The sequence below is a fragment of the Bartonella sp. TT110JLCBS genome (assembly GCF_042193405.1).
GTDB lineage: Bacteria > Pseudomonadota > Alphaproteobacteria > Rhizobiales > Rhizobiaceae > Bartonella.
On the sequence record NZ_JBHILT010000001.1, the window covers coordinates 115,344 to 277,667 of the forward strand.

The 162,324-nt window shown below is 37.4% G+C and carries 126 protein-coding genes, 3 tRNA genes and 3 pseudogenes; 82 read left to right on the forward strand and 50 right to left on the reverse strand.

Going from position 1 to position 162,324, the window contains the following annotated elements:
* Positions 1-349: 349 nt before the first annotated feature.
* Together uvrB and ACFILW_RS00515 are read right to left on the reverse strand one after the other, a co-directional pair.
* Positions 350-2,659, reverse strand: a complete 2,310-nt coding sequence (gene uvrB / locus ACFILW_RS00510; RefSeq protein WP_375645750.1) for an excinuclease ABC subunit UvrB — start codon at positions 2,657-2,659, stop codon at positions 350-352.
* Positions 2,660-2,918: 259 nt separating this feature from the next.
* A complete protein-coding gene (locus ACFILW_RS00515) occupies positions 2,919-3,233 on the reverse strand; it encodes an SH3 domain-containing protein (RefSeq protein ID WP_375622244.1) in 315 nt (104 codons plus the stop codon).
* A gap of 337 nt (positions 3,234-3,570) precedes the next feature.
* On the opposite strand from ACFILW_RS00515, the gene greA reads away from it, so the two are divergent.
* Complete coding sequence (gene greA / locus ACFILW_RS00520) at positions 3,571-4,044, forward strand: transcription elongation factor GreA (RefSeq protein ID WP_007347010.1); 474 nt, start codon at positions 3,571-3,573, stop codon at positions 4,042-4,044.
* A gap of 17 nt (positions 4,045-4,061) precedes the next feature.
* Positions 4,062-5,120 carry a glycosyltransferase family 4 protein gene (locus tag ACFILW_RS00525; RefSeq protein ID WP_375622243.1) on the forward strand — a complete coding sequence of 353 codons (1,059 nt, stop codon included), beginning with the start codon at positions 4,062-4,064 and terminating at the stop codon, positions 5,118-5,120.
* A 1,209-nt stretch (positions 5,121-6,329) separates the two neighbouring features.
* Here the strand turns inward: ACFILW_RS00525 and ACFILW_RS00530 are convergent.
* Positions 6,330-7,724, reverse strand: coding sequence for a TrkH family potassium uptake protein (locus ACFILW_RS00530; RefSeq protein ID WP_375645751.1), 1,395 nt, complete (start codon positions 7,722-7,724; stop codon positions 6,330-6,332).
* A gap of 310 nt (positions 7,725-8,034) precedes the next feature.
* Here ACFILW_RS00530 and trxB point away from each other — a divergent pair, with 310 nt between their 5' ends.
* Together trxB and ACFILW_RS00540 are read left to right on the forward strand one after the other, a co-directional pair.
* On the forward strand, positions 8,035-8,991 hold the full coding sequence (trxB, locus tag ACFILW_RS00535) for a thioredoxin-disulfide reductase (RefSeq protein WP_375622241.1): 957 nt from the start codon (positions 8,035-8,037) through the stop codon (positions 8,989-8,991).
* A gap of 42 nt (positions 8,992-9,033) precedes the next feature.
* Positions 9,034-9,939: a LysR family transcriptional regulator gene (locus ACFILW_RS00540; protein WP_375622240.1), complete on the forward strand. Its 906-nt coding sequence runs from the start codon at positions 9,034-9,036 to the stop codon at positions 9,937-9,939.
* A 1,137-nt stretch (positions 9,940-11,076) separates the two neighbouring features.
* On the opposite strand, the gene ACFILW_RS00545 is transcribed toward ACFILW_RS00540, so the two are convergent.
* The 3 genes from ACFILW_RS00545 to carB form a co-directional block, all read right to left on the reverse strand.
* Positions 11,077-12,279 (reverse strand): pyridoxal phosphate-dependent aminotransferase, encoded by a 1,203-nt coding sequence (locus ACFILW_RS00545; RefSeq protein ID WP_375622239.1) that lies wholly within the window; start codon positions 12,277-12,279, stop codon positions 11,077-11,079.
* A 321-nt stretch (positions 12,280-12,600) separates the two neighbouring features.
* The gene (locus ACFILW_RS00550; protein WP_012754908.1) at positions 12,601-12,810 is read right to left on the reverse strand and encodes a cold-shock protein; all 210 of its coding nucleotides are present in this window, start codon (positions 12,808-12,810) and stop codon (positions 12,601-12,603) included.
* Between the two features lie 245 nt (positions 12,811-13,055).
* Positions 13,056-16,541, reverse strand: a complete 3,486-nt coding sequence (gene carB / locus ACFILW_RS00555) for a carbamoyl-phosphate synthase large subunit (RefSeq protein WP_375684913.1) — start codon at positions 16,539-16,541, stop codon at positions 13,056-13,058.
* An 814-nt stretch (positions 16,542-17,355) separates the two neighbouring features.
* Between carB and ACFILW_RS00560 the strand changes: the two genes are divergently transcribed.
* Entirely contained in the window at positions 17,356-17,880 is a 525-nt protein-coding gene (locus tag ACFILW_RS00560) for a methylated-DNA--[protein]-cysteine S-methyltransferase (protein WP_375622237.1), read from the forward strand.
* Here ACFILW_RS00560 and ACFILW_RS00565 read toward each other — a convergent pair.
* From ACFILW_RS00565 to thiC, 9 genes are all read right to left on the reverse strand, one after another.
* Complete coding sequence (locus tag ACFILW_RS00565) at positions 17,877-20,198, reverse strand: ATP-binding protein (RefSeq protein WP_375684914.1); 2,322 nt, start codon at positions 20,196-20,198, stop codon at positions 17,877-17,879. The two genes, ACFILW_RS00560 and ACFILW_RS00565, sit on opposite strands and share 4 nt — an antisense overlap.
* A gap of 286 nt (positions 20,199-20,484) precedes the next feature.
* Entirely contained in the window at positions 20,485-23,112 is a 2,628-nt protein-coding gene (gene pepN, locus ACFILW_RS00570; RefSeq protein WP_375684915.1) for an aminopeptidase N, read from the reverse strand.
* 73 nt (positions 23,113-23,185) lie between these two features.
* Entirely contained in the window at positions 23,186-24,025 is an 840-nt protein-coding gene (locus tag ACFILW_RS00575) for a uracil-DNA glycosylase family protein (RefSeq protein WP_375622234.1), read from the reverse strand.
* A gap of 448 nt (positions 24,026-24,473) precedes the next feature.
* Positions 24,474-25,232, reverse strand: coding sequence for a hydroxymethylpyrimidine/phosphomethylpyrimidine kinase (locus ACFILW_RS00580; protein WP_375684916.1), 759 nt, complete (start codon positions 25,230-25,232; stop codon positions 24,474-24,476).
* Positions 25,223-25,828, reverse strand: coding sequence for a thiamine phosphate synthase (locus tag ACFILW_RS00585; RefSeq protein ID WP_375622232.1), 606 nt, complete (start codon positions 25,826-25,828; stop codon positions 25,223-25,225). Before ACFILW_RS00585 ends, ACFILW_RS00580 begins: the two co-directional genes overlap by 10 nt.
* On the reverse strand, positions 25,825-26,598 hold the full coding sequence (locus ACFILW_RS00590) for a thiazole synthase (RefSeq protein WP_375611200.1): 774 nt from the start codon (positions 26,596-26,598) through the stop codon (positions 25,825-25,827). The genes ACFILW_RS00585 and ACFILW_RS00590 overlap by 4 nt, the downstream gene beginning before the upstream one ends.
* 4 nt (positions 26,599-26,602) lie before the next feature.
* Positions 26,603-26,800 (reverse strand): sulfur carrier protein ThiS, encoded by a 198-nt coding sequence (gene thiS, locus ACFILW_RS00595; RefSeq protein WP_273791115.1) that lies wholly within the window; start codon positions 26,798-26,800, stop codon positions 26,603-26,605.
* 3 nt (positions 26,801-26,803) lie between these two features.
* Complete coding sequence (locus tag ACFILW_RS00600) at positions 26,804-27,754, reverse strand: FAD-dependent oxidoreductase (protein ID WP_375684917.1); 951 nt, start codon at positions 27,752-27,754, stop codon at positions 26,804-26,806.
* The gene (gene thiC / locus ACFILW_RS00605; RefSeq protein ID WP_375684918.1) at positions 27,751-29,586 is read right to left on the reverse strand and encodes a phosphomethylpyrimidine synthase ThiC; all 1,836 of its coding nucleotides are present in this window, start codon (positions 29,584-29,586) and stop codon (positions 27,751-27,753) included. The genes ACFILW_RS00600 and thiC overlap by 4 nt, the downstream gene beginning before the upstream one ends.
* Positions 29,587-31,418: 1,832 nt before the next feature.
* Here thiC and ACFILW_RS00610 point away from each other — a divergent pair.
* The gene (locus ACFILW_RS00610; protein WP_375684919.1) at positions 31,419-32,393 is read left to right on the forward strand and encodes a tail fiber protein; all 975 of its coding nucleotides are present in this window, start codon (positions 31,419-31,421) and stop codon (positions 32,391-32,393) included.
* Positions 32,394-33,519: 1,126 nt separating this feature from the next.
* Here ACFILW_RS00610 and ACFILW_RS00615 read toward each other — a convergent pair.
* The 5 genes from ACFILW_RS00615 to ACFILW_RS00635 form a co-directional block, all read right to left on the reverse strand.
* Positions 33,520-34,320 (reverse strand): heme ABC transporter ATP-binding protein, encoded by an 801-nt coding sequence (locus tag ACFILW_RS00615; protein ID WP_375622227.1) that lies wholly within the window; start codon positions 34,318-34,320, stop codon positions 33,520-33,522.
* Positions 34,317-35,414, reverse strand: a complete 1,098-nt coding sequence (locus tag ACFILW_RS00620) for a FecCD family ABC transporter permease (protein WP_375622226.1) — start codon at positions 35,412-35,414, stop codon at positions 34,317-34,319. Before ACFILW_RS00620 ends, ACFILW_RS00615 begins: the two co-directional genes overlap by 4 nt.
* Positions 35,415-35,419: 5 nt before the next feature.
* On the reverse strand, positions 35,420-36,322 hold the full coding sequence (locus tag ACFILW_RS00625; RefSeq protein ID WP_375622225.1) for a hemin ABC transporter substrate-binding protein: 903 nt from the start codon (positions 36,320-36,322) through the stop codon (positions 35,420-35,422).
* An 18-nt stretch (positions 36,323-36,340) separates the two neighbouring features.
* Positions 36,341-37,384, reverse strand: coding sequence for a hemin-degrading factor (locus ACFILW_RS00630; protein WP_375622224.1), 1,044 nt, complete (start codon positions 37,382-37,384; stop codon positions 36,341-36,343).
* Positions 37,385-37,654: 270 nt separating this feature from the next.
* Positions 37,655-39,835, reverse strand: a complete 2,181-nt coding sequence (locus ACFILW_RS00635) for a TonB-dependent hemoglobin/transferrin/lactoferrin family receptor (RefSeq protein ID WP_375622223.1) — start codon at positions 39,833-39,835, stop codon at positions 37,655-37,657.
* A 245-nt stretch (positions 39,836-40,080) separates the two neighbouring features.
* Here ACFILW_RS00635 and ACFILW_RS00640 point away from each other — a divergent pair, with 245 nt between their 5' ends.
* On the forward strand, positions 40,081-40,851 hold the full coding sequence (locus tag ACFILW_RS00640; RefSeq protein ID WP_375684941.1) for a cell envelope integrity protein TolA: 771 nt from the start codon (positions 40,081-40,083) through the stop codon (positions 40,849-40,851).
* A gap of 1,031 nt (positions 40,852-41,882) precedes the next feature.
* On the opposite strand, the gene ACFILW_RS00645 is transcribed toward ACFILW_RS00640, so the two are convergent.
* On the reverse strand, positions 41,883-43,973 hold the full coding sequence (locus tag ACFILW_RS00645; RefSeq protein WP_375684920.1) for a lytic transglycosylase domain-containing protein: 2,091 nt from the start codon (positions 43,971-43,973) through the stop codon (positions 41,883-41,885).
* A 250-nt stretch (positions 43,974-44,223) separates the two neighbouring features.
* Here ACFILW_RS00645 and dapA point away from each other — a divergent pair, with 250 nt between their 5' ends.
* Positions 44,224-45,108 carry a 4-hydroxy-tetrahydrodipicolinate synthase gene (gene dapA / locus ACFILW_RS00650; RefSeq protein WP_375622221.1) on the forward strand — a complete coding sequence of 295 codons (885 nt, stop codon included), beginning with the start codon at positions 44,224-44,226 and terminating at the stop codon, positions 45,106-45,108.
* An 18-nt stretch (positions 45,109-45,126) separates the two neighbouring features.
* Entirely contained in the window at positions 45,127-45,603 is a 477-nt protein-coding gene (gene smpB, locus ACFILW_RS00655) for an SsrA-binding protein SmpB (protein ID WP_375622220.1), read from the forward strand.
* Positions 45,604-45,651: 48 nt separating this feature from the next.
* On the opposite strand, the gene ACFILW_RS00660 is transcribed toward smpB, so the two are convergent.
* On the reverse strand, positions 45,652-46,320 hold the full coding sequence (locus tag ACFILW_RS00660) for a uracil-DNA glycosylase (protein WP_375622333.1): 669 nt from the start codon (positions 46,318-46,320) through the stop codon (positions 45,652-45,654).
* Between the two features lie 568 nt (positions 46,321-46,888).
* On the opposite strand from ACFILW_RS00660, the gene rpoZ reads away from it, so the two are divergent.
* The 11 genes from rpoZ (at position 46,889) to panB (ending at position 56,312) form a co-directional block, all read left to right on the forward strand.
* Complete coding sequence (gene rpoZ, locus ACFILW_RS00665; protein ID WP_273791104.1) at positions 46,889-47,287, forward strand: DNA-directed RNA polymerase subunit omega; 399 nt, start codon at positions 46,889-46,891, stop codon at positions 47,285-47,287.
* A gap of 128 nt (positions 47,288-47,415) precedes the next feature.
* A complete protein-coding gene (locus tag ACFILW_RS00670; RefSeq protein WP_375622219.1) occupies positions 47,416-49,641 on the forward strand; it encodes a RelA/SpoT family protein in 2,226 nt (741 codons plus the stop codon).
* Between the two features lie 16 nt (positions 49,642-49,657).
* A complete protein-coding gene (pyrE, locus tag ACFILW_RS00675) occupies positions 49,658-50,236 on the forward strand; it encodes an orotate phosphoribosyltransferase (RefSeq protein ID WP_375684942.1) in 579 nt (192 codons plus the stop codon).
* Positions 50,237-50,330: 94 nt separating this feature from the next.
* Complete coding sequence (locus ACFILW_RS00680) at positions 50,331-50,903, forward strand: DUF2062 domain-containing protein (RefSeq protein ID WP_375622218.1); 573 nt, start codon at positions 50,331-50,333, stop codon at positions 50,901-50,903.
* Between the two features lie 62 nt (positions 50,904-50,965).
* The gene (gene acpS, locus ACFILW_RS00685) at positions 50,966-51,367 is read left to right on the forward strand and encodes a holo-ACP synthase (protein ID WP_375684921.1); all 402 of its coding nucleotides are present in this window, start codon (positions 50,966-50,968) and stop codon (positions 51,365-51,367) included.
* 81 nt (positions 51,368-51,448) lie between these two features.
* A complete protein-coding gene (lepB, locus tag ACFILW_RS00690) occupies positions 51,449-52,252 on the forward strand; it encodes a signal peptidase I (RefSeq protein WP_375622216.1) in 804 nt (267 codons plus the stop codon).
* Positions 52,233-52,940 (forward strand): ribonuclease III, encoded by a 708-nt coding sequence (gene rnc, locus ACFILW_RS00695; RefSeq protein ID WP_375622215.1) that lies wholly within the window; start codon positions 52,233-52,235, stop codon positions 52,938-52,940. The genes lepB and rnc overlap by 20 nt, the downstream gene beginning before the upstream one ends.
* Entirely contained in the window at positions 52,933-53,838 is a 906-nt protein-coding gene (era, locus tag ACFILW_RS00700; protein WP_375645763.1) for a GTPase Era, read from the forward strand. Before rnc ends, era begins: the two co-directional genes overlap by 8 nt.
* A 26-nt stretch (positions 53,839-53,864) precedes the next feature.
* Positions 53,865-54,611, forward strand: a complete 747-nt coding sequence (gene recO / locus ACFILW_RS00705) for a DNA repair protein RecO (protein ID WP_375622213.1) — start codon at positions 53,865-53,867, stop codon at positions 54,609-54,611.
* A gap of 28 nt (positions 54,612-54,639) precedes the next feature.
* On the forward strand, positions 54,640-55,500 hold the full coding sequence (panC, locus tag ACFILW_RS00710; protein ID WP_375684922.1) for a pantoate--beta-alanine ligase: 861 nt from the start codon (positions 54,640-54,642) through the stop codon (positions 55,498-55,500).
* Positions 55,497-56,312 (forward strand): 3-methyl-2-oxobutanoate hydroxymethyltransferase, encoded by an 816-nt coding sequence (gene panB, locus ACFILW_RS00715; RefSeq protein WP_375645767.1) that lies wholly within the window; start codon positions 55,497-55,499, stop codon positions 56,310-56,312. Before panC ends, panB begins: the two co-directional genes overlap by 4 nt.
* A 365-nt stretch (positions 56,313-56,677) precedes the next feature.
* On the opposite strand, the gene ACFILW_RS00720 is transcribed toward panB, so the two are convergent.
* Positions 56,678-57,298, reverse strand: coding sequence for a YfbR-like 5'-deoxynucleotidase (locus tag ACFILW_RS00720; protein ID WP_375684923.1), 621 nt, complete (start codon positions 57,296-57,298; stop codon positions 56,678-56,680).
* Positions 57,291-58,163, reverse strand: a complete 873-nt coding sequence (locus tag ACFILW_RS00725; protein WP_375622209.1) for a YgfZ/GcvT domain-containing protein — start codon at positions 58,161-58,163, stop codon at positions 57,291-57,293. The genes ACFILW_RS00720 and ACFILW_RS00725 overlap by 8 nt, the downstream gene beginning before the upstream one ends.
* A gap of 64 nt (positions 58,164-58,227) precedes the next feature.
* Between ACFILW_RS00725 and ACFILW_RS00730 the strand changes: the two genes are divergently transcribed.
* Entirely contained in the window at positions 58,228-59,556 is a 1,329-nt protein-coding gene (locus ACFILW_RS00730; RefSeq protein ID WP_375684924.1) for a dihydroorotase, read from the forward strand.
* Positions 59,557-59,974: 418 nt separating this feature from the next.
* Here ACFILW_RS00730 and ACFILW_RS00735 read toward each other — a convergent pair whose 3' ends face one another.
* Complete coding sequence (locus ACFILW_RS00735; RefSeq protein ID WP_375684925.1) at positions 59,975-60,343, reverse strand: TIGR02301 family protein; 369 nt, start codon at positions 60,341-60,343, stop codon at positions 59,975-59,977.
* A 498-nt stretch (positions 60,344-60,841) separates the two neighbouring features.
* Here ACFILW_RS00735 and cysS point away from each other — a divergent pair, with 498 nt between their 5' ends.
* The 5 genes from cysS to pssA all read left to right on the forward strand — a co-directional run bounded on the left by cysS (position 60,842) and on the right by pssA (position 66,723).
* The gene (gene cysS / locus ACFILW_RS00740; protein ID WP_375684926.1) at positions 60,842-62,350 is read left to right on the forward strand and encodes a cysteine--tRNA ligase; all 1,509 of its coding nucleotides are present in this window, start codon (positions 60,842-60,844) and stop codon (positions 62,348-62,350) included.
* Between the two features lie 39 nt (positions 62,351-62,389).
* Entirely contained in the window at positions 62,390-63,061 is a 672-nt protein-coding gene (locus ACFILW_RS00745; RefSeq protein ID WP_375613046.1) for a DUF421 domain-containing protein, read from the forward strand.
* Positions 63,062-63,175: 114 nt separating this feature from the next.
* The gene (locus tag ACFILW_RS00750; protein WP_375622205.1) at positions 63,176-65,059 is read left to right on the forward strand and encodes an ABCB family ABC transporter ATP-binding protein/permease; all 1,884 of its coding nucleotides are present in this window, start codon (positions 63,176-63,178) and stop codon (positions 65,057-65,059) included.
* Between the two features lie 117 nt (positions 65,060-65,176).
* Positions 65,177-65,875, forward strand: a complete 699-nt coding sequence (locus ACFILW_RS00755) for a phosphatidylserine decarboxylase (protein ID WP_375622204.1) — start codon at positions 65,177-65,179, stop codon at positions 65,873-65,875.
* A gap of 8 nt (positions 65,876-65,883) precedes the next feature.
* Positions 65,884-66,723: a CDP-diacylglycerol--serine O-phosphatidyltransferase gene (gene pssA, locus ACFILW_RS00760; RefSeq protein ID WP_375622203.1), complete on the forward strand. Its 840-nt coding sequence runs from the start codon at positions 65,884-65,886 to the stop codon at positions 66,721-66,723.
* Positions 66,724-66,791: 68 nt separating this feature from the next.
* Here the strand turns inward: pssA and ACFILW_RS00765 are convergent, their stop codons facing one another.
* The 9 genes from ACFILW_RS00765 to rpsF all read right to left on the reverse strand — a co-directional run bounded on the left by ACFILW_RS00765 (position 66,792) and on the right by rpsF (position 75,711).
* Positions 66,792-67,541 (reverse strand): SDR family NAD(P)-dependent oxidoreductase, encoded by a 750-nt coding sequence (locus ACFILW_RS00765; protein ID WP_375622202.1) that lies wholly within the window; start codon positions 67,539-67,541, stop codon positions 66,792-66,794.
* A gap of 2 nt (positions 67,542-67,543) precedes the next feature.
* Positions 67,544-69,037 (reverse strand): amidophosphoribosyltransferase, encoded by a 1,494-nt coding sequence (gene purF, locus ACFILW_RS00770; RefSeq protein ID WP_375622201.1) that lies wholly within the window; start codon positions 69,035-69,037, stop codon positions 67,544-67,546.
* 75 nt (positions 69,038-69,112) lie between these two features.
* Positions 69,113-69,694, reverse strand: a complete 582-nt coding sequence (locus tag ACFILW_RS00775) for a CvpA family protein (protein ID WP_375622200.1) — start codon at positions 69,692-69,694, stop codon at positions 69,113-69,115.
* A 140-nt stretch (positions 69,695-69,834) separates the two neighbouring features.
* Complete coding sequence (radA, locus tag ACFILW_RS00780; protein ID WP_375622199.1) at positions 69,835-71,211, reverse strand: DNA repair protein RadA; 1,377 nt, start codon at positions 71,209-71,211, stop codon at positions 69,835-69,837.
* A gap of 6 nt (positions 71,212-71,217) precedes the next feature.
* A complete protein-coding gene (locus ACFILW_RS00785) occupies positions 71,218-72,708 on the reverse strand; it encodes a replicative DNA helicase (RefSeq protein ID WP_375684927.1) in 1,491 nt (496 codons plus the stop codon).
* Positions 72,709-73,301: 593 nt separating this feature from the next.
* Positions 73,302-73,898 (reverse strand): 50S ribosomal protein L9, encoded by a 597-nt coding sequence (rplI, locus tag ACFILW_RS00790; protein WP_375622197.1) that lies wholly within the window; start codon positions 73,896-73,898, stop codon positions 73,302-73,304.
* Between the two features lie 25 nt (positions 73,899-73,923).
* Positions 73,924-74,904 carry a hypothetical protein gene (locus ACFILW_RS00795; RefSeq protein WP_375622196.1) on the reverse strand — a complete coding sequence of 327 codons (981 nt, stop codon included), beginning with the start codon at positions 74,902-74,904 and terminating at the stop codon, positions 73,924-73,926.
* Between the two features lie 151 nt (positions 74,905-75,055).
* Positions 75,056-75,304, reverse strand: coding sequence for a 30S ribosomal protein S18 (gene rpsR / locus ACFILW_RS00800; protein WP_012754957.1), 249 nt, complete (start codon positions 75,302-75,304; stop codon positions 75,056-75,058).
* Positions 75,304-75,711: a 30S ribosomal protein S6 gene (gene rpsF, locus ACFILW_RS00805; protein ID WP_375645773.1), complete on the reverse strand. Its 408-nt coding sequence runs from the start codon at positions 75,709-75,711 to the stop codon at positions 75,304-75,306. Before rpsF ends, rpsR begins: the two co-directional genes overlap by 1 nt.
* Positions 75,712-76,055: 344 nt before the next feature.
* On the opposite strand from rpsF, the gene ACFILW_RS00810 reads away from it, so the two are divergent.
* From ACFILW_RS00810 to gmk, 7 genes are all read left to right on the forward strand, one after another.
* Positions 76,056-76,643 carry an undecaprenyl-diphosphatase gene (locus ACFILW_RS00810; protein WP_375622195.1) on the forward strand — a complete coding sequence of 196 codons (588 nt, stop codon included), beginning with the start codon at positions 76,056-76,058 and terminating at the stop codon, positions 76,641-76,643.
* Positions 76,644-76,720: 77 nt separating this feature from the next.
* Positions 76,721-77,665, forward strand: coding sequence for an ACP S-malonyltransferase (fabD, locus tag ACFILW_RS00815; protein ID WP_375645775.1), 945 nt, complete (start codon positions 76,721-76,723; stop codon positions 77,663-77,665).
* Between the two features lie 18 nt (positions 77,666-77,683).
* Positions 77,684-78,421: a 3-oxoacyl-[acyl-carrier-protein] reductase gene (fabG, locus tag ACFILW_RS00820; RefSeq protein WP_375622193.1), complete on the forward strand. Its 738-nt coding sequence runs from the start codon at positions 77,684-77,686 to the stop codon at positions 78,419-78,421.
* Between the two features lie 273 nt (positions 78,422-78,694).
* Positions 78,695-78,931, forward strand: coding sequence for an acyl carrier protein (locus ACFILW_RS00825; RefSeq protein ID WP_004860281.1), 237 nt, complete (start codon positions 78,695-78,697; stop codon positions 78,929-78,931).
* A gap of 101 nt (positions 78,932-79,032) precedes the next feature.
* Positions 79,033-80,295 carry a beta-ketoacyl-ACP synthase II gene (fabF, locus tag ACFILW_RS00830; RefSeq protein ID WP_375622331.1) on the forward strand — a complete coding sequence of 421 codons (1,263 nt, stop codon included), beginning with the start codon at positions 79,033-79,035 and terminating at the stop codon, positions 80,293-80,295.
* A gap of 97 nt (positions 80,296-80,392) precedes the next feature.
* The gene (mltG, locus tag ACFILW_RS00835; protein WP_375622192.1) at positions 80,393-81,502 is read left to right on the forward strand and encodes an endolytic transglycosylase MltG; all 1,110 of its coding nucleotides are present in this window, start codon (positions 80,393-80,395) and stop codon (positions 81,500-81,502) included.
* A 298-nt stretch (positions 81,503-81,800) separates the two neighbouring features.
* Positions 81,801-82,478: a guanylate kinase gene (gmk, locus tag ACFILW_RS00840; protein ID WP_375622191.1), complete on the forward strand. Its 678-nt coding sequence runs from the start codon at positions 81,801-81,803 to the stop codon at positions 82,476-82,478.
* Positions 82,479-82,507: 29 nt separating this feature from the next.
* Here gmk and rsmA read toward each other — a convergent pair whose 3' ends face one another.
* The 6 genes from rsmA to lptF all read right to left on the reverse strand — a co-directional run bounded on the left by rsmA (position 82,508) and on the right by lptF (position 90,047).
* Complete coding sequence (rsmA, locus tag ACFILW_RS00845; protein WP_375622190.1) at positions 82,508-83,338, reverse strand: 16S rRNA (adenine(1518)-N(6)/adenine(1519)-N(6))-dimethyltransferase RsmA; 831 nt, start codon at positions 83,336-83,338, stop codon at positions 82,508-82,510.
* Positions 83,329-84,342, reverse strand: coding sequence for a 4-hydroxythreonine-4-phosphate dehydrogenase PdxA (gene pdxA / locus ACFILW_RS00850; RefSeq protein WP_375645776.1), 1,014 nt, complete (start codon positions 84,340-84,342; stop codon positions 83,329-83,331). The genes rsmA and pdxA overlap by 10 nt, the downstream gene beginning before the upstream one ends.
* Positions 84,342-85,298, reverse strand: a complete 957-nt coding sequence (locus tag ACFILW_RS00855; protein ID WP_375622188.1) for a SurA N-terminal domain-containing protein — start codon at positions 85,296-85,298, stop codon at positions 84,342-84,344. Before ACFILW_RS00855 ends, pdxA begins: the two co-directional genes overlap by 1 nt.
* A 109-nt stretch (positions 85,299-85,407) precedes the next feature.
* Entirely contained in the window at positions 85,408-87,768 is a 2,361-nt protein-coding gene (locus ACFILW_RS00860; RefSeq protein ID WP_375622187.1) for an LPS-assembly protein LptD, read from the reverse strand.
* Complete coding sequence (gene lptG, locus ACFILW_RS00865) at positions 87,769-88,860, reverse strand: LPS export ABC transporter permease LptG (RefSeq protein WP_375684928.1); 1,092 nt, start codon at positions 88,858-88,860, stop codon at positions 87,769-87,771. It abuts the gene before it with no gap.
* Positions 88,857-90,047 (reverse strand): LPS export ABC transporter permease LptF, encoded by a 1,191-nt coding sequence (lptF, locus tag ACFILW_RS00870; protein ID WP_375622185.1) that lies wholly within the window; start codon positions 90,045-90,047, stop codon positions 88,857-88,859. Before lptF ends, lptG begins: the two co-directional genes overlap by 4 nt.
* A gap of 403 nt (positions 90,048-90,450) precedes the next feature.
* On the opposite strand from lptF, the gene ACFILW_RS00875 reads away from it, so the two are divergent.
* From ACFILW_RS00875 to ACFILW_RS00885, 3 genes are read left to right on the forward strand one after another with little or no spacing between them, the layout of a single operon-like run.
* Positions 90,451-90,897: a DNA polymerase III subunit chi gene (locus ACFILW_RS00875; RefSeq protein WP_375622184.1), complete on the forward strand. Its 447-nt coding sequence runs from the start codon at positions 90,451-90,453 to the stop codon at positions 90,895-90,897.
* Positions 90,897-91,076 (forward strand): hypothetical protein, encoded by a 180-nt coding sequence (locus ACFILW_RS00880; RefSeq protein ID WP_375684929.1) that lies wholly within the window; start codon positions 90,897-90,899, stop codon positions 91,074-91,076. The genes ACFILW_RS00875 and ACFILW_RS00880 overlap by 1 nt, the downstream gene beginning before the upstream one ends.
* Positions 91,066-91,329 carry a hypothetical protein gene (locus ACFILW_RS00885; RefSeq protein ID WP_375622330.1) on the forward strand — a complete coding sequence of 88 codons (264 nt, stop codon included), beginning with the start codon at positions 91,066-91,068 and terminating at the stop codon, positions 91,327-91,329. Before ACFILW_RS00880 ends, ACFILW_RS00885 begins: the two co-directional genes overlap by 11 nt.
* Here ACFILW_RS00885 and ACFILW_RS00890 read toward each other — a convergent pair.
* Complete coding sequence (locus tag ACFILW_RS00890; RefSeq protein ID WP_375622182.1) at positions 91,326-92,615, reverse strand: MFS transporter; 1,290 nt, start codon at positions 92,613-92,615, stop codon at positions 91,326-91,328. The genes ACFILW_RS00885 and ACFILW_RS00890 overlap by 4 nt on opposite strands.
* A gap of 573 nt (positions 92,616-93,188) precedes the next feature.
* On the opposite strand from ACFILW_RS00890, the gene bafA (ACFILW_RS00895) reads away from it, so the two are divergent.
* The 5 genes and pseudogenes from bafA (ACFILW_RS00895) (at position 93,189) to ndk (ending at position 105,703) form a co-directional block, all read left to right on the forward strand.
* Positions 93,189-98,690: a BafA family autotransporter gene (gene bafA, locus ACFILW_RS00895; RefSeq protein WP_375684930.1), complete on the forward strand. Its 5,502-nt coding sequence runs from the start codon at positions 93,189-93,191 to the stop codon at positions 98,688-98,690.
* Positions 98,691-99,051: 361 nt separating this feature from the next.
* Positions 99,052-101,616: a BafA family autotransporter gene (gene bafA, locus ACFILW_RS00900; protein ID WP_375684931.1), complete on the forward strand. Its 2,565-nt coding sequence runs from the start codon at positions 99,052-99,054 to the stop codon at positions 101,614-101,616.
* A gap of 276 nt (positions 101,617-101,892) precedes the next feature.
* Positions 101,893-102,189, forward strand: a pseudogene (locus tag ACFILW_RS00905) (Arm DNA-binding domain-containing protein); the annotation flags it as partial.
* 256 nt (positions 102,190-102,445) lie between these two features.
* A complete protein-coding gene (gene bafA / locus ACFILW_RS00910) occupies positions 102,446-105,007 on the forward strand; it encodes a BafA family autotransporter (RefSeq protein ID WP_375684932.1) in 2,562 nt (853 codons plus the stop codon).
* A 273-nt stretch (positions 105,008-105,280) separates the two neighbouring features.
* A complete protein-coding gene (gene ndk / locus ACFILW_RS00915; protein ID WP_375622178.1) occupies positions 105,281-105,703 on the forward strand; it encodes a nucleoside-diphosphate kinase in 423 nt (140 codons plus the stop codon).
* A gap of 327 nt (positions 105,704-106,030) precedes the next feature.
* Here ndk and pgsA read toward each other — a convergent pair whose 3' ends face one another.
* The 3 genes from pgsA to ACFILW_RS00930 all read right to left on the reverse strand — a co-directional run bounded on the left by pgsA (position 106,031) and on the right by ACFILW_RS00930 (position 109,926).
* Positions 106,031-106,612: a CDP-diacylglycerol--glycerol-3-phosphate 3-phosphatidyltransferase gene (pgsA, locus tag ACFILW_RS00920; RefSeq protein WP_375622177.1), complete on the reverse strand. Its 582-nt coding sequence runs from the start codon at positions 106,610-106,612 to the stop codon at positions 106,031-106,033.
* 72 nt (positions 106,613-106,684) lie between these two features.
* Positions 106,685-108,664 (reverse strand): excinuclease ABC subunit UvrC, encoded by a 1,980-nt coding sequence (uvrC, locus tag ACFILW_RS00925; protein WP_375622176.1) that lies wholly within the window; start codon positions 108,662-108,664, stop codon positions 106,685-106,687.
* A gap of 398 nt (positions 108,665-109,062) precedes the next feature.
* On the reverse strand, positions 109,063-109,926 hold the full coding sequence (locus ACFILW_RS00930) for a 23S rRNA (adenine(2030)-N(6))-methyltransferase RlmJ (protein WP_375645782.1): 864 nt from the start codon (positions 109,924-109,926) through the stop codon (positions 109,063-109,065).
* 1,562 nt (positions 109,927-111,488) lie between these two features.
* Between ACFILW_RS00930 and tatA the strand changes: the two genes are divergently transcribed.
* From tatA to ACFILW_RS00975, 9 genes are all read left to right on the forward strand, one after another.
* Positions 111,489-111,791 (forward strand): twin-arginine translocase TatA/TatE family subunit, encoded by a 303-nt coding sequence (tatA, locus tag ACFILW_RS00935; RefSeq protein ID WP_375612915.1) that lies wholly within the window; start codon positions 111,489-111,491, stop codon positions 111,789-111,791.
* 55 nt (positions 111,792-111,846) lie between these two features.
* The gene (locus ACFILW_RS00940) at positions 111,847-112,287 is read left to right on the forward strand and encodes a twin-arginine translocase subunit TatB (RefSeq protein WP_375622174.1); all 441 of its coding nucleotides are present in this window, start codon (positions 111,847-111,849) and stop codon (positions 112,285-112,287) included.
* Positions 112,284-113,066, forward strand: coding sequence for a twin-arginine translocase subunit TatC (gene tatC, locus ACFILW_RS00945; protein ID WP_375622173.1), 783 nt, complete (start codon positions 112,284-112,286; stop codon positions 113,064-113,066). Before ACFILW_RS00940 ends, tatC begins: the two co-directional genes overlap by 4 nt.
* A gap of 61 nt (positions 113,067-113,127) precedes the next feature.
* Positions 113,128-114,405, forward strand: coding sequence for a serine--tRNA ligase (serS, locus tag ACFILW_RS00950; RefSeq protein ID WP_375622172.1), 1,278 nt, complete (start codon positions 113,128-113,130; stop codon positions 114,403-114,405).
* Between the two features lie 133 nt (positions 114,406-114,538).
* Positions 114,539-115,198: a protein-L-isoaspartate(D-aspartate) O-methyltransferase gene (locus tag ACFILW_RS00955; RefSeq protein WP_375622329.1), complete on the forward strand. Its 660-nt coding sequence runs from the start codon at positions 114,539-114,541 to the stop codon at positions 115,196-115,198.
* A 155-nt stretch (positions 115,199-115,353) separates the two neighbouring features.
* A complete protein-coding gene (locus ACFILW_RS00960) occupies positions 115,354-116,532 on the forward strand; it encodes a peptidoglycan DD-metalloendopeptidase family protein (protein ID WP_375622171.1) in 1,179 nt (392 codons plus the stop codon).
* Positions 116,533-117,218: 686 nt separating this feature from the next.
* Positions 117,219-117,671, forward strand: a complete 453-nt coding sequence (gene yajC, locus ACFILW_RS00965) for a preprotein translocase subunit YajC (RefSeq protein WP_375638109.1) — start codon at positions 117,219-117,221, stop codon at positions 117,669-117,671.
* Between the two features lie 466 nt (positions 117,672-118,137).
* On the forward strand, positions 118,138-118,524 hold the full coding sequence (locus tag ACFILW_RS00970) for an Mth938-like domain-containing protein (RefSeq protein WP_375622169.1): 387 nt from the start codon (positions 118,138-118,140) through the stop codon (positions 118,522-118,524).
* A gap of 876 nt (positions 118,525-119,400) precedes the next feature.
* Complete coding sequence (locus tag ACFILW_RS00975) at positions 119,401-120,261, forward strand: phytoene/squalene synthase family protein (RefSeq protein WP_375684933.1); 861 nt, start codon at positions 119,401-119,403, stop codon at positions 120,259-120,261.
* A 901-nt stretch (positions 120,262-121,162) separates the two neighbouring features.
* On the opposite strand, the gene ACFILW_RS00980 is transcribed toward ACFILW_RS00975, so the two are convergent.
* Positions 121,163-123,052 (reverse strand): peptidyl-prolyl cis-trans isomerase, encoded by a 1,890-nt coding sequence (locus tag ACFILW_RS00980; RefSeq protein WP_375684934.1) that lies wholly within the window; start codon positions 123,050-123,052, stop codon positions 121,163-121,165.
* Positions 123,053-123,206: 154 nt separating this feature from the next.
* On the opposite strand from ACFILW_RS00980, the gene tpiA reads away from it, so the two are divergent.
* The 15 genes from tpiA (at position 123,207) to ACFILW_RS01055 (ending at position 138,163) form a co-directional block, all read left to right on the forward strand.
* Entirely contained in the window at positions 123,207-123,971 is a 765-nt protein-coding gene (gene tpiA, locus ACFILW_RS00985) for a triose-phosphate isomerase (protein ID WP_375612907.1), read from the forward strand.
* 82 nt (positions 123,972-124,053) lie between these two features.
* Positions 124,054-124,506 carry a preprotein translocase subunit SecG gene (gene secG / locus ACFILW_RS00990; RefSeq protein ID WP_375612906.1) on the forward strand — a complete coding sequence of 151 codons (453 nt, stop codon included), beginning with the start codon at positions 124,054-124,056 and terminating at the stop codon, positions 124,504-124,506.
* A gap of 129 nt (positions 124,507-124,635) precedes the next feature.
* Positions 124,636-126,264 carry a CTP synthase gene (locus ACFILW_RS00995; protein ID WP_375622164.1) on the forward strand — a complete coding sequence of 543 codons (1,629 nt, stop codon included), beginning with the start codon at positions 124,636-124,638 and terminating at the stop codon, positions 126,262-126,264.
* 36 nt (positions 126,265-126,300) lie between these two features.
* Positions 126,301-127,137, forward strand: a complete 837-nt coding sequence (kdsA, locus tag ACFILW_RS01000; protein ID WP_375622163.1) for a 3-deoxy-8-phosphooctulonate synthase — start codon at positions 126,301-126,303, stop codon at positions 127,135-127,137.
* A 71-nt stretch (positions 127,138-127,208) separates the two neighbouring features.
* A complete protein-coding gene (gene eno, locus ACFILW_RS01005) occupies positions 127,209-128,477 on the forward strand; it encodes a phosphopyruvate hydratase (RefSeq protein WP_375645789.1) in 1,269 nt (422 codons plus the stop codon).
* A 115-nt stretch (positions 128,478-128,592) separates the two neighbouring features.
* Positions 128,593-129,000, forward strand: coding sequence for an NINE protein (locus ACFILW_RS01010; protein ID WP_375611266.1), 408 nt, complete (start codon positions 128,593-128,595; stop codon positions 128,998-129,000).
* Positions 129,001-129,368: 368 nt separating this feature from the next.
* Complete coding sequence (locus ACFILW_RS01015; protein WP_375620764.1) at positions 129,369-129,779, forward strand: TM2 domain-containing protein; 411 nt, start codon at positions 129,369-129,371, stop codon at positions 129,777-129,779.
* A gap of 369 nt (positions 129,780-130,148) precedes the next feature.
* A complete protein-coding gene (locus tag ACFILW_RS01020; protein ID WP_375622161.1) occupies positions 130,149-130,580 on the forward strand; it encodes a hypothetical protein in 432 nt (143 codons plus the stop codon).
* Positions 130,581-130,761: 181 nt separating this feature from the next.
* Positions 130,762-131,073: a septum formation initiator family protein gene (locus ACFILW_RS01025; protein WP_012754998.1), complete on the forward strand. Its 312-nt coding sequence runs from the start codon at positions 130,762-130,764 to the stop codon at positions 131,071-131,073.
* A gap of 135 nt (positions 131,074-131,208) precedes the next feature.
* Entirely contained in the window at positions 131,209-132,249 is a 1,041-nt protein-coding gene (pdhA, locus tag ACFILW_RS01030; protein WP_375611269.1) for a pyruvate dehydrogenase (acetyl-transferring) E1 component subunit alpha, read from the forward strand.
* Positions 132,250-132,265: 16 nt separating this feature from the next.
* Positions 132,266-133,630 carry a pyruvate dehydrogenase complex E1 component subunit beta gene (locus ACFILW_RS01035; protein WP_375622160.1) on the forward strand — a complete coding sequence of 455 codons (1,365 nt, stop codon included), beginning with the start codon at positions 132,266-132,268 and terminating at the stop codon, positions 133,628-133,630.
* A 14-nt stretch (positions 133,631-133,644) separates the two neighbouring features.
* A complete protein-coding gene (locus ACFILW_RS01040; RefSeq protein ID WP_375684935.1) occupies positions 133,645-134,988 on the forward strand; it encodes a pyruvate dehydrogenase complex dihydrolipoamide acetyltransferase in 1,344 nt (447 codons plus the stop codon).
* A gap of 220 nt (positions 134,989-135,208) precedes the next feature.
* Positions 135,209-136,669 (forward strand): dihydrolipoyl dehydrogenase, encoded by a 1,461-nt coding sequence (gene lpdA, locus ACFILW_RS01045; RefSeq protein WP_375677128.1) that lies wholly within the window; start codon positions 135,209-135,211, stop codon positions 136,667-136,669.
* Between the two features lie 67 nt (positions 136,670-136,736).
* Complete coding sequence (gene lipA, locus ACFILW_RS01050) at positions 136,737-137,699, forward strand: lipoyl synthase (RefSeq protein ID WP_375611273.1); 963 nt, start codon at positions 136,737-136,739, stop codon at positions 137,697-137,699.
* A gap of 2 nt (positions 137,700-137,701) precedes the next feature.
* Positions 137,702-138,163: a type II toxin-antitoxin system RatA family toxin gene (locus tag ACFILW_RS01055; protein WP_273791149.1), complete on the forward strand. Its 462-nt coding sequence runs from the start codon at positions 137,702-137,704 to the stop codon at positions 138,161-138,163.
* 557 nt (positions 138,164-138,720) lie between these two features.
* On the opposite strand, the gene ACFILW_RS01060 is transcribed toward ACFILW_RS01055, so the two are convergent.
* The 3 genes from ACFILW_RS01060 to rirA are packed head-to-tail and all read right to left on the reverse strand — an operon-like array spanning position 138,721 to position 140,864.
* Entirely contained in the window at positions 138,721-139,209 is a 489-nt protein-coding gene (locus tag ACFILW_RS01060; protein ID WP_375622155.1) for a CinA family protein, read from the reverse strand.
* Complete coding sequence (locus ACFILW_RS01065) at positions 139,206-140,396, reverse strand: bifunctional 2-C-methyl-D-erythritol 4-phosphate cytidylyltransferase/2-C-methyl-D-erythritol 2,4-cyclodiphosphate synthase (RefSeq protein ID WP_375622328.1); 1,191 nt, start codon at positions 140,394-140,396, stop codon at positions 139,206-139,208. Before ACFILW_RS01065 ends, ACFILW_RS01060 begins: the two co-directional genes overlap by 4 nt.
* Before the next feature lie 24 nt (positions 140,397-140,420).
* Positions 140,421-140,864 carry an iron-responsive transcriptional regulator RirA gene (gene rirA, locus ACFILW_RS01070; RefSeq protein WP_375622154.1) on the reverse strand — a complete coding sequence of 148 codons (444 nt, stop codon included), beginning with the start codon at positions 140,862-140,864 and terminating at the stop codon, positions 140,421-140,423.
* Positions 140,865-141,037: 173 nt separating this feature from the next.
* Here rirA and ACFILW_RS01075 point away from each other — a divergent pair, with 173 nt between their 5' ends.
* From ACFILW_RS01075 to ACFILW_RS01110, 8 genes and pseudogenes are all read left to right on the forward strand, one after another.
* Positions 141,038-143,305: an ATP-binding protein gene (locus ACFILW_RS01075; protein WP_375622153.1), complete on the forward strand. Its 2,268-nt coding sequence runs from the start codon at positions 141,038-141,040 to the stop codon at positions 143,303-143,305.
* Between the two features lies 1 nt (position 143,306).
* Complete coding sequence (locus ACFILW_RS01080; RefSeq protein WP_375622152.1) at positions 143,307-144,665, forward strand: sigma-54-dependent transcriptional regulator; 1,359 nt, start codon at positions 143,307-143,309, stop codon at positions 144,663-144,665.
* Positions 144,666-144,668: 3 nt separating this feature from the next.
* Positions 144,669-146,045, forward strand: a complete 1,377-nt coding sequence (gene trkA / locus ACFILW_RS01085; protein WP_375622151.1) for a Trk system potassium transporter TrkA — start codon at positions 144,669-144,671, stop codon at positions 146,043-146,045.
* A 12-nt stretch (positions 146,046-146,057) separates the two neighbouring features.
* Positions 146,058-146,867: pseudogene (locus tag ACFILW_RS01090) on the forward strand (hypothetical protein).
* 146 nt (positions 146,868-147,013) lie between these two features.
* Entirely contained in the window at positions 147,014-147,646 is a 633-nt protein-coding gene (clpP, locus tag ACFILW_RS01095) for an ATP-dependent Clp endopeptidase proteolytic subunit ClpP (protein ID WP_375622149.1), read from the forward strand.
* A gap of 182 nt (positions 147,647-147,828) precedes the next feature.
* Complete coding sequence (clpX, locus tag ACFILW_RS01100) at positions 147,829-149,103, forward strand: ATP-dependent Clp protease ATP-binding subunit ClpX (protein WP_375622148.1); 1,275 nt, start codon at positions 147,829-147,831, stop codon at positions 149,101-149,103.
* 183 nt (positions 149,104-149,286) lie between these two features.
* Positions 149,287-151,713: an endopeptidase La gene (gene lon, locus ACFILW_RS01105; RefSeq protein ID WP_375684936.1), complete on the forward strand. Its 2,427-nt coding sequence runs from the start codon at positions 149,287-149,289 to the stop codon at positions 151,711-151,713.
* 231 nt (positions 151,714-151,944) lie between these two features.
* Positions 151,945-152,223: an HU family DNA-binding protein gene (locus tag ACFILW_RS01110; protein WP_120122030.1), complete on the forward strand. Its 279-nt coding sequence runs from the start codon at positions 151,945-151,947 to the stop codon at positions 152,221-152,223.
* A gap of 1,054 nt (positions 152,224-153,277) precedes the next feature.
* Here the strand turns inward: ACFILW_RS01110 and trmFO are convergent.
* Positions 153,278-154,690, reverse strand: coding sequence for a methylenetetrahydrofolate--tRNA-(uracil(54)-C(5))-methyltransferase (FADH(2)-oxidizing) TrmFO (gene trmFO / locus ACFILW_RS01115; protein ID WP_375684937.1), 1,413 nt, complete (start codon positions 154,688-154,690; stop codon positions 153,278-153,280).
* A gap of 164 nt (positions 154,691-154,854) precedes the next feature.
* Between trmFO and ACFILW_RS01120 the strand changes: the two genes are divergently transcribed.
* From ACFILW_RS01120 to ACFILW_RS01145, 6 genes are all read left to right on the forward strand, one after another.
* Positions 154,855-154,937: transfer RNA gene (locus ACFILW_RS01120), tRNA-Leu, on the forward strand.
* 134 nt (positions 154,938-155,071) lie between these two features.
* A complete protein-coding gene (tig, locus tag ACFILW_RS01125; protein WP_375622145.1) occupies positions 155,072-156,499 on the forward strand; it encodes a trigger factor in 1,428 nt (475 codons plus the stop codon).
* A gap of 146 nt (positions 156,500-156,645) precedes the next feature.
* Positions 156,646-158,145 carry an Asp-tRNA(Asn)/Glu-tRNA(Gln) amidotransferase subunit GatB gene (gene gatB, locus ACFILW_RS01130; RefSeq protein ID WP_375636307.1) on the forward strand — a complete coding sequence of 500 codons (1,500 nt, stop codon included), beginning with the start codon at positions 156,646-156,648 and terminating at the stop codon, positions 158,143-158,145.
* A 181-nt stretch (positions 158,146-158,326) separates the two neighbouring features.
* Positions 158,327-158,725 (forward strand): NADH:ubiquinone oxidoreductase subunit NDUFA12, encoded by a 399-nt coding sequence (locus tag ACFILW_RS01135; RefSeq protein WP_375622143.1) that lies wholly within the window; start codon positions 158,327-158,329, stop codon positions 158,723-158,725.
* Positions 158,726-158,814: 89 nt separating this feature from the next.
* Positions 158,815-159,240: a DUF2155 domain-containing protein gene (locus ACFILW_RS01140; protein ID WP_375622327.1), complete on the forward strand. Its 426-nt coding sequence runs from the start codon at positions 158,815-158,817 to the stop codon at positions 159,238-159,240.
* 886 nt (positions 159,241-160,126) lie between these two features.
* Positions 160,127-160,840 (forward strand): rhomboid family intramembrane serine protease, encoded by a 714-nt coding sequence (locus ACFILW_RS01145; protein ID WP_375622142.1) that lies wholly within the window; start codon positions 160,127-160,129, stop codon positions 160,838-160,840.
* Positions 160,841-160,843: 3 nt separating this feature from the next.
* Here ACFILW_RS01145 and ACFILW_RS01150 read toward each other — a convergent pair whose 3' ends face one another.
* Complete coding sequence (locus tag ACFILW_RS01150; RefSeq protein WP_375684938.1) at positions 160,844-161,674, reverse strand: TrmH family RNA methyltransferase; 831 nt, start codon at positions 161,672-161,674, stop codon at positions 160,844-160,846.
* 205 nt (positions 161,675-161,879) lie between these two features.
* Here ACFILW_RS01150 and ACFILW_RS01155 point away from each other — a divergent pair.
* The 3 genes and pseudogenes from ACFILW_RS01155 to ACFILW_RS01165 form a co-directional block, all read left to right on the forward strand.
* Positions 161,880-161,963 (forward strand) — tRNA-Tyr (locus tag ACFILW_RS01155).
* A 31-nt stretch (positions 161,964-161,994) separates the two neighbouring features.
* Positions 161,995-162,068: transfer RNA gene (locus tag ACFILW_RS01160), tRNA-Gly, on the forward strand.
* 180 nt (positions 162,069-162,248) lie between these two features.
* Positions 162,249-162,324 (forward strand): annotated as a pseudogene (locus ACFILW_RS01165) (elongation factor Tu); the annotation flags it as partial.

The window sequence follows — 162,324 nt, forward strand, 5'->3', positions numbered from 1 at the left end:
GAATTGAACAATAGGTATATGAATAAAAGTTATCATTTTTTATCAGAGGCTTATGGTTATATGAGAAAGTCTTATTTTACTTTATTTGTGTTATAGGACAGTGTTCTATTTGAATATTTTCTTGTAAGGGTAAATAATATTGAGTTAGATATCAGAGTATAACTGTATAAAGATAATATATTTTAGAAATTTTTGTAAAATATTCTCTCTCATGTTGTTTTAGACAAATTGAAGCACCCTTGATGTTGGAGGTTGTCTATTTTTCGGATAACGCTGTTTGCTTTTGAGCTTTCGTCTTTTTTTAGAAGAGCTGAAGATTATTTTATGCGGTTTGAAATTTTTTGCTCCTTCATTGATTGCGTTTTTTTCGTTTTATTGTTGCTTGATTAGGGGTGTTTTTACGAGATTTTCCTTTTTGATTTTCCAAAATACCAGTGTCCATGGTTGGTCCCATGTGTGCAAGGTCTGGTTTGGAGAAAAGACTTGGTTGTAATACGCGCTCATGGGTGGATTGTTCGCTATGTTGTGTTAAGGGATTTTCTGCGAGTTCTAGTTCTATCTTTTGTAATTGTTTGATTTCATCGCGAAGGCGTGCTGCTTCTTCAAAATTAAGATCAGCAGCTGCTTCATGCATTAATTTTTCGAGGTGTTTAATATGAGATGCTAAATTGTTGCCAACCATATTTTTTTTCTCGATGACATCAGGGATATTTGTATGAATATGGTTGTTTTCATAGCCTGAATTGAGAATATCTCCGATATTTTTTTTAATACTTTTCGGTGTGATATGGTGTTCTTCATTATAGGCTATTTGTTTTTGTCGACGTCTTTGTGTTTCCTGTAAGGCTCGTTCTATGGAACCAGTGATCGTATCTGCATAGAGGACAACACGGCCATCTACGTTACGTGCAGCACGTCCGATTGTTTGTATGAGTGAAGTTTCAGAGCGCAAAAAGCCCTCTTTATCGGCATCTAGAATGGCAACAAAACCACATTCTGGAATATCTAAGCCTTCTCGGAGCAAGTTAATACCGATGAGGACATCAAAGGTGCCAAGCCGAAGATCGCGTAGAATCTCAATGCGTTCTAATGTATCAATGTCAGAATGCATATAGCGTACACGAATACCTTGTTCGTGGAGATATTCCGTTAAATCTTCGGCCATACGTTTTGTGAGAACTGTCACCAATGTACGGTAGCCTTTTTGAATTGTTTTACGAATTTCATTCACAACATCATCGACTTGATTTTTGGCTGGACGAACCTCTGTTGGTGGGTCAACAAGCCCTGTTGGGCGAATAACTTGTTCCACAAAAGTGCCGTGAGATTGTTCTATTTCCCAGCGTCCAGGTGTTGCGGAGACAGCAATCGTTTGTGGGCGCATAGCATCCCATTCTTCAAAGCGCAAAGGACGGTTATCCATACAAGAAGGGAGGCGAAAACCATATTCTGCTAAGGTTGCTTTTCTACGAAAGTCACCTCGGTACATGCCCCCAATTTGGGGAATGGTTACGTGGCTTTCATCGATAAAAACAAGAGCATTATTTGGAATGTATTCGAACAAGGTTGGTGGTGGTTCACCAGGTTTTCGTCCTGTTAAATAACGTGAATAATTTTCTATTCCGGCGCATGAACCGGTGGTTTCTAACATTTCTAAATCAAAAATTGTACGTTGTTCTAAACGTTGTGCTTCTAAAAGACGTCCCGCTGCGTTCAACTCATCGAGGCGTTGAAGCAGTTCCATTTTGATGGCTTTCATTGCTTGATTGAGTGTTGGTCGCGGTATTACATAGTGTGAATTGGCATAAATTTTAATCGATTGAAGATCGCCTGTTTTTTGTCCGGTGAGAGGATCGAATTCCGTAATTGTTTCCACTTCATCGCCAAAGAGCGAAATACGCCAAGCACGGTCTTCAAGATGGGCAGGGAAAATTTCGATTGTATCCCCTCGTACACGAAAGGAACCACGAATGAAATTGATATCTTGTCGATAATACTGTTGAGAGACTAAATCAGCCAAGAGTGTTCGTTGATTGAGTTTGTCCCCTTTTGCTATTTGGAAGGTCATGGCCGTATAGGTTTCTACGGAACCAATTCCGTAGATGCAGGAGACAGAGGCGACGATAATAACGTCATCACGCTCTAAGACGGCGCGTGTTGCAGCATGACGCATCCGGTCGATTTGTTCATTAATTGAGGATTCTTTTTCAATATAGGTATCAGAGCGTGCAACATAGGCTTCTGGTTGATAATAGTCATAATAAGAAACAAAATATTCGACAGCATTATGGGGAAAAAAACTTTTAAATTCCCCATAAAGCTGCGCTGCTAGAGTTTTATTGGGAGCTAAAATCAGAGCTGGACGCTGTGTTTTTTCAATGATATTGGCCATTGTATAGGTTTTTCCTGAGCCGGTAACACCCAAAAGCACTTGTGTACGTTCATCTTTTTGAATTCCCTCAACCAGAGTTTTTATGGCTTGAGGTTGATCTCCCGCTGGTTTAAAAGATGTTTCGAGTTGAAATGGAATACCACCTTCAGATTTTTCAGGACGAATAGGGCGGTGAGGTGTCCATAATGCACCATTCTTAAAAAGAGGATTACCTGAAGCAATAAGAGCAGAAAGAGCTTCTACTGTTGCAGTAACACCATTTTTCATTGTTGTATCCTTTGATAGAAAAGTGCTGGTGATTTTAAAGAAAATACTAATTTTTACAATTTCATTACGACAACAGCAAAACGTTATTGAACAGATTTGTTTTGGTTTATTGGAGCCTTGATTAGGATATTGATCAAGTTTTTTCTATGAGACAAATTCTTCGAAGTATTTCTTTAGAGGGGCATATTTGTGGTTGTTCGTGAATACTATTGCATTTTTGCCATGATGATATTCAAGAGGGCATAAGTTATTATGGCTGTTATGGAGAATAATCGGTACGTTTGGGCATTAAAGACATTGTATACGTGTGATAAAGATCATTTCCATCTTTAAATGAAAGATAACGAGATGACACCCAACCTATTTGAGTGTTATATCGGATATGGCACCAATTTCCTTCACAGTTTTTAACAAAAACTAATTCTCCAGCAGAGATTAAGCCGCAAAGTGCATACTGAGTGCTGGGACCTGTTCTAAAATTAAGATTTTTCGTAACAAAAGCATTTGCTGCCTCTGATATTGTTGTGGCTAAAAAGAAAGAGCCAAACATAAAAAAAATGACGATTTTTTTCATTTTTCTGTAAAGAATTTCTTTAGAGATTTTCTATCCTTTTCTCTTCATATCCCATATGATTTCTTTTACTAGATTATAATAAAATAGAAAAAAACACAATTCTTTCTTCTTTAAGACACTTTAAAGAGAAGAGTGAAGTTTAACGTTTTAAACACCAAAATGAGATGTTTTAATCACTATTTGTGCATGTTTTGTTTCCTTTATTTATTTTTGTATGGAAAACAGCGATACTGTACTATATAATAAAAATATCGTAGTTTTCGGATTCCAAAAGTAATTTTGGAAGCCGTTTTTTGTATTTTTATTAAACCTTCCGTGTAATAGAAAGGGACGGATTATGGAAAAAGTTCCGATGACTACAGCTGGTTTTGAGAGTCTTAAGGAAGAGTTGCGTTGGCGTCAACAACAGGAGCGTCCGCGAATTATTGAAGCAATTTCTGAGGCGCGTGCACATGGTGATTTATCAGAAAATGCCGAGTATCATGCTGCTAAAGAAGCGCAAAGTCATAATGAGGGGCGTATAAATGAGCTTGAAGATTATATCGCTCGGGCAGAAGTTATAGATGTCTCGCGTCTTTCAGGTGACAAAATAAAATTTGGTGCAACCATTAAACTCTTGGATGAAGATACTGAGGAAAAAAAAGTGTATCAGATTGTAGGGGATCAAGAAGCTGATGTAAAGGTTGGTAAAATCTCTATTTCTTCGCCTATCGCACGTGCACTTATTGGCAAGCAAGAAGGTGATGTGATTGAGGTGAATGCACCAGGTGGTGCGCATAATTACGAGATCATTAAGGTTCAGTACATCTAAATAACATATGGATTATTATGCGTGTATCTTTGGACGAAACTGAAATTATTGCGCCTCACTTTAAAAGGCGTTTGTCGGGAGTAACATCTACGATTATTCAGCTTATTCCACTGCAACGCGAACAGGGTGTACGTATATCCACTTTTGGGTTTGGATTACCACAAAGTTTACCGGCTCTTGCCTTTAGGGACCTTTTCGGACTTTGGAAAAGTCCGAAAGGGAAACCATTTCGTATTTGGCATGCGCGACGCAATATTGAGATGCTTTGTGGGATTTTTTTGCGCGATGTTTTGCGAATGAAGCTTAAACTTATCTTCACATCGGCTTCACAACGTCATCATAAGCCTTTTACAAAATGGTTGATTCGCGGTATGGATAGGGTTATCGCTACCAGTACACGTACGAGCGCCTATCTAGAAGTACCTCATAAGGTTATTATGCATGGGGTGGATGTGAGGCGTTTTACTCCACCACACACTCTTGATGATTGCTTTTCTTCGACAGGATTTCCAGGAAAATATGCGGTAGGATGTTTTGGGCGTCTGCGCTACTCAAAGGGAACAGATTTATTTGTTAATGCCATGATAGCATTATTGCCTGACTATCCCGAATGGACGGCACTTATCGCTGGTCGTACGACAGAGCAATATTATCATTTTGAAAAAGAATTACGCCAAAAGATTGCTAAGGCTGGTCTGGATGATCGCATTATTTTTCTTGGTGAGATTCTGGACATCCCTTTGTGGTATCGTCGTTTAACACTTTATATTGCACCTTCTCGTACAGAAGGTTTCGGTTTAACACCATTAGAAGCAATGGCATCACAGGTTGCGGTTGTAACGAGTGATGCAGGAGCTTATAAAGAATTGGTTGCAGAAGCGACAGGAACGGTTGTTCAAGCAGGAGATGGAGCGGCTTTAACAGCAGCAATTGAACCTTATTTTGCTGATGTAGAAAAGACATTGGCAGCCGGAAAGAAAGCTTTAACCCATGTTCGTACTCACTTTCCTTTGGAAAAAGAGGCAAGCAAGATTGAAAGTGTTTACAAAGAACTGTTTGCAGAAAAAACACTTTGATTATTATATCAAAAATCTTTTTGAAGAATGATAAAAGTATTTTCCTTAAAGGTTTTTCATAGTCATCAAGAAAACAGCTCAATGATATAAATGTTATTTTACAAAATTTATATTGTCTTTAGTAGCACGCTATAAAAAGTTCTCAAAATTTTGGATAAAAGAGTAAAAATGTATACGCTTGAGAGCGATATGTAGTTTATGATAAAGCATACTAGGAGAGAAGAAAGCTACTTTTATTCATTGATATTTTAGAATAAGAAAATAATGCTTTAACTCAAGTCTGGGGATTTATGCACTATCTTATACGGGGTTGTGCTGATATTGTTCGTTTTGTAAGACTTAAATAGATAGCAAAAAAAAACGTTTTCTTGTCTTAAAAAGATAATGATGGTATCTTCATGGATAAAATAGTCGTACATATTTTCAATAAATTCATAATAAGATGGATTTAAGATCAATATATATGATTTTTATAAATAATTTACCTTTTCAATTTGAATAAGAGCTTAGAGTACCGTAAGATTTTCTCATGTCAAATCTGTTGATATTAAATCAATAAGAGCTATCCTCTTGCACATCACAATCGGAAGAAAGTATGTGGTGGATAAAAACTATAGAAAACAAGCTGTAAAGAGATTTCTTATAAATTGTCTGAAATGCGGGCTTTTGCAACATTAAAAGCAAGAAAATAATATGATAGTGTTAACTTATATCTTATTTTGTGGTACCGACCTGCACCTTATTATTTAAGTAAAAATGATGGTCCCCCATCAGATCTTATATATTTTATGAGGGATGTCGTGAAATGAACGTGTGAGTATTGTGAGATGTTTTTTTACAGGCTTGGGAATTCGTAATATAACGGCATTCTATTTTCCATAAGAACATAATTCTGTTAAAAAAAACATTTTTATCAGCAAATATTCATATTTTTTGCATGAGATATTATTCGTAAAAAAGAATGTTCTATGCGTCCACTTTATTTGATAAAGAAGATCAATAAGGTGAAGTTTTGTATGTTATGGCTTTGAGAATATCGGTATTTGATTGTTTTTGTTGAATTATTTTTATATCATTGATATGATGTTTTGTATGAAACTTTAGGAAATCTTCAGTAGATTAGGTAAGGAGTGAATATTATGACGCATACTGTTCTCGCCTTTTTATCTTGTCAACTTTTTATCATGGTAGAATAAAATACTCTCTGCATTAAAATTGTTCACGCCAGAAAGCGGGAATAAAAAGGACGAATATTGTTATGATTTCAAGGCGTCCAGCTAACATTAGAAAACTTAAAATCCATAAAGCATGATCGTTGATTGTAGAGAAATTACCAGTGGGGCCAATAATATCTCCAAAGCCTGGACCAACATTTGAAAGTGCGGTTAGGACCCCTGTAAAGGCAGAGGTAAAGTCAAGACCGGTTGTAAGCAAAAGTGCAGTGCCGATAACAAGGCAAAACATATAAAGACAGACAAAAAACAAAACGGCTTGGGCAACGTCATTTGATATATTTGAGTGATCATAGCGCGCTTTTACAACGACATTAGGAGAAAGAAGTTTTTCTATATTTGTTTGTGTAATACGCCAAAGAATAATGAGGCGATTGATTTTCATGCCACCAGAAGTAGAACCAGCACATCCGCCTGTAAAAGAAACAATGAAGAAAATTCCAAGCGCAAACGGTCCCCAAAGTTGATAATCTTCAGCGCTATAACCTGTGGTGCTAATAATGGATGAAAGGTGAAAAATGACATCAAGGAAAATCAAGTGGAACGCGCGATGATCATAAAACCGTAGCCATGCCGCTAAAGCAAAGCTGAAAAGGAGAACGATATGGAGAAAAACAATCACTTGTGGGTCAAGGAAGCGTTTGGAGTGTCCAGGAAGGACTAATTTAACATAAAGTACGAAGGGTAAAGCAGAAAACAACATGAAGATTGTTGAAATAATTAAGATGGCTGGTTTATCAGAAAAATAGCCAAAAGAAGCATCATGCGTTGAAAAACCAGCTGTTGCTACTGTACTCATTGCATGGTTAATAGCATCAAATAAATTCATGCCTGCAGCAAAATAAGAAAGCATACAAGCCAATGTTAATCCAACATAAGCGATGATAATTCCGTTAGCAATTTGGTTGATGCGAGGCAATATTTTTTCAGATTTATCAGATGATTCCATATGAAAAAGTCGCACGCCACCCACACGCAGTGAAGGCAAAAGTAAGAGGGCTAAACCGATAAAACCAATGCCCCCAATCCAGCATATAAGAGAACGCCATAATAAAATACTTCGCGATAAATTATCAAGATTAGAAAGGACAGTAGAGCCTGTTGTTGTAATTCCAGAAACAGATTCAAAAATGGCTCCTGCGAGAGAAATGGGAAGAGGAGAAAGATAAAGAGGTAAGGCACCTACGATGCTTCCTGTAAGCCAAAGACAAACAGTGAGCATAAAGCCAAGCCGTGCTGAAAAACGACAAGTAGCTCCCTTAGTTGCTAAAAGAATCAGCGTTGCTAACATGGTGGTTATGGCACAAGAATAGAGAAAGCTTATCCAATTACGATTGTTGTCGTGCAAATCCACAAAAATTGGCAAAAGCATTGCTCCTCCCATGATTAAGGCAAAACGTGCACAGACATTGATAATAAATTGAAAAATGATCGTTCCCTATCTTTGTATCTCTTTTTATTATGGTTTTGTGCTCATAAGAAGTTACATTTTTCTCTTTATAGGATAAGAATTAATTCTTAACATTAGCGTGCCTTGATGAATTAGTAATCAGACCTTTTCATAAAACTTGAAAAGAAGTATACATAACATAATTAGGGCTCTTGAAAAATATTTTTTTAAAAGGCTGCATTCCGTTATCATTTATAGAATAATTAAGTTATAATAAAGTGAAGGGGATTTAATGGTACAATCGCATATTCGTCTGCTGATTATTGGCTCAGGTCCGGCTGGTTATACAGCGGCGATCTATGCAGCAAGGGCAATGCTTAAGCCGGTTTTGGTGACGGGCTTGCAGCAGGGTGGACAATTAACAATTACAACTGATGTTGAGAATTATCCAGGTTTTGCAGATCCCATTCAAGGACCATGGTTGATGGAACAAATGGCAAAACAAGCTGAGAATATGGGGACAAAAATTATCTATGATACAATTATAAAGGCTGATTTATTGAAGTATCCTTTTGTCTTATATGGGGATTCAGGAACACAATATTCTTGTGATGCACTGATTATTGCAACAGGAGCTCAAGCACGCTGGCTTGGTTTAGAAAGTGAACAGACCTTTATGGGCGGAGGTGTTTCCGCTTGTGCTACATGTGATGGCTTTTTTTATCGTGATAAGGACGTTATTGTCGTGGGAGGAGGAAATACGGCTGTTGAAGAAGCACTTTATTTATCGCATTTGGCTAAAAGTGTAAGCGTGGTTCACAGGCGGGGGCAGTTTCGGGCAGAAAAAATTTTGCAAGATAGGTTGCTGGCTTGTCATAATGTGCGTGTTCTTTGGGATCATGTGGTTGAAGAAATTGTGGGGCTGCCAGCACAGGGGGAAATGGGCGCTGTTGTAACAGGGGCGCGTCTGAAAAATGTTAAGACAGGTCACGAGATGAAAGTGAATGCAGAGGGCATATTTATTGCCATTGGGCATGATCCTGCTGTTTCTCTGTTTGAAGGACAGCTGAAACAAAAACGAGGCGGCTATTTATGGACAGCACCGGACTCAACAGCAACAAGCATTGCTGGTGTTTTTGCTGCTGGGGATGTGACAGATGAAACATTCCGTCAAGCTGTAACAGCTGCGGGAAGAGGATGTATGGCAGCGTTGGAAGCAGAACGGTTTTTGGATATACCCAAGCGTTAGTCACTCATTGAGAACATAGAGAATATAGAGGTAGAATTAATTGTGGCGCCACCGTTGGATTGGGATAAGTTAAGGGTTTTTCACGCTGCAGCAGAAGCGGGGTCTTTTACGCATGCTGCTCAAAAACTTCATTTATCTCAATCAGCCGTTTCACGACAGGTTTCGGCTTTAGAACAAGAGGTTGGGGTATCCTTATTTCAACGTCATGCGCGTGGTTTGATTCTTACAGAACAGGGAGAAACTCTTTATCGTACAGCTCATGATGTTTTGATGAAGCTTGAAAGTGTGCGTTTGCAATTAAGTGAAAGCTATGCAAAACCAACGGGGCACTTGCGTGTGACCTCGACCTTTGGAATGGGGGCAGGGTGGATTGCTGAGCGGATGCCAGAATTTCTTAGTCTTTATCCTGATATGCAGGTTCAGCTTTTGCTTTCCGATGAAGAGCTTGATTTGACAATGTGTCATGCGGATTGTGCAGTTCGCTTACATCAACCCAAACAACCTGATCTTATACAAAGAAAACTCTTTACAATTCATATGCATGTTTATGCTTCGGAAAAGTATATTGCAAATTATGGAAAGCCGGAAAAATTATCTGATCTCGATAAGCATCGTATTATTTCGTTCGGTGAACCTGTCCCACCTTATTTGTCTGGTTTAAATTGGTTGGAAAAGGCTGGTAGAAGTGATGGATCATTGCGCGTTTCAGTTCTACAAATCAACAATATCATCTCAATAAAGAATGCGCTTATGCGTGATCTTGGGATTGCTGTGCTTCCTGATTATATCGTCAATAATGATGAGCATTTGGTGCGTCTTTTTCCTGATATGGTTGATATTCCTTCTTTTGATACTTTTTTTTGTTATCCTTATAATTTAAAGAATTTGGCAAGGTTAAATGCTTTCCGAGATTATATTTTTTTAAAAGCCCGCCAGTGGTCTTTTTAATATTAATGCCTTAATTTATAAGGAACAGTTAGCTGTTTTACAACTTGAGGCTCCCGTAATATTCTTTTGTTTCAAATTTTCCTATATTGAATCAAGTAAAACTGTTTGTTGCACATTAAAAGTGGAGGGAGTCCGTGCGGGTAAATATTTAAAAAAAATGGATAAATGTTTTTTATGAATGCTAGCAACCGTGAGGGTTATTGTATATTGAAAAATGGATAATCTTGTGATGGTGTAGCTTACATTTTTATATTTAATTAAGAAGAGTGCTACATGATGGAGACAAATTTAAAGCTATGTGTTTATTGCATAGCAGATACGCTTAAGTCTTTATTGTGCTTTTTCTTATAAAATGACATAGAACACTATCTCTTGATAATGTTGCCTCCCAGTGCGTTTTCTTGAGTGTTCCCTTACGAAGATCTATCAGATTGATTTTATCTCTGAGGATTTTCCAAATTTGCCGGACGTATGTCCGGCTTTTTTTTTAATTTTTGAAAGAGTCCCTAGAAATTGCAATATATGGGAAGTTGATAAGGAAAAAATTTCAAAACTTGTGGATCTCCAACAATTTTTTAAGAATACTAAAGTTCAATGAGGAATTTGAGAGAGATTTATTCTGTTGTACCATAAAAGTCTGTCTTTTAGGGGTGTGATATAAAATATTTAAAACCTTATACATGAAGTGCTTTTTATTAGAGTGTGAGGTGAATATTTAAGGCAGGTCTTGTTCATAAAGCCTATGAAATAAATCAAGTAGTTATTAGAGATAACTTAAAGGAAACTGGATTGTTTACACAACGACGGGAGGTGGCTTCTTCTTTATTTTAGGACGAAGAATAAGCCAAGAAATAGAAAAGATTTTATTGTAAGGGCCGTTGATTATAAGGGCAATCGTGTTTAAAAGTGCTCAGTCTTTTTAGAGTTATAAATTGAATGGAGAAAGTAGAATAGGATTTTCATCATCTTATGATAATAGACCGATTCATTTATTTGATAGCTAGATTTTTTTGATCTTTATCTATAGCCTCTATTTTGTTGAATCGATAGATTTAGACCATGATACAGTTTCTGATATTTTTTCAGATATACTGACATTTAGCAAAAAAACAATCATAAGAGATGATATTACAAATCTTAAATTAAACTGTTGCAAAAGCGCTGGATACGTAAACAAGCTTCTTCAAGTAATTTTTCTGATGTTGCATAGGAAATACGAAAAGTTGGTCCAAGTCCAAAAGCAGATCCTTGGACGACAGCAACAGCCTCTGTTTCTAGAAGCGCTATGGCAAAGTCTTCATCATTCGTAATAGATTGGCCGTTAGGTGTTTTCTTGCCAATAAGTTCTGCGCAAGAAGGATAAACATAGAAAGCACCTTCGGGCGTTGGACAGTGAATGCCAGGAGTTTGGTTTAGCATGGAAACAACGAGATCACGGCGTGCTTGAAAAATACTTTTATTTTTAGTGATAAAGTCTTGTGGTCCGTTGAGTGCTTCAACCGCAGCCCATTGTGAAATAACACTTGTGCCAGATGTTTGCTGACCTTGAATGGTATCCATGGCTTTAATGAGTTCTTGTGGTCCGCCTGCATAACCGATTCTCCATCCCGTCATCGCATAGGCTTTAGAAACACCATTCATTGTGAGTGTACGCTCATAAAGCGCTGGTTCTACTTGAGCTGGAGTAACAAAGGTAAAACCCTCATATGTGAGATGTTCATATATATCATCGGAAAGGATATAAACATGAGGATATTTTACTAAAACATCTGTGAGTTTTTTCAATTCATTATATGTATAAGCGGCACCTGATGGATTTGAAGGAGAGTTAAAGATGAACCATTTGGTTTTTGGGGTAATGGCAGCTTCTAGCTCTTGTGGTTGGAGTTTATAAGAAAATTCGGCTTTTGTTTCTAAAAAGACAGGCGTACCATCGTTGAGTGCGACCATTTCTGGATAACTAACCCAATAAGGGGATGGAATGATGACCTCATCTCCTTTATTCAAAGTTGCCATGAATGCATTAAAGAGAATTTGTTTTCCACCAGTACCAACAATAATTTGTTCTGGTTGGTAAAGAAGGTTATTTTCTCTTTTAAACTTTGCAGAAATTGCTTGGCGCAATTCTGGAATTCCAGATATGGGAGGGTATTTTGTTTCTCCCCTCCGAATAGCTTCAATAGCCGCGTTTTTGATGTTGTCTGGGGTATCAAAGTCTGGCTCTCCAGCACTTAAAGCAATAACATTGCGTCCTAATGCTTTTAAATGGCGAGCTTTTTGAGAAGCAGCAATTGTTGCAGAAGGTTTGATACGAGACAGTTTGTCGGCAATAAAAGCCATAATTTTAAATCCTTATATTATATCAACAAATGGTTATTGCTTTCAGGATATTCTATAAGAGATTATATTGTATGCAATAAAAAACTTCCAAAATACTCTTACACGGGCTTTATATTCTTCTTTTTTGAGATTTTTACAAGGTAATTTCTTCGTAGGTTTTATGAAAGTTTTTGAGGAAGTATAAGAGAGATTTGATAAATTGTGCAAAGGAGATAAGCAGTCTTTTATTTTCACAAGGTAAAATAATGCTTTATACAAAATAAAAAAATCTTCGTCGTTACAGACGAAGATTTCTAAATAAAATATTGCAGAATTTAAACTTTAAAGAGCTGCAAGGTTACCAGCGGCAAATTTTCCTGAACGACGATCTTGAAGAACATCATAAGAAATTTTTTGCCCTTCATTAAGACTGTTTAGACCTGAACGCTCGACGGCAGAAATGTGTACAAATACATCTGCACTACCATCACTAGGCTGAATGAATCCGAAACCTTTTGTTGTATTAAACCACTTAACTGTTCCTGTAGACATAGGAAACTCCTTAGAATATATAATTATATTGAGCATTGAAGCTTTCATTTCTTCAATACGGTTGTAGATCGAAATTAGGTGGGAGAAGTTTCGTCGAAAGTGCAGATTGCACAGGAAAGAAAGTCACGTAACCGAAAATTCGATGAAACCTCTATAAAAGTTTTTAGAAGAAAAAGCAAGTCTTAATCAATTTTTATATAAAGAAAAATAAGAAAACAGTGTACATTTTGCTAAGTAGAAAAAATTCAACTAAAATAACTTTGTAGTGAACGTACCTCAAGGGGCCTTTTTTTGAGTGCTTTGATCGCTTCTACGACGGCTTCGGCTCCAGCTATTGTTGTATAATAGGGAACATTTTGCATGAGTGCTGCATAACGTAATGATTTTGAGTCTGAGATGGCACTGGCCGTGCTAGTTGTATTAAAAATTAATTGAATTTGGCGATTACGAATAGCGTCTTCAATATGGGGGTGTCCCTCTAGAACTTTGTTAATTTTTTTTGCTTCAACGTGGTGTTCGGTAAGAAATTTTTGTGTTCCACTTGTGGCGACAACAGAAAAGCCAAGCTCAGTTAAACGTTTTACAGGATTTAAGATGCGTTTTTTATCTTCATCCCTTACAGAAACGAACAAAGTTCCCTCTTTAGGGAGTTTTACACCAGCTCCAAGCTGGGCTTTAGCAAAAGCAAGCGAAAACTCATAGTCAAGACCCATAACTTCACCGGTTGAGCGCATTTCTGGACCAAGAAGTGTATCAACACCTGAAAAACGAGCAAAAGGAAATACGGCTTCCTTGACGGCAATATGTTGTTTTTTTTGCAAAGAAGGTAATCCACCATAAGCTTCAAGAGCATCATGAAGCGTTTCTCCTGCCATAATACGTGCAGCCATTTTAGCAATAGGGCGACCAATCGTTTTTGCAACAAATGGGACCGTACGTGAAGCACGGGGATTGACTTCTAAGACATAAATGGTGTCATCTTTTATAGCATATTGTACATTCATTAAGCCGCGAACATGAAGTGCTTGTGCTAATGCTTTGGTTTGGCGCTCTAATTCAGTAACTATTTTATTTGAGAGCGTATGGACTGGTAGAGAACATGCTGAATCACCAGAGTGGATACCAGCTTCTTCAATGTGTTCCATAATACCAACGATTAGTGTTTCTTTGCCATCACATAGACAATCGACGTCTACTTCAATTGCTTCTGTTAAATAGGTATCAAAGAGAAGCGGATTTTTACCAAGCAATATATTGATTTGTCCTGTTGTGTCGTTAGGATAACGGACTTTGATATCTTCTGAAATTAATTCAGGGACACTCTCAAGTAAATAATTTTGTAAGCTACGTTCATCACGAATAATTTGCATAGCACGTCCTCCTAAAACATAAGAGGGACGTACAACCAAGGGGAAGCCTAGTTCGTGGGCAATGAGGCGTGCTTGTTCAATGGAGTGGGCAATACCATTTTGAGGTTGTGTTAAATTAAGTTTAAATAACAGTTTTTGAAAGCGATCTCTATCTTCTGCTAAGTCGATAGCGTCAGGTGAAGTACCTAGGATGGGGATGTTGTGTTTTTCTAGAGCGCTTGCCAATTTCAAGGGTGTTTGTCCGCCAAATTGGACGATGACTCCAACCAAATCTCCTTTTTCCTGTTCTGCTTCTAAAATAGCGATAACGTCTTCTGTTGTTAAAGATTCAAAGTAAAGGCGATCAGAGGTATCATAGTCGGTTGAAACTGTTTCAGGATTACAGTTAATCATAATCGCTTCAAATCCTGCATCACGCAGTGCAAAAGCAGCGTGGCAGCAACAGTAATCAAATTCAATACCTTGCCCAATGCGGTTTGGTCCACCGCCTAAAATAGCAATTTTTTTGCGTTCAGAAACGTGTGCTTCCGAGTGCTCTACACCTGCAAAGGGAACTTCATATGTTGAATACATATAGGCTGTAGGAGAAGAAAATTCAGCGGCACAAGTATCAATCCGTTTGAAGACGTATTTAACATTCAGTGATTTACGTAAAGCTGCGATATAATCGGGTTCTTTCCCTGTAAGGGAGGCTAATCGCGCATCTGAAAAGCCCATAGCTTTTAACATACGTAAATTATCTGCATCTTGGGGTAATCCATGAATGCGGATACGCTGCTCCATTTCAATGATGGAGGCTATTTGTTCTAAAAACCACGGATCAATTTTGCTAATTTGGTGAATCTCATTTAAGGGTAAGCCTGTGCGCATGGCTTGAGCAATATAGCGTAGACGATCAGGGCTTGGTATGGCAATGGCTGAGCGTATAGAACTTTTTTCATCACCTTCAGCATGCTCTGGAATCACAATTTCATCAAGACCCGTAAGCCCTGTTTCAAGTCCACGGAGTGCTTTTTGTAACGATTCTTGAAAAGTGCGTCCAATTGCCATGACTTCTCCTACAGATTTCATCGCAGTTGTGAGGACAGGTGATGAACCGGGAAATTTTTCGAACGCAAAACGAGGAATTTTTGTCACAATATAGTCAATAGAAGGTTCAAATGATGCTGGTGTTGCACCACCCGTGATATCATTTGTTAATTCATCAAGTGTATAACCAACAGCCAGTTTAGCCGCTACTTTGGCAATGGGAAACCCCGTTGCTTTTGAGGCAAGCGCTGAAGAGCGAGAAACACGCGGATTCATTTCAATAACAATGAGGCGCCCATTTTCAGGATTGACAGCAAACTGTACATTGGATCCGCCCGTTTCAACACCAATTTCACGCAAAACAGCAATCGAAGCATTACGCATACATTGATATTCTTTATCGGTTAAGGTGAGAGCAGGTGCTACAGTGATCGAATCACCGGTATGAATCCCCATTGGATCAATGTTTTCAATAGAACAAACGATGATACAGTTGTCGTTCTTATCACGAACAACTTCCATCTCATATTCTTTCCACCCTAAAACACTTTCTTCAATTAATACTTCTGTTGTTGGTGAAGCTTCAAGCCCACGTTCAATAATTTCATAGAATTCAGAGCGGTTATAAGCGATACCACCACCAGTTCCACCAAGGGTGAATGAAGGACGAATAATAGCTGGAAGCCCAACAACATCAAGAGCTTGAACTGCTTTTGCTGTTGCATGAGCGATATAATGTTGTTTGCGATCAGCTTCGGTATGTCGCCAGTTGCGCTCAAGTTCTTCGAGTGCTTTGTCAAGCGCAGCACCAGAAAGCTTTGCTTTAAGTTCAGCACACGTTTTTGCGTGTTGTTGGCGATTTTCTTCTTTCAGTTCTGTTGCATTGGCTAACATAGAGCGTGGCGTTTCCAAACCAATTTTTGCCATCGCTTGGCGGAATAAAGCACGATCTTCAGCTTTATCAATAGCATCAGCATTGGCTCCTATCATTTCAACATGATAGCGGTCTAAAATACCCATACGCTTTAATGATAAAGCAGTATTGAGGGCTGTTTGTCCTCCCATAGTGGGCAAAAGGGCATCGGGACGCTCGTGAGCAATAATTTTGGCAACTATTTCAGGAGTAATGGGCTCTATATAAGTTGCATCAGCTAGATCTGGATCTGTCATAATCGTGGCAGGATTAGAATTTACCAAAATAATTCGGTAACCTTCTTCTTTTAATGCTTTACAGGCTTGAGTGCCTGAATAATCAAATTCACATGCCTGACCAATGATAATAGGTCCTGCTCCGATGATAAGAATAGATTTTATATCTGTGCGTTTGGGCATGACTTTTTCCTATGACAAATATCTATGTGCGATTGTTGCGGGCAAAATATTTCAGTTCTGAGGCTACAATCATTTTATAAGTTAAGTGACAAAGAAAGTAAGCATTAAAATACCTTTTCCATGCTTTTTTTCATAAAATTGAAGATAAATTTCTTTTTTGAGTTGAGTCATCTCGTCAGTTTATCAAAAGTATGACCTTTGATAAAAAATAATAACAGTGCTCCAACAAATTAGAATATTCAAGCATACTGTGGAGCATAAAAAGCCGGAACATCTTTCCAATTCATTGCCGGCATACTTTCTTTGTGTTTTATGACGTTTTTTGCTTAAGAGAGCACGCGCTTTTTCTGTTGCTTGTAAAACATAAGCTATTATTTATGGTTCGATGGGATTTCGTAAAATAAAATGGGAAGCTTATCGTGTTGTTCCGTAAAATACTGCCGTTTAGAGTTGTGATATAAGGTATGAAACTTTACCACATTAAGGTGTTTTTGTTAGAGTATATGATAGAATTCAGAGCAGGATTTGTCTGTAGAGAGCTTATGAAATAAACCATATCAAATAGTTTCAGTTGGAATCTGTTATATAAAAAGCAAGATTGTTGATAGATCAGCTCTGGTCGAAGTTTCCGTTTTAGGGTAGGAAGAAAGTCAATCTATGTATCTTTCCATTTCATAAAAAAGTGAGAGTGTTTAATACAATGGCTAAGGATATAATTTCAGAATGATTTTGTTTGTTTTTAAAAGATAGTGAATACTCTCCCTTTACTTTATGGATGATGTTCAAAACTTTTTAAAATATAAAGAAGACTAAAATGCTGAATATTTCCCAAACGAGAGTATTCTGTCTGAAAGATGTATCAATAGGAAAGCTTTTGGTGGCTAGGTCTCAAAAAGGGATTTGTCATAGTGCGTTAGGAGACACTGTAGAGCAATTATTACAGGAGTTTACGATACGCTTTGGTGATGCACAACAAGTTGTAGGTGACAATACATTTAAGAGAGAAGTTGCCCATATTATAGCCATGATAGAAACACCTAAGCTGGTAAAAAAATATAATTTTCCCTTAGATATAAATGGTACAGTTTTTCAACGACAAGTATGGGCAGTATTATGTGATATACCATGTGGTGAAACAATTTCATATGAGATCTTAGCATGCCGTATTGGTATGCCGAAAGCTTTTCGTGCCGTTGCTCATGCCTGTGCACGTAACGAATTGGCTATTATCATTCCGTGTCATCGTGTTGTGCGTAAAAATGGTTTTATTTCAGGGTATCGTTGGGGGGACAAACGGAAACAGATTTTACTACAACGGGAACAAAATGGAAAAATTTAACTTTGTGTGATGGGCATTATAATCGTTACAGTTGTTCCTTTCATTTCTTTTGAAGTAATTTCAAGTTTTCCTTTGTGGAGTTCTAGCAAGGAGCGTGAAATGGCTAATCCAAGACCTGAGCCCGTATGAGATTTAGTGAGCTGATTTTCGACTTGTTCAAAAGGTTGCCCAAGTTTTTTAATTGCTGATTGGGGAATACCAACGCCTGTATCTGTAATTTTAAAAATAAGGTTATTTTTTTTCTTGAAAGCGCAGACATCAATATTTCCACCAGAAGGCGTAAATTTAACGGCATTAGAGATGAGATTAAGGAAAATCTGTTTCATTGCACGACCATCAACTTCAGCATGAAGTTCTGGGGTAATGTTTGTTGTAACAACAATATTTTTTTCTTGAGCTTGAGGCGTTAGTGTTCGTACTGCTTCACTAATGATGGGCTCAAGATCGGTATTTTTACAATCAAGCGTAAATCTTCCTGCTTCGATTTTTGACATATCAAGGATGTCATTGATAAGGGTTAGAAGATGGGTTCCTGAATTGTAAATATCATGCATATATTCCTTATAGCGTTGTGAACCAAGAGGACCAAAAGTCGATTGCAACATGATGTCTGAAAAACCAAGAATAGCATTCAGAGGCGTGCGCAATTCATGAGACATATTGGCTAAAAATTCTGATTTAGCCTTATTAGCACTTTCGGCGCGTTCTTTTTCTGCTTTCAAACTTTTATTAAGTTTTTCAACTTCTGTTGCGCGTTGTTGAGCACTCCCTCGCGCGCGCTTGAGTTCTTGAATGAAAGAAAAAAGACGCCTTTCACTGTCTTCAAATTTTTCCTGTTGTTGTTTAAGCTCAGAAATGTCAGTCCCAATACAAACTAAACCTCCATCTTGGGTTCGACGTTCGTTAATTTTGAGCCAACAACCATCTGCCGTTTGGCGAATACTGGTTAAGTTACCAGTACCATCATCTTTAAGGGGATATTCACTGAGAGCAGGGCGTGCCATGGCTTCGACGGTTGCACGTTGGATACCTGATTGGAGAATTTGTTTAGGAATAGCGGCATATTCGCAAAATTTGCTGTTGGACATGACTAAACGTCCTTCAGCATCCCACAAGACGAAAGATTCTGAAATGTTTTCAATCGCATCACGGATACGAAGGTCGGCTTGCGCCGTTTGTTCAGCCAATTGTTGCTGTTCACTAATATCGAAGGAAATACCAACCAAATGGGGTTCTTCTTCTTCAGTCACTTCGGCACGAATACGCATCCATACATAATGACCATCAGCATGACGCATAGGAACGTTAATATCGATATGCTTTTTTTTACCGCTCATTAATTCCTGAGCAAGGTCAAAAAAATTCGCATCATTTGGATTGATAATGGCGCTAATTTGGGAAATTGAGAGCAATGCATCTTGAGGGACATAGCCGAGCATTTCGTACATTGCTCGTGACCAGTAGACGCGTCCACTTGCCATATTCCAATCCCATAGTCCACAGCGTCCACGCATCATTGCCATATCAATACGGTTTTGAATTTTTTCTGAAACAAGATCTGTTTTGCGTGCTCGTACAATTTGGTTGTAATAAGCATAAAGAAGAGCAAGGATAACGCCACTAGTTCCAATGAACATGGTTATATTTAACGAGAGAGCTTTCCGCCATTCCATGTAAATATGTTGCATTTTTTCACTGATGAATACCCCATATTGTCCATTTTCTGTTTGCTGAAAGGAAGCGAGAGCAGGAATATCTTTTCCTATTGTAATTTTCATGATTCCAGCATGTTTTCCTAGAGCTTGTAAAGCAATGCTTTCAGAGGTAAAATCCTGTAAGGGTTTTCCTAAGACAATCTCGGAACTTGATGAAGCTAGGACATTGCCTTTTTGATCGACAATAGCAATAACAGCGCTGGTTTTTATAAGACCTTTGTTACGAAAATTAGTTAGGATATTTTGTAAATGATTATGAGAAAGAGCAGCAGTTTTTCCTTGTCGAGCGGCGGTAAGTAAGTCACGGTCAATCGTATTGGTAATATGAGAAGCTAAGAGAGTGATGGTAGAATGCGTGTTTTTATCAATTGTGTTGCGCCAATCATAGATTGATAGGAAACGGATCGCTGCTAGCGTAACAAGAAATGCAAGAATTACAAATGGGAGTGAACGTCGCAGCCAAGGTTCAATAAAAAGAAGTTTTTGATAGGCAGGACCAGAAAACAGATTGGTACGCTCTGTCCGCTCCTTGCGACTTTGAGCGCTTGATTTTGAATCAGCATACACCTCCCTTGGCGCATTATATGCGTCCAATTTAGCCATCTCGCGTTCCTTTAATTTTGGAATAATGTGATTTAAAAACTGCTTCGATATTCATAGTAACCCCATCGAGTGCAATGAATCAAAACAGGAGTCTTCTGTCCAGTCTTTTTTTTTAAAAAAATAATTTTACTTTTATGATTTTGGAATATGAAAAGAAAAAAGCACTTTAAACGTGACCTATAAACAGGCTTAGATTGCCTGTTTATAGATTTAATGATGATCGAATAGTTTATAGAATTTATTTTAAAAAATATTATAGCATATTGATTTAAAATAATTTTTTGTTTCAAGTAAGCAGACGATTAATGATATCAGCAACATCGCTTGATAATTTTGGCGCAGCAGCAATCATTTTTAATTCAGTTTCAAGTTTTTGTTGTCGAATAGGTTCTAATTGTCGCCAAGAGCGCATCATTGTTAATAATCGTGAAGCAAGCTGTGGATTTTTTTTGTCAATTTCCAAAATGACTTGGCAAAGAAAATGATAAGATGCTCCATCCATCCTGTTAAAGCCCGTGAGATTGTTAGAGGCAAAAACACCGATTAGAGAACGTACACGATTAGGATTATCTTGTGAAAACAGCGGATGTTGCATGAGCTTTTGAACATTCTCAAGTGTTGATGTGCCAGCAACCATTGCTTGAATAGAAAACCATTTATCCATGACCAAAGGGTCATGCTGATAACGGTTTTCAAAATCATTTAAGGCATTTTGTGCCTGCGCACTTTCATTAAAACGCTTCACGAGAACAGCGATACTCGCCATACGGTCAGTCATATTATCAGCTGTTGCATATTGTATAGCAGCACGATTTGGATTGGCTTCAGCAATGGAAAGATAATCCAGTATGATATTCTTTAATGCTCGCTTTCCAGCTTGTGCAGTGTTTGGTGAATAGGGCTCTTGGGTTTGCATTTGTTCATAGAATTTTGTTAAGAGCTCTTGATGGGTTTGTGCAAGTGAAACTAAAAACTGATTGCGGACACAATGAATACGATCTGGGTCAATATTTTTACCGATTGTATGAGCAAGCTCAACTTCACTAGGTAAATTTAAACAGAAGGCACGAAATTCAGGCTCTAAGGTTTCATCTATTATGATCGTTTCAATCAGCTTTAGCAAAGCAGAAGGGAATGTTGCTTTTTCTTGTGTTTTATCTTGAATGCTTTGAATCAAAGCTTGCGTCATTAAATGATTAAGAGATTGCCAGCGATTGATGTGATTGTCATCATGTTGTGCAAGAAAAATAAGTTCTCTTTCATTGAATGGCGTGTGTAGAATGATTGGTGCTGAAAAGTCTCGCAGCAGTGATAAAACGGGTTTTTCACGCAGTCCCTTTAATGTAAAGGTTTGGCTTTCCTTGGATAAAAGCATAACATCTGATTGAATATCTGTATCTGCTTCATAGGTGAGGTTTTCTCCGTTAGGTCCTAACAAGCCAAATACGATAGGGATAAGCATGGGCTTTTTTGTATTTTGTTGTGGGGTTGCGGGAATATGTTGCTTTGCATGAATTGTTAAAACACCATCGCTATAATGACTATCGATTTCTACATTGGGTGTTCCTGCCTGTTCATACCATAGCATGAATTGGGAGAAGTCTTGACCAGACACTTCAGCAAAACAGGTAATAAAATCTTCAATTGTACAAGCTTGTCCATCATGACGTTGAAAATAAAGATCAGTGCCTTTACGAAAAAGAGTAGGACCTAAAATAGTTCGTATCATGCGAACAACTTCAGCACCTTTTTCATAAACAGTTGTGGTGTAAAAATTATTAATTTGGCTATATTGACGAGGACGTACAGGATGCGCAAGAGGTCCTGCATCTTCTGCAAATTGCGTCGCTTTTAATGCTTTTACATTTTCAATTCGCTGTAGGCTGCGTACATTTTGATCTGATGAAAATTCCTGATCACGATAAACAGTGAATCCTTCTTTTAAACAGAGTTGAAACCAATCGCGACAGGTAACACGATTACCGCTCCAATTATGGAAATATTCATGTGCAATGACACGTTCAACATTTCTATAATCCTGATCGGTTGCTGTTTCAGGATCGACAAGAACATATTTATCATTAAAAACGTTAAGGCCTTTGTTTTCCATTGCTCCCATGTTAAAGTCGGACACAGCGACAATATTGAAAATATCAAGATCATATTCGCGTCCGAAACATTGTTCATCCCAACGCATGGAACGTTTAAGAGCATCCATTGCATAGGTTGCGCGTTCGGTTTTTCCTTTTTCTACATAGATACCAAGCTCGATACGTCGTCCAGATACAGTTGTAAAATGGTCTTCTAACTTATCAAGATCTCCACCTACTAAAGCAAAGAGATAAGATGGTTTGGGATAAGGATCTTCCCAAATGGCAAAATGGCGATTATTCTCTAAAATTCCTGTTTCCACCAGATTACCATTTGAAAGCAAGATTGGGATTGTTTGAGAATCTGCTTCAATTTTCACTCTATAGGTAGAAAGAACATCTGGGCGGTCGTAAAAATAAGTAATACGACGAAAACCTTCCGATTCGCATTGTGAGCAATAAACACCATTTGAAAGGTAAAGCCCCATAAGTTGGCGGTTGCTTTCAGGATTCAGTTCTGTAACCAATTTCAATGTAAAAGGAGCCGTTGGTGGCGTTGTAATTTCTAAACGTGAAGGCGTCACTTTATAAGTGTTAGGGGCTAATATCTCATCATTAATAGAAACGGAAATTAAAGTAAGATCATCACCAGAAAGAACAAGAGGTGTTAATTCTTTTGTATCGTGACGGGATTCAATAGACAATATGGCTGTAACATAGGTTTTTGTCGGTGCCAATTGGAAAGAAAGTTGTGTTTTAGGGATAACGTAAGGGGTTGGTTGGTAGTCTTCCAAACGATAAATAGATGTTATTGGCTGTTTCATAGTTTTTTCCCATTTGTATTTTAAGAGTTAAAGAAGGGTGTGTTAATTTTAGAAGCAAGATAGGATTAAAGAATTACAAAAGGCTGTCGAGGCGATTTTTTACTTCTAAGAAGTCTATCCATGTAAGCTTCTTTTGACTAGGGGTTCTAAGAAGGTAAGCTGGGTGGAAAGTTGGCATAACAGGTATTTTTATATTATCCTCGCTTTCATAGATATGCCATTTCCCTCTTGTACGGATAATCCCATTTTGAGATCCAGTAAGAAACTGTGCAGCAACACCTCCCAGTGCTATAAGAACACGAGGACGCGCTAAATAAATGTGCCGTTCAATAAAAGGGCGGCACAAGGCAACTTCTCTTGGTGTTGGTGTACGATTTCCTGGCGGACGCCAAGGAATAGTGTTGGCAATGTAAACATTATTTCTTGTTAAGCCAATTGATGCGAGGATTTTATTAAGCAACATCCCGGCTTTTCCCACAAAAGGAATTCCTTGTATATCCTCGTCTCGTCCTGGTGCTTCGCCTATAAGCATCAGGGGGCTTCCTGCTGTTCCATCTGAAAAACAGGTATTTTTTGCTGTCAATTTTAATGAACAGCCATTAAATGCAAGGAGAGCAGATTTTAATTCATCAAGTGTCTTGGCACTTTTTGCACTCTCTATAGCTGTGGATTCATTTTGTATAGTCCTAGAGTTATGCAGCTGATGATGATCTAATTTTACGGTTGGAGATGTTTTGGCAGATGCTTGTTGATTATGAGAAATGTTCACGACAGATATTAATTTTTTCTCTGAACAAGCAGACTGCTTAAAACGATCAATAGGGAAATCCGTCAGAACGGCATCCGCACCACTTTCTTTATAAAAGTTTAAGAGTTCTTCATAGGAAATTGAGCACGGCGTTTGATTTAACATTTTACTTTTTCTAATGATCTAGCGATTATAGATCAAACAAAATTATCCTTCAAGTTTTATTAAATGTATTCGCTAGCCATTAATGTATAAGAACGCTGATAAAATTCTCTCTTTTCACAAAAAAGGCAAATCGTAAAATGCGAGTGTTCGCGATTATATACATATCTAAATGTACAATTTGTTTAAATTACGCTATTTCAGCTTTTTAAACAGACTAAACTCATTCATAATAAAAGAATTTTTCACTGAATGCAAGTGGTGTTATAATATTTGTTATCATTATATTCTATATTTAATACTTAATGAAAGTTACTTTTGTAGTATTTTATTTATAAAATAAAGTATAAATTTTTTTTATTATTATATTTTTTAAATAATTTTTATTAAAAATAAATATATTAATTGAAATATATAAATATTAATTTGATATGAGAAAAATACTAAGACGTTATAAACTATTTTTACAATGGGTTAAAAGCAATGTGTGGATATATTCTTTTGCTTTTTTTACCGCTGAAATGAGAGGTTCATTTAATGCTAAATGCGCTGCAATAGCGCTTGAGAGAATGCAACCTGTTCCTCGCATTGTTCCTTTTAAACGTGGAGTAGAGATATTTATGACTTCAGTTTTGTCAATGAAGCTATCAATTGCAAGAGGCCCCTCCGCATGTCCCCCTTTTACTAAAATAGAGCGAGCTCCCAATGACAAAAGTTTTTTTGCTTGTTGTATTGCTTGCTTATCATGAGATGCCAATGGACTTTGGCTAAGAAGAGCGAGTTCTTCTCTATTCGGTGTTAAAAGATCAACATGAGGAAGCAGTTTATCGATCATAGTGTCGATGATTGTTTCCGTTATTAGTTTTCCTCCTGATGAAGCGACAAGTACAGGGTCCAAAATAACTGGAACATGGGGATAGTCTTTGAGTACGTTACAGATTGCTGCTATAATTGCTTTTGTCCCCGTCATACCGATTTTTATTGCGCTTATTGGATTTGCATCTAGGGCAGCACGCATTTGCGCAGCGACGAGGTCTCCACGCATTGGAATGATTTCGACAACGCGATTATCATCTTGTACGTTAACACAAGTAATTGCTAAATTTGCTTTTATTTGAAAATGCGCAGAGGTTTCTATATCACGAACAATACCAGCACCTCCTGTTGGATCAGTGCCCGCAACAATAAGAATGGAAGGTATCAACGCCATGTTTGTGTCACTTTTATCCACTGTTGTACACGCTCTTCAGGTTTTTTATGGAGGATAATATCAGTCACAACAGCAGCACTATTTGCTCCTGCTTTTAAAACACCAACTGCGCGTTCTGGTGTTAAACCACCAATACCCACCAAAGGTAAAGCACCAATCCGCTTTCTCCATTGTTTGATTTTCTCTAGTCCTTGCGGCATCCATTTCATTTTTTTTAAGATTGTCGGATAAATAGGACCAAGTGCAATATACTCAGGATTAGCAGAGAGTGCGATATCCAATTCATGTTCATCATGTGTACTAAGACCAATTTTTATACCACTTTTACGAATTGCGTGAAGATCAGCATTGCTTAGGTCTTCTTGTCCCAGATGAATAAAATTACACTTTTCATCAATTGCTATTTCCCAATGATCATTAATAATTAATTGTGCTCCCAATTTATTGCATATGTTTTTTGCACGCTTAATATGTTGACGGATTATTTGTTGATTTTCATGTTTCATACGCAATTGTACGAGCTTGATGCCAAGAGGAAGCAAACGTTCAATCCAATCAGCGTTATCAACGATGAGGTAAAAAGGATCCAGTTTCATGAAAATACTGCTTTTCCAATGATTGGTGTTGAAGGGACTGCTACATTGCGTGCTTCGATCATGCCAGCTTTATATCCCATACGTCCTGCTTGAACAGCTTTAGAAAATGCTTCAGCCATCAAAACAGGATCAGCTGCTTTAGCAACTGCGGTATTAAGCAGTACTGCATCATAACCGAGTTCCATCGCAATGGCGGCATGTGATGGGCGTCCAATGCCGGCATCAATAACAAGAGTAGCATCAGGAAGGTAAGCACGGATAGAACGCAATCCATCAGTATTATGAGGTCCTTTGGCAGAACCAATAGGAGCACACCAAGGCATAATAACACGGCAACCAATGTCAAAAAGTTTTTCAGCAACAATGAGATCATCCGTTGTATAGGCAAAAATTTTGAAACCTTCATTGTTTAAAATTTGAGCAGCTTCGATTAAGGAAAAAATATTTGGCTGTAAGGTATCTGAATTACCGATAATTTCGAGTTTAATCCAAGCCGTTTTAAAAAGATCTCTTGCTAATTGGGCTGTGGTTACGGCCTCTTTAACAGTATAACAACCAGCAGTATTAGGAAGCACTGTTACCCCAAGTTCTTGAAGAAATTTCCAAAATTGTCCACCTTGTTTTCCACCTGCAGTTTCACGGCGCAAGGAAACAGTTACAATTTCCGTATTCGATTTATGAATAGCATCACGAAGGATTGCTGGTGAAGGATATTGCGCTGTACCTAATAGAAGACGGGAAGAGAATTGTCGTCCATAAAGATTCAGCATAATTTTAGCCTCCTTGCATTGGGCTTAAAATTTCAATTTTATCTCCTTCATGCAAGACAAATTGGCTTCGCGCATCTATGGGAACAACTTCAGCGTTAACAGCAGTTGCAAGCCAATTTCCTTCATACCCCAATTCTTCAAGCAAGAGACCGAGAGTCATAACTTCTGTTTGGACTGTTTCACCATTAACAAATATTTGCATGCTTTATTCCAATGCCAATTTCATTGCTCGTTTTGCCATTTCTGGAGACAACAGAAAACCATGTCTATAAAATCCATTAATAGAAATAAAGTTACCATCTTTATGCACAGAAGGGAAGTTATTAGGATAACATGGACGAACACCAACGCCAGATTCAATAATTTCTGCTTCAGCAAAAGCAGGATGTAAAGTATAAGCCGCGTTGAGCAGTTCCATCATTGATCTTACAGAGATTGCACCATCAAAGTCACTTTCAATCATCGTTGCACCAATCATAAAAATATTATCTTGTCGAGGTACAATGTAGAGAGGAAACCGTGGGTGAAGAAGACGAATTGGACGCGAAATTTTAATATCGGTGCAGCGCACGAGAAGCATTTCACCGCGTACGCCCCGTATATTTTTATCTTTTCCTAAACGTGCTATTCCTGTCGCATCAATAACAATATCAAAATTTTTTTCAGCTATTTCTACATCAACAAAACAGGCTCCATTGTTGAGAAGCTTTTCTTTTAAAGTCATAAGTGCTTTGCGAGGATCAATATGGGCTTCATTTTCATAAAAGAGTGCACAGTTAAAACGTTCCGCAAGATCTGGTTCAAGATGAGCTATTTCTGTATTATCTACGGTTTTGTGATTATGCGTACGCACAGAAAATCGTTCAAGCTCTCCTCTATCTCGTGTAGGTGCAACCACTAAAGTGCCTTTTTGTATGACAAGGTTTGGGAGCGTTTTACGCCACCATTGTATAGCTTGTACACCAAGATCTTCAACAATTTGTTCTGCACTTTCCCTTTCACAGTAAGGTGCAAGCATTCCTCCTGCATACCAACTAGCACTTCCTATAGGTGAATGAGGGGGGGCCGATACAGTAACAGAAGCACCTTTTTGCTGTAACATAAAGGCAGCTGTTAAGCCGCCTACACCTGCACCTTTGATAAGAATGTTCTTCAACTATTTACTTTCTTTTTTTGAGGAGGAACAATTTCCATATAAAGGTCGCCATTTTTCTGATATTTTTCGGCCATGGCGATCATACCTTCCCCTTTTGTTTTTCTTATTGCAGCTGCCTCACGAATATCATGGGAAATACGCATAGAACAGAATTTTGGTCCACACATGGAACAAAAATGCACCAATTTATGGGCTTCTTTAGGCATTGTCTCATCATGAAAGGCACAGGCTGTTTCTGGATCAAGAGAAAGGTTAAATTGATCGTGCCATCTAAAATCAAATCGTGCACGCGAAAGAGCATTATCGCGCAATTGTGCTCTAGGCAAACCTTTAGCAAGGTCAGCGGCATGAGCAGCAATTTTATAAGTGATCACACCAGTTTTTACATCATTCCTATCGGGGAGTCCTAGGTGTTCTTTAGGTGTTACATAACACAACATAGCAGTTCCAAACCATCCAATCATAGCGGCACCAATTGCTGATGTAATATGGTCATAACCAGGAGCAATGTCCGTTGTAAGAGGTCCCAAAGTATAAAAAGGCGCCTCATGACAAAGATCTAATTGTTGCTCCATATTTTCTTTAATTTTGTGCATTGGGACATGTCCTGGTCCTTCAATCATAACCTGTACATCCTTTTTCCAAGCAATTTTTGTCAATTCTCCCAAGGTTTTAAGCTCTGCAAATTGGGCCTCATCATTGGCATCGGCAATAGAGCCAGGGCGTAACCCATCTCCTAATGAAAGAGAGATATCATATGTTTTTGCAATATCACAAATTTCATCAAAATGTTCATAGAGAAAGCTTTCTTTGTGATGATGGAGACACCATTTTGCCATAATAGAACCGCCTCGTGAAACAATACCTGTTACCCGATCAACGGTCAAAGGGATAAAAGGTAATCTTAATCCCGCATGAATGGTAAAATAATCAACACCTTGCTCTGCTTGCTCAATAAGGGTATCACGGAAAATATCCCATGTTAAGTTTTCGGCAACACCCTGTACTTTTTCGAGTGCTTGATAAAGTGGAACAGTTCCAATAGGAACAGGGGCATTTCGAATAATCCACTCACGAATATTATGAATATTTCGACCTGTAGAGAGATCCATAACTGTATCTGCTCCCCAGCGAATGGCCCAAACCATTTTATCAACTTCTTCTTCCATAGATGACGTTACTGCTGAATTGCCAATATTGGCATTAATTTTAACACGGAAATTACGCCCAATAATCATGGGTTCGCACTCTGGATGATTAATGTTTTGTGGAATAATGGCGCGTCCACAAGCAATTTCATTGCGAACAAATTCGGCAGTATAAATTTCTGGTATTGATCCAGAAAATGTTTCATTTGATGGTACATTCTGCCGTTCTTTTACTGCTAATCCTTCATTTTCTCGTATAGCCACATATTCCATTTCCGCTGTAATAATGCCTGCGCGCGCATAAGCCATTTGTGTAATTGCTTTGCCATGTTTTGCTCGTAAAATGGGACGTTTTTGTTTAAAGGCTGGTGTAAGGTTTTTATCAGAAGCCAATCCATTATCTTCAGGTTTCACTGATCGTGCAGGATAAGTTTCAGTATCATCCCGCTTAGAGAGCCAAGGTAAGCTAATTGCTGGCAAGCCTTTTGTAATATCAATGATCATGTCTTTATCTGTATAGGGGCCAGAAGTATCGTAGACGTTTAAAGGTTTTTCACCACTGCCATCAGTCAGTGAAATTTCACGCAATGGTACGCGCACATCAGAAAAGAGAAGGCTCTGTTGATAAATTTTGCGTGAAGAGGGAAAGGGGCTACAACTGATTGATGGAGTATTTTTCTGCACAAACTTTTTCCTTATAGACACAGAGTTCAAAAATAGGTTGCGATGTTAATGGAGATGTATTCAAATTATCAATCACGAGCATTCGGGCGAATAGGAATAATATTGCTTTGTAGCAAAGAAAATCCAATACAGCTCAAGAAAAGTTACTTTGAAAATTGATACAATATCTATTCTAATATTTGCATGCCTCCTCCCACTTGAAGTATTTTTGTTAATACGAATATGGTTGGCTTAAATATCTATATTGTCAATCATAAAAATATATTTTAAACGATTTTGGTGTGTTTTTTTTAAGTGAAAATAGATATTATGAAGTGATAAACTATGATATTGAAGCTTTTATAAACCAGAATAAAGTTAAAAACGGATTATCAGGGAAAAATTAGATAGTTTATGGCTCTGATTGAGATTTTTTCATATTAAAATAATAACTCAGAATACCATAAGATTCTCTCATCATACATCTTTTCATATAAAATCACTTCCTTGCACGTCATAAGTGGGGGCGTATGGGGCAAAACACTTGAAGAAAGGAAGCCAAATGTCATTTAATGAACATTCTAAGATGTGAGGACTGTCAAAACGTAGGGCCAACAAAATGTATAATGGGTTCCAGCTTGTATCTTCAAAAGCTTAACGCTGATGATCTATAATGGCTTACTATTTTATTATTGACGTGCGCTGTCGTAAAATAAAAGGAGTATATTTTGAGCAATATTTCTTAAAAAAGTGCGTAATATGCACTATCATTATATTTTGTTTGGAGCATTCTATTCTTCATGAGGGGGATGTTCCCATTAAGAATGCGATAAACAAAAGCGTGAAACAATACCTAATCTTTAATAATATTGCCATGAATTAAGAAGAATACCAATAATTGCAAGATGTTGTTTAGAATGATTTATTGTTCTTGCAAAAAAAATATACATATAATAATATATAGAGGGAGATGTGCTAAGTGTGGGAGGGGGAAAGTTGGTTATGGGGCGTTTAAAAAACAAGGATATTGTTCATAAAAATTGGGGGAGGGCCGAGGTTGGGCTTTTTAATTTTTTCCGGGTCGGATACAACCTTCAAGTTTTGTGAAGGTATGTGATATTTGATATTTCAAAGTATTTCATTTCCAGTTCAATGAAAGTGTGGAGCAAATGTCCATAGTGAATATATTCTCTATGATACATTTAGATTGAACAAAAGCTTATTCAAAAAACATTGGTGCTAATCTTGTGACACAATTTCAGGAAGAAATTGAATAAAATAGAACAAAGTATCTGCGTGTGAATAAAAACATAATGAAGCATGCAAAAAATCTGAAGCTAATTTTTAAAGTTTTAATACAAATGATAGCCAAAAGATAGAATTTCTTTGTTTAAAATATATGGTATAAAATATCGACGAGATAGATTTAAACTATTGAAAAAAATAAAAAAAGATAATGTTTAAGTCAGAAATTTTTTATGTGGATGATAAGTTACTATATTCAATAATGGTTATATGAAATCCATAATAAGAAAAATTTTGAATAGTATTTATAAATTTTGCAACAAGATGCAAGATTTGAAAAATAATTATATAATAAGAACAAAGCAAGATATTAAGTAACATCAGATGAGGTGGTTACATTATACATTAGAAGAGAAAGCATTAATACTAATGTTATGAAAAGCGTCTGGTGAATTTAGGTTATAAAATTGGAAGGAGTGAAGAGAGATAAAATGCGTAAATACGGATGGTGCAGTGGTTATGATGTACCCATCAACAGCGGCAGCACATTTTAGTGCACAGAACGAGAAATTGTTAGAAAAACTATGAAAATAATTGGGGGATTTAAAATGTCTAATATTTACGATTGGTCTCTAAAGGCTGATGAAAATGCTTATTCAGATAGTATCATTAATTGGGCAGAAGGTCAGCCGCCTAGTTCTGTTAATGATAGTGCACGGGCGATGATGCAGCGCGTGCGCGAATATCTTGCAGATAATGGTGGATCTATTAATTCAAGCTTTACAGTAAATGTGGATGATAAAACAACATTAATTACTTTAAAGACAGTTTCGCCTATAAAGAAATACAACAATGATATCGTCATACGTTTTAAAGCTTGTGGTGTAAATATTGGCGTGACAACAATAACTGTTAATAATATAGGAGAAAAGCTTATCTATAAAGCCACTGATGCGGGGATTATACCATTAGAAGGTGGAGAATTTCAAACAGATGGCATTTATGAAATGGTATACAATAATGGTGTTTTAATAAAAGAGCATGAGGGTTGGTATTTATTAAACCCTACACCACCAAAGATAGAAAGTTTCCCCTCTGGATTCATTGCAACATTTGCTATGCAAAATGTGCCAAATGGTTGGCTTTTATGTGATGGTAAGGCCTATAAGCGTGAAGATTATCCGCAGTTATTCAAGGCAATAGGTGATAAATGGGGAAAAGACAGCAATAAAACTTTTAAAGTTCCTGATTTTAGAGGCATGTTTTTACGCGGCTTTGATAATGGTCGGGGTTTAGATGGTGGTAGAAAGTTTGCAGATGAACAACAAGATAGCATAAAATCACATACGCATATTGGGAGTATTGAAAACGCAGGCGAGCATGCGCATAATTTTGAGTATCAAGGGGTAGGATGGCCCGTTGGTGATATTGGGAGACTCCCGAATCATTATACTTATAATGCGACCCTGAAAGGGAGAACAGATTCTGCTGGTGCACATACACACAAGGTAACTCTTTCCCATACGGGTGAGGCAGAAACGCGCCCTGTTAATACAACCGTTGTCTATGCTATAAAATCATGAGTATGGTCGGGTCATAGAATAATCCATACACCTTGATAATTTTGTTAACGCGGAGCAATTCCGCGTTATTTTCATATATATATATTGAAGAGGAAATCTATATTGTTAATAGGATACTTGAGAGAGTTAAAAAACAATTTAAAAATGATTAAAAAAAAAGAGTTAAGGATATAATTTATTATAAGAAAAAGAAAATCATAACTTTTTTATAATTGTATGATAACATAGAAAAAATGTGTAAAAATCATTTAAACTGTGCCGTGAAGAGATCTGGAGATATATTTTTTCATAAGGTGTTTTGATAAGGGGTAAGGTGATAAAATTATTCAACCTGAGGCATAAAAAAGTACAATATTTTTAGCGTTTTTTGTACAAAAACAGCATCCCCCGTATGAGTTAATTCACTTTATAAAGATATCTTTCACCTTGTTGTCGATTTCATTTCTTTGCATTGCCATGGTGGAGGCTTTATCTATAAATGATAGTACTCCTTTGAGTGGAATCATCATTATGCCTGTGAAGCAGAAGACAAACGCTATTTCTATATTCTCTCTTCCTCCCTATATTCCGCATTGTTTTTGCATTGTGATATGCCAATAAACAATTTTTTAATAGAGAGAGAAAAGTAAAAAATATCAGTATAAATCAATATTTATTTATAAAAAAAAGCTAAAGTATATGTATTATAAAGAAAACATTACCTTTAAAGCTACAAATAAATCTTTTATGGAGGGGAGAAAGGTACTTGATTTCTATATGGTCCTTAGAAGATATAAATAATACACTCCGTTATTATAACAAAGGCATTTATACGCATTTCTTGAATCATTTTTATAAAGATAAAAGTGATAGAAAGAGTGGGAAAACGCATGTTTATGTTGTATAAATTTGTATAATCTAACAGTTTGATAGCAAATAAAATTTCACATGTTTTTAGTTACGTAAAATCTTAAAAGATTTTAAACTGGTATTTTTTCCCAAAATATCTTTAGGGTGCTTGGTCTTCTTTTTTAATGATAGATGACAAAAAGGAGTTCATATAAAAATAAAAAAGATTCTTGAATATTTGCATGTTTTATTTTGCTATGGACTTTAGTTTTTAGATTGAAGCCGATAGCTTAGAGATCTAATTCTCATAGGAGGATGCCGTTTGAGGGAGTATAAAAGGGATATCTTCTTTAGGTAATTCAGAAACGTTTAAAGAACAATGATAAACATCGCGGAGATTTTGTGTTGTCAAAACATTAGTTGCATTTCCTTCGCAATAAATCTCACCTTCCTTGAGCAAGATCATGTTATCTGCATAATGTGCCGCGAGATTGAGGTCATGAAGAACAGCAAGAACGCCGCCACCAGAATGGGCAAATTGTTTAGCAATATCCATAACGATGATTTGATGTTGAATATCGAGGCTAGCAATAGGTTCATCTAATATCATCCAGCGAGGAATCCCATTATGAACAGGTTTCCAGACTTGGCAAAGTACACGGGCAAGTTGCACTCTAGCTTGTTCTCCGCCTGATAATTGGTGATAATACATGTTGCCATAATCAGAAAGGTCAACGCACTCTAAAGCTTTCTGGATAAGATTTTGCAATTCGGCTTTGGCAATGCTAAATTGGTTTACAGAAAGGCCAAGCTCTACAACTTCATGGACTAAGAATGGAAATACGAGCGTTGTTGATTGTGGTAGTACAGCGCGCATTTTTGCCATTTCATGAGTTTTTGTTTGGCATACATTATAACCATTTAAGGTTATTTTTCCACTGTAAGGAATTTCACCACTCAAAGCTTTGATAAAAGTACTTTTTCCTGATCCATTAGGACCAATAATAATGGTAAAAGCACCACTTTTAGCTTGAAGATTAATGTGTTTAAGAATCTGCTTTTTTCCGCGCTGAACACAAATATTTGTTGCTTCAATCATGAAAAGTCTGTTCCTCGTTTGCATATAAGGATCCATAGAAAGAAAGGTGCACCAAAAAGTGCTGTTACAATCCCAATCGGCAATTCTGCGGGGGCAACAATTAAGCGCGCAAACATATCAGCAAAAATAAGTAATGCTGCTCCCAAGAGAGCAGAGCAAGGAATGAGATAGCGATGATCAGGACCAATGAGCTGACGTAAAATATGAGGAACAATGATACCAATAAAACCAATACCACCACTAACAGCAACAGCACTACCACACATAAGAGCAACAAGGGGAATAGCAATATTTTTGACGCGTTGAATATGGAAACCAATATGGCCAGCAACAGCTTCTCCAAGAGCAAGGGCATTAAGTGCTCGTGATAAAAAGGGAGAGAAAAGAAGACCAATAACGATAAAAGGGAGAACGAGCCATACTTTCAACCACGTAGCGCCTGCAAGAGAGCCCAGACTCCAAAAAGTGATATCACGCAGTTGTTGGTCATTTGCGACAAAAATCAATGTTCCGACAACTGCACTGCTTAATGCACCAAGAGCAATACCCGCAAGCAACATGGTTGCAATAGAGGTAAAGCTATTATGGGTTGCTATTATATAGAGAATAATCGTTGATAAAAGTCCACCAAAAAAAGCACCTATGATAACTTTATAAGGCTCTAGAAAAGGTGCAAATGAAACAGGAAAAGCAATACCGACAACAATTGCTAAGACTGCTCCAAGTCCAGCACCTGCTGACACACCTACAATTCCGGGATCAGCAAGAGGATTACGAAAAAGCCCTTGCATAAGAACACCGGAGACAGCTAAAGCTGCTCCAATCAATAATCCCAAGATAACACGGGGAAGCCTTATGTCGATGAGCACGAGGTAATCACGAGTTTTACTACTTACCGAAAAATCTTGTGTAAGCATCATATGGAGGAGATCAACGAAAGAAACCTTTGCTGCACCATTCAAGAGCCCACCAAAAATACTGAAAATAAGGAATATTATTAAGCCTAATAATAAAATCTTCCCCTGCTTTGAACGGTTTATTTTTTTACCTTCTTTTTCTTTAGGTAAATGCATCCTAGATGTACCGTTTACCATTTTTATCAGCTCTTACCGTTTTGATGTGCACCATAAAGTATCTCAATAAGCTCTCTTGATGCGTCTGCAGTGCGTGGACCAAATCCCAAAAAATACATAGCATCCATCTGTTTTATGGCATGATTTTTCGCTGCAGTTGTTGCTTGAACTGCCGGTATGGCTAAAATCTTATCAATGCTGGTTGATTTTGCACCATGTTTTACAAGTAAGATAACATCGGGATCTGATTTCAATAACGCTTCGCCGTTGAGAAGTTTATATCCTTTATAATCGGTGATAGCATTGATAGCGCCTGAAAGTTTGATCATACTATCAGCTGCAGTACCTGTTCCAGATGCCATGACACGTCCATTTTGCACAGAGAAAACAAAAAGAACACGCTTTGGTCTTGTTACTTTCGCCAAAAGCGCATCGTTGTCTAAAAAATCACGCTTCAATTTCTCAATCAACGCAGCGGCTTGCACTTCCCGCTGAATAGCTTGGCCAACGAGGCGAATCTTTTCTATCACATTTTCACGAGAGTAGTTTTCTGGTATGATCACCAGAGGTATTGATGTTTTTTTGAGAATATCAATTGTTGAAGCAGGACCGCTTCCTTCAACAAGTAATATGCCCTCTGGAGCAAGTGATAAAACCCCCTCAGGTGAAAGAGCACGCATATATCCAAGCACAGGAAGTTTGAGTGCTTCTTGTGGGTAGACGCTCGTACTATCACGGGCGACAAGTTGATCTTGGGCTCCCAATGCATAGACAATTTCTGTAAGTGCTCCGCCGATAGAAACAATTCGAGCATTTTCAGGAAAACGCGTTGCAGGTTCAGCAATTACTTGTTTAGAAAAACAAGTAAGAGAGAGAAATAAACACATAAGAAAAAGGTTTGATAACCTATGTAAAAGAGATCTGAACATGTTCAACCTTACCCTATCTTAGTTACTGCTGTTTTCTTGGCACGATGGCAAACGATTCAATAAAGAGCGCCAATCTTCACGTTCTTTTTGACCTTCCTTGCGCACGCCAAAGAATTGAATAACCATCTCATCATCTTTATCGAAAACTTCAAGTGAGCTGACATACCCATCAGTCGTAGGCTTGCGAACACGCCATACTTTATTGATCCCAGAAACGAGTAAATGGAGGTGAAATTTCTGATCGAGAACATTAAGCCAAGGTCCCATTTGCTTAATGTTCTTCACTTGCCCAGTGAAAATTTGGATACATCCTTTATTACCAACAAAACACATAATTGGTAACTCTTCTTGTGCAACTTGTTTGAGCATCATTTCAACAGCTTCTATTTTTAACTCATCGGCAAACTCATTTCCGGCATGTTTTACAGCATCATGTCGATTAATTTTCAGTTCAGAAATAATCTCATGAAGTTGATGCACATCAGTCATCTGTCGCCAACGATTTTGGAACTTTTCAACATCCAGCTTTGTCGTATCACATTGTACTGGAGTAGGAACGGGAGAAATATCAAGTACAGGTGATTGATCGTCATGAAGCAACTTTTCAACAAGTGCAGCCCATTCTTCCATATTAGTTGCGTCTTTAGAATAGAGTTTGAAAATGGCAATGCCATATTGATCAAAGAATTGCAAACTTTTCATAGGTGTTCCAAGAATAATCACATCATGTTCGAAACCAAACTTCCATTGTTTTGAAAAAATACGCAAGTCAATTTCACCGAGTGTTATCGGGATGTGCTGGCTTTGAACAATCTTCTCAAAACATCCTGTTATTTCATGGACAGCATTATTATTCCGTGTCAATGCCATAATTGTGCCAAGTTTAGGAGCATTTTCCAAGAAAGTAGCGACATCAGCGTGTAATTTTTTTGCTTTTCCGATTGTACAATAAGCCGCGATGAGTTCTGCTTCGGATATACCAATAGAATCCGCGAAATCGCGGTTACGCATCTCTTTTTTTTCTTCACGCAAGCGAATAATCGTTTCGGCTGTGTATGACATGGGCTTATCCTTATGCTACCTGTTTGAGGGTTAAGTGTTTAATTTTTCAACTCAAAGACAGTAAGTTGAACCACTATCAACTAATGGTTCAACCTACTACCAAATAAGCCCTTGTTTTATCAACAATAGAACAATAAAAACCGATAAATTACAAAAGTTAAAGCGTAGACCTCAAAATATGTTGTTTAAAAAACAAGAAGAACAGAAACGCAATAATTTATTTTTTATCGACATAACCTTTTTAATTGATCTAATGGTTAACAAAAGTAACTAAAATTTTTGTACAAACGACACCTTAAAGTTACGACCAGGTTGGCTATAATAATCTTTTGGTGTTGAACTTTTACCTGAAGGAAGTTCAGATACATTCCAATATTTTGTATTGAAAAGATTATAAACACCAGCTCTTAAAATAGGTCCCGTTTCACCGAGTGGTTTCCACCACCCTGTCATATCAACGACATGATATCCTGGAATTTTTTGGTAATCAGATTCTCCGGCTACTTTATCACGTTTGGCTGCCAAAGTAAGGATAATATCGCTTCCCCAAACCTCTTTTGCATATCCTAATCCGATAACTGCTTTCAAAGGAGGAATTGAGTTAAGATACTCCTTTTTATCAAGATCTTTTCCTTGTGAATAAGCAAGAGCAACATTGCTATGAAAACCATTTTTAAGAACTAAATGGGCTTTTGTCTCAACACCAAAAATTTGCACGTGAAAACGATTCATGTAATGCCGACGCGCAAATTTAAATTCTTCTGATGGCCCTCTATCCTCAGTATCTATGAAGTTCTTATATTGATTGAAAAAGGCATTGAAGGAACCACCAAAATTTACATTTCCATACTTTATACCAACATCATACCCATTGCTTGTTTCTGCTTTAAGATCAGGGTTGCCCTTCGAGTAATAAGCAGGGGGTTTTATATAAGAGACGTAAAGTTCTGCAACACGTGGTGCCCGAAAAGCTTGTGCCCATTGAGCATAAAGTGTTATTTGATCATGAACATCCCACTCTACACGTAATTTGGGGGAAAAACGTGACCCATTTCGTTCTGGAGGAAATTTGTCAGAAATCAGAGCTTTCTTATAAGAGGACGTTTTTTGAGGGACATACGCATACCAATCATAACGAATTCCAGGTGTTATACGGAAATGGTTATCAGCAAAGCCAATTTCATCTTCGAAAACAAAACCCAAATTATAGCCATTTGTATCTGGTGAATCTGACCGATTAGCGGGTACAAAGAGGCACCCCCGTGCATTTTCCGCCAAGTGACAATTATCTTTCCCTAACAAATAATGATGCAATTTAGATGACAAGACATTGGCCGCAAGCTTTAACGTATGATCTACAGTACCAATATGAACTTTTTTGAGAGCGTCAGCGTTGACACCATAATTGGTATTACGCAAAAAATTATCTCTCAAAAAATCCCCTGTGGGGGCCTTAACACGAACTGCAGTCATAATATCATGACTTGACTGTCTTTGCCAATAAATCTGCCCACGAAATGCATCAAAAAATGCATCTTCATTGCCGTTATAGTCATAAGAAAGAGAAAGGCGTTCACGGAGTTTTTCGTCCTTATTATAAACAGAACTAGGGGCATAATATCTTTTAGAAGCATTCAATGAATGTGTATCAATATTGTGACCAAAACGCTCTGCTGTAAAACCAAGGCGGTGATTGTCATCAAGGTATTGGTGAATTTTAAAGAGCAAATTATTTTGATCAAAATGAGCAGGGTTTTTACGTGTGCGTTCTTCATAGCCTTCTAGGGTTCCCATATTTTTGCGCTCATGACCGTCAGCATAAGACCCTTGGAAAAGCAAAAACGTTTGTTGAGCACGCATTGCAACAGCTTGATCTACGTGCCAACTATTATCGACAGAATGATAACCACCTCTTATCAGACCACCCCAATTTTTTCCTTCTGTGATAAGATCTTCAGGATCAAGGGTACGCAACGCAACAACTCCTCCTAGTGCACCAGATCCATAAAAACTAGAATCCGATCCCTGAATAACATCGAGTGTGGAAAGTGCACTAAAGTCAAACATTGTGTTACCACTGTTCTCACGCAATATATCATTGAACCATGGAAGAACAATACCATCCATTGTTGTGAGAACACGGTTTGCTTCTAAACCACGAATGACAAAACTGTTATTTCCTGGGTTATAGCCCACAGTTGGATAAAGACGACTAATATCATAGGCATCAGTTATTTGTTTTTCACGAATATCCTTCGCGGTTTTCCGATCTGTCAGAACACTGACCGAATCCAAGGCCGTCCCTATTTTTTTCTCTTCAATAACAATTGGTTTAAGTTCAGTGATAGCACCTCCATCTTTATTTCGTGCAAAAACAAATGAAGGTATACAGACCGATAATGCACTTAAAATCACACAGCTTTTATAGATATTTTTTCGTCTTATTTGCATAACACATCACAACCTTTTTAAACATCCCCTCTCTGTTTTGAAATTTTATTTTATAACAAAAAGGCTGGACCCGCTGATTAAAACTTGCCAGCCAAGCAAAAATGATTTTGCCAATAACACAAAATCACTAGGAAACCATATTAAACATGACAAAATCAGTCAAGAAAAAAGTTGCAATTTCAAAATAGCCTGTTTTAATGAGATTGAACACCAATATTAAGCTTAAAATAGTGGCAGAAGAAACGATGAATTTTGCAAATACGAAGCAATTATTAACTCTTTGGATTGGTGCATTTGTTGGAGCTTTCTTTTTGCATATATTATTGGGAGCGCAGTTTTATTTTCAAAGTACTGGTGTAAGTAATGACTTACTTTCGTCGGAGATTATGCTAACTTTTGTGCAAGAAACTGTACATTCGGATGTTGATACAGACTTGCCAGATATTCATACAGAGTCGGATATTAATACAGAGCCAGAAGTATTACAGTCTGATCTCCTAGAGAAGGAGTCAGAGGAATTGGAATCCGTGGCTGAAGTTCAACCGGAAGAACCACAGCATATGGTAGAACAAGATGACTTAAAGCCTTTGGAAGAAGCCTTTCTTCAAAAAGTGGAACATAAAGCGTTTATCAAAAAAACAATACCGATGCCAAAGGCTGTAGTAAAGCGCTTCAATGCAAAGGCAGTACGTTCTTCTTCCACCAATAAGGGTAGCGGTACAGCAGGGGCTGAAGATATATTGTTAATGGAGTGGTTAGCAAAGGTACAGTCACAATTAGAAAGGCAAAAAAATTATATTGTGGGACAGCGTACCAGTCGTACAAAAGGAACGGTGAAGTTAGAATTTATGGTACATGAGCAGGGGAGTATTTTTTCTAGTCGTGTAGCAGTCTCTGCTGGTGATCCAGAACTTGATCGATTAGCGATGGCGGCACTTCAACGCATTGGTTCTTTTCCACCACCGCCACCATCAAAAGTGAATAAAACAATCAGAGTATCCCTAATATTTAGCTGATTTTTTATGCGGGGCGCTTTTCTTATAATATATTGATTTATAATGATTGTTTATAATTTTAATGAAAGTTAAAATATAGTTTGTTCTAATTTTTTTGACGTTGAATTAATCAAAACCATTCGCTTACTTATGATATAAGTTGAGGGGGAGCATGGATAAAAACTTCTAAAAAGCAGCGAATATACTTCTTATGAATGCTCTAAATGAAAGGGTTGTTGCAACATTGGGAGTTATGGGATGATAGAGCTATAGCTTTTATTAAGTAAAGGTTAATCGTGTTTAATCGATTTTTATACCGTTCGTGAGAGGATTTTCGTAAGTACTTTTCAGATACACTGTTGTGAAATAGACTTAGAAACATTAAAATAAAACAAGAATATCAATAAGAAAAACATACTATTTTGGGATGCTCTGTTTTTGTGTGAAGGATGTGAGCTTATATGTAAAAATGAGAAAAACAAAAAGCAAAGCTTCATCTTCATCATTAAAAGATATTGACATATTTGAAAGTCGTAAAACCGAATGAAAGGGAAGGGGCAGAAGAAAATTGTTTGTCTTTAAGGCTTTCTAACCCAATGAGTCTGTCTTTCTGTTATCAGAGATAATCCAAACGATATATATAACAACCTACGCTCTATTTGGTATAGAAATGTTATAAGCAGAAAAAAATAGTTTGAAAATATGCTGTTTCACAAGATTTGAATATTGACTAATAAGCAACAGTAAAAGGATGAGCTATTTGTTTCACTCTTCTCTTATATTTGTAATCTCTATGATATTGTCGTTTATGTTGAGAAGAAATGAACTATTTGTATGACATGTTGATTTATAATGATAATTCATCATTTTGTATTTAGAATAAAAGACCCGAATAGCGCAGGGTTTTCTTATTTTGAATTTATTGATACTGAATCAATTAAAATTACTTGCTTATACATCATAAGAAGGTTGGTATGTGGGTACTATTTAAAAAGGAATAAAAACACTTCTTGTGAACGCATTTCAAATGCTATTTGGGAAGTTAAGGCATATTATTTGGGGTGACCAGAAAGCAGGTCGGTTTTTATATCTATTTTCCCAGTGAGTCTTGCTTTGTAGACACCATAATTTTCCATGACACGCATCACGTAATTACGTGTTTCTGTATAAGGAATACGCTCAATCCAATCAATGACGTTATCGAGAGGTTGTCCTCGAGGATCGCCATAACGTTTTATCCATTCATTGACTCGACGGGGACCCGCATTATAGCCAATAAGGGTTAGTATATAGGATCCATTAAAACGTTCTAATTGTTCATTGAGAAAATGGGCACCTAATGTTGCATTATAATGAGCATCACTGCTAAATTTTTGAGGAGACCATGCGATTGAGTATTTTTTTGCCAGTGCTTTTGCTGTTGTAGGCAGCAATTGGAGTATACCTTGTGCACCTGCTTTTGATATGGCTGTTGGATTAAATTCGCTTTCTTGGCGTGCAATGGCATAGATAAGCGATTTTTCTTCTACAGAAATATGAGCAGAAGCTGGTATAGCTCCCAGAGGATGAGAAAGTGCCCCGACGTTTTTCCCTTGAAAAGCAGCCATTTTTCCAATTTTGAGGCTGGTATAATAGTCTCCATTTTTTTCTGCCATAACAGCCAGAAGAGCTAATTCACCTGGGCTTTCTATTTTTTTTCCGAGCTCTCTATAAAAAATTTTAGCAAAATCAGCATAGCCGGCTGCTTCAAGACGTTGAATTGCTTTGATCGCTTTTCGTGCACTAAAATGTTGTCGCTCAGCGGTTGTTGGTTTGGGAAAGAAAATTTTAAGCTTTTTTTGGTTAAGTCGTGCAGCGGCTAATTGACCATAGTAAGTTGCACCAAAATGAGCTGCGCGATGAAAGTATTGCTGGGCATTTTTATGTTCTTCTAGCGTTTCTGCTGTTCGTCCCATCCAGTAATATCCACGTGATGCATAAAAAGGTAAAGAAGAGAGTTGAGGAATACGTGAAAAATGCTGCATTGCCAATTTAGGGTTATGAAGAAACCGTAGTGCATACCATCCTGCATGAAACTCAGCATCGACGGCTAATGCAGATGTTATACCAGTGTGCATTGCAACGAGTTGATAAGCAATTTTTGGTTTGTTTAAATCGAGCATTTCACGAGAAAGGGCGCGTTGTTCTTTCCACAATGAATGAGGGTTCATAAGGCGGAATGCATCTTTTGATGTTTTCATCATGAGTGCAGCGGCTGCATCATATTGCTCTGTTCGTCGAAGATGGCGTATTCGAGCAAACTGAAAAAGAGGATCTTTTTGCCATAATCTCTCTACCGCTTTTAATTTTTGTGTAGCTCTAGGATCATTTTTTTCAACGGCCACAAAAGCATTAAAAAGAGATTGAGCATGGGCTAATTTTGCAACGCGTGCTGCTGAATCAAAACGATGTGCATACAGCATAAACTGCATGCGTTTCAAATGATCAATAGGTTTTAATGCAGCGCTTGCATTTTTAAGAACAAATACTTCTTCTTTTGCATTAAGCTGTGTTTTATGCCACCATGGCGCAATAACGTGTTGAGCACGAGTGGTTTGTCCCGTTGCGATAAGTGCTTTAGCGAAGAGAGCCATCCCTTGTGCTGTTTGGGGCGGGTGATGAGAAAATTTTTGGATGATTGCGCGTGTGACGTTGGTTTCATTAAGAAAAGCACGTTCAGCATTGCGTTGCATCGTTTCTATACCTGGCCATCCTTTTAGCATGTTGATTGCATTAAATATTTCAGAACTTGGTATATTCGCTTGGTTTGATACCCCCAGCGCCCATGTCAAAATATGACGATCAAGGCTATGTGTTTCCATTGAATTTCGAAGATTTATTGTTTTTGCAATATTGTTGTTTGCTAGTGCATCTAGCCCAGCTTTTAGTTGCTGAAGTGTAGCAGTATTGTGTGATGTCGTGTGTATCTGTTGAAGAGATTCTTGAGCTTCTTTTGCGGTAAAGGGAGTAGGGCGAACCAAAGGGATTGGCGCTTTTCCTTGCAAAAGGGGTGTTTGTGCATATGCACTTGAAAATAAAATTCTTACTGCCAGTATAAGTGCAGTAAAGGTTGATACGAAAAGAGAGGTGGAAAATACACGCATAGAGAAAAGACCTTGAGACCTTGCTTTTTGTAAAAACTTAAGGATTTATAGAACACAAGCGTGAAAAACGCGTTAATACAGACGGCTTGTTTTGAAGAAATGTTCAACATTTAAGGAGGGACATTTTCATCTTATGAGGGCTTTTTTTGAAATTCATCTTGCTTCAATGATAGAGCAAGATTATGCTCTATTTAAAATTTATAAAAGGCGATTATAAAAAAATAAAAGCAAATATTATAGGGAGTTTATCATGCTCAAGGGAGCTATAACTGCGCTTATCACACCGTTTGATAACAAGGGCGCAATTGATGAGAAGGCGTTTTGTGATTTTGTTGAATGGCAGATCACACAAGGGATTAACGGTGTAAGCCCTGTTGGGACAACAGGTGAATCAGCAACGTTAAGTCATGAAGAACATAAGCGGATTATAGAATTGTGTGTTGAGCAGGTTGCAAAGCGTGTTCCTGTTGTTGCTGGAGCGGGATCAAATAGCACAAGCGAGGCTGTAGAGCTTGCACAATACGCGCAAAAAGCTGGTGCAGATGCAGTTTTGGTTGTCACTCCCTATTATAATAGACCAAATCAATCTGGTTTATACAAGCATTTTTCTTCCATTGCCAAAGCTGTTTCTATTCCAATTATAATTTATAATATTCCTGGTCGTTCTATTATCGATATGGCTGTAGAAACGATGAAAGACCTTTATCAAGATTTTAACAATATCATTGGTGTTAAGGATGCAACGAGCAGAATTGAGCGCGTTAGTGAACAAGGTGAAAAGTGTGGAAAAGATTTTGTGCAGCTTTCCGGTGATGATTGTACGGCGTTAGGTTTTAATGCACATGGAGGTGTTGGGTGTATTTCAGTTTCCTCTAATGTTGCTCCAAAGCTTTGTGCAGAGCTTCAAGCCGCTTGTTTTCGTGGTGATTATAAAACAGCACGAGAATTAAATGATCGCTTGATGCCTCTTAATCGTGCTGTGTTTATTGAACCTAGTCCAGCAGGTATTAAATATGCTGCTGCAAAATTAGGGTTTTGTGGTGATACTGTGCGTTCTCCTATTGTTCCATTAACAGAAAGAACAAAAAAGATTATTGATGCAGCCCTCAGTCATGCTGGTCTTTTAAAAGCGTAAAATGATATTGACAAAGCCATGAATAAAAAAAAGAACGCGCCCGTACGGAAAATAATTGCTGACAATCGTAAAGCACGTTTTAATTTTGAAATTCTCGATAATCTTGAGGCGGGTCTTGTTCTTCAGGGAGCGGAAGTAAAGTCTTTACGTTCCAATCACGCCAATATTGCTGAAAGCTATGCGAGTTTTGAAAATGGGGAATTATGGTTAGTAAACAGCTATATTCCTGAATATACGCAGGCTAATCGTTTTAATCATGAACCACGACGTTTGCGCAAATTATTACTTTCAAAACGTGAGATGGCACGTTTTTTTAATGCAACGTCTCGTGAAGGAATGACACTTGTTCCTCTTAAACTTTATTTTAATGAACGAGGGCGCGTTAAGTTGGAGATCGCTCTAGCGCGAGGGAAAAAGCTTCATGATAAGCGCGAAACAGAAAAAAAACGCGATTGGGGACGTGAAAAAGCAAGACTTTTAAAAAGGTATGGCTGATGGGTGCGATCTAGATATTCTTTATTCATAGCGCTGTTTAAAACAGTTTTAGCATTGATCTAAGTATGTTTTTGCTGCTTGAAAGATTTGATGAAACATGGCGTCTGTCAAACGTCCAGTATTTGTATTATAACGAGAACAGTGATAACTTGAAAAGATGCGTAATCTGCCAATATTATTGATTTCACCATGTCCAAAAGGATGAGCTAAAACTTTTGCATTAAGGGCACGTATCGTAGAATGGTGCGCAATGGTGCCTAAGGTGATAACGGCTTTAAGTTTGGGAAGATTTGTTAAAAGAGGTGAGAAGAAATAACGGCATGTGTTAATTTCTGCACCGGTGGGTTTATTTTCTGGTGGAACACAACGAACAGAGTTAACAATTGCTGCATCAATAAGTTCAAGAGTATCGTCTGCTCTTTCTTCAAATGTTCCTTTGGCAAAACCAAACTTTTTTAAAGTTGAATAAAGTAAGTGCCCAGCATAATCACCAGTAAATGGACGTCCAGTTCGATTTGCTCCGCGTAATCCAGGAGCAAGCCCAACAATAAGAAGGCGTGTTGTGTCTGGCCCTTTATAAGGAAAGAATGGACGCACCGGTGCGTTATACCAACTTGGTTCTTTTACACGCCAGTCAGCGATAAATTGATGAAGCCTAGGGCATAAATTGCAATTTTGGGGTGGTTCTGGGCAAAGTGATGTTAATTGGCTATTCATGGTGTTAGGCATCAATCGATTTTCTATTTTTTTGAGTCTTTTATAGCGTATATGATGGGCTATGTTTTGATAAACAATCTATAGTGAATATAAATAAACTTTTTTAGAAGAAAGTTTAATATAAACTTATTGCTCATTATTGTGTAAAGAGAGGTAGTCTTTCAGTAATTTATTCGATGAATAAGAGTGCAATACACATGATGTTCAAAGAAAAAAGTTCTCTCTTTAGACAAAGATATTATCATAAAAGTATGCATAAGGCTGCCGTTATTGCAAAGGATTTTAAACAGCTGGTATTCCTTTTAAAAGGATAAGGACTCCAGACAAGTATTTTGTCAAGAAAGACCGACCTTTGTTTGAAGTCAATCTATTGGAATGCTTTTAAAAGAAGTTTTGATAACAAACATGAATAGGTTATACATTTTATAAATTTTCCAAGAATTTTCTTAAATAAGTTCTTTAATCAAAAAATATAAAAGCTTGTGTTGTTTTTCTTGTGTTTTATTTTGATTATTGTATATACTCCTTTATTCGCTATTAAATTTTTTTATTTGAGAAAGAGGCATAAATGGCCCGCGTAACGGTAGAAGATTGTATTGATAAAGTTGACAACCGCTTTGAATTGGTACTTTTAGCAGGTCATCGGGCGCGTCAGATTTCACAAGGAGCGCAGATTACGGTTGATCGTGATAATGATAAAAATCCAGTTGTTGCTTTGCGTGAAATAGCAGAAGAAACATTGTCGCCTGCTGATTTAAAGGAAGATCTTATTCATTCGCTGCAAAAGCATGTGGAAGTAGATGAGCCAGAAATGGCAAGTGAATTTATTACCCATTCAGGTGAAGCTGAAAGTGTTTTTAATACGTCATCGCAAGAAGAAGGTACTTCATTTGATCATATGTCAGAAGAAGAGCTTTTAGCTGGTATTGAAGGTTTGGTTGTTCCAGAAAAAAGTGACGATTATTAATTGCAGCAATTTATGTTACAGGAGTAAAAATACCTTGTCATGTAAGGAGCAATTATTTTTCTTGTCTTTTATTGATAGGACATGTTCAATGAAGATTAGAGGTGTGAAAAGATAAAGGATATGCTCGTATGATGCGTCAGTGTGAGCTTGTTGGACGTGTTCAACGTTACAAGTCTGACGTAGATGAGGCTCTTTTAAATAGGGCCTATGATTATGCAATGAGAAAGCATGCACATCAAAAGCGTGCGTCAGGTGATCTTTATTTTTCTCATCCTTTAGAAGTTGCTGCTATTTTAACAGATATGCGGTTGGACGAGGCAACGATTGCTGTTGCTCTTTTGCATGATACAATTGAAGATACAAGCGCTACACGAGCAGAAATTGATCAGCTTTTTGGTTCTGAAATTGGGAAGTTGGTTGAAGGGCTTACAAAGCTTAATAAGCTTGATCTTGTATCAAAGAAAGCTGTACAGGCAGAAAATCTTCGTAAACTTCTTATTGCTATTTCTGATGATGTTCGTGTTCTTTTAGTCAAACTCGCTGACCGTCTTCATAATATGCGTACCCTTGGTGTTATGCGTGATGATAAACGTCGGCGAATTGCTGAGGAGACGATGGATATCTATGCGCCACTTGCAGGCCGTATGGGTATGCAGGATATGCGTGAGGAATTAGAGGATCTCTCTTTCTTTTATTTAAATCCAGAAGGTTATCGTACGATTACCAATCGACTTTCTGAATTATTGAAACACAACCGTGATTTGCTTTCCACAATTGAAAATGAATTGACAAAACTTTTTTTCGAAAATGGCATTAAAGCAGATGTTAAAAGTCGTCAGAAAAAATCTTATTCAGTCTTTCGCAAAATGGAAAGTAAAGCACTCTCTTTTGAACAATTATCGGATATTTTTGGATTTCGTGTGATTGTTGAGTCCGTGAATGATTGTTATCGTGCTCTTGGTGTCATTCATACGACATGGCCAATGGTTCCTGGTCGTTTTAAAGATTATATCTCTATACCAAAGCAAAATGATTATCGTTCTATTCATACAACAATCGTGGGTCCTTCAAGACAACGTGTTGAGTTGCAAATTAGAACGGCTGCTATGGATGAAGTTGCTGAATATGGGGTTGCTGCTCATTCCATATATAAAGAGCACGGTTCCAATTATTCGACTTTGAAGTTATCAAGTGAAACGAATGCTTATGCATGGTTGCGTCAAACGATACAATCTTTGTCTGATGGAGATAATCCAGAAGAGTTTTTAGAACATACAAAACTTGAGCTTTTTCAGGACCAAGTTTTTTGTTTTACGCCGAAAGGTCGATTAATTGCTTTTCCTAAAGGAGCTACGCCTATTGATTTTGCTTATGCCGTCCATACAGACATTGGTGATTCTTGTGTGGGTGTAAAAATCAATGGTCGTATTATGCCTTTAATGACCAAATTAAAAAATGGTGATGAGGTTGATATTATTCGCTCACACGCTCAAATTCCGCCAGCAGCATGGGAATTTCTTGTTGTCACAGGTAAAGCACGTTCAGCTATTCGACGAGCAAGTCGTGCAGCGGTACGTAAACAATATTCGGGCTTAGGATATCGTATTCTCGAGCGTTCATTTGAATATATGGGAAAGCAATTTTCAAAAGACCTTTTGAAGAAAGTTTTGCCACGTTTAGCACGTAAAGATGTCGAGGATGTATTGGCTGCTGTTGGGCGTGGAGAGCTGTTTTCCGCTGATGTGATTAAAGCGGTTTATCCTGATTATCAAGATCACCGTGTAGTACAAAAGTCCTCTTTTAAGCCTGGGGAAGAAGGTTGGTTTAATATTGAAAATGCTCAAGGTATGATTTTTAAAGTTCCAGAAAATGAAAAGAATGCAATGGTCGAGAATCATCAATCTAAAGCCTTGCCTATTAGAGGAACCCGTGGAGATATACCCGTACGTTTTTCACCGGAAGGAGCAGTACCTGGAGATCGGATTGTTGGTATTATGCAGCCAGGAGCAGGGATCGTTATTTATCCAATACAGTCTTCAGCTTTGATGGCGTATGATGATCAGCCAGAACGATGGATTGATGTCCGCTGGGATATTGATGCCCAAATGAATGAACGTTTTCCTGCACGGATGAATATTTTGGTTGTAAATAGTCCTGGTTCTTTGGCTGAAATTACACAAATAATTTCTGCTAACGATGCCAATATCCAAAATTTATCTTTTATCCGTACAGCACCAGATTTTACAGAAATTATGATTGATTTGGAAGTGTGGGATTTAAAACATTTGAATCGTATTTTTTCTCAGTTAAAAGAGGCAGGTTCAGTCAGTACAGTACGGCGGGTTCATGGATAAAAAGAAAGATTTTGCAATGAATACACAAGATGTCATTGATATTTTTAAACAAGCAGATGCCATTCTAGAAGGGCATTTTATTTTAACATCGGGGCGCCATAGTGCGATTTATATGCAAAAAGCGAAAGTATTCATGCATGCTGACTTGACGGAAAAGTTATGTCGTGGATTGGCTGAAAAAATCAAAACATCTATCGATGGAAAAATTGATTATGTTGTTGGTCCCGCAATTGGCGGTCTTATTCCTTCCTATGAAACTTCACGTCACCTTGGTGTTCCTTCTCTTTGGGTAGAGCGTGTAAATGGCATCTTTGAATTGCGTCGTTTTGAAATCAAGAAGGGTGCACGGGTTGTTATTGTTGAAGATATTGTGACAACGGGTCTTTCCATTCGTGAGACTGTTGAAGCGCTTGTTGCAGCAGGAGCAGAGGTATTGGCCAGTGCATGTATTCTTGATCGTTCTGGTGGTAAGGTCAATGTTGGAGTTCCATTGATTGCGCTTGCTGAATACGAGATAACCTCTTATGCTAGTGATGCTCTTCCTGCAGAGCTTTCTGTTCTTCCAGCGATTAAGCCAGGTAGTCGAAATATTTAATTGTTGTTCTATTTTTTTTTGTGCAAAAGCTTAAAAAGATTAATTTGGATAATATAGGTTATTTCATTATCAAAAGATGTATATTGAGAGTCATATGCTTTTTCGTCGTCGAGAACCAATAGATTTTGTAACGCGTATTCGACTTTGGTTATGGCCACGTCGTTCATTTTCTCGCTCATTTTGCTACATATATAAACGTATTTTGCGTATATCAGCAACACCGCATGAAGTAGCATTAGGGGTTGCTGTTGGCATTTTTTTAGCTTGTTCCCCTTTCTTTGGGCTGCATATTATTTTGGCAATATTTTTTTCTTGGCTTTTGCGTGCAAACTTTGCTGCCGCAATCATTGGGACGATTTTTTCTAATCCACTCACATTTTTATTGATTATCATGGCTGATTATAAAGTAGGGTATTTTTGTTTATCACTTTTTAGCGATGTCAAAGAGATTTCTCTTTCGCAAATTCGTGCTCTATTTAATGGTCTGACATTGTCAAATCTCTCTCTCCTCTTTAAAGGCGCATGGGACACAATTATGAGTCCTATGATTTTAGGTGGAACTCTTTTAGGTATTATTTTTGGTGGTTTATCTTATATAGGTGTTTACAGAGCAACGGTTCGTTTTAAACAAAAGCGATATCAAAAGATTATAAAAAAAAGGCGTTAAAAGAAGCATTCATCGCCTGTATTAAAACAGAAATAAATTTAAGAAAGATCGGGTAATATCTTATGGTTGTTGGTCTTGGAAATGATCTGGTTGATATACGACGTATTGAGAAAATGTTGGTTCGTTATGGTGAGCGTTTTATCCAACGTATTTTTACGGATATTGAAAAAAATAGATCTGAAAATCTCAAAAAAAGCTCCTCTTCCTATGCAAAAAGATTTGCTGCTAAAGAAGCATGTGCTAAAGCCTTAGGAACAGGAATCGCTTGTGGTATCAATTGGAAAGACATGGGGGTAGTTAATTTGCCATCTGGTAAACCAACAATGCAATTAACAAATCGTGCGCAAGTGCAACTTCAAAAATTATTACCTCCTCATCATGAGGCAGTTATTCATCTTAGTATAACAGATGATTTTCCTTGGGCACAGGCATTTATTATTATTGAAGCACTTCCACGTGGATAGACGGTGTGAGAGATTGTGCTTTTGTTATTTGAATATTATGATGAAAAAAAGTTATATCTGGTGATGAGAAGGCAGTTGGTGATGATCGAAAAAGATAAAGTGCATAAAAAAGGTGGGATTCGTGAATTTATTTCTGTTTTAATACAGGCTCTGCTTTTAGCAGCGTTTATTCGGACACTTTTTTTCCAGCCGTTTAGTATTCCTTCCGGTTCAATGCGTCCGACTTTGCTTGTGGGGGATTATCTGTTTGTTTCTAAGTATGCATATGGGTATTCTCATTTTTCCCTTCCCTTTTCTCCTCCCCTTTTTTCTGGACGTATTTGGGCATCTCAACCTCAACGTGGAGATGTGGTCGTTTTTCGCTTACCAAGTAATCCGAAGATTGATTATATAAAACGCGTTGTTGGGTTACCAGGTGATCGTATACAAGTCCGTCAAAGTGTCCTTTATATTAATGATGAGGCTGTTTCACGTCACTTTATAGGGGAGATTGATAATTCTGATATAACAGAGGTTAACTATCCTGTTGAGGTTTATCGCGAGACAATGCCTAACGGTGTTAGTTATGATACACTTGATTTAGCTTTCATCCCAAAAGTTGATGATACAGAAGTCTTTGAAGTTCCTCAAGGACATTACTTTATGATGGGAGATAACCGCGACAATTCAGATGATAGTCGTTTAGATGTAGGCTATGTTCCAGAAGAAAATCTTATTGGTCGCGCGAGCGTGATTTTCTTTTCTATCAGTAATGGTTCAAGTGCTTGGCAGATTTGGCGCTGGCCATTTGATGTGCGTTGGAAGCGTTTGTTTTCTTTCATAAATACGGTTCATGATTTGCCGCTTATCAAGCAAGGAAACAACGATGAAACGTCTCATGATTGATCAGCTTTTCAAGCTGACAGGGCATCGTTTTAAAGATGAAGAGAGATTAAAAAGGGCATTAACACATTCAAGTGTACAAGATTCGGAACAGGGGAATTATGAACGATTAGAGTTTCTAGGTGATCGGGTTTTAGGGCTTTTGATTGCAGAGATGCTGTATCAACTTTTTCCTCAGGCAAGTGAAGGTGAATTATCAGTCCGTTTGAATCATCTGGTCAATGCGCAGACATGTGCTGATATTGCGCGCGAAATGAGGCTGCCTGATATGATCCATGTCGGGTTTGAGATGAAAAGTTTTGAGGGGCGTCGACTCATCAATATGCATGCAGATGTCGTGGAAGCTTTGATTGCCGTAATATATCTCGATGGAGGCTTGGAAAGCGTTCGCCCTTTTATTCAAAAATATTGGCAAAGTCGGGCAAAGAAAATGGATGCTGGTCGACGTGATGCCAAGACAGAATTACAGGAATGGGCACATATCCAAGGCAATGCACAACCACATTATCAGGTTATCAAACGTTCAGGTCCAGATCACGATCCTGTTTTTATGGTAGAGGTCAGTATTTCTGGGTTTGCTTCAGAGATTGGGCAGGGAAGCTCCAAAAGATATGCCGAAAGAATGGCAGCTGAAAAAATTTTGCGACGAGAGGGTGTATGGAAAACAGTGGGAAAAAATGATCATGAGTGACGTTATGAAAACGCGTTCTGGGTTTGTTGTGCTTATTGGGATGCCTAATGCCGGTAAATCGACACTGGTTAATCAATTGGTTGGAACAAAGGTTTCAATTGTAACGCATAAGGTACAAACAACCCGCACTTTAATCCGCGGTATTGTCATTCATGATGATGTGCAAATTGTGTTGGTCGATACACCGGGTGTTTTTCGTCCCCATAAGCGCTTAGAACGAGCCATGGTCTCTGCTGCTTGGGGAGGGGCTAAGAGCGCTGATGTTCTACTCGTTTTAATCGACGCTCAAAATGGTCTTTCGGATGAAGTTGATATGATGTTAGATATTGTAAACAATCTGAAACAAGAAAAAGTTCTTGTTCTTAATAAGGTTGATACAGTTGTTAAATCATCTCTTCTAGCGTTAACCACTAAAATAAATGAACGTGTAAAGTTTGCGCAAACATTTATGATTTCTGCTCTAAACGGTTCTGGTTGCAAGGATTTACTTCATGCGTTGAGTAATATGATGCAGGAGGGGCCATGGTATTATCCGGAAGATCAAATTTCTGATATGCCCATGCGTCATCTTGCTGCTGAAATTACGCGTGAAAAACTTTTTCTTCGTCTTCATGATGAACTTCCTTATTCCTCAACGGTTGAAACAGAAAACTGGGAAGAGCGTTCAGATGGTTCCGTTAAAATTAATCAAGTTATTTATGTCGAGCGTGAGAGTCAGAAAAAAATTGTTTTAGGAGCAAAAGGCGGTACAATTAAAGCGATTGGACAAGCAGCACGTAAAGAACTCATGGAAATTATGGATCAAAAGGTGCATCTTTTTCTCTTTGTGAAAGTGCGCGATAATTGGGATACCGATCCAGAACGTTATCGTGAAATGGGATTGGATTTTTTAAAATAAGATTTTTAAAAAATAATTAAAGTAAAATGAAGTGGAAAGAACAAGCCGTTATTCTTGGTACACGCCAATATGGTGAAACAAGTGTTATTCTTGAGATTATGACACGTGAACATGGTCGTTATATGGGAGTGGTAAAAGGGGGCCGCTCGCGTCGCATGGCAGCTCTTCTTCAACCTGGAAATTTTGTGGAGGCTGAATGGTGGGCGCGTTTAGATGAACATTTGGGACTTTTTCGGCTTGAAGCTCTTGATTTACATGCGGCACGATTAATCTGTCTACCAGAAGCACTTTATGCTTTGCAATTGATAGCTTTTCATTTACGGCTTCTTCCCGAGCGTGATCCCCACCCCATTTTATATGATATTTTACACCTTTTTATGCAGAACTTTGATGAACCATTTGTAAATGCGGAATTGCTGGTACGTTTTGAAATGCGGCTTCTTGAAGAACTTGGTTTTGGTCTTGATTTATCTTGTTGTGCTGCAACAGGTCGTCAGGAAAGGCTTCATTACGTATCACCAAAATCTGGTCGGGCTGTCTGTGAAGAAGCAGGAGAACCTTGGAAAAAAAAGCTTCTCATTCTACCACAGTTTCTTGTACAAAGAATGACTCGTCCTGCTGATTTTAGTGACATAATCAATGGTTTTATACTAACAGGTTTTTTTCTTATGCGTCATGTCTGGGAGCCACGAGATATAAAGCAGCCGTCAGTGCGCATGAATATGATACAATTGTTTGAGCGCCAATTTGGTGTACAGGCATTAATTGGTTGATCTGATGATAATTGAATAGAATGGAAAAATGAAAATTTTAAAGACAATTGCTGAAGTTCGCCGATATACTTCAGAGGAACGACGTTTAGGTTTTTCGATTGGTTTTGTTCCAACAATGGGGGCATTGCATGATGGCCATCTTGCATTAGTACAGTATGCAAGAGCAATGTGTGATCGCGTAGTGGTTTCTATTTTTGTCAATCCAAAGCAATTTGGACCTCATGAAGATTTTTCTCAATATCCAAGAGATTTGAAGGGCGATTGTGCTTTGTTAAAAGAAGCAGGTGTTGAATGTGTTTTTGCTCCTTCTGTAGATGAAATGTGGCCACTGGGGAATGATACAATTGTACAAGTGAAAAAATTATCACGTATTTTGATGGGAAAATTACGTCCGGGGCATTTTTGTGGTGTAACAAGCGTTGTTGCTAAACTTTTTAACATTGTCCAACCAGATAAGGCTTTTTTTGGGGAAAAGGATTTTCAACAAATTTTAATTATTCGGCGTATGGTTGAAGATTTGGCTTTTCCTATTGAAATCGTTGGAGTTCCTATTCTACGGGAGTCAGATGGTGTAGCGTGTTCTTCACGCAATCAGCTTTTAACATTAGAAGATCGTAAAGCTGCCAAAATTATTCCTGAAAGTGGAAAAGCTGCTGAAAAGCTTTATCATGAAGGTGAACGGTCGGTTGATAAATTATGCAAAACTGTTCGTGATATTTTACAACAAGAAACGCGTGCAATCATTGAAGCGATAGATTTACGGGATATGAAAACTTTATGCGTGGTTAAAGGAACATTGAATAAACCGGCGGTTTTACTCCTTACTGTCCGCTTTGGTGAAGTAAGGCTGATTGATCAATATATATTGCAAGAGAAGGGTGGAAAATGAGTGTACATAAAACCGTAAAGCGTATAACATCTTCCGAAATACGTGCAAGAAAGGGACAACAGCCAATTGTTTCTTTAACAGCTTATCAAGCTTATACTGCGCGGATTGCTGATCCATATTGCGATATCCTTTTGGTTGGTGATAGCGTTGGGATGGTTGTGTATGGGTTTGAGACAACGCTTCCTGTTAATTTAGATATGATGATTTCACACGGGAAAGCTGTGGTGCGAGGGTCTCAAAAAGCTCTTGTTGTTATTGATATGCCTTTTGGGTCTTATGAGGAAAGTCCAGAGCAAGCTTTTTTAAATGCATCGCGCATTCTTGCACAAACGGGGTGTGGTGCAGTTAAGCTTGAAGGGGGCGTTTATATAGCCCAAACAATAGATTTTTTGTGTAAACGTGGCATTCCAGTGATGGGGCATATCGGTCTCACACCCCAAGCAATGAATCGTTTTGGTGGTTTCAAAACACAAGGACGCAAGGAGAGTGATTGGCAAAGAATTGAAGCAGATGGAGCAGCGATTGAAGAGGCAGGTGCTTTTGCTGTTGTTTTAGAAGCAATGGTTGAACCTTTAGCGGTGAAACTGACAGATAAGCTTTCTATCCCTACGATCGGTATAGGGGCGTCCAATCAATGTGATGGGCAAGTATTGGTTATGGAAGATATGTTAGGTTATGGTGCCCATGTACCAAAATTTGTACGTCGTTATGGAGACCTTGAACAAGCCATGGAAACTGCAATCAAGAATTATGCAGAGGATGTTACATCTCGTGCTTTCCCAGCAGATAATGAGGTTTATAAACTAAAATAAATTTCAGTTTAAGATGAAAAATTTGAAAAGAAAATATGATGTTTTGATAATAAACGTGCATAATTTCATATATTTTTGTATGTAATTTGAATGCTGTTTTTTTCATTACTTTTATACGTTATGAGCGCATAAATACATATTTTTTGAGGTTTCCGCTGAGAGTATGTTGTAGTAAATCTTTGGGATCGATAATATTTTTGTAAGTTACAGGTTGTAAGAATAGTAATTGTAGAAGTGCAAATTTCATAGAATAATAATAAAAAAGGCGCTGGCTTTATTTTTGTATAAATATATTTGAGCCATGAATGGAGAAAAGCCGCTCTATATTCAATTGTAATGACAAGAAATAGATAATGCGAGGAATCTTAATATGATCTTTGGGTATCCAAGTCATTAAAGCGCGTTAAAAATGCGCTTTCAATGTGTTGTGTGGAATAGGGGTATAAATTAAGATCATCGGGTAGAATATTATTGGGAGAGCCAAAATAGCGAAGGGCTTCTTCTGTATTAAATCCAGCAAGCGTAATCGCTTCATAATAGGCAGCAATACGGTCGGCTTGTTTGATTTTTTTTAAAAGTTTTTGAGAAAGATCAACGGGAAGAGAAAAACGCATGTGGATAGCATCTTGGATGCGTTTTTCAGTGTGCTCATATTGTTTTCCTATGACAGCTTTAAAGGGTGAAATCATATCGCCGATGACATATTCCGGTGCATCATGAAGAAGAGCATAAAGACATTCGTTGCACTGTGATTGCGGGAAAAGTTTTTGAAATATTTGTTCAACCACAATTGAATGTTGTGCAACAGAATAAGTGTGTTCTCCACGTGTTTGACCGTTCCAACGTGCCATGCGGGCAAGTCCATGGGCAATATCTTCAATTTCAACATCAAAAGGAGAAGGATTAAGAAGATCAAGTCGCCGTCCAGAAAGCATTCTCTGCCAAGCGCGTGCTTCTCCACTTTTTAATAATTCAGCTTTAGCCATGAGCGTTTTCTATGGTATTTTCAGGAAAGGTAAAATTCATATTTTCAGCAATGCTTATAGTGATAGGAATGTTTTTTACAGTAAAGGGGATGTTATGATCCATAGCATCTTTAACGTGGTCAATACGCATTAAAGCAAGAGCCTCATTTTCTACACATGTTCCCAAGTATCCAAGCACTTTTGTTCCTGCTACAATGCTAGATTGAGGAGTTAATTTACACTGACCTTTTACAATCAAAATACGGCGACGTGCTGCCCGGCGGTGGTGCATACGTGAAACAACTTCTTGTCCAATATAACACCCCTTGTTGAATGCAAGTCCATTGATTTGATCGTAATTAATATCATGAGGAAAGACTTTGCCGACTTCATAATCTTGACCACTTTCTGCAATTGCATAACGGATACGCAATTGATTCCATATGTTATGATATTCTGAAGCCAAAAAAGACATTTTACCATAGATTCGTATTATTTTTTCTTTTTCTGGGAAGCGTTTATCAACAAAACTTGAATCAAAATTTAAAGTATCTGATTCATTCTTCCAAGAAACTGTAACAAGCTCTTGTAATGGTTGTGTAATTTCTATTTTTTTACGCAGCTTATAGAGCAACAGGCGCTTGTGGAGCATATCAGCTAAAGGCATCATAATATCAATCAGATAACCATCTTCTTTTTTGCCGATAAGAAAATCAGCAAGAACTTTTCCTTGTGGCGATAAGAGGGCTCCAGGGAAAATTTCTTGTGGGCTGATTTTTTTTACATCTGTCGTTATCAGGGATTGCAGAAAATCTGTTGCTTCTTCGCCTGTAATTTGAATAATTCCGCGGTTTTTTAAGCAAATGGCATTTTGTTTTTCAATCATGGTTCTTGCCTTTCTGCTCAAAGTTACATAATCGATAAGTGAGGAATATGTAAGGAGCGTGGCTATGTTTAAAACATTTGATACAATTTTTAAAGGTGCAACACTTGTGAATCATGATGGAAAAAGCAAACGTGATATTGGTGTTACAAATGGACGTATTGCTGAAATAGGCGACCTTACATGCGCATCGGCTAGTGAGGTGATTGATTGTACCGGGCTTCATATTTTGCCGGGAATTATTGATAGTCAAGTGCATTTTCGCGAGCCAGGCAATGCATATAAGGAGGATTTGGAAAGTGGCTCGTATTCTGCTGTGTTAGGGGGGGTTACAGCAGTTTTTGAAATGCCTAATACCAATCCATTGACAACATCAGAAGCTACATTAAGCGATAAGGTTAAACGCGCATTTCATCGAATGCATTGTGATTTTGCATTTTGGGTTGGAGGAACACGTGAAAATGCTCATGAATTATCTGAGCTAGAAAGACTTCCTGGTGCGGCTGGAATTAAAGTCTTTATGGGGTCCTCTACCGGTGATCTTTTGGTCGATGATGATGAAAGTGTACGTCTTATTTTGGAAAATACACGCCGTCGTGCAGCTTTTCATTCTGAAGATGAGGCAAGGCTCAAAGAGCGTAAAATACTGCGTATTGAAGGGGATGCATCATCACATCCGATTTGGCGTGATGAAGTTGCGGCATTAAAATGTACGCAGCGTTTGGTAAAAATTGCGCATGAGACGAAGGCACGGATTCATGTTTTACATCTTTCGACAGAAGAAGAAATTGATTTTCTAAAAAAACATAAAGATGTCGCAACAATTGAAGTGACACACCATCATTTGACGCTCACAGCTGATGATTATAAGAAGTTTGGTACATTAATTCAGATGAATCCGCCTATTCGTGAATTGCGCCACCGTGAAGCTCTTTGGTACGGTGTGCAGCAGGGAGTTATTGATGTTTTAGGCTCAGATCATGCGCCTCATACTTTGGAAGAAAAGCTTCAACCGTATCCCTCTTCACCTTCAGGAATGACAGGTGTGCAAACGACAGCAGCAATTATGTTGACACATGTGAATGCAGGAAAAATATCCCTTGAGCGTTTTGTTGATCTCACGTCACATGGACCTAGCCGTATTTTTGGTATAAGCTGTAAAGGACGCCTTGCTGTTGGATACGATGCTGATTTAACCATTGTTGATCTTAAACGGGAAGAAATTATTACGAATGGCTTAATTGGTTCGCGTGCCGGTTGGACACCTTATGATGGTCAAAAGGTTAAAGGTTGGCCTGTTGGAACGATTATCCGTGGTATGCGCGTTATGTGGGAAGGTGAAATTGTCACACCTTCACAAGGAGAGCCTGTTAAATTTATGGAAACTTTGGTGTAAACAGATTAAAATTATAAGTATGCCGTAAAATACCATCCTTTAGAGTGGTGATATAGGGTATGTCAGCCTCTTTGATACATAAGTGTTTTTTTATGCGTGGTGAATATTCTTAGGCTTGTTTGTAGAAACTATGCAGCAAATTACATGCGTTAGAAGCCAAGAGGAACCTTGTTCAACAAGAACCTAGATTATTTACAGAGCAAATTTAGTTAAAAATCTTCGTCCTTTGAGGTGTGGGGAGGAAGCCAAAGAGCGATTTTGTATGGGGAAAAAGGCGCTCATACGAATAAAAGCGTATCGAGACATTATTCTTTAAACGTCTCTCTATTTTCAGAGCTGGTTTATTGCTCCCCGCATTTGTGAAAGGAGTATCATTGATACCGCTAAAATTGAGAGAGATACTTTTTGTATAGATTAATTATTTATAATGTATGAGGAGGTTTTCAGATAAAATTCTTCCTTCCTCAATGTATCTTTGATTGGCTTCAATGGCTGCTTGTGTACAATGATGATAATTTTCTGAGAAAGCACGATACGCTTCATTAAACGCTTCATAAAAATAAGCACGTCTTTGTGGAATGGGGTGTTCTGCTTCAATCAGTGCATTCATATAGTCATACCATTGGTTTGTTGGAGGCTCGCAAAGATTTTGGAGAGAATGCAATGATCCCAAAATTTCTGCTAGTCGGAGTAATTTTTTTTCATAAGGTGGAGATTGTTGTGCAAAGGTTGGCATTGAAATGACAATAAATATTAAAATAATGATGTTCATCAATCTATATTGCATTATTTTTATTGCTTTCTTTGAATAAAACTCTGTAAAGATAAAATAATTTTGTCATGAGAACGCTGTAAAAATAGAGTTAATTGCTACATTATTCTCAATTATTGATTATAAAATATAGGGCGTAAGAGGCAGTAAGGAACCCATTGTAGAATATTGAAAATACTGACGAAGCTTTGTGTAGTTTAAAATTTAAGATTTTCTTTCTGTAAACTATCTATTTTTCACATAGATTTATATTGTATTACCTATAGAATTTTTTCTAAGCTCGTTTTCTTTAAGGAGGGAAAGCATTTCTAGTGATAGAACGCTTTTGTCCAATCAAATAAAATAGATTATTTTTATGATAAATGATGGATACAGCCGTGAATACAATGGGAAAATGGTAAGAAGAATTTACTATAAGATAAAAGTTTTTAGCGCTAAACAGCGTAATACAATAATTTGAGATAAGATACATCTAAAAGGATCGGTGCATAATATCGTCCATGGAGTCAATAAATGAAAGAGTTGCGATTTTATAATACGCTGACACGTAAAAAAGAAAATTTTACACCAATAGATGCGACAAGAGTACGTCTTTATGTTTGTGGTCCGACAGTTTATGATTATGCGCATATAGGAAATGCACGCCCTGTCATTGTTTTTGATATTTTATTTCGTTTATTGCGTCATGTTTATGGTAATGAGCATGTTCTATATGCACGTAATATTACAGATGTTGATGATAAAATTAATGCACGAGCAGCTTGCGAATATCCAAACTTGTCATTGAATGATGCTATTCGTCAATTAACAGAACGTACATATTCTCAGTTTCAGCAAGATACAATAGCACTTGGTTGTCTTTTGCCAACCAGCCAGCCGCGCGCAACCGAGCATTTAGAGGAAATGCGCTCTTTAATTGAAAGATTGCTTGAAAAGGGGCACGCTTATAAAGCGGAAAATCATATATTGTTTTCTGTAAGTAGCATAAAAAATCCTCCCCATTATGGGGCATTTGCAAATCGTTCTTTAGATGAAATGAGGGCGGGGGCGCGTATCGATGTTGCTGCTTATAAAAGGGAGGAGATGGATTTTGTTTTGTGGAAGCCTTCTGTGGAAGGAGAACCAGGTTGGAAATCACCTGCCGGAATTCCTGTTTTAGGTCGTCCAGGTTGGCATATTGAATGTTCTGCAATGTCAATGGCAAAGTTATTAGCACCCTATGGCGGTGGTTTAACATGTGATGATCCGACCGCCAATGTTTTTGATATCCATGGTGGTGGACTTGACTTAATTTTTCCTCATCATGAAAATGAGATTGCACAAAGTTGTTCAGCTTTTGGGACGGAGCGAATGGCTAATTTTTGGATGCATAATGGTTTTTTACAAGTTGAAGGCAAAAAGATGTCGAAAAGCTTTGGCAATTTCATAACCATTCGTTCTGTTTTAGAGAATAATTTTTTGGAATTTAATGGTATTTTAACCGATGAAATGAAGCAAAATTGGGCTGGTTTGTCTGCGCGTTTTTCGATGTTACAAACGCATTATCGTGAACCATTAAATTGGACAGCACAGCGTTTAATACAATCGAGCAGCGAACTATATCGTTGGTATGAATGGCTTCGCAGTAAAAAGAGTGAGATGAAAAACAATGAAGCAATTGATGATACTTTAATAGATGCACTTAGTGATGATCTTAATACTCCAAGAGCACTGACTCTTTTGCGAAAATTTTATAAAGAAGGAAATGCTTTGGCTCTTGTGAATGGGATGAATTTATTAGGACTGTTACGACAAGAATGGATTAAAGAAATAGACTGCCCGCTATTTATGAGAAAAACTTTCCTTGATACAAAATTTATTGATCAGCGTATTGCCGAAAGGCTACGGCTTATCCATAATAAAGAGTGGGAAGCTGCGGATATAATTCGTGATGAGCTTGCAGCTGAGGGGGTTCTTTTAAAAGATAGTAAGGATCCGCAGAGTGGTGAGCGCATAACCATGTGGGAAATAAAGCGACACTAATGTCTCTATTCCAGCAGCTCCATAAAAAAGGAGAATATGATGGAATTTTTATATCATTATGGATATATCGCGCTTAAGCTGGCTGTAGGTCTTGTTGCCTTCTTATTTATTTTAAGAACGACGGGGCGGGGGAGTCTTAGTCAAATGACACCAGTTGATTTGGTCAGTAATTTTGTCATGGGAGGTATTATTGGAGGCGTTATTTATAATCAGAATATTAGTAGCATTCAATTATTGCTTGTTTTACTCATCTGGCAAACCTTGATTACATCTTTTAATTTTATTGCACGCTATTCAGTTTTTTTTCGTCGTCTTATTGCAGGGCGGAATGTCACATTAGTTTTAGATGGAGTTTTCCAAATGGATAAGATTAAGAACTTAGGGATCAATATTAATGATCTCATTACGATGTTACGTCTTAAAGGGTGTCACTTACATGAAGCTGCTTTTGTTCGTTTGGAAACCAATGGTGATTGCACTGTCATTAAAAAGGAAGAAGGAAAGAAATCGACGATTTTAATAGAAAATGGTGAAGTTATTGATGATGGACTTAAAGAGATTGGTAAAACAAAAAAGTGGCTTCAGGCCGAATTGAAAAAAAAACATGTAAAAGTTGAAAGTTTATTCGCAGCAGAATGGTATGAAAATACAGATCAAAATAATAAATTGTATAGTGGATTATTTCTTGTTCCTTTTTCAAAAACAGTCTAACTTCAAAAAACGGGTAGGTATAGCTTATTGGAAGTATAATAAAGAGATAAATCTATAAATAACCACAGAGGGTATTTTGCCTGTTTGTGCGGATGATAGAGAAGTAAGGACTTTATGAAACGCAATGAAATGACAAAAACTGTATCATCAGATACAGGGAAGACTCTGCACACACTTTACAATTTATGGCCCTATATGTGGCCGGTAGGTCGGCGTGATCTAAAAATGCGTGTGCTATGGGCAATATTTTATCTTGTTTTGGCTAAGCTCGTTCTCATATCTGTACCGTATTTATTTAAATATTCTACGAATGTGCTTGATTCAAGCTTTCAGCTACCTGAATGGTTCCCATCCAGTTGGATTATTCCCATCATGCTCGTTTTGGCATACAATGTCGCGCGTATTATGCAGGCTGGATTAAATCAATTACGCGACTCCCTGTTTGCCACTGTTGGTCAATACGCTGTTCGTCAATTAGCCTATAAAACCTTTGTACATATGCATGAGTTATCCTTGCGATTTCATTTGGAACGCCGAACAGGTGGGCTTTCTCGTGTGATTGAGCGTGGAACAAAAGGAATTGAAGCGATTGTAAGATTTTCAATTCTTAGTACAGTACCGACAGTTTTAGAATTTATATTAACGGCACTGGTATTTTACATAAGTTATGGGTGGCATTATCTTCTCATCGTTGTTGCAACGGTTGGATTATATATCTTATTTACCATTAAGGCGAGTGATTGGCGTATTCGCATTCGACAAAAAATGAATACAGCGGATACTGAGGCGAATACTCGCGCTGTTGATTCTCTTTTGAATTTTGAAACGGTCAAATATTTTGGTAATGAAACTCTAGAAGCCGATCGATTTGATGCTTCTATGGTAGGTTATGAAAAAGCCGCAACGAAGATTTGGACATCGTTAAGCTGGCTTAATTTTGGTCAGACTCTTATCTTTGGTATTGGAATGACGATCATGATGCTGATGTCAGCTTATGAAGTTTTTTATAAGACACAAACTTTAGGAGATTTTGTTTTTATTAATGCGCTTTTAATGCAACTTTCCATTCCACTAAATTTTATTGGTTCAATGTATCGTGATATTCGACAAGGTTTAACGGATATTGAAGCAATGTTTGATCTTTTAGATGTTCAGAAGGAGATCGTTGATAAATCGGATGCTAAACCGTTAGAGATAAGCGATGGGACCATTTGTTTTCATCAGGTAAAGTTTTCCTACGATTCGAGACGTCAGATTCTCAAAGATATTGATTTTGAAGTTCCTGGAGGAAAAACAGTTGCCATTGTCGGTCCATCGGGTGCCGGTAAATCCACTATTTCTCGGTTGCTTTTTCGGTTTTATGATGTTGATGCGGGCTCTATCACAATTGACGGGCAGGATATTCGTGACGTAACACAAAAGAGTTTGCGTGAAGCGATTGGCATGGTCCCACAAGATACGGTGTTATTTAATGATACAATTGCCTATAATATTTGCTATGGGCGTCCAAGTGCTACAGATGAAGAGATGCGCAAAGCTGCTGAAATGGCACAAATATCAAAATTTATTGAAATTTTACCGGAAGGTTTTCAGTCTATGGTAGGAGAGCGAGGTCTCAAATTATCAGGTGGTGAAAAACAACGCGTGGCTATTGCACGGACACTTTTAAAAGCTCCCCCACTTCTTATTCTAGATGAAGCAACGGCGGCTCTTGATACGGCGACGGAACAGGAAATTCAACAAGCATTGGATATTGTAAGCCGTGGACGGACAACATTGATTATTGCTCACCGTCTTTCTACTGTTATCAATGCTGATGAAATTTTAGTTCTTAAAAGTGGTCGTATTATTGAAAATGGGACGCATACAGAGCTTTTACGCAAGAAAGGTCTCTATGCTTCAATGTGGAATAAGCAGCTTGAAGCAACGAAAGCTGAAGAAAAGTTACGTAAAATGCGTGAAGAAGATGAGATGAGTGTTGTTAATCGTAAAAAATAAATAGAGCAAAATGTAATCTATATCTTTATATGGAGTGATTGATTAAATACATAAAAAGATACAAGAGGAACAAAAAGATTTGTTGCTTGTTTAAGTTTACGATGAATAGGAAATTATATGAGTATTCTGCAATCTTTCCATAATAGCTTTGTATCGGTTCATAAAGAAGGCTATCCTTTTATTGTAGCGTTTTTTGTTATTTCGCTCATTCTTGGTTGGATATGGAGTCCGTTGTTTTGGTTTGGTCTCGTTCTCACGGTGTGGTGTGTATACTTTTTCCGTGATCCAGATCGTGTGATCCCTTTGAATTCAAATTGGGTTATGTCGCCTGCAGATGGGCGTATTTCCTTTGTGGAATCATGTGTTCCACCTGAAGAATTAGGATTAGGGAAAGATGAAATGATCCGTATTTCCATTTTTATGGATGTTTTTTCATGCCATATTAATCGTATTCCTATCAGTGGTACAGTAGAGTCTATCATTTATCATCCAGGTCGATTTACTAATGCTGACTTTGATAAAGCTAGTCAGTTTAATGAGCGTAATGGGGTGGTAATTGATAGCAAACATGGTAAAATCGGTATCGTACAAATAGCGGGAATGGTTGCACGCCGGATTGTTTGCTGGTCAAAAGAAAATGATGCCGTTATGACTGGTGAGCGATTTGGATTGATTCGTTTTGGTTCTCGCCTTGATATTTATATACCAACTGAAATGAAATTGCGTGTTGCAGTTGGACAGACAGCAATTGCTGGAGAAACAGTTTTGGGTTCTTTTGATGATAAGAGTGCCACAACGGACTTCAGATACGATTAGGACTCACAATGAAAAATTTTTCGCCATTTTCTTCATTCAATCCTGAGGGGCAGCATGATGAAGGTGCAAATCGGCGACGTTCACCTACATCAATGCGGTATGTCATTCCCAATATCATTACTATTTTAGCAATTTGTGCAGGGATGAGCAGTATTCGTTTGGCTTTTGAACATCGCTATGAAGCTGCTATTTTAATGGTGCTTTTGGCCGCAGTTTTAGATGGTGCTGATGGTCGCATTGCCCGTTTAATAGATGGTAGTTCATCTTTTGGGGCACAGATGGATTCTCTTGCTGATGTTGTAAATTTTGGTGTTACCCCTGCGCTCATTGTTTATTCCTTTATTTTGAATCAAGCGAATCATATTGGTTGGGTTGCTTCCCTTGTTTATTGTGTTGCTTGTTGTTTGCGATTAGCACGTTTTAATGTGATGTTGGATAACCCCAATATACCTAAGTGGCAGAAAAGTTATTTTGTTGGTGTTCCAGCACCAGCAGGAGCATTATTACTTTTATTGCCGACCTATTTAGGCGCTCTTGGTTTGGTCCCCAGTTGGGGGTGGGCATTATTTTTTAGTCTTTATACTGTAATTATTGCTTTTCTTTTGATCAGTCGCTTACCAGTATGGAATGCAAAAACAATTGATCAAAATTTAAGGCGCGATATCGTTATACCGTGCATGTTGATCATTGTTATTTATGTCGGTTTTCTTGCAACTTACACATGGAAAACTTTATTGATTACAGCTGTTAGCTATATGATTTTTCTCCCTTGTAGTTTTATCGCTTATAATAAACGTGCTGCTCTAGAAGAGAAAAAGACTGATGCTAAAGCTATCCAAGAATTATAAAGTGCTTCATTATTCTGTCGAAAAGCACAGAAAAAAGAGAGTCAAATGATTTACTTCTCAGATGATGATTAATCAGGTACATGATAATCTACAAACCGATTTTTATGGACATTAAAGAGTTTTCCAGTTTCCTGTAAATCAGGTGATAACAAATGGACTATTTTTTTTGCAACCTCTTGTGGTGAAGGCAGAGTTTGTGGATCTTCACCGGGCATAGCTTCAGCGCGCATGGCAGTGCGTGTAGCACCAGGGTTGACACAATTAATCTTAATAGGGGTTTGTTTGAGTTCTTCTGCCCAACAGCGGGCAATCATCTCTAAAGCCGCTTTAGAGGCGGCATAAGCTCCCCAGAAAGGACGTGCAACGTGTGCAACGCTTGAGGATAATAGGATGGCTCGTCCAGCATCAGATTCACGTAATAAAGGCTCAACGGCTTTCATTAAGCGCCATTGGCTGAAAAGATTTATTTGAAAAACATCTTCAAATACCGTGTTTTCTATATGTGCTATTGGTGAAAGTGTTCCAAGGATTCCTGCGTTTGCAACGATAATATCAAGTTTTTTCCAGCGTTTAGCAATTGAGATAGCAAGGGTATCGATGTTTTCCATATGATGCAAGTCAAGTGGAACAAGGGTTGCATGAGCCCCTTTTTCTCGGATTTGATTGTCCAATTCAGTAAGTCCACTGACTGTTCGTGCAAGGGCAATAATATCAGCACCATGTGCCGCGAGCTCGAGTGCTAAATAGTAGCCAATCCCTCTTGATGCACCTGTAACAAGTGCAACACGCCCATGGAGACTAAAGTCGTGTTTTCCCATTATTAATCTCTTGTTTTAAGAACAGATGATTGATAAATTTTGGAGAGATTTTCTTGATCAACCAGATGCGTAGGATAATATCCAGTAAAATAATGGTCAGTAAATTGTGGGTCGGCGTTATTCCGTTTTTCCCCTGCTACAGCAAGATATAATCCATCCGTTGAAAGAAATTCTAATGAATCCGCTCCAATAAAATCACACATAGATTTTAAATCTGGATATTGATTTGCTAAAAGGCTTTCAATTTTAGGTGTATCAATACCATAAAAGTCGGGATAAAAAATCATAGGGCTAGCAATGCGCATATGAACTTCTTTTGCTCCTGCATCGCGAAGCATTCGTACAATTTTAAGGGATGTTGTTCCACGTACAATAGAGTCATCAACCAGAATAACACGTTTTCCTTCAATCACAGGACGGTTTGCCGAATGTTTTAACTTGACGCCAAAAGCGCGAATTTGTTGTGTTGGTTCGATAAAAGTGCGGCCAACATAGTGATTACGAATAATACCAAGCTCGAAGGGAATTCCAATTTCTTGTGCATAGCCAATTGCGGCAGGTGTTCCTCCATCAGGAACCGGAACCACAACATCACCCTCACAAGGGGCTTCCTGTGCTAAACGGATTCCCATATTTTTACGTGTTGCATAGACACTACGCCCTCCAACGATTGAGTCCGGACGGGCAAAATAAACATATTCAAACAAGCAAAGTTTTTCTGGTTTTTCATTTTTTGGTTTTATAATTTTTTTAGTAATTTCCCCATTTTTTTGTATTTCACATATGATGATCTCTCCATTTTTAACATCACGGACATATTTTGCTCCAATAATATCAAGAGCACAAGTTTCAGAACAAAAAATAGGCTTACCATCAAGTTCCCCCATCACGAGAGGTCTAATTCCTGTTGGATCGCGTGCCGCAATAAGCTTTGTACGTGTGAGCGCTAACATAGCATACCCACCTTCTACTTGCCGAATTGCATCAACAAAACGATCAGAGGACGCTTCATAACGTGAGCGGGCAATAAGATGAAGAAAAACTTCTGAATCTGATGTTGATTGACAGATAGCTCCAGAAGCGATGAGTTCACGGCGTAATGTGAGACCATTGGTAAGATTACCATTATGCGCAATAGCAATACCTCCAACTTTCAATTCAGCAAAAAGGGGTTGAACATTGCGTAATGCCACTTCTCCAGTTGTTGAATAACGGGTATGTCCGATAGCACGATTTCCTGGTAAGCGTGCAAGTGTTGCAGGGTTTGTATAGTGATCGCCAACAAGACCTAAATGCTTTTCTTGATGAAATACTTTATTATGGTAAGAAACAATCCCAGCTGCTTCTTGCCCACGATGCTGAAGTGCGTGGAGTCCAAGAGCTGTTAATGTTGCGGCATCTTCATGCCCAAGAATACCAAAAACTCCACATTCTTCATGAAGGGTATCATCATCTAATGAAAATTCTTGACAGAAAACATCGCTTTTTATCATCATATTCTTTCAGTTGTGATATGGAGGAATCATTAATATCACATTTTACATCATTTAGTTCTCTTTCCTCATGAAAAACTATTCTCTATTTTTTAAAATTATCTTTTCATGAGAGTGTTGCTCATACGTATGTTTATTGCTGTCTTTAAACAAATTTTCCGCCTTTTCGAGAACAGATCCAATATCTTTTGGGAGTATTTCCCAAACTTTTTGTCCCAATGAATCTAAAATAGGCCTTGTTTTTGCATTTTTTAACCAATTCGCTTGAAGCTCGGGTTTAATCAGTGCATTAATCAGCAACATACCGATGACCATGATAAGTAAACCACGAAGTGCTCCAAAAATAAAACCAATAGCACGGTCAAGGATACCAATTCGACTATCAATAATAAAATCAGAGATCTTCATTGTAATAATTGAAGTAATAATGAGAACAATAATAAAAATTGTGACCAATGTTGTGATCAATGCAATCATTTTATTGGAGAGATATTGTTCAAAGAAAGGTAAGACAGGTTTGAATAAAAACAATGTCGTAACAGCTGCAACTGCCCAAGAAATCAACGATAACACTTCACGTGAAAATCCTCGAAGCATAGCAAGAAAAGCGGACAACAGGATGATTATTACGACAATTCCATCAAGGATTGTTATGATCATTTGTTTGTTCCTTATAAATAAAGTTGTGCTCTTTTAAGTCTGTATCAAATATATTTTTGTTTGCCATTTTTTATTCTTATAGCAAGGATCTTTTGTATTTTATAGAGTTTTTTCTATATTATCATAATCTATGGTGAAGATCATTTTTTACTTACGGTAAGAGTAGCAACGAGTTCGGGAAGGTCGGAGAAAGTTTTTTGTTGAAAGTTGAGCGACTTCATCATTTCGGTTGTTGTTGTGGGGTGAAAGGCTCCTTGAAAGCCGAGTTTTTTTGCTTCATTGATGCGCTGTGCTGAATGTGCAACAGCGCGGGTAGCTCCTGAAAGACTGACTTCACCAAAATAGACATAATCCGTTGGCAAAGGGATATTGGCAAGAGAGGATACCAAAGCAGCGGCTACAGCTAAATCAGCAGCGGGTTCTGATATACGATATCCACCAGCCACATTTAGATAGACATCATGCTGCCCAAAACGAATACCACAATGAGCTTCTAAAACGGCAAGAATCATTGAAAGACGATTTCCATCCCATCCAACAACAGCACGTCGTGGTGTTCCAAGGGAAGAAGGAGCAACAAGCGCTTGAATTTCTACGAGTATTGGGCGTGTTCCTTCCATTCCTGCAAAAACAGCAGCGCCTGGTGCTTTTTCATTACGTTCCCCTAAAAATAATTCGGATGGATTTATCACTTCGCGTAATCCTTTATCAGACATTTCAAAGACACCAATTTCATCTGTTGGTCCGAAGCGATTTTTTACAGTTCTAAGAATGCGATAATGGTGTCCTCCTTCACCCTCAAAATAGAGAACGCCATCAACCATATGTTCAACGACCCGAGGACCAGCAATTTGTCCATCTTTTGTAACATGCCCAACAAGAACAACGGCGGCTCCTGTTTTCTTGGCAAAGCGGATCATTGCTTGAGCACCGATACGTACTTGTGTGACAGTGCCAGGTGCTGAATCTGCTGTATCTGACCATAGGGTTTGAATCGAATCGATAATCACCATATCAAGGTTTTTATGTTCGCTTAAGGTTGCCAGAATATCTTCAACATTGGTTTCAGCAGCAAGTTTTACCTCTGTATTATTAGCTTCAAGCCTTTGCGCGCGCAGACAAATTTGCGCAATAGCCTCTTCACCTGAAACATAGATGACATTATATCCTTTACGTGATAAAGCAGCGGCTGTTTGTGTCAGCAATGTTGATTTACCAATACCCGGATCACCACCAACAAGGAGTGCCGATCCACGGACAAAGCCCCCACCGGTAACACGATCAAGTTCAGCAATACCAGAATGAATACGTGGAGCATCTTCGATATTTCCAGAAAGAGATGTGAGTGTGACAATGCGTCCTTTACGAGCGTTCTGTTTAGGACCACTTCCTATCCCGCCATTTATATTTTCTTCAACAAGAGAATTCCATTCTTCACAGGCGCTACATTTCCCTGCCCAACGAGAATGGATGGTTCCGCAATTTTGACAGATAAATTGAATACGGTTGCGTGCCATGGTGGTTTAGCCAATTTGCTCTGGAAGATAATTGCTATCAGCCAAATCACTAAAGCGTGTGAAGTCAGATTGAAAGGCAAGAGATACGATTCCTGTTGGTCCATGACGTTGTTTCGCAACAATAACATCAGCTTTTCCCATAATTTTATCCATTTCATCTTGCCATTTTTGATGTTCCAAAGTGCCTAGTTTTGGTTCTTCATTTTTGAGATAATATTCTTCGCGATAGACAAACAGAACGATGTCGGCATCTTGCTCAATTGAACCAGATTCACGTAAATCTGAGAGCTGTGGACGTTTATCTGTTCTATTTTCTACTTGACGTGAAAGTTGAGAGAGAGCGATAATAGGAATATTCAATTCTTTTGCTAATGCTTTTAATCCTGTGGTAATTTCTGTTATCTCTTGAACACGATTTTCTGATGAACGCTTTGAACTGCTTGTCATGAGTTGGATATAGTCAATAAACAAGATATCTAAACCATGTTGCCGCTTGAGACGCCGCGCACGAGCAGCTAATTGCGTAATTGATATTCCCCCAGTTTGATCAATATAAAGTGGTGCCTTTTGTAGTTGGTTCACCGCACGAATAATTTTTGAAAATTGTTCATCTGAAATATTACCACGCCGAATATCAGAAGAAGAGACTTCTGTTTGTTCAGAAATAATACGGGTTGCAAGCTGTTCGGATGACATCTCAAGTGAGAAGAATCCCACAACGCCACCTTCATTTTCTTGGATATTGGCATTACGATTATAAGCATTAGCAATATTAAAGGCAATATTGGTAGCCAGTGAGGTTTTACCCATACCAGGGCGGCCCGCAAGGATAATTAAGTCAGATGCTTGTAATCCTCCCATTTTTTCATCAAGTGTTTTAATATGGGTGGCTATTCCTGATAATTGTGAAGAGCGTTTTTTCGCAGCACTTGCCATATCGATAGCTTTTTTGATAGCCTCATTAAAATTTTCAAATCCACCTCCATATTTTCCTTTTTCTGCTAGCTCAAATAACTGATTTTCAACAGTTTCAATTTGTTGGGCAGGCGTAAGCTCTACAGGAGCATCAAAGGCTGTATTGACAACTTGAGTCCCAAGGTTAATCAAAGACCTGCGGATAAAAAGATCATAAATGACGCGTCCATAATCTTCAGCGTTAATAATAGTGACTGCCTCTGTGGCTAAGCGAACAACATATTGGTATACAGTAATATCTCCAATTTTTTCTTCCATTTGGATATGGGGCTTGATTGTAACAGGATCTACACGTTTTCCTGTTTTAATGAGGTGAGATAAAACATGATAAATTTTTTGATGCAATGGTTCAAAAAAATGTTCTGGTTTTAGAAAATCTGAAACGCGATCAAGAGAATCATTATTGATAAAGATGGCACCAAGCAATGCTTGTTCAGCTTCAATATTATACGGAAGTTGCCGAAAAGAAGGAGAATCTTCTTTTTTTGAGGAGCTGACATTAACAATGTTAGTTTCTTCCATAATATTTTTCCACTAAAATTTCAAGTCTAGCTATTTTAGGCGATAAATTGAAAGCCGTATATTAAAAAGAATAGAGCTACAAATCTTCATTTTAAGTTAAAATCATATAATTTTTAAAACACCCTTTGAGTATCTCATTTATCATGAGTGCATGAGTGATATCTATTTCTTATGTTTTAATTTATAATATATGATCCTTTAAGTAGCGGTTTTAACACTCTAAATTTAAGTATTTTGAAGTTACTTAACCTTAAAATTCCAATATCTGTGTAAGTAGAATTATTTTTTTATAACTGAAATTATTTCAGATTATGTGAGGATATAATCAACTTATTGCTCATACAAATCTTAACCTTAAGGGTAGAACTTTAAATTATTTTTGCTTTATATGCTGAAAAACAAAAGATATTTCTTCTTAGTGATATTATCATTCTCGGCATGTAATGCCTTTAAATAATATATTTCTAATTCTTTCATAAAAATTAGGTTCTTTATGTACGATAGCCATAAAATACTCACTTTTAAAGTGTGAGTATTTTATGAGCAATATTTAAAATAGAATAAAAAATATAAAACAGAAAGAAAAATAGCAATTAAGCTTCTTGATGAGAACTGTTTATATCGTTGTCATTAATTTCTTCTGCCAATAATTCTTCCTGACTTTCTTCTAATAATTCTTCTTGAATATTATATATTTCTCTAGCGGAAGTAAAAGTTTCACCTTCTGCTTGGCGTTGTGCTTCACTGCTAGAACGCGCAACGTTAATAATCACAGAAATTTGAACCTCTGGATGTAAGCTAAGAGTGATAGTGTGAAGACCGATCATTTTTATTGGATGGTTAAGTTCGATTTGATTTCTCCCAATAGAAAAGCCTTCATCTGTTATGATTTCAGCAATATCACGTGTTGACACAGAACCATAAAGTTGTCCCGTTTCACCAGCAGAACGAACAACAATGAATGATTGACCATCAAGTTTTTCAGCAATTTTTTGTGCTTCGCTTTTGCGTTCAAGATTACGTGCTTCAAGTTGTGCACGTTGTATCTCAAAATGTTTTTTATTAGCTTCATTTGCACGTAAAGCTTTACCTTGAGGCAAGAGAAAATTACGTGCATAACCATTTTTAACTGAGACAATATCACCCATCTGACCAAGACGAGGAATGCGCTCAAGCAGAATAATATCCATAGTTTTTCCTTTCGAACAAATAAATTTAGTGAAGTTTTTTGTGTGATTGAAAGTTATATTGAATAGCAGCCCAAATTCCCATCAAAAGCATCATAAAAACAATAGGTGGAGTAAAAACGATTGTTAAAATAGCAATATAAACAAGAGAAAGTATAATAATCCGCCCGTTTATCCCTTTTGTAATATTGTGAAGATATGCTAGACCACTAATTAATATGATGACAGTGTATGCAGTACTAAAGACACGGGTACTCAAGTTAAGAGAAGCGCTCAGCTCAACCATCGATGCTATGCAAACAATAATAAAAATAATAATTCCAGAAATTGGAAGGCGGAGAGTTTGGCTCCAATCATCACGGGGTCTTTTCAGCCATTTCATATGTTGTGCTGCTATCATGGAAAAGTAAAGGTTACCAATGAGAAAAACCAAACTATAAATAGTCAAAGAAATAGCAGTGAAAGTTGCTGTATGCGTCATTAAAAGCTCACTAAAAGCGCGTATATCGGCTTCTTTTATTGACTGTGATTGTTGCAGAGTTTGTGCTATGTTTTCGCTGATTTTTTTTGCAATGATGGGTGTGGAAGGACGGGTTTGAACATAGAGTCCAATGAAAGTTGCTATAAGAGCGATAAAATTAGTTAAATGAAAAATAACCGATGATAATGGGTACCATATCAGTTCGTTTTCTTTTTGCGCTGGTCGTGCAAGCCCAAGAAGCCAAGAAGCATAGACAGCAGGAAGGAAAAAAAAGAACATAAAGCCAAGAGCAATATAGGTATTAGTGGTTATGATAAGAACAACAGTGGCACTTATGAGGGCGATGAGACTGGCTAATGTTCCTTGACCGAACGCAACAATAAAAATTGGCAATGAAAGAAAGCAGCCAAGAAGAAGAGAAAAAAAGGGCGCGATATTTGCAACATTGATAATTGCCATTCCTATAACAACAGCAAATAATCCTGCCAAAATACCAGTTAATATCTCATAAGTACGATCTTTTTTCATTTATTGCTGTCCTGCTTTCTGCAGTTAGAGGCGTGTCAATACCCCAACTTTGATATTTAATAGCTTAACATAGGATACAACAAGCTATTTTTAAACCATATAAGAAAAGCAACTGGAGAAACTCTCCAGTTGCTAGAGCGTATTAGATTGTTTACTTTATAACGTACGGCAGTAAGCCTAAAAAGCGAGCACGTTTGATAGCATTAGCTAATTCACGCTGTTTTTTCTGACTAACAGCAGTAATCCGTGAAGGAACAATTTTCCCACGTTCGGAAATATAGCGTTGTAACAACTTGATGTCTTTATAATCAATTTTGGGAGCATTGGTCCCTGAAAAAGGACATGTTTTACGACGACGATGAAAGGGGCGACGTGCAGAGTTTTGATTAGTGTCAGTCATCATTCTACCTCTTCTATAGCATTTTCACGTTGACGACGTGGAAAACGAGGACGCTCTTCATCGTGTCCAATGTGACTACTGCGATCAAGGTGTGAGAGCATAGCAGATTTTTCTTTTTCGTGTTTTTCTACGCGAATGGTCATATAACGCAAAATATCCTCATTGATGCGCATTTGACGCTCTACTTCAGCAATTGCTGAAGCTGGTGCATCAATATTGACCAAGACATAATAAGCTTTACGATTTTTACGAATACGATAAGCAAGAGGACGAAGTCCCCAATTTTCTATACGCCCAACTTTTCCACCATGTGCTTCAATGACACCTTTGTAGAGACTCAAAAGTTCATCAACTTGCTGCGGTGCAATGTCTTGTCGGGCAAGGAACATATGTTCATAAAGAGCCATTGTTTTGCCTTTCTTCAATTAAATCTCACCGGTTTTAGCGCAAAGCCTCTGCGACTTGTCTTTTTTGGAAATCCAAAGAAGAAAGGACGCGTTTACAATTCGAGACATCTCAGAGCGGAGACACGGGAGGCCGGAAACATTGTATTTCCTACTGATTTTACAGCCCTCCGTTCAACCTCCGGCTAAAGTGCCGGCAACGAACACTTCATATCTACAAGTTATCTTTTAAAATAGCAAGTTTACGTACATAAAAAAATTGATTTATTAAATCTTGATATATTTTCAATATATTCTCTCTTCTACAAAGAGATGGTGCTGTACACTATAAGAATAAGGAGAGAAAAATGGGCTTTTTAAACCAGATTGATGTTACACTCTTTGAAATGTTTGTCGGCAATCATCAATCTTGGTCGATTTTAGTTTTGTTTAGTATTTTTTGTGCAAAGTTTTTAATTTATATTATTCCTCTCCATCTTTGTGCGTTGTGGTTTTGTGGTGGGGAGAGGGAGCGATGTGTCGTGCTAAGCATTTGCATGAGCATTTGTGCATCTCTTTTCATAGGTTATCTCATTTCTCTTTTTTATTTCCATCCTCGCCCATTTGTGGTAGGGTTGACGACACCGCTTATTCAACATCGTGCAACAGCTTCTTTTCCTAGTAATCATGCCTTGACCATTGCATCTTATGCAGCTAATTTTTATTTTTACCGATACAAAGTTGCTTTTAGATTTGCCGTAGTATTTTTATGCTTAATCTGTTGGGCGCGCATCTTTGTGGGTGTACATTATCCCTTTGATATTTTAGCAGGGGCAATTTTAGGAAGTCTCATAAGTTTGGGTGTTATTCAGTTTATAGCACCTTATTTTCCTAAGTTTTTATATCAAATTCCGCCTTTAAAATATAATTTTAAGTGTGGTATTCGTTTTAAATAAAGGGCTTTATCTTGATTTGTGCGGATGAATAAGGTCAAAAGAAAATAATTTAATTGTACAGTTTTAGGAGTTGATAAATGGGTGCAGCTTTTATTTTTCCAGGGCAGGGGAGTCAACTTGTTGGTATGGGAAAGGCGCTTACAGAGCAATTTATTGCCGCACGGATGGTTTTCGAGGAAGTTGATGATGCTTTGGGTGAGAAATTATCAAAGATTATTTTTGAAGGACCAGCAGATGTTTTAACGTTAACAGCAAATGCACAACCGGCATTAATGGCTGTATCTATGGCTGTCATTCGTGTGATGAAACAATTAGGGCTTCGTATAGAAGACAAGGTAAGATTTGTTGCTGGTCATTCTTTAGGCGAATATTCGGCTCTTTGTGCTGCTGATACATTTACTCTCACAGATACGGCAAGGCTTTTGCGTACTCGTGGCAATGCTATGCAGGCTGCTGTCGCGGTTGGAGAAGGTTCTATGGCTGCATTAATTGGTTTAGAAGAGCACATTGTGGAAGAAATTTGCAAAACTGTTTCTGGAGAAGGACTATGTCAGATTGCTAATGATAATGGTGGTGGGCAAATTGTTATTTCAGGTAAAGCAAAAGCAGTTGAGACAGCGGTAGAGATTGCATCAACAAAAGGTGCAAAACGTGCACTTCTTCTTCCAGTTTCTGCACCTTTTCATTCGTCTTTAATGCAGCCTGCTGCTGATGCCATGAAGAAAGCGCTTTTGACTGTTAATAAAATGGAACCTATTGTTCCTTTAATTGCCAATGTTTCTGTTACACCAGAAAAGGATCCAGAACGTATTGCTACTCTTCTTGTCCAACAAGTGACGGGGAGGGTGAGGTGGCGTGAAACAATAGAATGGATCGGGGCTAATGGGGTTGATACGCTTTTTGAAGTTGGTTCTGGAAAAGTATTAACAGGTTTAACGCGTCGTATTAACAAGGATATAAAAGGGGTAACTATTGGAACAGTTGATGAAATAGAATCAGCGCTAGGTATGCTTGGCGTTTAATCTATAAGGAGTTTAAAAATGTTTAAATTAACAGGGCGTAAAGCTCTTATAACGGGGGCATCAGGAGGAATTGGTGAGGCAATTGCACGCTGCTTTCATGCACAAGGAGCCATTGTTGGCCTTCATGGAACACGTGAAGAAAAGCTTAGAGAAGTGGCAGCAGAATTAGGGCAGAATGTTTTTGTATTTCCCGCTAATCTTTCTGAACGCCAATCGATTAGACAATTGGTTGAAGTTTCAGAAAGAGAAATGGATGGCGTCGATATTTTGGTTAACAATGCTGGAATCACTAAGGATGGTCTTTTTGTGCGTATGCAAGATAAAGATTGGGATGATGTTTTAGAAGTTAACCTAACAGCTGCTTCTCTTTTGACGCGTGAATTAATACATTCTATGATGCGCCGCCGTTATGGAAGGATTATTAACATTACATCTGTTGTTGGTGTTGTGGGAAATCCTGGACAAACGAATTATTGTGCTGCAAAAGCAGGATTGATAGGTTTTTCTAAAGCATTGGCACAAGAAATTGCTTCGCGAAATATCACGGTCAATTGTATTGCTCCAGGATTTATTAAATCTGCAATGACAGACAAGCTTAATGAAAAGCAAAAAGAAGCCATTATGGCTGCGATTCCAATGAAGCGTATGGGAAGTGGGCAAGAAATAGCCGCTGCTGCTGTTTATTTAGCAAGCGATGAAGCCGCCTATATGACAGGTCAAACACTCCATATCAATGGTGGAATGGCAATGATATGAGTATTTATTTTATTCCACATTGATTTATGAGTTGTATTATTTTAGATAGTAACGATTGAAATGGATAGATGCATCTATTTCTTTAACATGGTCGTTGATCAATTGATGTCGGAATGTCAGATTGGTTCATTTTTTGATACGCTTTGTAGGGGATATCCACAGGATGTTTTAAATCATTACTAAAATCTTTTAAAGTAATGCATCTATTGCTTGATTAGATGAACCGATATAGTAAACCAAATTATAGGAAAATATAAATTCGAGGATTTCAACATGAGTGATACAGTAGAGCGCGTTAAGAAAATTATCGTGGAACATCTTGGGGTTAATGCTGATAAAGTTGTAGAAAATGCAAGCTTTATCGATGATCTAGGGGCTGATAGCCTTGATACGGTTGAACTCGTTATGGCTTTTGAAGAAGAGTTTGGGGTAGAAATTCCAGATGAAGCTGCTGAAACGATTTTCACAGTTGGCGATGCAGTCAAGTTCATTGATAAAGCTTCTGCGTGATTACTAAAGGGCAAAGGCATGAATTGCTTTTGCCTATATTCTTCGGAGCTCTTTTGAAAAAAGAGCTTTGAGAGGTGAAGTTTAGTTCAAGGTTAGAAGTTATGAGACGTGTTGTTGTTACTGGTTTAGGGTTGGTATCTCCATTAGCTGGTAATACTGAATATAGTTGGAAACGACTTCTTGAAGGGAGAAGTGGTGTCCGACGTATCACAGAGTTTGATGTGTCAGATTTGCCATGCCAGATTGCTGCGCGTATCCCCTTAGGGGATGGAACAGAGGGGACTTATAATGCTGATTTGTATATGGAACCTAAAGAGCAACGTAAAGTTGATGCATTTATTGTTTATGCAATGGCTGCTGCTAACCAAGCGCTTGCAGATGCCGAATGGTTTCCTAAGAGTGATGAAGATCAGATTTGTACAGGTGTGTTAATTGGTTCGGGAATTGGGGGAGTTGAGGGCATTGTTGAAGCTGGTTATACGCTTCGTGATAAGGGGCCACGTCGTGTTTCTCCTTTTTTTATTCCAGGTCGTTTGATTAATCTTGCTTCTGGTTATGTGTCTATTCAATATGGTTTACGGGGGCCTAATCATTCTGTTGTAACGGCTTGTTCAACAGGGGCGCATGCGATTGGTGATGCGGCACGTTTGATTATGTTTGGTGATGCAGATGTCATGGTGGCAGGGGGGACGGAATCTCCAATAAATCGGATATCTCTTGCAGGTTTTGCAGCTTGTAGAGCTCTTTCTACTTGTCGCAATGATGATCCTGAACGGGCGTCCCGTCCTTATGATACTGATCGTGATGGTTTTGTGATGGGGGAAGGAGCGGCCGTTGTTGTTTTAGAAGAGCTGGAACATGCCAAAAAACGAGGAGCGCGTATTTATGCTGAGGTTATTGGCTATGGTTTATCTGGTGATGCTTACCACATTACAGCGCCTTCAGAAAGTGGTGAAGGGGCTCAGCGTAGTATGATAGCTGCTCTTAAGCGTGCACAAGTGAATGTGAGTGAACTTGATTATATTAATGCTCATGGTACATCTACGATGGCTGATTCCATAGAGCTAGCAGCTGTTGAGCGTGTTTTAGGGAGTTATGCACCACAAGTTTCTATGTCATCAACGAAATCATCTATTGGGCATTTACTTGGGGCAGCCGGTGCTGCTGAGGCTATTTTTTCTATTTTAGCTATACGGGATAATATAGCCCCAGCGACACTTAATCTTGACAATCCATCGATTGAAACGAAAATCGATCTTGTACCACACAAACCGCGTGAACGAAAGATTGATACGATTCTTTCTAATTCTTTTGGGTTTGGTGGAACAAATGCATCGTTGGTGATGCGACGTTTTAGAGGATAATAAGTATTTTTATTTAATTTCTGCTTTTGAGTTTTCTACTTTATTATTAAGGTGAATGAGAAATTATAATATTATCCTTAATCGCTATTGAGGGGTTATGTCCGATGTGAAGAATGGAAAACCATTAAAGGACGTAAGTGATTCCTCTTCGAATCATTTAGCAGATAGTTATGACATGTTAATACATAAAAAACGAAAGAAATCATCTATCGTCCGTAATCCGTTGGTCATTCTCGGTCATTTTTTTCTTATGCTGATTGTGATTATTCTTTTTGCCATAAGTATTCCTCTTTATATTGGAAAAAGTATTTTTGAAGAAAAGGGAAAGATTGAGGAAGAACAAATTGTTCTTATCCATCCTGGTACCGGAATTCGTGAAATTGCTTCATTGCTAGAAAAACGTGGTTTCATTCGATCATCAGATATTTTTGTTTATGGGGTTGGTTATCACCAAAAAACAACGCATCTGAAGGCTGGTGAATATTTAATTCCAGCTCATGCTTCGATGCAGGATATTATGGATATTCTTGTGAAAGGAAAATCTATAGAGTATACATTTACAGTACCTGAAGGTTTAACGGTTCAGCAAGTTTTCGATCGATTAGCTGCGAATGAAATTTTGATTGGAGACCTTCCAAAAATTTTGCCTCCAGAAGGCTGTTTAATGACGGATACTGTTCGTTTTATTCGGGGGACAACGCGTAAAGAGATTGTAAACAGATTGCGTGAAGGACAGACAAAATTAATTCATGCTATATGGGCTACGCGTTCACCCAATTTACCTATTAAATCAATTGATGAATTTGTTATATTAGCCTCAATTGTTGAGAAAGAAACGGGAATTGCAGCAGAAAGACCAATGGTTGCTGCGGTATTTTATAACCGCCTTACAAAGCATATGCGTCTTCAATCGGATCCAACAGTAATTTATGGTCTCTTCGGAGGAAAAGGAAAACCATCCGGTCGTGCAATTTATCGTTCAGATCTTGAGAAGGAAACACCCTATAATACTTATAAAATTAATGGTTTGCCCCCAACGGCTATCGCAAATCCAGGGCGAGATTCTTTGAAAGCGGTGGCACATCCACCAAGCAGTGATGCACTTTATTTTGTTGCTGATGGTTCAGGAGGACATGTTTTTTCTCGAACTTTAGAAGAACATAATATGAATGTTCGCAAGTGGCGAGAATTAAAGGCAAGACATTGAATTTATAATGATAATGCATCTTTTTCATTGTAAATGAGAATCCAAAATATAGTAAAATTTTTCTATTTAAACTTTTTATGAGAATGATAAAAAATCATTTTCTTGTCTGTCACAAGTGGGATTAGCGTATGGATAAAAATATTTAAGAAAGAAGTGAATATACTTCTAATACCTTATCTCAAAAAGGAGCAGAATAACATTGAGAATTGCTAAGAAAACACATTGATTAGGGGAGAGGTTGAGATAATGTATAATTCAAATTTTGAAGAAACATTTATGAATAAAGTAGAGTGATGTAATGACAGTCTTTGAAAGTAAATTGAGTGCTATAAAAATAAATCAACGCCGCGGTTTTTTATTTATTCTCTCTTCACCTTCAGGTGCTGGTAAATCAACAATTTCTCGATTACTTCTAAAAGATGGACAATTAGAGCTTTCTGTAAGTATGACCACAAGGAAAAGGCGTCCTAGTGAAGTAGATGGGCTGCATTATCACTTTATTTCAAAGGAAGAGTTTGAATATAAGCGTGATAGAGATGAATTTATTGAATGGGCAGAAGTTCACGGGAATTATTATGGCACTTTACGTGAAACTGTTGAAAAGGCATTGAATACCGGCCGTGATATGCTATTTGATATTGATTATCAAGGTACCGAGCAGTTGCAAAAAAAGATGCTAGGAGACACTGTATCTGTGTTTATCCTTCCACCATCAATGAAAGAGCTTATTTCGCGTTTACATCGTCGAGCAGAAGATAGTCAAGATATCATCAATTTACGATTGGAAAATGCACGAACGGAGTTAAAGCATTGGCGTTCTTATGATTATGTTGTGATTAACGAAGATTTAGATCAGTCTTTATCTTTTATTAAATCAATTTATTTAGCTGAAACCGCAAAACGCGAGCGCTGTTCTTATCTTAGCTCTTTTGTTGATGGGCTTATTGCTGAAAAAATCAATACATGTTTTGATTAAAAAAGGTTGCATAACAAAAAATGCATTTTTTAGAGCACTAGATGCGCTAAAGTTACAAATTCGGAAACCGAGAGTGTTTCAGCACGGCGCGTTCCATCAATTCCAGCTTTTTCTAACAGCACTTCACCTCCAAGTGTTTTGAGATTTTGACGAAGCATTTTTCGTCTTTGCCCAAAGGCGGTTTTTGTGACGAGACTTAGTTTTTGTGCAGAGCAGGAAAGAGGTTGTGTTCGCGGAATAATATGAACAACGGAAGACGTTACTTTAGGTATTGGTATGAAGGCTTGAGGGGGCACATCAAAAGCAATTTTAGCAGCGGTACGCCAGCCAGTTAAGACACTAAGACGTCCATAGTGAGCAGATTGAGGTTTAGCTGTAATCCGTTTGGCAACTTCACGTTGAAACATCAATGTCATTGATTCATAAAAAGGAGGCCATGGTTCAGTCAAAAGCCAATTTAGTAAGAGTTGTGTCCCAATATTATAAGGAAGATTTGCAATAATGCGAGGCTTTTCTGGGCTTGTTTCAAAGAGTTTTGAGAAGTCTTGCTTCAGTGCATCATTACAAATAATTTTTAATTTTTGAGGATAATGTTTTTCTATTTCTAAAAGAGCCGGTATGCAGCGCTCATCGCGTTCTATTGCTGTTACAATGGCACCCTTTGCTAGCAAGGCACGTGTGAGACCTCCAGGACCAGGACCAATTTCAAGAACAGGTTTTCCTTCTATATTGCCTGCTTGATGAGCAATTTTAGATGTTAAATTAAGATCAAAAAGAAAATTCTGCCCCAAGGATTTATGCGCTTGTAATCCATATATATCAATGACCTCACGCAGAGGGGGGAGATTATCTATTGGCATGGGTTTAAACTATTTTTTGCAAGTTGATTTGCAAGTTTAAGAGCAGCAATAAAGCTTTCAGGAGAGGCTATCCCTTTATCAGCAATGTCAAAAGCAGTTCCGTGATCTGGAGATGTGCGAATAAAAGGTAGACCTAATGTGACATTAACAGTGCTATCAAAGTCTAATGTCTTAACAGGGATAAGGGCTTGATCATGATACATACAAATGGCAGCGTCATATGCCTTTCTTGCGCATTCATGGAACATTGTGTCGGCAGGCAGCGGGCCTGTAATATTGAGTCCTTTCTTTTTAAGATATTCAATAGCAGGAGTGATAACTTCAATATCTTCTTTTCCCATTGCACCTCCTTCTCCAGCATGAGGATTAAGACCAGCAACAGCTAGTCGGGGTGACGTTATTTTAAAACGTGTTTTTAAGTCACATTCAGTAATAAGTACCGTTTGAATAATTAAATCACGGGTAAGCTGCGAAGGAACATTTTTAAATGGAATATGAACAGTTATTGGTACTGTTTTTAATCGGGGTCCTGCTAACATCATAACGGGATGATAACATTTATGAAAAGCTTTATGGGCTAAATCGGCTAAAAATTCTGTATGACCTGGAAATTGAAAACCGGCATCATAAAGATTCTTTTTTGCAATAGGACAAGTGATAAGTGCACATGCATGGCCCCTTTGAATCAATTGAACACAGCGTTTAATTGCTTCAATAATTCCAGCAGCATTATTCGATGAAGGTATACCTAATTGATCACTTTGTTTGTTTTTTAACGGGATGATAGGAAGAGCATTTTGAAAATTTTTTGCAGGATTATTGATTAAAACAGATTGCACCTCAACATCAATCTGTAAAAAACGAGCGCGCGAACGAATAACATCTGGATCAGCAAGAAGTACAAAAGGTGGAATTTGGCGCGTAACACGCAAATTCCACGTTTTTAGTACTATTTCAGGACCAATTCCGGCAGGATCACCACCGCTAACAATAAGAGCAGCCATTATGAATTTTGAATGCGTGCCCCTCGCCGCAGTTCTCCTAAATATTTGTCGCTTAATTCTTCAAGTTTTTGCGGGCTTCTTTTTTTACTATCTTGAAGAGAAAATATCAGTCGAGCGACATAATCATCAGAAACTCTTTTTATTTTGCAGACAGCAATTGCTTCGATTCCATCAGATGTTTCTTGTAATTTTGTCATTTTTCCAGCAGGCGTTTCAAGAATAGCTTGTTCCCATGCATTAGGAAGTTGTGGCTCCAGAAACTTTCCTAAGTGGCGGATAGTAACGTCTAAAATACCTCTTGCTTGATTGTGAGCATTGGCACATCCACGGAAATGTGCGCGAAAATTACTTGCTTCTCTTTGACGTTTTTCGAAGATCTCTGAACGACGATGTGCAGGAATGACAAAAACAATTCGCTGTAATGTATATTCGTTTGTTGAAGGTTTGACACCACCATTTTTTAATATTCTGCGTACAGCTTCTTGTTCGCTAATCATACCTGTTTCAGCTTGATAGCGTGCGCTAACAAGACGCCCCCATCCTATTTGTCCACGGATGTAATCTTTGAAGTGTTGCACAGTGATCTCAGTTTGGATCAGAATCTGGTTGAGCTGATCAATCGTCATATTATTTTGTGTCGCAAAATTCTCAAAAGCTCTATCAACTTCATCATTGCTTACTTCAATATTAAGACGTTTTATTTCAATATTTTTTAGCTTTTCGTCAATCAGCTCTTTTTTAGCCTGTGCCACCAAATTGCCTTGCTTTTGTTGTAGCCTGAGAAAAGCAAGGCGTCTTTGTATATCATAATTTGTGATGGGGTTTCCATTAACTGTAACAACAATAGAAGTCTGCGCAAAGACTGCCGGAATCAAAAATCCATTTATGAGCAGGCTGCTTACGCTCAAAGACGCAATATAAAATAAAGCAAGAAAACGCTTTTTTAATTTATTCATGTAAATAGGCTTTCGCATTGTTTATTAATTCTCATCAACAACTTAAAATACACGCTTTCTTTCATAAAAACAATGATAAGTTAAATGACTGATACATTCCCTTTATAAATTAATCTATCTTTTTTCCTATATCTGCAATTGTACGCAATGAAAGAGAAAAATTAAAGTTTTGCAAGGGTGCTTTTCTCCCTGGATTCGTTACCTGTTGATAACCGAATGTTAGCCCGAAACATTCATCTGTATAATTCAAGCTAATTCCTCGCTTTATAAATGTACCAGATACTAAATCATAACCGGCGTTGCTATTAATAGACCAATAATCTGCTAATTTAAGTCCTGTTTGAAAAGAAATTTCTTGGCGCTCTTGAGAATATTCATAATCTGGTTGCTTTGCGATATAGGCATATTGTAGAGCCGCCCAAAAATTTTGCCATTTTTGTGATGCTTCGATTTCACTACGGCGGATTTTTCCTGTTTTTTTGTCAAAGCGTCCACGCGTTTCTAAGGAAAAACCACTTTTATGGGTTGCACCAAACAGTGCAACATAGTCTGAACGTTTTTCCTCTAAGCCAGAATGGATACCTACATTAACAAAGTCTTTTTCTGCAAAAGAATTTTTTCCTGCCAGATGAAAGGATTGTCCAATGAGACCATAAAGAGACCAATTGTCATTAAAACTTCCAGAATATCTTAAACCTATATTGGCTCTTGTGCCGCCTTCTACACGATCATAACCAGAAAATTTATCCCGTTGAAAGAGAGTGGTTGCATCAAATACAAAGCTTTGAGCATCTTCATTAGGAATTTGTCCGATATATTGTTCATTATTGCGTATGAAAATTTGTGCGGTTGGTTCTATGATATGTGTAGAATGATCAGCTGTAATGAGAAAGGGATAGCGTAGTTCCAGCCCTGCTGTTGCCATGCCACGAATTGCTGAACCACGAACTTCTGATAACACATTGTTTTCTATAGAATCTGTGTGATTTTCGCTTGCATTAGTTGTAATGATATCAGCTCGTAGAGAGAGAAGAGGGGTTAAGATGAGTCCGTTGTGCGTGTTGAAGCGCTTTTTCCACTGAAGCTCGTTTGTTAAACGCAAACTATTTCCAGCCATACCAGAAAGTCTTACTATGTTGAGAGGGTTTCCGTTCTGGTCGGGTGAACTGAAGTCAGCATGGCGACGATAAACTGATTGCATATTACTATGGAAGGTGAGCTCTCCATTATAAATGGGTTCATCTGGTGTGAAAAAATAATCGATGTGTGGTAAGACCCACGCTTGCCGAGAGTGACGTTCATAATGAGGATCATTCAATATTGAATCTTGAACTTTAAAATGATAAAAACGCATATCAAAATAATTTTTTCCTGCAAGACCATTCAGATAGACCTGAGAAAGTTGTGTAGGATTGTTATAGTTTTCAATTTTATAGGCACGACTAAAATGCCGATCTGATTGTGCAAGAATATCCCATCCATAAGTCCAGTGTGAATTAATACGAAAATCCCCCTTTGTTGCCAGCATATAGCGGTTTTTATGTTGGGCATCAATCGTATCATTATCAAATCTATGCGGTTTCATTTGATATATATGAGCAAAGCGAATGTTATAACGTCCTGTTTTTAAACGCTGACGCCATTCCCCTTCGGTTAAAAGCCCCTGTTGGGTATAAATGGTGGAAGAAAGGGTAAAATCATAATGGGGGGCGAGATTCCAGAAATAAGAATTCTTTATCCCCATACCGAGATAATCAGTATAAAAAAAATGAGGAGTAAGCAGACCGCTAGCACGCTTGACAGTTGGATCATAGATCTCAAAATTTGGAAATTTTATAATCGGTACACCAAAAACTTCAAAACTGCTATTTTCAAACCGAATTTTTTTGATGCTATTATTCCATATGATCTTTCTTGCTTTAATTTTCCATAGGACGTCTCGATCTGGTTTATAAGAGCAAGGTTCACAGGCTGTATAGGTTGCATTTTCAAAGACTGTTATGTGGTTGTGTTTGCGTGTAGCATTTTGGGCTGAAAAGTGAACATTGTTGGCTGTATCAATACGTAAGGCGTTTACAAAACCCTCGCCAAGATCTTTGGTCATATCAATTTGGTTGGAATAAATTTTATTACCATCCTTTTGAGTAATTTCAACGTTCCCTTGTGCTATAAGCCGTCCTGTTTTTTGATTGTAAATAATTTTTTGAGCGACAACTTTATTGCCATCATATTCGATTTGAACATTACCGTGTGCAGAAACAGTGTTTTCATCACGATTGTAGATGAGTTCATCCGCAGAGAGCAAAAGAGGAGGTTCCGGATTTTGAATGCGACTTTGAGAAGGAGATAGAAGGCTTTGAGCGTGCGCACAATAAGACAAAGCACCTCCTAACATAACCCCCATAACACTTTTAAAAGCGAGAGCACTTAATTTTGTTAAAATAGTTTTTTTAAGTGTTAATGCTTTCACTTAGCCATCCTCTTTATGAAGTAAAAAAGAGATTCCTAAGAATAACGCAATAACAACGGGTGTCCAAGCTGCAATAATTGGTGGAATATATCCAGCATTACCAAAAGCTTGAACAAGTACGGAAATAACATAAAGCATAAACCCAGCTATTACGCCACCAAGAATCAACATTCTAGATTGCCCAAAACGTGTAAAATTTAAAGATACAGTTGCTGCAATGAGGGTCATTGCCACAAGCAATGCCGGTAATGCAATCAAAAATTGGAAATACATATCAAAATTATGAGCAGAATAGCCAAATGAACGTGCAATCATAATTTTTTTTGGCAATTGGTAAAATGGAATAGTTGCGGGATTCACTAAACGTTCCGTTAAAAATTCAGGTTTTAGATTGGTTTTTATTTGCAACACGGTAAATTTTTCAGGAGGATGCCCTATTTTATAGATTGTTCCATTTGTTAATAGCCAAAATCCATTAGTCAAGGTTGCTTTTGGGGCGTTAATCCAATTTTTGACGGTTGCATTGTCATTGTATTGTACAAAGGTTGCATCGAGAAGAGAAAGTCCTTGATCGGTGATAGATTTGGCACCAATGGTTGTTCTGCCTAAATTTGTACGTTGTGTTAACCAGTGGATACTTGTATTGTGAAGAGGTGTTAGTACATTGTGATTGCGCCATTCAGTCATCTTTTTTTCTGCTTGAGAAAATCCCCATGCAGCAAGTGGATTAATGAGAAGAATTGAAAATAATCCCAAAAGAAAAGCTCCAAAACAAGCTGGCATAAGAAATTGCCATGCAGAAACACCGATTGAACGCGTCACCACAAGTTCAAGTTTTTTGTTGAGCGAGATAAGTGTAGCCATTGCAGAAAAGAGTGCAATGAAAGGGATAAGTTGTTGCATGATAAAAGGGATGCGTAAAACAGAGAGGAAAAATGCATCTTTTGCTGTATAATGCGGAAGGGAAGATAGCCTACCGGAATTCTCTGTGAAATCGATTAAAAGAGCAAGAATAAAAATGCTTCCCCAGAAATAACAAGTTATTTTAAGATAACGTGTAAAAAAATATCGTCCAAGTGTCCACCCAATCATGATATTTTATCCGAGGAATCTTGAGATTTTCGATGTTCAAATTTGTTTATTATTTTTTGAAAAGCGATTTGAAGTATCTCATTAACTTTTGTGGGAAGCCCAATTTTATGATTCGTTAAAAGCATAAAAAAGACAAATGCACTTGTTCCTATGGGTATAATATAAAGGAGAGGAACATATGCAAGATCGCTTTTTGCTTTTTCTGCGAAAAAATATCCTATCCAATACACTAGAAAAGAAAGGGCAATTGCCGAGACATTTGCGGAATGACGAGCTTGTCGATGGGAGCGTACATCCCCTGCCGCTGCTAATGCAATAAGTGAAAAAACAATAGGGTAGAGCCATTGTGTTAACCTGCGGTGAAATTCAGCTTTATATTGGAGTGGTTTTCGTTGATAGTAGGGATCTTGTGGATCAGGGTTTTGTAAATAAGAAAGAGACCGATCTTTTGGATAAAGAGTAGGTGTTTTATCACTGGGGATAAACTCCCCTAGGCTAAAGGTGTATGAGCTAAATTGAACGATTGAAACGCTGTTATTTTGATGGTTAACTCTTTCTATTTCACCGTTATTGAGAACCAGAAAACTGCCATTTTTATTGCTCACAATGGATGCGTCTGTTGCATAATAAAAAAGATCAGTCGTAGGATCACGTTGGTCGGCAATGAAAAGGCGTTCAAGTGTTCCATTTGGATTTCGTTCTCCAATTTCTATGTAAAGGTTATTGGCAAGTTTTTGAAAGCTCCCTTCACTAATGAATAGATTAATAAGATCAAAATGAGCACTTGCTAGCATTTGTCGCATATGAAGACGCGCTTGAGGAACAACAAAATTAGCTATAGAAAAGGAGATACAGGATGCAACAATAGCAAGAAGAAGGATAGGTTTCCAAACAGTACTTTTAGGAAAACCAGAGGCATTGATGACAGCAAGTTCTGAGTCTTGATGCATTGCTGAGAGGATAGTTGTAACTGCGATCACTAATGCAAATGGAATGACAAGAAAAATAACAGAAGGGACCAATGAGAGTGAAAATTGTAAGACTGTGAGGAGTGTTTGTTTACTTGTTGTGAGAAAGTTTATCCGTGCAAGAATTTGTATAGTCCAACTAACGCCCACTGCTGCAATCATGACAGAACTAAACAAAACAAGGACACGTTTCAGGATGTAGAACTCAATAATACGCATAAATTGGGAAAAATCCTCAGTCTTTAATTCGATAGCAAATATTTACTGCTTTCGGTTAAAATGTAATAAAGTTCGAAAAAATATCCTTTCATGAATTGGATATTTTTACCAAATAAATAATATAAAATTTTCTATGAGGTCCTCTTTAAATTTTCCGTACATTATATTTTATTTTCAACTATAGTCTACAAAGAATCTAGAAGAATTTAGAAAATAACTTAAAAAACTTTTTTATTAACGTTGAAAATAAAAATTTTTGTCTTTTAAAGACATGTGCGAAAAAAGAATGCAGCTTAACCAAAAGAGATTTATATCTTGAACCGTTTCCTTTGTATTAGGGATATAGAAGGTTTTTAAAAAAAGATGTTAGCTTTTTTATAAAAAGTGATGAGGGCTTAAGAGGTTGGATATTTTATTCTATCATTTGACGCAGTCAACGCTGAAAGATATTTTGCCGACGCTTGTGGAGCGTGCAGTGGCTCATTTTGGTAAAGTAACAATACAATGTGTGAGTAAAGAGCAACGCGATTCTATAGATATACATTTATGGGTTTATGCTGATGAATCATTTATTGGACATGGAACTGAGTGTGATCAATATTCAAACTTTCAGCCTGTATTTCTTACGACAGGACAAGAAAATCCAAATAATTCAAAGATTCGTTTTCTCATAGAGGGAGCGGTTTGTTCGGACATTGATGCTTATCAACGGCTTGTCGTGATATTTGATGGTAGAAGTGAAGAGCAGTTGAATCTCGTTCGTGCACAGTGGAAGAAATATAAAATGGAAAATCATAATTTAACGTATTGGCAACAGACTGAAGATCGTCGCTGGGAAAAACAGGTTTAATGCGTCTCGTATCTGTTATTCTGATTTTTATAGGATTGGTGGGAATAGTAAATCCAGAACTTTTTATTGCGGAAGGATCAGGGGGAGGGCGTTGGGTTTTTATTGTGATTTTTCTTTTAGGCATGCTAAAGATATGGACTATAATTAAAAAAATGAAACGCCATGATGATGATTATTGATCGAATTTTGCTTGTTTTATGGGCTGTGATGTTGGCTTTCTTTTGCGTTTCGTGGTTGGGGACAACGCATATCTTATCAAAAATGTTTGCTGTTGCTTATATCAGTAATATTGCAGATTTTTTATTTTTCTTTTTGAGTGCATTGTTTGCGGGAATATTGTGGTGGAAAATACCTCAACCCCTATCTTTAAAAACAAAACTGGCAGCATTTTTGCCGCCAGTCCTTATTTTATTCTTCGTTATTATATTTTAGTTGGATATTTCATCATCTGTAAATCCGACGAAGCAAATCAGTGAAATAAAAGAAGCAAGAAGCAAATAATAACCGATATAAGATGTATCGAAATGTTGCACCAGATATTCTGCAATATAAGGCGCGAGAGAAGCTCCTATGATAGCAGATAAATTGAAAGTGATAGAAGAACCGGTATATCGAATTGCTGTTGGGTATGGTGAAGCCAAAACAGCACCAAGAGGACTGTATATCATTCCCATGAGAGACAAACCGATGACAGACATTGCAAGAACTCCTATAACTCCAGAATTTAAGAAATAAGGAATTGCGAAAGAATAAATACCGGTGATGATCGTAATCCAAATCATCAAAGTTCTACGTCTAATACGGTCAGCGAGTTTTCCAGTGATGACAGTAAAAATCCCACAAAAAATAGCACCGACAATTTCGATTTGAAGAGCTTGATGAAATGGCAATTGCAGATGGTTTGTTGAATAGCTTAACAAATATGTAGTAACCAAGTAAAACAAAACAAAAGTTGCCATACCAGAGAATATTCCAAGAAATAGGATTCGTGGACATTTTAAAAAGACATCTATGATAGGAACTTTGACATGTTCTTTACTTTCAAGAGTTTTTTTGAATTGAACAGTTTCATTAATTGAAAGACGGACCCATAACCCTATAATCATAAAAACAACTGAAGCAATAAAAGGAATACGCCATCCCCAAGCTAAAAGTTCCGCACGATCAAGGAAATGCAACAGAGCTAAATAAACAGCAATAGATAAAAACAAACCTATTGAAACGCCTAATTGGGGGAACATCGCATACCAGCCGCGCTTTTCTGGAGGGGCATTTTCTGTTGCGAGCAAAACAGCGCCTCCCCATTCTCCTCCTAATCCCATTCCCTGTCCAATACGGCACAAGGTTAAGAGGAAAGGGGCAAACCACCCTGCTATTTCATAAGTAGGAAGAAAACCAATAATGACTGTTGAAAGACCCATTGTGAGAAGAGAAGCAATAAGTGTTGCTTTTCTTCCAATTTTATCCCCAAAATGTCCAAAAACAACTGATCCAAAAGGGCGGGCAAAAAAGGCTGCTCCAAATATTAGGAAAGATTGTAAAATGGCAGTCTGATCATTTTGTGTTGGAAAAAACACATGAGGAAATATAAGAGCTGCGGCAGTGCCAAAGACATAGAAATCGAAGAATTCAATTGTTGGTCCAATAAGGCTTGCAAATAAAATTCGACGAGGGGAGTTTCTGTTGCTTGTAGCTTTCATTTCTGAGTTTATAGACATGAATAGAATGTCCCTTTCAGTATATGACAAATCAAATAACGAGTTAACTGACTATAACTATAGAAATTTCAAATCAGTGTCGAGTCAATATTATGACACTTCGTTATATATTAGAACAATGATTATGGACTGATGAGTATGAATAAGTGTTCTATATATTATCTAAAATGAATAAAATAAAGATGCTGCTTTAAATGCTGTAGAAGATGGCAATAGGTGGCTATAAACGCAGCTCTCATTCACATTGCTGTTTCCTTTAAAGTTTAATGCCATTTTTATCTATTAAGGGATCAATCTTATTCGTAGATCAGTGTTTAGTGTTTCAAAATATTAAAAAATTTTTCATGCATGTAATTATAACACTTTTAAAGCGTATCTAAAGAAAATTAAATCTTTTAGTTGTGCATACATTTTAAAACACAAGGTGTATATTTCGTCTATCAGAGCTTAATCCATCGAATGATTTGCTATCTTAAAAGACATGAGGTTGAGCAATTACGTTGTGTTGTTTTGGTCTATGCACTTTTTTTCTAAATGGGGGGAATTTAAATTTGAAATTATGGAGTGTGAATAATGCACCGCAAAATGAAATTAAGTTTTTATGCATTAATGACCAGTGGTTTTTTTGTTAAGATTGCGAGTGCAGATGAAGTAGCTACACCAAGAGAAAAGTTATTAACACCAGTAAGTATCAGTGAACATCTAGAAGAGACAAGAAAGTTGTTATTGGAAGTGAGAGGATTAAAAGAAAAAAAGGGGGGATCAAAAAGGATAGAGAATAAACAGAGAGCAGAAGGAAGTAATCCTTCAGAAGAGGAAAGGAAGAGATTAGAAAACCTATTCTTTGAAGTACTCACAAATTCAATAATTTATGATGATATTGCCGTTTATATTACTGACCGTGATTCTGAGGGCTCTGGTAAAAAAGTAAATAGCTTTAATTATGAAGACGCTGGATATTCTATCAATAATACGGTTCAGGAGGGTGGAAAACTTTACATTGATGCAGCAAGTGTTAGCAGGGATACGACAATTGAGCATGGTGGGATTGAGTTTGTCCAAAACTTGAGCATTTCAGAATATGCTACTGTTAAAAAAGGGGGGAAACAAATTGTTGAGAGTGGTGCAAATGCAGAAGGTGCTAAAATTTATGGTGGCGAGCAGATTATTTTTGGTAAGGGAAGTCTTGGATCTGGTTTGTTGCGTAAAGATAAGGCAAGTAGTGCTTATAACACCGAAATTTATGCTGAAAATGGAATGCTAGGACTACAAAGTGTCTATAGTGGGGGGATGGCTGTTGACACAAAGATTATGAGAGGCGGTGTCCAGAATCTTGATGGTAAAGAGAATTCTAATAACGGCTTTGCAGAAGATACTGATATAGAGGGTGAAGATTTTACAATTAATGAGGGGGCTTTTGCACTTAGTACAGAACTTTTTAAAAATGGTGCGCAGAATATCTTTGCAGGAGGGAATGCGAGTGAAGTTACTTTATACGATAGAGCTATTCAGAATATATATGATTCTGGATATGCGGATAATCTAACAATTAATCATCAAGCAAGGTCATGGGTTTTTGCTGGTGCAATATTAGATAAGGATACAAATGTTAATGATTTTGGCAACCTCTATCTCTATGCTGGAAATGGTGAAGCTGTTACGGAAGTAGAAAATCTTAATTTAAATGGAGAAGATACCAAACTATACATTATTGCTGTTGAAGATAATGGTAAAAAATCTCAGGTTAATGTCCAGAATTTAACGGGAAGTGGTAGAGTTATTTTTACATCTTCTGGGGCTGATAAGCATTATTCTCAACTTAATATAGATGATCTTTCAGGTTCTTTACATTTTGATTTTAATGTCAACTTTTCCAAGCATCTTAGTGATTATCTTGTGATTAAAAAAAGGGGCTCTGGTTCTCACACAATAAGTGTGGCTGATTCTGGGCGTGAAATTACAAATTCTTCTTACAAAAAGCTTAAATTAATTTCTGATCATAGTGGAAACGCTCATTTTACTCTAACAAGCACTTTTGGTGAAAAAATCAGAGCTATTGATGCCGGAACCTATCGGTACAGTTTGAAACATAGAAACAATAAGGGTACTGGTAAAATTTGGTACTTAGATGCAAACCACACCATTGATGAGACAACTTCTCAAGTTTTTGATAGTGTATTGAAACCATATACTGGTTCATCAAGTGATTTACTTACAGAACTCACAATTGATCAAGGAACAACTGTTTCTATTGCAGATCCTAGCTTTGACACGAGTAGCAAGGAAGTTGATAGCAATGGAGAAACTTCAATTAGTAATACAGTTAAAGATGGTGGAAAGCTTTCCGTTTATAGCGGTGGTTTTAGCTTGTATACGACAATTCAAAGAGGTGGCTCTGAGCTTATTAAAACACAGGGTCTTTCACAGGATACTATTGTTCATAAAGGTGGGCAACAAAAGGTTAAAGAGGGGGGAAAAGCTGAAGGGGCTAAAATTTACGGTGGTGAGCAGTTTGTTTCAGGAAAGTCTGATATCAAAGGTGAGATGGTAAGAAGCAGCGCTTATGACACTATCGTTTCTGGTGAGAATGGAGTGCTAGGATACCAGAATGTGTACGATGATGGAGAGGTTTTTAACACAAAGATCATGGAAGGAGGGATACAAAATCTTTATGTAGAAGAGGATCTAAACGATTATAGCAGTTTTGCATTTGATACGAAGGTCTTTTCTGGTGGACAGCAACATGTTTTAGCGGGAGGAATCGCGATTGGCGTTCTTTTAGACGGGACTGCTTTTCAGGCAATAGATTTAGGAGGTTATGTAAAAGATTTAACCATTAAGGATCAAGCACAATCGTGGTTACATCATGGCGCAACATTGGAAGGAAAGACAACGGTTAATGATTCTGGACGGATTTATCTTTATGCTGGTGCAGAGCAGTCTCGTACTGAAGTAGAAAAAATTGTTTTAAATGGCAGAGATACAAAATTGTACGCGATTGCTTCCAAGATGGATGGTGAAAGTTCTTTGATTGAGAATCTGAGTGGGAATGGTCGTGTTATTTTTACTTCTACCGTGTTTAATCCACATTACTCCAAACTTGAGATCAATGATCTTTCAGGGAGTTTACATTTTAGGTTGCATACTAATTTTGCAGAACAGCGTGGTGATTATCTTCTGATAAAACAAGGAGCAGGTCATCACACCATCAGCGTTATCGATTCTGGTGTTGAAATGACCAATTCTCTTCTACAAAATCAGAACTTAATTTTGGAGCTTGATTTAATTCATGTTCAAAGCGGAAATGCGCATTTTACTCTGACAGATTTTTCTGGTGAAGAGACGAGTACGATTGATGGTGGAGCCTACATGTATGGCTTAAAGACAAAAGATGATAATGGGGGAAAGACTTGGTCTTTGGCTACATCACAAATAACTTCTGCTCCTGTAATTCCTTCACCTCATGTGGAGTCGCCTATAGATAAGCTTCCTGAAAAAGAAGAAAATATGACATCGTCAAAAGATTTTAGTATCTCTGATGTAATTCATTACAGCATTGGGGAAGGAGGAGGAATTCTACAAAGCTCTTTGCTCGGTGATGATAACGTAGTTTATGTCTCTGATGATGGAGAGCAAGGTGTTCTTAAGAAGTCTATTAATAATACAATTCAGGGATCAGGAAGACTTTATGTTGAAGCTGGTGGTTTCAGTAAAAATACAACCATTGAAAATGGTGGTACTGAGATTGTAGGGGAACAGGGGATCTCAGAATCTACGATTATTTACGAGGGTGGAAAACAAAAAGTGGAGGGAGGAGGAACCGCATTGAGAGCTGAAATTTATGGTGGGGAGCAGCTTGTTTTTGGAGATGGGTATGTGGACGGTGGAATTGTTGGGAGCAGTGCTTATGATACGACAATTTATGGTCAAGGTGACACACTGGGACAGCAGAATGTATACGATGATGGAATGGTTGTCAGAACAAAAGTGATGAGTGGAGGAATACAAACTCTTGCTAAGTGGTTTCCTAATGATGATAATTTTGCGGAAAAAGCCGGCGGTTTAGCTGTAAATGCTGAAATCTTTTCAGAGGGTGTGCAGCGTGTTTTAGCAGGAGGTGAAGCAAATACAGTCATTTTACGCACTGGTGGTGTTCAAGAAGTCTATGCAGGTGGAATTGTAAAGAATCTAACGATTGAAGGTAATGCTAATTCATGGATTTCTCTTGGTGCAATATTAGGAGGAGAAATAAAAGTTCAGGATTTTGGTGGGCTCTATCTTGATGCTGGAGACGATGGTCAACAAACTATAGTAGAAAACATTGAATTAAACGGAGAAGACGCTCAATTATACTCCGTTGCTCGTGGGTTTGACGACAAAAGTACACGCATTCAGCAGTTAAGCGGTGTAGGAAAAGTCATTTTTACCTCTTTTGAAGATGATTTATATTACTCTCAGCTTTACATTGATAATCTAGCAGGGAGTCTACATTTTAACTTTAATGTCAGCCTTGCAGAAGAAAAAGGTGATTACCTCTTTATTGAGAATGGGAGTGGTTTTCATACAATAAGTATTTTAGATTCCGGTATTGAAATTGTTGATCCTTCTTCAACAGAACTTGATTTAATTTTTGATCAAAGTGGTGGCGCACATTTTACCCTGAGAAGCTTTTCTGGTGCAAATGTTAAAACTATTGATGGCGGAACCTATACGTATGGTTTAAAACAGAGAATTGATGAGGATGGGGGTGAAAAAGTTTGGTATTTATCTGCAGTATTTATTGATAATGTTTCATTTCTCAACAGTTTACCACGTAGTAGAAGCAGATCTGTGCGGCATTTAAATCAAAATCAATCAGTTTCTTCTCTTTCAACGATTGCAGCACCACAAGCGCATGTTATTAAATTGCTACGTCGAAGAAAAAACCGCCAAAACTTGAGTCAAAGATCTCCAGCTTTTGTATCTCCAACTGTTTCCTCTCTTGGAAGTCACGTTATTGAAGTCTCAGGTCCAGCGAGTTCTCATCCTCTTTCTGCTGAAGAGCAACAAACTGCTGTTTCAGAATCTTCTCACTCTTTAGCCGATCAGATGATTGTGCGTCCAGTTCATAAAGAACAGCCTTCTCCACAATTGAGTGAGACGCTTTCAGTTTCTCACTTTTTGACTACTCCCTCTACAGATGCGGTATTGTCTATGTCTGTAGCTCCAGCGATGGTGTTTCACAACGAAATGCAAACAGTGCGTGCGGGAAGAGGGATTCTAGATAAAAGTAAAAAGAATGCAGCTTTATGGACCTATGCGATTAAATCTAAAGAGAGTGTTGCTGCAGAGCATATAGATTTTAAGTTAGATCAGACCGGTATCGTTTTAGGGATCAATGGTTTAAGCGAATGGGAAAATGGAGAGTTTTATATAGGTGGTTTTGGTAGTTATGATCATGCCCGTGTTGCGCATGCACGGGGTGGGATCAGTGGTATCAATACTTATGGTATTGGCGCTTATGTCACTTATTTGGATCATAGTGGATGGTATCTCGATGGTATTTTAAAATACAATCATTATCAAAATACTCTAAAAGCCGTTTCAACGAATGGTTTAGGGATTGAAGGCAGTTATACACAAAGGGCATTGGGAACTTCCTTTGAAGTAGGTTATCGACTTAAGACGTCACAGAGCAGTTGGCTTCAGCCTTATGGACAATTTACATGGTTGCAAGTTGAGGGTAAAGAAATCAAGTTATCGAATGACATGACAGGTGACATGCGTCCATTTACTTCATTACGCAGTGAGGTTGGCTTATCTTTAGGATATGAATTTGGTTCTCGCATGGATTCTTCATCATTTGCGTATATTACAGCAGCATGGTTGCGTGAGAATAAAGATGACAATCAAACGTTAATTAATCAACGGCATTCATTTACCACGGACTTATCGGGGAATGCAGGTAAGTTAGGAATAGGTTTAAGCAGTTTAGTGAGTGAGAAGTTAAAGTTATATGGTGAGGCCCATTATATTAAAGGGCGTAAAACAAAACAGTCCCTTCAGGGAATTATAGGTGTACGCTATAGTTTCTAAGTATATGGTTATTTTTTAGTTATCTTTACATATATGATTGTTTTAAAGGTCTTTAATTAAAGGTTCAGAGAACAATTTTTCAGAGCACGCAGCTTCGTTGTTCATGATAAACTGTATACCCTTATATACTTGATTATCCATTACTTTTTATCTTTGATAAGAAAACTCCGAGAAAATGCTAAAGAAGCACTATAAAAGCGCTCTTATATTCTTGATCAAAAAAATATTTAAAAACTATAAAGAACGGTTTTTTATGAGATAAGGGGGATTTTTAAGAAGGATTATTGCAATCTAAGGTTGAAAATATGTTTTGTAGAGCTAATTACGTTTAGTGTCTATGCAGGCGTGAAGGGGGGAGGATATGGCTCTACAATATAAATGGAAACGAAATTTTTGGATACTCATGTTGAGCAGCTGTTTTGTGCAAGCTGCTGCTGCAAATGAGGGGGGGGCACCGCTTTTTTGTCAATCTTCAAGTTATGAAAATGATAAAGTATTTCACGATCAATACAATGAGGATATGAAATCAGCAAGATGCATACTTGGAGCCTCTAATGATGTCATGGTAAGAACGCGCAATGAATTAGGCTTTTTAAAAAAGCCTAGCGATTTTATTATGGATAAGGGTGCTAGAGTGTTTATGAGTCAACAGGAGTTTGACAGCAGTCATCGTGACAATATTGGATATAATACACAAAAACAAAATACTGCGTTTCTTAAAAAACCTGAGCTTATCTCCATTAAAAATGGGGCATTGCTAGAAAATTATATCCTTGATAATGAAGGTAAAGCATACATTTCAAATGATGGCGAGATTGATAGTCCAGGGCGATCCATTAATAACACTGTAAGGAATGGTGCAGAGCTTTATGTGTATGCAGGAGGACTCAGTGAGAATAGTAAAATTGAACATGGTGGAATTGAAAATGTTCAGGCTTTGAAGGGAAAACAAGGTTTTTCGAAAAATGCTGTTGTTGAAGAAGGCGGACACCAAAGTGTTGGAAATGGAGGAAAAGTAGAAGGGACTAAAATTTATGGTGGTGAGCAGCTTGTTTTCGGTGAGGGGGATATTGGAGGAGAGATTAAAGGCAGTAGTGCTTCTCATACTGTCATTTATGGTCAAGATGAAACACTAGGCCAACAAAAAGTATATGATGGCGGAAAAGTTTGGAATACGAAAGTTATGCGAGGGGGTGTCCAAGAGGTTGGAAAAAAGTCTCAAAGTGCAAAAAATGGTGGTTTTGCATTTGACACAGAAGTTTTTGGTGGTGGTAAACAACGTATCTTAAAAGGCGGTCAGGCTATTGGAGTCACTTTAAATGAGAGTGCTATTCAGGAAATAGATACTGATGGATCTGTAAAAAATCTCACAATGAATGATCAAACAAAATCATGGGTGCATGCTGGAGCAACATTAGAAGGCAAGACACAGGTAAACCATTCTGGGCAGATCCATCTTTATGCTGGGAATGATCAACAACGCACCACAGTAGAAGATATTATTTTAAATGGAAAAGATACAAAACTGTACTCTGTTACTGATGGATTTGATGGAAAAAGTTCTTTGATACAAAAATTAAGTGGTGAAGGGAGTGTTATTTTTTCATTTACAGGTTCTGATCCATATTATTCTCAGCTTCATGTGAATAATCTTTCAGGAAATTTACATTTCGCATTCAATACTACGATTGCCCATAACCGTGGTGATTATCTCTTGGTTGAGAAAGGCTTTGGGAAACATACAATAAGTGTCGCTGATTCTGGAGTTGAAATCACGGATCCTTTTTCAAATAAACTTGATTTAATTACGGATAAAAGTGGTGGAGCGCATTTTACGCTGACAGATCTTAAGGGTGAAAAAATTAACGCCATTGATGGTGGAACTTATATGTATGGATTGAAAGAAAGAAAGGATGAAAATGGAAAAGTGTGGTTTTTATCGGCAGACCGCCTCAGTGGGCCAGAAACCTCTATTCCAGATCCGACAGATCCTTTTTTTCCTGGTGAAACATCAACAACCCCCTCTACAGATGCAGTGTTAACGTTGTCCGTAGTCCCTGGACTTATTTTTAATAATGAGTTGCAAGTTGTACGGAATGGTAGAAAAATTTGGGACAGAAATAAGAAAGATATCGAACTATGGACTTATGGGATTAAGAGCAGAGAACGTGTTGCGACAGGCCATACACACTTTAAGCTTGGGCAGACAGGTTTAGTCTTTGGTGCTGATCAGTTGAGTGAATTAAGGCATGGAGAGTTGTATGTTGGTGGTTTTGGGAGTTATGATCAAGCACGTGTTTCTCATGCACGAGGTGGTGATAGTGATCTGAGCTCTTATAGCATTGGAACTTACGCAACTTATTTTGATCATCGTGGATGGTATATGGATGGTGTTTTGAAATATAATTATTACCGAGATAATTTAAAAGCCATATCAACGAATAAATTAGCTATTCAAAGTCATTACAATCAGTGGGCGATAGGTGGATCATTTGAGATTGGCTGTTATTTTGAACCGGCACAGAATACTTGGATGCAGCCTTATATCAAGCTAACAGGTTTGCAGGTTGAAGGTAAAAGAATAAAACTTTCCAATGAAATGATAGGTGATCTAAGCCCATTAACTTCATTCCGCAGTGAAGTTGGATTGACTGCAGGACATGAATTTTTTGTGAATTCAGAAACTTCATTAACAGCTTACATTATGGCAGCTTGGTTGCGTGAGAATATAAATAATAATTATACGACAATTAATAACCAGTATAAATTTATTACAGATTTATCAGGCAGTGCGGGTAAATTGGGAATTGGTTTAAACGGTTCGGTCAATGATAAACTAACACTTTATGCGGAAGCACATTATCTAAAAGGACATAAGATTAAGAATGCTCTTCAAGGTATTTTAGGATTACGCTATAGTTTCTAAATATGTGTGTACATGGCTGATTAATTTTACAAATGTAATTGTTTTGCAAGCTTAAACAGATAACGCTCGATTTTGTCTTCTCGAGAGTGTAGAGATCTACTCAAACAGTAAGGGTATCTTTATACTCTCTCTTTTAAAGGCAACATACTGAATTTATAATAATAATTCATTTCTATGCATGTTGAATGAGAGTCTCGAGTATCATAGGATTCTCTCATTCCAAATCTGTTTATGTTGAATCAATCAAAATTATTCGCTTGGCACATCACAAGTGGGATGAACGTGTGGATAAAAACTATACAAGAAAAGAGTAAAAATGTCTCTTATGAATCTTCTCTAGTGTCAAGGGCTGTCACAACATTGGGATGGCAAAGTGTATGATGATATCGGCTCGCTTCTTCATAAGCGTAAAGATTGGGGACGCAATGGCTTTACCGGTATACCATTCATGGATGACGTCGCGAAATGGGTTCGGGTGCGTTGAGAGATATCTCTTTAAAACAAGCGCGTGAATGTACAACCCAATGGCGTTCTGTATTCCGTGAAGGACGTGACCTCGTTAGGCACGAGCATTTCTTTCATCTAACTTCAAATATTGAAAATTGTTCCTTGAATTCAATTAAACAATTTGAATTTTATTAAGATTTTCAGCCGTAAGTTAGAACTTTCTAGTAGCTCATAGATAAACAACTTAAAGTTGTTTATATTAAAAAATACACTTAAAAAGTGTTTTTAAACATAAATAAAACACATTACGATACAATCTAAGGCGAGTTACCTACGTAGCCGTGGGATATTTTTCTAAATAATTGAGAGTGGAGTGTCGATAATGCAGTATAAACATAAGTTGAGTTTTTCAGTATTGATGATCAGTAGTTGTCTTGTACAAGTTGCAAGTGCAGTTGAAAACAGGAATGAAGAGTTAAAAAGATTAGAAAATGTGGGAAGTGGAGAGAAGGTACCAAAAGGTTCAGCACTGATTACAACCCTTTTCAACAATAATGTTAAGATCGAAAGTGGTGGTGTTGAAATTGTTGAAAATGGAAAAACTTCCATGGGATCCACTATTGAAAAAGGAGGGATGCAAATAGTTACACGTGGAGGAAATGCAATAGATGCTAAAATCCTTGGAGGTATGCAGTTTGTTCATGAAGAGAAAAATATTGATCTTACAAGCGTGGTGAGAAAAAGCAGTGCTTCTAATACCACAGTTTCTGGCGGCGGTGGAGCAGTGGGACAGCAGAATGTGTATGATGAAGCGTGGGTGTGGTATACGAAAGTGGGAGATAACGGAGAACAAAATCTTTATGCAGGAGAAAGAAAAGAGGGAGGGAAATCAATGTATGCTGAGGTTTCTGGGAATGGGAGACAGCACGTTTTAGCGTTAGGAGAATCTTTTGCTACTAATTTGAAAGATCATGCTATTCAAGTTGTATATCCTGAAGGGTTTGTGGATGGTCTGACTGTTAACAACTCTGCTAAGTCGTGGTTCCATGTTGGTATAAAAGATGTCGTTGGAGAAGTAAGGGTCAATGATCACGGAGAACTTTATTTATTCGCTGGTGATAGGACAAATCATACGACTAAGAAAAAAATTCCTATAAAGGACAGAGTTGAAGAAACAATATTTGAGGTTGGTGAACGGAATATAGGAGAAAAACCTCAGATTGAAATTGAAGATTTAGGGGGGCAGAATGGGACTGTTATTTTTACTTCTATACCGTATGATCCACGACATATTTCACTTCATGTTGAGAAACTTTCAGGAAGTTTGCATTTTCAATTTAATATTAGTGCTACGGGTGATGCAAGTGATTACTTGTCGATTGATGAAGGTTCAGGTAATCACAAAATAAGCGTTGCAGATTCTGGTCGTGAAATTACAGGTCCTATCTCTCAGAAAAATGGTTGGACCACAGAGATTAATTTAGTTACTAATAAATTTGGAGGCGCTAATTTTACTCTGGAAGATCTTTCGGGTAATTATATTACAGCTGTTGATGGTGGAGCCTATCAGTATGTTTTACGAAAGAGAGAAAGATGTGCTGATTCTAGTGGTTATTCTACAATTTGGTATTTAAGTTCTGCCTCTGAAGGTACGACACGTTCGAGTACTGAAACACAGTGTGTAAACAAAAAAACGAAGATTCCTCTTGCATTGTCTGATGAAGGTGCTTCTTCTAGAGGAAAAACTACCGGTTCTCGTAAACCTACTAAAAAACAACCAGCTAAACCACGGCCTCCACGTCATTTAAGAGAAGCACAAAATGTCACTAGTCTCTCGGTATCTCCCTCTCAAGAAAATCAGAATCGTCTGGTGTTTCCTCTAGCCAGTCCTCATTCTCTTTCTGATGAAGGGCAACAAACTTCTGTTTCAGAATCTTCTCAATCTTTAGCCGATCAAATGATTTTGCGTCTAGTTCATAAAGAACAACCTTCTCCACAATTGAGTGAGACGCTTTCAGTTTCTCACTTTTTGACCACGCCCTCTACAGATGCGGTATTGTCTATGTCTGTAGCTCCAGCGATGGTGTTTCACAACGAAATGCAAACAGTGCGTGCGGGAAGAGGGATTCTAGATAAAAGTAAAAAGAATGCAGCTTTATGGACCTATGCGATTAAATCTAAAGAGAGTGTTGCTGCAGAGCATATAGATTTTAAGTTAGATCAGACCGGTATCGTTTTAGGGATCAATGGTTTAAGCGAATGGGAAAATGGAGAGTTTTATATAGGTGGTTTTGGTAGTTATGATCATGCCCGTGTTGCGCATGCACGGGGTGGGATCAGTGGTATCAATACTTATGGTATTGGCGCTTATGTCACTTATTTGGATCATAGTGGATGGTATCTCGATGGTATTTTAAAATACAATCATTATCAAAATACTCTAAAAGCCGTTTCAACGAATGGTTTAGGGATTGAAGGCAGTTATACACAAAGGGCATTGGGAACTTCCTTTGAAGTAGGTTATCGACTTAAGACGTCACAGAGCAGTTGGCTTCAGCCTTATGGACAATTTACATGGTTGCAAGTTGAGGGTAAAGAAATCAAGTTATCGAATGACATGACAGGTGACATGCGTCCATTTACTTCATTACGCAGTGAGGTTGGCTTATCTTTAGGATATGAATTTGGTTCTCGCATGGATTCTTCATCATTTGCGTATATTACAGCAGCATGGTTGCGTGAGAATAAAGATGACAATCAAACGTTAATTAATCAACGGCATTCATTTACCACGGACTTATCGGGGAATGCAGGTAAGTTAGGAATAGGTTTAAGCAGTTTAGTGAGTGAGAAGTTAAAGTTATATGGTGAGGCCCATTATATTAAAGGGCGTAAAACAAAACAGTCCCTTCAGGGAATTATAGGTGTACGCTATAGTTTCTAAGTATATGGTTATTTTTTGATTGATCTCAATGATAATTTTGATGGAAAGCGTTGAGGAATATAAAAGAAGTTCAGCATTTGCTGAGGGTCGGTAGTGCATTTTTATGATGGGAGGAGCAATTATAGGTATTTTTATTTCTATTGAAGTCTTCTTTATAATTCATTCTATATTTTTGAGAATTTGTATAGATTTTTGCAGAGTCACTTGGCAAAGGGCTCCTTGCTCGCTATAGAAACAGTCAGAGAATATTATAAATGAAATAAAGGTGAGTAAATGGCTTTAGAGCGTACTTTTTCGATGATTAAACCAGACGCAACCCGTCGTAATTTGACTGGCGCAATTACTAAAATGCTTGAGGATGCGGAGCTACGTGTTATTGCGTCTAAACGTGTTTGGATGAGCAAACGTGAGGCTGAAAAATTTTATGCTGTTCATAAAGAACGCCCTTTTTTTAGTGAATTGGTTGAATTCATGTCTTCTGGTCCAACCGTTGTACAAGTTTTGGAAGGCGAAAATGCAATAGCTAAAAACCGTGAAGTAATGGGAGCTACGAATCCTAGTGATGCAGAAGAAGGGACAATTCGTAAGGTTCATGCTTTATCGATTGGCGAAAATTCTGTCCATGGATCCGATAGTGCTGAAACGGCAAAAACAGAAATCGCTTTTTGGTTTTCTGAGGTAGAAATTGTTGGTTAATAAAGCGTATATAAGAAGCAAAAATCCGAAATATTATGTTTCGGTTTTTTGCTTATAAGATTATAGATTTTTTTTGAAAGGATATGGAGTATTCATCGTTTTTTTCAGCTTTTAATGCTGTAACTGCTTTTGCGAGGAGACATAAAAAGCATGTTGAATCTTTTCATAAAGAGCTTTTATCTATACGCCAGCTTCGTTTGTGAAGTGCAAAAGAAGTGTTTTGATTGATTGATCGTGAATAGATTAAAAATAAGTGAGCTTCACGTGTTTTCTTCTTTCGTTTAAGGGCAAAAAGGTAAATTATCTTTATAAATCTTACATATTCTTTCACAAAATAACATGCTTTAAACCTGCACGAAAATAATCCCAACCAGTCCACAATGTAAGGAGGGCAGAAATCCACAGCATAGTAATGCCAAACTCTACTGTGTAAGGGAAAATTTTATTACCGGCTGGTCCAGCTAAAAGAAAGATAATAGCGATCATCTGTACAAAAGTTTTCCATTTTGCAAGACGAGAAACTGGAACGCTCACTTTTAATTCAGCCAAATATTCACGTAATCCTGATACAAGAATTTCTCGGCAAAGAATGATAATAGCTGCCCATAGTGTCCACCCAGCGATAGTACTGTCTGCGGCAAGCAAGAGCAAACAAGCAGAGACGAGAAGTTTATCGGCAATTGGATCTAACATGCGACCAATATTGGATGTTTGTTCCCAAATACGAGCAAGGTAACCGTCAAGAAAGTCAGTAATGGATGCAACGATAAAAATGGAAACAGCAATCCAGCGAGTGATATCACTTGATTGTAGTCGCCCTTCTAAAAAAAAGCATGCAACGACCATTGGGACTGCAACAATTCGTGCATAAGTTAAAATATTTGGAAAAGAAAAAGTATGATTTTTCATGGAGCCATTTTTAATTCTTGTGAAAGAGAATATATTTCCTAAACGTAACAAGGTGAAGGTTATGAAACAAGCCTATTTTTCATGAAAATGGTTATGAATTTTTTGTGCAATTGTCATAGAGATTCCCGTAACTTTTTTTAAATCTTCAAATGAGGCACTAGCAACAGCTTTGGCACTTCCAAAATGATGAAGCAATGCACGCTTTCTTGTTGGACCGATATTTTCGATTTCATCAAGTGGGTTTTTGAATGTTGCTTTTTTTCGTTTTATCCTATGAGTTCCAATCGCAAAACGGTGTGCTTCATCACGCAGACGTTGCAAAAAATAGAGGATAGGATCACGTGGAGGAAGTGTAAAGGGGGGAATATCTTTTATAAAAAATCTTTCACGTCCTGCATGACGGTCAACACCTTTGGCGATTCCAACAACTGTGAAGAGATCATTTAATTGTAACTCAGCAAGTATTGCATGTACGCTGTTGATTTGTCCTTCACCACCATCGATTAAGATAAGGTCAGGCCAAATGGGAAAAAGATCATCATCTTTTATGTTATGACTTCTACTTGGCAGATCATACTCTTTGATAAGGCGTGAAAATCTTCGTTTAATCACTTCTTTCATCATGCCAAAATCATCGCCAGGCGTGATATCTGTTGAGCGAATGTTGAATTTTCGATATTGATTTTTAATAAATCCCATTTGACCAGCAACAATCATAGCCCCTACAGCATTTGTTCCCATGATATGAGAATTGTCATAGACTTCTATCCGGCGTGGAGGAAAAGGTAGTTGGAATGTTTTAGCAAGACCTTGAAGCAATTTTGTATGGGTGGCTGTTTCAGAAAGCTTATGTTCAAGTGCTTCATGAGCATTGAGATAGGCATGATTAACAAGAGTTTTCCGTTCACCTTGTTTGGGTAAAGAGAGGGATACTTTGTGGTTTGCTTTGAGGCTAAATGCTTCTGTAAGAAGTGTCTTTTCTTCAATTTCTTCAGATAAAAGGATACTTTTGGGAAGTGGTTTATCATCGTAAAATTGGGCAAGAAAACTCGCTAAAATTTCAGTGCGGGAAAAAGAGGGATCTGCTTTAGGAAAATAGGCACGGTTTCCCCAATTTTGCCCCATGCGAAAAAAGAACACTTGAATACAGGTCATTCCTTCTTTTTGCGCAATTGCAAATACATCCGCTTCTTTTATCGTTTGAGGATTAATACCTTGATGGCTTTGTATGTGAGAAAGGGCTGATAAGCGGTCACGATAGGAAGCTGCTTGTTCAAAATCAAGATTTTCTGCGGCTTTATGCATAGCTTGAACCATATCGCTTTTAATAGATTGATCTTTTCCCGAAAGGAACGCTTTTGCTCCTTTCACCAGTTCTTTATAATCACTGTCACTAATTTCATGAGTACAAGGTGCAGAACATCGCTTAATTTGATAAAGCAAACAGGGGCGTGTACGGTTTTCAAAAACTGAATCAGTACAGGTTCGTAATAAAAAGGCGCGTTGTAAAACATGAACTGTTTGTGTCACTGCACCAGCAGAAGCAAAAGGACCAAAATAGTGAGCTTTTCGTATTCGAGCACCACGATGTTTGTAAAGTGCAGGCACTCGATGATCATCTGTAATCATAATATAAGGGAAACTTTTATCATCACGCAGGAGTACATTAAAATGCGGATGCAATCTTTTGATGAGATTGGCTTCTAAAAGGAGTGCTTCTGTTTCTGTATGGGTGACGATAAATTCCATATGATATGTTGCACGAATCATACGGGTAATACGATTATTGTGTCCTTGTTCACGTGTATAGTTTGAAACACGTTTTTTGAGATTACGGGCTTTGCCAACATAGAGAATATCACCATTTTCACCAATCATCCGGTAAACCCCTGGTTTATGTGGAAGGTGTCTAACAAACTCTTGTATGAATTTGATGCCTTGGAATTGATTTTTCTCATTGCTTTGATTAGCATTATGCCATGTAATATTAGAGAGAAAAGAAAGCTTTTCCCGTTCATTTTTCGGACAATTTGTATTATTTTTCAGGACCATTCCGTTTATTACGAATATGTTGTTTGTTTAATATATGAAATATTCTTTTTTATTAAATAATGATTATTTATGTCTTTATAATTTTTTTCTATAAATAACATCTTATAGCATAAGAGTATGATTTTAGAGAGCCGATCTTTCATAAAAAATATGAGAGTTGTTATTCTAAAGCAGCTTTATGAATTTGCCTAATTTATCCATTAAAATGATTGGAATAGGAAATCCATGATAATTAAGAGGATAGACTTTCTAAAAAGAAAAAAATTAATTCACGCTGATCGTTATTAGCTTACCATTATAATATGTTGGTATTATCCATAGAATCAAAGAATTTTACCACTCAAAGTCTTTATATCTTACAACATGATATTTGATTTAGAAAAAATATAGAGAAAAGTTTAACATAATAGATGTTCTTTTTGAAGCCACTTATGCGTTATTTGGGCATTTTCATCTTGTCCCAGACGGTTGATAAGAAAGGGGCTGAGTTTTTTCATTTCTTCTTCCAAAAGGTAGGGAGGGTTAATAATAATCATACCACTTCCATTCATTGTCGGTGGACTTGAACTTTTTCGGATACGCATTTCAAGTTGTAGAATCTTAGGAATTCCGGTTTGATAAAGCGCGTGAAGAAAACTTTCAATTTCTTTGTCATATTTAACAGGATACCATAAAGCGTAGATTCCTCCAGAAAAGCGACGATAGGCTTTTGTTAATCCCTCAATAAGGCGGGAAAACTCTCCAGCTTTTTCAAAGGGAGGGTCAACAAGGATAAAGCCACGTTTTTCTTTTGGTGGTACATGAGCATTTAAGGAAAGCCAACCATCTAAATGCAGAACTTTTGTCTGATAATCTCCTGCAAAGTTTTTTGCTAAAATATGATAATCTTCATTGTGCAATTCTATTGCGGTGAGGCGATCTTGTTTCCGTAATAATTGACGAATAAGAACAGGAGATCCAGGATAAAACATAATTTCTTTTTCTCCTTTATTGAGGGCATCAATGATGTCACACCATGGACAAAGGAGTGTTCTTAAATCTTCTGGGATAGGAGTAGAAAAAAGTCGTTGGACACCTTCGCGCCACTCTCCTGTTTTATGTGCTTCTAAAGAAGAAAGGTCATAAATACCGATTCCAGCATGCGTATCTATAACGCGAAAAGCTTTTTCTTTGCGTTTGAGATATTCTACAATGCGAGTGACAATAATGTGTTTAAAAACATCAGCAAAATTGCCAGCATGATAAATATGCCGATAATTCATGGAGTAAACTCTATCATATGTATAACTGTACCGGATTATTAGCATAGAATAATAGAATTGATATCCATAAAAATACTCTTGTAGAAATCAAACAATACCCTCACTAGCAAATTATACACTACAGAAAAAATATTAATGTCATCGGAGCATTTATTCACAGGGCTATTTTTATATTTATGTTGTAAGAGAAGTTTTTTATGATCGCGGACTCCTTCAGGAAAACTATAAAAAACAATCAATTAACGAGAATATTAGTAAAGTTTGTTGAAAAATTGAATGGTATCTTTCAAATTCATTCATAAATTTGCTTGTTTAAAGATTAAAGAATTTCAAATTCTTGATAAAAACATTGTTACATTGATCAGTTTTTTACGAGCGTAAAATTATGAATAGAGCAATAAAGTGCTGGTATTATAGTGGTATATTTTTGTAAAAGTATGAATGAATCTCATTGCTTTAAGCGGAGCCAAAGCTTTACATTATACACGCTAAAAGGCTTAGTTATTGTGTATGATGCTAAAATAAAACTTTTGAAAATTGATATGTGCTCTGTAAGCTATCTCAATAAAATGAGTTTTTTAAACTAAAGTAAATAGGTTTATTTATCTCTAACACTGTATTATTGAGCGGCTTTATAAGGTAATCTTATAAAAAAGGCTAGGATAAGAAATTCTTTTTACATGGATTATGCTTCGATGCCATGCTTTTGATTGAATGTAATTTTCTATTCATGCTCATTTTGTTTTCAATACTGGGATAGGTTAAGCACATGATATTATGAGAACGCATGCCCAGAATCCGGAGACTTGTAATAGTTATGGCATTCAGCGGCTCAGAGAGACGGTTATATGGAGGTATTTTACTGAATAAGGCGCAAGCTGGTACCATTTTTATTTTTTAGCAGTATTGCCATATCTCTTGGCACTTGAGCTGGTTCATAAAGTGCATTTTTACTCTTTCTGCTAATAGTTTTTATTTACACGCCAGATATTTAATTGAATGCGATGATGGCTCATATTTCGTATTGTACATAGAATAATGAATGATAAAATTCCTACCCCAACGCAAAGAATAAATGTTGTGCGTAAGATGATAGTTTTTGAAGAGACTGATGATGTGTTAAGAAAGTTTTTTAGAGATTTTTCTTTCTGAATTTTTTAATTGAATACGTAAAGTGTTTTACAACATGTTATGATCTTTATCAGTAAAGGATAATTTGACGGAAATGTTTGTAATGATACGTAAAACATTGTGTAAAAGGAAAGACATTGGCTATAGTATTTACAGGAAGATGAGTAACCTAAGAGATCAGATGAAGTTATTTTAGAAAAGTTTTTAAGTGTTTTGAACTTTGTATGAAGTGGTTTATCATTTTTGAATGGTTTGTGTTATAATACGCTAAAAAAGGATGAGAGGATAAAAAGTTCTTTTTGCAATAAAAGCGTGTAATTGCTTTTAAGTTAAGAAGAAAATATATAAGTAAGATATTATATTTGATACATTCTTCAGAGGAAGCATGAATAAATGAAATCAAATTTAAAAGCATAAAGTTAGAGAGAGTAATGGGTAATATTTTTTCACCAACGCATTTAATCATAATTTTATTGATTATCTTTGTGCTTTTCGGTCGCGGTAAAATTTCTGAATTAATGGGCGATGTTGCTAAAGGAATTAAAGCCTTCAAAAAAAATATGAAAGAAGAAGATGATAGCATTGAGGATAAAGTTGAAATGGCTCCTACTTCCCAAATGATTGATGTAGAATCTCAACAATCTCAGCCGTTATCGGTAAAACATGCAACAGCGCGCAGAAAGGTTTCTTCTGCTTCTAAAAAAAGCAAAACATCTGTTGCTAAAAAACAGTAACAAAAACGCAATCATCATTGTGCAATATTTTTTGATGAGAAAGTCGAATTAAGAGATGTTTGGGATTGACGGACCAGAGTTTATCGTAATCTTACTTGTTCTCATCATTGTCGTTGGACCAAAAGATTTACCTAAAATATTAAAGACAATAGCAAAGATAAGAGCATATGTGTATTCAACAGCAAATGAATTTCGTCACCAGTTTGATGATGTAATAAAACAAATCGAGCGCGATGATTTGCAAAAAATATGTTCGGATATTAACGATTCAAGCAAGAAGTTGGCAGAAACTTTTGATCCCACTCAAAATATATTAGAGGATATCCACGATAATTGGGATGTTAAGGAAACACACCATAAATCAAAAAAAGATAAAGAAATTTTGGAATGTGATCAAAAGGTAATCAAGAAAGATATGACAGTTTCTATAGCTGCTCATCATTCTGAAAACATTTTTGTTTCTCCTAAAGATAAAGAAAAAGAAGATGTGTCATGAATGTAAAAAAAGATGAAGTTGATGCTAATATGGCGCCACTTTTAGAACATTTAATTGAACTTCGTCAGCGAATTATTTCTGTCTTGGTTGCATTTATGATCGCTTTTATGATGTGTTTTCTTGTTAAAGATTATATTTTAAATTTTTTACTATGGCCATATCAGTGGGCAATGAAAATAGCAGAGGGTAATCCTGAGGGGATTCGTTTGCAATCAACGCAAGTATGGGAAACTTTTTTAACGAAGATGAAGCTTTCTGTTTTTGGGGGAATTATTTTATCTTTTCCCTATACGGCTTTTCAGTTTTATAGTTTTATTGCACCAGGGCTTTATAAAAAAGAGCGTATGGCTTTTTTACCATTTCTCATTGGGGGGCCTATTTTATTTTGTATTGGGGGAGCGTTTGTTTATGGTCTATTAGCGCCAATAATACTATGGTTTAGCCTTTCTCAACAATTTCTTCCAGATGTTCATTTAAAAATAGAGTTTATAGTGCGTATTTCTGATTATTTGGGCTTTATGACATCGTTTATCCTAATTTTTGGTTTGATTTTTCAATTACCTCTTGTCATCAGTCTTTTAACAAAAATTGGATTTGTAACGTCTCATGATTTGGCGTCTAAACGAAAATGGGCTATTTTGCTCTCTTTTATTATTGCGGCAATCATAACGCCGTCGGATTTTTTTACGATGTTTGCAGTGGCTTTACCAACGATAGCACTTTACGAGATTTCAATTTTAATTGCTTACAGTATAGAAAAGAGAAGAAAATCCGCTTAAGAAAAGTGTATAATCTTATGCGATAAGGAATGAATAAAAACAATATAAATGAGGAATTTTTATGCTTGATATTAAGTGGATTCGTGACAATCCTGAGAAATTAGATAAAGCACTCGTAAGTAGAGGTCTTGAGCCACAAGCTGAAAAGTTAATACAACTTGATCTTGCACGTCGGTCGCATATTGCTAAGGTGCAATTGGCGCAGGAACGTCGCAATGCTGTTTCAAAGGAAATAGGACAGGCTTTAGCGGTATCGGATCAGCAAATGGCTGAACGTCTTAGAGCTGAAGTTGAAGAGATTAAAGCTTTTCTTTCCTCTGCAACAGTGGAAGAAAAACAGCTGACGGAGAGTCTTGAGAAAATTCTTTCAGCACTTCCAAATATTCCATTAGATGATGTTCCAGAAGGTAAAGATGAAAGTGATAATGTCGTCATTCGACATTTTGGTACACCTCCAACATTTAATTTTACACCAAAGGAACATTTTGATCTTGGTCAAGATCTCAAACAGATGAATTTTGAACGAGCTAGTCGTTTGTCTGGAACACGTTTTACAGTACTTTCAGGGGCATTAGCACGGCTAGAACGAGCATTAGGCCAGTTTATGCTTGATGTGCATGTCAATGAGAATGGTTACACAGAAGTCTCAGTACCTCTTCTTGTTCGTGATGAGATTGTTTACGGAGCAGCACAATTACCGAAATTTGCTGAAGACCTTTTTCGTACAACAGATGGTCGATGGCTTATTTCCACAGCAGAAGTGCCATTAACCAATTTGGTCAACGATGAAATTCTTGAAATATCAGATTTACCACTGCGATTTTCTTCTTTATCTCCCTGTTTTCGTTCAGAGGCGGGAGCAGCCGGTCGTGATACGCGCGGTATGTTGCGTCAGCATCAATTTTGGAAAGTTGAAATGGTCTCGATTACCAGTGAAGAGCAGTCTTTAATTGAATTGGAACGTATGACGGAATGTGCAGAAGATATATTAAAACGGCTTGGTTTGCCTTTTCGCACAGTGGTTCTTTCTACGGGAGATATGGGGTTTGCAGCGCGTAAAACCTATGACATCGAGGTTTGGCTTCCTGGTCAAGAATGTTATCGTGAAATTTCTAGCTGTTCAGTTTGTGGAGATTTTCAAGGTCGTCGTATGAATGCGCGCTATCGTAAAGACGGCGATAAAAAATTGCATTTTGTTCATAGCCTTAATGGTTCTGGTACGGCTGTTGGACGTTGTCTTATTGCCGTACTTGAAAATTATCAACAGGCTGATGGATCAATTATTATTCCAGATGTTTTACAACCTTATATGGGAGGCATGCGCTGTATTACTGCTTAATTTTACGAAAGGAGAGACAATATGCGTTTATTGCCAAGAGGTGATGATACACAGACGCAAGTTTTTGCCTTTTTAAAAGAAGCAGTTTGTCAGTATGATAAAAGTGCACCTCCATTGGAGATTGAATGATACTATGGGGCAAAAGGGTATTTTACAATTTCGTGAGGAGTTAGCCGCTCTTGTACTGAAAATGCGTAGCAAAGGCATTGATGACGTGCGATTTTTTTCGGCATTAGAGAAAATTCCGCGTCAACAGTTTGTTGCTGCTCCTTGGTTCAATAGTGCTTATGATAATAAAGTTATTCCCCTTGAGTGTGGTGAATATATGGAACGTTTGGAAGAACAACTCTTAATTCTTTCGGCATTATCGTTGAAAAAAAGGCATCGTGTCTTAGAAATTGGTACAGGATCTGGTTTTTGTACTGCTCTTATGGCATGTCTGAGTGACCGTGTGACAACGATTGATCGTTATAAAACGCTTGTTGATTTAGCACGCCAAAAATTTCAAACTTTAGGAATTGAAAATATTGTTATACGGCAGATTGATGGAAGTCATAATGTGACAGGCTTAGGATCATTTGATCGCATTCTTATTTGGCCATCACGTTTTGATGAACCAAAGGAATTTTTAGAACTTTTAGCTGAAAATGGAATTCTCATTCAGGCGATAGGACCTGACGAAGGGGTACAAACGGTGACGCGCTATACAAAAATTGGTAGTCGATTTGAGTGTTTAGAACTGTTCCAAGTGCGTTACCAACCTTTTATTAAAGGCATTGCAGAGATACTTTAATTTTTAAAAGCTAAGACGTTTCTGCAAATTGTCTACGTTAAATTCATTTTGATCTTATATAAAGATATTTATGAATAAAACATCTCATTTTAACTCTTCGGTAATTTAAAAAAGCTTTAATGGAATGAGTTGATTATTGATGAGTGAGCAAAACGATGTGTCTAAAAGCTTTGGATAATATTTTCCAGCATAATTTTCAGAGAATAACTTTGTTAGCGGTGGTAACTATTGTTGCTGGTTGTAGTTCTGGTACACAGCGTTTTTCCAATACGTTCTCTCATCGTACGGTATCATCTCAATCAAATATATCAAGCACTATGTATACAGACCCGCGAATGCTATCATACGGTAGTGGTATGATACAAAGCACTGAATTGCCACCTGTGGAATCAAGCGATGATTCATGGGGAGATGATAATTCCCCCTATAATTTTCCACATCAAGGTAGGATAACTTCTTCTGATGGTCGCGTTATGGGCGCCCCTCCACGTAATCTTGGAACACTTTCTCGTTCACAAATGGATAAATCTCCTATTTTTCGGCGGAATTCTTATATTGTCCAGAGTGGAGATACACTGCTCAGTATTGCACGACAAGTAGGGGTTAGTGTTGAGGCATTAAAATTAGCAAATGGTATAAACAGCAATTCCATTTATATCGGTCAGGTCCTTGTTGTTCCAAGCAGGCGTACATTAGCAGCTTCAAATGCACACAATAATAACGATTGGGCAGTGTCAACAACAGAATCTGCATCCCAATCTGTGATGTCCTCTATAAAAAACAAGAAGTCCTCTCCTATATATAAAGCTCCTGTAACAACGCCACCCTCTGCAAAGATGAACAAATCAAGTTCTGAGAAAAATTTTTCTAAACAGATGACGCAATTGAAACATGAGACTGGTTTGTCAAGTACTGTTACGAATACAGATAATATGACGACTCCGCAAGCCACAGGAATTTCTAAGATGCGTTGGCCAGTACGAGGGCGTTTATTAAGCCAGTTCGGTCAAAAAAAGGGAACAGTAATGAATCGAGGAATAGATATTGCAGTGCCTGAAGGGTCTTCGGTAAAGGCGGCAGAAAATGGTGTGGTTATTTATGCGGGAGATGGACTAAAAGAGCTTGGTAATGTTGTGATGATTCGACATGAAAATGATATTATCACTATTTATGGATGTAATAGTAAGCTTGTTGTTAACAAAGGACAAAGGATAAGGCGCGGTGATGAGATTGCTAAATCTGGCGTTTCAGGAAATGTTAAAACGCCACGTGTCTATTTTGAGATGCGTAAGAATTCATTACCTGTTGATCCCCTTAAATATTTAGAAAACTAATTTATTGATAACTTTGACATTTGAATAGTCTTACAGTTTATAGAAAATTCATGAAAAACAATTGATTTTCTTAAATCAATAACATAGCAGCAAAAAATCATTGGTTTCAGGAGAGTAGTTCGTGGGGGGCGTTAGATATTACCATCTTTGTATTTATGAAAGTGTAAGACAATAGTATCATACTGTTTGTCAGCTTTGAGTATTCCAATTGCTCTTGTATTTGAGAGAAGCATGAAAAAAGATATTTCACGCCTTTCTTAAAAAGTTTTTATCGACAGGCTCATTTCATATGTGTGACGTGCAAGAAAATCGTTTTGATTAATTCAGAAGGTTTGAAATAAGAGCGTTTTATTGTATTTAGATCTGTCGTTCGATATCAAAAACGATAAAGTATCTATATAAATTAAAGTTTGTTCATTAGAAAAATTATCTTGTATAATTTATTGAGTTAGTGAAAAGATTTATGTTGTAGGATATACAATAGGGGAAAGTGAATCTATTTTTTAAGATTTTTCTCATTGTATTTTGGTATTCTGCCTCTTAAGGATTTATTGTATTTTTGTAAAGCTGTGATTAGATTATGTAGTTATTGCTTTTTATGATAAATTCTTTAGGAATTTTTTCTGTATCGGAATTTCATTTTAATAGAGTGGGAAATACCTGAGGTTTAACTATAGGAGATAAAAATGTTTATTACGAACGCTTATGCTCAAGTTGCAGGCGATGTTTCCGGTGGAATTTCATTTGCTAACGCTGTCCCATTCATTTTAATTTTTGCAATTATGTATTTTTTTATGATTCGTCCACAGCGTGCCCAAATGAAAAAACGCCAAGAAATGCTTAATGCAGTACGTCGTGGTGATACAGTTATAACGGGTGGTGGTATTATCGGCAAGGTTACGAAGGTTCACGACGAGAGTGGTGAATTAGAGGTTGAAATTGGTGAGAGTATAAATATTCGTGTTATTCGCTCAACATTAGCTGATGTGCGCGTTAAAGGTGAGCCGATTGCAGAAAAAAAGTCAAAACTTAATGCTAAAGCAAAAACACCACAAAAGTCTAAATCTAAAACGACAACGAAAGAAGATATGAGTATCTCTGAAGAGAAAAAAGCTGTATCAAAGGAAAATGCATCTTAAGGTGTAATGGCAGTTTATTACATTTTTTAAGCATTTTTATAAAAAGCTTGGCAAGATCAAGACAATTTCATTGGAAAAGGGGCTTTTATAGTGGCTACAGAAAATGGAGTTTTTGTTTTCTTTAGATTATTAAAATAGTTGCTTTATTTATAGAATATTACGCAATTTTTTTCTGTTTTTTAAAGAAGATCATTGTTTTTATAAAAAGAAATTTGTGAGTAAATAAGCTGAAGAAACTTTTCAAAAAATAGATTTATTTAAGTAGGTATAGCATTTTACTGCGGTTTATGACCAAATTTTCATATATTTGTTGTATGAGAAGATTAGGGCATTATATAAAAACTTTCACTTCAATACTAGGCTATCTATGTTTAACATATCAATGTTTATATCAGCCTTACTTTAATTTTTATGGTGAGAAGTAGCAAAGACAATTGGATTATTCAAAAATAAAAGGTGCATATTCATGTTCGATGCAATTCAAATTCGTGAAGCACATTTTCCAAGTCGCGCACCTATTGATGCTTATGGAAATGGTGGGTTTCGTTTTGCTGATATGTCTCATAGAGGTTCTATTATTTGTGTCCCATCAGGTATTTATGGCATTGACATGGCAGGGCCTATTCCCACTCAAGGGGATATATCTCGTATTTTAGAAGAAGCTTCTGAAATCGAGGTTTTATTAATAGGTACTGGAATTGAATTATTACGATTACCTGAAGAGTTACGGGTGCTTTTATGGGAAAAACGTATTTCATCAGATACAATGAGTACGGGAGCGGCGGTGCGTACATTTAATGTTTTATTGGCTGAAGATCGCGCTGTTGCGGCGTTATTATTTGCGGTAGAATAGAGTATTGTTTCATAAAACAAAGGCTCTGGTCTAGCATGAAAGACTTGTGTAATTATTTTCTGCTCTGTAAAATACTGTCGTTTAAGGCGGTGATATAAGGGTGTAGAATATACATAACATAACACATTAAGTTTTTTAAATACAGCAGCAAGTATTCAGAACAAAGCTTGCTCGTCGTTCCTAATGAATCACATGAGTGATCAACTCTTGGCACTTGAGACAGTTCATAAGAGGCATTTTTAGTTCTTTCTCATACAGTTGTTACCTACAAGCCAGTTACGCTTGGGACGTGCAAGGGAATAGTTTTTATTGATGTAACATGGAATTGGTTTAAAATGAAAGCATATCTACGATATTTGGAATTCTAATTTAACATACAAAATAACAGATTATGATTATAAATCAATGTATTGATAGTAACAGAAAATCACCGAGAGCAATTGGATTTTTTACAAATTGGTGTTGGTAAGAACCTTTGTCTTTTAGGATGGGGAGGAGGTCAATGATTTGATGAAGTTTTTGTGATCAGTGTATTTTTTATAAAATAACATTGTCATCTATCCACTGAAAAAGTGTTTTTCGTTGTTTGTTGTTCAAGTTTTACTATGCATGTTACGATTGTTTTTTAGCTTTTTTACTGCAAATGAAAACTTGAAGTCCTATAAGATAAGTTTTATCAGAAAAATTATTTATTTAATTTTTTCTTTCTAAAATGAAAAGTGACTAGAAAAGAAACTTTAATTCACAATACAGTTAAGAGACACATTTAAAAATCTTATTTTCTGAACTGTATTTGCTTATCCTTCATTTTTTAATATGAATAAAAAGAGGATATTAATTTAATTGCTAAAAAAGGGACGTTAATAGGTTCATAGAATGATAGGCTCTCTTCCTTATTGTCTTGATATTTTACGTACCATAGATCGTGATCGCTATATATCGGTTTTATTTGCGCCTAAAAAAAAGCGCCAAGCATTGGCTGCTCTTTATGTATTTAATGCTGAAGTTTCTCGTATTCGCGAAAGTGTACATGATCCATTCATAGGAGAAATACGGTTACGTTGGTGGTATGATGCTATTGCTCATGGTGAAATGCAAACGAGTGGAAACAATCCGATTTTGAATGATTTATTAAAAGCAATCACTCTTTTTAATTTACCTAAGACAGCTTTTTTACGTTATTGTGATGCACAAATTTTAGATCTTTATCACAATCCAATAGAAACACTTCATGATCTAGAGCATTATTGTGGTGAGACAGCAGGCATAATTTTACAGCTTTCTTGTCAGATATTAGATCCTGATACTGCACAAGAGTTTACAGATATCTATGAGCATGGAGGGATTTCTCAAGGATTAAGCGGTGTATTACGTCTTTTATCATTCATGCAATCACGATATCAATATTATTTACCTACTGATATATTAAAGGCTGTAGGAGTGAATAGGGAAGATTTGGAATCCCATCGTCTCAGTGATCAACAAAAGGGTTGTATTGTTGAAGCTATGGTAGCATTATCGCGCGATCATTATACCCAATTTTACGAGTATTCTTGTACTTTACCTAGAGTTCTTAAGCCAGCTTTTCTTCCATTGGTCATTGTACCAGCTTCTCTTCAAAAAGCTATACAGCTGGGGGCAGCAATTTTTCAAGAGAGTGCAACTTTGCCATTGATGTATCGCTATTGGTTGATAACAAGGGCAGCAATAAGCGGCAATTTTCCAAAGATATTGTAAAAAAATATTACTACGTTGGAATGCGTAACATGTAGACTGATTTTTTCATATGAAGATAAAAGGAGCTATTGTGATTCCAAACCATTTTTTTGTTATAAAAAATGTTGATGTTTTGGTTGTTATGAACGCAAAAGAATAAGAAATTTTATGATCTTGAAAATACGCTGTATTTCTTCATCAGTAATATGTTTTATTCAGTGTATTGGATGGGTGAGATGCAGAGAAAGAAAAACATGAGATAAATCTTAATACATTGGTTTGTTTGAAGAAGAACTTTTAAGTACTCTGAATGTATTGATTGTATCTCATTTGCAAATGAAATGAAATTTCTATTTTATGAGAGAAGTTATCTTAGCAGTCTATAAGTCTATAAAAAACTCTTATTTTTGAGAAATTATAACATCATAATTGATGATTGTTATGATTGATGAATATATTGATTTATAATGATAATACGTTTTTTCTCATATTGAATGAGAGTCTTGAATAGAAAAAGATTTCTCCATTTTTATAATGAATTTTAAAAATAGTTTTTTTATCTATTATAAGTTGGGTGTGTAAATGAAATCATTTAAGGAAGAAGCAATACGCTTCCTATGAATGAATATTAAGAGTAGAAATATGCTGAGCTATGAATGACGATAGGGATGACATTTATAGCTTAATAGGCGACAACCTTTGGATGAATAATGTTTTTTAATGCGTTGCAAAAACAACTCTACATTCCATTGACTATTTTCTCGCAAATCCATACATGCACTGATTTGCGAGAGAATGAAGCATTATAAAAATGTTTGATCCTAAGATATGCAAACAAGAGATCTATCTTACCTCTTCAACTATAGACGAAGAGCTGATGGAAAATTTATCAAATAAGTTCTTTAAATTATATAAAATTTTTTTATTGGAGAGCGTTAAAGATCTGATTATAATTTGTGCTATTAATTTCCAAAGGATGTTCTTTATTGGCAACTTGTAGCATTTCTAACTTGAGATCTTCTCTTATCATCATATCTATATTGGTGCGGACTTCAGTTGAAAGAGTATGAGACGTGATATCTTTAGGCATGGTTACAGTCTTTATTTGATAAATGATACGGTTTGTTGCAACCGGACCTTTTATGATGCCATAATGACCTTTGGGACCGGAAAATAATGCTTTAATGCCTTCAACGCCAAGGGTTTCAGATGAGTCTTGACGCCGGAGGGTTGGTGTTGTTTGTTTTGTAACACCAAGGGTATGAGCAAGAGCAACAAGACTTTTTCCTTCCGTGAGCTGTTTGAGAGCATTTTGGGCTTTTTCATCAAGAAGACGTTGGATTTCCTCATTTTTCCATTGAGCAAGAACATCTAGCTTAGCCTCTTCAAGTGTCTTATCACGGGCAGGAATAATTTTATCGACCTTGTACCAGAGATATCCACCATTTTGAAAAGAGAGAGGATCAAGATCGACTCCTTCGTTTGATTGATAGATGGCATTCAGTAAAATATCTTTTTGAGGTAAATCCGTGAGTATTGTACCTTCAAGCGTTTTTCCCGTTTTATCAATGGTAATTGTGCGCAAAGATAACTTGTATTGGTCAGCTAACTCTTTGAGAGAAGCACCCTCAAAACGAGCATTTTCAATGGCTACATAATTGTTACGGATATCATCAGTAGCACGATTTTTGGCAAGTGTTTGGCGAATATTTTCTTCTACACTTTCAAAAGGAAGAGAGCTTGAGGGTTCAATATGCGTGACGCGAATGATAACAGGTCCCTGTAAGTCATTTATCACAGAACTGACTTGACCTTGTTGAAGTTCAAAAATTTCAGATGTCAGATGATTAGGAAGTTCGTTTTCTGCGAGAGGACCTTTTTTTATGTCATTAAGAGTCTTTTTTTCAGCTTTTACCAGTTCATCAAAACTCAATCCATCAGCTATTTTTTTTGCTGCATTATCGGCTTCTTCGCGTGAGGGGAATCGCAGTTCTTCGAATGTACGCTTTTCAGGCGTTACAAAACGTGAAGCATTTTGTGTATAATAGGCTTTCGCCTCATCTGTTGAGATATCTTTAGGTTTTACAAAATCATTAAGTTCCATAGATAGCAAAGAGACAGTACGGTATTCTGGAGCACGAAATTGACTTTGATGTGTTTCAAACCATTTTTGTAATGTTTCGTAATCAGGATCAGCAATTGTTTTCTTTTCTTTTAGATCAATAACGAGATAATCAGCAATACGCATTTCTCCTTGATAAAGAGCAAGTGCTTTATAAAAGAGATTTGGTGCCTTCATATCAGAAAGTAAAGCAGCAATAAGCTGATTACGCTTTTCTTGTTTGGTGTAATAATTAAGAAAAGCACTTTCACTAATACGTAAATGCTGAAGATAGTTATAAAACAAGTTTTTATCAAAAGTGCCATTTACCTGGAACATCTTATCAGAACCAATCGTATGAGCTATTGTATCTTTTGAAAGACTTATTTTCATTTTACGTGCTTGTTCATCAAGCAGTACATTTTGTTGTAATTGATTAAATACAAAAGCAGGAATTTGGTATTGCTGCATTTCATTTGTTGTAAACATTCGTCCAAGATGAGCAGCATATGCTAAACGTGCGCTTTGATCGGCGAGTGCAAGACGATAATCATCGACAGTTACTGTGGACTTTCCAGAAGTAATAAGATCTCTTTCACTTTTTTTGTGTAACTGCGGTACCCCCCATAAAAGAATGAAGCATAAGAGTAAAATAGCAAGGAAAATTCTAAAAATCCAAGAATTTGTAGCATTTCTTATGATGTCAAGCATTGTTCAAGTCCATTTTTAATGTGAGTTATTATCAAAGCTGTAATGGAATTTGCAATAAAGAGATGAAAGATGCAAGCTTTAAAGACTTGCTTTCATTTTATAATTTGGTAACTACAGATAAACAATGTATTGTAAAAGCTCTTGAGGTGAAAATATGTCTCAAAATATTCGGCCTTTTCTTGCTGGAAATTGGAAAATGAATGGAACGAGTGAATCGCTTGGAGAGTTGCGTGCTATTGCTACAGGCGTTAGCTCTGATCTAGGTCATCTATTTGAAGCCCTAATTTGTGTTCCAGCAACGCTTTTATCGCGTGCTTCTAATACGCTGAATGGTGAAAATCTCCTTTTAGGAGGACAAAATTGTCACTTTGATGATCATGGTCCTTATACTGGAGATATTTCAGCTTTTATGCTTAAAGAAGCGGGAGCAAGTCATGTTATTATTGGGCATTCAGAACGTCGTACAGTGTACCAGGAAAATGATGCGATTGTCTGTGCCAAAGTGCAAGCTGCGTGGCGAGCAGGTCTTGTGGCTCTTGTATGTATTGGTGAAACATTGGAGGAGCGTAATAATAATAAAGTACTGGATATTCTCACGCAGCAGCTTGAAGAATCTCTCCCAGATGATGCAACAGCAGAGAATACCATTATCGCTTATGAACCAGTTTGGGCGATAGGCACCGGCAATACAGCGACTCCAGAAGATATTGCAAAAGTACATCATTTCATTCGTGATAGGGTGCGCTCTCGTTTTGGTGATGAAGGCAATAAGATACGTTTGCTTTATGGTGGATCCGTAAAACCATCCAATGCATTTGAGCTTTTAAGCATTGCTCATGTTAATGGTGCTTTGATAGGTGGAGCAAGCTTAAAAGCGATTGATTTTTTAACTATTTGCGATGTTTGTCGTAAACTATAGCAGAGAAATTTGAGTTTCCCCTTGGATTGTGCGTTATTTATGTGTAAATAGCTATTAAAGAGTTATTTGAAGAGCAGGGTTTATGCAAACAGTACTTATAGTTATTCATTTTTTGATTGTGATTACTTTGGTTGGTGTTATATTAATTCAACCTTCAGAAGGTGGTGGGCTAGGTGTGAGTAATAGCTCAGGGTTGATGAAAACTCGTGGATCTCGAAACCCTTTAACACGTTTGACTGCTATTTTAGCCTGTTGTTTTTTTGTTGTGTCTATTGGACTTACCGTGGTGAGTAATATATCAAATTCTAGTTCTGATATCTTAAAGCGTATACCGGTTAATTCAGAACAGAATTCTACCAATAAAGACTCAGGATCAGTCCCATCGTCAGATGGTGAGTCTTCCCCTTCTATTCTTGAACAGCTAGGAGGCACTTCGAATTCTTCGCAGGAACAGAAACAGTCCACAAATCCTGAAGCAGAAAGTCCAGTTCCTCAGGTTCTTGAAAATACAGTTCCAGATAACAGTACAAAATAGTTTTTTAAGAAAACATAGACTTTTTAAAAAAGGTGATTTTTTTCGCCTTTTTTATTTTAGAAGAAAAATTGTTTCTTTTTGCATTTTTTGCTGGAAAAATAATTATAAATTGCTTATCACCATAAGCCCATGGCACGTTATGTTTTTATTACTGGTGGTGTGGTTTCTTCCCTTGGAAAAGGCATCGCAGCGGCGGCGTTAGCAGCGTTATTACAGGCTCGTGGCTATCGCGTACGTCTTCGCAAACTTGATCCTTATTTAAATGTTGATCCAGGTACGATGTCACCTTATCAACATGGTGAAGTATTTGTGACCGATGATGGTGCAGAAACAGATCTTGATCTTGGTCATTATGAGCGTTTTACTGGGCGTTCTGCAAATAGCCAAGATAGTATTACAACAGGGCGTATTTATCGCAATATCATTGAACGAGAGCGGCGTGGTGATTATTTGGGGGCAACAGTCCAAGTTATTCCTCATGTTACGGATGAAATTAAGAGATTCATTACGATGGGAAATGAAGAATTTGATTTTGTTTTGTGTGAGATAGGTGGAACGGTTGGTGATATTGAAGCAATGCCTTTTCTAGAAGCGATTCGTCAGCTTCGCAATGAGCTACCGAGACAAAATGTCGTTTATGTCCATCTCACATTAATGCCTTATATTCCTTCGGCAGGTGAATTAAAAACGAAACCAACACAACATTCTGTCAAAGAATTGCAAGCAGTTGGTATTTCTCCTGATATTTTGCTTGTACGTGCAGATCGATCTATTCCAGAAACAGAACGGTGCAAATTATCACTTTTTTGCAATGTTCGCTCCAATGCAGTCATTCAGGCATTAGATATGCCAACAATTTATGATGTTCCTATGGCATACCATAAGGAAGGTTTGGACTCTGAAGTTCTTTGCGCTTTTGGAATCGATTCGGCACCTTCCCCCAAGATGGGTCGTTGGGAAGATATTACGCATCGTATTCACCATCCTGAAGGAGAAGTTACGATTGCTGTTGTGGGAAAATATACGGGCTTAAAGGATGCTTATAAATCTCTGATTGAAGCGATTGCGCATGGTGGTTTAGCGAATAGAGTGAAGGTTAATATTGAGTGGATTGATTCGGAGCTTTTTGAAAAAGAAGATTCTGTTTCAGCTTTACAAAAAGCCCATGGAATTTTGGTTCCAGGTGCTTTTGGGGCACGAGGGGCAGAAGGGAAGATTCGAGCAATTCAATTTGCGCGAGAGCGTAAAGTTCCATTTTTAGGGATTTGTTTTGGGATGCAATTAGCTTGTATAGAAGCTGCGCGCAATATTGCACAGATTGAGAATGCTTCATCAAGCGAGTTTTGCGAAACAGACAATCCAATTGTAGGTTTAATGACAGAATGGCTTAAAGGGGACGTTCTTGAAAAACGTACAAGAAATGGTGATCTCGGCGGTTCAATGCGCCTTGGTGCTTTTGCTGCTGAATTAAAAGAAGAGAGTCATATTGCTCAAATTTATGGGATGACCAAGATTGTCGAGCGACATCGTCATCGTTATGAGGTCAATATTGATTATAAGGATAAGTTAGAACAGTGTGGTTTGATTTTTTCTGGGATGTCTCCTGATGGTATTTTACCAGAAACGATAGAATATGTAGATCATCCATGGTTTATTGGTGTTCAATATCATCCAGAATTAAAATCTCGTCCTTTTGATCCACATCCGCTTTTTTCTTCTTTTATTGAAGCCGCTGTAGAACAAAGTCGATTGGTTTAATGCATAAATTGGATTACTTTGCTTTTGAGGGATAAAATGACTAAACCAAATGCCCGTGTGAAAGTTGGAAATATGATTTTTTCAAATGAAATGCCTCTTTCATTAATTGCAGGGCCGTGTCAGATGGAAAGTCGTGATCATGCTTTTGAAATGGCTGGTCGTATTAAAACCATTACCGATCAGGTTGGTATGGGGTTTGTTTATAAATCAAGTTACGATAAAGCCAACAGAACCTCTTTGAGTGCAGCACGTGGTATTGGTCTTGAAAAAGCAATGGCTATTTTTTCTGATTTAAAAAAAGAGTTTGATTGTCCCATATTAACGGATGTGCATACAGAAGATCAATGTGCAATTGTTTCTTCTACGGTCGATATTTTACAAATACCGGCTTTTTTATGTCGTCAAACAGATCTTTTGGTAGCAGCTGCTAAAACAGGGTGTGTTATTAACATTAAAAAAGGTCAGTTTTTAGCGCCGTGGGACATGGAGAATGTTTTAAAAAAGGTTGTTTTCAGTGGTAATCCGAATGTTATGCTTTGTGAGCGAGGCACGTCATTTGGTTATAACCGGCTTGTTTCTGATATGCGTTCGTTGCCTATTTTACGTTCATTTGGAGCTCCTGTTATTTTTGACGCAACACATTCTGTTCAAGAACCTGGGGGGCAGGGGGCTTCATCTGGTGGACAGCGTCAATTTGTTGAAATTTTAGCGCGTGCGGCTGTTTCTGTTGGGGTCGCAGGTATTTTTTTAGAAACACATCAAGATCCAGATAATGCACCTTCTGATGGACCCAATATGATTAAAATTGATGATTTACAAAGATTGCTTGAGACTTTAATGGAATTTGATTATCTGTCAAAAAAGTTGAGTTGAGAAGAGAAAAAATATTTCATTAATAGGGCATTATAAATGAATCGCGACTTTTGTTGGATAAGGAAACATATATGACTATAATTGTCGATATCATTGGGCGTGAAGTTCTTGATAGCCGTGGTAATCCAACGGTAGAAGTTGATGTTCATTTGGAAAATGGGGCTTTTGGTCGTGCTCTGGTTCCATCGGGAGCCTCAACGGGAGCCCATGAGGCTATAGAACTTCGTGATGGTGGTTTGCGTTATCAAGGGAAAGGTGTTGAAAAAGCGGTTTCTGCAGTCAATGGCGAAATTCTTGAAGAACTTGGTGGGCGAGATGCAACAAATCAAATCGCTATTGATCAAGCAATGATTGCTTTGGATGGAACGCCAAATAAAGCCCGTCTTGGTGCCAATGCACTTCTTGGTGTTTCATTAGCGGTTGCAAAAGCAGCGGCGGATTCATTAAATTTACCTTTGTATCGTTATATTGGTGGTACACAAGCACATATTCTTCCAACACCTATGATGAATGTTATTAATGGTGGCGTTCATGCTGATAACTTGATTGATTTTCAAGAGTTTATGATTATTCCTATAGGAGCTCCTACTGTAAAAGAAGCTATCCGTTATGGCGCTGAGGTTTTCCATACATTGAAAAAGCTTTTAAAAGATGCGGGTTATAATACCAATGTTGGTGATGAAGGTGGTTTTGCACCTCAATTTAAAAGTGCTGATCAAGCAATTGATTTTATTATGGAATCTATCATGGCATGTGGCTATAAACCAGGTGAACAAATTGCCATTGGTTTAGACTGTGCTTCAACAGAATTTTATAAAAATGGTTCGTATTTTTATAAAGGTGAGGGGAAATGCCGTGACACCCAAGAGCAGGTAGATTATTTAGCGCAGCTTGTGAAAAATTATCCTATTATTACAATTGAAGATGGAATGGCAGAGGATGATTGGGAAGGTTGGAAGCTACTTACTGACACAATTGGAGAAAAATGTCAGCTTGTTGGCGATGATTTGTTTGTAACGAATTCAGCACGTTTGCGTGATGGTATCAAAATGGGGGTAGGCAATTCTATTCTCATAAAAGTTAATCAAATTGGTACATTGAGTGAAACACTTGATGCTGTAGAAGTAGCACATAAAGCAGGTTATCGTGCCATTATATCTCATCGTTCAGGCGAAACAGAGGATTCTTTCATTGCAGATCTTGCAGTTGCAACGAATTGTGGACAAATTAAAACAGGTTCTCTTGCACGTTCGGATAGATTAGCCAAATACAATCAACTTATTCGTATTGAAGAAATACTGGGAGCCCAAGCGCGTTATGCTGGTGATGTATATCGTTGATAGTTGTGAGCACAAAGTGTGAGAGTATGATATTATTTAGATTATGAAATTGAGATTTCTTATCAAAGACATGTACTCAGTAATTTTATAGGTATTTAAGTTTATAGGGATTAAGATGAGAGGTATAATTATTACTCAAGATCAAGGAATGTATCTCGTTTCGGGTGATGACGGTAAGCGTTATCAGTTTGCGACTTGGGATTGGTTGGGAAAGAAACCACCAAGGATTGGTGATACTGTTGATTTTGTCTATGAAGGGGGTGTTGTCAGTTCTGTTTTTCCATTGTTGAGATCAGGTACAGAGAACTCAAAGATAATGTTTGCACTTCTTTGTTGGGTTGCAGGTATCTTTGGTGTTCATCGCTTTATGGTTGGGAGAGTTCGGACGGGTACTTTAATGCTCGTTTTATCTTTATCATTGTTTGGATTGATGATTACCGGTATTTGGGCGATTGTTGATTTTATACTCATTATTGCTGGAAAATTTACGGATAAAGATGGGAATCAGATTACAGATTTGTGAAAAATTTACAATAAAAAGAAAATAATAAAGTTTACTTTTTATTTCGATCAATATATTAAGTTGCAATAATGCAAGATTATTGTACTCTATTTCTTTAATGTGAGATATTAAGAGAAATATGCACAGTTGAATAAAAGTATTGAAAAAGACTGTGCTATTTTATGTGGGTAAATCAACTAAGGTTGTTTTGTATTGCTGCTTATAGCAGCAGAAAGCGTTAGATCATTGGGGGGCAAAACTATTTTAATTTCATGTTTATCACGGCTGCTACAAATTTTATTTACGCCGTGAGGTTAATCAGCATATTATAAAAAGAAATAGTCTCTTTATGAATAACACATAAGGAGCAGCTTTATAGGTGGGCAAGGATGAAGGGTAAAATTATTGGTCAAGATCAAGGAGTTTATCTCGTTTCGGGAGGTGATGATAAGCGTTATCAATTTGAGGATTGGAATTGGTTAGGAAAAAAACCGCCGAGTATAGGGGATATTGTTGATTTTGTATATGAAGATAATGTTGTTAAATCTGTTCTCCCTCTCTTAAGTCAAAAAGAATCAGAGCAATCAAGATTAGGTCTGGCAGTTATTTGTTTTTTTTTGGGATGGTTGGGTATTCACCGCTTTATGGCTGGTAAAATTGGAACGGGTATCGTAATGCTTCTCATAAATGTAACAGGTATAGGAATTCTTATCAATATACTGTGGTCATTTATTGATTTTATAGTTATTTTATCTGGATATTTTAGAGATGCAGATGGCAATAAAATTACCAAGTTATAGCAACTCGACAAAATTTTAATATAAACAAATAATTTTATTTATATTTATCAATATATTAATTTAATAATGTAAGTTATTTTATTCTATGTCTTTAATGTTAAATATTAAATAAAATTATGAATATTTAAATAAAAATATTGAAAAAGAATGTACTATTTCATATAAAAAGCAAAAGTACAAATCGAACAGCGTGCTTTGTATTGCCACTTATAAATGCGGGAATTTTAAGTTGTTGGGGGATTTTAAGCTTTTTAAAATGTCGTATATCACGGTGAGTACAGATCGTATTCATGCCGTGAGGTTTATCCAACATATTATCATATTAGAAGAAAAGCTTCTTTATGCATAACAATTTTATAGGTGGTGAAGATGAAAGGTAAAATTATTAGTCAGGATCAAGGAAATTATTTCGTTTCAGGTGGTGATGGTAAGCGTTATCAGTTCTTGAGTAGGAATTGGTCAGGAAAAAAGCCACCAAAGGTTGGTGATATGGTTGATTTTGTCTGTGAAGGGGATACCATTAAGTCTGTTTTTCCTATCTTGTCAGCAGGGCAGCCACAACAATCAAAAATGTTGTTAGCGATCGTTTGCATGTGTTTTGGTGCATTGGGGATTCATCGTTTTATGGTTGGTAAAATTATAACAGGCATTGTAATGCTTCTTATAACTATACTAAGTACAATAGGTCTACTATTTATGGGGATAGGGCTTATAGGGATTATTTTTATAATTATACCTTGGGTATTGATTGATTTTATCCTTATTTTAACAGGAAATTTGGGGAAAAAATCTACAAATTAGAGGATATCCAATATTTGTAATAGAAAAAGTGGGGCATTCAACTTACTTTGATTGTCTTAAGGGGGGGGAATTGAACATAATAAGATTATTTAGTGTAGATTTGGTAATGAGGTATTAATCAAAATCGTGCATAGTTGGGCTGATTATTAAGAAATTTGTGCTGTAAAGACTGTGCTATTTTATGTGGACAAAGCAGAAACGTCGATCAATCAAAGTACGCTTTGTACTACCTCTTATGACGGTGGGAGTCTTAAGCTATTTCAGTTACCACATTTATCATGGTGAGTATGGATTGTATTCACGCAGTGAAGTTAATCAGCATATTAGCGAATTAGAAAAGGAGCTTCATAAAATAGAAGCTGAGCGGATATTCATGGAAAAGCGTATTTCTCTTTTACGCAATGGGCATATAGAAAAAGATATGTTGGATGAGTATGTCCGAAAGAATTTGAACTTTTCTAAGCCAAATGAATTGACAATCTTAATACCTTGAAATGATACCAAAGGTAAATGAAAAATCGCTTAATTTAAACAACAATCAGCAATGATATTGTTTAAGCCGATTGATAAGGCTTGTAACTTTTGTTCGTAAAGGTTATTCCTAAATAATCATAAAAGGGAGTTTAATATGGCAGAACGACTTAAAAAAAATTCTGCGTCGGCGGCGCGCACTGCATTATCAAGCACCACAAAGAAAGCACCAATAGCAGATTTTACAAAAGAAGAAGAAATTGATGCTTATCGTGAAATGCTTTTAATTCGCCGTTTTGAAGAAAAAGCAGGACAACTTTATGGTATGGGGCTTATTGGGGGATTTTGTCACCTTTATATTGGTCAGGAAGCCGTTGTTATAGGAACATTGAAAGCGGCAAAAGAAGGTGATCAGGTTATTACGTCTTACCGTGATCATGGACATATGTTAGCGGTTGGGATGAGTCCGCGTGGTGTCATGGCAGAATTAACGGGGCGCCAAGGTGGCTTTTCCAAAGGGAAAGGTGGCTCGATGCATATGTTCTCTAAAGAAAAGAACTTTTATGGAGGACATGGTATTGTTGGTGCGCAGGTTCCCATTGGTTCAGGTTTGGCATTTTCGAATCAATATCTTGGTAAAGATAATGTGACATTGGTTTATTTTGGTGATGGTGCTGCAAATCAGGGGCAGGTTTACGAGAGTTTTAATATGGCTTCACTTTGGAAGCTTCCCGTTGTTTATATTATTGAAAACAATCAGTATGCTATGGGAACATCAGTTTCACGTGCATCTGCAGAAACTGATTTTTCCCGACGCGGTCTTTCTTTTGAAATTCCAGGTATTGTTGTTGACGGTATGGATGTTCGATCAGTAAAAGGAGCTGCTGATGAAGCAATTTCTTGGGCACGCTCAGGTAAAGGACCGATCATTCTTGATATGCAGACCTATCGCTATCGTGGTCATTCCATGTCTGATCCAGCAAAATATCGTTCCAAGGAAGAAGTCCAAAAAATAAAAGAGGAGCACGATCCGATTGATCAAGTAAAAAGTCGGATTCTTAAAAAAAATTGGGCGAGCGAAGACGATTTAAAATCTGTTGAGAAAGAGGTCCGTGCAATTGTTGCTGATGCGGTAGATTTTGCACAAAGTGATCAAGAGCCAGATGCTTCTGAGCTCTATACTGATATTTTAGTTTGATGCGAGGGAAGCAAGTATGTCTATTGATATTTTGATGCCGGCGCTTTCGCCAACCATGGAAGAAGGTAAACTGTCTAAATGGCTTAAGAGAGAAGGTGATAAGGTTAGCTCTGGCGATGTTATTGCTGAAATTGAAACGGATAAGGCGACAATGGAAGTAGAGGCCGTTGATGAAGGTACTCTTGGTAAAATTTTTATTCCTGAAGGTTCAGAAGGCGTAAAGGTTAACACTGTTATTGCGACTTTGTTAGAAGAAGGTGAGCGTGCTGAGGATATTTCGCAACCTATTGATACAGCACAAAAAACTAAAGAAACTCCTTTTTCTCTTCCTTCGTCAGTTCCGCAGTCTCCATCTTTTGATACGCCTCCTGATTTTGATATTCCAGCTGGAACACAAATGGTTACAATGACAGTTCGTGAAGCGCTTAATCAGGCTTTGGCTGAAGAAATGCGACGTGATGAAACAGTTTTTCTTATGGGGGAAGAAGTCGCGCAATATCAAGGCGCCTATAAGGTTAGTCAAGGTTTGTTGGAAGAATTCGGAGAACGCCGAGTTATTGATACCCCCATTACAGAGCACGGCTTTGCTGGGTTGGCTGTCGGGGCTGCTTTTGGTGGGTTACGTCCCATTGTTGAGTTTATGACATTTAATTTTGCGATGCAGGCGATGGATCAAATTATTAACTCTGCAGCCAAAACACGTTATATGTCTGGTGGACAAATGACCGCTCCTATGGTTTTCCGTGGTCCCAATGGCGCGGCTGCCCGTGTTGGTGCTCAACATTCTCAATGTTATGCTGCATGGTATAGTCATATACCAGGTCTGAAAGTTGTTATGCCTTATAGCGCTGCAGATGCAAAAGGTTTGCTGAAAGCGGCTATTCGTGATGATAATCCTGTTATTTTTCTTGAAAATGAGATTTTGTACGGGCATCAATTTGATGTTCCTCAACTGGATGATTTTCTTTTGCCTATTGGTAAGGCACGTATTCATAAGTCTGGACAAGATGTGACAATTGTTGCATGTGGAATTGGGATGCATTATGCTGTTCAAGCGTTACCAGAAATTGAAAAACTTGGTATTGATGTTGAATTGATTGATTTACGAACCATTCGCCCGATGGATCTTCCAACAATTCTTTCTTCAGTTAAAAAAACAGGTCGTTTGGTCACAATTGAAGAGGGATTTCCTCAGTCATCCGTAGGAACTGAAATAGCAACGCGTGTTATGCAGCAGGCTTTTGACTATCTTGATGCGCCAATTGCTACGATTTCTGGTAAAGATGTTCCGATGCCTTATGCCGCTAATCTTGAAAAGTTGGCTTTGCCTAATACTGCTGAAATTATTGAGGCCGTTAAGGCTGTGACATACAGAGCATAACGGAGGAAAGCATAATGCCCATTAAAATTACAATGCCAGCGCTTTCCCCTACGATGGAAGAGGGAAATTTAACAAAATGGAATATTAAGGAGGGAGATAAGGTTTCCTCTGGTGATGTTATTGCTGAAATTGAGACGGATAAAGCGACAATGGAAGTCGAAGCCGTTGATGAAGGTAGGGTTGCTAAAATTGTTGTTCCTGCTGGAACACAAGGCGTTAAAGTAAATGCTTTAATTGTTGTTTTAGCAGAAGAAGGTGAAGATTTAGCTGAAGCTGCAAAAGTTACAGAAGAAATCTCTTCTTCTACAAGACAAAAACCAGAGGGCATCAAACAGACAGATTCTTTGAAACAGACGGACTCAAAGGGAATAAAAATGTCTCATGAATCATCAACTGGGCAATTAATACAGCAAGATAAAAAGGAAGCTCGTCTTTTTGCCTCTCCCTTAGCGCGGCGATTAGCATCTCAGGCAGGTCTTGATTTATCCCTTATTTCTGGAAGTGGTCCGCATGGGCGTATTATTAAGCGCGATATAGAAAAAGCTGTGAGCAGCGATATGTCTAAAGTGTCTTATTCATCATCGATAGGGGAGCTAATAGCTACAGGTGCTTCGGACAAACAGATATTGAAACTCTTCAAAGAGGATGAATATAGCTTCGCTCCCCATAATAATATGCGTAAAACAATCGCGACACGTTTGGTGGAATCAAAACAGAGAGTCCCACATTTCTATGTAACGGTAGATTGTGAACTTGATGCGCTATTAGCACTGCGTACACAACTAAATGCTGCTGCTCCAATGGTTAAGGGGCAGGAAGAAACTCAGCCTACTTATAAGCTTTCTGTTAATGATATGGTGATCAAAGCTGTCGCACTTTCTTTGAAAGCGGTTCCTGATGCGAATGTTTCTTGGCTTGAAGGCGGGATGCTTCATCATAAACATTGTGATGTTGGGGTTGCTGTTTCTATTCCCAATGGATTAATTACACCGATTATTCGCCATGCAGAGGAAAAGCCGTTATCACTTATTTCCAAAGAGATGAAGGATTTTGCAAAGCGTGCGCGCGAGGGCAAGTTAAAAATGGAAGAATATCAGGGTGGAACAACAGCTGTATCAAATATGGGGATGTATGGTATAAAAAGTTTTTCGGCTATTCTTAATCCACCGCATGCGACGATTTTTGCGATTGGTGCAGGGGAGCAACGCGCCGTTGTTAAAAATGGTGCATTAGTTGTTGCGACAGTTATGTCAGTTACGCTTTCTGCGGATCATCGTGCTGTCGATGGTGCTTTAGCAGCAGAGCTCGCGCGGACTTTTAAGAAGATGATTGAAAATCCATTAGCAATGTTGGTTTGAACTGTTTAACAGTTCTTCACGTAAATTGTGAGAAAGCGTGTTAAGAGAATAGAAACAAATTTAAAGAGTTTAAAGAGCAATGTTATTGCTATTTCTGGTTTGGATAAAGCATTTGCGTGAAGCTTAAAGCAAAGACATAAGATAATTCTCTCATGTTTTTTTACAGACTTAAGTTCAAAAAATGCATATCCATTTTATATATATCCATGGAGGAATTACTGTGGTAAATCTTTATGATGTAATTGTGATTGGATCAGGTCCAGGCGGATATGTAACCGCAATTCGTGCAGCACAATGTGGCTTTAAGACTGCGATTGTCGAACGTGAACATTTGGGAGGGATCTGTTTAAATTGGGGATGTATTCCAACAAAGGCTCTTCTACGTTCAGCGGAAATGAAACATTTTGCTGAACATGCGACAAATTATGGATTAAAAATTAATGGTTCAATTGAGGCAAACATCAAAGATGTTGTGGCACGTTCACGGGGTGTTTCAGCACGTTTAAATGCTGGTGTTGGTTTTTTAATGAAAAAAAACAAAATTGATATTATCTGGGGTGAAGCAAAGCTTACTAAAGAAGCAAAGGGAAGCCTTCCTGCGGAAATTATGGTTTCTTCATCCTCCAAACCGATTATGCAACCGCAAAATCCAGTCCCTAAAGGGACGTTAGGGGAGGGAACTTATCAAGCAAAGCATATCATTATTGCAACGGGCGCACGTCCTCGTGTCCTTCCTGGTATTGAGCCAGATGGAAAACTCATTTGGACTTATTTTGAAGCTATGATACCGCCAGCAATGCCAAAATCGCTTTTGGTTATAGGGTCTGGGGCTATTGGCATTGAATTCGCTTCTTTTTATCATGATATGGGGGCGACAGTAACTGTTGTTGAAATGATGCCCCATATCATGCCTGCTGAAGATATTGAAATTTCAACGTTTGCTCGTAAACAGTTAGAGAAAAAAGGTTTACGCATTCTTCGTCAAGCAAAAGTAACAAAGGTTGAAAAATCTTCCGATTCTGTAAGTGTACATATTGATGTTCAAGGTAAAATAGAGTCAATGACTGTTAACCGGTTGATTTCCGCTGTTGGGGTGCAAGGTAATATTGAGAATCTTGGTTTAGAAGCTTTGGGAATAAAAACCGATCGCGGCTGCATTGTAACTGATGAATGGAGTTGGACGGGGGTGGAAGGTATTTATGCTATTGGTGATGTAGCAGGCCCTCCTATGTTGGCCCATAAAGCAGAAGAAGAAGGTGTGATATGTATTGAGCATCTTGCAGGTTTGAAAAGCGCTCATCCACTTGATAAAAGAAAAATTCCAGGGTGTACATATTGTACACCACAGGTTGCCTCTGTAGGGCTTTCAGAAGCGGCAGCAAAAGAAGCAGGTTATGATATACGTATTGGTCGTTATTCTTTTGCTGCGAATGGTAAGGCGATTGCTTTGGGTGAAGATCAGGGGTTAGTAAAAACGATTTTTGATAAAAAAACAGGACAGCTTCTCGGGGCCCATATGGTAGGGGCTGAGGTAACAGAATTGATACAGGGTTTTGTTATTGCTATGAATCTTGAAACAACAGAAGAAGAATTAATGCATACTGTCTTTCCACATCCGACCTTATCGGAAATGATGAAAGAAAGTGTATTAGATGCTTATGGTCAAGTTTTAAACGCTTGATGACTGGATTGTATGAAAAATTTTATATTTTTGATTGTTACTTCGTATTTATAAGGCAAAGGCTTAAATGGTTACGGTTGTTGATAGAGTTGCAAATAGACGATTGCGTCATCCTGAAAAGGCACATCGTCCTGATACAAGCGTTCAAAAAAAGCCAGATTGGATTCGTGTAAAAGCGCCAACATCACCAATTTATAAGGAAACACATGGTATTGTACGTACGCATAAGTTAGTGACTGTATGTGAAGAAGCTGGTTGTCCTAATATTGGCGAATGTTGGAGCCAGAGGCATGCTAGCTTTATGATTTTAGGTGAAATATGTACGCGTGCTTGTGCTTTTTGTAACGTTGCAACAGGTATTCCACTTGCCGTTGATGATAATGAGCCAGAACGTGTCGCTGATGCTGTTGCACGGATGGAATTAAAACATGTTGTCATTACATCTGTTGATCGTGATGATCTTGCTGATGGTGGTGCTGAGCATTTTGCAAAAGTTATTTATGCGATTCGTCAAAAAACTCCTAAAACAACAATTGAAGTTCTTACACCTGATTTTCGTCATAAGGATGGCGCTTTAGAAGTTGTTGTTGCTGCTAAGCCTGATGTTTTTAATCATAACTTAGAAACAGTTCCTTCTAAATATTTGAAGGTCCGTCCAGGGGCACGTTATTTTCATTCAATTCGTTTATTACAACGTGTTAAAGAGCTTGATCCAACAATTTTTACAAAATCGGGAATTATGGTTGGCCTCGGGGAGGAGCGAAATGAAGTTTTGCAATTGATGGATGATTTGCGCGCTGCTGATGTTGACTTTATGACAATTGGACAATATTTGCAGCCTACACGAAAACATCATCCAGTTGTTCGTTTTGTGCCTCCTGAAGAATTTGAGTCTTTTGCCAAGATTGGTAAAGTAAAAGGATTTTTACATATGGCCTCCAATCCTCTAACGCGTTCATCTCATCATGCTGGAGATGATTTTGCCATTTTGCAAAAAGCGCGTGATGAAAAATTTTCCTTACAGAGATAATTATGCCGATTTTTACAATACATCGGCAGATCACCCATAGTGCCAGTGAAATGTTTGATCTGGTTTCAGATATTGAGCGTTATCCTGAATTTTTACCAATGTGTGAGTCTTTAATAATACGTTCTCGAAAAGAATATGGAAAAAAAATATTGCTTCTTGCAGATATGACCGTTGGCTATAAGATTATTCGTGAAACTTTTACGACTCAAGTATTTCTTCAGCCGGAAAAAAGTCTTATAGAAGTTAAATATATTGATGGTCCATTCAAATATCTTGAAAATCGTTGGGCCTTTCATGATATTGAGAATACCAATGCATGTAATGTAGAGTTTTTTATTGATTATGAATTTAAAAGTAAAACGCTTGGATTAGTGATGGGCTCAATGTTTGATATTGCGTTTCGTAAATTTACCGAGGCTTTTGAGAAGCGTGCGCATCAGATTTATGGCTCTACGGTAACATAGTCTATTCTGTTATTTTTTAACAATACGTATTGCTTAAACAGCGTGAAGGTGAAAACTGGTTTTCATCTTTACTATTTGTTTTTAATTCAGCTTTCAAAAGCATATTGAAGGAATATCATTTTAAATGATGAAGATGATGCACAGATTCATGCTTTTGTTTCTCTCTTTTTTAATGGATGCACACTCGTTAAACAAAACGCCCAAATAGAACATGCTTGCGTCATACCCATTTCATAATAGTGCTCATAATAAATAGTATAGATCCTTCGTAAAAGTATATAAAATCCACATCTGTACACTTATGAAAAAGTCAGCCTGCACCATTTATTTGCCATCTCTCAAAGATATTGCGCCAGCTCGTAGCACTTGAGAGAGGTACGAGTGTCCCTTTCTTTAATTATTTTATTTATACAGTTTTTTTCTCTTGTGGCGTGCAAGTGAATAAATTTGATTAATTCAATATATCCAAGTTATGATACAATAAGATATTTTTTTCAAAAGATTGACGATTATAGACTCAATTTGGAATAGAGAGTTTTGAAATTGGTGTAGGGAATTCAGTGAAGCACTTCCAGAATCATTTTAAAAGCATTTTCAACAGTTGCATAGCGGATAGCATTGCGCTCAAGATGAGCAAAGTGCATTTCTTTGTGCTGGGGAGAGTGATTTTTGTAAGCAACCGCGCAATGCACAAGTCCTATAGGTTTATTGAGACTTGCGCCTCCTGGACCAGCAATTCCTGTTACAGAAACTGCAATGTCAGCTTGTGAATGTTTTAATCCACCTTCAGCCATTGCAAGAGCAACTTCTTTTGAAACGGCACCATAGGTTTTTATAAGTTCAGCACACACGCCCACCAAGCGTGTTTTAGATTCATTTGAATAAACAACAAATCCACAATCAAGAACATCTGACGATCCCGCAATATTTGTGAGGCTTGCAGCAATGAGCCCTCCTGTACAAGACTCTACAGTTGTTAACAGCAAACCTTTTTGACGAAAGGTATTAAGGACTTCATGTGCTTGTTTTTCACAAAAATATGTCATTGGGGAATTTCTCCTGGATAAAGAACGCTTACTGTTGCAAGAGCAGCAATTCCTTCACCACGACCAATAAATCCGAGCTTTTCATTTGTTGTTGCTTTAATAGAGATTCGATCAGGTGTCATTGCAAGTATTGTCATAAGATTTTCTGTCATGGCATGACGATAGGGACCAATTTTAGGATTTTCAGCGATAATTGTGATATCAACATTGGCGATACGACCACCTGCTTTTTTTAGAATACCAAGAGCATGACGAAGAAAAATTTCTGATGATACATTTTTCCATCGAGGATCAGAAGGAGGAAAATGTGTACCGATATCTCCAGCACCTTGAGTTGCAAGAAGGGCATCTGTTAATGCATGAAGAGCAACATCCGCATCGGAGTGTCCATTTAATTTTTTATGAAAAGGGATTTTTATACCACATAATATAAGAAAATCTCCATCCTCAAAAGAATGAACATCATAACCATTGCCGGTGCGAATATCAGGAAATATTTGCATTTTCTTTTGGAGATATAAATGTGCAGTATTAAAATCTTCATGCCATGTAATTTTTATATTATGAGGGTCACCTAGAACAGTAAGCATAGGAATTCCAAACCATTCGGCAATTGCAGAATCGTCAGTGAATTCTTGTTTGCAAGATTTCTTTGCTTGTTGATGGGCCGCTAAGATATGTTCAAAGGGAAAACACTGTGGAGTTTGTGCACTATAAAGATGGGTACGGGGAATTGTTTCTAAAACATGCTGATTATTTATACGTTTAAGGGTATCAGAGATGGGCAGAACAGGAAGAACACCTTCTTGAGGAGTAACGGTAGTATGAATGTTATCCAAGAGTTTGTTATCGATAAAGGGGCGTGCACCATCATGAATATGCACATATTTTGGATGAAATTTTCTGAGGGCTTGAAGTCCATGTAAAGTAGAAATTTGACGAGTATTACCTCCTTCAACGATAATAAGGCGCTCTTTAAAATCGCCAATAGCTTGTTCACAGATTTGACGATCTTCTGGATGAATAACGAGGATGATCGTTGTGATGGCTGGATGCTGCAAAAAACAATGCACGGTATGATAAATGATCGGCTTTTGTCCTAGAAGCCGATATTGTTTTGGAATTTTTTGTGGAGATTCTGCTCTTTCTCCGCGTCCAGCGGCTAATATTATTGCTGCAATAGAAATACTTAATCTCCTTATATTATAATCCTAGTTTACTCTTTTATCATTAATTTTAAAATGATTTTGAAAGGGGGGGCGTTGTAGATCAGCCAAAGATATCACTGATAACACCTCAAAAAAAGCATTTAATGCTTTTTGAAGTGCGGTATTTAAACCACAAAAATCTATCAATGGGCAAGTCGGTTCTGCTGTATCGAAACATTCTGCTAGGGAAAAGTTATCCTCTGTTACTTTTACAACATCAGCGACTGAAATCTCTGCTGCAGGTTTAGCCAATTTAACTCCACCATTGCGTCCACGCACTGTTTGTATGAAACCTGCTTGAACAAGCAGCTGAAGTATTTTAAATAAAAAAAGTTCTGAAACGGCATATGCTTTAGCAATTTCTGGAACACGACAGAGAGTTCCCTGATTATCTGCACAATACATGAGCATTCGAAGAGCATAATTTGTTTGTTTTGTTAATCGCATCTCATTTCCTTCGTAAAGTATCGTCGAACGCAGCTTATTTTAAAGATATTTTGCAAAATGTAGAAGTTCTTTCTCATTGACTGTATTTGCCCTATTTTAAATGTAGTATTAGTATTGTCAATTTTTGCTACAAAAGGTTATATGAGAATAATGGGATAAGGGTATGTAAGCTCATGACGAATATAACATCTGTGACGAATCTTCAAGACATAGATAAAAATACTTATAACGATGAGTTGTATCGTTTAAGTAAGGTATATATTTTTTTAGGGATTACAATTATTGTATTGGCTTTACTTACGGCCTCTGTTTCGTTTATTATTCTTATTGGATTAACTCCTGTTGTTCCCAGTAGAACAGTAACCCTTATTCTTATAGGGATTAATAGTTTTTGGGTTTTAGGGCTTATTGTCATCGTTTTTTATGAGATGATTCCGATCATTCGTGCTTGGCGTTCAAGGCGTGCAGGATCGCGTCTTCATGTGCGCCTTATTTCATTGTTTGCACTTGTTGCGACAATGCCAGCTGTTGCTGTAGCTCTTGTATCGGGTCCAGCACTAAATTTGGGACTTGATCGATGGTTTGATACAACAACGCGCCAAATTGTGGGCTCTTCTATTGATTTAGCAAATGCTTATGCAGATGAAATGCTTCAAAATTTAAAAAATTTATCCTACGCGATGGCACTTGCACTTGATAACAAAAAACTCTTAGAACGTAATCCAGCTGAATATAAGATGCAATTGACACGTCATGCTATAGGACGCAATTTGCGTGGTGCATTTTTGTTAAGTTCTAGCGGCGCTATTTTTGTCTCGAGTGCTCTTGGTGATGAAGATAAACTGCCAATTCCTCCTTCTCATCTTATTGAACGTGCAACCAGTGCGAGACCTTTTTCTTTTCAACCAGGCGTTCATGATTATTTTGGTATTATTTTAAAATTTACCAACATTCCAAACACATTTTTATATTTGGTGCGTGACGTTGATAAAGGTGTTTTATCTGCTTTGCGTTTGACAGAAGTTAATACAGATCGTTATCGTGATTTAAATGAAAATCGCCTGCTGACACAGATTGCATTTGGTATGCTTTATTTGTGTCTTTTTTTTAGTTTATTCTTATCAGCTATTTGGGCTGCTATTGCTGTTGCTGATCGCTTAGTTCGTCCTATTCGTCTTCTTATTAGTGCTGCCGATGATGTTGCTTCTGGAAATATGGAAATTTTCGTGCCAGTACGAGCAAAAGATGGAGATATTGGGCAATTATCCAAAACTTTTAATTATATGGTCAATGAATTGAAAAGTCGGCGTAATGAGTTGATTGCAGTGCGTGATCAAATTGATGAAAGACGGCGTTTTTCTGAAGCAGTGTTATCGGGTGTAACAGCGGGAGTAGCGGGGATAGATGATAATGGTGATATCACCATTATCAATCGGTCTATTGAAGCGATGTTTGATATTCGCTCTGAGCACGTTGTTGGACAAAGTCTTTTATCTTTAAGCGCTGAAATTTGGCAGGTTTTTCAGTTTGTGCGTTCATTAGATCGTAAAAACCATCGTGAACAGGTCACTTTAAACGTTGCAGGAAAAGAGCGTGTCTGTAATGTCCAAGTTACGATGGAGGAGGATGATGGACAGGGGCAATCTTGGGTTCTAACAATTGATGATATTACAGACCTTGTTGCCGCGCAACGTACAGCGGCGTGGGCGGATATTGCGCGGCGTATTGCGCACGAAATTAAAAATCCTCTTACACCTATTCAGTTATCCGCTGAACGCATTCGTAAACGTTATAACAAAGCTATTACACAAGATAGAGAGGTTTTTGAGCGGTGTATTGACACAATTATTCGGCAGGTTGGAGATATTGGACGTATGGTTGATGAGTTTTCTTCTTTTGCACGTATGCCCAAACCGAAAATGCATATTTTAGATATACGAGAATTGTTGCGAGAAGCATGTTTCTTGATAGAAGTGACGCGACATGATATTCATTTTGAGCAAGATTTAGGAACTCTACCACTTATGGGGGCATTTGATAACCGTCTCATTGTACAGGCTTTTTGCAATGTTATCAAAAACGCGAGCGAATCCATAGATTCAGTTATGCGAGAGGAAAATATTCACGGTCATATTCTTGTCCGTTCTTATCGTCAGGAAGAATGGGTAGTTGTGGATGTTGTTGATAACGGGAAAGGACTTCCTAAAGAGCAAAGACAAAAGTTATTAGAACCCTATATAACAACGCGGGAAAAAGGAACAGGGCTTGGGTTAGCCATTGTGCGCAAAGTTATTGAAGATCACGGTGGTTTCATGGAGCTTCATGATGCACCGGAGAGTTTTTATGAAGGTCGTGGTGCGATGATCCGTTTGATATTTCCGGCGGATGGGGGTAAGCAAGGTAATATTATACAAGCCATAAATCATAAGATAGGGGAATAGTATGGTATCAGATATCTTGATTGTTGATGATGAAGCAGATATTCGTGAGCTTGTTGCTGGTATTTTAGATGATGAAGGTTATGAAACGCGTGTTGCTTGTAACTCTGATGAAGCATTGGCTCAAATTAGTGAGCGTATTCCAAAGCTCATTTTTTTGGATATTTGGCTACAGGGTAGTCGTCTCGATGGTTTAGCACTGCTTGATGAAATTAAAACACAATATCCGGCTCTTCCGGTCGTTATGATCTCTGGTCATGGTAATATTGAGACGGCTGTTTCCGCTATAAAGCGAGGGGCATATGATTTCATTGAAAAACCTTTTAAAGCTGATCGGCTTGTATTGGTTGCAGAAAGAACACTTGAAAATTCAAGTTTAAAACGTGAGCTTTTAGAATTGCGCAAGCGTTCGAACGAGCCATTAGAGTTGCTCGGAAAATCGACAGTTATAAAAAATTTGCGTCAAATTATAGAAAAAGTAGCACCAACCAATAGTCGCATTATGATAACAGGTCCTTCAGGGGCAGGAAAAGAGACTGTTGCACGAACTATTCATGCGCTCTCAACGCGTTCAAATGGGCCATTTGTTACAATAAATGCAGCAACGATTACTCCCGAAAGAATGGAAATAGAGCTGTTTGGCAGCGAAATGGAGGGAAGAGAGCGTAAAATCGGTGCCTTAGAGGAAGCTCATGGCGGTATCTTATATCTTGATGAAGTTGCTGATATGCCACGTGAGACTCAAGGAAAGATTCTTCGGGTTTTAACGGGGCAAACATTTGAGAGAATTGGCGGCACAAAACGTGTTAAGGTGGATGTCCGTATCATTTCTTCGACAGCGCAAAATCTTGAAAACCTCATTTCTGATGGGCGCTTTAGGGAGGATCTTTTTCACCGTCTTTCTGTTGTTCCTATTGTTGTTCCGCCGCTTTCAGCACGTCGTGAAGATATTCCAGAACTTGTCCATCATTTTGTAAAAACAATATCACAGCAGGTTGGGATTAAACCACGTGCAATCAGTGATGATGTGATTGCTATTTTGCAAACACACGCTTGGCCGGGTAATGTACGGCAATTACGTAATAATATTGAGCGTCTTCTTATTCTTGTGCGGGATGGTGATGGTCCTATAACAGCAGACTTTCTTCCCAGTGAAGTAAGTGATTCTTTGCCACGCCTTCAAATGGATTCAGATGAAAGTATTATGGATTTGCCGTTACGTGAAGCTCGAGAATTGTTTGAAAAGAGATATTTAGTGGCGCAGATTGGGCGTTTTGGTGGAAATATATCACGTACTGCTGAATTTATAGGCATGGAGCGTTCAGCTTTGCACCGTAAACTTAAAGCGCTTGGAGTTTCTTAAGCGATGCGTGTTATTATTTGTGGAGCAGGACAGGTTGGTTATGGGATAGCAGAGCGTCTTGCTGCTGAAAATCACGATGTTACTGTTATTGATATTGAAACGAGATTAATTGAAAAGATTCGCGATACATTGGATGTGAGAGGTTTTGTTGGTCACGGCTCACGGCCAGAAGTTCTTTTGGCAGCAGATGCAGACAAAGCAGATATGTTGATTGCTGTCACTTTGTTTGATGAAGTCAATATGGTAGCTTGCCAAGTGGCACATTCATTATTTAATGTGCCCACAAAAATTGCTCGTATTCGCTCACAATCTTATTTAGAACCACGTTATAAGACGCTTTTTTCCAGAGAGAATATTCCCATTGATGTGGTTATTTCGCCAGAAGTTGAAGTTGGGGAAATGGTTTTGCGCCGTATTGCTTTACCTGGTGCAATAGATGTTCTTTATTTTTGTAATGATGATATTGTTGCACTAGCCTTGGAATGCATGGAAGATTGTCCAGTTATTAATACACCTTTGCGTCAATTAACAGAGCTTTTTCCAGATCTTCATACGACGGTTACCGCTATTAAACGTGGCGCGGAATTATTGGTTGCACATTCAGAAACGCAATTACGCGTTGGTGATATAACCTATCTTGTTGTTGCTCGTGAACAGATGCGTCGTGCTGTTGGGCTTTTTGGTCATAAAGAACAAGATGCACACCGCATGATTATTGCAGGGGGTGGTCATATTGGCCTTTATGTTGCACAGGCTATTGAAAAGCGTTTCCATAAATTAAAATTGAAGATTATAGAATCGCATAGAGAAAGAGCTCTCACAATTGCTGATCAGCTTGAAAAAACGACAGTTTTATACGGTAACGTGTTAGATCCAGTGATTCTTCAAGATGCGGGAATTGATCAGTCTGATTTAATGATTACATTGACCAATCAAGATCAGGTTAATCTCTTAAGCGCTATTATTGCTAAAAGATTGGGCTGCAAAGCCAATATGGTATTGATTAATAATGTTGCCTATCAAGAATTTAGTCGTGCTGTTGGTGTGGATGCATATCTTAATCCCCATAGCGTTACAATATCGAGAATTTTGCAACAAATGCGCCGTGGGCGTATTCGTTCTGTTCATTCAGTTTTTAATGGACGAGCAGAAATTATTGAAGCTGAAGTGATGCAAACATCTTCATTAGTTGGTAAGTCATTATCAGAGCTCAATTTATCAGATGGTTTGAGAATTGGTGCAATTTATCGCAATAAGACAATAATACAGCTTTCGGCAGATACGCGTATTTTGTCTGGTGATAGAATAGTGATTTTTTCTCTTGCTGAGTGTGTTCGTGATGTTGAACAACTTTTTCGCGTAAGTTTAGAATATTTTTGATATATTATATATATGGATATTTGTACTTTTTGGTATAGTGGGCAATTAAGATTGGTGGATAGGCTTTGTTTGTCCTCAATGGTTAAAACTGGACAGCGCGTTAAGCTTTTTAGTTATGATAAAAAAATAGATAATCTCCCTGTTGGTGTTGAGTTGCATGAAGCCGAATCAATTTTACCACGCTCAGCAATTTATCGCCTTGATCCCGATTTTTCTGACAATAAACTAGGATGTACAATTATTCAGTTCTCGGATTTTTTTTCGTGTTATGCTGATGAAATATCAACAAGGTGTTTGGTTAGATACAGATGTTTACCTTGTTAAACAATTTCATCCAGATGCGGATAAGGTTTGGTTGGCAAGAAAAATAATACCAGAGTAGGCGTTTCTGCACTTTATTTTCCACCCAATAACCCTATTATAAAAACATTTGAAGATTATTGGGCAGGCACAGAAATTATTCCTCATTGGCTTGGGTTTAAGCGTCGTGTTTGGAGACCGTTCTGGTTAAAGAGGAAAAAAATGCCGATTTTACTGGGAAATCTTGGCGTTACAATATTTGGCAATGATGGTATTTCACGATTAGCAAAACAATATGGTTTTTTTCATGAAGCAAAGGAAAAGAAAACTTTTTATTATTGGACTGGGCGAAAGACTGAACGTATTTTTGAACCAGCTTTTGGCGTCAAGCCGCTTACAGATTCACGCTTGATAGGCTTTTATATTCACAGAAAGACAAAGACCACGCAAAAACCTCAGGAAGGAAGTTTTTACCATTGGGCGGTATCTCGCATTCCGGATGTTCATCATTTGTTTAGGTAGAGTTATTATTGCTATTTTAATGATTAGGATTTTAATCTATCTTAAACAGCTCTTGATTGTAGCTTGCACAAGAGAGTAATGTTAACATATGGATAAAAACATTGAATGTGTAAAGAGCGGTTGTTATATGAACGGAAAGTAAAAATATGAGTGATCCAATGAAAACAGCATTAAGCCTTGTTCCTATGGTTATTGAACAAACCAATCGTGGTGAACGGGCCTATGATATTTTTTCCCGTCTTTTAAAAGAGCGGATTATTTTTATTAATGGTCCTGTTGAAGATGGTATGGCAATGCTTGTTTGTGCACAATTGCTTTTCTTGGAAGCGGAAAATCCTAAAAAAGAAATTAGTCTTTATATTAATTCTCCAGGTGGTGTTGTAACATCTGGTATGGCTATTTATGATACTATGCAGTTTATTCGTCCTCCTGTTTCTACGCTTTGCATGGGGCAAGCGGCATCTATGGGGTCTTTATTGTTAACAGCTGGAGCAAAAGGTCATCGTTTTACATTGCCAAACGCACGTATTATGGTGCATCAACCATCTGGAGGTTTTCAAGGTCAAGCTTCAGATATTGAGCGACATGCGCAAGATATTATAAAGATGAAACGGCGTTTAAATGAAATTTATGTCCAACATACGGGTCAGGATTATGAGGTTATAGAGAGAACTCTCGATCGCGATCATTTTATGACAGCAGAAGAAGCCAGAGCGTTTGGCTTAGTTGATGATGTTATACAATATCGTGCAGAAACTGAAAAAGAAGAAAAAGATTAAGAATTTTTATAGAAAAAACAGCTACTTTAAATCAAAGAGTTTTATAAAAATATTGCAAAATAAAAGAAACACCTAAAAATATTGAGACATGCATGGTTTTCTATATGTCTTTTGATTTTCATGATGAAAAGCTTCCTTTGAAAAGGCAAAGTATTCATATATCGTGGTGAAAGGAAAGAAAAATGAGCAAAATTAGCAATAGCGGGAACGAATCGAAAAATACTCTCTATTGCTCGTTCTGCGGCAAGAGTCAGCATGAGGTGCGTAAGCTCATTGCGGGGCCTACTGTATTTATCTGTGATGAATGTGTAGAGCTTTGCACGGATATTATTCGGGAAGAAAATAAGTCTTCAGGGGTCAAGGTGCGTGATGGTGTTCCTACGCCACAGGAAATTATAACAGTTCTTGATGATTATGTTATTGGTCAGCAGCATGCAAAACGTGTTCTTTCTGTTGCTGTTCATAATCATTATAAACGGTTGGCGCATCAGTCTAAAAGCAATGATGTTGAGTTGGCGAAATCAAATATTCTTCTTGTTGGTCCAACGGGATGTGGTAAAACATATCTTGCACAAACATTAGCACGTATTATTGATGTACCTTTTACGATGGCGGATGCAACCACTTTGACTGAAGCAGGCTATGTGGGAGAAGATGTTGAAAACATTATTTTAAAGCTTCTTCAAGCCGCGGATTATAATGTTGAACGTGCGCAGCGTGGTATTGTTTATATTGATGAGGTTGATAAGATTTCTCGTAAAGCAGATAATCCTTCTATTACAAGAGATGTTTCTGGGGAAGGAGTTCAGCAAGCGTTATTAAAAATTATGGAAGGAACGATTGCTTCTGTTCCTCCTCAAGGTGGACGTAAGCACCCGCAACAAGAGTTTCTTCAGGTTGACACCACAAACATCTTATTCATTTGTGGGGGGGCTTTTGCAGGTTTAGAACGGATTATTTCAGGGCGTGGTGAAAAAACTTCTATTGGTTTTTCTGCGACCGTTAAGGCTCCTGATGAGCGTTGTGTTGGTGAAATTTTTCGTGATTTAGAGCCTGAAGATCTTATAAAATTTGGTTTAATACCAGAATTTATTGGGCGTCTTCCTATAGTGGCTACCTTAGAGGATTTAGACGTTAACGCTCTCGTGCAAATTTTATCACAACCTAAAAATGCGTTAGTAAAGCAATATCAGCGTCTTTTTGAAATGGAAAATGTTGAGTTAGCATTTCATGAAGATGCTTTGCGTGTTATTGCGAAGAAAGCAATTGAACGTAAAACTGGCGCACGCGGTTTACGTTCTATTATGGAGAAGATCCTTCTTGAGACGATGTTTGAATTACCGGCTCTTGAAGGCGTTCAAAAAGTGGTTATTTCGAGTGATGTCGTTGATGGGAAAGCGCGTCCTCTTTATATTTACTCAGAACGTGCAGAAGATAAAGAAAATGTATCAGCATGACATTGTGCGATGCACAATATAAAAGGTGGTAATGAAGGGTATTTGATGGGTATTTCTAATAATATCATTATAATGCTTGATTTATGTATGAGTAATGACCACTTCATGTACAGTGAAGAGCTGAGGTTTTCTAAAGGTGGGCTGGTTGTTGTAGATAGCTCATAGGCTCCAGAAAGGAGAATTATGCAATATATTGATGAAAAGACAGATGAAGTAAGAGATGGGGTTTATGCTGTTTTACCTCTTCGTGATATTGTTGTCTTCCCCCATATGATTGTTCCACTTTTTGTGGGCCGCGAAAAATCAATTCGTGCTCTTGAAGAAACGATGGCGGTTGACAAGCAAATACTATTGGTGACACAAAAAAATGCTTCTGATGATGATCCAAAATCAGAGGATATTTATCATATTGGTACATTTGCTAATATTCTTCAACTTTTAAAGCTTCCTGATGGTACTGTAAAGGTTTTGGTTGAAGGAACTGCACGTGCAAAAATTAGTCAATTTGCTTTAAGTGAAGGTTATCATCAGGCTTTTGCAACTGTTACAGAAGAACCTAGAGAGAGTGATGTTGAGATTGAGGCTCTTTCAAGGTCAGTGATTGCTTATTTTGAAAACTATGTAAAGCTTAATAAAAAAATCTCTCCTGAAGTTGTGAATGCGATTGGCCAGCTTGATAATCCTTCTAAGCTTGCCGATACGATTGCTTCTCATTTGATGATTAAACTTGCTGAAAAACAGGAAATATTAGAGCTCTTACCTGTACGGGCCCGTCTTGAACGTGTTCTGTCCTTCATGGAAGGAGAAATTTCTGTTTTGCAGGTTGAAAAACGTATTCGTTCGCATGTTAAACGGCAAATGGAAAAAAACCAACGAGAATATTATCTCAATGAGCAGATGAAGGCTATTCAAAAAGAGTTAGGAGCAAGTGATGATAGCCGAGATGAACTCTCTGAATTAGAGGAACGTATCAAGAATACAAAACTATCCAAGGAAGCACAGGAAAAAGCTGGAGCAGAATTGAGGAAATTGCGGAATATGTCTCCTATGTCTGCAGAAGCGACAGTTGTACGTAACTATCTTGATTGGTTATTAGCAATGCCTTGGGGTAAAAAATCTAAGATTAAAAACAACTTAGATTTTGCTGAAAAGGTCATGAATAATGAACATTTTGGTCTTGAAAAAGTTAAGGAGCGAATTATTGAATATTTGTCCGTACAAAGTCGCGCGTCAAAGATAAAAGGTCCCATTATTTGTTTGTTAGGTCCTCCTGGTGTAGGGAAAACATCATTAGCGCGCTCTATTGCAAAGGCAACGGGGCGTGAGTATGTTCGTATCTCATTGGGAGGTGTCCGAGATGAAGCAGAAATTCGTGGACATCGCCGAACATATATTGGCTCGATGCCTGGAAAAATTATCCAGTCTATGAAAAAAGCAAAAAAATCTAATCCGCTTTTCTTGCTTGATGAAATTGATAAAATGGGACAAGATTTCCGTGGCGATCCTTCATCCGCTTTATTAGAAGTTCTTGATCCTGAACAAAATAGTACATTCATTGATCACTATTTGGAAGTTGAATATGATCTTTCTGATGTGATGTTTATCACAACTGCCAATACGCTTAATATTCCAGGTCCATTAATGGATCGTATGGAAATTATTCGTATTGCTGGTTATACGGAATGTGAGAAAATGGAAATTGTTAAACAGCATCTTTTACCAAAAGCACTAAAAGATCACTGTTTGTCTAAAAAAGAACTCAGTATTTCTGATGGAGCACTAAGGTCAATTATTCAGTTTTACACACGTGAGGCAGGTGTTCGTAACCTTGAACGTGAACTCATGAAAATTTCCCGCAAATCCGTTACAAAAATTCTCAAAACGCATCAAAAATCTGTAAAAGTTACAGAAAGTAATATTCATGATTTCTTGGGTGTTAAACGTTATCATTACAATCAGATTGAAGGCGAAAATCAAATTGGTGTTGTAACAGGCCTTGCGTGGACAGAAGTTGGCGGAGAGTTATTGACCATTGAAGGAGTTATGATGCCCGGCAAAGGTAAGATGACTGTAACTGGAAATTTACGTGATATTATGAAAGAGTCCATTTCAGCGGCAGCATCTTATGTACGTTCTCGTGCTGTTGATTTTGGTATTGAACCTCCACTTTTTGAAAAACGCGATATCCATGTTCATGTTCCAGAAGGGGCGACACCAAAAGATGGCCCCTCTGCTGGGATTGCAATGGTGACAGCAATTGTTTCGGTCCTTACAGGAGTAGCTGTGCATAAAGATATTGCAATGACTGGTGAAATTACTTTACGTGGACGCGTTTTACCCATTGGTGGATTAAAAGAAAAACTCTTAGCAGCTCTTCGAGGAGGGATAAAAAAAGTACTTATTCCTGAAGAAAACGCAAAAGATTTGGTTGATATTCCTGATGATGTCAAAAATAATATGGAAATTATTCCGGTAAATCATGTGAGTGAAGTTTTGAAACACGCTTTGGTTCGTTTTCCAGATACTATTGAATGGGAAGAACCCTCTACAGGGGCTGTTCCAATCCGGTCAGAGAGCAGTGATAGTGAAGGAATACAGATTGCACACTGATTCACTTATCTCATTTATAACGGCATTTTTTAGGTGGCAGAAGGCGTTTTTGAGGTTATTATTCTGTTTTTTGTTGGGAAAAGTGAAAAATTCCGTGAATAACTGTGATTATTGCTAAAAAAACAATGTTTTGGATAAAAATAAGACTTCTGTTTGCTGTACTTTTCAATAAACTGACCAATAACATGATTAAGTCATGTTGTCAGGTAATATAGGGAAAGGAAATATTTTATGAATAAAAGTGAATTGGTTAGCTCCGTTGCTGAAAAGGCAGGTGTTTCAAAAGCGCAAGCTGGTGCTGTTGTTGATGCTTTTATGGCTTCTATAACTGAAGCTTTGGCTTCAGGGGGAGATGTTCGTCTTCCAGGTTTTGGCTCTTTTGAAGTTTCTCATCGTGCTGCAACAAAGGGGCGTAATCCTTCAACTGGTGCTGAAATCGATATTCCAGCACGTTCTGTACCAAAATTTTCTGCAGGAAAAAGCCTTAAAGAAGCAGTTAATAAAAAATAATTTAAGCTACATTAAAAAAACCCGCTTATAAATAAATCGGGTTTTTTTAACACATGTGTTATGCTCGTTTTCACATAACACTTTGAGATCTTTGCGATACTTTTTATTTTCATGTATTGCTGGAAATATATTGTTTTTAGTCTTTTCATAAAATATTGCACTATATTAATTGAGCGCGGGTATGGCTTATAAAATGTAATATTAACTTTTATTACGCTGAAATGTTACGGTATTTATTTCAAAACAAGATCCGTAAATAATATGAGGCGGAAAACTCTGTAAAGTTTATAAAAGTTATTATATACTACCATTTACGCTTAACAAAAGCGCATGTTGGTGCCACCATATTATCTATTTTTCTCAGTTCCTATAATGTTGCGACTAGCTCTCCGATATCTGAGACGAGTGCGTAAGCGATAGTTTTATTCTTTTACTTATACGCCAACCTTTCTTGTGACGCACCAAGAGGATAATTTTATTGATTTATTAGAGAGCCTGAAATGAAAGAATCTTTTGATATTCAGATTTGGTTTTCAATATTGTGATTTTTCTTGGCATTTGAGAGGGGAGAGATAGCTCCAGCTCTATCTGCAAATATTTGTACCATATCTTTATTTTACTTGTGATATGCAGGAGAGCGTTTTTTCTTCATCACACAAGAGTTAAAATAAGAGAATATCACAAATTTTGAGGGAGGAAGTTAAAAAACAGAAAAATTACTCTTATAAAATAATATACATTACGTAATATAAAAACTATTAATAAAGATAGTACAGTATTATGTGTGTATTTTTCATCTATTTTTTTGATTATTCATAATATATTTATATGCTTATTTTGTTTTTAGTCATTAAATCATATTAAATTGTTGATAGCAGTAAAAGTCTTTTTATAGCAAAAAGTTATTTTCGCAGCACCTACATAATTGAATAAATGATGAAATGTAGGTAGTATTTATTGATTGGGGGAGACAGTCTTTAAAAGGCTTTAGAATGATTTTTTCATGAGAGTCATAAAGATCTGTTCAGTAGGTGAGAGGCGAATCGTATGTTTTTTATAAACAGGAGCTCTTTGATTCTTTATCTGCTAACCACTGAGTACAATCATTGAGAGCTCTCGCTGTTATGGCTTGTTTTTTTACTAATTTTTTTTCTTTACTTGGTAAACGTTTCCCTGAATGTTTAATAGAAGCAATAGGGGGAAAAAGTCCGAAATTGATATTCATTGGCTGAAAAGACTGTGTTTCTGCTTTTTCATCTATGATGTGTCCCCCCGTAATATGATTCAAAAGGGCTCCGAATGCTGTAGTTTGTGGGGGTAGGCAAGGAGAAATATGATGATATTCGGCAGCAGCAAAACGTCCAGCAAGAAGTCCTATTGCCGCTGATTCTACATAACCTTCACATCCGGTAATTTGCCCTGCAAAGCGTAGTTGTTTTGTTTGTTTTAAACGAAGGGTTTGATCAAGAATGATTGGCGAGTTGAGGTAGGTATTGCGGTGAAGACCACCAAGACGCGCAAACTCTGCTTTTTCAAGACCGGGAATCATTCTAAAAATGCGAATTTGTTCACCATATTTCAGTTTTGTCTGAAAGCCGACCATATTATAAAGCGTTCCAAGTTTATTGTCTTGGCGTAATTGAACGACAGCATAGGGTTTAACTGTAGGATTATGGGCATTAGTTAAGCCCATAGGTTTCATAGGACCATGTCTTAACGTTTCAAGTCCGCGCTCAGCCATAATTTCAATTGGTAGGCATCCATCAAAATAGGGCGTTTTTTCAAAGTCACGAAACTCTGTTTTATCTGCATTTTTTAACGCTTGAACGAATGTTTCATACTGTTCTTTATTTAAGGGACAATTAAGGTAATCTTTTCCTGTTCCCTCTGGGCCAATCTTATCATAGCGCGACTGATACCAACAAATATTCGTATCAATACTATCGGTATGGATAATAGGTGCAATAGCATCAAAAAAAGAGAGTGATTCTGTTCCAGTTATTGCTTGCAATTCTCGAGCAAGTGCAGATGAGGTAAGGGGACCCGTTGCGATGATAACATGTTTCCAAGCTTTAGGAATTTTTTGAACTTCTTCACGTTTAATCGTTATAAGAAGGTGGTTTTCGAGTGCTGCTGTAACGATTTTTGAAAATCCATCACGGTCAACAGCAAGGGCACTCCCTGCGGGGACTTTATTGGCATCAGCAGCTTTCATAATCAACGATTTTGCTAATCGCATTTCAGCATGGAGAAGTCCTACGGCATTTGTTGATGAATCATCGCAACGAAATGAATTTGAACAAACCAGTTCTGCCAATTTATCCGTTTTATGGGCATCTGATTTTTTCTGGGGTCGCATTTCATGCAAAATAACAGGAATTCCTGACTGAGCGATTTGCCAGCTTGCTTCACATCCTGCAAGACCGCCACCGATGATATGGATTGGAGTATCAAATGTCTTTAGCATACTCGACTTTTAGCGTAAGCAGCCGTATATGAAAAGCATAGATTTTGTTTTTGTTATTTATGAGAATAATGTATATTCGTTTTTTTAATATATTTGTTTGCTTTTTTTCTCTAATTAATGGTATAGAAGCGCCGTTTGTATAAGGTTATTAGCTTGTCAGTTTGGCGGATGTGGCGAAATTGGTAGACGCACCAGATTTAGGTTCTGGCGGGAGACCGTGGGGGTTCGAGTCCCTCCATCCGCACCAAAGCAATCCTTTAAGTGCTACGGATTTCTACGTGTCTGGAATTCCGCTTCATGGTGATGTAACACTCAACGTGTTAGAATGTAATGATTATTAGAGTGGGCACGTCCCTCTCCTTAGAAAAATGAAGGTGTTTAATGCAGGTTACCGAGACGCTTAATGAAGGACTGAAGCGCGAAATTAAGATCGTGGTTCCAGCAAAAGATTTAGAAGAAAAGTTGAATGAACGGTTAGATGATACCAAGGGTAAGATTAAGCTTAATGGTTTTCGTCCTGGTAAAGTGCCTAGTGGGCATTTACGAAAAATGTATGGTAAATCTTTTATGGCGGAGATTCTCAATGAGATACTCAGTGATGCGCCACGTTCTATTTTAGCGGACCGCAATGAACGTGCAGCGATGCAGCCAAAAATTGACATAGATGAAGATGAAAAAATTCTAGATGGCAAAGCCGATTTTACTTTTAGTTTAAAGTATGAAGTTTTACCGAAAATTGAAATTAAGGATTTTGAACATATTGAAGTTATCCGTGAAATTGCAACTGTCCCTGAACAGGATATTGATGATCAAGTCAATCGCGTCCTTTCTTCTACGCGTAATTATTCCCTAAAAGAGGGGAGTTCTGAAGAAGGTGATCGTATTACCATAGATTATCAAGGTAAGCTTGAAGGCGTTCCATTTGAAGGTGGGGAAGATAGTGATGCACAACTGATTCTTGGGTCAAAACAATTTATTCCTGGTTTTGAAGAGCAATTGGTTGGTGTGAAAGCTGGGGATGTAAAAACGATTTTTGTTAAATTTCCTGATAATTACAGTGCGGCACATTTGGCGGGACGGGAAGCAGAGTTTGACATTACTGTCAAAGCTGTCTTTAAACCAGATGAATTAAAAATTGATGATGAAGCGGCACAAAAAGTTGGTTTAGAGTCTATAGATCGCTTACGTGAGGTCGTTCGTGGTCAGATTGAAAACCAATATGGTTCAGTGACGCGTCAAAAAGTTAAGCGTCAAATTCTTGATGCTTTAGATGCTGATTATAATTTTGAGATTCCTGAAGAACTTTTAGAAGTTGAGTTTAACAATATATGGGCTCAGGTTAATGATGATTTGAAAAAGGCTGGGCGCAGTTTTGAAGATGAAGGTGTTACAGAAGAAAAGGCACGGGAGGAATATCGTGTTCTTGCACAACGTCGTGTTCGTCTTGGTTTAGTGCTTTCTGAAATTGGAGTAAAGGTTGGTGTTAAAGTTAGTGAGGATGAGCTAAAGGCAGCTGTTTTTGATCAGGTTCGCCAGTATCCTGGACAAGAGAAAGAGATTATGGATTTTTTTCGTAAGACGCCAGAAGCTGTTGAAAATCTGCGTGCTCCGATTTTTGAAGAAAAGGTCATTGATTATTTGTTAGCACAGATAAAAGTGACAGATAAAGAAGTGACAGTTGAGGAATTGATGAAAGAATATGACGAATCAGAGGACATTGAAGAAAAGCCGGCAAAGAAAAAATCTGCAGTGAAGGAAAAGTCCGCAGAGAAAACATCAGCTAAGAAAAAAGCTCCTAAAAAAGCTTAATATTCACGCAAGTAAAACAAGTCCGATAGAATCGGACTTGTTGTAAGATTTATATCCTGGGGTTGCCCAGAGAGAATGGTTTTAAATAAGCCATGAGTATATTTTAAATACATGAGTATATTTTAAATATTGGTAGTGGATTGGCAATGAGCATCATTGATACGCGTACTCCTGATTCTAAGCGTTTTATTTCTGGAGTTACAGGTGATTGGGAAGTCATCATTGGCATGGAAGTTCATGCGCAAATCATATCAAATTCGAAACTTTTTTCAGGAGCATCAACCAAATTTGGTGCAGAGCCGAACAATCATGTATCGCTTATTGATGCAGCCATGCCAGGTATGTTGCCTGTTCTTAATCAAGAATGTGTTCGTCAAGCGGTTCGAACGGGGTTAGGATTAAAGGCGCATATTAATTTAAAATCTGTTTTTGATCGCAAAAATTATTTTTATCCAGATTTACCGCAAGGGTATCAGATTTCTCAATTTCGCTATCCCATTGTGGGAGAGGGAAAGATTATCATATCTGTTGGTCCAGATTCGAATGGCCAATTTGAGGATATTGAAGTGGGAATTGAGAGGTTGCATCTTGAACAGGATGCTGGAAAATCGATGCACGATCAACATCCAACGATGTCTTTTGTAGATCTTAATCGTTCTGGTGTTGCTCTTATGGAAATTGTTTCCAAACCTGATATGCGCTCATCAGATGAAGCCAAAGCCTATATGACAAAATTGCGTACGATTGTTCGTTATTTGGGCACTTGCGATGGCAATATGGATGAAGGTTCTATGCGTGCAGATGTCAATGTATCTGTTCGTCGTCCTGGTGAAGATTTTGGAACGCGCTGTGAAATTAAGAATGTTAATTCTATTCGCTTTATTGGTCAAGCAATTGAATATGAAGCGCGTCGTCAGATTGCAATTTTAGAAGATGGAGGCGTTATAGATCAAGAGACTCGACTTTTTGATGCCGCTAAAGGTGAAACGCGCTCTATGCGCTCAAAGGAAGAAGCGCATGACTATCGTTATTTTCCTGATCCTGATCTTTTACCATTAGAATTTGATCAAGCATTTGTGGATGCTTTGGCAGCAGACTTACCAGAATTGCCTGACGCTATAAAAGCACGTTTTGTTAAGGAAATGGGATTGACAGTGTATGATGCTTCCATTCTTGTGACAGAAAAGGCTATTGCTGATTATTTTGAAGAAGTAGCACGTGGGCGTGATGGAAAAATAGTTGCCAATTGGGTGATTAATGACCTTTTAGGGGCTTTAAATAAAGATAATCGTGAGATTGAAGAGTCACCAGTATCGCCAAATCAATTGGGAAGCATTATTGATCTCATAAAAGAAGGAGTTATTTCTGGAAAAATTGCCAAAGATCTTTTTGAGATTATTTGGAATGAAGGGGGAGATGCACGCCAAATTGTAGAAGAGCGAAATATGAAGCAGGTGACGGATACAAAGGCTATTGAAAGAGCTGTTGATGAGATCGTTGCCAATAATTCTGATAAAGTTGCGCAAGCAAAGCACAAACCTGCTTTAGCTGGTTGGTTTGTTGGACAGGTAATGAAAGCAACAGGTGGTAAGGCAAATCCCCAAGCTGTTAATGAATTGGTTAAGATGAAACTTGGCATAGATTAAATTTTATGGGGTGGAGCAGAAGCCATACATATGATATCTTCTCGAAATTAAAGGATAGCACGTTAACCTATCAATTGGAATTGTAGTTGAATTTACGAGTAACTTTTTCGATAATTTCAATCGTTAATAATTTTATTCCAACGATTAATTTCATGAGCGCACTAAATGAATGGAATAGCAGATGGCTCGTTTTTTAAAGCAAATCTTCACATGGTGGAATGGCAATACCATTGGTACGCGTTTTTTTACATGGCGCAAAGGTAAGCGGATAGGGGAAGATCAATTTGGAAATATATATTATGAAGGAGGACTTCATAAGGATGGTTATCCGCACCGTTGGGTTATCTATAAAGACTATTCTGAGGCCTCTACTATTCCACCAGGTTGGCACGGTTGGATTCATCATCGCTGTGAGTGTCCACCAACACAGGAGGATTATCATCCTTATGAATGGGAAAAGCCTCATGTTGCAAATATGACAGGAACAAGTGAGGGCTATCGACCAAAGGGGGCTATCACCTCCAGTGGAGAGCGTTCTTGTGTGCATGAAGATTATGATGCGTGGTCACCTAAAAAATAAAATATTTTAATGTACGTGTGTATTTTTGTCTTATTTGACTCTATGTTATGAAAAGAATTATTTTTTAAGGTGCGATTGATTTTGATATGATGAGATTTTTTTTATTGTTAGGGGTGAGGCATTTTATATATATTTTTTTTATGGGAATTTTAGTGTTTTTATCCTTAAATAATGGGGTGCGGGCTGAGCGTATTAGCAATGGAATTGCTGTTTTTGCAGGTCTTGACAAAATCACGGGACGGACCACACGTTTTGAAGTTACTCTTGGTAAAATTTATCAGTACGGCGCATTACAGGTAACTCCACGTGCGTGTTATACGAGCTCTAAAGATGAGCCAACGCGTACAACTGGTTTTGTCGAAGTCAATGAAGTGACATTAGATAAAAAAATACGACGTATTTTTACAGGATGGATGTTTGCAGATAGTCCTGGGTTGAATGCTGTTGAGCATCCTATTTATGATGTGTGGTTAAAGGATTGCAAGCAGAATTCTCAAGATCTTCCTCTTCAATGATTAGTGTGTTATCTATTTATAATACATTGATTTATAATGGTTTTTGTTATTTTGCAACTTAATAGGAGGTTAAAATTCCTATGATTGCCTCATTTAAATTTTTTTTATATTGAATTAATCCGAACTATTCTCTTGCGCGTTATAAGTGGCGGATGCGTAGATAAGACCGTCTAAGAAAGGAATAAAAATTTCTGTCATGAATTGTTTAAATTCAAAGATGCATCATTAGAATAAACATATTTTTTCAGTGTTTCATAGGAGACAGTTCTTGCATTATATCTGTTAAAGGTTGAAATGAAAGGCTTGTTTATATTTGTTAAAGAGATGAACTGACGCTTTTGCATTTATGAGGAAAACAGACTATTAAGTAAGTAATTCATTATGAAACATCAATTAGTATATTTAGAGAACGCTGTGTTGGTCGTTTTTTTCTCATAGAGATGTTGTTTTTCATTCAAAGAGTAGAAGCAATGCAAGCCATATTAATGGAAAAATTGAGATTTAAGATTATTTAAAGTTTATCAGTCGAAGTATAGCTTGATTAAAAAATGCAATGATCAATATATTTCTAGTAAGAAAACAATGTTTATGTATTTTTATTATATACCACACTCATAAGTGAGTTTATCTATTCGTAAGTTATTGTATATTGTATAATAACTTCGCATTTAAGTAAGCAGGATACCACTAAGTTTGTAAATCATATTCTTGATATCCATGCTTTTTTTAATCTTTTGTATAAAATACAGGTGTTTTCATATAGAGCTATTGAAAATTTAAAAAGGGGCTTCGAAGAGGCGTTAAAAGGATTCTGCATCACTGGGAGTGGTGTATTTATTTTGTATAAAGAATAACCCATTTTCTGAAAAATACGAGATTTTATACAATGAAAGTTTCTAGTCACCAGCATAATGATGTTTCCCGATTGCCGAAACAACCTAAAGAACCTTTATTGAATGTTCCATTTATTATAGTTGTGTTAATAGCATTTTGTTTTTGTCTTTATTGCATTTCTCAGTATTTTTTTTCTCATCAGGTTTATGTTGAAAGCCTTGAGTTTTTTTCATTTATACCAGCATTGTTTAAGAGGGATCCTGTAGCATTTTGTTATACCATGGTGAGTTATTCATTTATGCATAGTAGTTTTAAACATGTTGCTCTTAATATGGTTTGGCTTTTGGTTTTCGGCTCTCCTTTAGCAAGGCATTTTGGTGTTTTACGTTTTTTAATTTTTTGGGTGTTAACGGCAGTTATTTCTGTTTTGACTTATTTTACATTTCATCAAGAAAGTACCATATCACTTGTTGGGGCATCAGGTGCAGTATCTGGAATGATGGGTGCTATTGTACGTTACGGTTTGCCCAGCCGCTATTTAGGTGTTAAAGAATTTGGGGGGCATTTATTGTCCATCAAAAAAGCTCTACGTTCCAAGGGGGTGCTTGTTTATATGAGTATGTGGCTGATAGCTGACTTTATCATAGGTATTTCTTCCATTCTGTTTGAAGAAAACGGTATCTCAATAGCATGGGAAGCTCATATTGGCGGTTTTTTTGCGGGTTTTTTGTTGGTTGGTTTTTTTGATGTTTCACAAAAAAATTAAAAATTAGAATCTAATATATTTATGCGCTACATAAAGTGCTATTGTTGCTGCGTTTGAAACATTTAATGATTTAATATTTCCTGGCATATCAAGGCGTGCTAGAGCGCAAACGGTTTCACGTGTTTTTTTACGCAAGCCTTTACCTTCTGCTCCTAAAACAAGAGCAATTTTATTTCCTGTTAATGCTGTTTCTAGAGGTTGGTCACCTTCTGAATCGAGACCAAAGCTCGTAAAACCTGTTTGATGAAGTTCTTGAAGAGCTTCAGCGAGGTTTCGTACGGTAATATAATGAATCATCTCCAGAGCTCCTGATGCAGCTTTTGCGAGAACTCCGCTTTCGTGGGGAGAGTGACGGCAAGTTGTAATAAGTGCTTTAGCTTTCAATGCAACTGCAGAGCGCATAATAGCGCCAACATTATGTGGATCGGTAATTTGATCCATGACAATGACCAGATCAGTATTGGTCAGTTCCGACAGTTTGCATGGTTTGAGGGGGAGAGTTTCCAAAACAATACCTTGATGAACAGCCTCACTTCCAACAAGCGAATCAAGATATTTGGGGGTGCATAATGTAACAGAGCAAGGATAATCTGATTCGGATATATTTAATCGTTTTAAGGCATTTTGTGTAACATAAAGACATTTTAAAATTCTTTTTGGGTTTTCTAAAGCAGCCTGAACAGAATGAATGCCATAAAGATGGATGATTCCTTGCTGTAAAGAAGCAGTTTTCTTCTTTGGGTGTGTAAAAGATCGAGAAGGAGAGCCTTTTGTGTCGCGATATCGGCGACGTAAACGAGCATAATGAGAATTTTGTGATATTTTTTCTTTCATAGCTTCTTTATAGCGTGTTAATAAGAAAAATAGAGAGAAAAAATCTATAATTTAAAATTATGAGCAGGAAATTTGTACAGAATTGTATTTATTCTGTTGACAGATACAATAGTAATCGTCATAACCACTTCGCAATCAGATTGAATTGAATGGGTGTTCAAGATGGTTGTCGTGATGTCTCATTGCGCGACTTTATCGGTGTAATGGAGGGGTGCCCGAGTGGTTAAAGGGGGCGGACTGTAAATCCGTTGCGTATGCTACGTTGGTTCGAATCCAACCCCCTCCACCATTCATCGAAGGAGAGTTAGTACATGGGTCATGCGGGTATAGCTCAATGGTAGAGCAGCAGCCTTCCAAGCTGAATATGCGGGTTCGATTCCCGCTACCCGCTCCAAATGATTGTTGATGATTGGGCAAATAGGTATGATGGAAAATATTCCATTTATAGATTGGGTGGGATTTTACGTCTAAGAGTTGTGGTGATTGGGCTGTATACAGTCTGGTCAGACTTATTTTTGCAGAACTGTCCCTAGATGCTAACAAAAATAGGGAATAAAACAAGAGATTAATAGCAATGGCGAAGAGCAAGTTTGAACGAACAAAACCGCATGTTAATATTGGTACGATTGGTCACGTTGATCATGGGAAGA

Bases quoted from the DNA above. Each gene is read 5' to 3' on its own strand.
- uvrB (WP_375645750.1), bottom strand. From the start codon at position 2,659: ATGAAAAATGGTGTTACTGCAACAGTAGAAGCTCTTTCTGCTCTTATT.
- ACFILW_RS00515 (WP_375622244.1), bottom strand. From the start codon at position 3,233: ATGAAAAAAATCGTCATTTTTTTTATGTTTGGCTCTTTCTTTTTAGCC.
- greA (WP_007347010.1), top strand. From the start codon at position 3,571: ATGGAAAAAGTTCCGATGACTACAGCTGGTTTTGAGAGTCTTAAGGAA.
- ACFILW_RS00525 (WP_375622243.1), top strand. From the start codon at position 4,062: ATGCGTGTATCTTTGGACGAAACTGAAATTATTGCGCCTCACTTTAAA.
- ACFILW_RS00530 (WP_375645751.1), bottom strand. From the start codon at position 7,724: ATGCTTTTGCCAATTTTTGTGGATTTGCACGACAACAATCGTAATTGG.
- trxB (WP_375622241.1), top strand. From the start codon at position 8,035: ATGGTACAATCGCATATTCGTCTGCTGATTATTGGCTCAGGTCCGGCT.
- ACFILW_RS00545 (WP_375622239.1), bottom strand. From the start codon at position 12,279: ATGGCTTTTATTGCCGACAAACTGTCTCGTATCAAACCTTCTGCAACA.
- ACFILW_RS00550 (WP_012754908.1), bottom strand. From the start codon at position 12,810: ATGTCTACAGGAACAGTTAAGTGGTTTAATACAACAAAAGGTTTCGGA.
- carB (WP_375684913.1), bottom strand. From the start codon at position 16,541: ATGCCCAAACGCACAGATATAAAATCTATTCTTATCATCGGAGCAGGA.
- ACFILW_RS00560 (WP_375622237.1), top strand. From the start codon at position 17,356: ATGCTGAATATTTCCCAAACGAGAGTATTCTGTCTGAAAGATGTATCA.
- ACFILW_RS00565 (WP_375684914.1), bottom strand. From the start codon at position 20,198: ATGGCTAAATTGGACGCATATAATGCGCCAAGGGAGGTGTATGCTGAT.
- pepN (WP_375684915.1), bottom strand. From the start codon at position 23,112: ATGAAACAGCCAATAACATCTATTTATCGTTTGGAAGACTACCAACCA.
- ACFILW_RS00575 (WP_375622234.1), bottom strand. From the start codon at position 24,025: ATGTTAAATCAAACGCCGTGCTCAATTTCCTATGAAGAACTCTTAAAC.
- ACFILW_RS00580 (WP_375684916.1), bottom strand. From the start codon at position 25,232: ATGGCGTTGATACCTTCCATTCTTATTGTTGCGGGCACTGATCCAACA.
- ACFILW_RS00585 (WP_375622232.1), bottom strand. From the start codon at position 25,828: ATGAAACTGGATCCTTTTTACCTCATCGTTGATAACGCTGATTGGATT.
- ACFILW_RS00590 (WP_375611200.1), bottom strand. From the start codon at position 26,598: ATGCTGAATCTTTATGGACGACAATTCTCTTCCCGTCTTCTATTAGGT.
- thiS (WP_273791115.1), bottom strand. From the start codon at position 26,800: ATGCAAATATTTGTTAATGGTGAAACAGTCCAAACAGAAGTTATGACT.
- ACFILW_RS00610 (WP_375684919.1), top strand. From the start codon at position 31,419: ATGTCTAATATTTACGATTGGTCTCTAAAGGCTGATGAAAATGCTTAT.
- ACFILW_RS00615 (WP_375622227.1), bottom strand. From the start codon at position 34,320: ATGATTGAAGCAACAAATATTTGTGTTCAGCGCGGAAAAAAGCAGATT.
- ACFILW_RS00620 (WP_375622226.1), bottom strand. From the start codon at position 35,414: ATGGTAAACGGTACATCTAGGATGCATTTACCTAAAGAAAAAGAAGGT.
- ACFILW_RS00625 (WP_375622225.1), bottom strand. From the start codon at position 36,322: ATGTTCAGATCTCTTTTACATAGGTTATCAAACCTTTTTCTTATGTGT.
- ACFILW_RS00630 (WP_375622224.1), bottom strand. From the start codon at position 37,384: ATGTCATACACAGCCGAAACGATTATTCGCTTGCGTGAAGAAAAAAAA.
- ACFILW_RS00635 (WP_375622223.1), bottom strand. From the start codon at position 39,835: ATGCAAATAAGACGAAAAAATATCTATAAAAGCTGTGTGATTTTAAGT.
- ACFILW_RS00640 (WP_375684941.1), top strand. From the start codon at position 40,081: ATGAATTTTGCAAATACGAAGCAATTATTAACTCTTTGGATTGGTGCA.
- ACFILW_RS00645 (WP_375684920.1), bottom strand. From the start codon at position 43,973: ATGCGTGTATTTTCCACCTCTCTTTTCGTATCAACCTTTACTGCACTT.
- dapA (WP_375622221.1), top strand. From the start codon at position 44,224: ATGCTCAAGGGAGCTATAACTGCGCTTATCACACCGTTTGATAACAAG.
- smpB (WP_375622220.1), top strand. From the start codon at position 45,127: ATGAATAAAAAAAAGAACGCGCCCGTACGGAAAATAATTGCTGACAAT.
- ACFILW_RS00660 (WP_375622333.1), bottom strand. From the start codon at position 46,320: ATGAATAGCCAATTAACATCACTTTGCCCAGAACCACCCCAAAATTGC.
- rpoZ (WP_273791104.1), top strand. From the start codon at position 46,889: ATGGCCCGCGTAACGGTAGAAGATTGTATTGATAAAGTTGACAACCGC.
- ACFILW_RS00670 (WP_375622219.1), top strand. From the start codon at position 47,416: ATGATGCGTCAGTGTGAGCTTGTTGGACGTGTTCAACGTTACAAGTCT.
- pyrE (WP_375684942.1), top strand. From the start codon at position 49,658: ATGAATACACAAGATGTCATTGATATTTTTAAACAAGCAGATGCCATT.
- ACFILW_RS00680 (WP_375622218.1), top strand. From the start codon at position 50,331: ATGCTTTTTCGTCGTCGAGAACCAATAGATTTTGTAACGCGTATTCGA.
- acpS (WP_375684921.1), top strand. From the start codon at position 50,966: ATGGTTGTTGGTCTTGGAAATGATCTGGTTGATATACGACGTATTGAG.
- lepB (WP_375622216.1), top strand. From the start codon at position 51,449: ATGATCGAAAAAGATAAAGTGCATAAAAAAGGTGGGATTCGTGAATTT.
- rnc (WP_375622215.1), top strand. From the start codon at position 52,233: ATGAAACGTCTCATGATTGATCAGCTTTTCAAGCTGACAGGGCATCGT.
- era (WP_375645763.1), top strand. From the start codon at position 52,933: ATGAGTGACGTTATGAAAACGCGTTCTGGGTTTGTTGTGCTTATTGGG.
- recO (WP_375622213.1), top strand. From the start codon at position 53,865: ATGAAGTGGAAAGAACAAGCCGTTATTCTTGGTACACGCCAATATGGT.
- panC (WP_375684922.1), top strand. From the start codon at position 54,640: ATGAAAATTTTAAAGACAATTGCTGAAGTTCGCCGATATACTTCAGAG.
- panB (WP_375645767.1), top strand. From the start codon at position 55,497: ATGAGTGTACATAAAACCGTAAAGCGTATAACATCTTCCGAAATACGT.
- ACFILW_RS00720 (WP_375684923.1), bottom strand. From the start codon at position 57,298: ATGGCTAAAGCTGAATTATTAAAAAGTGGAGAAGCACGCGCTTGGCAG.
- ACFILW_RS00725 (WP_375622209.1), bottom strand. From the start codon at position 58,163: ATGATTGAAAAACAAAATGCCATTTGCTTAAAAAACCGCGGAATTATT.
- ACFILW_RS00730 (WP_375684924.1), top strand. From the start codon at position 58,228: ATGTTTAAAACATTTGATACAATTTTTAAAGGTGCAACACTTGTGAAT.
- ACFILW_RS00735 (WP_375684925.1), bottom strand. From the start codon at position 60,343: ATGCAATATAGATTGATGAACATCATTATTTTAATATTTATTGTCATT.
- cysS (WP_375684926.1), top strand. From the start codon at position 60,842: ATGAAAGAGTTGCGATTTTATAATACGCTGACACGTAAAAAAGAAAAT.
- ACFILW_RS00745 (WP_375613046.1), top strand. From the start codon at position 62,390: ATGGAATTTTTATATCATTATGGATATATCGCGCTTAAGCTGGCTGTA.
- ACFILW_RS00750 (WP_375622205.1), top strand. From the start codon at position 63,176: ATGAAACGCAATGAAATGACAAAAACTGTATCATCAGATACAGGGAAG.
- ACFILW_RS00755 (WP_375622204.1), top strand. From the start codon at position 65,177: ATGAGTATTCTGCAATCTTTCCATAATAGCTTTGTATCGGTTCATAAA.
- pssA (WP_375622203.1), top strand. From the start codon at position 65,884: ATGAAAAATTTTTCGCCATTTTCTTCATTCAATCCTGAGGGGCAGCAT.
- ACFILW_RS00765 (WP_375622202.1), bottom strand. From the start codon at position 67,541: ATGGGAAAACACGACTTTAGTCTCCATGGGCGTGTTGCACTTGTTACA.
- purF (WP_375622201.1), bottom strand. From the start codon at position 69,037: ATGATGATAAAAAGCGATGTTTTCTGTCAAGAATTTTCATTAGATGAT.
- ACFILW_RS00775 (WP_375622200.1), bottom strand. From the start codon at position 69,694: ATGATCATAACAATCCTTGATGGAATTGTCGTAATAATCATCCTGTTG.
- radA (WP_375622199.1), bottom strand. From the start codon at position 71,211: ATGGCACGCAACCGTATTCAATTTATCTGTCAAAATTGCGGAACCATC.
- ACFILW_RS00785 (WP_375684927.1), bottom strand. From the start codon at position 72,708: ATGGAAGAAACTAACATTGTTAATGTCAGCTCCTCAAAAAAAGAAGAT.
- rplI (WP_375622197.1), bottom strand. From the start codon at position 73,898: ATGGATATTATTCTGCTTGAGCGCATTCCTCGTCTTGGTCAGATGGGT.
- ACFILW_RS00795 (WP_375622196.1), bottom strand. From the start codon at position 74,904: ATGAAAAAAGATCGTACTTATGAGATATTAACTGGTATTTTGGCAGGA.
- rpsR (WP_012754957.1), bottom strand. From the start codon at position 75,304: ATGACTGACACTAATCAAAACTCTGCACGTCGCCCCTTTCATCGTCGT.
- rpsF (WP_375645773.1), bottom strand. From the start codon at position 75,711: ATGGCTCTTTATGAACATATGTTCCTTGCCCGACAAGACATTGCACCG.
- ACFILW_RS00810 (WP_375622195.1), top strand. From the start codon at position 76,056: ATGGGCTTTTTAAACCAGATTGATGTTACACTCTTTGAAATGTTTGTC.
- fabD (WP_375645775.1), top strand. From the start codon at position 76,721: ATGGGTGCAGCTTTTATTTTTCCAGGGCAGGGGAGTCAACTTGTTGGT.
- fabG (WP_375622193.1), top strand. From the start codon at position 77,684: ATGTTTAAATTAACAGGGCGTAAAGCTCTTATAACGGGGGCATCAGGA.
- ACFILW_RS00825 (WP_004860281.1), top strand. From the start codon at position 78,695: ATGAGTGATACAGTAGAGCGCGTTAAGAAAATTATCGTGGAACATCTT.
- fabF (WP_375622331.1), top strand. From the start codon at position 79,033: ATGAGACGTGTTGTTGTTACTGGTTTAGGGTTGGTATCTCCATTAGCT.
- mltG (WP_375622192.1), top strand. From the start codon at position 80,393: ATGTCCGATGTGAAGAATGGAAAACCATTAAAGGACGTAAGTGATTCC.
- gmk (WP_375622191.1), top strand. From the start codon at position 81,801: ATGACAGTCTTTGAAAGTAAATTGAGTGCTATAAAAATAAATCAACGC.
- rsmA (WP_375622190.1), bottom strand. From the start codon at position 83,338: ATGCCAATAGATAATCTCCCCCCTCTGCGTGAGGTCATTGATATATAT.
- pdxA (WP_375645776.1), bottom strand. From the start codon at position 84,342: ATGGCTGCTCTTATTGTTAGCGGTGGTGATCCTGCCGGAATTGGTCCT.
- ACFILW_RS00855 (WP_375622188.1), bottom strand. From the start codon at position 85,298: ATGAATAAATTAAAAAAGCGTTTTCTTGCTTTATTTTATATTGCGTCT.
- lptG (WP_375684928.1), bottom strand. From the start codon at position 88,860: ATGATTGGGTGGACACTTGGACGATATTTTTTTACACGTTATCTTAAA.
- lptF (WP_375622185.1), bottom strand. From the start codon at position 90,047: ATGCGTATTATTGAGTTCTACATCCTGAAACGTGTCCTTGTTTTGTTT.
- ACFILW_RS00880 (WP_375684929.1), top strand. From the start codon at position 90,897: ATGCGTCTCGTATCTGTTATTCTGATTTTTATAGGATTGGTGGGAATA.
- ACFILW_RS00885 (WP_375622330.1), top strand. From the start codon at position 91,066: ATGATTATTGATCGAATTTTGCTTGTTTTATGGGCTGTGATGTTGGCT.
- ACFILW_RS00890 (WP_375622182.1), bottom strand. From the start codon at position 92,615: ATGTCTATAAACTCAGAAATGAAAGCTACAAGCAACAGAAACTCCCCT.
- bafA (WP_375684930.1), top strand. From the start codon at position 93,189: ATGCACCGCAAAATGAAATTAAGTTTTTATGCATTAATGACCAGTGGT.
- bafA (WP_375684931.1), top strand. From the start codon at position 99,052: ATGGCTCTACAATATAAATGGAAACGAAATTTTTGGATACTCATGTTG.
- bafA (WP_375684932.1), top strand. From the start codon at position 102,446: ATGCAGTATAAACATAAGTTGAGTTTTTCAGTATTGATGATCAGTAGT.
- ndk (WP_375622178.1), top strand. From the start codon at position 105,281: ATGGCTTTAGAGCGTACTTTTTCGATGATTAAACCAGACGCAACCCGT.
- pgsA (WP_375622177.1), bottom strand. From the start codon at position 106,612: ATGAAAAATCATACTTTTTCTTTTCCAAATATTTTAACTTATGCACGA.
- uvrC (WP_375622176.1), bottom strand. From the start codon at position 108,664: ATGGTCCTGAAAAATAATACAAATTGTCCGAAAAATGAACGGGAAAAG.
- ACFILW_RS00930 (WP_375645782.1), bottom strand. From the start codon at position 109,926: ATGAATTATCGGCATATTTATCATGCTGGCAATTTTGCTGATGTTTTT.
- tatA (WP_375612915.1), top strand. From the start codon at position 111,489: ATGGGTAATATTTTTTCACCAACGCATTTAATCATAATTTTATTGATT.
- ACFILW_RS00940 (WP_375622174.1), top strand. From the start codon at position 111,847: ATGTTTGGGATTGACGGACCAGAGTTTATCGTAATCTTACTTGTTCTC.
- tatC (WP_375622173.1), top strand. From the start codon at position 112,284: ATGAATGTAAAAAAAGATGAAGTTGATGCTAATATGGCGCCACTTTTA.
- serS (WP_375622172.1), top strand. From the start codon at position 113,128: ATGCTTGATATTAAGTGGATTCGTGACAATCCTGAGAAATTAGATAAA.
- ACFILW_RS00955 (WP_375622329.1), top strand. From the start codon at position 114,539: ATGGGGCAAAAGGGTATTTTACAATTTCGTGAGGAGTTAGCCGCTCTT.
- ACFILW_RS00960 (WP_375622171.1), top strand. From the start codon at position 115,354: ATGTGTCTAAAAGCTTTGGATAATATTTTCCAGCATAATTTTCAGAGA.
- yajC (WP_375638109.1), top strand. From the start codon at position 117,219: ATGTTTATTACGAACGCTTATGCTCAAGTTGCAGGCGATGTTTCCGGT.
- ACFILW_RS00970 (WP_375622169.1), top strand. From the start codon at position 118,138: ATGTTCGATGCAATTCAAATTCGTGAAGCACATTTTCCAAGTCGCGCA.
- ACFILW_RS00975 (WP_375684933.1), top strand. From the start codon at position 119,401: ATGATAGGCTCTCTTCCTTATTGTCTTGATATTTTACGTACCATAGAT.
- ACFILW_RS00980 (WP_375684934.1), bottom strand. From the start codon at position 123,052: ATGCTTGACATCATAAGAAATGCTACAAATTCTTGGATTTTTAGAATT.
- tpiA (WP_375612907.1), top strand. From the start codon at position 123,207: ATGTCTCAAAATATTCGGCCTTTTCTTGCTGGAAATTGGAAAATGAAT.
- secG (WP_375612906.1), top strand. From the start codon at position 124,054: ATGCAAACAGTACTTATAGTTATTCATTTTTTGATTGTGATTACTTTG.
- ACFILW_RS00995 (WP_375622164.1), top strand. From the start codon at position 124,636: ATGGCACGTTATGTTTTTATTACTGGTGGTGTGGTTTCTTCCCTTGGA.
- kdsA (WP_375622163.1), top strand. From the start codon at position 126,301: ATGACTAAACCAAATGCCCGTGTGAAAGTTGGAAATATGATTTTTTCA.
- eno (WP_375645789.1), top strand. From the start codon at position 127,209: ATGACTATAATTGTCGATATCATTGGGCGTGAAGTTCTTGATAGCCGT.
- ACFILW_RS01010 (WP_375611266.1), top strand. From the start codon at position 128,593: ATGAGAGGTATAATTATTACTCAAGATCAAGGAATGTATCTCGTTTCG.
- ACFILW_RS01015 (WP_375620764.1), top strand. From the start codon at position 129,369: ATGAAGGGTAAAATTATTGGTCAAGATCAAGGAGTTTATCTCGTTTCG.
- ACFILW_RS01020 (WP_375622161.1), top strand. From the start codon at position 130,149: ATGAAAGGTAAAATTATTAGTCAGGATCAAGGAAATTATTTCGTTTCA.
- ACFILW_RS01025 (WP_012754998.1), top strand. From the start codon at position 130,762: ATGTGGACAAAGCAGAAACGTCGATCAATCAAAGTACGCTTTGTACTA.
- pdhA (WP_375611269.1), top strand. From the start codon at position 131,209: ATGGCAGAACGACTTAAAAAAAATTCTGCGTCGGCGGCGCGCACTGCA.
- ACFILW_RS01035 (WP_375622160.1), top strand. From the start codon at position 132,266: ATGTCTATTGATATTTTGATGCCGGCGCTTTCGCCAACCATGGAAGAA.
- ACFILW_RS01040 (WP_375684935.1), top strand. From the start codon at position 133,645: ATGCCCATTAAAATTACAATGCCAGCGCTTTCCCCTACGATGGAAGAG.
- lipA (WP_375611273.1), top strand. From the start codon at position 136,737: ATGGTTACGGTTGTTGATAGAGTTGCAAATAGACGATTGCGTCATCCT.
- ACFILW_RS01055 (WP_273791149.1), top strand. From the start codon at position 137,702: ATGCCGATTTTTACAATACATCGGCAGATCACCCATAGTGCCAGTGAA.
- ACFILW_RS01060 (WP_375622155.1), bottom strand. From the start codon at position 139,209: ATGACATATTTTTGTGAAAAACAAGCACATGAAGTCCTTAATACCTTT.
- rirA (WP_375622154.1), bottom strand. From the start codon at position 140,864: ATGCGATTAACAAAACAAACAAATTATGCTCTTCGAATGCTCATGTAT.
- ACFILW_RS01075 (WP_375622153.1), top strand. From the start codon at position 141,038: ATGACGAATATAACATCTGTGACGAATCTTCAAGACATAGATAAAAAT.
- ACFILW_RS01080 (WP_375622152.1), top strand. From the start codon at position 143,307: ATGGTATCAGATATCTTGATTGTTGATGATGAAGCAGATATTCGTGAG.
- trkA (WP_375622151.1), top strand. From the start codon at position 144,669: ATGCGTGTTATTATTTGTGGAGCAGGACAGGTTGGTTATGGGATAGCA.
- clpP (WP_375622149.1), top strand. From the start codon at position 147,014: ATGAGTGATCCAATGAAAACAGCATTAAGCCTTGTTCCTATGGTTATT.
- clpX (WP_375622148.1), top strand. From the start codon at position 147,829: ATGAGCAAAATTAGCAATAGCGGGAACGAATCGAAAAATACTCTCTAT.
- lon (WP_375684936.1), top strand. From the start codon at position 149,287: ATGCAATATATTGATGAAAAGACAGATGAAGTAAGAGATGGGGTTTAT.
- ACFILW_RS01110 (WP_120122030.1), top strand. From the start codon at position 151,945: ATGAATAAAAGTGAATTGGTTAGCTCCGTTGCTGAAAAGGCAGGTGTT.
- trmFO (WP_375684937.1), bottom strand. From the start codon at position 154,690: ATGCTAAAGACATTTGATACTCCAATCCATATCATCGGTGGCGGTCTT.
- tig (WP_375622145.1), top strand. From the start codon at position 155,072: ATGCAGGTTACCGAGACGCTTAATGAAGGACTGAAGCGCGAAATTAAG.
- gatB (WP_375636307.1), top strand. From the start codon at position 156,646: ATGAGCATCATTGATACGCGTACTCCTGATTCTAAGCGTTTTATTTCT.
- ACFILW_RS01135 (WP_375622143.1), top strand. From the start codon at position 158,327: ATGGCTCGTTTTTTAAAGCAAATCTTCACATGGTGGAATGGCAATACC.
- ACFILW_RS01140 (WP_375622327.1), top strand. From the start codon at position 158,815: ATGAGATTTTTTTTATTGTTAGGGGTGAGGCATTTTATATATATTTTT.
- ACFILW_RS01145 (WP_375622142.1), top strand. From the start codon at position 160,127: ATGAAAGTTTCTAGTCACCAGCATAATGATGTTTCCCGATTGCCGAAA.
- ACFILW_RS01150 (WP_375684938.1), bottom strand. From the start codon at position 161,674: ATGAAAGAAAAAATATCACAAAATTCTCATTATGCTCGTTTACGTCGC.